213 protein-coding genes, 1 tRNA gene, 1 other RNA gene, 12 pseudogenes and 1 riboswitch (1 of these 228 cut by a window edge) are annotated in these 223,774 nt (G+C 62.6%); of the genes and pseudogenes, 105 read left to right on the forward strand and 122 right to left on the reverse strand.

The features are described 5' to 3' along the window. A pseudogene (locus K6M89_RS07945) lies at positions 1-97 on the forward strand (IS110 family transposase); the annotation flags it as partial. Positions 98-304: 207 nt separating this feature from the next. Here the strand turns inward: K6M89_RS07945 and K6M89_RS07950 are convergent. After that, a complete protein-coding gene (locus tag K6M89_RS07950) occupies positions 305-826 on the reverse strand; it encodes a winged helix-turn-helix transcriptional regulator (RefSeq protein WP_222139035.1) in 522 nt (173 codons plus the stop codon). Positions 827-915: 89 nt separating this feature from the next. On the opposite strand from K6M89_RS07950, the gene K6M89_RS07955 reads away from it, so the two are divergent. Beyond that, entirely contained in the window at positions 916-1,557 is a 642-nt protein-coding gene (locus K6M89_RS07955) for a dihydrofolate reductase family protein (protein ID WP_222139036.1), read from the forward strand. Positions 1,558-1,597: 40 nt separating this feature from the next. Here K6M89_RS07955 and K6M89_RS07960 read toward each other — a convergent pair whose 3' ends face one another. Then, complete coding sequence (locus tag K6M89_RS07960) at positions 1,598-3,043, reverse strand: adenylate/guanylate cyclase domain-containing protein (RefSeq protein ID WP_222139037.1); 1,446 nt, start codon at positions 3,041-3,043, stop codon at positions 1,598-1,600. 244 nt (positions 3,044-3,287) lie between these two features. On the opposite strand from K6M89_RS07960, the gene K6M89_RS07965 reads away from it, so the two are divergent. After that, positions 3,288-3,512, forward strand: coding sequence for a hypothetical protein (locus K6M89_RS07965; protein WP_170964881.1), 225 nt, complete (start codon positions 3,288-3,290; stop codon positions 3,510-3,512). A gap of 125 nt (positions 3,513-3,637) precedes the next feature. Here the strand turns inward: K6M89_RS07965 and K6M89_RS07970 are convergent, their stop codons facing one another. Further along, positions 3,638-4,291: a TetR/AcrR family transcriptional regulator gene (locus K6M89_RS07970; RefSeq protein WP_222139038.1), complete on the reverse strand. Its 654-nt coding sequence runs from the start codon at positions 4,289-4,291 to the stop codon at positions 3,638-3,640. Between the two features lie 95 nt (positions 4,292-4,386). Between K6M89_RS07970 and K6M89_RS07975 the strand changes: the two genes are divergently transcribed. From K6M89_RS07975 to K6M89_RS30955, 5 genes and pseudogenes are all read left to right on the forward strand, one after another. Next, positions 4,387-5,040, forward strand: a complete 654-nt coding sequence (locus K6M89_RS07975; protein ID WP_222139039.1) for an O-methyltransferase — start codon at positions 4,387-4,389, stop codon at positions 5,038-5,040. A 376-nt stretch (positions 5,041-5,416) separates the two neighbouring features. Next, the gene (locus K6M89_RS07980) at positions 5,417-6,229 is read left to right on the forward strand and encodes a hypothetical protein (RefSeq protein WP_222139040.1); all 813 of its coding nucleotides are present in this window, start codon (positions 5,417-5,419) and stop codon (positions 6,227-6,229) included. Positions 6,230-6,435: 206 nt separating this feature from the next. After that, positions 6,436-6,822, forward strand: a complete 387-nt coding sequence (locus tag K6M89_RS07985) for a hypothetical protein (RefSeq protein WP_222139041.1) — start codon at positions 6,436-6,438, stop codon at positions 6,820-6,822. 164 nt (positions 6,823-6,986) lie between these two features. Continuing rightward, positions 6,987-7,985 (forward strand): DUF808 domain-containing protein, encoded by a 999-nt coding sequence (locus K6M89_RS07990; protein ID WP_222139042.1) that lies wholly within the window; start codon positions 6,987-6,989, stop codon positions 7,983-7,985. A gap of 177 nt (positions 7,986-8,162) precedes the next feature. After that, positions 8,163-8,418 (forward strand): annotated as a pseudogene (locus tag K6M89_RS30955) (SDR family NAD(P)-dependent oxidoreductase); the annotation flags it as partial. Positions 8,419-8,570: 152 nt separating this feature from the next. On the opposite strand, the pseudogene K6M89_RS30960 reads toward K6M89_RS30955, so the two are convergent. Continuing rightward, a pseudogene (locus tag K6M89_RS30960) lies at positions 8,571-8,660 on the reverse strand (Lrp/AsnC family transcriptional regulator); the annotation flags it as partial. Here K6M89_RS30960 and K6M89_RS07995 point away from each other — a divergent pair. The 3 genes and pseudogenes from K6M89_RS07995 to K6M89_RS08005 form a co-directional block, all read left to right on the forward strand. Continuing rightward, positions 8,658-9,185 (forward strand): annotated as a pseudogene (locus tag K6M89_RS07995) (adenine nucleotide alpha hydrolase family protein); the annotation flags it as partial. The pseudogenes K6M89_RS30960 and K6M89_RS07995 overlap by 3 nt on opposite strands. 202 nt (positions 9,186-9,387) lie before the next feature. Then, positions 9,388-9,561 carry a hypothetical protein gene (locus K6M89_RS08000; RefSeq protein ID WP_016733396.1) on the forward strand — a complete coding sequence of 58 codons (174 nt, stop codon included), beginning with the start codon at positions 9,388-9,390 and terminating at the stop codon, positions 9,559-9,561. A gap of 295 nt (positions 9,562-9,856) precedes the next feature. Further along, positions 9,857-10,630 (forward strand): phosphodiester glycosidase family protein, encoded by a 774-nt coding sequence (locus K6M89_RS08005; protein ID WP_222139043.1) that lies wholly within the window; start codon positions 9,857-9,859, stop codon positions 10,628-10,630. A gap of 129 nt (positions 10,631-10,759) precedes the next feature. Here the strand turns inward: K6M89_RS08005 and K6M89_RS08010 are convergent, their stop codons facing one another. Then, complete coding sequence (locus tag K6M89_RS08010) at positions 10,760-12,640, reverse strand: ABC transporter ATP-binding protein (RefSeq protein WP_222139044.1); 1,881 nt, start codon at positions 12,638-12,640, stop codon at positions 10,760-10,762. Between the two features lie 224 nt (positions 12,641-12,864). Between K6M89_RS08010 and K6M89_RS08015 the strand changes: the two genes are divergently transcribed. Further along, entirely contained in the window at positions 12,865-13,266 is a 402-nt protein-coding gene (locus K6M89_RS08015; protein ID WP_009995622.1) for a GFA family protein, read from the forward strand. Between the two features lie 55 nt (positions 13,267-13,321). Here K6M89_RS08015 and K6M89_RS08020 read toward each other — a convergent pair whose 3' ends face one another. Beyond that, positions 13,322-13,795, reverse strand: a complete 474-nt coding sequence (locus tag K6M89_RS08020; RefSeq protein ID WP_039620534.1) for a VOC family protein — start codon at positions 13,793-13,795, stop codon at positions 13,322-13,324. 298 nt (positions 13,796-14,093) lie between these two features. On the opposite strand from K6M89_RS08020, the gene K6M89_RS08025 reads away from it, so the two are divergent. Further along, the gene (locus K6M89_RS08025) at positions 14,094-14,309 is read left to right on the forward strand and encodes a hypothetical protein (RefSeq protein ID WP_222139045.1); all 216 of its coding nucleotides are present in this window, start codon (positions 14,094-14,096) and stop codon (positions 14,307-14,309) included. A gap of 364 nt (positions 14,310-14,673) precedes the next feature. Next, positions 14,674-15,444, forward strand: coding sequence for a 4-hydroxy-tetrahydrodipicolinate reductase (gene dapB / locus K6M89_RS08030; RefSeq protein WP_222139046.1), 771 nt, complete (start codon positions 14,674-14,676; stop codon positions 15,442-15,444). Between the two features lie 163 nt (positions 15,445-15,607). Here dapB and K6M89_RS08035 read toward each other — a convergent pair whose 3' ends face one another. Continuing rightward, positions 15,608-16,114: a GNAT family N-acetyltransferase gene (locus tag K6M89_RS08035; RefSeq protein WP_222139270.1), complete on the reverse strand. Its 507-nt coding sequence runs from the start codon at positions 16,112-16,114 to the stop codon at positions 15,608-15,610. A 1,189-nt stretch (positions 16,115-17,303) separates the two neighbouring features. Here K6M89_RS08035 and K6M89_RS08040 point away from each other — a divergent pair. Beyond that, positions 17,304-18,707: a pyridoxal phosphate-dependent decarboxylase family protein gene (locus K6M89_RS08040; RefSeq protein ID WP_222139047.1), complete on the forward strand. Its 1,404-nt coding sequence runs from the start codon at positions 17,304-17,306 to the stop codon at positions 18,705-18,707. A 102-nt stretch (positions 18,708-18,809) separates the two neighbouring features. Further along, positions 18,810-19,595 (forward strand): class I SAM-dependent methyltransferase, encoded by a 786-nt coding sequence (locus K6M89_RS08045; protein WP_222139048.1) that lies wholly within the window; start codon positions 18,810-18,812, stop codon positions 19,593-19,595. 72 nt (positions 19,596-19,667) lie between these two features. On the opposite strand, the gene K6M89_RS08050 is transcribed toward K6M89_RS08045, so the two are convergent. Then, complete coding sequence (locus tag K6M89_RS08050) at positions 19,668-20,090, reverse strand: TIGR02594 family protein (RefSeq protein ID WP_222139049.1); 423 nt, start codon at positions 20,088-20,090, stop codon at positions 19,668-19,670. Positions 20,091-20,453: 363 nt separating this feature from the next. Further along, positions 20,454-20,652: pseudogene (locus K6M89_RS08055) on the reverse strand (Na+/H+ antiporter); the annotation flags it as partial. A 295-nt stretch (positions 20,653-20,947) separates the two neighbouring features. Here K6M89_RS08055 and K6M89_RS08060 point away from each other — a divergent pair. The 3 genes from K6M89_RS08060 to K6M89_RS08070 all read left to right on the forward strand — a co-directional run bounded on the left by K6M89_RS08060 (position 20,948) and on the right by K6M89_RS08070 (position 24,224). Continuing rightward, positions 20,948-22,849: a potassium transporter Kup gene (locus tag K6M89_RS08060; protein ID WP_222139050.1), complete on the forward strand. Its 1,902-nt coding sequence runs from the start codon at positions 20,948-20,950 to the stop codon at positions 22,847-22,849. A 99-nt stretch (positions 22,850-22,948) separates the two neighbouring features. Next, positions 22,949-23,725, forward strand: coding sequence for a dioxygenase family protein (locus tag K6M89_RS08065; protein ID WP_222139051.1), 777 nt, complete (start codon positions 22,949-22,951; stop codon positions 23,723-23,725). 217 nt (positions 23,726-23,942) lie between these two features. Next, positions 23,943-24,224 (forward strand): nodulation protein, encoded by a 282-nt coding sequence (locus K6M89_RS08070; RefSeq protein ID WP_222139052.1) that lies wholly within the window; start codon positions 23,943-23,945, stop codon positions 24,222-24,224. A 50-nt stretch (positions 24,225-24,274) separates the two neighbouring features. Here the strand turns inward: K6M89_RS08070 and K6M89_RS08075 are convergent, their stop codons facing one another. The 16 genes and pseudogenes from K6M89_RS08075 to K6M89_RS08150 form a co-directional block, all read right to left on the reverse strand. Continuing rightward, positions 24,275-25,744: a right-handed parallel beta-helix repeat-containing protein gene (locus K6M89_RS08075; RefSeq protein WP_222139053.1), complete on the reverse strand. Its 1,470-nt coding sequence runs from the start codon at positions 25,742-25,744 to the stop codon at positions 24,275-24,277. A 386-nt stretch (positions 25,745-26,130) separates the two neighbouring features. Next, a complete protein-coding gene (locus K6M89_RS08080; protein WP_222139054.1) occupies positions 26,131-27,624 on the reverse strand; it encodes a right-handed parallel beta-helix repeat-containing protein in 1,494 nt (497 codons plus the stop codon). 307 nt (positions 27,625-27,931) lie between these two features. Then, a pseudogene (locus K6M89_RS08085) lies at positions 27,932-29,214 on the reverse strand (ABC transporter permease). 4 nt (positions 29,215-29,218) lie between these two features. Continuing rightward, positions 29,219-30,358, reverse strand: coding sequence for an ABC transporter permease (locus K6M89_RS08090; protein ID WP_222139055.1), 1,140 nt, complete (start codon positions 30,356-30,358; stop codon positions 29,219-29,221). Next, entirely contained in the window at positions 30,355-31,059 is a 705-nt protein-coding gene (locus tag K6M89_RS08095; protein WP_097584272.1) for an ABC transporter ATP-binding protein, read from the reverse strand. Before K6M89_RS08095 ends, K6M89_RS08090 begins: the two co-directional genes overlap by 4 nt. 152 nt (positions 31,060-31,211) lie before the next feature. Beyond that, positions 31,212-32,432 (reverse strand): efflux RND transporter periplasmic adaptor subunit, encoded by a 1,221-nt coding sequence (locus K6M89_RS08100; protein WP_222139056.1) that lies wholly within the window; start codon positions 32,430-32,432, stop codon positions 31,212-31,214. A 228-nt stretch (positions 32,433-32,660) separates the two neighbouring features. Then, a pseudogene (locus K6M89_RS08105) lies at positions 32,661-33,699 on the reverse strand (helix-turn-helix domain-containing protein). 147 nt (positions 33,700-33,846) lie between these two features. After that, the gene (locus tag K6M89_RS08110; RefSeq protein WP_097584268.1) at positions 33,847-34,428 is read right to left on the reverse strand and encodes a dienelactone hydrolase family protein; all 582 of its coding nucleotides are present in this window, start codon (positions 34,426-34,428) and stop codon (positions 33,847-33,849) included. Positions 34,429-34,534: 106 nt separating this feature from the next. Next, positions 34,535-34,900: a cytochrome C oxidase subunit IV family protein gene (locus tag K6M89_RS08115; protein WP_039620571.1), complete on the reverse strand. Its 366-nt coding sequence runs from the start codon at positions 34,898-34,900 to the stop codon at positions 34,535-34,537. Between the two features lie 7 nt (positions 34,901-34,907). Then, positions 34,908-35,627, reverse strand: coding sequence for a heme-copper oxidase subunit III family protein (locus tag K6M89_RS08120; protein WP_222139057.1), 720 nt, complete (start codon positions 35,625-35,627; stop codon positions 34,908-34,910). 23 nt (positions 35,628-35,650) lie between these two features. Further along, the gene (locus tag K6M89_RS08125; RefSeq protein ID WP_222139058.1) at positions 35,651-36,364 is read right to left on the reverse strand and encodes a cytochrome c oxidase subunit 3; all 714 of its coding nucleotides are present in this window, start codon (positions 36,362-36,364) and stop codon (positions 35,651-35,653) included. Continuing rightward, positions 36,361-38,130 carry a cytochrome c oxidase subunit I gene (gene ctaD, locus K6M89_RS08130; protein WP_222139059.1) on the reverse strand — a complete coding sequence of 590 codons (1,770 nt, stop codon included), beginning with the start codon at positions 38,128-38,130 and terminating at the stop codon, positions 36,361-36,363. Before ctaD ends, K6M89_RS08125 begins: the two co-directional genes overlap by 4 nt. A 91-nt stretch (positions 38,131-38,221) precedes the next feature. Further along, positions 38,222-39,031, reverse strand: coding sequence for a cytochrome c oxidase subunit II (locus K6M89_RS08135; protein ID WP_038689687.1), 810 nt, complete (start codon positions 39,029-39,031; stop codon positions 38,222-38,224). Between the two features lie 162 nt (positions 39,032-39,193). Beyond that, positions 39,194-39,583 (reverse strand): c-type cytochrome, encoded by a 390-nt coding sequence (locus tag K6M89_RS08140; protein WP_222139060.1) that lies wholly within the window; start codon positions 39,581-39,583, stop codon positions 39,194-39,196. Positions 39,584-39,762: 179 nt separating this feature from the next. Beyond that, positions 39,763-40,686 carry an MYG1 family protein gene (locus tag K6M89_RS08145; protein ID WP_222139061.1) on the reverse strand — a complete coding sequence of 308 codons (924 nt, stop codon included), beginning with the start codon at positions 40,684-40,686 and terminating at the stop codon, positions 39,763-39,765. A 168-nt stretch (positions 40,687-40,854) separates the two neighbouring features. Then, on the reverse strand, positions 40,855-41,418 hold the full coding sequence (locus K6M89_RS08150) for a hypothetical protein (protein WP_222139062.1): 564 nt from the start codon (positions 41,416-41,418) through the stop codon (positions 40,855-40,857). Between the two features lie 192 nt (positions 41,419-41,610). Between K6M89_RS08150 and K6M89_RS08155 the strand changes: the two genes are divergently transcribed. Then, positions 41,611-41,934 carry a hypothetical protein gene (locus tag K6M89_RS08155; RefSeq protein ID WP_222139063.1) on the forward strand — a complete coding sequence of 108 codons (324 nt, stop codon included), beginning with the start codon at positions 41,611-41,613 and terminating at the stop codon, positions 41,932-41,934. Positions 41,935-42,233: 299 nt separating this feature from the next. On the opposite strand, the gene blh is transcribed toward K6M89_RS08155, so the two are convergent. Together blh and K6M89_RS08165 are read right to left on the reverse strand one after the other, a co-directional pair. Beyond that, entirely contained in the window at positions 42,234-43,514 is a 1,281-nt protein-coding gene (blh, locus tag K6M89_RS08160; RefSeq protein WP_222139064.1) for a bifunctional sulfur transferase/dioxygenase Blh, read from the reverse strand. Positions 43,515-43,630: 116 nt separating this feature from the next. After that, on the reverse strand, positions 43,631-43,999 hold the full coding sequence (locus tag K6M89_RS08165) for a DsrE family protein (RefSeq protein ID WP_222139065.1): 369 nt from the start codon (positions 43,997-43,999) through the stop codon (positions 43,631-43,633). Positions 44,000-44,081: 82 nt separating this feature from the next. Between K6M89_RS08165 and K6M89_RS08170 the strand changes: the two genes are divergently transcribed. After that, positions 44,082-45,077, forward strand: a complete 996-nt coding sequence (locus tag K6M89_RS08170) for an AraC family transcriptional regulator (protein ID WP_222139066.1) — start codon at positions 44,082-44,084, stop codon at positions 45,075-45,077. Positions 45,078-45,198: 121 nt separating this feature from the next. After that, on the forward strand, positions 45,199-45,729 hold the full coding sequence (locus tag K6M89_RS08175) for a 2'-5' RNA ligase family protein (protein ID WP_222139067.1): 531 nt from the start codon (positions 45,199-45,201) through the stop codon (positions 45,727-45,729). A 237-nt stretch (positions 45,730-45,966) separates the two neighbouring features. Here the strand turns inward: K6M89_RS08175 and K6M89_RS08180 are convergent, their stop codons facing one another. Next, on the reverse strand, positions 45,967-46,383 hold the full coding sequence (locus K6M89_RS08180; RefSeq protein ID WP_222139068.1) for a hypothetical protein: 417 nt from the start codon (positions 46,381-46,383) through the stop codon (positions 45,967-45,969). A 69-nt stretch (positions 46,384-46,452) separates the two neighbouring features. After that, a complete protein-coding gene (locus K6M89_RS08185; protein ID WP_222139069.1) occupies positions 46,453-46,653 on the reverse strand; it encodes a hypothetical protein in 201 nt (66 codons plus the stop codon). Here K6M89_RS08185 and ftsZ point away from each other — a divergent pair. Then, positions 46,640-47,662 carry a cell division protein FtsZ gene (gene ftsZ / locus K6M89_RS08190; protein WP_222139070.1) on the forward strand — a complete coding sequence of 341 codons (1,023 nt, stop codon included), beginning with the start codon at positions 46,640-46,642 and terminating at the stop codon, positions 47,660-47,662. The two genes, K6M89_RS08185 and ftsZ, sit on opposite strands and share 14 nt — an antisense overlap. A 108-nt stretch (positions 47,663-47,770) precedes the next feature. On the opposite strand, the gene K6M89_RS08195 is transcribed toward ftsZ, so the two are convergent. The 3 genes from K6M89_RS08195 to K6M89_RS08205 form a co-directional block, all read right to left on the reverse strand. Further along, positions 47,771-49,297, reverse strand: a complete 1,527-nt coding sequence (locus K6M89_RS08195) for a cadherin-like domain-containing protein (protein ID WP_222139071.1) — start codon at positions 49,295-49,297, stop codon at positions 47,771-47,773. A 190-nt stretch (positions 49,298-49,487) separates the two neighbouring features. Beyond that, positions 49,488-51,497 carry a BTAD domain-containing putative transcriptional regulator gene (locus tag K6M89_RS08200; RefSeq protein ID WP_222139072.1) on the reverse strand — a complete coding sequence of 670 codons (2,010 nt, stop codon included), beginning with the start codon at positions 51,495-51,497 and terminating at the stop codon, positions 49,488-49,490. Between the two features lie 372 nt (positions 51,498-51,869). Further along, positions 51,870-52,739, reverse strand: coding sequence for a helix-turn-helix transcriptional regulator (locus K6M89_RS08205; RefSeq protein WP_222139073.1), 870 nt, complete (start codon positions 52,737-52,739; stop codon positions 51,870-51,872). Positions 52,740-52,830: 91 nt separating this feature from the next. Between K6M89_RS08205 and K6M89_RS08210 the strand changes: the two genes are divergently transcribed. Next, on the forward strand, positions 52,831-53,748 hold the full coding sequence (locus K6M89_RS08210) for an SDR family oxidoreductase (protein ID WP_222139074.1): 918 nt from the start codon (positions 52,831-52,833) through the stop codon (positions 53,746-53,748). Positions 53,749-54,006: 258 nt separating this feature from the next. Here the strand turns inward: K6M89_RS08210 and K6M89_RS08215 are convergent, their stop codons facing one another. Both K6M89_RS08215 and K6M89_RS08220 read right to left on the reverse strand, forming a co-directional pair. Further along, positions 54,007-54,216: a hypothetical protein gene (locus K6M89_RS08215; RefSeq protein ID WP_010033227.1), complete on the reverse strand. Its 210-nt coding sequence runs from the start codon at positions 54,214-54,216 to the stop codon at positions 54,007-54,009. A gap of 1 nt (position 54,217) precedes the next feature. Then, positions 54,218-54,418 (reverse strand): hypothetical protein, encoded by a 201-nt coding sequence (locus K6M89_RS08220; RefSeq protein ID WP_009992991.1) that lies wholly within the window; start codon positions 54,416-54,418, stop codon positions 54,218-54,220. Between K6M89_RS08220 and K6M89_RS08225 the strand changes: the two genes are divergently transcribed. The 3 genes from K6M89_RS08225 to K6M89_RS08235 all read left to right on the forward strand — a co-directional run bounded on the left by K6M89_RS08225 (position 54,411) and on the right by K6M89_RS08235 (position 55,940). Next, the gene (locus K6M89_RS08225; protein WP_222139075.1) at positions 54,411-54,578 is read left to right on the forward strand and encodes a hypothetical protein; all 168 of its coding nucleotides are present in this window, start codon (positions 54,411-54,413) and stop codon (positions 54,576-54,578) included. The two genes, K6M89_RS08220 and K6M89_RS08225, sit on opposite strands and share 8 nt — an antisense overlap. Beyond that, positions 54,575-54,748, forward strand: a complete 174-nt coding sequence (locus K6M89_RS08230) for a hypothetical protein (protein WP_097584329.1) — start codon at positions 54,575-54,577, stop codon at positions 54,746-54,748. The genes K6M89_RS08225 and K6M89_RS08230 overlap by 4 nt, the downstream gene beginning before the upstream one ends. Before the next feature lie 262 nt (positions 54,749-55,010). Beyond that, positions 55,011-55,940: a hypothetical protein gene (locus K6M89_RS08235; RefSeq protein ID WP_222139076.1), complete on the forward strand. Its 930-nt coding sequence runs from the start codon at positions 55,011-55,013 to the stop codon at positions 55,938-55,940. A gap of 112 nt (positions 55,941-56,052) precedes the next feature. On the opposite strand, the gene K6M89_RS08240 is transcribed toward K6M89_RS08235, so the two are convergent. After that, positions 56,053-56,496 (reverse strand): SRPBCC family protein, encoded by a 444-nt coding sequence (locus K6M89_RS08240; protein ID WP_222139077.1) that lies wholly within the window; start codon positions 56,494-56,496, stop codon positions 56,053-56,055. 142 nt (positions 56,497-56,638) lie between these two features. Next, complete coding sequence (locus K6M89_RS08245) at positions 56,639-57,331, reverse strand: type 1 glutamine amidotransferase domain-containing protein (RefSeq protein WP_222139078.1); 693 nt, start codon at positions 57,329-57,331, stop codon at positions 56,639-56,641. A 241-nt stretch (positions 57,332-57,572) separates the two neighbouring features. On the opposite strand from K6M89_RS08245, the gene K6M89_RS08250 reads away from it, so the two are divergent. The 13 genes and pseudogenes from K6M89_RS08250 to K6M89_RS08310 all read left to right on the forward strand — a co-directional run bounded on the left by K6M89_RS08250 (position 57,573) and on the right by K6M89_RS08310 (position 71,565). Further along, on the forward strand, positions 57,573-58,574 hold the full coding sequence (locus K6M89_RS08250; RefSeq protein WP_222139079.1) for a LacI family DNA-binding transcriptional regulator: 1,002 nt from the start codon (positions 57,573-57,575) through the stop codon (positions 58,572-58,574). 167 nt (positions 58,575-58,741) lie between these two features. Next, positions 58,742-59,776 (forward strand): sterol desaturase family protein, encoded by a 1,035-nt coding sequence (locus K6M89_RS08255; RefSeq protein WP_222139080.1) that lies wholly within the window; start codon positions 58,742-58,744, stop codon positions 59,774-59,776. Then, entirely contained in the window at positions 59,773-60,084 is a 312-nt protein-coding gene (locus K6M89_RS08260; protein ID WP_222139081.1) for a MocE family 2Fe-2S type ferredoxin, read from the forward strand. The genes K6M89_RS08255 and K6M89_RS08260 overlap by 4 nt, the downstream gene beginning before the upstream one ends. Before the next feature lie 76 nt (positions 60,085-60,160). Next, the gene (locus K6M89_RS08265; RefSeq protein WP_222139082.1) at positions 60,161-61,366 is read left to right on the forward strand and encodes an NAD(P)/FAD-dependent oxidoreductase; all 1,206 of its coding nucleotides are present in this window, start codon (positions 60,161-60,163) and stop codon (positions 61,364-61,366) included. A gap of 34 nt (positions 61,367-61,400) precedes the next feature. Then, positions 61,401-62,185: pseudogene (locus K6M89_RS08270) on the forward strand (sugar phosphate isomerase/epimerase). A gap of 226 nt (positions 62,186-62,411) precedes the next feature. After that, positions 62,412-64,061: a putative bifunctional diguanylate cyclase/phosphodiesterase gene (locus K6M89_RS08275; protein WP_097584242.1), complete on the forward strand. Its 1,650-nt coding sequence runs from the start codon at positions 62,412-62,414 to the stop codon at positions 64,059-64,061. Between the two features lie 75 nt (positions 64,062-64,136). Next, the gene (locus tag K6M89_RS08280; protein WP_222139083.1) at positions 64,137-64,643 is read left to right on the forward strand and encodes a hypothetical protein; all 507 of its coding nucleotides are present in this window, start codon (positions 64,137-64,139) and stop codon (positions 64,641-64,643) included. After that, a complete protein-coding gene (locus K6M89_RS08285; protein WP_222139084.1) occupies positions 64,640-65,812 on the forward strand; it encodes a class I SAM-dependent methyltransferase in 1,173 nt (390 codons plus the stop codon). Before K6M89_RS08280 ends, K6M89_RS08285 begins: the two co-directional genes overlap by 4 nt. Next, complete coding sequence (locus tag K6M89_RS08290; RefSeq protein ID WP_222139085.1) at positions 65,809-68,169, forward strand: SpoIIE family protein phosphatase; 2,361 nt, start codon at positions 65,809-65,811, stop codon at positions 68,167-68,169. The genes K6M89_RS08285 and K6M89_RS08290 overlap by 4 nt, the downstream gene beginning before the upstream one ends. A 3-nt stretch (positions 68,170-68,172) precedes the next feature. Next, positions 68,173-68,733, forward strand: coding sequence for a slr1658 superfamily regulator (locus K6M89_RS08295; protein WP_097584236.1), 561 nt, complete (start codon positions 68,173-68,175; stop codon positions 68,731-68,733). 7 nt (positions 68,734-68,740) lie between these two features. Then, complete coding sequence (locus K6M89_RS08300) at positions 68,741-69,079, forward strand: slr1659 superfamily regulator (protein ID WP_010030401.1); 339 nt, start codon at positions 68,741-68,743, stop codon at positions 69,077-69,079. A 467-nt stretch (positions 69,080-69,546) separates the two neighbouring features. Further along, positions 69,547-70,485 carry a sialate O-acetylesterase gene (locus K6M89_RS08305; RefSeq protein WP_222139086.1) on the forward strand — a complete coding sequence of 313 codons (939 nt, stop codon included), beginning with the start codon at positions 69,547-69,549 and terminating at the stop codon, positions 70,483-70,485. Between the two features lie 441 nt (positions 70,486-70,926). Further along, positions 70,927-71,565 carry a hypothetical protein gene (locus tag K6M89_RS08310; RefSeq protein ID WP_222139087.1) on the forward strand — a complete coding sequence of 213 codons (639 nt, stop codon included), beginning with the start codon at positions 70,927-70,929 and terminating at the stop codon, positions 71,563-71,565. A gap of 607 nt (positions 71,566-72,172) precedes the next feature. On the opposite strand, the gene K6M89_RS08315 is transcribed toward K6M89_RS08310, so the two are convergent. After that, entirely contained in the window at positions 72,173-74,956 is a 2,784-nt protein-coding gene (locus K6M89_RS08315) for a bifunctional diguanylate cyclase/phosphodiesterase (RefSeq protein ID WP_222139088.1), read from the reverse strand. A 352-nt stretch (positions 74,957-75,308) separates the two neighbouring features. On the opposite strand from K6M89_RS08315, the gene K6M89_RS08320 reads away from it, so the two are divergent. After that, positions 75,309-75,911, forward strand: coding sequence for a hypothetical protein (locus K6M89_RS08320; RefSeq protein WP_222139089.1), 603 nt, complete (start codon positions 75,309-75,311; stop codon positions 75,909-75,911). Between the two features lie 541 nt (positions 75,912-76,452). Here K6M89_RS08320 and K6M89_RS08325 read toward each other — a convergent pair. After that, positions 76,453-76,896 carry a DUF4168 domain-containing protein gene (locus K6M89_RS08325; protein ID WP_222139271.1) on the reverse strand — a complete coding sequence of 148 codons (444 nt, stop codon included), beginning with the start codon at positions 76,894-76,896 and terminating at the stop codon, positions 76,453-76,455. Between the two features lie 158 nt (positions 76,897-77,054). Beyond that, entirely contained in the window at positions 77,055-77,918 is an 864-nt protein-coding gene (locus K6M89_RS08330) for a DMT family transporter (RefSeq protein ID WP_222139272.1), read from the reverse strand. A 179-nt stretch (positions 77,919-78,097) separates the two neighbouring features. Between K6M89_RS08330 and K6M89_RS08335 the strand changes: the two genes are divergently transcribed. Further along, positions 78,098-79,519, forward strand: coding sequence for an aminotransferase-like domain-containing protein (locus K6M89_RS08335; RefSeq protein ID WP_222139090.1), 1,422 nt, complete (start codon positions 78,098-78,100; stop codon positions 79,517-79,519). A 277-nt stretch (positions 79,520-79,796) separates the two neighbouring features. Here the strand turns inward: K6M89_RS08335 and K6M89_RS08340 are convergent, their stop codons facing one another. Both K6M89_RS08340 and K6M89_RS08345 read right to left on the reverse strand, forming a co-directional pair. Beyond that, positions 79,797-80,198 (reverse strand): response regulator, encoded by a 402-nt coding sequence (locus K6M89_RS08340; RefSeq protein ID WP_064682565.1) that lies wholly within the window; start codon positions 80,196-80,198, stop codon positions 79,797-79,799. Positions 80,199-80,208: 10 nt separating this feature from the next. Next, a complete protein-coding gene (locus tag K6M89_RS08345; RefSeq protein WP_222139091.1) occupies positions 80,209-81,948 on the reverse strand; it encodes a sensor histidine kinase in 1,740 nt (579 codons plus the stop codon). 87 nt (positions 81,949-82,035) lie between these two features. Between K6M89_RS08345 and K6M89_RS08350 the strand changes: the two genes are divergently transcribed. Then, on the forward strand, positions 82,036-82,572 hold the full coding sequence (locus K6M89_RS08350) for a GNAT family N-acetyltransferase (protein WP_222139273.1): 537 nt from the start codon (positions 82,036-82,038) through the stop codon (positions 82,570-82,572). Between the two features lie 91 nt (positions 82,573-82,663). On the opposite strand, the gene K6M89_RS08355 is transcribed toward K6M89_RS08350, so the two are convergent. The 3 genes from K6M89_RS08355 to K6M89_RS08365 all read right to left on the reverse strand — a co-directional run bounded on the left by K6M89_RS08355 (position 82,664) and on the right by K6M89_RS08365 (position 85,613). Next, positions 82,664-83,578: a phosphotriesterase family protein gene (locus tag K6M89_RS08355; protein WP_222139092.1), complete on the reverse strand. Its 915-nt coding sequence runs from the start codon at positions 83,576-83,578 to the stop codon at positions 82,664-82,666. A gap of 154 nt (positions 83,579-83,732) precedes the next feature. Beyond that, the gene (locus K6M89_RS08360) at positions 83,733-84,365 is read right to left on the reverse strand and encodes a Vgb family protein (RefSeq protein ID WP_222139093.1); all 633 of its coding nucleotides are present in this window, start codon (positions 84,363-84,365) and stop codon (positions 83,733-83,735) included. A gap of 27 nt (positions 84,366-84,392) precedes the next feature. Further along, on the reverse strand, positions 84,393-85,613 hold the full coding sequence (locus K6M89_RS08365; protein ID WP_097578943.1) for a helix-turn-helix domain-containing protein: 1,221 nt from the start codon (positions 85,611-85,613) through the stop codon (positions 84,393-84,395). A gap of 117 nt (positions 85,614-85,730) precedes the next feature. On the opposite strand from K6M89_RS08365, the gene K6M89_RS08370 reads away from it, so the two are divergent. Next, positions 85,731-86,528 (forward strand): DUF899 domain-containing protein, encoded by a 798-nt coding sequence (locus tag K6M89_RS08370; RefSeq protein WP_097578942.1) that lies wholly within the window; start codon positions 85,731-85,733, stop codon positions 86,526-86,528. Positions 86,529-86,533: 5 nt separating this feature from the next. Further along, positions 86,534-86,896: a hypothetical protein gene (locus tag K6M89_RS08375; RefSeq protein ID WP_222139094.1), complete on the forward strand. Its 363-nt coding sequence runs from the start codon at positions 86,534-86,536 to the stop codon at positions 86,894-86,896. Between the two features lie 54 nt (positions 86,897-86,950). Here the strand turns inward: K6M89_RS08375 and K6M89_RS08380 are convergent, their stop codons facing one another. The 7 genes from K6M89_RS08380 to K6M89_RS08410 form a co-directional block, all read right to left on the reverse strand. Further along, entirely contained in the window at positions 86,951-87,235 is a 285-nt protein-coding gene (locus K6M89_RS08380) for a hypothetical protein (RefSeq protein ID WP_097578940.1), read from the reverse strand. Positions 87,236-87,589: 354 nt separating this feature from the next. After that, positions 87,590-88,420 (reverse strand): inositol monophosphatase family protein, encoded by an 831-nt coding sequence (locus K6M89_RS08385; protein ID WP_313138732.1) that lies wholly within the window; start codon positions 88,418-88,420, stop codon positions 87,590-87,592. Then, entirely contained in the window at positions 88,417-89,247 is an 831-nt protein-coding gene (locus K6M89_RS08390; RefSeq protein WP_222139095.1) for a glycerophosphodiester phosphodiesterase family protein, read from the reverse strand. Before K6M89_RS08390 ends, K6M89_RS08385 begins: the two co-directional genes overlap by 4 nt. Positions 89,248-89,257: 10 nt before the next feature. Further along, complete coding sequence (locus tag K6M89_RS08395) at positions 89,258-90,364, reverse strand: ABC transporter ATP-binding protein (protein WP_222139096.1); 1,107 nt, start codon at positions 90,362-90,364, stop codon at positions 89,258-89,260. Positions 90,365-90,366: 2 nt separating this feature from the next. Further along, positions 90,367-91,284 (reverse strand): ABC transporter permease subunit, encoded by a 918-nt coding sequence (locus K6M89_RS08400; RefSeq protein WP_222139097.1) that lies wholly within the window; start codon positions 91,282-91,284, stop codon positions 90,367-90,369. A gap of 3 nt (positions 91,285-91,287) precedes the next feature. Further along, the gene (locus K6M89_RS08405; RefSeq protein WP_222139098.1) at positions 91,288-92,178 is read right to left on the reverse strand and encodes a carbohydrate ABC transporter permease; all 891 of its coding nucleotides are present in this window, start codon (positions 92,176-92,178) and stop codon (positions 91,288-91,290) included. Positions 92,179-92,249: 71 nt separating this feature from the next. Then, positions 92,250-93,557 (reverse strand): extracellular solute-binding protein, encoded by a 1,308-nt coding sequence (locus K6M89_RS08410; protein WP_222139099.1) that lies wholly within the window; start codon positions 93,555-93,557, stop codon positions 92,250-92,252. A gap of 207 nt (positions 93,558-93,764) precedes the next feature. On the opposite strand from K6M89_RS08410, the gene K6M89_RS08415 reads away from it, so the two are divergent. From K6M89_RS08415 to K6M89_RS08435, 6 genes are all read left to right on the forward strand, one after another. Next, a complete protein-coding gene (locus K6M89_RS08415; protein WP_222139100.1) occupies positions 93,765-94,916 on the forward strand; it encodes an ROK family transcriptional regulator in 1,152 nt (383 codons plus the stop codon). A 269-nt stretch (positions 94,917-95,185) separates the two neighbouring features. Continuing rightward, a complete protein-coding gene (locus K6M89_RS08420) occupies positions 95,186-95,899 on the forward strand; it encodes a DNA helicase (protein ID WP_222139101.1) in 714 nt (237 codons plus the stop codon). A 92-nt stretch (positions 95,900-95,991) separates the two neighbouring features. Further along, positions 95,992-96,801, forward strand: a complete 810-nt coding sequence (locus tag K6M89_RS08425; protein ID WP_246642373.1) for a transglutaminase-like domain-containing protein — start codon at positions 95,992-95,994, stop codon at positions 96,799-96,801. After that, complete coding sequence (locus K6M89_RS30970; RefSeq protein ID WP_246642374.1) at positions 96,764-96,967, forward strand: hypothetical protein; 204 nt, start codon at positions 96,764-96,766, stop codon at positions 96,965-96,967. The genes K6M89_RS08425 and K6M89_RS30970 overlap by 38 nt, the downstream gene beginning before the upstream one ends. Positions 96,968-97,133: 166 nt before the next feature. Further along, positions 97,134-98,156: an LLM class flavin-dependent oxidoreductase gene (locus K6M89_RS08430; RefSeq protein WP_222139102.1), complete on the forward strand. Its 1,023-nt coding sequence runs from the start codon at positions 97,134-97,136 to the stop codon at positions 98,154-98,156. A 272-nt stretch (positions 98,157-98,428) separates the two neighbouring features. Next, positions 98,429-99,331: a LysR family transcriptional regulator gene (locus K6M89_RS08435; RefSeq protein WP_097578931.1), complete on the forward strand. Its 903-nt coding sequence runs from the start codon at positions 98,429-98,431 to the stop codon at positions 99,329-99,331. On the opposite strand, the gene K6M89_RS08440 is transcribed toward K6M89_RS08435, so the two are convergent. Then, entirely contained in the window at positions 99,294-100,559 is a 1,266-nt protein-coding gene (locus tag K6M89_RS08440; protein WP_222139103.1) for an MFS transporter, read from the reverse strand. The genes K6M89_RS08435 and K6M89_RS08440 overlap by 38 nt on opposite strands. Then, a complete protein-coding gene (locus K6M89_RS08445) occupies positions 100,556-101,197 on the reverse strand; it encodes a winged helix-turn-helix domain-containing protein (protein WP_222139104.1) in 642 nt (213 codons plus the stop codon). The genes K6M89_RS08440 and K6M89_RS08445 overlap by 4 nt, the downstream gene beginning before the upstream one ends. A 159-nt stretch (positions 101,198-101,356) precedes the next feature. Here K6M89_RS08445 and K6M89_RS08450 point away from each other — a divergent pair, with 159 nt between their 5' ends. Next, positions 101,357-102,040, forward strand: coding sequence for a class I SAM-dependent methyltransferase (locus K6M89_RS08450; protein WP_222139105.1), 684 nt, complete (start codon positions 101,357-101,359; stop codon positions 102,038-102,040). Here K6M89_RS08450 and K6M89_RS08455 read toward each other — a convergent pair. The 5 genes from K6M89_RS08455 to K6M89_RS08475 form a co-directional block, all read right to left on the reverse strand. Next, positions 102,021-102,842 (reverse strand): ABC transporter ATP-binding protein, encoded by an 822-nt coding sequence (locus tag K6M89_RS08455; RefSeq protein WP_222139106.1) that lies wholly within the window; start codon positions 102,840-102,842, stop codon positions 102,021-102,023. The two genes, K6M89_RS08450 and K6M89_RS08455, sit on opposite strands and share 20 nt — an antisense overlap. Before the next feature lie 7 nt (positions 102,843-102,849). Further along, positions 102,850-103,842, reverse strand: coding sequence for a FecCD family ABC transporter permease (locus K6M89_RS08460; protein WP_222139275.1), 993 nt, complete (start codon positions 103,840-103,842; stop codon positions 102,850-102,852). Between the two features lie 41 nt (positions 103,843-103,883). Continuing rightward, on the reverse strand, positions 103,884-104,888 hold the full coding sequence (locus tag K6M89_RS08465; RefSeq protein ID WP_222139107.1) for a FecCD family ABC transporter permease: 1,005 nt from the start codon (positions 104,886-104,888) through the stop codon (positions 103,884-103,886). Between the two features lie 19 nt (positions 104,889-104,907). Beyond that, positions 104,908-105,873 carry an ABC transporter substrate-binding protein gene (locus K6M89_RS08470; RefSeq protein WP_222139108.1) on the reverse strand — a complete coding sequence of 322 codons (966 nt, stop codon included), beginning with the start codon at positions 105,871-105,873 and terminating at the stop codon, positions 104,908-104,910. A gap of 151 nt (positions 105,874-106,024) precedes the next feature. Beyond that, positions 106,025-107,119 (reverse strand): adenylate/guanylate cyclase domain-containing protein, encoded by a 1,095-nt coding sequence (locus K6M89_RS08475; protein ID WP_222139109.1) that lies wholly within the window; start codon positions 107,117-107,119, stop codon positions 106,025-106,027. Between the two features lie 180 nt (positions 107,120-107,299). Here K6M89_RS08475 and K6M89_RS08480 point away from each other — a divergent pair, with 180 nt between their 5' ends. After that, positions 107,300-107,524: a hypothetical protein gene (locus K6M89_RS08480; protein WP_038689797.1), complete on the forward strand. Its 225-nt coding sequence runs from the start codon at positions 107,300-107,302 to the stop codon at positions 107,522-107,524. 84 nt (positions 107,525-107,608) lie between these two features. Here the strand turns inward: K6M89_RS08480 and K6M89_RS08485 are convergent, their stop codons facing one another. Then, the gene (locus K6M89_RS08485; RefSeq protein WP_064682750.1) at positions 107,609-107,929 is read right to left on the reverse strand and encodes a GCG_CRPN prefix-to-repeats domain-containing protein; all 321 of its coding nucleotides are present in this window, start codon (positions 107,927-107,929) and stop codon (positions 107,609-107,611) included. 184 nt (positions 107,930-108,113) lie between these two features. Then, positions 108,114-108,560: an SRPBCC family protein gene (locus K6M89_RS08490; RefSeq protein WP_097578924.1), complete on the reverse strand. Its 447-nt coding sequence runs from the start codon at positions 108,558-108,560 to the stop codon at positions 108,114-108,116. Positions 108,561-109,074: 514 nt separating this feature from the next. Further along, positions 109,075-109,218, forward strand: a riboswitch (FMN riboswitch). 80 nt (positions 109,219-109,298) lie between these two features. Between K6M89_RS08490 and K6M89_RS08495 the strand changes: the two genes are divergently transcribed. Beyond that, the gene (locus K6M89_RS08495) at positions 109,299-109,733 is read left to right on the forward strand and encodes a 6,7-dimethyl-8-ribityllumazine synthase (protein ID WP_222139110.1); all 435 of its coding nucleotides are present in this window, start codon (positions 109,299-109,301) and stop codon (positions 109,731-109,733) included. Between the two features lie 39 nt (positions 109,734-109,772). Here K6M89_RS08495 and K6M89_RS08500 read toward each other — a convergent pair whose 3' ends face one another. Both K6M89_RS08500 and K6M89_RS08505 read right to left on the reverse strand, forming a co-directional pair. Continuing rightward, positions 109,773-110,549, reverse strand: a complete 777-nt coding sequence (locus K6M89_RS08500; protein WP_222139111.1) for a DUF1194 domain-containing protein — start codon at positions 110,547-110,549, stop codon at positions 109,773-109,775. Positions 110,550-110,654: 105 nt separating this feature from the next. After that, positions 110,655-111,557: a LysR family transcriptional regulator gene (locus tag K6M89_RS08505; protein ID WP_222139276.1), complete on the reverse strand. Its 903-nt coding sequence runs from the start codon at positions 111,555-111,557 to the stop codon at positions 110,655-110,657. 187 nt (positions 111,558-111,744) lie between these two features. Between K6M89_RS08505 and K6M89_RS08510 the strand changes: the two genes are divergently transcribed. Beyond that, positions 111,745-112,470, forward strand: a complete 726-nt coding sequence (locus K6M89_RS08510) for an SDR family NAD(P)-dependent oxidoreductase (RefSeq protein WP_222139112.1) — start codon at positions 111,745-111,747, stop codon at positions 112,468-112,470. Beyond that, positions 112,464-112,952, forward strand: coding sequence for a RidA family protein (locus tag K6M89_RS08515; RefSeq protein WP_222139113.1), 489 nt, complete (start codon positions 112,464-112,466; stop codon positions 112,950-112,952). The genes K6M89_RS08510 and K6M89_RS08515 overlap by 7 nt, the downstream gene beginning before the upstream one ends. 54 nt (positions 112,953-113,006) lie before the next feature. On the opposite strand, the gene K6M89_RS08520 is transcribed toward K6M89_RS08515, so the two are convergent. Continuing rightward, positions 113,007-113,546: a Pycsar system effector family protein gene (locus K6M89_RS08520; protein ID WP_222139277.1), complete on the reverse strand. Its 540-nt coding sequence runs from the start codon at positions 113,544-113,546 to the stop codon at positions 113,007-113,009. Positions 113,547-113,676: 130 nt separating this feature from the next. Here K6M89_RS08520 and K6M89_RS08525 point away from each other — a divergent pair, with 130 nt between their 5' ends. Then, positions 113,677-117,447, forward strand: a complete 3,771-nt coding sequence (locus K6M89_RS08525) for a FecR domain-containing protein (RefSeq protein ID WP_281428471.1) — start codon at positions 113,677-113,679, stop codon at positions 117,445-117,447. Then, the gene (locus K6M89_RS08530; RefSeq protein WP_222139114.1) at positions 117,447-119,426 is read left to right on the forward strand and encodes a CHASE2 domain-containing protein; all 1,980 of its coding nucleotides are present in this window, start codon (positions 117,447-117,449) and stop codon (positions 119,424-119,426) included. Before K6M89_RS08525 ends, K6M89_RS08530 begins: the two co-directional genes overlap by 1 nt. 421 nt (positions 119,427-119,847) lie before the next feature. On the opposite strand, the gene K6M89_RS08535 is transcribed toward K6M89_RS08530, so the two are convergent. Beyond that, on the reverse strand, positions 119,848-120,429 hold the full coding sequence (locus tag K6M89_RS08535) for a TetR/AcrR family transcriptional regulator (RefSeq protein ID WP_222139115.1): 582 nt from the start codon (positions 120,427-120,429) through the stop codon (positions 119,848-119,850). Positions 120,430-120,567: 138 nt separating this feature from the next. Between K6M89_RS08535 and K6M89_RS08540 the strand changes: the two genes are divergently transcribed. Continuing rightward, positions 120,568-121,125, forward strand: coding sequence for a DUF308 domain-containing protein (locus K6M89_RS08540; protein WP_222139116.1), 558 nt, complete (start codon positions 120,568-120,570; stop codon positions 121,123-121,125). 161 nt (positions 121,126-121,286) lie between these two features. Beyond that, on the forward strand, positions 121,287-122,267 hold the full coding sequence (locus K6M89_RS08545) for an SDR family oxidoreductase (protein ID WP_222139117.1): 981 nt from the start codon (positions 121,287-121,289) through the stop codon (positions 122,265-122,267). Between the two features lie 332 nt (positions 122,268-122,599). Here the strand turns inward: K6M89_RS08545 and K6M89_RS08550 are convergent, their stop codons facing one another. Then, entirely contained in the window at positions 122,600-123,352 is a 753-nt protein-coding gene (locus K6M89_RS08550) for a nucleotidyltransferase domain-containing protein (protein ID WP_222139279.1), read from the reverse strand. A gap of 270 nt (positions 123,353-123,622) precedes the next feature. Here K6M89_RS08550 and K6M89_RS08555 point away from each other — a divergent pair, with 270 nt between their 5' ends. Continuing rightward, positions 123,623-124,318, forward strand: coding sequence for a fumarylacetoacetate hydrolase family protein (locus K6M89_RS08555; RefSeq protein ID WP_222139118.1), 696 nt, complete (start codon positions 123,623-123,625; stop codon positions 124,316-124,318). Positions 124,319-124,330: 12 nt separating this feature from the next. Further along, the gene (locus tag K6M89_RS08560) at positions 124,331-124,861 is read left to right on the forward strand and encodes a gamma carbonic anhydrase family protein (protein ID WP_222139119.1); all 531 of its coding nucleotides are present in this window, start codon (positions 124,331-124,333) and stop codon (positions 124,859-124,861) included. A gap of 291 nt (positions 124,862-125,152) precedes the next feature. Here the strand turns inward: K6M89_RS08560 and K6M89_RS08565 are convergent, their stop codons facing one another. From K6M89_RS08565 to K6M89_RS08575, 3 genes are all read right to left on the reverse strand, one after another. Then, on the reverse strand, positions 125,153-125,860 hold the full coding sequence (locus K6M89_RS08565; RefSeq protein ID WP_222139120.1) for a methyltransferase family protein: 708 nt from the start codon (positions 125,858-125,860) through the stop codon (positions 125,153-125,155). A 222-nt stretch (positions 125,861-126,082) separates the two neighbouring features. Next, positions 126,083-126,484 (reverse strand): hypothetical protein, encoded by a 402-nt coding sequence (locus K6M89_RS08570; protein WP_097578911.1) that lies wholly within the window; start codon positions 126,482-126,484, stop codon positions 126,083-126,085. 378 nt (positions 126,485-126,862) lie between these two features. Then, positions 126,863-127,435 (reverse strand): transglutaminase-like cysteine peptidase, encoded by a 573-nt coding sequence (locus tag K6M89_RS08575; protein WP_222139121.1) that lies wholly within the window; start codon positions 127,433-127,435, stop codon positions 126,863-126,865. Positions 127,436-127,625: 190 nt separating this feature from the next. Here K6M89_RS08575 and K6M89_RS08580 point away from each other — a divergent pair, with 190 nt between their 5' ends. Further along, a complete protein-coding gene (locus K6M89_RS08580) occupies positions 127,626-128,633 on the forward strand; it encodes a putative sodium/potassium/calcium exchanger (RefSeq protein ID WP_222139122.1) in 1,008 nt (335 codons plus the stop codon). A gap of 337 nt (positions 128,634-128,970) precedes the next feature. Next, positions 128,971-129,123, forward strand: coding sequence for a hypothetical protein (locus K6M89_RS08585; RefSeq protein ID WP_245443090.1), 153 nt, complete (start codon positions 128,971-128,973; stop codon positions 129,121-129,123). A gap of 296 nt (positions 129,124-129,419) precedes the next feature. Here K6M89_RS08585 and K6M89_RS08590 read toward each other — a convergent pair whose 3' ends face one another. From K6M89_RS08590 to K6M89_RS08600, 3 genes are read right to left on the reverse strand one after another with little or no spacing between them, the layout of a single operon-like run. Next, positions 129,420-129,818: a Fur family transcriptional regulator gene (locus tag K6M89_RS08590; protein ID WP_222139123.1), complete on the reverse strand. Its 399-nt coding sequence runs from the start codon at positions 129,816-129,818 to the stop codon at positions 129,420-129,422. Beyond that, positions 129,815-130,630: a zinc ABC transporter permease subunit ZnuB gene (znuB, locus tag K6M89_RS08595; RefSeq protein ID WP_222139124.1), complete on the reverse strand. Its 816-nt coding sequence runs from the start codon at positions 130,628-130,630 to the stop codon at positions 129,815-129,817. Before znuB ends, K6M89_RS08590 begins: the two co-directional genes overlap by 4 nt. Next, positions 130,623-131,621: an ATP-binding cassette domain-containing protein gene (locus K6M89_RS08600; protein ID WP_222139125.1), complete on the reverse strand. Its 999-nt coding sequence runs from the start codon at positions 131,619-131,621 to the stop codon at positions 130,623-130,625. Before K6M89_RS08600 ends, znuB begins: the two co-directional genes overlap by 8 nt. A gap of 101 nt (positions 131,622-131,722) precedes the next feature. Between K6M89_RS08600 and znuA the strand changes: the two genes are divergently transcribed. From znuA to K6M89_RS30975, 3 genes are all read left to right on the forward strand, one after another. Then, a complete protein-coding gene (znuA, locus tag K6M89_RS08605; protein ID WP_246642375.1) occupies positions 131,723-132,799 on the forward strand; it encodes a zinc ABC transporter substrate-binding protein ZnuA in 1,077 nt (358 codons plus the stop codon). 113 nt (positions 132,800-132,912) lie between these two features. Further along, entirely contained in the window at positions 132,913-134,118 is a 1,206-nt protein-coding gene (gene zigA / locus K6M89_RS08610; protein ID WP_222139126.1) for a zinc metallochaperone GTPase ZigA, read from the forward strand. Then, positions 134,115-134,318, forward strand: coding sequence for a hypothetical protein (locus K6M89_RS30975; RefSeq protein ID WP_097578906.1), 204 nt, complete (start codon positions 134,115-134,117; stop codon positions 134,316-134,318). The genes zigA and K6M89_RS30975 overlap by 4 nt, the downstream gene beginning before the upstream one ends. A gap of 369 nt (positions 134,319-134,687) precedes the next feature. Here K6M89_RS30975 and K6M89_RS08615 read toward each other — a convergent pair whose 3' ends face one another. Next, the gene (locus K6M89_RS08615; protein WP_222139127.1) at positions 134,688-135,014 is read right to left on the reverse strand and encodes an RcnB family protein; all 327 of its coding nucleotides are present in this window, start codon (positions 135,012-135,014) and stop codon (positions 134,688-134,690) included. Positions 135,015-135,424: 410 nt separating this feature from the next. Here K6M89_RS08615 and K6M89_RS08620 point away from each other — a divergent pair, with 410 nt between their 5' ends. From K6M89_RS08620 to K6M89_RS08630, 3 genes are all read left to right on the forward strand, one after another. After that, the gene (locus K6M89_RS08620; protein ID WP_222139128.1) at positions 135,425-136,516 is read left to right on the forward strand and encodes a chromate transporter; all 1,092 of its coding nucleotides are present in this window, start codon (positions 135,425-135,427) and stop codon (positions 136,514-136,516) included. Positions 136,517-136,641: 125 nt separating this feature from the next. Continuing rightward, the gene (locus tag K6M89_RS08625) at positions 136,642-137,025 is read left to right on the forward strand and encodes a VOC family protein (RefSeq protein ID WP_097579006.1); all 384 of its coding nucleotides are present in this window, start codon (positions 136,642-136,644) and stop codon (positions 137,023-137,025) included. A 93-nt stretch (positions 137,026-137,118) separates the two neighbouring features. Then, positions 137,119-138,450 (forward strand): hemolysin family protein, encoded by a 1,332-nt coding sequence (locus tag K6M89_RS08630; RefSeq protein WP_097578903.1) that lies wholly within the window; start codon positions 137,119-137,121, stop codon positions 138,448-138,450. Here K6M89_RS08630 and chrA read toward each other — a convergent pair whose 3' ends face one another. Both chrA and K6M89_RS08640 read right to left on the reverse strand, forming a co-directional pair. After that, positions 138,451-139,872 (reverse strand): chromate efflux transporter, encoded by a 1,422-nt coding sequence (gene chrA, locus K6M89_RS08635; RefSeq protein ID WP_222139129.1) that lies wholly within the window; start codon positions 139,870-139,872, stop codon positions 138,451-138,453. Between the two features lies 1 nt (position 139,873). Then, a complete protein-coding gene (locus K6M89_RS08640) occupies positions 139,874-140,689 on the reverse strand; it encodes a chromate resistance protein ChrB domain-containing protein (RefSeq protein ID WP_222139130.1) in 816 nt (271 codons plus the stop codon). Positions 140,690-140,979: 290 nt separating this feature from the next. On the opposite strand from K6M89_RS08640, the gene K6M89_RS08645 reads away from it, so the two are divergent. Next, the gene (locus K6M89_RS08645) at positions 140,980-141,297 is read left to right on the forward strand and encodes a hypothetical protein (RefSeq protein ID WP_097578902.1); all 318 of its coding nucleotides are present in this window, start codon (positions 140,980-140,982) and stop codon (positions 141,295-141,297) included. 240 nt (positions 141,298-141,537) lie between these two features. Here K6M89_RS08645 and K6M89_RS08650 read toward each other — a convergent pair whose 3' ends face one another. The 5 genes from K6M89_RS08650 to K6M89_RS08670 form a co-directional block, all read right to left on the reverse strand. Next, the gene (locus K6M89_RS08650; protein WP_222139131.1) at positions 141,538-141,840 is read right to left on the reverse strand and encodes a hypothetical protein; all 303 of its coding nucleotides are present in this window, start codon (positions 141,838-141,840) and stop codon (positions 141,538-141,540) included. 127 nt (positions 141,841-141,967) lie between these two features. Beyond that, positions 141,968-142,043: transfer RNA gene (locus K6M89_RS08655), tRNA-Lys, on the reverse strand. 228 nt (positions 142,044-142,271) lie between these two features. Continuing rightward, on the reverse strand, positions 142,272-143,183 hold the full coding sequence (locus K6M89_RS08660; RefSeq protein ID WP_010034710.1) for a PhzF family protein: 912 nt from the start codon (positions 143,181-143,183) through the stop codon (positions 142,272-142,274). A 65-nt stretch (positions 143,184-143,248) separates the two neighbouring features. Then, the gene (locus K6M89_RS08665; RefSeq protein WP_222139132.1) at positions 143,249-144,022 is read right to left on the reverse strand and encodes an NUDIX hydrolase; all 774 of its coding nucleotides are present in this window, start codon (positions 144,020-144,022) and stop codon (positions 143,249-143,251) included. Next, positions 144,019-145,128, reverse strand: a complete 1,110-nt coding sequence (locus K6M89_RS08670) for an endonuclease/exonuclease/phosphatase family protein (RefSeq protein WP_222139133.1) — start codon at positions 145,126-145,128, stop codon at positions 144,019-144,021. The genes K6M89_RS08665 and K6M89_RS08670 overlap by 4 nt, the downstream gene beginning before the upstream one ends. Before the next feature lie 475 nt (positions 145,129-145,603). Between K6M89_RS08670 and K6M89_RS08675 the strand changes: the two genes are divergently transcribed. Then, on the forward strand, positions 145,604-145,792 hold the full coding sequence (locus K6M89_RS08675) for a hypothetical protein (protein ID WP_222139134.1): 189 nt from the start codon (positions 145,604-145,606) through the stop codon (positions 145,790-145,792). 634 nt (positions 145,793-146,426) lie between these two features. On the opposite strand, the gene K6M89_RS08680 is transcribed toward K6M89_RS08675, so the two are convergent. From K6M89_RS08680 to K6M89_RS08705, 6 genes are all read right to left on the reverse strand, one after another. Then, the gene (locus K6M89_RS08680; RefSeq protein WP_222139135.1) at positions 146,427-147,446 is read right to left on the reverse strand and encodes an ABC transporter ATP-binding protein; all 1,020 of its coding nucleotides are present in this window, start codon (positions 147,444-147,446) and stop codon (positions 146,427-146,429) included. Next, complete coding sequence (locus K6M89_RS08685) at positions 147,434-149,128, reverse strand: ABC transporter permease (RefSeq protein ID WP_222139136.1); 1,695 nt, start codon at positions 149,126-149,128, stop codon at positions 147,434-147,436. Before K6M89_RS08685 ends, K6M89_RS08680 begins: the two co-directional genes overlap by 13 nt. Before the next feature lie 7 nt (positions 149,129-149,135). Then, complete coding sequence (locus tag K6M89_RS08690; protein WP_222139137.1) at positions 149,136-150,113, reverse strand: ABC transporter substrate-binding protein; 978 nt, start codon at positions 150,111-150,113, stop codon at positions 149,136-149,138. A gap of 89 nt (positions 150,114-150,202) precedes the next feature. After that, on the reverse strand, positions 150,203-150,949 hold the full coding sequence (locus K6M89_RS08695; protein WP_222139138.1) for an SDR family oxidoreductase: 747 nt from the start codon (positions 150,947-150,949) through the stop codon (positions 150,203-150,205). A 128-nt stretch (positions 150,950-151,077) separates the two neighbouring features. Then, positions 151,078-151,971, reverse strand: coding sequence for a helix-turn-helix domain-containing protein (locus tag K6M89_RS08700; protein WP_222139139.1), 894 nt, complete (start codon positions 151,969-151,971; stop codon positions 151,078-151,080). A 99-nt stretch (positions 151,972-152,070) separates the two neighbouring features. Next, complete coding sequence (locus K6M89_RS08705; protein WP_222139140.1) at positions 152,071-152,838, reverse strand: alpha/beta fold hydrolase; 768 nt, start codon at positions 152,836-152,838, stop codon at positions 152,071-152,073. A gap of 192 nt (positions 152,839-153,030) precedes the next feature. On the opposite strand from K6M89_RS08705, the gene K6M89_RS08710 reads away from it, so the two are divergent. The 3 genes from K6M89_RS08710 (at position 153,031) to K6M89_RS08720 (ending at position 155,927) form a co-directional block, all read left to right on the forward strand. Then, the gene (locus K6M89_RS08710) at positions 153,031-153,501 is read left to right on the forward strand and encodes a MarR family winged helix-turn-helix transcriptional regulator (RefSeq protein ID WP_222139141.1); all 471 of its coding nucleotides are present in this window, start codon (positions 153,031-153,033) and stop codon (positions 153,499-153,501) included. Positions 153,502-153,732: 231 nt separating this feature from the next. Continuing rightward, complete coding sequence (locus tag K6M89_RS08715; RefSeq protein ID WP_222139142.1) at positions 153,733-154,791, forward strand: aldo/keto reductase; 1,059 nt, start codon at positions 153,733-153,735, stop codon at positions 154,789-154,791. Positions 154,792-154,883: 92 nt separating this feature from the next. Further along, on the forward strand, positions 154,884-155,927 hold the full coding sequence (locus K6M89_RS08720; protein ID WP_222139143.1) for a DUF2278 family protein: 1,044 nt from the start codon (positions 154,884-154,886) through the stop codon (positions 155,925-155,927). Between the two features lie 254 nt (positions 155,928-156,181). Here the strand turns inward: K6M89_RS08720 and K6M89_RS08725 are convergent, their stop codons facing one another. Then, complete coding sequence (locus tag K6M89_RS08725) at positions 156,182-157,402, reverse strand: aminotransferase-like domain-containing protein (RefSeq protein ID WP_222139144.1); 1,221 nt, start codon at positions 157,400-157,402, stop codon at positions 156,182-156,184. A 319-nt stretch (positions 157,403-157,721) separates the two neighbouring features. On the opposite strand from K6M89_RS08725, the gene K6M89_RS08730 reads away from it, so the two are divergent. Together K6M89_RS08730 and K6M89_RS08735 are read left to right on the forward strand one after the other, a co-directional pair. Further along, complete coding sequence (locus K6M89_RS08730; protein WP_222139145.1) at positions 157,722-158,822, forward strand: branched-chain amino acid aminotransferase; 1,101 nt, start codon at positions 157,722-157,724, stop codon at positions 158,820-158,822. 73 nt (positions 158,823-158,895) lie between these two features. Continuing rightward, complete coding sequence (locus K6M89_RS08735) at positions 158,896-159,483, forward strand: class I SAM-dependent methyltransferase (RefSeq protein WP_222139146.1); 588 nt, start codon at positions 158,896-158,898, stop codon at positions 159,481-159,483. A 137-nt stretch (positions 159,484-159,620) separates the two neighbouring features. On the opposite strand, the gene K6M89_RS08740 is transcribed toward K6M89_RS08735, so the two are convergent. The 3 genes from K6M89_RS08740 to K6M89_RS08750 form a co-directional block, all read right to left on the reverse strand. After that, complete coding sequence (locus K6M89_RS08740) at positions 159,621-161,615, reverse strand: PhoX family protein (protein ID WP_222139147.1); 1,995 nt, start codon at positions 161,613-161,615, stop codon at positions 159,621-159,623. 381 nt (positions 161,616-161,996) lie between these two features. After that, positions 161,997-163,016 (reverse strand): ketol-acid reductoisomerase, encoded by a 1,020-nt coding sequence (ilvC, locus tag K6M89_RS08745; protein ID WP_004668557.1) that lies wholly within the window; start codon positions 163,014-163,016, stop codon positions 161,997-161,999. 50 nt (positions 163,017-163,066) lie between these two features. After that, positions 163,067-163,717, reverse strand: coding sequence for a TetR/AcrR family transcriptional regulator (locus K6M89_RS08750; RefSeq protein WP_039620788.1), 651 nt, complete (start codon positions 163,715-163,717; stop codon positions 163,067-163,069). Positions 163,718-163,904: 187 nt separating this feature from the next. On the opposite strand from K6M89_RS08750, the pseudogene K6M89_RS08755 reads away from it, so the two are divergent. After that, positions 163,905-164,354: pseudogene (locus K6M89_RS08755) on the forward strand (hypothetical protein); the annotation flags it as partial. A 35-nt stretch (positions 164,355-164,389) separates the two neighbouring features. Here the strand turns inward: K6M89_RS08755 and K6M89_RS08760 are convergent. From K6M89_RS08760 to K6M89_RS08785, 6 genes are all read right to left on the reverse strand, one after another. Further along, the gene (locus K6M89_RS08760) at positions 164,390-166,021 is read right to left on the reverse strand and encodes an FGGY-family carbohydrate kinase (RefSeq protein WP_222139148.1); all 1,632 of its coding nucleotides are present in this window, start codon (positions 166,019-166,021) and stop codon (positions 164,390-164,392) included. A 150-nt stretch (positions 166,022-166,171) separates the two neighbouring features. Then, positions 166,172-166,888, reverse strand: a complete 717-nt coding sequence (locus tag K6M89_RS08765; protein WP_222139149.1) for an HAD family hydrolase — start codon at positions 166,886-166,888, stop codon at positions 166,172-166,174. 3 nt (positions 166,889-166,891) lie between these two features. Then, complete coding sequence (locus K6M89_RS08770; protein ID WP_222139150.1) at positions 166,892-167,620, reverse strand: glycerophosphodiester phosphodiesterase family protein; 729 nt, start codon at positions 167,618-167,620, stop codon at positions 166,892-166,894. A 28-nt stretch (positions 167,621-167,648) separates the two neighbouring features. Beyond that, positions 167,649-168,569 (reverse strand): ABC transporter permease subunit, encoded by a 921-nt coding sequence (locus tag K6M89_RS08775; RefSeq protein WP_222139151.1) that lies wholly within the window; start codon positions 168,567-168,569, stop codon positions 167,649-167,651. Between the two features lie 2 nt (positions 168,570-168,571). Continuing rightward, positions 168,572-169,537 (reverse strand): ABC transporter permease subunit, encoded by a 966-nt coding sequence (locus K6M89_RS08780; RefSeq protein ID WP_222139281.1) that lies wholly within the window; start codon positions 169,535-169,537, stop codon positions 168,572-168,574. Positions 169,538-169,550: 13 nt separating this feature from the next. Further along, positions 169,551-170,909: an extracellular solute-binding protein gene (locus K6M89_RS08785; protein WP_222139152.1), complete on the reverse strand. Its 1,359-nt coding sequence runs from the start codon at positions 170,907-170,909 to the stop codon at positions 169,551-169,553. A gap of 149 nt (positions 170,910-171,058) precedes the next feature. Here K6M89_RS08785 and K6M89_RS08790 point away from each other — a divergent pair. Further along, a pseudogene (locus tag K6M89_RS08790) lies at positions 171,059-171,909 on the forward strand (ATP-binding cassette domain-containing protein). Positions 171,910-171,991: 82 nt separating this feature from the next. Further along, entirely contained in the window at positions 171,992-172,996 is a 1,005-nt protein-coding gene (locus tag K6M89_RS08795) for a sugar-binding transcriptional regulator (RefSeq protein ID WP_222139153.1), read from the forward strand. Here K6M89_RS08795 and K6M89_RS08800 read toward each other — a convergent pair. From K6M89_RS08800 to K6M89_RS08810, 3 genes are all read right to left on the reverse strand, one after another. Continuing rightward, positions 172,991-174,667 (reverse strand): hypothetical protein, encoded by a 1,677-nt coding sequence (locus K6M89_RS08800; RefSeq protein WP_222139282.1) that lies wholly within the window; start codon positions 174,665-174,667, stop codon positions 172,991-172,993. The two genes, K6M89_RS08795 and K6M89_RS08800, sit on opposite strands and share 6 nt — an antisense overlap. Next, a complete protein-coding gene (locus tag K6M89_RS08805) occupies positions 174,667-175,722 on the reverse strand; it encodes a glycosyltransferase family 2 protein (RefSeq protein WP_097578877.1) in 1,056 nt (351 codons plus the stop codon). The genes K6M89_RS08800 and K6M89_RS08805 overlap by 1 nt, the downstream gene beginning before the upstream one ends. 92 nt (positions 175,723-175,814) lie before the next feature. After that, complete coding sequence (locus K6M89_RS08810; protein WP_222139154.1) at positions 175,815-176,723, reverse strand: AraC family transcriptional regulator; 909 nt, start codon at positions 176,721-176,723, stop codon at positions 175,815-175,817. A 216-nt stretch (positions 176,724-176,939) separates the two neighbouring features. On the opposite strand from K6M89_RS08810, the gene K6M89_RS08815 reads away from it, so the two are divergent. After that, positions 176,940-177,986, forward strand: a complete 1,047-nt coding sequence (locus tag K6M89_RS08815; protein WP_222139155.1) for an NAD(P)-dependent alcohol dehydrogenase — start codon at positions 176,940-176,942, stop codon at positions 177,984-177,986. 547 nt (positions 177,987-178,533) lie between these two features. Here K6M89_RS08815 and K6M89_RS08820 read toward each other — a convergent pair. The 4 genes and pseudogenes from K6M89_RS08820 to K6M89_RS08835 all read right to left on the reverse strand — a co-directional run. Next, positions 178,534-178,935, reverse strand: a pseudogene (locus tag K6M89_RS08820) (GTP-binding protein); the annotation flags it as partial. Between the two features lie 238 nt (positions 178,936-179,173). Next, complete coding sequence (locus K6M89_RS08825) at positions 179,174-180,439, reverse strand: NAD(P)/FAD-dependent oxidoreductase (RefSeq protein WP_222139156.1); 1,266 nt, start codon at positions 180,437-180,439, stop codon at positions 179,174-179,176. Between the two features lie 350 nt (positions 180,440-180,789). Continuing rightward, positions 180,790-181,296: a BA14K family protein gene (locus K6M89_RS08830; RefSeq protein WP_222139157.1), complete on the reverse strand. Its 507-nt coding sequence runs from the start codon at positions 181,294-181,296 to the stop codon at positions 180,790-180,792. 283 nt (positions 181,297-181,579) lie between these two features. After that, positions 181,580-182,044, reverse strand: coding sequence for an Lrp/AsnC family transcriptional regulator (locus K6M89_RS08835; RefSeq protein WP_222139158.1), 465 nt, complete (start codon positions 182,042-182,044; stop codon positions 181,580-181,582). 153 nt (positions 182,045-182,197) lie between these two features. On the opposite strand from K6M89_RS08835, the gene K6M89_RS08840 reads away from it, so the two are divergent. The 5 genes from K6M89_RS08840 (at position 182,198) to K6M89_RS08860 (ending at position 186,443) form a co-directional block, all read left to right on the forward strand. Next, positions 182,198-182,917, forward strand: coding sequence for an aspartate/glutamate racemase family protein (locus tag K6M89_RS08840; RefSeq protein ID WP_222139159.1), 720 nt, complete (start codon positions 182,198-182,200; stop codon positions 182,915-182,917). 233 nt (positions 182,918-183,150) lie between these two features. Beyond that, positions 183,151-184,068, forward strand: coding sequence for a bifunctional helix-turn-helix transcriptional regulator/GNAT family N-acetyltransferase (locus tag K6M89_RS08845; RefSeq protein ID WP_222139160.1), 918 nt, complete (start codon positions 183,151-183,153; stop codon positions 184,066-184,068). A gap of 60 nt (positions 184,069-184,128) precedes the next feature. After that, entirely contained in the window at positions 184,129-184,752 is a 624-nt protein-coding gene (locus K6M89_RS08850; protein ID WP_222139161.1) for a TetR/AcrR family transcriptional regulator, read from the forward strand. Positions 184,753-184,854: 102 nt separating this feature from the next. Continuing rightward, positions 184,855-186,063, forward strand: a complete 1,209-nt coding sequence (locus K6M89_RS08855) for an MFS transporter (RefSeq protein WP_222139162.1) — start codon at positions 184,855-184,857, stop codon at positions 186,061-186,063. 107 nt (positions 186,064-186,170) lie between these two features. Continuing rightward, a complete protein-coding gene (locus tag K6M89_RS08860; RefSeq protein ID WP_222139163.1) occupies positions 186,171-186,443 on the forward strand; it encodes a DUF6429 family protein in 273 nt (90 codons plus the stop codon). Here K6M89_RS08860 and K6M89_RS08865 read toward each other — a convergent pair. Beyond that, positions 186,417-186,833 carry a winged helix-turn-helix transcriptional regulator gene (locus K6M89_RS08865; RefSeq protein ID WP_222139164.1) on the reverse strand — a complete coding sequence of 139 codons (417 nt, stop codon included), beginning with the start codon at positions 186,831-186,833 and terminating at the stop codon, positions 186,417-186,419. The two genes, K6M89_RS08860 and K6M89_RS08865, sit on opposite strands and share 27 nt — an antisense overlap. Positions 186,834-186,954: 121 nt before the next feature. Here K6M89_RS08865 and K6M89_RS08870 point away from each other — a divergent pair, with 121 nt between their 5' ends. After that, on the forward strand, positions 186,955-187,860 hold the full coding sequence (locus K6M89_RS08870) for an SDR family oxidoreductase (protein WP_222139165.1): 906 nt from the start codon (positions 186,955-186,957) through the stop codon (positions 187,858-187,860). Positions 187,861-188,176: 316 nt separating this feature from the next. Here the strand turns inward: K6M89_RS08870 and K6M89_RS08875 are convergent, their stop codons facing one another. Then, positions 188,177-188,929, reverse strand: a complete 753-nt coding sequence (locus K6M89_RS08875) for a pyridoxine 5'-phosphate synthase (RefSeq protein WP_222139166.1) — start codon at positions 188,927-188,929, stop codon at positions 188,177-188,179. 454 nt (positions 188,930-189,383) lie between these two features. Here K6M89_RS08875 and K6M89_RS08880 point away from each other — a divergent pair, with 454 nt between their 5' ends. Continuing rightward, positions 189,384-190,076, forward strand: coding sequence for a MerR family transcriptional regulator (locus tag K6M89_RS08880; RefSeq protein WP_222139283.1), 693 nt, complete (start codon positions 189,384-189,386; stop codon positions 190,074-190,076). Positions 190,077-190,128: 52 nt separating this feature from the next. Here K6M89_RS08880 and K6M89_RS08885 read toward each other — a convergent pair whose 3' ends face one another. Beyond that, positions 190,129-191,256, reverse strand: coding sequence for an ATP-dependent DNA helicase (locus tag K6M89_RS08885; protein WP_097578864.1), 1,128 nt, complete (start codon positions 191,254-191,256; stop codon positions 190,129-190,131). A gap of 70 nt (positions 191,257-191,326) precedes the next feature. Next, positions 191,327-192,253, reverse strand: coding sequence for a LysR family transcriptional regulator (locus K6M89_RS08890; protein WP_222139167.1), 927 nt, complete (start codon positions 192,251-192,253; stop codon positions 191,327-191,329). A gap of 131 nt (positions 192,254-192,384) precedes the next feature. Here K6M89_RS08890 and K6M89_RS08895 point away from each other — a divergent pair, with 131 nt between their 5' ends. The 4 genes from K6M89_RS08895 to K6M89_RS08910 all read left to right on the forward strand — a co-directional run bounded on the left by K6M89_RS08895 (position 192,385) and on the right by K6M89_RS08910 (position 195,714). After that, positions 192,385-192,864, forward strand: a complete 480-nt coding sequence (locus K6M89_RS08895) for a carboxymuconolactone decarboxylase family protein (protein WP_222139168.1) — start codon at positions 192,385-192,387, stop codon at positions 192,862-192,864. Between the two features lie 68 nt (positions 192,865-192,932). Next, positions 192,933-193,688 carry an SDR family oxidoreductase gene (locus K6M89_RS08900; RefSeq protein ID WP_222139169.1) on the forward strand — a complete coding sequence of 252 codons (756 nt, stop codon included), beginning with the start codon at positions 192,933-192,935 and terminating at the stop codon, positions 193,686-193,688. 35 nt (positions 193,689-193,723) lie between these two features. Continuing rightward, positions 193,724-194,140 carry a cupin domain-containing protein gene (locus K6M89_RS08905; protein WP_097578999.1) on the forward strand — a complete coding sequence of 139 codons (417 nt, stop codon included), beginning with the start codon at positions 193,724-193,726 and terminating at the stop codon, positions 194,138-194,140. Positions 194,141-194,232: 92 nt separating this feature from the next. Next, positions 194,233-195,714 (forward strand): cyclic nucleotide-binding domain-containing protein, encoded by a 1,482-nt coding sequence (locus K6M89_RS08910; protein WP_222139170.1) that lies wholly within the window; start codon positions 194,233-194,235, stop codon positions 195,712-195,714. 16 nt (positions 195,715-195,730) lie between these two features. Here K6M89_RS08910 and K6M89_RS08915 read toward each other — a convergent pair whose 3' ends face one another. Then, positions 195,731-196,219 carry an RrF2 family transcriptional regulator gene (locus tag K6M89_RS08915; protein ID WP_097578859.1) on the reverse strand — a complete coding sequence of 163 codons (489 nt, stop codon included), beginning with the start codon at positions 196,217-196,219 and terminating at the stop codon, positions 195,731-195,733. Positions 196,220-196,432: 213 nt separating this feature from the next. Between K6M89_RS08915 and K6M89_RS08920 the strand changes: the two genes are divergently transcribed. From K6M89_RS08920 to K6M89_RS08930, 3 genes are read left to right on the forward strand one after another with little or no spacing between them, the layout of a single operon-like run. Continuing rightward, positions 196,433-196,813: a COG4315 family predicted lipoprotein gene (locus tag K6M89_RS08920; RefSeq protein WP_009996856.1), complete on the forward strand. Its 381-nt coding sequence runs from the start codon at positions 196,433-196,435 to the stop codon at positions 196,811-196,813. A 21-nt stretch (positions 196,814-196,834) separates the two neighbouring features. Next, positions 196,835-197,350 (forward strand): RNA polymerase sigma factor, encoded by a 516-nt coding sequence (locus tag K6M89_RS08925; protein WP_097667118.1) that lies wholly within the window; start codon positions 196,835-196,837, stop codon positions 197,348-197,350. Then, a complete protein-coding gene (locus K6M89_RS08930; RefSeq protein WP_222139171.1) occupies positions 197,347-198,129 on the forward strand; it encodes an anti-sigma factor family protein in 783 nt (260 codons plus the stop codon). Before K6M89_RS08925 ends, K6M89_RS08930 begins: the two co-directional genes overlap by 4 nt. A 3-nt stretch (positions 198,130-198,132) precedes the next feature. On the opposite strand, the gene K6M89_RS08935 is transcribed toward K6M89_RS08930, so the two are convergent. From K6M89_RS08935 to nthA, 3 genes are read right to left on the reverse strand one after another with little or no spacing between them, the layout of a single operon-like run. After that, complete coding sequence (locus K6M89_RS08935; RefSeq protein ID WP_222139172.1) at positions 198,133-198,504, reverse strand: nitrile hydratase accessory protein; 372 nt, start codon at positions 198,502-198,504, stop codon at positions 198,133-198,135. Then, a complete protein-coding gene (nthB, locus tag K6M89_RS08940; RefSeq protein WP_222139173.1) occupies positions 198,491-199,150 on the reverse strand; it encodes a nitrile hydratase subunit beta in 660 nt (219 codons plus the stop codon). The genes K6M89_RS08935 and nthB overlap by 14 nt, the downstream gene beginning before the upstream one ends. Continuing rightward, positions 199,147-199,722, reverse strand: a complete 576-nt coding sequence (nthA, locus tag K6M89_RS08945) for a nitrile hydratase subunit alpha (protein WP_376744672.1) — start codon at positions 199,720-199,722, stop codon at positions 199,147-199,149. Before nthA ends, nthB begins: the two co-directional genes overlap by 4 nt. A gap of 369 nt (positions 199,723-200,091) precedes the next feature. Between nthA and K6M89_RS08950 the strand changes: the two genes are divergently transcribed. Together K6M89_RS08950 and K6M89_RS08955 are read left to right on the forward strand one after the other, a co-directional pair. Then, positions 200,092-201,363: an SDR family oxidoreductase gene (locus K6M89_RS08950; RefSeq protein ID WP_222139175.1), complete on the forward strand. Its 1,272-nt coding sequence runs from the start codon at positions 200,092-200,094 to the stop codon at positions 201,361-201,363. Then, positions 201,363-201,836 (forward strand): annotated as a pseudogene (locus tag K6M89_RS08955) (DUF2269 family protein); the annotation flags it as partial. The gene K6M89_RS08950 and the pseudogene K6M89_RS08955, both read left to right, overlap by 1 nt. Here K6M89_RS08955 and K6M89_RS08960 read toward each other — a convergent pair. Next, positions 201,830-202,423, reverse strand: a complete 594-nt coding sequence (locus K6M89_RS08960; protein ID WP_222139176.1) for a LysE family translocator — start codon at positions 202,421-202,423, stop codon at positions 201,830-201,832. The pseudogene K6M89_RS08955 and the gene K6M89_RS08960 sit on opposite strands and share 7 nt — an antisense overlap. Before the next feature lie 153 nt (positions 202,424-202,576). Between K6M89_RS08960 and K6M89_RS08965 the strand changes: the two genes are divergently transcribed. After that, a complete protein-coding gene (locus K6M89_RS08965) occupies positions 202,577-203,425 on the forward strand; it encodes an aldo/keto reductase (protein ID WP_222139177.1) in 849 nt (282 codons plus the stop codon). Between the two features lie 148 nt (positions 203,426-203,573). Here the strand turns inward: K6M89_RS08965 and ilvN are convergent, their stop codons facing one another. Both ilvN and K6M89_RS08975 read right to left on the reverse strand, forming a co-directional pair. Continuing rightward, a complete protein-coding gene (ilvN, locus tag K6M89_RS08970; protein WP_010034065.1) occupies positions 203,574-204,146 on the reverse strand; it encodes an acetolactate synthase small subunit in 573 nt (190 codons plus the stop codon). Between the two features lie 23 nt (positions 204,147-204,169). Beyond that, positions 204,170-205,960: an acetolactate synthase 3 large subunit gene (locus tag K6M89_RS08975; RefSeq protein WP_222139178.1), complete on the reverse strand. Its 1,791-nt coding sequence runs from the start codon at positions 205,958-205,960 to the stop codon at positions 204,170-204,172. Positions 205,961-206,283: 323 nt separating this feature from the next. Here K6M89_RS08975 and K6M89_RS08980 point away from each other — a divergent pair, with 323 nt between their 5' ends. After that, positions 206,284-208,323: an ATP-binding protein gene (locus K6M89_RS08980; protein ID WP_222139179.1), complete on the forward strand. Its 2,040-nt coding sequence runs from the start codon at positions 206,284-206,286 to the stop codon at positions 208,321-208,323. A 100-nt stretch (positions 208,324-208,423) separates the two neighbouring features. On the opposite strand, the gene K6M89_RS08985 is transcribed toward K6M89_RS08980, so the two are convergent. Beyond that, positions 208,424-209,338, reverse strand: coding sequence for a dihydrodipicolinate synthase family protein (locus K6M89_RS08985; RefSeq protein ID WP_222139180.1), 915 nt, complete (start codon positions 209,336-209,338; stop codon positions 208,424-208,426). Positions 209,339-209,358: 20 nt separating this feature from the next. Then, complete coding sequence (locus K6M89_RS08990) at positions 209,359-209,973, reverse strand: LysE family translocator (RefSeq protein WP_222139181.1); 615 nt, start codon at positions 209,971-209,973, stop codon at positions 209,359-209,361. 95 nt (positions 209,974-210,068) lie between these two features. On the opposite strand from K6M89_RS08990, the gene pdxR reads away from it, so the two are divergent. Next, entirely contained in the window at positions 210,069-211,547 is a 1,479-nt protein-coding gene (gene pdxR, locus K6M89_RS08995; RefSeq protein WP_222139284.1) for a MocR-like pyridoxine biosynthesis transcription factor PdxR, read from the forward strand. A gap of 33 nt (positions 211,548-211,580) precedes the next feature. Here pdxR and miaA read toward each other — a convergent pair whose 3' ends face one another. Next, positions 211,581-212,477 (reverse strand): tRNA (adenosine(37)-N6)-dimethylallyltransferase MiaA, encoded by an 897-nt coding sequence (gene miaA / locus K6M89_RS09000; RefSeq protein ID WP_222139182.1) that lies wholly within the window; start codon positions 212,475-212,477, stop codon positions 211,581-211,583. On the opposite strand from miaA, the gene serB reads away from it, so the two are divergent. After that, on the forward strand, positions 212,476-213,366 hold the full coding sequence (gene serB / locus K6M89_RS09005) for a phosphoserine phosphatase SerB (protein WP_222139183.1): 891 nt from the start codon (positions 212,476-212,478) through the stop codon (positions 213,364-213,366). The genes miaA and serB overlap by 2 nt on opposite strands. Before the next feature lie 263 nt (positions 213,367-213,629). Here the strand turns inward: serB and K6M89_RS09010 are convergent, their stop codons facing one another. The 5 genes from K6M89_RS09010 to K6M89_RS09030 all read right to left on the reverse strand — a co-directional run bounded on the left by K6M89_RS09010 (position 213,630) and on the right by K6M89_RS09030 (position 219,067). After that, the gene (locus tag K6M89_RS09010; protein ID WP_222139184.1) at positions 213,630-215,339 is read right to left on the reverse strand and encodes a DegQ family serine endoprotease; all 1,710 of its coding nucleotides are present in this window, start codon (positions 215,337-215,339) and stop codon (positions 213,630-213,632) included. 193 nt (positions 215,340-215,532) lie between these two features. After that, the gene (gene hflC / locus K6M89_RS09015) at positions 215,533-216,501 is read right to left on the reverse strand and encodes a protease modulator HflC (RefSeq protein WP_097667131.1); all 969 of its coding nucleotides are present in this window, start codon (positions 216,499-216,501) and stop codon (positions 215,533-215,535) included. Positions 216,502-216,504: 3 nt separating this feature from the next. Then, complete coding sequence (hflK, locus tag K6M89_RS09020; protein WP_222139185.1) at positions 216,505-217,590, reverse strand: FtsH protease activity modulator HflK; 1,086 nt, start codon at positions 217,588-217,590, stop codon at positions 216,505-216,507. A gap of 150 nt (positions 217,591-217,740) precedes the next feature. Next, positions 217,741-218,259, reverse strand: a complete 519-nt coding sequence (locus tag K6M89_RS09025; RefSeq protein ID WP_222139186.1) for a dihydrofolate reductase — start codon at positions 218,257-218,259, stop codon at positions 217,741-217,743. Positions 218,260-218,272: 13 nt separating this feature from the next. After that, positions 218,273-219,067 (reverse strand): thymidylate synthase, encoded by a 795-nt coding sequence (locus K6M89_RS09030; RefSeq protein WP_222139187.1) that lies wholly within the window; start codon positions 219,065-219,067, stop codon positions 218,273-218,275. Between the two features lie 110 nt (positions 219,068-219,177). Between K6M89_RS09030 and ssrA the strand changes: the two genes are divergently transcribed. The 4 genes from ssrA to K6M89_RS09050 all read left to right on the forward strand — a co-directional run bounded on the left by ssrA (position 219,178) and on the right by K6M89_RS09050 (position 220,758). Beyond that, positions 219,178-219,540: a transfer-messenger RNA gene (gene ssrA, locus K6M89_RS09035) on the forward strand. Positions 219,541-219,668: 128 nt separating this feature from the next. After that, positions 219,669-220,184, forward strand: coding sequence for an SspB family protein (locus tag K6M89_RS09040; RefSeq protein WP_009996660.1), 516 nt, complete (start codon positions 219,669-219,671; stop codon positions 220,182-220,184). A gap of 50 nt (positions 220,185-220,234) precedes the next feature. After that, the gene (locus K6M89_RS09045; RefSeq protein ID WP_011426047.1) at positions 220,235-220,429 is read left to right on the forward strand and encodes a DUF4169 family protein; all 195 of its coding nucleotides are present in this window, start codon (positions 220,235-220,237) and stop codon (positions 220,427-220,429) included. Between the two features lie 104 nt (positions 220,430-220,533). After that, positions 220,534-220,758 (forward strand): ribbon-helix-helix domain-containing protein, encoded by a 225-nt coding sequence (locus tag K6M89_RS09050; RefSeq protein ID WP_222139188.1) that lies wholly within the window; start codon positions 220,534-220,536, stop codon positions 220,756-220,758. A 67-nt stretch (positions 220,759-220,825) separates the two neighbouring features. Here K6M89_RS09050 and K6M89_RS09055 read toward each other — a convergent pair whose 3' ends face one another. After that, on the reverse strand, positions 220,826-223,774 hold the 3' portion of the coding sequence (locus K6M89_RS09055; protein WP_222139189.1) for an AsmA family protein. Its footprint extends 756 nt past the window's final position; only the last 2,949 of its 3,705 coding nucleotides appear in the window; its start codon lies off the right edge, out of view; its stop codon occupies positions 220,826-220,828.

Raw genomic sequence — 223,774 nt, forward strand, 5'->3', positions numbered from 1 at the left:
CAAGCCCAAGATCGTCGCAACCGTCGCCACCATGCGCAAGCTGCTCACTATCCTCAATGCCATCATCAGGGACGGACGACCATGGCAAAACGCTTGACAAAAAAGACAGTCGCTCTCCCCGAGGGGGAGAAGGGGAAAATGGCGCTTCGGCATCGATCTCATCATGTATTGCCTTGAAGGTCGCTTTCGTTCGGGCACTTCGCGAACGCCTTGCTCCCTCTTCTCCCCAGCGCAACGGGGAGAAGGTGGCCCGAAGGGTCGGATGAGGGGGCTGCCCAGCACACCTTCCAATATCGCTCTTCGCTTACGCCACCCCAGCCGCCATCTTCCCCCGCACCTTCAGAAACGCCGCCGTCAGCCGCGCCAGCACCGCCGAAGTCACCATCCCGTTCGCCCCGCCGACCGGATCGACGATGTGGATCTGCCGGAGATCCTCCATGAACTCGTCCCAGAGCGGCTGCCCGCCTTCTTCCAGAAGCTGCGCGCGAATGCTGAGATCCTCCGTCACCGGCAGGTGACGCCTGCCCCAGGCGCCGATCATGGCGAAGACGGGCACGAGCTGGATCGCCGGCTCCGTCAGGCTGTAGATTGCCTTCTGGCTGTGGCTCGGATCGTCCCGCTTGCTGATGAAGCCGAGCGAGAGCAGCCGTTTCAGCCGCGCCGCCAGAATATTGGAGGCGATCCCCTCCTCCGAATTGTTGAGCAGATCGCGGAAATGCCGGCGGTTGCCAAACATGATGTCGCGGATGATGATCAGGCTCCACCGGTCACCCAGCACTTCCATCGTCAGATTGATCGGGCAGCCGGACCGCAATTCAATATCCACGAAGCATCTCCTGTAAAAACCAGTTGCATTATAGGATCACTTATGGGAGAAAACAACTAGTTTCATATTGCAATCATATGGAGGACAGCATGGCCAAGGTGCGCGTTGCAGGGTTTTCCGTTTCCGTGGACGGTTTCGGCGCCGGCCCGGAGCAGAGCCTGAATGATCCCCTGGGAAAGCGGGGGCCGGAAATGTTCCAATGGTTCTTCCATACCCGCACCTTCCGCGCCATGACCGGCAAGGACGACGGCTCTGAAGGCATTGACCAGGATTATGCCGCCCGTGCCATGGCCGGTTTCGGCGCCTTCATCCTCGGCCGCAACATGTTCGGTCCGATCCGCGGCGAGTGGCCGGACGATGCCTGGAAAGGCTGGTGGGGTCCGAACCCGCCATACCAGGCGCCGACCTATATCCTCACCCATTACCCGCGCGAGCCGATCGTCATGGAAGGCGGCACAACCTTCCACTTCATCACCTCAGGCATCGAGGAAGCGCTCGACAAGGCGAAGGCTGCCGCGGGCGACAAGGACGTCAAGATCGGCGGCGGCGTGGCGACCGTGCGCCAATATCTGCAGGCCGGCCTGATCGATGAATTGCACTTCGCCATCGCCCCCGTCGTGCTCGGCAAAGGCGAAGCAATGTTTTCAGGCATCGACCTGCCGGACCTCGGCTTCCGCGTCACCGAACATGTCGCCAGCGAACACGCCACCCATATCGTGCTGGCAAAATAGCTGCCGGCTCAAGCCTGCTTCTTTGTGATGAGCGTCCGACCTAGCCAGGCATCACCCGGTATACGCATGCCGTTCCCTCGACGCCCCGCAGCGGGGCCTCGAAGGCGGCCAGCCGGTGGCCGGAAAGCAACTGGGCGACACCAGGTGCCGAAAACAGCGCTTCGGAAATGCAAATCTCGCCGGCATCGGCCAGCGACTGCACCCGGGCGGCGACATTGACGGTCTGTCCGAAATAATCGAGGTTGTCGTTCAAGGTCACGGCGATGGACGGGCCGCAATGGGCGCCGATCTTCAGGATGATGCTGGGATTGCCATGTTCGCTGTTGAAGCGCTCGATTTCCCCAAGCATATGCAACGCCGCCGAAACCGCATCGGCCGGGCGGGAGAAGGCAGCCATCACGGCATCGCCGATCGTCTTGACGATTGCGCCCGAATGCTCCTGCACCGTGGCGCCGAGCAAGGCGAAATGTTCGCGCACCAGCGCATAGGCGTTGAGATCGCCGATCCGTTCGTACATCGCGGTCGAGCCCTTGAGGTCGGTGAACAGCAGCGTCACCTGGCGGATGCCGAGCCCTTCCCTCTCGTCAACGCGCTCCGAGCGGAACAGACGCCGGAAGGTCTGGCGCGCCAACAGCATGCCGCCCGACATGTAGGGATCGAAGTCCAGAACCGGCTTGGTGCTCTGCGCCAGGATCTCCGGCGGCCAGTTGATCAGCAGCAGCGAGCCGCGCATGGTCGCCGAGTTCTCGATTTCAACGATGACAGGACCGGGCCGCACCGCCGGCAGCGAAGCGGAGAACCGCTGCCCGTCATATCGGACGCTCAGGCGCGTCGGCACCGTCACGGGCTCGCCTGCCACCGGCAGTACGAAGCTCGCCTGGGTCTGCACATTTATGCCGGCGAGCGCCCCGAGGCCGAGCTCCGCCCTCACCGTCGTGACCGACCCGGGCGCCAGAAAGGTCAGGCCGCGCACCATCCCCTTGAGGACGTCGAGAAAGCGGGCCTGCTGGCCGGGCAGCCGCGCTTCGCTCAGAAACCGCGCCTTCCAGTGAAAATCCTCGACCGAAAGCGAGACAGGATCGTGAAACGGCAGCCGGCGCAACTGCGGCGATACCGTGAAGGTCACTTCGATGAAGTCGTCGAGGTCCGTTTCGCCGGAGACGTCGCAAAGACCGCAGACATAGTGGGTCTTCAGCGTCCGCAGCGCGCCGAAACTGTCGAGCACCATGCCGGATTGGGGACAGACGACGTCCCAGCTCATCTCGAACAGACCGCTGCGCGTCGCATGGAGAAAGAGATCGATGCTTTCGGCCTCGGAGATCGCGTGGTCGCGCGCGAAAGCCAGCGGGTTGATGCGGTAGAGCGAGAAATCGTCGCCGCTGCGGATCAGGCTTTCGAATTTGGAGATGACGCGCGGGCCCCAGGACCGGGCAAGCTCCATCTCGGTCATCTTGCTGTCGAGGAGTCGTTCCTGAACATCGCTCATCTCACACCTGCGCCTCGATTGGCCAGACCATGGGATCCACGGCGGCTCCCGCAATTATAGCAAAAAACAGGCCATGCGTCCGCCTTCGGCAGCCTTGGACCCGGCAACGGCAAGGCTCGCCCGCCGGCCGCCGGACCGCGCCAAAATAGCTGTAGCTTTGCTTCGGAATAAGCTAGACTCGCTACGTCGGCCACTGGATCATCGGCGAGACCGCTTGAGAGACCACATCTGCTCTCGCCGCTTCATGGGGGGAACGACCGTGCTCCTATGCCAAATCCCGCTCGACGATTGCGAGATTGCCACTGTCACCGACGCCGTCCGGCAATGGTGCGAAGAGAGGAAGCTCGACATCGACGGCATCGAAGGCCGCCGTGCCATCGCGCTTGCCGTCGACCTCATCCAGACCAACCCCGGCCACGACCACGACCAGCTTCTTGCCGAACTGTCAAAACGGATGGCCCACCAGTAGCAGCGGCCATCGACGCGAGACACGGCGCTGCGGGGAAGCGACAGGGGAACCGTTCAAGCCGCACCAATAATGCGCTGATGCGGAAACATGCCGTGGCCTTTCTGGAAAACGGCCGCTTCCTTCGCTCAATGCCTGCCGTCCCCGCCTCGGCCACATCCGAGCCTTTCCAGGTAGGCGCAGAACATATCGGCCATCGCGTCCGCATAGGCCTCGATCTCCGCCGAACTGCGTGGAACCTCCGAAAACTGCTTTCCCACCGTGCCGAGCGTCGTGCCGATCAGGTCGCCGGCCAGCGCCCGGGTCGCCTCCGGCGCCAATGGCAGCGCCTCGCGCATGAACAATTCGATGATGCGGTCGCCCGATGCCCTTGCCGCCTGCGCCTCGGGCGCATCGCGATAGAGCGGGGCCGCGTCATGCAGTGCCACCCGCATCGCCGCCTCCTCGCATTCGGAGCGGAGAAAGGCGTGGACAAGGCGGCGCAGCCGGTCGAGCGGCGGCCTTTGCCCATTCTCCAGGATCGTCGCGAGCAGGCCGGTCGTCTCGCGCCACTCGTCGCTCTGCAGTCGGAAGAGGATCGCCGCCTTGTTGGGAAAATACTGGTAGATCGAACCGATGCTGACGCCCGCCCTTTCGGCCACCCGCGCCGTGGTGAAACGCTGGGCGCCTTCCCGCGCCAAAACCTGAGCAGCGGCATCGAGGATCGCCGCCACGAGCTCGTTGGAGCGAACCTGCTTCGGCAATTTTCGAGAGAAAATCCGGGTACTTGGCCGGTCTGTCATGGCGGCGTCCTGCAATGCGATTAGCAGATGCGACGAATTATTCGTATTTTTTTACCCGAGGCAACACCCTCCCAAATCCAAACGGAGATTCACCCATGACCACACTGACGACCGCGCCGCTGGCGCCCCTGCTCGATGCCCTGCTTGCGGAAGCCGACGCGGCGACGAGCCCTGCAATGTCGGGGCTTACAGGCGAGGAACGCATGCGCCTCATTGAGAGCAAGACCGAATATCTCGATCTCTACGGCCGCCTGAAGGACCTCTGGCTTCCCGTCTCGCGCGAAGCCGGTGCCCTGCTCTATATGCTGGCCCGCAGCAGCCGCGCCCGCACCATCGTCGAGTTCGGCACCTCCTTCGGCATCTCGACCCTCCATCTTGCCGCAGCCCTGCGTGACAATGGCGGCGGCCGGCTGATCACCAGCGAGTTCGAGCCCTCGAAGCTCACGCGGGCGCGCGAAAACCTGACGGCCGGCGGCCTGATCGACCTCGTCGACATAAGGGAGGGCGACGCCCTGCAAACGCTGAGCGTCGACATGCCCGAAACGATCGACCTCCTCTTCCTCGACGGCGCCAAGGCGCTCTATCGCGATATCCTGGAACTGGTGGAAGACCGCCTGAGACCGGGCGCCCTCATCGTCGCCGACAACGCCGATGTCAGCCCGGACTATCTCGCCCGCGTCCGCACCCCCGCCGCCGGCTACCTCTCGACGCCGTTCGCCGACGATATCGAGCTGTCGATGCGGGTTTAAGATCAGGGGCGGCGGCATGAAGAGTGTTTGCCTTCGCTTACGCTCAGAGCCCTCGCTCGCTCATCCGCCTGCCGCCTACCTTCTCCCCGCTGGGGAGGAGGGGCAAGCCGCTTTACCGCCATTCTTTCCCGAGGCCTCGAAGAAGGCGAGACGTTGCTACGATTCCGCTTCTCCCCTCGGGGGTCCCAAGGACGGGCGAAACCCGTGGCTCGCCCAGGCTGATGCCGGCAGGCAGATGAGGGGGCCACACGGCACATCCCCATTGCCTTGGGCAAATCGAACAACCCACCGCCCCCTCTTCACACTCGCAGCCCATCTTGCACATCCCCACTCCCTCGCCTAAGGCAATGCAACCTCCCTTTCGCAAGGCCGCCCGGTGCTTCGCTTCATCCTCCACGCCTTCGCCGCTCTCATCCTGACGCTGCTGACCCAGATCGGCGGCGTCGCCTATCTCATCGCCGTCGCCGCCGCGCGCATATGCGGCCTTAGTCAATTTCCCGCCAAGTTCGTGCTCTTCCTTTTCTGCTACGCCGCCGCGACCGTCGCCACACAGTTTGCCGCACCGGCATTCGGCCGCGTTCCACTCTCCTGCCTGTCGAGCGCCGAAGACAGGCTCATCGTCCGCTCGCCGATCTACTGCGCGCTGAACCGCAATTACGTCACGCCCAAGCTTCGCGATCTCGCAGAGGCGCTCGCCGCCCATATGGACGCGCAATTCCCCGGCACCGTCACCTTCGCGCTGGATGCGAATTTCCCCTTCGTCAACGGTTTCCCGCTGCTGCCGCATCTCTCGCATGCTGACGGCAAGAAGCTTGATTTCGCTTATTATTACAAGGATGCCGGCGATGCCTTCCTGAATGGCGCCACCCGCTCGCCGATCGGTTATTTCGCCTTCGAGGAGCCTGGCCCGGGCGACGAACTGCCCTGCGCGGGCCGCCATGACTGGCTCACCACCCGCTGGAATTTCGATGCGCTGCAGCCATTGTTCCCGGCCTACCGGATCGAGGAACAGCGCACCGCGGCGGCGGTCGCCTGGCTGACGACGGAAGGGGTCGCGCGCTTTGGCCTGCAGAAGATCTTCATCGAACCGCATTTGAAGAACGCGCTCGGCATCACCGACGCCCATGTCCGCTTTCAGGGCTGCCGGGCCGCCCGCCACGACGACCATCTTCATATCCAGATCGAGTGAGCGCAGTCGAACGCCAGCTCGCCTTCCGCTTGCACGAGCCGGGAAATCCGTTAGATCTGCCCAAGCACGAAAGCTTCCGCAGAAAGCTCTGATTTCGAGGTGGATTATGGGGCACCATATCGTCGCAGTCGTCGGATCGCCCGCCGCCGTGGCGGCAATTGCCCAGGCGGCAGATTGCCCTGAACCCACGGCACTGCCGTTCGGGCTTGAGATCGCTCCCTTGGGCGATCGGCAGATCGATCGACACGAAACTTCAGCCAGGCGCCTACCGCGACGGCTTCAGAAGCCTCTCGGCCGCGCTCGAGCAGGTTCTGACGACCGCCTCTGGACATGGCCGGCTGGCCTATATCGAGACGGAGTATTTCGGCGGAACCGGTTCCCAGGCAGCCGCCGCATTCGCGGACGGAGACATGATATTCAGCGCCGCAAAACCGGATACGCCGGACCCGATCGGCCCGGACGACCCGATCAACGCAGCCTTGCGACGTCTCGCAGTCGAGGCCGCCGGCCATGCCGACGCTTTCGCTGCTCTTGGGCTCGGCCGCTTCCGCAGCCTTGAACACCTCGGCCTTGACGAAGACGAGGATGACTAGAGTCCGGCAAAATCGATGCTTGGCCGCCGGATCGAACGTCGGCCGAATGATCCGTCTGCCATTTCGATCGGGCGCACGCCCCAACCATCCGTGGCACCCCTCTTTCCGGCTGCCGTCCGATTGGCTATTTTCGCCATCCATATCCCTAAACGAGAGGTTTGCTTGTGAGTGTCGGCCTGATTGCCCTGCTTGATGATGTTGCCGCGCTTGCAAAGGCGGCCGCTGCTTCCCTGGACGACGTGGTCGCTCAGGCAGGCAGAGCCGGCGCCAAAGCCGCCGGCGTCGTGATCGACGACGCTGCCGTCACGCCGCGTTATGTGACCGGCCTGTCGGCGGCGCGCGAACTGCCGATCATCGCGAAGATCGCCGTCGGCTCCCTCAAGAACAAACTTCTGTTCCTCCTGCCGGCAGCACTCGTCCTCAGCCTTCTGGTGCCGCAGGCGGTGACGCCGTTGCTCATGCTCGGCGGGCTCTACCTCTGCTACGAAGGCGCCGAAAAGGTCTACGAGCTCGTCGTCCCGCACGCAGCCCATTCACACGAGGCGGGGCTCGATTCGATCAGCATCGATCCGAAGACCTTCGAGGACGAAAAGGTCGCGAGCGCGATCAGGACCGATTTCATCCTGTCCGCCGAAATCGTGGCGATCACGCTCGGCTCCCTGTCCGAGTCGGGGCTGGCGATGCAGGCGCTGGTTCTCGCCCTGGTCGGAACCGTGATCACGGCTGCAGTCTACGGCGTCGTCGCTCTGATCGTGAAGGCGGACGATTTCGGCCTCTGGCTTGCCCAGCGCTCCTCCCCTTCTCAAGCCGGCGCGCCCCTGCGCATCCTCGGGCGCGGTCTGGTGAAGGGCATGCCTTATCTTCTCAAGGTGCTCGGCCTGATCGGGACAGCGGCGATGATCTGGGTCGGCGGCGGCATCATCGTGCACGGCGCCGAAACCTTCGGCCTCGCCTGGCTGAGCCATCTCCTCCACGATACCGGGGAAGCCGTCGCCCACGCAGTGCCGGCCGGCGGCGGCGTGCTTTCCTGGCTGGTTCAGGCGGCCGGCGCGGGTCTCGTTGGCATCCTCATCGGGCTGGCGACAATCCCGGCCGTCGGCTACATCGTTTCGCCCGCATGGCAGTGGTGCGCGACACGCCTGCGCCGGATAAGGACCGCCTGAGCGAGCGGCAGCAGGTTTGAATACCGCGCCACGGGTGGCGGAGCAGGCGCCATGATGGCTCCGAATCCTTCACCTGCCGGTCGGGCGGGCAAGGCAGGCGCGTTGCGGCCCGACCGGATGTCCCGACGACTTCAGCACCATCAACCGGCATCCCTTTCATCGTAAGCACGCTGCGCGCAGGCCGCCGCCGTCCTCTCCAAAGCGATCGGCAAGCCTGTCGCCTACAACGCCGTCTCCGACGACGCTTTCATCGCCATGCTGATCGGCGCCGGCGTACCGGCCAATTACGCAAGCTTTCTCGCCTCCATCTTCTATCCCGTCCGCCAGAACTGGTCCCGCCGTCGTGGCCGGCGATGTCGAGACGCTGACCGATCAGGCCCCGCGTTCCCTGCAGACTTATGCCGCCGATTATGCCGCAGCGTTGAAGGCGTAGTCAGAACGACGACGAATGCAGACGGCGGATCGCCGCCGTCTGCCCGCCGACACCAGGGATTACCGATTGGCCACTCCCCGGCTTGCACGCCTTGCTGCCGGTCTGGAGCAGCAACGGCGCTCCTCTGACACGGCGCCGCGCGTAAGCCGCGCCTATCGCAGCGGCAGCTCGTAACTCCGCTTCAGCGTTTCCATCGGCACGTCGGTCTTGACGCTGAGCACGCTCGGAATGCGCGTCAGGTGTCCGTGGACGGCAGGCCGATGACACCGGCCGCATTGCTCGCCGAGCTCAACGACCGAGGCAGGCGACACCGCGTCGGCCGGCTCGATCTGGTGGAAAACCGCTACATCGGCATGAAGTCGAGGGGCGTTTACGAGACACCCGGCGGCACGATTCTGCTTGCAGCCCACCGCGGCATCGAATCGATCACCCTCGATCGCGCCGCCGCGCATCTGAAGGATGAGCTCATGCCCCGCTACGCCGAGCTGATCTATAACGGTTTCTGGTTTTCTCCCGAACGGGACATGCTGCAAGCCCTCATCGACCGTAGCCAGGCCTTCGTCAGCGGCGAAGTCACGCTCAGGCTCTACAAGGGAAACGCCTCGGTCATATCCCGAGCCTCCCCTTCCTTCGCTCTATTCCGCCGATCTCGTCACTTTCGAGGAAGGGCGGGTCGCCTATAACAACCACGACGCCGAAGGTTCATCAGGCTCAACGGATTGCGCCTCAGAAACTGGGCCGCCCGTAACGGAAGACACCGCGCCTGAGCTCGCAGCGGCAAGCCTGATTGACCGCTTCCTGCCGCCGATCAACCCGATCGATAATCGTCGAACAATTTCAAACGATTTTAAAAATCGAGCGCCCAGAGTTAATCGATTTTAATTTTATTATTAAAATTTTCTTGTTGCGATGCAAAAGAAACTCGGCATTAACTTTTACAATGCTCAGTTTGTCGTTGGAGGGCCTCGCATGACTGTGACATTTCCGCTGACCGAGAAGCGCGACGCAGAAGCGTTGCTCAAGCATTTGACGCTGCATAAGCTCACCTATCCCGGAAACTGCGTCGTGTCGCTCAAGGCCCACGTCGCCCAGGTTTCGTCCTCGCACACGACAGCCCTCGGCACGGCCCGTACCGCCTGGTAGGCACTGCCGCTGACGATCCCCACCCTCACCTACTTGCCGGCGGCGAGGTGAGGGTGACATAGCTCCGGCGCCACCCGGCACGGATAGCGCCGAGAACCGCATCGAGGCATTCGACCTGGCTGAATCCATTGCACCGGTAGTTGCGTAGATATTCACACGCCGCCCAGCATGAATCATCGGCTGCCAGTTACAGAAAAGCGATCATTGCGGTATTTACGGAGTTCCCACCCCGCAATGCCGCCAGAGCGGAAACCGGATTCCGGCTCGGCCGAGCCAAATCGGATGTCTGACCCAAATGACCTATCTAAAACATGGCATGCTCGCTCTGGCATTCGTGCTGGCAGCCTTATTGCCCCTGCACCACGCGCAGGCCGAACAATGCGAAAAGGTCACCTTCGATGAGGCGCAATACGTAGTCTGCAGCTTGGAAGTGAGGAAAGTCGACCTACGTCTGTTCTGGAAGGGCGCTGACGGCGAGCCATACCGCGCTTTTTCAAGCCTTGCTGAAGCCGTTCGCGCCGAAGGGCGAAAGCTGACTTTCGCCGTCAATGCCGGCATGTACCGGGCCGACTTTTCGCCGATGGGACTGTATGTCGAGAACGGCAGGGAACTGAAACCCGCCAATATGGCGGCTGCCCAAAGCGCCGCCGGCCAGGTGCCGAATTTCTACAAGAAGCCGAATGGCGTGTTCTTTCTGGGCGAAGCCGGGGCCGGCATTCTTCCGACCGATGTGTTCCTCAAACTCGCCCCCAAGGCACGCTTCGCCACCCAGTCCGGCCCGATGCTCGTCATCGCCAACAGGCTCAATCCACTCTTCATCATCGGTTCGACGGACCGGACCCGCCGAAGCGGTGTCGGTGTCTGCGAGAACGGGATCGTTCGCTTCGCGATCAGCGAAGACGGTGTGAATTTCCACGATTTCGCGCGGCTCTTCCGCGATCGTCTGCAATGTCCCGACGCCTTGTTTCTCGATGGTGGACGCGGCGTCGGACTTTACAATCCGGAGATGGGACGCAACGACTGGTCCTGGCACGGCGGCTATGGCCCGCTCTTCGGGCTGGTGGAATAGCGCGCGGGAAATTGCATCGACACCCGCAATCCTCAGCCGGCCTTTGCATTCGGCCGAACATCGATATCGACCGTGACGGAGAAAAACGGGCGCCCGACTGACAGGCGATTTTTCATCCCGTCGTCGCGGTCAGATCGCCGGCGAGGCCGGCAAGGCTTCGTCGATGTCTTCAGGAATAAAACCGCCGGTCTGGCGTTTCCACAGCCGGGCAAACAGACCATCCCGTTCCACGAGTTCGTCCGGCCTGCCCTCTTCCACGATCCGCCCGTGATCGAGCACGACGATCCGGTCCATCCTGGCAATGGTTGAAAGCCGATGTGCGATGGCGATCACCGTCTTTCCCTCCATGACGAGGTTCAGCCTATCCTGGATGGCGGCTTCGGATTCGCTATCGAGGGCCGAGGTCGCCTCGTCAAGCACCAGGATCGGCGCGTTCTTCAGCAGTACGCGGGCGATGGCGACACGCTGGCGCTGGCCGCCTGACAGCTTTATGCCGCGGTCGCCGACGAAGGCGTCATAACCCTTACGGCCTTCACCGTCGGCAAGATCGGCGATGAAGCCATCGGCACTCGCCATCTTCGTCACCCTTTCGATCTCTTCCTGCGTCGCCTCCGGCCGGCCATAGCGGATATTGTCGCCGACCGAGCGGTGCAGCAGCGCGACGTCCTGCGCGATCACGCCGATGGCGCGGCGAAGGCTTGACTGCGTGACCGCGCGAATATCCTGTCCATCGATCAGGATCGCGCCCGCCTTGATGTCGTAGAAGCGCAGGAGCAGGTTTGCGACCGTGGTCTTGCCTGCCCCCGAGAGGCCGACCAGCCCCACCTTCTCGCCCGGCCGCACCGTCAGCGACAGATCGTCGATTACGGACTTGCCCGATTTATAGGCGAAACGGACGTTCTCAAACCGGATCTCACCCTGTTGCACGGCAAGTTCGCTCGCATCCGGCCTGTCGCTGATCGTCGGCGGCGTCGTCATGACGGGCATGGCGTCCTTGATCGTGCCGATCGCCTGGAAGATCTGCTGGCCCATCTGCAGGAAGACGAAGATCTGCGACGACAGCCGGTTGAGGATGTAGACCGCGCCGACGAACTCGCCGACGGTGAGGAAGCCTTTGACGAGGCCGGAAAATCCGATCGACAGCATGACCAGCCACAGCAGGGTGTTGAGAACCACGACGGTCACTTCCGACGAGCGATAGATACGCTGCTCGCTGTGCTGCGTTTGCACGGCCTTCTGAATGATGCGGCGGATTGCACCTGCCTCACTGTCTTCGGCCGCAAACTGCTTGATCATCTGCATGTTGGTGTAGAGATCGGTGATGGCGCCGGCCACCATGCTGCGCTGCTTGGCCGTGCGGCGCGAGCGCTCGACGAAAACAGGCACGATCCTGGCGGTGAATGCGACGTTGAGCACGATCCAGACGACGACCGGCACGGCAAGCTGCCAGGCCAGAGCGCTGAGCAGGACGACGGAGCCGACCAGTTGCATCAGGAAGCGCGGGATGGACTGGAAGCCGGCAAGGATCTGCTGCTGGACGGCGGAAGACACCTGCTGCAGTCGCGAGGAAACCTGGCCGGCATAGAGATCATGGAAGAAGGCAAGGTCCTGCCGCTCCACCGCCTTGTGTCCCTGCCACTGAATGGCAGCCGGCATGGCGATGCCCAATGTATGCGAGCTTAGCGTGTTGAGCGTGAAGGAAACGATCGGCATCACGGGAAAGATCAGAAAGCCGAGGACAGCAAGCAGCAGCCATTCCTTCTCCAGGAAGGCGGCAGCACCCTGTTGCGTCACGCCATCGACGATGACCGAAAGCCCCCAGACGATTGTCAGGTTGATCACCTCGAACACTATGGAGCAAAGCGCAAGTGTAATCAGAACGCCGCGAAACATCGAAATGAAGTGCAGAAGGACGGCCACTGGCCCCTTAGACGGCAGTGGCCGATATGCAATATCGAGCGGCCTGATCCAGGTTTCGAAAGGACGATAGATCGCATCTGAGATCGACATTGGCCACCCGGATCAAATGGGGAAGAGACGTGGACTCAACTACGCCAGGTCGCATGGGATCATCTTCCGACCTCAACCTCAATTAGAAATTTCAAAATGATCGAATGGGGCGTTATCGCGATGGCTCGGGCCCGGGAAGCAACGTCGCAATGTCCAATTGCCGTCACTATCCGATTGAGGCAGGATGCGGCGTGTGAAGAGACGCAGAGGTTGAACGCACGCGCATGCTGACGGGCTCATGTCATTGCGGCAAGACGAGTTGGACGCTCGAGGGCGATCCCGGCTCGATTACGGCTTGCAACTGCACCCTCTGCCGACGCTACGGCGTTCTGTGGGCCTATGACTATGAGGGGGAGCGTATCGCTCTGACCGGGCAGACCGCTTCCTATACCCGCGCAGGCAGGGAGAACTCATCTCTCGAAATCCTGTTCTGCCCCTCCTGCGCCTGCGTTTTGAGCTGGCGCGGCCTGCGGCTTCAAAAGGATGGCCGTCGCCGGATGGCCGTCAACATTCGGCTTGCGCCCCCGGATCTCGTGGCTGATTTGCCTATCGATCACTTCGATGGGCTTGAGACGTTCGAAGACCTTCCCTCCCAGGGACGCTGCGTGCGCGATCTCTGGTTCTGAAAACCCGCCATGCACCGGCCTCGGCCGGGGCGCCGATCGTCCGCGCCGGGCGGGCTCAACCGCGCCGGGCGGCCTCGATCGCAGCAACGTCGATCTTCCGCATGGTCATCATCGCATCAAAGGCGCGCTTTGCCTCGCCACCACCTGCGGCCAGCGCCTCGGTCAGCACCCGCGGCGTAATCTGCCAGGACACGCCCCATTTATCTTTACACCAGCCGCATTCGCTTTCCTGGCCGCCATTGCCGACAATGGCGTTCCAATAGCGGTCGGTTTCTTCCTGATCCTCGGTTGCGATCTGAAATGAGAAAGCTTCGCTGTGTTTGAACGTAGGACCGCCGTTCAGTCCAATGCAAGGAATACCCGCAACAGTGAATTCGACAACCAACACGTCTCCCTGCTTGCCCTCGGGATAATCTCCCGGCGCACGAATGACAGCACCGACGGCGCTGTCCGGAAAGGTCGCGGCATAAAAGCGGGCGGCGGCCTCAGCCTCTTTGTCGTACCATACGCAAATCGTATTCTTTGCCATCACGGGCCCTTTCGCTCTTCGTTTTCTACTCCTCTCTGAAGTAAGAGCCGAACCGTCTTTCTCCAGCCTATGCAGAATATTTCCTGCAGATGAGGATCGAGCTGCCACGTCGGCGGCGCTGGCCATGGCAAAGCATCGAGCCGGGGCCTCAATCGACGCTGCAGAAGTTCGCGCCGGCATCGAAATGGGACCTGAAGCCGTTACATGAATCAAATTCCATGCGGCGCAGTTTTTGTGTCCTCAACACAAAACTCGTGTCAGACTGCCATGCCTGCGCGACAATCGAGAGGCCGAAGCCATGCACAAGTTCACCGTATCAATTACCCGCGAGATCGAGGCCGATACCGCCGAGGAGGCCGCTCTGCTCCTGTATCAGGAATTATCAAGAGGGCCGGTTCCTGACGCCTACTCGGTCACCGACGAGACGCAGGTGACGACCGAGGTCAAGCTGGACCGGAATAAAGCTGACGAGTTTGCCAGCATCGATCACACCGCCGACCCCGGCAACTGGTAGCTGCAGGAAAGCCCCTGGGCTGGCAATCCTGCCGGAATTCCTTGCACTTTCGCTTGTGTTTATTTCGAACTTCCTCATACCCGTTTCGGCTATTTTGATCGCGCGAATGCTCAAGCGGCATAGATGGCTGCCGCATGCATTGGCATTTTTATGCGTGTTTTTCTCGCCGATCACTCTCGCCATTTTGGCAACGCCGACGATGCCGCCGGGAGAAGAGGCCGCGGCTGGCGCCGGTATCTTCTGATTCCCGTCGTGGTGGAAATACCGATCGTACTCGTTGTTTACGCCATCGCTCTGCTTTATTTGCGTTTAGCGCGACAAGGCCCCTCCGCCTCGCATTCATCCTCCTGAATTAGGAAAGAACGTGACCACACCAATCAAAGTAGCCGTCGCCGGCGCGAACGGCCGCATGGGGAGAGCCATCTTGCCGCTGCTGGCGGCCGATCCGGATCTTGACTTTATCGGCGGCATCGGCCGTGACGGCGCCGCAGGCGCCGGGTTGATCGATCGTTCGGCTGCGATGGCGGCCGCCGATGTGATCCTGGATTTCTCGACGGGAGCTGCTGCCGCCGAACTTGCCGGCCTATGCGCCGCGGCGGGCGGACCGGCTCTGGTGATCGGCGCCACAGGTTTCGAATCGGATGAGCTCGAGCGGATCGCCGCGGCCGCGCGCACCATTCCGATCCTGCGCTCCGGCAATTTCTCGATCGGCGTCAACATGCTGGCCGGCCTGGTCACCCAGGCCGCGCGCGCCCTTCCTGCCCATGGTTGGGATATCGAAATCCTGGAAGCGCATCACAACAAGAAGATCGACGCGCCATCCGGCACGGCGCTGATGCTCGGCGAAGCGGCCGCCGAAGGACGCGGCGTTTCCCTCGCATCCGTCGAGCGGCACGGCCGCGACGGCATCACTGGTGAGCGGCCGCCTGGCGAGATCGGCTTCGCCGTACTGCGCGCCGGCGGGCTCGTCGGAGAACACAAGGTGCTGTTTGCCTCCGCCGAGGAAGTTGTCACGCTTTCGCATTCGGCTCTCGATCGCGGCATGTTCGCCCGCGGCGCGCTTGCCGCCGCCCGGTGGATCGCGGGGCGCATGCCCGGCGAATACAATATGCGGAACGTCCTGGGCCTGACGTGAGAAGGCGAACAGACGCTGCGCGCACCACGATCAGCCCTCATCCTGAGGTGCCCCGAAGGGGCCTCGAAGGATCATCCTGAGGTGCCTCAAAGGACGAGGGCGGATGATCGGAGTATCGCCGAGGCGACGACAAACCGCTACGCGAAGAAAATCCGCGTAATGTCTAATCGACGATACGGCGCGCCATCATCACGTCGTCGATTTCCCTGCCCTCCTCCAGCACCCCGCCGGGAATCCTGCCGATCTCGGAGAAACCCTGACGTTGGTAGAACCGAATTGCCGCCGGGTTCTCCGCACTGACGAACAGTTCCAGCTGCCGGACGCCGATATCACGCGCGTGATCCGAGATCGTCTCCAGCAGCTTCCCGGCAAGACCCGTTCCACGCAGCTCTGCGCGGACATAGACCATGATGATGGTGGCGCGATGGATCATCTTGCTCGGCCGCTGCCGAAGCAGGCCCATAATGCCGACCGGTTCGCCGTTCTGAAACGCGACAAAAACCGGGTCGCTGAGTCGATTGCGCCACTCCTCGATGGAAAGAGCCTCCCAGTCTTCGTAGCGGCTGGCAAAGAGGGATGGTTCGGCGCGCAGCGCTTCCAGACGGACACGCCGGAAAGACTCCACCTCGTCTGCCTGGATAAGCCTGATCGTCACACAGCACGCATCCATCGAAACCTCCTGCAATCAACGCGATACTGTCAATACTGACAGTTCGGGACAATGCATTCGAGGTCCGTGCCGACAAGGGGGGGTATTTCCGCGCAGTGGCGCGGCGTCTTGGAAGATGCGCAAAGGACGCCGAAACAGTGACAAACGCGTATCGGCCTTATTTCCGGCTGATGCGTATGGGGTCCAGCAGGCGTTGCGCCTGCGGTACTCCGCCGGTCACTGCATCGGCGTTCCCACCCGACCGCCCTTTCGTGCGACCGATGAATCGAATGGCTCCCCCGCCGGCGAATTCGTTGGCCGGAGGTCCCATTGATCAGATAGCCGGACGGGTGGTTCATAGGGCGCAGGCGCGGGAGTTGACCCTACAACTAGGTCATCTGGCCGGATCGGCGCACTGCCGACCGTCCCGGTCGCAGTGTCATCGATCATGCGGTCGGCGATGGAATGGCTTGGCCCGTCCGCGTCGAACGGTGCGATCTGATGGATGACGACGAGAAGGACTACCCCAACCGCCGAGCACACGAGCGCGTAGAGAACAAAATATTTCAGCGCATATCCCTCGCTGTTGGCAGAACGACATTGACAGAACTGCGAATGATATTTCCACATCTTTGATGGATACTTACAAAAAAGGCAATGAATTTTAAAGTTACCCGGAGTGATTAGAAATCACTGCACGAAATCGCTAACAATATTAAAAATTACCTCACGTAATGATCGATTTCATCGTGCGCGTCGCGGCTAAGATGAAAGATCCTCATATAACGGCTATCGCCCGCGCCCCTCACACTCTCCGGTACCGCGCTCGAAATTGGCTTGGGCTGCAGCTTTCACGCTCGTGAAAGAGGCGCGAGAAATAAACGGATCGTCGATGCCTGGCGAGCCGCGCCACCTCCTCGACCTGGCGCAGCGCTACAACGGGGTGCCGCTCGGCGATCAGGCGCAGGCGTCCATCACTGGAGCCTCGGGGATATGCTGTAGCGTCGATGGCCGCACAGGAAGCGAGGCCGCCACCCGTTTCCTGATGTCCGGCTGAATGCCTCACGAAGCCATGCCCGCGTAGCGTCGTGGTCGCCCGTTCACAGGAGCGGCAAGACAGCGTGGGCAATATCGGCTAGACTGCCTGCGTCAACAGCTTGCTTTGAGGAGGTTCTGTCAGGGGCCGGCAGCCGTTGGCGCGGGGGATCCGATGTCGGCAATCGCAACTCTGTTTCAGGAGGCCGCCCGGCTTGCCGCCGGGTTTCGGGAAACGGCCTTTGCCCGCCATGTGCCAAGCAACGATTACGCCGCCTGCCTTGCCGTCTTCGACGAGCCGCTTTCGGCTGCCGGGTCCGATATGCTCGATGTCATCCGGCAGCTTTCCGACGGCGCCGAACCCGGACTGCATGCAACCACCGGCCCGCGCTTTTTCGGCTGGGTCATCGGCGGCTCCCATCCGGTCGGCGTCGCAGCCGATTTTCTCACCAGCGCCTGGGGCCAGAACGCCGGAAACCATTTCGCCGCTCCGGCAGCGGCTGCCGTTGAAGCCACGGCGGCACGATGGCTTCTCGATCTCCTGAAACTGCCGGCTGAAAGCTCGGTCGGCTTCGTGACCGGTGCCACGGTGGCAAATTTCACCTGCCTTGCCGCCGCTCGCGGCGAGGTGCTGCGAAAGGTCGGCTGGGATGCCGATGCCGACGGCCTGTTCGGCGCGCCAGCAGTCACCGTGCTGATCGGCGACGATGCCCATACAACCGTCTTCTCCGCGCTTCAGTTCCTCGGTTTCGGGCATGACCGTGTGGTACGCCTGCCCACCGACGCGATGGGCCGGATCGACCCAGCGGCACTTCCCGGCGCGCTTGACGCGGTCGCCGGCCCCTTGGTCGCCGTTCTTCAGGCCGGCCAGATCAATACCGGCGCGTTCGACGATTTTGACAGGCTCATCCCGCCGCTGAAGGCGAAAGGCGCCTGGGTGCATGTCGACGGCGCCTTCGGCCTGTGGGCGCAGGCATCGGCGAAGGTGAGCCATCTCAGCCGCGGCATCGAAGCGGCCGACAGTTGGGCGACCGACGGCCATAAATGGCTGCAGACGCCCTATGATTGCGGCTATGCGATCGTCCGCGATGAACTCGCCCATCGTCGCGCCATGACGATCGCCGCAAGCTACCTGCCGCTCGCCGGCGAAGGTGAACGTGACCCCTCCCATTACGTGCCGGAGCTTTCGCGACGGGCACGCGGTTTCGCCACCTGGGCGATGCTGAAGCATTTCGGCCGCAACGGCATCGAGGCCCTCATCGACCAATGCTGCGCCTCGGCCCGCCTGATGGCCGACCGGCTCGCGCGCGAACCCGGCATTGCCATTCTGAACGAGGTGGCGCTGAACCAGCTCGTCGTCCATTTCGCAGCCGATCGCCTGGACGACGAAAGCGACGCGCTGACGCGAAAGGTGATCGAAAAGATCCAGGCGGACGGCATCCTCTTCGCCGGCGGCGCCAAATGGCGCGGCCGCGACGTCCTGCGCCTCTCCGTCAGCAATTACCAGACGACATCGGACGAGGCGGAACTGGCAGCGGAGAGCATCATCGCCGCCTTCAGGAGCGTCGGCCAAGGGTGATCCACGAGGCGGCGGCGCCGCTATCCTGTTCCGTTCGTCTTCCCATTGCCACAGACAGCGACTATAGCTCGCCGCCCATTCGGACCGGGCAAGGAGAGATCCATGAACACCAATGACGTTGCCGCCCATTGGGAGAGCAATGCGGAGACCTGGACGATCTATTCCAGGGCAGGTTACGACAAATATCGCGACGCGCTGAACACACCGGCTTTTCTGAATATGCTGCCGCCTGTCGCGGGTCTTGCAGGGCTCGATCTCGGCTGCGGCGAAGGCTTCAATACCCGCGCCGTCGCTCGTCTCGGCGCCCGCATGACGGGCCTCGATATTGCCCCAACCTTTATTCGCTATGCCCGCGAGAGCGAGACCCAGGCGCCGCTGGGCATCGACTACGTGCTCGGCGACGGCCAGAGCATCGATTTTCCCGAGGCGAGTTTCGACTTCGTCACCGCCTTCATGTCGATGATGGACATGGCCAACCAGCGTGGCGTGCTGAGGGGCGTCCACCGCATCCTAAAATCCGGCGGCTTTCTGCAGTTTTCTATCCTGCACCCCTGTTTCGTGCCGCCCAAGCGCCGAAATGTCCGCAACGAGGCGGGCGAGCCAATCGCGGTAGAAATCGCCGATTATTTCGACGAGAGCGACGGCCGGATCGAGCGCTGGATCTTTTCATCCATGCCTCAAGGCGAACGGGCGACGCTGACACCGTTCTCCATTCCGCGCTTTCACCGCACGCTTACGAGTTGGGTTTCGATGATCGTCGAAGCCGGGCTTGTCATCGAGGCCTTCGGCGAGCCCATGGCTTCACCCGAAGTGGCGTTGGCCGAGCCCGTCGTTGCCGACACCCGCGTTGCGCCGATCTTCCTTCATGTCAGAGCGCGCAAGCCATAGGCCCGCCGCTATCCAGGTTTGGGAACGAACGTCAAGGAACTGAGAATTCCGCTTCGTGACTGGCGGCCTGCCTCATCGTCGGACGGCGACGACGGAGCTTGCGCGGTAACGCGACAGCTGCACCCGGTTGGATTGGTTGCCGCCGAAGAGGTAGACGTACTGACGCCGCTGGTCGAAATGGTCGAACAGGCTGACGTGGAAACGCCTGCCGCTTCGGATCACCACCACGTCGCCGCGCCTGGCCGAGCGGGCGACGACCGGCTTGCCGAACTTCATCCAGGACCGCGCCATGTTGGGATTATCAGGCGGCTGCCGCGAGGATCGTTTGGCGACAAAGGCGAGGAACGCGCCGCACCAGGATATTCTGCGGGGATTTACGCCGAGGAAGGAGATGGAGCGTTCATGCATGCGGTCATATCTTGAAGCCGTACCAAGCATGTCGGCTTCGCAGGGGACAGCAAAAAGCGTGAGGGCTATGACGAGAATAATTTTCATTGTTTCTCACCATTGTTTGGATAATTTGGAACATCAGAAATGTGGCGAAGAAAAAATCGCGGCCGGGAACGTATATTCGAATCATGGCGGCAATTAGAAACAATCTGACGGGGAATTTTTCTAAATTACGCAGACAATCGCCGCAGCATTCAATGGCTATACTGTCTCGGAAAGGTCATCTCGGAACGTTCGGCGTATCGCAGAGAAAACCTGAATTCTGCCGCAGAATGGGACATCGTCGACAAGCCACATTGGATGACGTCGCATAGCGCCGTCATCGCCCGCACGAATTATAGTTCCAACGACACAGATAATACTTTCGGTGCAGACGGTAATACGTCGTCGTCTTTGAGACTTGTGAGATCAGGCCTTGACGGAGATCGCACTCAGCTCCTCAAGATCGAGATCCCGCTCCAGCTCGTGCAACGTTTCGTCCATCGATCTCGCCGGCGCGATGAAGCCGGATGAGTTCCCGACGTCCCGTTGCAACAGCCTCGAGGACGACATCGAAGTGAGCATGAAGCGCCGGCATGTAGTGCTCCGTCCTCGCAGCGTAGTCGACCGAGCTCCCCTGCCGGCAGCGCGACGGACGGCGGCAGTCCGAGCCGGTGGGCGGCATAGTGCAGCGCGCTGATCGCAAGAAACATCGCGATGACAAGCTCGAACACACGTCCCGGAAACTGATTTCGAATGCCTACAACAAAATTTCCCGCATCCTGGCCGTGTTCCGGGCCGTGATACCAGCCCGCATTTGGCGCCTGGCCGTCACGAAAAGTTTGCATCGGCGCCAATTTACTTGCCGTTCTCCAATGCGGCATATGTTTCTGCTTGTAAGCAAGCGCCATGAGCGGGGAACCATGACTTCAACACATGCAGACAAGACGGGTGAAGCCGGCAGCCGCAGCGGCTTTGTCGGGTTGGTTATCGGCGCAATCGGCGTCGTCTACGGCGATATCGGCACCAGCCCGCTCTATGCCTTCCGCGAAGCGCTGAGGCCCTTTGCCGCCGATGGTATACACGAGCCGGAGGTGATCGGTCTGATTTCGCTGATGGTCTGGACCCTGACCGTTATCGTGACCTTCAAATATGTGCTGTTCCTGCTCAGGGCCGACAATGACGGCGAAGGCGGCACGCTCTCGCTTCTCGCCCTTCTGATGAAGAAGATGGGACGAAACGTGCCGGTGCTGTTCTTCGCCGGGCTGATCGGGGCGGCCCTTTTCATCGGCGATGCCATGATCACGCCTGCCCTCTCGGTCATGTCGGCGCTGGAAGGCCTGAAGCTGGTCACGCCGGCCTTTGCCGACTATGTCCCGCTCGCGTCGGCGGCGATCATGATCGTCCTGTTCGCCGCCCAGTCGAGGGGGACGGCTGCTGTCTCGATGTTTTTCGGGCCGGTTACCGTCTTGTGGTTTTTAGCCATGGCAGTTGGCGGCCTCATCCACATCGGCGACGACTGGAGGATCTTGGCTGCGCTCAATCCGATTAATGCGCTCTCGTTCCTTGCCCATGCCGGCAGTGTCGGCCTTATCGTACTTGGCGCCGTCTTTCTGACCGTGACAGGTGCCGAGGCGCTATATGCCGATCTTGGGCATTTCGGGCGGCGCCCGATTCAGACGGCATGGTTCGTGCTCGTCTTTCCGGCATTGCTCCTGAACTATCTCGGCCAGGGCGCACTCGTTCTCTCCCATCCCGAGACGGCATCAAACCCGTTCTTCCTGATGTATCCCGACTGGATCTTGCTGCCAGTGGTCATTCTAGCGACGATGGCAACGATCATCGCCAGTCAGGCCGTCATCACAGGCGCGTTTTCGCTGGCCCGTTCGGCGGTTCATCTCGGCTTCCTGCCAAGGCTGCGCATCAAATTCACATCAGAGACCAACACCGGCCAAATCTATGTGCCGAGCGTCAACGTTCTCCTGCTGATCGGCGTGTTGATGCTGATCTTTTCCTTCGGCGATTCGGAGTCACTGGCGACCGCCTACGGCATCTCGGTGACCGGCACCATGGTCATCTCGACGATGCTGGCCTTCCAGTTCCTGCGGGCCGTGTGGGGCTACTCCCTTGTGCTCTCTGTCGTCCTGCTGCTGCCACTTTTCATCATCGAGGTCCTGTTCCTTGCCGCCAACCTGCTGAAGATCCATGATGGCGGCTGGGTTCCGGTCGCACTGGCGCTGGCGATCATGATCTTGATGTGGACATGGACCCGTGGGCAGGCCTACCTGAAGAGACTGCGGGCCAACAGTGAGATCCCGCTCGATTCCTTCATCAAATCGATCGAGCGGAAGTCGGAACATTCGCCGGTCACCGTGCCGGGAACGGCGGTCTTTCTGACCAGTGTCCCCGACCGGACGCCGAACGTTCTGCTCCACAATCTCAAGCACAATCATGTGCTCCACGAACAGAACGTCATCCTGACCGTCTGGACCGAGGACGAGCCTTACGTCCCCGACAGCAGACGCATCAAGATCAGCCAGCTTTCGCCGCGTTTCGTCCGCCTGGACATCACCTTCGGCTTCATGGACGATCCGGATGTCACCAGGGCCTTGGCTCTCTGCCGGGAGGGCGGCTTCAAGTTCGAGATCATGAAGACCTCCTTCTATCTCGGCCGCCGCAATCTCGTCAGGACGCCGAATACGGGGTTGCCCGGCTGGCAGGAACGGATCTTCATGGCGCTGGAAGGTTTTGCGATCGACCCGTCCGACTATTTCAACCTGCCGTCAAATCGCGTCGTCGAGCTCGGCGAACAGGTCGCCATCTGAGGCGTGAAGATCGTCTCGCCGCCGTCGATCATTGCCGGGATTTAACTCGAAATCCCGGTCCATTCGCTTTACACGCTCTTCTGCGGCAAAGGAGGACAGATGAAGAGGCGGACGCTTATGCTTGGCAGTGCGACCATTGTCGCATCATCGGTCGCTGCAGCGGCATTCTGGCCGCGGCGACATATCGTCGTGGCCGCCGGGACATTCGACTGGAAGGGCACTGATTTCCTCAGCGGCGGCACACGGTCTGTCGCATTGGAAAAGCTGCCCGCGCCGCTCTTCCGGACGCGCCCGAATTGCGTCGCGACTATCGCCCAGACCCTTGGCCCCTGCCATGTCAACGATATCCCGGCGCGTCAGGACGTCACCGAAGGAAAGGCTGGGCTGCCCTTGCGGCTGGCCGTCCGCATCGTCCACGCAGCCGATTGCCGACCGGTCGAAAACGCCGATATCGAAATCTGGCATACCGATCATCGCGGTATCTATTCCGGTCGGGAAGCGGCTGACATGTGTACGCTCAATGATGCCGAGGCGATCGGCGGGCTTGCCTTTCGCGGCCGCCAGTTGACGGATGCGGCCGGGCAGGCAAGCTTTCTGACGGTCTATCCCGGATGGTACAAGGGCCGCACGCCGCATGTTCACTGCCGCATCCTCGTCGAAGGCAGGGAACTTCTCGTCAGCCAGATCTATTTCGACGATGCGCTGAGCGACATCGTCTATGGCGGGCATCCCGACTATCGCCAACGCCCTCCCCGCGATACGCGCAACGATGAGGACGGCCTCATCCCGCAGGACGCCGTCGATCACATATTCGATTTCGAAAAGCTCGACGGCGGCGTGCTTTCCGCCACGATTACGATCGGCCTTTTCTCCTGAGCCGACAGGCGCGAGAACCTTTCCTGCATCAGCCATGAAACCAGACGCAGGATTTCTGCGTACTACTTCTCGACAGCAGCACCTCACCAGAGCATGTCTCGCAAAAGTGTGCAGCGGTTTTGCGATAAAGACATGCGTAAAAACAAAGACCTAAAGCGTGACAAGCGAATCTGAAAGATCGCGACACGCTTTAGATTCAGGCAGCGAGGGATGACGCATGATCAGAAAGGAAGGCATCCCCCCGATCGCCAGGCATGCCGCCAAACAGGGACTCGCCCGGCTGATGATGAGATTGCCGGCCACGCGCGCGACAATCAGAGCCGCCGCGGCGAGCCAGTCCCATCTCTACGAATTGTGCGGCGCCTATGGCGAAGCCTGCTCCGTCCTCGACCGCATGCGCAAGGATAGATCGGCCGATCCTGCGATCATCGCTGAATACGAGATCATTTGCGCGGAAATCGAAGCCGACGTCTTGCGAAGCCTGCTCGGCGACCGCTGAGTGCCTGCCGCCACGGCATCGAGCCGTAGCGGCGATGCGCCCGGCGCCCCTCAGTGCAGCATGCTGTCTTGCAGGATGGAGAGGATCGGCCCGTCCGCTGGTGAATGATGCAACGGCTGAGCTGCGATCTCATGATGGGAAATTCCGTTGCCGTTTTCCGGGCCGGCGAGATCGGCAGCTTCGATCGTGAGGCCGTGATCGCCATTGCCAAGGGTCGACCCGTGCTTTTCGAAGGCAGCCTTGCCGAAATGACGCAGCAGCAAGGTTCCATCCGATACGCTGTTTACCTCGATAGGATTGTCGAGATGGTCGCCGGCCTTGTCCGATGCGGTTTTGTCGAGGCTAAGCTTCAGGCCGTCATGAGATGTGAGCCCGGTATCCGACACCAGGCTGATGCTGGCATCCGCGGCGACCAGACTGTCGGCGCTTGCAAGCCCGACACCACCTTCTTCGATGGTCGTGTTGTCGCTGACGGGGAAGGTGCCTGCGGCAATGATCGAGGGGGAGATGCTGTAAGGCGTGACGTCGCTCGCAATAAAATTGTCGTGGAAGGATCCGGATGCCGGTCGGTCGACCTTCAGCGCCGCCTGCGTCAGGTCATCGAACAGATTGCCGTAAATATCGATGCCCTCACGAACATAGGTCGTCGTGCCGGCTGCGCTGACCGACACGCCCCACACGCCGTCATGGATATAATTGCCGGAGATATCGTAGTTGCGGGTATCGCCCTGGTCACCCAGGCCGACGGCGTAAGACCAGCTGTAGCCGCCGTAGCCGGAGATATCATTGTCATGGATGGCGACATTGGTGCCGGCCTGCGCGCTGATCCCGAAGCCGCCGCCGATAATCGTATTTCCCTCGATCACCGCATCCACGGGCCGCACCAGCGTCAGCACGCCCTTTGGCGTCACCGCCCCCGTCTGATCAAAAGTATTGCCGCTGATGACGATGTTCCTGCTGTCGTTTAGTTGCACGGCATCCGCCGCGGTGCCATGGGCGTTGGTGACAGTATTGTTGAGGAGAGTGACGCCGGTGATCTTCTCGATCCAGATGCCGTCGCCGTTGACGTCGTTGATCGTGCTGTTTTCGATGGTGATGTTCGAGCCGGTCCGGAAGGTGATCGAACCGGACTTGGACAATCCGGTGTGGTCGACCTCGACATTGCGCACGGTCCAATTTGAGACATAACCGGCATAGATAGCCGCGCCTGCTGTGTCGGAGATAGTGATGTTCTCGATGACAATGTTCGACGCATAGAGGCTGTGAATGCCGTCATTGGGGCTATGGATGACGGGGGCATCGCCGATGCCGTAGCTGCCGATGGTGATCGGGGCATCGACAGTGCCGGAATATTTCAGGTCGAGCTGGTCGTTGAACACGCTTCCGGCTGCGAGCAGGACACTGTCGCCAGGCTGCAGCTTCAGGCTTTCCACCGCCGAGAACGACGCAAAGGGCGCGTCCTCACTGGTTCCGGCGTTCGTGTTCGCGCCGGTCACTGAATTCACATAATAAATTGTCATATCGCCTTGTTCTCGCATTGTCGCTCAGTCGTCTCAAACGGCTGCAACGAGTGGATCGGATGCGGTCGGGGGCTGAAGCCAGGATGGCGTTCGATTGCCGTTACGGCGGCGACAGGCCATGGGCCTGCCTCGCTCCCGAGATGCGCCTGGCGGTGGCGCATCCTCAAGATACAACTTTTAAGAAAATAATCCAGAAAACAACGACCGGAAGGTGAACAAACGGTAACGCACCGTCTGGCAATTTACGTTACGGAAGTTGGACAATATATCAACGAGCGCTCAGCGGCCGACCAGCGGCGGCGGCTGGGAGCCTAAATCCTTCGAGGCGCCCTTCCAGGGCGCCTCTGCGTCAGGTCGGGGAGAATTCGGGCTGCATTGCCCGCTCCTCAGCTCAGCAGACCATCCATATGGATGAAGACGGTCAACGTATCCCTGTCGCTATGCTGCGAGGTGCCATCGTTGACCCCGTAGCTGAAGGTTTCGCTCACATGTCCGTCATGATCGGCAGGCAGCTTCGTCTCATCGAGCGTAAAGGCATAGCTGCCATCCCGGTCGACATGGATGGTGCCGTAATCCCCGGTCAGCGTCAGGCCGTGCTTGCCGACGGTTTCGTCGCCGAAGCGGCGAAGCGCCAAGGTCCCGTTGTCGGAACTGTCGTTTTCCAGAAGATTGCCGCGATGGGCCTCGCCCGTATCCGTGAAGATCTTCAAATTGTCATGAACCGCGACAACCGCCGGATCCGCGACGGCGTCCGTCGTTGCCGCCGCCGTGGTGGCAGTTGTTGCCAGCACCGTCTCGACATTGGCGACTGTATGGTTGTTGCTGACGGAAAAGGTACGCGCGTCGGCGACGGCAGGCGATATGCTGTAGACGTCGACGCCGCTTTCGATCGTATTGTTGTAGAAAGAGCCGGATGCCGGCCGGTCGACTTTCAGCGCCGACTGCGTGAGGTCGTCGAAGACATTGTCATGGACCTTGATACCGCTGCGGACATAGCTCGTGCCGTCGACGGGAGCGGTGACGACCACGCCCCACGCCCCGTCATGGATATGGTTGCCGGCGATATCGTAATCTCTGCTATTACCCTGATCGCCGAGACCGATGGCGAACGACCAGCTGTAACCGTGAAAGCCCGATATGTCGTTGTCGCGGATGGCGACATTCTTGCCCGCGGGGGCGCTGATGCCGAAGCCGCCGCCGGTCAGCGTATTGTCCTCGATCACTGCATTGGTGGCTCGCACCAGCGCTATGACGCCTTTCGAACTATCGGCTTGCGTCTGATCGAGATGACTGCCCTGGATCAGAATATTGCTGCTGTCGTTCACCTGGACGGCATCGGCCCTGGCGCCATGGCTGTTGGTCACCGTATTGTTAAGGAGTTTGACGCCGTCGACCTTTTCGATCCAGATGCCGTCGCCGTTGACGCCCGAGATCTTGCTGTCTTCGATCGTGATGTTCTTGCTGCTACGAAAGGTCACCGAACCTGCTTCGGCCGACGATCCCGCCTTGTCGATCTCGACGTTGCGCACCGTCCAATTCGAGACATTGCCGCCATAGATGGCCGCACCGCCAGTGTCTGATATCTTGAGGTTCTCGATGACGATATTCGAGGCGTAAAGACTGTGGACACCGTCATTGCCCCCATGGATAACAGGCGCCTCACCCGTGCCGTAACTGCCGATCTTGATCGGCGCGCTCTCGGTGCCGGAATATTTGATATCGAACTGCTCATTGAACACGCTTCCCTTAGCGAGAAGCACGCTGTCGCCCGGTTTCAGCGTCAAGGATTCCACTTTGGACAAAGTCGCAAAAGCCGAGTTCTGGCCCGTTCCGCTGTTGCGGTCGGAGCCAGTCGCTGAGTTCACATAGTAGATTGTCATATCGCCATGTTGCCCTGTTCATCGGATCGCTATGTCGCCGCAGAGATCGACCGGGATCGATCAATCGCATGCGGCGGGGGCAACCGGCCACGGCAACAAGGCGAGAAGATGTTGTCAATGCGGCAGCGGGCAAATTCGCGGACCTTATTCCACGGGCAACCGCGCTGGCTTGACAAAGTCACAACTTAAGCCGGAAAAACAATAACTTCGAGGCGAATAAATCGCAGATGACCGGATAGGATACGGCTTGAATCAATTAGGTTAGCCCAGCCGGGATGAAGGTGATTCGGTGCCGTGTCAGCGTCTTCTATCCCCTCGCCCGCAATGCCGAGGTCAGCGGCAGCCGCGTGGCGGCAATCGCCGGCAGGGCGCCGCCGAGGATGCCGATCGCAAGGCCGAGCAGGCCGGCGGTGAGGATCACCGCGCCGCTGACGTTGAGCTGAAAAGCCATCTTGGTGTGGTTGGCGCCCATCGTGCTTGCCTGCCAACCGTCGAAAGCCAGCCCGGAGGCGAGGACGCCGAGGCCGGCGCCCGCCAGCGAGAGCAGCACCGCCTCCACCCAGCTCGCAGCGAAAACCGGCAGCCGGGTGAAACCGAGGAGGCGCAGCGTGGCGATCTCGACGCTGCGGTCGGAGACCGAACTCTCATCGTATTCAGGGCCCCCGCCGTCGCTCCGATCGCCATCAGCAGGGCGATCGGCCAGCCGAACAGGCGGATGAGGCTCTCGGTCCGCTCGGCCTGGCCGGCATAGAAATCGGTCTCCGAGACGACGGTAAGCGGCGTGCCGGGCAAGGCCGACAGGCGATCGCGCAACGCCGCCAGCGCGGTTGCGGGATCGCCTGCGCCATCGAGCCGCACCCGCAGGCTCTGCACCGGCCCCTGCCGGTCGAAAGCCGACTGCACCGCTTCCAGATCCGCCCAAATCTCGGATTCGAAGGCGCTGCCGCCTGACGTGAAATGCCCGACGATCCTCCAGTCGAGCGCGCCGAGCCGGATCGTGTCGCCGACGGCAAGGCCGGGAAAGGTGTCCGCGATGCGGGCGCCGACGACGATCTCGCGCGCACCCGGCGAAAACAACCGTCCTTGCGAAAGCCGCGCGCGCTCGCGTAAGGCAGGGCCGGTCACGTCCATGCCCCTCAGCGACAGCGTCTGCTCGGCGCCGTCGCCTTGCCTGATATCGACGGGGACGACGGTCTCGCGCGACAAAGCCGGCTCACCTGCGCCGTCGCGGGCGATCCCAGGGTTGCGGGCAATCCCAGGGTTGCGGGCAATCCCAGGGTTGCGGGCAATCCCAGGGTTGCGAGCAATCCCGCTATCGCCGCCCATGGCGGCAAGGCTGCGGATTGCTTCGGCCGGCACCTCCGAGCCGGTCTCCTGGTTGGTGCCGCCGCCGAGAACGATGGCGATATCAGGCGAGCCGGCGCCGGCAAGCGCGGCCTCGAAGCCCCGTGCCATCGCCAGAAAGCCCGCCAGCACCGCCACGACCAGGGCGACCGACAGCACCATCGACAGCGAGATCGCGAGCCGCCGGGGCAGACTGCCGAGATTGACTCTGATCATGAGAAATATCTGCTTGAGCGCTGATGACATTGGACTATCTCGTTCTGAAGGCGTTGATGATGGGCAGGCGCATGGCGCTGACCGCAGGCAGCAGCCCGGTCAGCAGGCCGAGCCCCGCGATGATGGCGAAAGATTTGATGAGAAGGGTCGCGCCGAAGACGAGGCCGAATTCCGGCTCGATCGAAAGCGTCGCGAGCTTGGCGAGAACGAGCCCACCTGCGCCGCCGACAACGAAGATGAACAGCGTCTCGCCGACGACAAGCGCCATGATCCGCCCCCTGGAAAAACCGAGCACCTTCATGACGCCGATCTCGAAACGACGCTCGCGCACGGCAAACAGCATGGTGTTGATCGCGATCATCAGGATGGTGACGAAGGCCGCACCGACGACAAGGCTGACGATCAGGCCGACATCGGCGAATTGCCTGAGAAACGCCTCGAGGAATTGCTTTTCCGATTGCGTCCGCGTCTGCGCCGCCGAATTGGCGAACAGAGCGTCGATCCGCGCCGCCAGTATGCCTGGCGACACGCCCGGACGCGGACGCACCACGAAGGCGTCGACCGTATCCTTGTCGCCCGCACGGGCGGCATTGAGCGCGTCGTAGCGGGCCAGCATGAAATAGGTGTCGGTGCCGGCATCAGCGCCCTCGAAGATGCCCGCGATGGTGAAGCTCCAGTTCCGGCTGCCGTCGGTCCTGGTCAGCTGGCCGGTAAAGCCGATGCGCTGGCCGATCGACCAGCCCTGAGCCTCCGCTAGCGCCCTGCCGACCAACACCCGGTCGCCGCCCTCTTCGAGCGCCGCGGTCAGCTCCGGCGTCAGCCCGAGCTCTTCGCCGTTGGCCGCCGCAATGGCCTGCGGCTCGACGGCGCTGACGACAACCACATTCTTCTCGACCTCGACGAAGCCCCGCATGCGCGCGGTATAGGCGACGGCGGCGATATCGGGGTCGGCCGCGATGCGATTGATATAGCCAAGCGGCAGAGGCAGGCCTCGTCCCGACTTGTTGAAGACGCCGAGCAGATTGTCGCTGGCGCCGGCCGCGCCCTGGCTGCCGGCAACGAAGCTCGCCGTCAGCCCGTAGATCAGAAAGGCGACGCCGACCGAAAACATCAGCAAAATGGCGCGCAGCCGCTTGCGCCAGGCATTGCGCCGCATGAGCTCGAAGAAGGTCATCGGCCCGCCCTTTCCTCGCTGACGAATTCGCCCTTGTTGAGATGCAGCGTGCGCCGGGCGAAGGAAGCGGCCTCGGGATCATGCGTGACCATGATGATGGTCTTCTGAAGCTCGCGATTGAGAAAGCTCAGCATCTCGAGGATATCATTGGCCGATTTTCGATCGAGATCGCCGGTCGGTTCGTCGCAGAGAAGAAGATCGGGATCGCCGATGATGGCGCGCGCAATGCCGACACGCTGCTGCTGCCCGCCGGACATGCTGGAGGGAAACTGCCGCTGCCGGCCGGCAAGCCCGACGAGTTCCATGACGGTATCGACGCGGGCCCGCCGCTCCTTGCGCCCGAGCGGCTTCAGAAGCAGCGGCAGCTCGATATTTTCCGCCGCATTCAGCATCGGCAGCAGGTTGTAGAATTGGAAGACGATGCCCATGCTGTGTGCCCGCCAGGCCGCCCTGGCGCCTTCGCCCATCTGTTCGAGATGGCTGCGCCCGATCCGGATCTCGCCGGCATCGGGGCTGTCGATGCCGCCGAGCATATTCAGCAGCGTTGATTTCCCCGAACCGGACGGCCCCATGACAGCAACGAAGTCGCCGCGCGGAATGGAAAGGTCGAGTCCGGAGAAAATCGGGATCGTCTCTCTCCCGATCCTGAACGCCTTTCTGACGCCGGCGAGCGCGATGAAGGGGTCGTGGCTGTCGGTCATTGCTTTGCTCCTTGGTGATGGATTGTCGATATCGCAGAGGCCGCCCTCGTCCTTCGAGGCCCTTGCGGGGCACCTCAGGATGAGGTCGGAGAGAGGGCGTGCCATGGAGCACACCGGTCAGCCACCGGCCCCCACGGCACGACGATCAGTCTTCATCCTGAGGTGCGTAGGCCAACGGCCGGAGCCTCGAAGGATGGGGGCGGGTGAAGAGCGCCCGCGCTCCCCTCACCCACCACAAGCCGAATGCGCGCCGCCATCGCAGGGCGCATGCCGGAAGGTGGCGACGTGAGCGACAGGCGCAGCGTCACCGTCCCCTTCTCACGCGAAATGACGGGCGCGATCTTCGCCACTTCCACTGCAAAGGGCTGGCCCGGAAAGCCGTCGAGCACCGCCTCGCCTGAGAGGCCCTGCCGCATCAGCGCGATGTTGGCTTCGGCCACATCCGCATCGATGACCATCTTCGCCGTATCGGTAATCTCAAGCAGGCTTTCATTCTCCCGCACGCTGTCCTCGCGCGACAGCACGGTGTCGCCGACATGCGCGTCGAGCCGCGTCACGGTGCCCGAAATCGGCGCTCGCACGGTCAGCGCCTCGACCTGCTCGCGCGCCCTGTCGATGTCGAGCCTGGCTTTGGCTACATCCTGCCGCGCCCGCAGGGCAGCATTCTCGGCCGTGTCGAAAGCCGTCTTCGCCTCCTCCAGCGCTTGCGCCGACATCGCATCCCGCCCGGCCAGCCGCTCGGTACGTGTCAGCGATGACCGCGCCTGCGCGAGCTCGATATTCCTCGCATCAAGCGCCAGCGCCGCCGCCCGTTCCGATATCTTCGCACCGCGGAGCGCAAACCGGGCGCCGGCATCGTCGAGCCGCGCCAGCACCTGCCCCGCCTCGACCTTGTCGCCCGCCTCGACCTCGACGGCGACAACCCGGCCCTCATATTTGGAAAAAACGATGGCGGTGTCGGGCGCCACGACGTAGCCGGAGCCGGTAACTTCACGGGACGGCGCGGCCCTACTCTTCGCTCCATCGTCGGCCGGAGGCCGCATTCCCTCAACAATCGCACCGCCCCCGGCCGGCGCCTCATGAGCGGATATCCCAGGGTGGTCGCCCGAAACTCCCGCAATCGCGGCCTCGATTCGCTCCAGCGTCCGAGGTCCGTAGAGAGCAACCACCGCCAACGATGCCGTCGCTGCAACGACAAGTATTGCGCCAGGGATCATGCGCCGCCGGGCACGAGGCTCCGGCAGCTCCGTCTTGAAGGCCACCGGCTCGATCGAAAGCGATCTCAGTTGGGCGGCAAGGGTTCGATCATGTTCTGATGTCGTGTTCATGCCGGCCAACATCACCGACCCGGCAGAAATCGCGACCTCGAACACGATCCGGGACGTCCTCGATCGCGATTGTGTACGTGGTCGTGGCCGGCATCGCCCTTCGGGGCCCCTACTCGGCGCCTCAGCATGAGGCCGGAGCGAGGGCCCGGCTTGCCTCACCGGCGAACGCGCGCGCCCTGCCGCCGAGAGCCTAGCCGCAGGCCACAACAATCAGCCCTCATGGTGAGGAGGCCCGCCGGGCCGTCTCGAACCACGAGGGCGGGTGGCTGCGCACTACAGCTTGTCTATCGCCGACGAACCGCCGCCCTCCGCCTTCCTCTGCCGCCAGGCGAGCGGGGTCATATCCGTCACCCGGCGGAATTCGCGGTTGAAATTGGACTTCGTCTGGAAGCCGACGTCGAACATCACTTCGGTCACCGATTTTTCGGTGACCGAAAGCAGGCGGCAGGCCTCGCCGATCCTGTAATCATTGACATATTGCGAGACGTTCTTGTCCATCGCCCGGTTGATCGCCGCCGAGATCTGGCGCGCGGGGATGCCGGCCTTGCGGGCGAGCCGGTCGAGATTGAGATTGGCGTCGCGATAGAGCTTCCTTGTCACCATCAGCGCGTCGACGGTAGCGATCGTCTCCTTGTCTTCGCTCGCCTCCGGCCTCGCCGCCGCCTCCGCCGTTCGGCCGGCGCCCGGCTTCGGCTGGCGGCGGCCGCCGCAGTGCCGAGAATGACGAGGGCGGCGAGATTGCCGACGCTGATCACGGTCAGCGCGTGCTCGCCATGCGCCCAGGTGAAGTCGAAGAAGACGAAGGTATCGACCGCGGCCGACAGGCAGAGCGCCGCCGCCGTGAAGATGATGGCCCGATAGGCCGGCACCGCTCCCTCGAAAGGCGCGAGCCGAAGCGCATCTGCGCCCGGGCGCATCAGCAGCAGGATCGCCAAGGCGTAACCGACGAAGATCAGCACCAGCGCAATGTCGATCGCCTCCCGCCAGAACGCCACCAGCAGCAGGATGAGGACGGCGGGCACGGCATGCAGCCCGAGGCGTCCCGCAAGCGGCCGCCAGCTCGTCTCACCAGCCTGGAAACGCCGGCATAGGCGAGCGGCGGCACCGTCGCCGCGATGACAGGAGCGATCACGCCGACCACCTGCATCCCATAGCCCCAACGCAAGCCGGAGAGGACGGATTGCAGTGCGCTCAGCAGGATGAGCACCAGAAACGGCCGGTTGGGTTGCCCCTCCTCGTCGCGTCTGAAGACGATGACGAAGAGGATGAGCAGAAGGAGGGCGACGACGAAGGGAAGCGGAATGAACAGCATGGCCTGGCGGGATCGGGATCACGGATAGACGGCCATCATTGCCGACATCCTCGCGCGAAGCGACCTCCATCGTGTTTTAGAACGCGTTTTCAGGAGAAATTCTTTTGAATTGACGGCCGCCGGCCGAGCTAGCCATGAACGCCGGCATCAGACGCGTTGCAGGAATGCAAGCACGCGCGCCGTCAGGAGCGCGGTGGCATCCGCGTCATAGGACGGAAGCGAGCTGTCAGCGAAATAGTGCTGGTCGCCGGGGTAGAGAAAGAGCTCCGCGTCCGCGACCTTCGCGACGATCTCGCGGGCGGCATCGATGTCGCCCTCGCCGACGAAGATCGGGTCGTTGTCCATACCGTGGATCTGCACCGCGACACCATCCGGCCAGGGTCCGAAGGCCCATTCGCCGCTAATCGGCAGGCAGGAATAGAAAAGCAGAGCTCCACGGGCTCCTGGCCGCGTTTGTGCCAGCTTCTGCGCCGGCAACACACCGAATGAGAAACCGGCATAGACAAGTTCGGCAGGCAGTTCGTCGGCAACCCGGACGCCGCGCTCCCTGATGGCGTCGAACCCGTTCTCGCCGATATGGGCGAGACCTTCCTCGATGCTTCCGAACGTGCGGCCATCGAACAGGTCAGGCGTGTGCACGATGTGGCCGGCAGCCCTGATATCGTCGGCGAAGGCCCGCACTCCAGGCGTCAGCCCCTGGGCGTGATGGAACAGCAAGATTTCAGCCATAGGCGCCTCCGGGAGAGTCGGCACATTTTGATAAAAGTTCGCAGCAGTCCGGATTGAGCGCGCGGCAGCCGTCTCCGATGTCGCGGCTCTGCTCCGATGACCGGTTCTATGGCGTCGCGCCGAAGAAGGCGAGCCGGGTGAAGATCGTATACTGCGATTCCGATACCATCAGCGCGACGAAGACCAGCACCAGCACCGGCGGCAGCAGGATGGCGTAGACGAGCGCCAGCCGTTCCCAGGCCATGTGCATGAAAACCGCAACGATCAGCCCGGCCTTCAGCATCATGAACACCAGGATCAGAAACCACCGGAGATAGCCCTGGATGCCGAGATAATCGACCATGTAGGAAAAGGCGCTGAGCACGAAGAGCAGGCCCCAGACGAAGAGATAGAGCCGGATCGGATGCTGCTGCCCGCTATGTGCCTGTACATGTACCGTTTGGCTTTGCCCATGCGCCGTTGTCTCGCTCATGACGACCTCACCACAGATAGAAGAACGCGAAGATGAAGACCCAGACCAGGTCGACGAAGTGCCAGTAGAGGCCCATGATCTCGACGGCCTCGTAGCGCCCTCTCCGGCTGGTAAAGAAGCCGCGCCGTTCCACATCGAAATCGCCGCGCCAGACCTTGCGGGCGACGATGAGGAGGAAGATGACGCCGATCGTGACATGGGTGCCGTGAAAGCCTGTGATCATGAAGAAGGTCGATCCGAACTGCGCTGCCCCCCACGGGTTCTCCCAGGGGCGTACGCCTTCGGTGATCAGCTTGGTCCATTCGAAGGCCTGCATGCCGACGAAACATGCGCCGAGAAGTGCTGTCAGCAGCATCAGGACAGCAGTCCTCCCGCGTTCGCGGCGATAGCCGAAATTGACCGCCATCGCCATCGTGCCGCTGCTCGAGATCAGCACGAAGGTCATGATCGCGATCAGGATCAGCGGCACGTCCTGGCCGCCGATATGGAGAGCGAAAACCTCGCTCGGATTGGGCCAGGCGACGGGCGTCGACATGCGGGCGGTCATATAGGCGAGCAGGAAACAGCCGAAGACGAAAGTATCGCTGAGCAGAAATATCCACATCATCGCCTTGCCCCAGGAGGCGGTTTTGAAGGAGCGCTGGTCCGAGGCGAAATCGGCGGCGACGCCGCGCAGGCCGACCGACCTGAGATCCGGCTCGCCGTGTGTCTGGACAGGATGTGCCATCTGCAAATCTCCCGGTTGAGCCCCTAGTTCAGCAATGTGCGGCAGAGATCGACGAAATCATTCGCCCACCCGGCAAAGAGCGCAAACAGCAGCAGCCAGACGGCAAGCATGAAATGCGAATAGATCGCCGAAAGGTCGACGCTGAGGCTGAGCCTGTCCGACGCGATGTCGGTCGCGAAAGCGCGCAGGGTCGTGTGACCCAGCACCGTCAGCCCGCCGAGGATGTGCAGGCCGTGCAGACCGGTCAGCATATAGAAGAAACTGTTGGCGGGATTGTCGGCCAGCACATATCCCGCCGCCGTCAGCTCGCGCCATGCCTGGATCTGTCCGGCGAGAAACAGGACGGCAAGAGCAAATGCGACGGCAAGCGCCGGCCGCAGGCGTTCGACGCGGCCGTGCAGCGCTTCGCGTCTGGCCCATTGCAGTGCGGCGCTGCTCAAGGCGAGTGCTGCCGTGTTGACCCAGAGCAGACGCGGAACCGGCATCCCCCACCAGTCCGTCGACGCTGCACGCATGAAATAGGCGCTGACGGCAAGACTGAAGACGGCACCGACGACGCCGAGAAATACGAAGAGGCCGATCTTCACCGCCGGCGCGGGCGGCCGCTCAGCGCCGGCATGATCCGGCAGCTGCACCGAGCCGGTTTCGAGCCAGGGCTTCGAGGTCAGCCGCTGCCCCGCCAACCACCAGATGATGATGGCGGCGATGGCCGCGAGGAAGATCAGCGTGACGTTCATGCCGGAAGCTCCCGTGTGGCCTCGCCGCTTGCCGGCACCGTCTGCGAAATGAAATCCTCGGCCGCTCCCGGCACGCTGTAATCATAGGCCCAGCGATAGACCACAGGCAGGTCCTTGCCCCAGTTTCCGTGCGCCGGCGGCGTCTGCGGCGTCTGCCATTCGAGCGTCGTCGCCCGCCATGGATTGCCGCCCGCCTCTCTTCCCCGGAAAAGGCTCCAGGCCAGATTGAACAGGAAGACCACCTGCCCGGCCCCGACGACGAGCGCCATGACTGAAATGAAGATGTTCAGCGTATGCGCCGAAGGTGGAACGAAGGCGGCCTCTCCCATCTCGAAATAGCGGCGCGGCACGCCGAGCAGGCCGAGATAATGCATCGGAAAGAAGATCGCATAGGTGCCGAGAAAGGTGATCCAGAAGTGGATATGGCCGAGGACGTCGTTCAACATGCGCCCCGTCACCTTCGGATACCAGTGATAGATCGCCCCGAAGATGACGAGGATCGGCGCGACACCCATCACCATGTGGAAATGCGCGACGACGAACATCGTATCCGACAGCGGCACGTCGACGACGACATTGCCGAGGAAGAGGCCGGTCAGGCCGCCATTGACGAAGGTGACGATGAAGGCGAGCGCAAACAGCATCGGCAACGTCAGGTGGATATCGCCGCGCCAGAGCGTCAACACCCAGTTATAGACCTTGATCGCCGTCGGGACGGCGATGATCAGCGTCGTGGTGGCGAAGAAGAAGCCGAAGGCGGGGTTCATGCCGCTGACATACATGTGGTGGGCCCAGACGACGAAGCTCAAGGCGCCGATGATGACGATCGCCCAGACCATCATGCGGTAGCCGAAGATGTTCTTGCGCGCATGCGTGCTGATCAGGTCCGAGACGATGCCGAAGGCCGGCAGTGCGACGATGTAGACCTCGGGATGCCCAAAGAACCAGAACAGGTGCTGGAACAGGATCGGGCTGCCGCCGCCATGCTGCAGCTGCGTGCCCATTTCGACGATGGCGGGCATGAAGAAGCTGGTGCCGAGCAGGCGGTCGAACATCATCATCACACAGGCGACGAAGAGGGCGGGAAAGGCCAAGAGCGCCATCACGGTCGCAGTGAAGATGCCCCAGACGGTGAGCGGCATCCGCATCAGCGTCATGCCGCGCGCCCGCCCCTGCAGCACGGTCACCACATAGTTCAGCCCGCCCATGGTAAAGCCGATGATGAAGACGATCAGCGAAGTGAGCATCAAGAGGATGCCCCAGTCCTTGCCGCCGGGCGTGCCTGAGAGAACCGCCTGCGGCGGATAAAGCGTCCAGCCCGCCCCCGTCGGGCCGCCGGGCGCAAAGAAGCCGGCGGCGAGGATCAGCACCGCGAGGAGATAGATCCAGTAGCTCAGCATGTTGGCGTAGGGAAACACCATGTCGCGCGCGCCGACCATCAGCGGAATGAGGTAATTGCCGAAGCCGCCGAGGAAGAGCGCGGTCAGGAGATAGATCACCATGATCATGCCGTGCATGGTGATGAATTGGTAATAGTGATCGGCATCGATGAAGGTGAAATAGCCGGGAAAAGCAAGCTGGATCCGCATCAGCCAGGAGAGCACCAGCGCCACAAGACCGATCGCGATCGCCGTCAGCGAATATTGCACGGCGATGATCTTGGCGTCCTGGCTGAACACATATTTCGTCCACCAGCTTCTCGGATGATAAAGCTCGACATCCTCGACTTCGGCGGACGGGATGCTGCCGGATGGAATCTCGACCATGATCTCTCTTCCCTTTCCCCGATGCGGCCTTAGGGCCGTCGTCCCGCCGGTTCCCTGAACCGGCTTGCGGCCTCCGGCCGTCCTGGTCGCGTCAGTTCGCCGGCCCAGCCGACGCCGTCAGCTGGGTGAATGTCTGCTGTTGCCCAAGCCAGGTCTGATAATCCGCGTCGCTTTCGACGACGACTGTGCCGCGCATTTGCGGGTGGCCGACGCCGCAGAGTTCGGCGCAGAGGATGTCGAAGGTCCCCGTCCGCGTCGGCGTGAACCAGAAATAGGTGATCATGCCGGGGATCATGTCCATCTTGGCGCGGAACTCCGGCACGTAGAAATCATGGAGCACATCGACGGAGCGCAGCAATATGTGCACCGGTTTGCCGATCGGCAGATGCAGCTCACCGCCCTCGATGATGACATCGTCGAGGCCGCTTGCATCGTTCTTGTCGAGGCCGAGCGGGTTTTCCGGGCTGACGTCGCGCGTCTCGGCACGGCCGAGTTTGCCGTCCGCTCCCGGCAGGCGGAAGCTCCACAGCCATTGCTGGCTGACAACCTCGACTGATGCGGCATCGGCAGGCACCGATATGAACTGGTTCCACACGATGAGGCCGGGCGCCAGCATCGCCGCGACGCCGACCGCCGTTCCCGATGCCAGCAGCACCTCCAGCCTGCGGTTTTCAGGCTCGTAATGCGCCTTGTTGCCCGGCCTGTGGCGGAAGCGGAAGACGCAATAGGCCATGAACGAAACCACCGCCACAAAGACGATGCCGGTGATCCAGAAGGTGATGACGAGGGTGGTGTCGATATAGGTCCAGTTGGACGCGATCGGCGTCCACCACCACGGGCTCAGCACATGAAACAGCACGGAGCCGACGACAATCAGGACGAGGATCAGCACGACAGCCATTTCCGCTCCTCCTCGAGCAGGTTGACCCGTGAAACCGCATTCCGCAAAAAGTCCGTGTTTATTATCGCACAGATAGAAAATATCGCAATTACGGCGATTTAGCCATCCGTCGCTCGCCGCTAACCCGTCATTCGGAGTATTGCCATCTGGGAATATTGCCCTTCACTGCGAATATTGTTTGAGATAGGCTATGAGATCGGTGATCTCCTTTTCGTCCTTCACGCCGACAAAGGCCATCTTCGTGCCCTTCACCTTCGCCTTCGGATTGTGCAGATAGTCGCGCAGCACCGTCTCGTCCCAGACGAGACCGCCTTCGCCGGCCGCCTTCATTCCGGCCGAATAGGCGAAATTGGGATGCGTCCCGGCCTTCCTTCCGAACAGTTTGTTCAGAGACGGCCCGACCTTGTTCGTATCGGAGTCGACGACATGACAGGTCGCGCACTTCTTGAAAACAACGGCGCCCGCCGCCGCGTCGCCCTCCTGCGCCCCGGCGCTAGCGGGAGCAAGGGCAGTCACAGCTGCACCAATCAGCAGAACGACACGATAATCCATGGCAAACCTCATCCTCCTCAAGGTCGCCAGCCACTCACACCGTCCACTATCTCTCGCGTGTGGGTGGTGGTTGTTATATCAGGAAGATTAGTCCTTCGCGGATGCAAGTCAATCGCTTCCACAGTTGGAGTGACCTGAACGCATCTGATATCAGATAGATCCGATGCGGATAACGGCCGCTACACCCCGATCGAAAGAGCCTCCTTGACCGCCAACTCGGCCATGGCAAGCGCCGCCTCGCGGCTCCTGGCGGCGGCAATGAAGCGACCGTTGTGGCAGAAGCTCGCGCCCTCTATGCCGCAAGCCGCCGCCAGCTCTCCATTGGCAAGACCGGCCCAGGCCGCAGGCAGGTCGGCCCTAAGCTCGAACCCGTCCTCGGCGCGGCGGATGCCGGTTACGCACCAATCCTTTTCGCGCGGGTGGACGACGAACAGCAGGTGATCGGCGCCAGCCTTGACGATAGCAGGACGGAAGGGCATCCCCCTCGGCAGTTCCAGAATATGGCCCTGCCCCGCAGCCTTGATGGCCTCGTGCACGATGGCCTCGGCCCGCAATTTTGCAGCGCTCTGAGCGATCTTGGCCTCGACGAAACTGCGGGCGATGGCCAGGGCCGCGTGGAAGGCGCGATCGTCGGCATCCGGCTCCGCTTCGTCGAAAACCGGTTTCAGGGTCTCGAGCAGCGCCGGCAGCGTCAAGCCCGCCAGCGGTCCCGAGGGGCTGAGCGCGCCATTGTCGGTCAGATCGATCGGCAGCACGAAGCTCGCATCGAAAGAGCTATGCACGGCTTCGACATGGTCGGCGGGAAGGCCGCGAGCGGCGAGATAGTCGCGGCCGTAATGTTTCCAGATCAGGCCGAATGAGCTGTAGGGCTGACCATCGTCGCGCAGCGGCGCACCGCGCTGGTGATGATCGAATATGCCGGCGTCGGCGTCATAAGCTCCGCCGACATCATAAATGATCCGGTCCTGCCCTGGCCTGATCCACTCCGGCGCCCGGCTGCGGATCAGGCGCGCCAGCGGGAAAAGCCGGGTCAGGATGACGCTCGACAGCAGTTCGTCGGCATGGAAACCACCGGAATGGGTGACGAGGAAATCGGGAATCATGGGAGCTATGCGCCTTGTCGTTCGCGGCCGGTCCGCTTGCGGGTCGGAACCAGATAGCCGTTGCCGACCATGATCTCAACCCATCTTCGCGCATTCCGCAGGGCGCCGGTCCGCTGCCGGAAGGCGCGCTGCAGTTTTGGACCGACGACAAGTGTGGGAGACGAACACCTAAAGCGGCACCGGTGCCGGCTGCGCCGCGACAAGCGCGCGGCTAGCCGCCGCGCCGGCATGCAGGCAGATGAGTCCGACCGCGGCCAGAGAATTGATCAAAAGAACCTCGGCCACAACAGCTGCCGAAAACGCCGCGTCGCCGGACGGAAGCACCGCCGTTGCGGCAAAAAGCACGCCCTCGTAAGCAGCGAACCCGGCGATGAAGGCGCCGGCCATCGTGACGGCAGGGCCTGCCGTCAGGCGCAGCGCCCCGAGCGCCGCCGCATGCGATGCAAATGCCGCAATCCCGATCGCCAGTCCCCAGGCATAGCTGTCGAAGGTCTGGGGATAGCCGAGGACGAGATAGCCGACCGTCTGGTTGGCAAGCCAGGCAAGCAGCACCGCCATCAGCGCCATCCGCCGGGGAAGCACGACTGCCGAGACGGCCGCCAGGGCCACGAAAGGCGTCACGCAGGCAAACAGCAGGCTGAGAGCGACGCTGGCACCGGCAATCACGGCGACCCAGGCGACAGCGAAAAGGGGAGCTGCCGGGCGCAAGGGAAGGTGGTTTCGTTCGAGCATGGCGGAACTCCGTCTGACCGGGCGTGGCCCAGAAAAATCATAGCGAAATTGCAGAAAAAGGCTAGCGGGCGCGCGCGTGGAAACGGATCGTGTCGGCATCGACCCGCGAGAGCCCCGCATTTGGACTACCCTGCTTTGTAAATATCTGCCTATAAGCTGTAGCCAACTTGGCGATTTTGCGGGGGCTTTTTCATGGAAGCAAAATATAGGCTCGGCGGCGTTCTCTGCCTCCTCCTGGCCGGCGCGATTGCCTGGCAGGGCATTTGGCTGCCGCTGCAGCAGGCAAACCTCGGCGCCGAGAGCATCACCTGGATGCCGCGCGCCACCGTCGTCATCGGCCTCTGCCTGGTGTTCGGCGCCTATTTTCTGACAACCGGCAATCGATATCCCTATCGTAACGTCGCGCAACAAACGCTGACGCCTGTCGGCTGGGTATTGTGCGCGGCGATCGGCATCGTCGCCTTGGCTGGATTTTTCGGTATGGACATGCTGCTGCGGTCGATGGGGTATGAGTAGCGGAAGTACACGTCATACTGTTGGTGTGAGGAAACTTCTTCGTTCCGAACGAATCTCTCACGGCGCGGACGCGCCGTGGCGGGATTCCTGTGACATCCCTTGGGCGAACCCTGAGGCGACCAGGAATGAGGGAGTGTGGAGTTAGCGTCCTCAGCCAAATTGCCGTTGGGATTGGTAGACGAATGATCGGAAGCGTCACCTCTCCCCCTCATTCCTGTGCCCGTCACCGGAATCCAGCGTGCCCAAGTCCTTGGGCACTGGAGACTCCTCCTCGCGGCGTCTCCTCTCGACGGTCAGCGCTACAACGCATCCAGAGGTATCTTCAGATACCGCCGCCCGTTCCCCTCCGGCTCCGGCAATTTGCCGCCCCGAATATTCACCTGCAGCGCATGCAGCATCAGCTTCGGCTTGGGCAGGGTGCGGTCCCGCGCCTGGCGCAGCGCCACGAAGCCGGCCTCGTCCTTGCCCGATATGTGGGAATTGGCGCGTCTCTGCGCGGCCACCGTGCTTTCCCAGCGCGGATGCCGGCCGCCCGGCTGATAGTCGTGGCCGGAAAAGAGCCGAGTTTCCTCGGGCAGCGACAGGATCGCCTGGATCGAGCGCCAGAGGACGCTGGCGCTGCCGCCGGGAAAATCGGTGCGCGCCGTGCCGGAATCCGGCGTGAACACCGTGTCGTGCACGAAGGCGGCATCGCCGATCAGATAGGTCACCGAGGCAAGCGTATGGCCGGGCGAAAACATAACGCGAGCTTCAAGCTCGCCGATCTCGAACCTGTCGCCATCGGCAAACAGCCGGTCCCATTGCGAGCCGTCTGTTGCGAGAGCCGGCCAGTTATAGATCTCCTTCCAGAGGATCTGCACTTCGGTGACATGGGCGCCGATCGCTATCGGCGCGCCGGTCTTTCCCTTGATGTAATGGGCGGCGGAAAAATGATCGGCATGCGGATGCGTGTCGAGGATCCACGCGACCGCCAGCCCGCGGCTCTCGATATCGGCAAGGATGACATCGGCGCTTGACGTGCCCGTCGCCCCCGAGGTCTCGTCGAAGTCGAGCACAGGGTCGATGATCGCGCAGCGTCCCGTGACAGGATCGGCAACGACATATTGCACGCTCCATGTAGCGGGATGGAAGAAGGCCTTCACATCGACCGTCTGCGCCGCTCGCGCCTCCAGCCAGCGGCGCGCGCCGGCAAGGTCGAAGCCGAGACTTTGGCCGAGCGGCTCGACATCCGCAGGCTTCATCCGCCCGTCCAACACCTCGCCCAGCACGTAGAGCGTCAATGCCCGCGTACCGCTTCTGCCATGGGCGACAACCGGCCCCTTCGCCGCGGCCATCGCTGCCTGAAAGGCGCGAATGTCTGCCTCGGTGATCTCGCTCCCCTTCACCGGCACGAAGCTATAGGAAAGTCCGGCGGCGGTGGCGGCAGCCTTTTCCGCCACATTGCCCGGCTGCCCCGGCTCCTCGCCATCCGGCCGGGCATTGATCACCGCGGCAAAGCCTTCACCCGCGAAAGCGACAAAGCCGGCGGCATCGGGCTGCCCCGCCACCGATATCAGCTCATTGACCCTCACGGACGTCATTGAAGCCTCCGCGCCGCCCTCATCACACCGCATCACATGTATAAGTGTACAATCTCACGAGTGTATTGCCGAATGCAAGAATAGTCCTGGCATATGCCGCCCCCCGGTCTGACTGATCAAAACGACAGCGTCGCAGCACCTTCCCTGATCTCGGCATGCATGGCACTGGCGCCGACGATGACGACGCCATCGAGCAGGTCCTCCTGCGTATAGCCGCGCGAAGCCACACAGGGTGGGCAGGCCCAGATCGAGCCGCCGCGCTGCTGGAAATTCTCAATCAACGTCGAGAGCGGATCGAGCGGCGGCACATGCGTCATCCGCTGGCCGTTCTTGCGCACCAGGTCGATCCCGGTACTGGTGAGGAATACCGACACCTTGAGCCCGGCGGTAATGCCGCCATTGGCAATGGTAAAGGCGACGGAGGAAAGTTCGGATTCTATGCCCTTGGTGACGAGCACGATCAGTTTATCGCTTTGGCTTTGCATAGTATTCTCCAGTTGAATTCAAGATTACTTGGACTGAACGTGAGCATGATAAGAAGGTGCGCTGCGCGCGTATTTGGCCGGAATGCGTGAAACCTTGTCCGAAAATCCAGATGCTGAGGGCGGCGTCACCCGTGATGACGTGCTGTCGGCGCTGCTTTCGACGATCCGTCTTTCGGGATCACTGCAGTTCTGTTTCATGCCGACGGGCGATTGGCAGACCGATGCCGCGCCGTCGCTTGCAGGCCTCTCGGCAAGGGCTACGGGCACAATGCCGTTCCATATCGTCGTGACGGGCAGTTGCTGGTTGAAAGCGGAAGGCGAAGAGACCGATCTGGAAGCCGGCGACGTCCTGGTCTTTCCCTTCGGCACCGGACATCAGCTGGGTGTCGGAAGAAATGGCACGCTGGTGCTGCCGACCCGCGACTTGCCGCAGAAGCCGTGGCGGGAGATTCCGGTGCTTCGCTACGGCGAGGCGGCGCAAAGCGTCCGGCTGCTCTGCGGCTATCTGCAATGGGATGGGCTGAGCTTTGCGCCGCTGCGCCAGGCGTTGCCGAAAATGATCCATGTCAGGACGCGGGCGGCCAATAACGGCGACTGGCTGCGCGCCACTATCCGCCAGATGGTCGAGGAGGTGGACAGGCCGCGCGCCGGCGGCATCTCAATGCTGCCGCGGTTGACCGAAATCATCTTCATCGAGATCCTGCGCCATCAGATCATGATGGCCAAACCCCACGCGATTGGCTTGCTGGCAGCGCTGGCCGACCCTGCGCTCTCGCGCTGCCTCTCCCTCATCCACGACGATCCCCGGCGTGACTGGTCGCTGGAGCAGCTGGCGACGGCATCCGGATCGTCGCGCAGCGCGCTCGCCGAACGCTTTCAAACGATGCTCGCGACATCGCCGATCCGCTATGTCAGAGACTGGCGACTCTATCTGGCAAGCGTGGCACTTGCCACGACAAGCCAGCCGATTGCAGCGATCGCCTATGACGCCGGCTACGCCACCGAAGCTGCCTTTAACCGCGCCTTCTCCCGCACCTTTGCAACACCACCGGCCGCCTGGCGGGCTGCGCGCAGCTGAACACGGTATGCCTCGGCGCACTCACTCTCGATGACAATGCCCCCATCCCCCTTTGACCGCTCGACAGTGAGCTTGGCGATCCCTAACATCCGGATAACGATGGATTGGATCATGCCCGCATATGCCTTACGGGATCAGCCTTAAGTCTCTGAACGCGACAGCTTCCCCGGTTCTCGAACTCTGGGACAAAGTTGCGGCATTCGAAGAGACAGCTTCGATACGGGCCTTGAATTATCCGCCGCATCTCACCCTCGCTCTTTACCAGGAGATTGACCTCGACCAGTTGGCCGAGGCGCTAGACCGCGTCTTCCGCACGCGCCCCGCCGTCACCTTGAGCTTTTCAAGCATCGGTCACTTCGAGAACGAATTCCTTGTCTTATGGGCGCGGCCGAACAACGGCGAGCAGCTTTTCCAACTGCATGCGCAGCTTCACCGGGAAATCGACCCCACCCATTGCCACGAGCACTATCGGCCCGGCAACTGGGTGCCACATTGCACGATCGTCACGAAAATCCCGATGGCGAAATCGCAGGCCGCGATCGGCTGGGCCAACCGGAACCGGATGCGATTCCCGGTGACTTTCGATGCCGCGGATTGTGTCCGATTCCCGCCGGTGGAGATCTTGAGAGAAATCAGGCTCCCGGCGCAATGATCGCTAACCGTGTCCTACCAGACAGCAAAGCCCCGCCAATCATTGGCGGGGCTGTTCATGCTGAAAATGGTCGGCATTAAGTCCTGGGAAGAATCAATGATTGGCTTCTGCCAACCGAAGCTGGCGCGAGGCTTGCGCAGCCAATGCTTCTCAGACGCGCGGCAACATCCCCTGCCTCGAGTTCGAGCAGCGGTGATCAGTGGCCCTTCGCCGGTCGCAAACGCGGCGCCGAAAAAGCTAGTTCTGGCCCTGCAGGCGGTCGATCACCTCTAGCAGCAGATCAGCGCAGGCCTTCATTGGTTCGTCCTCGGTGCATTTCAGATCGATCCGTGTGTTGCCGTCCTCAATTTGGAAATGGGCGGCCTTCGACGGCCGCGGCATGCGATGGCCCCGGAAATCGCGGAAGCCCATGTCGTCCCTCGAACCGTGCCACCGGTAGTCGGGGCGATCTCCGGACCGTGCGTCCGGGCTGCCCATCATCCGCTCGTCATCATCGGGAGCGGGCTGAGGCGGCGGGGCTGGCGGCGGCGGAGGCGAGCTAGGCTCGGTCGCGGTGGGTGGCGTTGCGGCGGACGGTGGAGGCGGCGGTTGTTGTGCGACGGCGGTGCCGGCGAGTGCGGCAAGGGCAAGGCTTGATAGAAGAAGTCTTTGCATGGGATCGGTCCTTTCGGAGAGGTGAGGCATGTCTGTAAACACCTCGGCAGGCCTTTGGTTCACACCCTCTCAAAGCTTCTGATCGAAATCAGCAAAGAGCTCGGTGGCGATCTTCATGAGGGCAACAATCACTGGAACGTCGCCGCCCCGGACGTCTTTAGCCTCGCCTCCGCCTTGTTGCGCGTTTATCCTCACCGTCGATTCGCCGTCCGCGACGAGGGCGCGGGCGCAAGATTGCATCATTAAGGAGAGTGCGATGACGGACCCCAAGAGCGGCATTTCGGGATTACGGCCGCATATTACGGTTATCGGCGTCGGCGGGGGCGGCGGCAACGCCATCAATAACATGATTGCGGAAAAGCTGGCGGGCGTCGAATTCGTCGCCGCAAATACGGACGCCCAGGTTCTCGCCACCTCAAAGGCGTCGCGCCGCATTCAGCTCGGCGCAAATGTGACGGAGGGCTTGGGTGCCGGTTCGCTGCCTGAGGTTGGTCATGCAGCCGCCGAGGAGTCGCTCGACGAGATCATGGATCACTTGGCCGGCTCGCATATGTGTTTCGTCACCGCCGGCATGGGCGGCGGTACGGGCACCGGTGCAGCCCCCGTCATCGCGCGTGCCGCACGCGCGGCCGGCATCCTGACGGTTGGCGTCGTCACCAAACCCTTCACGTTCGAAGGCAATCGCCGCATGCGGACGGCCGAAGTCGGCATCGAGGCGCTTCGTCAGGCCGCCGATACCGTCATCGTCATTCCCAATCAGAACCTCTTCCGCATCGCGGACGCAAAAACCACCTTCGCCGATGCCTTCATGACGGCCGACCGCGTGCTCTTTGCCGGCGTCGGCTGCATCACCGACCTCATCGTCAAGGAAGGCCTGATCAACCTCGATTTCGCCGACGTGAAATCGGTCATGCAAGGCATGGGCCGCGCCATGATGGGCACCGGCGAAGCCGCCGGCGAAAGCCGGGCGATGAAGGCAGCGGAAGCGGCAATCGCCAACCCGCTTCTCGACGATATTTCCATGAAGGGCGCCAGGGGCGTGCTGATCTCGATCTCCGGCGGATCTGATATGACGCTGTTCGAAGTCGACGAGGCGGCTAGCCGCATTCGCGACGAAGTGCAGGACGACGCCGATATCGTCGTCGGCGCGATCTTCGACCGCAGCCTGGACGGCAGGTTCCGCGTCTCGGTCGTGGCGACCGGCCTGGAAGCCAGCGCTGCCCCCATATCCCCGAGTAACCACGCGACCGAGCAAGTCCAGACGCGCACGCTGCAATAACAGGACCGCTTTGTCGTGGCTTGTTCACGGCGGCTCCGGCCGGAAAAACGTCGCTCCGCCGCCTAAAGAGAGGACGGGGCGACGTCACCATTCCGGTGTTAAGGTTCGTCAGGCGAACAATATCTCCGAGATGTTGTGCACCACGGAGATTTCGTCGGTCATGCTGTTGGTGATATAGATGGAATCCGCCGCCGCGTCATAGGCCACGTTGGTGGTGGCGTCGTCTCCCGGTATGGCGATGTTGACATCGACTGTCGTCTTGACCCCGGTTTCGAAATCGAATGCCGTGCCGATGTGCTCACTGCCGAAGGAATCACCGAAGAAGAAGGTGCCGTCGACGGCAAAGCCGTAGCCGAGCCCGCCCGCCGCGAAGGTCTTGGGTTCGATCGCGTTCAGCGTGTCGGGATCGATCTTGGAGACCTGCCAGGTGGAATCATCGATGCGGCCGACAACGTAAATGCCGGTCGAATCCTGGATCGTGTTGACGGCGGTGAACCCGCCCCAGTCGAACGTACCCGCCCCGTTCTCGCCGATAAGGCCGGGGATCGGGTCGCCCTTCTGATCGAGCGATCCATCTGAAGCATCCCACTTTGCGAGATAGGTCTGATCGGGGAAAGGATCCTCTTCGCCCCTCGCCTCGTTGGTTCTTCCGATGATCTCCCCGCCGCGGACCGCAAAATAGGTTCCGCCGATGTCATATTGGCCAAGGTCATAGTCGCCAAGAGAGATGGCGCCGCTGGCGTTGTCGGCTTCAAATGCCGCGGCGTTGTCGTAGATATAAACCATGGAATCATCCGGGAAACCATGGCCGGAGCTGACGTAATACTTGCCCGTTAGCGGATCGACCGCGACCCCCTGGAGTTCGTAATGGTCCAGGAAAGGTCGTACAACCTCCGCCTGTGCCTCGATATGATCCGTGTTCACCGACTTTCCGTCCGTCACGCCGTTGACTGTCAGGGTGATCACGCCGGCATCGGTGTGACCGGCGCCGTCGGAGATCTTGTAATACTCAAGCTTCTCTGTGACATGCTCGCCATCGTTCAGGCTCGCCTTGACAGCCGGGTCGAGATTATAGGTGAAGCTTCCGTCGGCCGAAAAATGGAAGATGCCGAACTCGCCGGCGACATCGGTGCTCCGATCGGCGCTGACACTGGCGCCCTCGGCCGAGCGCAAGAAGAGATGACCCGCCTCCCCGGCGATGTCGTTGGCAAGCACGTTGCCCGCCATCACGCCGCCTTCCCGGAAGCTGAAGGCATCGTCGACCGCGACCGGTGGGCTGGTCGCCCCATGAATGTCGAGCGTGAAATAGCCGAAATCGGTATTGCCGGCGCCATCGGACATCTTGTAGCCGATCGTCTCGCGCAGCGTCATCCCGTCCCGGAAATCCTGCTTGGCCGCCTCGTTCAGCGTGTAGGTATAGGAACCGTCGGCCATGACGTGAAACGTGCCATACTCGCCGGCGATATCGGTGACCTGCCCGCTCTGCTTGGCGACAACCCGCTCGCCATCGAAGAAGCTGAGAGCCATATGGCCGCTGCCGCCGGCCACGTCATTGGCCAGCAGATCGCCCGAAATCACGTCGTTTTCGGAGGCGCTGAGGTAATCGTCGCTCGCTACCGGTGCAGACACTGTCATGGATATCTCCTTCAAGATCCATTTCTCTGGTCGGCCAGGAGAAAACAGCCTTTGCAGGGGAAGGTCAATGTTTTTCTATCAATGGTAGTTTATTTTAGACTTCGCCCTCTCAGGCTGCGTCCCGCAACTACGGTTTTCGACATGCGGAATTTAAAGACGCCGTTTTTCTTATCGCGATAGACCCGTGAAGTTATTCAGGAAGGCCGGCTCTTCGCAGCCCCTCGATATAGCGGGTTCGATCATCTGGCCGCCGAAAAGGCGGCAGCACGTCCGACAGGTTAGAAAGCCGTAGTGTAGGGTCAAGTTCGCTCAGACGAGATATCATTTCCTTGGCTTCCCGGGACCGCTCTTCGAGAGCGTAACTTGCCGTCGCGATGCGGATCGCGCTTGCATAATTCGGCTGCGAGCGCAAAGCCTTTCTTGCCCAGCCAATGGCGTCCACATAGCGCCCGGCGCAGAAGTGGGCGAGTGCTGTGTTGAACTCCAAGGCAAACAGCCGCGGATCGCGCGGACTTAACAGCATTGCCTGCGCGGCCCGCTCAATGGCCTTGTCCGGCTCCCCCAAGCAAGCCTCTATCCATGCGCTGTAACCCCAGGCCACGGCCAGGTTCGGATTGAGCAGGAGCGCGCGGTCGATGCAGAGGGCGCTATCATCGAGATCGCCGCCGACATATCCGAGAACATAGCCGCCATAGGAAAGAGCGATTGCATCGTCTCTTCCCAGTTCAATCGCCCTCTTGGCAAGCCTGGTAGCTTCTGCTGTTTCTTTCGCGCGATCCGCCATCCATCGGTGGCTTTTTCGCGATGCGTAGCAGCGCGCCGCGCGAGCATAAGCAGCCGCAAAGGCCTGGTCTCGTTCGATCGCCTTCATGAAAAGTTGCAGGGCGCTCTCGATGGATTCCCTGCTGATCACCGCTCGGTCGTGAACCGCTATGCCACGCAAATAATAGTCGTAGGCGTCAAGGCTTTCCGTCGGCTTGAGTTTGGAGCGCTCGATTTCGGCCTCCTCGACCCTTGGGGCGATGGCGCCGACAATGCTCGAGGCAAATTGGTCTTGGAGATCGAAGATCTCGACGAGAGAGCCATCGAAGCGATCTGCCCAGAGGTGGAGGCCCGTTGAGGAATCGATGAGCTGTCCACTGATGCGCAGCCGTTCCCCTGCCTTGCGCACACTTCCCTCGACAACATAGCGCACACCCAGATTCAAACCGATCTGCCGTATATCGACAGCCTCCCCCCGATAGGCAAAACTCGACTGACAGGCGATGACGAACAGGTGGCGAAACTGAGCGAGCTTGGTAATGATGTCCTCGACGACCCCGTCGGCAAAATAGTCCTGCGTCTGATCTCCGCTTAGATTGTGAAAGGGCAAGACCGCAACTGACGGCCGGTCCGAATGCGTCGCCTGCGGCCATAGGACCGGCGGCTGCGGAATGATGTGAAATGAGCTTGCCTCCGGACGGTCAGTTTCCTTGTCTGTCCGCAGCGACGTTGCAAGCCCTTTCGTCTCCGCCTCGGGCTCGACGCCGAGATGCTTTTTCAAGGCGGCGCGACATAATTCGAGTTGACGCAGAGCCGCATTTCCGTGACCTCGATTGACGTGGATCCGCATCAAAGCGCGATGACACGGCTCCGCAGTGGGATCCGCAACAAGCAGTCTTTCCGCCAGCCCCTCGCAGGCGAGCTCTTGCGCAGAACCGGCCACCGTCAAGGAGAAGCTCAGCCGCTCCACCAATTGCAGCGCTTTGCGCTGATACGTGCTTCGATAGGATCCGAACCATTCGTCCAGCTCCTCAGGAATAGCCAAACTTGCTAGGACGTCGCCGCGATAAAGATCGGCGGCAAAGGCGAGATCGGCAGGGCCGCCTTCCTCAAGCTTGCGATCGAACATCCAGATGTCGACTTCATGCAAACCGGCTTTCAGCGCGACCGTTTCCTGATCGCCCTCAATCTGGATCGCAGCATCGCCGCTGCCGGGAAACGCGCGCCGGATGTCGACGAGCGCCTGCCGCAGGCTATTGCGTGCCTGCGCATCGCCACGTCCCGGCCAGAACGCTTCGGCAAGCGGCTCGCGCCGGTGGCCACGGCGGCCGGCCAGGACCAGGGCCGCGAAAAGAAGCGAAGTCTTGCGCGTTGAAAAACGAATTCGCCCACCATCAGGGGACGTGACGTCGAGGCCGCCAAGCAAACGAATGCGCATCAGTTGCCTCCAATCGTCCACTGCCCGACGAAAACGCCACCCCGATCGATCGATTTAACACGCATTTAACGGCGTTTTCGTCGCCGTTCACGCCTAGCCGAACAGCGGCGGCCCATCGGTTTGGCAAGGTCGATCATGATCAGCAACGGAGATCGACAATGACCGATATACAAATTTTCGCCTGGCGCCGTGCAGTCGGAATAGGCTTGCTCGGAGCGGCGCTGAAAGGCGCCGTGTCGACAATAAAAGCAGCGAAGGCGCGATGGCAAGCCGCCGCAACGCGAAGGGCAGTCAGGGAACTTACGCGGGACCAGCTGGATGATATAGGTTATCAAACACCAGATCGGCCCACGCTCGAAATCAGGGCAGGAACTATGACGAACCTGATGTCGATGAGGTAGACGACCGCCCCCGCCCGACGCCCACCAATCCCTCGATCTTCGCTGCATCCGCCGCCGTCGCCGGATTATACACCACCATGCTGAGGTCGGGCCGGCCATCCACCTGAAACGCCGAATATTCGAAGGAGAGCAGCCCTAGCACCGGGTGCTTGATGTGCTTGGCGCCCTCGCCGTGGGTGCGCACGTCGTTGTCCCGCCACATAGCCAGGAATTCCGGGCTCCTGCGGCAGAGTTCGTCGACGAGCGGCTTCACCTGTTCGGCGGCACCGGCGCGGGCGGCATCCACCCGGAAGGCGGCGACGACGAAGCGGGCCACACCTTCCCAATCATATTGGGCGGCGCGCACGCGCGGATCGAGGAAGATGAAGCGTAGCACGTTGCGCTCCTCCGGCGGCAATGCGCCGTAATCGGTCAGAAGCACCGTCGCCGCCCGGTTCCAGGCGATGACGTCCCAGATGGCGTTGCGTATCAGCGCCGGGCTCGGATCCAGCGCATCGAGCACGCCCTGCAGGCGCGGCGTCACGCCGTCCTGCCTGCGATAGCGCACCCCGGGCGGGCGGCCGAGGCCGATGAGAAAAAGATGCTCGCGCTCGATATCGGTCAGCATCAACGCCCGCGAGATCCGGTCGAGCACGTCGGCGGACGGCGCGCCGCCGCGGCCTTGCTCCAGCCAGGTATACCAGGTCGGGCTGATATTGGCGCGGCTCGCCACCTCTTCGCGACGCAGGCCCGGCGTGCGGCGGCGCTCGCCGGCAAAGCCGAAGGCGGCCGGGTCGAGCTTGGCGCGGCGATCCTTGAGATAGGCGCCCAGCCGGTTTTCGGAGGTGATGAATTCATCCATCCTGTTAGCCATTATACCATGATAAGATCACTACTTTACCAGGATACAGCATTGATCGATATGTGTCTCCATCCAAAACGGAGATATCGACATGCGCGTATTCGTCACCGGAGCCACAGGCTGGGTCGGCTCGGCCGTCGTCAGCGAATTGATCGCCGCCGGCCATCAGGTGCTTGGCCTTACCCGATCGGAAAAGGGCGCTGAAGATTTGGCGGCCACCGGTGCGGCGGTCCACCGCGGCACGCTTGAGGATCTGGAAAGTCTGAAGCGCGGCGCGGCCGAGGCCGACGGCGTCATCCACACCGGCTTCAATCATGATTTCTCGAAATTCGCCGAAAACTGCGCCCTCGACCGCCGCGCCATCGAAGCGCTCGGCGAAGCCCTACAGGGATCGGATCGTCCCCTGCTGGTCACGGCAGGCCTCGGCCATGCGCCGGGCCGCATCGGCACCGAGAAGGATCCGCCGATGCCGAACACCGAGACCTATCCCCGCGCCTCCGAAATCACCGCGGTATCGCTTGCCTCGCGTGGGCTTCGCGCCTCCACCGTCCGGCTGCCGCCCTCCGTACACGGCCATGGCGACCACGGCTTCGTACCCATCCTGATCGATGTCGCCCGGCGCACGGGCATCTCCGCCTATATCGGCGAAGGGCAAAACCGCTGGCCGGCGGTGCACCGCCGCGATGCCGCCCGCGTCTACCGCCTGGCGCTGGAGCGCGGCGCCGCGGGCGGCCCCTTCCTGGCGGTCGCAGAAGAAGGCGTCCCCTTCCGCGAGATCGCCGAACTCATTGGGCGGCGGCTGAACGTGCCGGCAATCTCCCTGTCGCGGGAAGAGGCCGCAGAGCATTTCGGCTGGTTCGGAATGTTCGCCGGCTTCGACGTGCCGACGTCGAGTGCTCACACGCGGGCACTGCTCGGTTGGGAGCCGGAGCAGCCGGGGCTGCTCGTGGACATCGATCATCCGGCGTATTTTGATCGTCATGAGGCCATCTCAAAAGCCTCGTCCTGAGACGCCGCGGGCTGCGTGCACGATGCCCAGAAGGCGGGAGGAAGGATGGAACGCTTCCTCGCCTCATTCCTGTGCTTGTCACAGGAACCCAGCGCGCCCAAGTCCTTGGGCGCAGAAGACTTTTCTCAACGCCCCATGAAGTCATTCACGCCGCGGACGCGCCGTGGCTGGATTCCTGTGACTGCCGCAGGAATTATGGATGAGAGGTGTGTGCCATCCCGCGAACCTCGAAGTACGAGGCCGGCGCGCCCCGTCTCCCTACCGCATCCGCCCTTCGTTCGTCTCGGCGGGATCGTAGTTGATGTCCCAATCCTTCTCCGGCTTCTTCTTGCCCGGCGGGTTCCGGTTGACCGTGGCGTCCTCCGAGCCGGTGATGACGGTCGGCTTGGCACTCGCAACGCCGCTGGCCTTTCGGTCGGCCCGGGATTTGGCGAATTGGCCGGCCGCGTCTTTCTCGGGATTGCCCATCTCATTCGCCTTTCTGCTTCATCGCGTCGCTGAAATCCTTCATTTCAGGGTCGCGGTTGTTTTCGTCGTTGGCGTCGCGGTTCTTGTCCGGATCGTCCTTGGCCTTCAGGTAGCCGCGCGGCCTATTGCCCTTCGGTCCTTCCCAGCGGGGGGATTGATCGGTGGTGCCGGGAGCGCCGTCCTTGGGTGTCGTCATGCCCATCGTCGTTTCTCCTTGGTTGAGTAAGAAGAACCGCAAAAAGCCGGAACAGTTCCAGCCCTATGAGATCGCGGCGGGAGCGGTCGGCGCAAAAATATGGAACAGTGTCGCCGCCCATCGGTTGGTGAGAGGTCGCAACCCTGAAACATGGAGCCGAAAATGAGCAAGACCAACGTTCGTGATCTTCAGAAACGCGCCGAACAGCAGGTGAAAAACACCAGCGCCGGCGGCCACCTCGGCGGCACCTATTTCGGCCAGCAACCCGACGGCAAAACCACCTCGGACAGCAGCAACGACAGCGCCAAGGCTCGGCCGAACGATGGGAGCAATTGAAGCGATAGCTGATGCTGCGTCTGGCCGGTTAATAAGGCCATCCGCTCAATAAATCCTTTGCGCCCAGCGACCTGGGCGCACTCCTACGGGGCTCTTCCAGCCGATTACTGGAGCGAGGGCAGGCATTTCCCCTCTGTTGGCAAACTGCCCTGCTTGCCCGGCTCGATAGGCCTTCTCGTCATTGATCGGCAACGTCCCTGCCCTAGCTTATGCTCGCGGCCGGCCGGCCGCAGCGGGACATCATCCGACAGCGGAGGGCGACGTGGGATCCTATTCGATTGACGACGCGATCCGGGAACTTGTCCCGGTTCTCTCCAAGGCGCCGGCGACCGCCGTCAGCGGCGAATGGACCGCCACCACCATGCAGGCCGGCCAATCCTCAAGCACGGGCGGGTACCGCGATGCGGCGGGGCAGCCCGTGTCGGACGATTCCCGCGATCCGCTGCGCATCATCGGTGATGTCGTCGAAAGACTGGATAAGGCAGCGACCGAGCGCTTCAATACGGTGGTGATCCGCTGGAAGAAGCCAGCGCTTCCCTTCATGCGGGCGCAGGTGACGATCGAAACCAGTTTCGATCAGGCGATCGTGCCGCGCGGCCCCGACGACCCGATCTACCAGCGCGCCGCAAGCGCCCGCCGTGCCTTCTGGCAGAGCCGCGGCACCGTGCACGAAGGTTTTGCCGCCGAGCGCGCCACGGCCAATGTCTACGCCCAGACCAAGTGGTTCGGTCCGCACCGCCGGATCCTGGCGATCGATGCGCCGGGAAGGATGATCCTTGCCACCGACGGTCTCTCCACACCCTGGGCCGGCATCTCCGAACCCGAGAACGGCGTCGAATGCGAACTCTTCATGGAATTCGGCGCCGCCACCCTGGATGCGACCACGACCGGCGACTGGGGAAACCTTTTGATAAACCTCGGCGATCTCGTGGCCGACGGCTACCGCGTCGCCTGCGATGTTGAAAAACATGGCGCCATCCTGTTCTGCCGGCTGACGGAGGATTACCTTCCCCTGACCCGCATCATCCTCAGCCGTGATCCTGGCCGGATCGACGGCATGCCCTTCGGCTCCGTGCCGCTGATCCGAGCAACGGCAGTTGCCGAAACCGAGATCGAGGGCCGCGATCCCGACGAGGACTGGGGCGCGACGGCGGCGCGCCAGGCGCTGGCGAACCGCGGCATCGAGCTTTAGACAAGCTCAAGGCGCGTAGCGTGTGAAGACAGGAGAGGCAGAGCGCCAGGTTGCGAGGAGGCGCAGCAATCCGCCGCGTGTGCCATCTTTCGCAAATCTGGCGCAACGCGCATTATTCGTTGATGTCCGGCTCGACGACCTTGGCGAGATTGCGCAGCGATTCCTGCCAACCGAGATAGCAGGCCTCGGGCGGAATGACGTCGGGCACGCCGGCCTGGGTGATGTCCACCTCGGTGCCGACCGAAACCTTCTTCAGCGTGACGGTGACGTCCATTTCGCCCGGCAGGTTCGGGTCTTCGAACTTGTCGGTGTAGCGGACGCGTTCACCCGGGACGAGCTCGAGGAACTCACCGCCGAAGGCGTGGCTGTTGCCGGTCGTGAAGTTGCGGAAGGACATTCTGAAGGTGCCGCCGACGGCCGGTTCCAGATGATGCACGGTGCAGAGAAAACCGTTCGGCGGAAGCCATTTGGCAAGGGCGTCTGCCTCGATGAAGGCGCGATAGATCTTTTCCGGGCTGGTCGCGAAAACGCGGTGCAGGCGTATGGTGCTTGGCATGATGGTGATCCTTTTGTGGACGGAATGAACGAGCTAAGGACGGATAAACCGTCGCCGACCCGACAGGGAACCAATCTTTTCTTCGAGAAAAATCACGCGAAACTGAATTGCGCCGCGCCGCCGACACGTTTTTCCCTGCGCGTCAGGCTGCGGCCTGATTGCCCAGCGCGTTGAGCAGCAGCCGTGCGGCCTGCTTCGACGAGGCGGGGTTCTGTCCGGTGATCAACTGATCGTCCTGGACGACGTGCACCGCCCAGTCCTCCGTCGCTGAGAACTTGGCCCCCTGCTCCTTCAGCACGTCTTCGAGCAGATAGGGCACGACCTCGACGAGTTGCACGGCAGCCTCCTCGGAATTGGTGAAGCCGGTGACGGTCCGCCCCTTGGCGATCGGCTCGCCATCCGGCGCCTTGACCTTGGTCAGGATCCCCGGCGCGTGGCAGACGAGCGCCAGCGGCTTGCCTGCCGCTAGCGTCTCCTCGATCAGCGCGTGGGCGTTGCGGTCGTTTGTCAGATCCCAGAGTGGGCCATGGCCGCCGGGGAAGAACACGGTGTTATAATCGGCCTGGTCGATGTCGGACAGTCGCAGCGTATTGGCGAGCGCGGCTGTGGCGGCCGGATCCTGTTCGAAGCGCCGCGTGTCTTCCGTCTGAAACGCCGGCTCGTTGCTCTTCGGATCGAGCGGCGGCTGGCCTCCTTTTGGCGAAGCGAGCGCGACCTCGGCCCCGGCATCACGGAAGACGAAATAAGGAGCAGCAAGCTCCTCGAGCCAGAAGCCCGTTTTCTTGCCGGTATTTCCCAGCTGATCATGCGATGTGAGAACCATGAGAATTTTCATTGCCAGCTCCTTCGGCCCGGCCGGCGGACAAAGCCTTCCGCGTCCGTTCAACGGTGAAATACTGCCTGCAATCTCATGCTGAATGCCGAAATCATAGATCGGCCGCCCCCGCGACACAAGCCTCCTGGCCTCGACTGGATCCGCCCGAATACCGCTGTGAGTTTTCAGGCTGAGGTGTATGAAGAATGACAGCTTGCGCATACGATCGCCGATGTCGCGCAAGCGTCCGGGGACGTTGGAAATGAGCAAGCCGAATTATCGGGATATCGCCCGCCACGCCGGCGTCGGAACCGCCACGGTCGAGAGGGTCCTGAACGGGCGCGGCGGTGTGCGCCCGGAGCTGGTCGAGAAGGTCATATCCGCCGCGCGCAGCCTGGATTACCCACGCAAGCTTCCCGACGCCCATCGCGGCCTTCTCCGGATAGAAGTGCTGATGGTGCGTCCGGAAACGAGCTTCTATCGCCGCCTTTCCCTCGCCTTCGAAAGAATTGCGGCGACCCTCGACCCATTGGTCGTCGTGCATCGCAATTTCACCGACGAGATGAATGCCGAGGCGATCTCGCGACGTATCCTGTCCACCGACCTTCCGCGCGCCGGCCTGATCCTGGCAGTGCCGAGCAGCCCCTTGATCAGCGCCGCGGTGGAGAAGGTAAATTCGCAAGGCCTGCCCGTCGTCCACGTCGTCACCCGCGCTTCCGAGCGCGTCGGCGAATTCATCGGTATCGACAACGCCGCCGCCGGCCGGACGGCCGCGCTCTATATCAGCCGAATGGCGCGTCGGAGGGGACCTGTCGTGGCGATCTGCCATCCGATCTATCAGGTGCATCGCGATCGGATCCGCGGCTTTTCGGATTATTTTCGCGATCATCCCGGTGTCTCCAGCTTCGCGTGGCTGGGGTTCGGCGGCGACGAGGAGCGCGCCAGCGCCGACCGGCTGTGGTCGGCTCTGGAGATGTATCCCGACCTTGCCGGGCTCTACAATGCCGGCGGCGCCAATTCCGCCCTGATCGAGGTGCTACGCAGGCATCCTGGCGGTCGCGAGGTGTTTTTCGTCGGGCACGAATTGACCGACTATACGCGCGCGGCCTTGCTGGACGGTGTCATGGACGTGGTGCTCGACCAGGCGCCGGAGGCGCAGGCGCGCCGGGCGCTCGATCTCGTTCTGCACCGCATCGGCCTGACCGATATCAAACCGGACCAGGCACCAATCCGATTCATCACGATAACTAAGGAAGGGCTTTGATCTAATTTGATCAAGGAAGGCTTCGTCGTTCCAAACTCCCGCTGCTAGTTTCGCATCGGGGAGAGTTCGGCGCGGCAAGGACCCGGCGGATCAAGGCGCAAATGGCGCTCTCATGTAGCAAAAACATGTGCAGGCGCGGAGACGTCCGGCGCCCGGAGGAGATGCGGATGGATGATCTGAAATTCGGCAAGCGCAACAAGCGCGGTGACTGGGCACCGGACCGACCGGTCGAGACCGCGCCGCTCTTCGCCTTCCCGCCGCAGCTGACGGCGGTCCTTAGATGGCTGCCGCATTATTTCCTGCCCTGGAACCTGATTTTTGCCGCCTCCGCGCTCGCCTACTGGGCCTGGATCATCCCTCCGGTCGAAACGATGCGGACGCTGAGCCTTGGCTGGATCGCCTGGCTCTACGCCGTCAACGCCATCGCGGTCTTGCTGTTCTACGGCGCCTTCGAACTGCATCTCTACGTGCTGAAGCGGCAGGAAAACCGGTTCAAGTACAATAGCAAGTTCCCGGCCGAACAGAAAAACAGCGCCTTCTGGTTCCAGAGCCAGAACCTCGACAACATCCTGCGCACCTTCCTGTCGGGCGTGGTGATCTGGACCGCCGTCGAGGTCGGCATGCTCTGGGCCTATGCCAACGGCTATGCGCCCTGGCTCGGCTTTGCGGAAAATCCCTGGACGCTGGCGCTCGTCGCGCTCGTGGTTCCTGTTATCCACGAATTCCACTTCTTCTGCATCCACCGGCTCATCCACACGCCCTTCCTCTACAAATGGGTGCACTCGGTCCACCACAATTCGGTCAACCCCTCGCCCTGGTCGTCGCTGTCGATGCATCCGATCGAGCACCTGCTCTATTTCGGCACGGTCTTCTATCATCTCCTCCTGCCGTCCAACCCCATCATCATGCTCTACCAGTTGCATTATGCCGGTTTCGGGGCAATTCCCGGCCATGTCGGCTTCGACAAGGTCGAGATCGGCAACGACGGATTGGTCGATAGCCACGCCTATGCGCATTACCTCCACCACAAATATTTCGAGGTGAATTACGGCGACGCCCTGATCCCGCTCGATAAATGGTTCGGGACCTGGCACGACGGCTCCCCCGAAGGTGAGGCGCAGATGCAGGAGCGCTACCGCCGGCGCAAGGAAAAACTCGCGGCCCGCAAGGCGCGCCTGGAAGTCGAAGGAGCCGCCGAATGACCTGGATCACAGCTGGCAGACTCGACGACATCGAACAGGAAGGCGCCATCCGCTTCGACCATGGCGGGCGTACCTACGCGATCTACCGCGGCCCCGACGACAGCGTCTACTGCACCGCCGGTCTCTGCACCCACGAGGCGATCCATCTCGCCGACGGACTGGTCATGGATTTCGAGGTGGAATGCCCGAAACATTCCGGCGCCTTCGACTACCGCACCGGCGAGGCCCTGCGGCTGCCGGCCTGCGAAAATCTGAAAACCTATCCGGCGGAGGTGATCGACGGGGAGATTCGCGTGGCTGTCGGCTAGCTCACGCGCATCGGACAGGCCCGATGGGGCTTCCGGGAGGAGAAGCGGGTGGCCCGGCGCCCCAGGGGAGAACAGCATGGATGGTATCGTCATCATCGGCGCGGGCGAGTCCGGAACCCGGGCGGCTTTTGCACTGCGCGAAGCAGGCTATCGCGGATCCGTCACGCTGGTCGGAACCGAACCCCATCTGCCCTATGAACGGCCGCCCCTGTCGAAAACCGTCGACGGCGCGGTGCAGATGAAGCTGATCTGCGCGGCGGATGCGCTGGCAGCAGCCGGCATCACCTATCTCAAGGGTTTGTCGGCCACGAGGCTGGATGCCGAGGCCGCCACCGTGACGGTAAGCGACGGTCGGATATTGCGCTATGAAAAGCTGCTTCTGACCACCGGCGCACGGCCGAAACGGCTTTCCTGCCCCGGCGCGGAGCGCGCACTCGACTTCCGCACCCATGCCGACGCCGAGGCCATCTTCTCCAATATCGCCCCCGACAGGAGCGTCGCGATCATCGGCGCCGGCCTGATCGGCATGGAACTCGCGGCGGTCCTTCGCGGCAGAAACGTTGCGGTCAGCGTGATCGAAGCCGCGCCGAAACCTTTGGGCCGCGCCGTTCCTGCCCGCTTTGCCGAAAAGCTGCATGCCCGACATGTCGCCGAAGGGGTGCGTTTCCATCTCGATCGCGGTGTGGAGGCAATCGGCGACGATGGAGTCACCCTGACCGACGGCAGCGTGGTGCCTGCCGATCTCGTCGTCAGCGCCATTGGGGTTCTGCCTGACATCGCCCTGGCGGAGGCGGCGGGACTGGCCACCGGCAATGGCATTCTGACGGATGCCTATCTTCGCACCAGCGCACCGAACATCTATGCGGCAGGCGATTGCGCGGCGGTCGCCCAACCGGGTGGAGGACATATCCGCTATGAAAGCTGGCGCAACGCCAGAACGCAGGCCGAGACCGCGGCGCGCAACATGACCGGCACCGCCGAGGCGTTTGCCGCCATTCCCTGGTTCTGGTCCGACCAGTACGATCTGGGCCTGCAGGTGGCGGGACAGCCGCAGCCCGCTCATCAGCCTGTCCGGTGTTTGATGCCGGCGGGCGAGCTCGAATTCTATCTCGTCGATGGCCGCCTCGTGGCGGCCGCCGGCCTTGGCATCGGCAACGGCTTGGCCAAGGATATCAAGCTTGCCGAGCTGCTGATTGCCGCAGGTGTCAGTCCCTCGCCCTCGGCACTCGCCGATCCGGGCGTCAACCTCAAGATGCTTCTGAAAAGCGCGCGGACCGCATGACCCAGAAGCTGTGATCTTCCAGTCGCTCTGGGCCATGGAGCGCCGGCACACGGACGGATTCGAGCGCACACTCGACGAGAACATCGCGATGATCCGCCAGGCGGGCTTCGACGGCATCAGCGCGCATTACACCAACCGCCCGGATGTCGTTTTGCTGAACGAGACGCTCCGAGGCAGTGGGCTGAAGATCGAGGCGGTCTGCTTTCCCCGCCGGTCGAGGATCTGCGGCTGCCGCCGGAGCTTGCCGCGACCTTTCCCGTCAGCCACTCGACCTGCAGCCTGATCTCCGCCTCCGCCGCGTCGAGGCTTGCCTGCCGCTCCTCGACGGCTGGATGCGGCTCGCCGAAGATGCCGGCATCGGTATTCATCGAAACTCATCGCGACCGGATGACGACGGACCTGTTCTTCACGTTGGATCTGCTCGACCGGCGCCCCGAACTGCCGCTGTCGGCCGATCTGTCGCATTTCCTGGTCGGCCGCGAATTCGCCTTTCCGGTCGATGAGGAAAACCACTCCCATATCCGGCGCATCCTGCGGAATGCCCGCGCATTCCACGGCCGCGTCGCGTCCCGCGAACAGGTGCAGATCGAAAGTACTTTTCAGCACCACCGGCCCTGGGTCTATCTCTTCCTGCAATGGTCGGACTACGGTTTTCGCCATTGGCGATCCCACGCCGCCGATGACGCCGAGCTGGTTTTCACCTGCGAGCTGGGTCCCAAACCTTATGCGACCACCGGCAGAGACGGCAACGATTCGACCGATAGATGGGCCGACGCACTGGCACTGCGCCAGATGGTGCGTGAGCAGTGGGATGCCTAAGAACGGCTCTAATTCCTTCTCTCCCCCGCCGCTTGCGGCAGCTTCTCAATGCCGGAGATCGACTCCGTCTCATCGGTGCGGCCGTCCACAGCGGCGAACAGGCCGGGACGGAGTTTTGGGGATTGTTAATCAGAAATGCCTAATGTAAATCTTAACGAGCACAAGTTGTGCGGGAGTAGAGTTGCTATAATATCTGGTAGGATATTCGATAAGGAGAGCCTCCTACATGCGGAAACCTGCTGCCCGTTTAGCCCTCGGAAAGCCGGAGGCAGAAGCTTCGAGCTTGATCGACCGGCTCTTGTTCTTTGACCGCGATTTCAATCCCATCGAGGATCTGCACGGCAATGCGCTGCCCCCGTCCGTCAAACCGGCCGCCTCCTTCTGGGAGCATTTTCCGGAGCTGGACAAATCAGCAGTTACACTCGCATTCCGTTCACTGGATGATAGCGGCAAGCCGCTGCGAATATCGGGCCATCTCGGCGCCCCCGATTCACACGGCCTGACGATCTACCGAATCGGCGACCTGTTCGCCGTGGTCCGATCCGAGGGACCGGTTGACGATGAACGCGCAACGCTTTTACATCTCGCAACCCATGATCCGCTGACTGGACTGCCGAACCGGCGCCAGTTCAGCGAAGATCTGACCACTCTGTTGCAGGAAAACACGGCCTCCAACGAGACTCTGTCGTTGATGCAGCTCGACCTTGACGATTTCAAACCCGTCAACGACACGCTCGGGCATGCCGCCGGCGACAAGCTTCTTCAATCGGCGGCAAGGCGTATTCTTGCCTGCCTTTCCAGCGATGACAGAGCCTATCGGCTGGCCGGCGATGAATTCACGGTGATATCAGTGGGCTCGGGACAACCGGCCAAAGCGCACCGTTTGGCGGAGGATCTGGTTGCTGCGTTCAAAAAGCCCTTTACGATAAACGGCATCGCAGTCTTTGTCGGCACCTGCATCGGCATCTCCACGGCTCCAACGGACGGGACAACTCCGGAGGAGCTTATGAAGGCGTCCGACCTCGCACTCTACACCGCCAAGAAAGAGGGGCGCGGTCGGGCAAGGGCCTTTGACCCGGCAATGCTCGAATTGCTGGAGCAACGGGAACTGCTGCGCCGCAGCCTGCGCATGGCCCTGGTCCAACAGCAATTCTATGTCGAATACCAGCCTATCGCCGAGGGCGGCTGCATCGTCGGCTTCGAAGCATTGCTGAGATGGCATCATCCCCTGCTCGGAAAGATTCCGCCTGCGTCATTCATTCCGATGGCCGAGGCGGATGGAATGATGCCGGAGATCGGCGCGTGGGTTTTGGAGCAGGCATGCCATGAGGCGATGAAGTGGCCGGAAAACTACCTCGTCGCCGTCAATCTGTCAGCGGCGGAATTCCTGACAAGCGGCCTCACCGACCGGATTTCCCAGACACTGGACCTGGTCGGACTTCCGCCCGAACGTCTGGAGCTCGAAATAACCGAAAGCGTGCTGCTCGAGCGCACCGTCAACAACGTCGACACCCTGAACACTCTCAACGTGCTGGGCATTCGAATTTCGCTGGATGATTTCGGGACGGAATATTCGTCCCTGAGCTATCTGAAAACATTTCCTTTCGATACGATCAAAATCGACAAATACTTTATCACCGATCTCGAAACCGATCTGAAGAGCCAGGCAATCGTCCGCTGCATCGTGAACCTCGCACATGACCTCGACATGCAGGTGACGGCCGAGGGGGTCGAGACGCCGGGTCAGGCGGAATGGTTGCACAGCGTCGGCTGCGACAGGTTGCAGGGCTATCTGGTGAGCAGGCCGCTTGGCGTAGAGGCAATTGACGACTTCATTACCCGGGCGGATGGATCAAAGATCCACGCTCGACAATAGTGCTTTACGGATTTTTCGCCGTGCTTTTAGATCGCATGCAAATCTGACGCTCCAGACCGACGAACGGAGGGTGTATTGGAAGAGGAAGCATCCCGCTTCGACGACCACGCATTTGTGCCAATGGTATCGCTGGAAATGAACGTTGCGGTGTTCAAATCTCAATGGCAGTATTGCGACGAGATTACCGAATATCTCTCCGACATTCTCGGCCAGGGTCACAGCGATCCCGCTCGGTACGCCAACTTTCTTTCAGTCGCGGCAAACGAGCTGATCGAACTCGCTTTTCGTGCGACGAACGGACGGGGCACGATAAGTTTCAGCCTCGCCCGCAGCGCGACGTACAATCGGCTGCGAATTACGTTTCCTTGCGATGAGGAGTTTCGCCGCAAACACGTGAAGGCAGGATCACGCAAAATCCAGCCTGGCCCTAACTCCAGGCCCGATCACCCGGTGACGAAGTCCGATGAGGCTTTGCTCTACAATTTGGCGACAATATTCGGCGCCGCCATCCACATCGAGAAAGACGGCGCGGACAGGATCGGCATCATTGCCGATTTCCCCTCGGCCGAGGATTTTCAATGAGCATGCTTTCCATGCCCTTCACCGTGCGGTTTGATCCGACAAATCAGGAGGTCGTGCTGTCCGGCAAGATGCGGCCCGAAAGTGCCGCAGAGATTGCCGATGCGCTCGAGCTGGTGCGGCAGAGTTTGGAAAAATACAGCGGCATCGTTTACCTCAACGTCAAACGTCTGACGCACATCAACATGACGGCCTTCACCGCTCTGTACGATATCCTCGCCGCCGGCTGCAGAACGAGGCCGGAACGGAAGATCAAGATCGTTACCTCGAGCGTGATGGCATGGTCTGCTTCGCTGTTCGAAATGCTGGCGGCATCGCTGCCGAACCTGTCGGTCGAAGTCTATGATTCGGCGTTTTATCCCGGCCAGAGCTTTGTCGAGGACGAGTCTTTCATTCCCATCCTGCGCACGCAGACGAAAATGACGTGGAGGCACGAACGCGAACTCTTGCCGCGCCACGGTCTGCGCAGCGGTGTCGCCATGGCGGATATCTGCTGCGGCATCGGTGATTTTGCGGGTTTGGTTCAGCGGGAATTCAAGCCGGCGCGCCTTGTCGCGCTCGATCATTCCGTGCGCAGTCTCGACTATGCCCGCAAGGTCGCTGCCGGCTTCGATCTGCAAGGCATCGAATACACCTATGGCGACGCTTCCCAGATGCTGCTTCGAGACGATCAGTTCGACTTTGTCACCTGCCGGCACTCGCTGCAGATTTTCGACCGCCCCGAAATGCTGCTGCGGGAGCTTTATCGCATCTGCAAGCCCGGCGGCCGGGTCTACATCACCAACGAAAAGAATTCGCATTGCCTCGGCGAGCCGCATGCCGACTCGATTAAATGGACTTACGAGGAAGTCGCCAAACTGTTCAGCCACTTCGACATGGATGTCGAGATGGGACCGAAAAGCCGCCATCTTCTCCTCAACGCCGGCTTCGAAGACATCAAGGTCGACTGCTTCATGGTGACGAATCTGGACGGCGATCCGCAGGACTTCGCCGACATCATCGAAGCCTGGGAAAATGTCTATGCCGGCGAGATGGCAGTGCGCCGCGGCGACTCGGCGGATTTCATTCGCCGATTCCGGCAGGGATTCAAGGATCACGTCTTTGCCGCTCTTCACCCCAAGGGTTATGCAGGCTGGCCGATCTGGGCAGCCTCTGGTCGAAAGCCACTGTGATGGATGGACACGTATCGAAGAGACCGGTGGGACTGCGCTCGTTTCGAGCAAAGTTCATCCTGGTCGTCGGCGGCGCCGTTCTTTTTGACCTGCTGGTCAGCGGTGGCCTGGCACTTTGGAACGTTCAGAGGCTGTCGCGCGATGCAACGCTCGAAGTCGGCCAGGGTCTTGAAGCCGCAAGCCAGGAATACATCCGCACCTATGCCGATTCGACCGCGGCCCAGGTGAATTTGCTGCTGCGGCAGGTTCACAACGACGTCGACACGCTGGCGGGCGTGCTGCAGGCACAGATCGACAATCCCGTCCGCAATTCCGACGTCGGCACGGCGATCGCCCGCACGTCGCCCGGCAGCGTCAGCCTGTCTTACGACGAGAAGGGGAAATGGTCTCAGAACGCGCCCGGCTCCGCCTCGGTCGTCAGCGTCTGGGGTTACCTGCTCGGACAGGACCAACAGCCGACGCCCGACGTTGCGCGCGATATAGAGACAAGCGCGGTTCTCGACCTGGTTGCACCGAGCCTGCTGCAGCACGGCGCTTCAAAGCTGCAAATGTATTATATCGGACCGAAGGAACGACCGATCTTCAGGACGGCGCCCTACACCGACCAGGCCCAGACATTCGATCGCCTCTACCCCGGGCACAACGAGGCCGATTTCTGGGAATTCTTTTTCCCCGGCCTTTATGAGTCCTGGCAAAGCTGGGCCAGGGACGCGAAAACGCGGCCGGTCGCCGACGACATCACCCAGACGGCGCCCTATACCGATGCCATCACCGGCAAGCTGATCGTCAGTTTCTTTCATCCGCTCTGGACCGCCGACAGGCAGGGTGTCGCCGGGACGGCCGGCGCCGACATTACGCTCGACCAGCTCGCCCAGACGGTGGAAAATGTCAAAGTCGCCCAGTCCGGCTTCGGCTTCCTGGCAATGTCCGACGGCAACGTGGTCGCAATCAACAGCACAGGCGAAAAGACGCTCGGCCTGGTTTCGGCGAGCGGCGCGAGCGGAACCGGCGTGACCGGGCTGGAGCGTTCGCTGAAAGGAAGCTCACAGCCTGCGATCGCGAAACTGGCGCTCGACCGCGAACAGGGCATCCAGCACCTGCTGTTGCAGCGAGACGGCAACGAAGTTCCCTATATCGTCATCGTCAAGAAGCTGCCGGCAACCAATCTCTGGTCCAGCGGCCCGGTTCGGCAAGAGGCGATGCTGCTTGGGGTGGTTGTGCCGGAACGGGAAATCGACGCCTCCCTCTATGCCGCCCAGGCCAAGATATCGGAGGCCACCAACCGGATCGTGATCTACCAGATCATCGCAATCCTGATGTCGCTGCTGATCGTGGCGATCGCCGTGTTTGCGGCTTCGAAACGCATCACGAGCGGAATCAGCGCCCTTGCCGGTGCCGCCAAGCGGATCCAGGCGCAGGATTATTCCGTCAGGGTGGCGATAACGAGCAAGGATGAGGTCGGTGCGGCCGGTGAAGCCTTCAATCGCATGGCCGAACAGATCAGCTATCACACCGAAAATCTCGAGCAGCTCGTCGAGGAACGAACGGCCCAGATCGAAGATGCGAAGGAAGAGATTTCGGCGCTGAACGCACAGCTCCAGCGAGAAAACCGCCGGCTCGGAACGGAGCTCGCCGTCGCCGAGAGAATCCAGATGATGGTTCTTCCGCTGCAACAGGAGCTGGAAGACTTTCAGGACATCGAGATCGCAGCCTATATGCGGCCTGCGGAAGAAGTCGGCGGTGATTATTACGACGTCTTGAAGCACGGCAAGCGGTTGAAGATCGGCATTGGCGACGTCACCGGCCATGGGCTCGAAAGCGGCGTGCTGATGCTGATGGTCCAATCCGTCGCTCGCGCCCTTCAGGAAGCGGGAAATACCGACGCCGTCGAATTCCTGGCGAATCTGAACAGCGCCCTGTTCAAAAACATTGTGCGGACCAGGATCGACAAGCATCTGACGCTGGCCTTTCTCGACTATGACGGCAAAGACATGATCCTGTCAGGACAGCATGAGGAAGTCGTCGTCGTGCGGGCAAACGGCGAAATTCAACGCATCGACACTATGGATCTCGGCATCCCGATCGGGTTGGAAGCCGATATTTCCGACTTCATCAAGACCCGTGAAATCGCGTTCGAGAAAGGCGACCTGATACTCCTGCATACCGACGGGGTGACGGAAGCCGAAAACGACGCGGGAGAACTGTTCGGCATCGAACGCCTCTGCAGGGAGGCACTCCGCTTGAAGGATCAGAGTGCTGAGAAAGTCGTTTCGGAAATTGTCGCGACTTTAATGCTCTTCATCGGATCACAGAAAATCTACGACGACATCACGCTTCTCGCAGTGCGGCATAGGTGAGACATGACGGCCAAAATCTACGGTCTCGAATCTCTGGTAGACATCAGTCTGGATTCAGGCGCTCGCCTCACCTTGAGCGATGGGCCGCTTCAGCTTGGATGGCGGCATTCGGGAATGACGTCGGACTTCATCGCCGAGATCATGGCCCTGCCCTATGCCCGTTCGAAGAAGGATTACCTGCAGGCGCATCATGACATCGGCTATCTCAGCAACGAGCTGATCGAAAATGCCGTGAAATTTCGACAGCCGGGCGAGATCCTGATCGAAGCCGGCATGGTCAAGGGAAGCTTTTTGATCAGAGTCCGGAACGCCATCGACCGCGCGACATCATCTCGCTTTCAGCAACTGCTGCAACGCCTGCAATCCAAGGAGCCCGGCGTTCTGCTTCTTGAGCAAATCGAAACCAACGCCATATCGTCAGCAAGCGGTTCCGGCCTGGGTTTGCTCACCCTTCTGAGCGATTACGATGCAAGGATGGCATGGACATTCGAAGAGAATAACGACGAGCAGATCATACTGACGACGACAGCAGCCGTGGCGATGCCACCCTCCTCCAATTTGTGAGCAAAGAATGGAAATCAGCGACGAAAACTTCCGCGTATGGGCGGAAAAGAATGAAGTCTTTTTCGACGGCGTGTTCCGCCTGGCAGGACCCGATGCCTATGCACCGATTTATTCATTAATAACAACCCTCCTTCACGAAGGGCACAAACAGGTGACCTTCGACCTGACCGGCCTCGAATTCCTCAATTCCTCGGGTATCAATCTCCTGGCGAAATTGACAATCGAAGCCAGAAAAATGGGCGACCTCCTCCTCATTGTGAAGGGCACCAACCAACATCCCTGGCAAGCGAAATCCCTTCCGAATCTGAAGAAGTTGCACCCGCTTCTCGATTTGCGCCTGGCGTGAGTTGGGGCGAAGCCGATTGCGGCCCGGAGGATGCAATGGCACGACATCCGGGCCTGGGAAATCGGCGAGGGCTGCCCCTCATCCGGCTGCCGCCACCTTCTCCCCGCCCGCGGGGAGAAGGGAACAAGTCGCGACTTCTCCGTCTCTCTCCATCCCTCTCGCAGGGCGCGCCGTTCCATGAACGAGCAACCGGGTGTCTCCATGGAAGTGCATGCTGCATAGCAGGCACGATCTCTCACCCAACCGGATGATTGCAATCACCGGTCCGGACTATAGTTTAGAACAGGTTTCCGGCGACTCCGTGCAAGTAGTCGTCGATGGGGCTCGATCTTCGCGACGAACTCTTTTTAAAAAGAGCATGCCCGAACAAGCAGATGTGGCTGCTGTAAAGGAACCTTCGTGGTCGAAGCAGCGTTGATCGGTCCGATAGGCTCCACGTTATCGGATGATGTTTAGAAGATAACGACATGCGCAATACAATAGCAGTCGGCCTAGCCGCCTTGATCGCCATGTACTTTCTCGGCGGCATGAGCGCGAGACATGAGATCTATCCTTGGCCGCAACTTTCCGCGCTGAGGACAATGGTTGGCGGAGAGAAGGCGGCGCCTCCAAGCCGTTATACTTTCGACGACAGAGAACGACTGATCGGGGATGAAACAAAAACGCTTGTGACCTGCCCGACGCAAACCGAGCGAACTGCTGTCTTACTCATTCTTGGCCAATCGAACGCGGCCAACGACGGTGGACAACGGCACCGGTCAAATTATGGCGATCGCGTTTTAAACGCTTTTGACAAACGGTGCTTCATCGCGGCGTCGCCACTGCTTGGAGCGACCGATACCAAGGGAGAGTACTGGACGCTCCTCGGGAACCACCTGATCGCATCGGGGCAAAATGACAAGGTCATCCTCGCACCTCTCGCATATTCCGGATCCGAGGTCGCACGATGGGCGGCAGGCGGTGACCTCAATCCCGTGCTAGTCGATACAATGAAACAGCTTCAGGATTCCGGCTATCGGATAACGAGCGTCCTCTGGGTGCAAGGAGAGGCAGACCTCGTTTTGGGCACCACTGCGGAGGCCTATGAGAAGCACTTCCTGTCGATGGTCGACACATTGCGCCAGCACGGCGTCGAAGCACCTGTTTACATTTCGATCGCATCGAAATGCCTCGAACCGAGCAACGGCGGCTTCAAGGAGCATATTCCGGACAATGCGATCGTACGGGCGCAACTGGCCCTGTCAAAAAGCGGCCACGGTATCCGAGAGGGCGTAAATACCGACGCGTTGCTCGATGGAGACGACCGCTACGACGACTGCCATATCGGGGGCTCAGGCGCGGAGAAGCTGTCGGAGGCCTGGCTGAACCTTCTGCGCGGCGATCGCCGGCTGGAAAGCTCGCGATAGTCTTGTCAGCGATTTCACCCCCAGATCCGCGCGTAACCTTCCTGCAGTGCCGGAGTCCGAACAGCGAAATGCCCCGCCAGGGCGGGGCATTTCGTACCAGCTGATACCGCCTTAATCAGCGATGCCGTACCGACGGGAGCGGCAGGTATAAGGATGACATTGTTCGGAAAAACTTCAATTTACCTGAACTTACTAATCCTACTACGGAGCCTGTTTTGGGTTGAGATCTACTCGACTTAAGACCTCAGGCCTATGTTTTCACGCCTTCGCGAGCTTCGGCCACTGTGGCCGGCGCGGCGCGGCTGGGCTTCATCTAGGACCATAGCCGCTATCCTGGACTGGACCTCAGTCCGATGTGCAACGCGCGACAGCAATCTATCTTTCAAGTCAGCTCACGTCGTGCAGTGCACGGCATCTGATGGTCTCATTCGGAGGAAAACGATGCGGATAGCAACCTTAGCGTCCCTGGCCGTGCTTTCGCTGGCGCTTGCAGCAAGCCCGGCAACGATTGTCGGGGTGGACATGGCTGCACTTGCAAAGGACGGCGGAAACGGCGGCGGCAATGGTGGCGGGGGCGGCAACGGCGGCGGTCATGGCGGCGGCAACGGAAATGGTGGCGGCCAGAACAGCGGTTCAAATCATGGCAGTTCCAAATCGCAATCCGTGAGAGGCAAATCGTCAGAGGCAGCCGGCAAGAACAAATCCGGCAAGACAGACACCGCAGCCAAAAGCACGAAAGAGAAGAACCTGTCGGCGCAGCTTAAGGGCCTGAATTCCTTGAAACGGAATTACCGGGCGCTGATGAACACATCGGACCCGCGCATGGCTGCCATTTCGGCCTACGCCGTGGCCTACGCCCAGTATGAGCTCGACAACGGAATCGAGCCCGCAGCCGACGACCCCGTGCTGGGCGATGCGGCGCTGGAGGATGCCTTGGCTTCCGCCACCAAAACCGGCGAGGTCAGCCCGGCGGTTCTGGACGAAGCCAAGACCATTCTCGGCGTTGGCGAAGCCGACGGCAAGATTGATCAGATCCGCACCTCGCTCGAGAACGCCGCGTCGACGACGTCAGATGAATAGCCACGAGTGAGTTGCGAGCGGTGCGAAGCCACCGGAATAGCTTCGCACGAACTATAAAGAGCATTTCCGATTTTGTTTGAGTTCGGAAATGCTCTATTTTTTTGCCAACTCACAAGCGGGCCCCAAAGCTGGACTGCCATTTTCCGCTTATTCTAATCCGCTTTCCCGGGCATGGCCCTCGCTGCCGCGCAAGGTCAGATCAGCCGGCGCCGACAGTGTTTGGTTGAACTGGCGGATGGCAATGCCTGATGGTGGCACATCGGCTGCAATGGCTCTCGTCGGCCCGCCTCACCCTCCGTCATGCTCGGCACAAGCCAGCCTTGAGCCGAGCATCCACATCGCCCCCATCGACACCAGTGGCATGGATGCTCGGCTCAAGGCAGCTCAGGGCCGAGCATGACGGAGTATGGGATTGGCATTCCCGCCAAACCCGCCGCCACCGCATTGGGGACCGCCGTGCCGACTTGGCAGCTGGCTCGCATGACCGGCTCCTCGCCCGTTGCTTCGCCTCGTCTTCGCGCGCCTCATCGTCTCGCGGCTAATCCCTAAAACTCCCCACGCACACCGGGTACAGATGGGCGCGATCCCGCCGCTCCCCCAAGCCGCTTCAAGCCGCCTTCTCAACCACCGGCTCGCCCATCGCCTGCGGCCTTCCGAGCAGATAGCCCTGGGCCTCGTCGCATTGCTCCTCGCAGAGCGTATCGAGCTGCGCCTGGGTTTCCACGCCTTCGGCCAGAACCGGCACCTCCAGGCTGCGGCCGAGCGCCAGGATGGCGCGGACGATCGCCTTGGATTGCGGGCTGGTCTCGACCTCGGCCATGAAGCTCTTGTCGAGCTTGATCTTGTCGAAGGGGAAGGAGCGCAGCGTTTCCAGCGAGGAATAGCCGGTGCCGAAATCGTCGATGGCGATCGACACGCCGAGCGCCTTGATCGCGCGCATCGTCCGCAGCGCCTTCTCCTTGTCGACGATGATCGAGCTTTCGGTGATCTCGATTTCGAGGCGGCGGGGGTTCAGCCCGGTTTTCGAAAGGATGCCCGCGATCACCGCCGCCATGTCGGCATGGCCGAGCTGGATCGGCGACAGGTTGACGGCGATCTTGTGGCTGTTGTTCCAGCTTGCCGCCTCTCGGCAGGTTTCCCTGAGCACCCATTCGCCGATCGGCAGGATCGCGCCGCATTCCTCGGCAAGGCCGATGAAATCCATCGGTGGGATGTTGCCGCGTGCGTGATGCCGCCAGCGCAAGAGAACCTCGTAGCCGGTGATCTCGCCTGTGCGCACCGATTTCTGCACCTGATAGTGCAGATGCAGCTCGTTGCGGTCGATCGAGGCCCAGAGGTCGTTGGCGAGCGCACGGCGGCGGCGCGCATTCTCGTCCATGGCGGCCTCGTAGAAGCAGACCCTTTGCAGCAGCGATTGTTTGGCGCGGTACATGGCAAGATCGGCATTGGCGAGAAGACCGTCGACGCCTGCCGCGTCGCTCGGATAGATCGCAACGCCGAGGCTGGCGCCGGTCTTGATCTCGAAGCCGTCGATGGCAACGGTGCCAGTGAGCGCGCCTTCCAGCCGCGCGATGAAATCGTGCAGGCCACTCAGCTCATCGAAGCGCTTGGTCGCCGCGAACTCGTCTCCCCCGAACCGCGCGATGAACTCGCCCTCCTGCCGCGCCTCTTCGAGACGCCGGGCAAGCTCGACAAGCACCTTGTCGCCGGTGGCGTGGCCATGCTGGTCGTTGACCTCCTTGAACTTATCGAGGTCGATGCCGATGACGGCGACATAGCCCTTCACCCGGTCGGCGATCATCATCTCTTCCGAGACGCTCTCGCCGAACTGCAGCCGGTTCGGCAGGCCCGTCAACGCGTCATGCTTGGCGAGGAAGGCGACCTGCTCTTCGGATTTCAGCCGATCGGTGATGTCTTCGAAGGTGACGACCCAGCCGCCATTGGCAAGCATGTTGACATGCTGCTGGATCGAGTTGCCGCTGGCATATTTATGGACGGCGCTGCCGGAGCCGGAGCGGATCAGCGCCATGTTCCTGAGATAATGCGCCTCAGCCAGCGCCGCGGCTTCCACCGCATCCTCGGTATTGGCGGCATAGCCGATGTCGACGATCTCACGATAGGCCATGCCGGGGCGCACCGAGCCCTCGGGAAAACGGAAGATTTCCAGATAGCGCTTGTTGCAGAGCACCAGGCGCTCATCCCCGTTGAACAGGCAGATGCCCTGCCCCATATTCTGCAACGCGACGTCGAGATTGCGGGTGACCTCTTCGATCCGGTCGGCATCCGCCTTTTGCTTGCTGTTGTCCTTGGTGATCGTCGCAAAGCCGATCAGCGCGCCGGTTTCGTCGTAGATCGCGTCGATGACGACATGGGCCCAGAAGGAGGAGCCGTCCTTGCGATAGCGCCAGCCCTGGGCTTCGAACTTGCCTTGGGTGCGGGCGGTCTCGAGCGCCCCCTGCGGAAGGCCTTTCATGCGGTCTTCCTCGGAATAGAACAGCGAGAAATCCCTGCCGACGATCTCATCGGCGCGATAGCCCTTGGCGCGCTCGGCGCCGGCATTCCAGTTGCTGACCTTGCCATCGGGATCGAGCATATAGATGGCGTAGTCGGTGACGCCTTGGATAAGCAGCTTGAAATTGCGCTCCGCCTTGGCGGCCTTGGCCTCCGAGCGCACGGCGAAAATGGCCGCCGCAAAACCCGCCGCCAGCAGCGAGAAGGTAACGGCGGCGATCGTAACCACCATGATCGTGGGCGAAATCAGCGTCGCGGGATCGAGCGACGCAATGCCAGGAGTGACGGTGACAGCCGCCATCGCGGTGAAATGCAGGGCGACGACGCCTGATGTCAACAGAAGTGTCGGCGCGAGCCTGCCGAGGAGCGACCGGTCGCCCCTGCCCGCAAACCGGAAGGCCGCGACCGAAAAGACGATGCCGAGAGCGACCGAGGCCGTGACGAACCCGCGATCCCACGAGATATCGCCCGGGAATTCGATGGCGAGCATTCCCGAAAAATGCATCGACCCGATGCCGGCGCCGAAGAGCATGCCCGCCAGAATATTCGCAGTCCACCTGGTATAGGCGATCTTGGCCACGATGGCGCCTGTCGTCGCGACGATCGCGACCAGCAGCGAAACCAGCGTCAAGCCGGCATGGTAGCCCACGACGACACCGGGGTCATAGGCCAGCATGGCAACGAAATGCGTCGCCCAGATCCCGAAACCGCCGGCCGCCCCCGCCGTCCCGATCCACAGCCACCGGGCAGCGCCATCGGAAGACGTCGCCCGATCAAGCAGAACCACCGCGCAATGGCTGGCAAGAAAGCAGATCAAACCCGCGAGACCGACCAGCGAAAGATCATGCTGCTCGGTAACGCACGTCAGAACGGTGAACATGGAATAGGACCCTCGATTTGAGGGGTCACGCTATGCGGCGGGCGTTTAAGGAAGGTTGAAGTGAAGTGGGCGGCTGGCGGGAAAGGCGAGTGTTTGGGCGGTTTGGAGGTGGCGTTGTGGGATTAGGGTTTATCGCGGGTGTCTTGGTATGGTGAATGGATTTTCGACTGGCGAGGAGGGCGAGGTCCCGCGAACTAGGGCTTGCCCTGCCCCACCATGACCGGGTGCAGGGAGATGATATTCGTCGATCAGGCCAAGGGTCAGGGTGTGGGCAAGCTCCGGACCGGCGACTTCGATCTCCCCAATTTCACCCCAGCACCATGGTAGCGGACTTGGATGAGGGGAATCTGGGATGTCGATCTTGCTAAGAAGTTTGTCACTACTGGTTGGAATAACATTGGCGGTGCCTGCCTTTGGCAATTGCTTAACCGCCAATGAGACCAAACAAGGCGTACTGCTGACCAGAGAGGTGCCTTTCCTTTCCGTATTCTACAAGCCAGACGGTCCGGGTCTCACCGAACAAAAGCTGGTGGAGCGTAACCGTTCACTGCAGCCGGTGTCGGCTGTATATTTGCACCCCTTGCTCGTCGAAAAAAGAGTTGGTCCCAACGGGACGCATGAGCTGAAATACGCGAATGCGATTGCGTTGGACGATCTACCACAGAAGAGGAACTGGCAATCCGACACGACGCTTTTCATCAATGGCAAAAAATCCGTTTCGGGCACGACTTTTATTAGGTTCGACGGCTTGGGAGAGGAAACGATTGCATCTTGTTCCTACAAAGTTTGGGCCATCAACAGCCGTCTGGAACTGACGGAATTGCCTCCGATTATTTTCGAACAATACTATTCCCCCGAGCTTCGTCTCGTTCTTCGTTCGGTAAGGCTAGGCCCCTCCGGCCAGCCGTTGAGCGAGGTTCGATTTGATCGGTTCCAAATTGGCTGGGGCAACTGATCGATCGTGAGGTCAGGCTGCCAGCACGAAAGCTGGCTCGCATCAATTTCTTGAAGTCGAGACCGCAGAACCGGCGATACCGTCAAATACGATGCGCAGAACATGCGACTGCTTGGGGAAGGTGTCCGTTTATCTCGGGCATCGATACGCCGGAGATTGGTTCGCACGCAAAGTGTACCAGAATCATGAACTGCGATGCTGCGCCGCTGGCGCGAAACGACCGGCCACGAGGACCTCGGCACTGCCCGAACTCCGCACTGCCCGCGCCTCGGACGACCCCACCGCCACCGCCGACGTCGGCGGCTTGAGGCGGGGAACGACTGATTGCCTTTTCGGACGAAGCGTGTGTCGCACGAGGCCGCGTTCGAACGCACCGTCAGTTCTATCGCCGACTGCACCGGTGAATCGCTGGAGACGCCTCAACCGCTTCATGATCGCGAGGAAGTCGCGGCGAAGGGGCGGCGCGCGAAGCGCCCGCCCCTTGGACTTTTAACCGCGACCGCCCCTCGTCCGACTCAGGGATGCTACAGGGCCGCGCTGTCTATTGCTGCTGTTGCTGTGCCGGCGGCGGTGTTCCGATCTTGTCCAGAACCTTCTTGGCGAGGGCCGGGTCGCTCTGCGCCGCCGTCAGGATCGAGGAATATTCCTCGACCGAGATGTCGTTGGAGGATTGGACGGTTTCGACCATCTCCTTCTTGGCCTCCTCCTGCAGCTTTTGCTTTGCTGCCTGATCCTTCGTTGCGTCGATCTTGGCCGAATATTGCTGCCGGACCTTATCGACCTGCAGGTAGGCGACGGCAAAGGCTTCGAGTTTCTGATCGCTGACGGGCGCGCTGGTACCGCCGCCCTGTCCCTGCATCGGCGCCTGGCCCTGTTCGGGCTGCTGTTGCGCCTGGGCCATCTCCACAGCGGATGCCGGGCTGAGAGCCAGCAGGCTGAAGACCGCAGCGGTCATCGTTGCAAGGGATGTGTAACGAGTGATCATTTTCATTCCTTTTCCGGTGATTTCGGTCGATCGCTCGGCCGCTGAAAGGCCGGCGAGGTCGCGACGATGAAGCCTGAAAAGGGCAGGATGCGGCGGTAACAGGGCTATTTGCTGACGATTGCGCGGCGGCTTTGTGACCGTCGGCGGCAGATCAACCGCTACCGCGCAAACCTTCTTGCCCCGGCGACGCACAGGATAACGGCGACCGTTACAGCCAGCATTGCCCACGTCACCGGCTCGCGCAGCAGGGTGGCGGCAAGCGCCAGGCCGAAAAACGGCTGGAGCAGCTGCAGCTGGCCGACGGCGGCGATGCCGCCCTGCGAGAGGCCGCGATACCAGAAGATGAAGCCGATCAGCATGGAGAACAGCGAGACATAGGCAAGGCCGACGAGCGCCGGCATTTCGATGCCGGCAAAACTCACTGGCCGGTATAGAAAGGCGACCGTGACCATTAGCGGCAGCGACAGCACCAGCGCCCAGGAAATTACCTGCCAGCCGCCGAGCGTGCGCGACAGCCTGCCGCCTTCGGCGTAACCGAGACCGCAGACAAGGACAGCCGCCAGCATCAGGACGTCGCCGACCGGCGATGCGGTCACCCCTTGCGCCAAGGCAAAGCCCGCCACCAGCGCGCTGCCGAGAATGGAAAAGAGCCAGAAGGCCGGCTTTGGCCGCTCGCCGGCGCGGATGACGCCGAAGGTCGCGGTTGCCAGCGGCAGAAGGCCGATGAAGACGATGGAATGGGCCGAGGTGACATGCTGCAGCGCTAGCGCCGTCAGCAGCGGAAAGCCCACCACGACGCCGAGCGCGACGACGACGAGCGAGACGATATCGCGCCCTGACGGCCGTTTCTCACGAAAGACGATCAGCAGGCAGAGCGCCAATACCCCGGCGATCGCCGCGCGCGCGACGGTCAGGAACACGGGATCGAACTGCGCCACCGCGACGCGCGTCGCCGGCAGCGAGCCGCTGAAGATCACCACGCCGACCAAGCCGTTGATCCATCCTGCCGTCATGCGTTCCATCATGCACTCTTCCTTCCCGATGCATGCCGTCCAAGCGCCCTCAGGTTTGGCAGCATGTATGAAAACAACGACCTAACGCGCCTCACTTGAATCAAATTCGCAGTGACGCGCTTCAGCCTTTATCGATCAGGACGGATGGCCAGGAAAGTGACGGTCTGATACGATTTCGACAAACTGTTATGATGCAGAAAGCAGTACAGATGAACGAAGAACTGGCAGGACGCACACGCATTGAGATGGTGATCGCAACGATCCGGCAGCGCATTGCCGGCCGCAGCCTGACGCCCGGCGCAAGGCTGCCCTCGGTCCGGGGATTGGCGGCGACGTTGAAGCTGTCGACCTCGACCGTGGTCGATGCCTATGAGCGCCTGGTCGCCGAAGGCGCGATACTGGCGAGACCAGGCTCCGGCTTCTATGTCGCCAGCCAGGCAGCACCCTTTGCGCTTGCCGAGGCCGGGCCGAAACTCGACCGTGCCGTCGATCCCTTCTGGATATCGCGGCAATCGCTGGAGGCCGGCGAGAGCGACCTGAAGCCCGGCTGTGGCTGGCTGCCGCCCTCCTGGCTGCCCGGCGAAGCCATGCGCCGCGGGCTCAGAACGCTTTCCCGCGCCGACGGGCCGGCGCTTGCCGATTACGGTTCGCCGCTCGGCCTGCCGCCGCTGCGCCAGCTGATTTCGCGGCGCATGGGCGAACGCGGCATCGAAGCCTCGCCGGATCAGATCATGCTGGCCGAATCCGGCACCCAGGCAATCGATCTGCTCTGCCGTTTCCTGCTGGAGCCCGGCGACACGGTGCTGGTCGACGACCCCTGCTACTTCAATTTCCACGCGCTGCTGCGCGCCCATCGGGCAAAGATCGTCGGCGTGCCCTATACGCCGTCCGGTCCCGATATCGAGCTGTTTGCGCAGGTCGTCGCCGAACACCGGCCGCGCCTCTACATCACCAACTCCGCCATCCACAACCCGACTGGCGCAACCCTTTCGCCGGTGACGGCCCACCGCCTCCTGAAACTCGCCGATCAGTTCGACCTCACCATCATCGAGGACGATATTTTCGCCGATTTCGAATATACGCCGGCGCCCCGCCTTGCCGCCTTCGACGGGCTCGAGCGGGTCATCCATATCGGCAGCTTTTCGAAGACGCTCTCAGCCTCGGCCCGCTGCGGCTTCATCGCCGCCAAACCGGAATGGGTCGACGGACTGACCGATCTCAAGATCGCCACCGCCTTCGGCGGCGGCCGGCTGACGGCGGAACTGGTGCTGAACGTCTTGAGCGACGGCAGCTACCGCAAACACATGGAGACGCTGAGACAGAGGCTTTCCCGAGCGATGGGCGAGGTCTCGGCCGGGCTGAAAGGCCTTGATATAACACCCTGGCTGGAGCCGCCGGCCGGGATGTTCCTCTGGTGCCGGCTGCCCGACGGCATCGATGCGGCCGACGTGGCGCGGGCCGCGCTGGAAAGGAAGATCGTGCTTGCCCCCGGCAATGCTTTCAGCCTGTCGCAATCGGCGACGAATTTCATGCGGTTCAATGTGTCGCAGACGCGGGATCGGCGGGTGTTCGAGGTGCTGGAGGAGGTATTGGGGAGGCTGAGGAAGTGAGGCGACACGCTACAGACAGCATCTTGCGGCGGCGGTCACCTCGCACCAACCCTTACTCCGTCATTCCTGTGCTTGTCACAGGAATCCAGCGCGCCCAAGTCCTTGGGCGCGGGAGACTCTTTTTCAAAGGTCGGATTAAGTCATTCACGGCGCAGACGCGCCGTGGCTGGATTCCTGTGACAAGCACAGGATGACGGAGGAGAGGTTAGGCTAGTCGATGCCAGGCCCGGGGGCCGCACGGCACGGCCTTCATCCTCATCTCGTTCAACGCCACACCTCAAAACGACCGATTGACCGCCTTGTCGTTCTCCAGCCGCGTCACGCAGCCTTCGAGCTTGGCGAGCAGCAGATCGAAATCGAGCGGCTTCGTCAGGTAGTCCGCCGCCCCGGCCCGCAGGCCCGCAAGCGTGTTTTCCCGGTCGGTCAGCGCCGTCAACAGGATGAAGGGGATGTTGGAGAGCTCGGGGTGGTTGATCTGGATTTCCGCCAGAAGCTGGTGCCCGTCCATGACAGGCATCGAAATATCGCTGATGACGATGTCTGGCCATTTCGACAGGATCATTTCCAGGCCCTCGGCGCCGTTCGAGGCCTCGAGCGTCTTGTAGCCGGCTTCGCTCAACTCTTCGACGAGGAGATTCCGGATCTCGACTTCGTCTTCTATGCACAAGACTGTAACCATGAGCTCTTCCTTAAGCTGCGACTTGTTGATCCGACAATAGAGACCCTATTGGCAGAGAAATGGTAAATGTTGTGCCCTTGCCAAGCTCGCTCGTCACCTCGACGCTGCCGCCATGCAGCTCGATAACCTGCTTGACGACATTCAGGCCAATGCCGGTTCCGGCAATGCCCGTGGCGCTGCGGGCCCGGTAATAGGGTTGAAACAGTTTCGGCAGGTCATCCGCATCCATGCCGATGCCCCTATCGGCGATGGCGATTTCCACCGTCATTTCATCAACCCGGGCGCGAACATGAATGTCAGCCGCATTGGGCGAATATTTGACGGCATTGGAAATCAGGTTGGTGAAGACCTGTTCCATCGCGCTTCGATCGAAGTTCAATAGATCAGGTATCTGCTCGAGATCGAGATGGAAGACATGCGAGCGGCTGAACTCGCGCCGTCTGTCGCAGCAGGCGACGAGCAGCGCTTTCAGATCGCCTTCGCTCCGCTTCAATATGATCCGTCCGGTCTCGAGCCGACCGCTGGCAAGGATGCTCTCCATCAGATCGACCATGCGCACCACCGCGCTTCGGATCACTCCGGCTTTTTCGTGAACGTACTCGCCGCTGACATTGGTCGTCGAGCGGCAGAGCCGCTGGGCGGCGGCGTCGATGATCGCAAGCGGGGTTCGAAATTCGTGCGAGGCCATGGCGACGAACTGGCGCTGGAGCGCATTCACCTGGCGTTCGTGCACCAGCAGGCGGTCCAGCTCTTCCCTCTGTCTTTCGATTTCTGCGGTTCGATCCGCCACCATCTCTTCCAGATGGTTGCGATGGTGGGTGAGCTCAGCCTGACTGTCCATCAGGGTCAGCGAGGTCCGATGCAGTCCTCGTCCGAGCCAGAACACCGCGGCGATCAGCAGGGCAAGGCAGCCGAGCCCGGCCGGCGCAATCTGCTGAAGCAGCATGAAACCCGGCCGGATCGGCTGCCAGACGAGATAGCCGATCGTGCCGCCGTCATGCGACGATACAGGTACCTGCGCCCGTGCGTCACTCTTCGATCCGGTAAAATGCAATCCTTCGAGCCGCGCATAATGGGCGATGCTTTCGACCGCCTTTCCGTCGAGGAACTTGACCGAGACGGCGATGAACTCCTGGCCGGCCTCGATTTGCATCCTTGTCGAGCTCGGCAGAATGGGGCGCGCACTTATTATCGCCGGCCTGTTGCCGATCATGATCGTGCGGACCCTAGCGAGCTGACCAAGCGGTTCGGCGCCGGGCTTTTCGCTATCGAGGAGAGCAGCCCGCATTTCGCCCGCCAGCGCCGTCATCTCCTGGCCGTCGTCGCTGCCGAGGCGCGGCGGCATGGTGTCCGCGCCGTCACGGAACGCAAACATCAGGCGATTGGTATCGTCGAAGATATAGGTCCTGTCGTGCCCGAAATACTGGCTCGTCCACCGGCCGATATTGTCGAGCAGCCATTCATGGTTTCGCTGCTTGGCATAGAGGAAGGCATCGTCCCATTTGGTGACGCTTTCCTGCTCCCGCGGAAGTGCCGCGATCTGCTCTTCCAATCCTTGGCCGACGAAGTCGGCCTGTCGGCGCAACGAGAGATCGTCGACCTTCACCGCGGCAAGCCACGCAAATCCGCACAGCAACACAGCCGCGGCGCAGGTGAGCGTCACCAGGACGAATGTAATGTGGGGTGTGAGCCCGACCTTCAATACCTGCAACCTTGTGATGGCGCCCGCTGTCGAGAAATTGACACGCAAAGGTTGACGGACCGTGAATTATGCGCTCCCGTGCGGGTCTGCGGCAGGTCTCCGATAGGCATTCCGCAATCGTTGAAGGAGAAGCACATGGATGCAGCAGCATCGCCGGATACGTCAGGCATCAGGATCGAGCCGATCGCCGCCGTCCATATCGACAGCTTTCATCGTACGCTGGACGTCGTCGCGCGGGAGAAAAAATACCTGTCCATGCTGGAAGCATCGCCCCTGCCCCAGACTCGTGAGTTCGTGATGGGCATGATTGCGAAAGGCAATCCGCAATTCGTTGCCACCGCTGGAGACGAGGTCGTCGGTTGGTGCGATATCAGCCGGCATTTTTTCCCGTCGCATGCCCATCGCGGAAACCTCGGAATGGGAATCCTTCCCGCCTATCGGGGCAAGGGTCTCGGACGAAGGCTCATCGAGACGACCTTGAGAGCCGCACAAAAAAGCGGTTTTGCCCGGGTTGAACTCAATGTTTACGAAGACAACGCCCGGGCTATCGCTCTCTACGAAAAGACGGGATTTGCCCGCGAAGGCATCGTCCGGCGTGCGGCACGAATCGACGGTCGGTTCATCGATGCGATCAGCATGGCGTTTCTGTTCGATGAGCGCGGCTTCTCATAGATCCTGGTATCGCCGTCATTTTTTGAACAAGCTCTTTTGAGCAATTCCAATCGCGACACGATTGTGCAGACCTCCGTCGGCCAGGCACTCCCTATCGGGCGAAAGCCTCGAACGGATTCTCGTGGGTCAGGCGCGTCAGGGTCCCATCGTCTATGCCTCGCCGTCTTAGCTCGGGCAGCAAGATCGTGGAAAGATGGGTGTACGGTTTCGGGGTCCCGCCCATCGGCAGCGCCGGATCGAACCAGCCGCGGTCATGGCTCAACAACAGGCGGTCGCCGCAACCGGCCTCCAGCGCCCTGATCACCAGCTCCGCCACCTCGTTATCTTCAGCCCGGCCGACATGGTCATACTCGATCCAGGCGCCGCGCTCGGCGACGGCGACGTTATAGCCGAAGTCCTTTTCTTCCTGCGTATGAATCGAGATAAATCTGTCGGCCCGATAGCCCTCCCCCTCGATGACGTCGAGCTGATCCATGACGACCCGCCCCCTGATTGTATGGCTGCCGATGACCGCGTCTGTCTGCGCCGCGGCGCGCGCCGCTGCCCGCAGGATTTTCGTCTCGAGCGGCGTCATGCCGTCATCGCCGGCGCTGAGCTTGATCCAGCCGGCCTGAAACCCGGTCTCGTCGATCTGCTCCGTCAGTTCGCGAAGCATCCACGCCTCCAGTGCCTTTTCGGAAGCATGGCGGACCCATTCGGGTATCCAGGGTTCACGGTAATTGCCCGTGGGAACGACGATCGGAAAATTCGTTGCAAGTGACACGGCAAGATCCATGTCCGCACGCCGTCCGACGCCGCCCGTCGAGCATTCGACGAGTGCCGTCACCCCGAGCTTCTTGATCCGTTCGATTTCAGGCGCCATCAGCCGAACGACGTCTTCGGTCTCCGCTTCGGCATAACCGGGCTGGTCCGGCGTCCTGAGATCGACGAAAACGTGCTCGTGCGGGAGGATCATCCCAAGCTCGGATTTGCTCTTAGGCCCGAGCGTCGTGCGCAGGTATTTCAAAGTCTCTCCTCGCGGCTGGATCGGCTTGCGTGGAGCCCTCGAGCACCGAAGCCTCGCCACTGCCGCGAAAGTAGATCGTCAGGTGACGAAATCAATCACCCGCTCGATCGAGATTCGCATTGCGGGGATCGGACCTCACCGCGTGGCGCATCGGTCACCCCGGCCGGCGCACGGCGCGGATCTTGCCACTGCCGCCGCCACCGCAGAAGAAGCGGTCGGCGCCGTCGGATTCGAGGCCGGAGACGCCGGTGCCTTCCGGCATATCAAGCCGCTCCAGCACCTCTCCCGTTTCCGGATCGATGCGCCTGACGTCGCTGTCGTCGCCCTCCCAGGTGCCATGCCAGAGCTGGCCGTCGATCCAGGTGACGCCCGTGACGACACGGTTCGACTCGATGGTGCGCAGGATCTTGCCGGTCTCGGGATCGATCTGGTGAATCTTGCGACCGCGGTGCTGGCCGACCCAGAGTGTGCCTTCCGACCAGGCGAGGCCGGAGTCGCCGCCATTGCCGGGCGCAGGGATGGTGGACAGGATGCGGCCGGTCTTCGGATCGATCTTGTGAATGACGTCCTCGGCGATCTGATAGAGGAATTCGCCGTCGAAAGCCGTCCCGGCATGGGAGGCGACCTCGATCGAGCGCACCACCTCGCCGCTTTCCGGATCGAGCGCGTTCAGCCTGTCGCCGGAGGCGAACCAGACATGCCTGCCGTCGAAAGTGACACCATTGACGCGCTCGGCGCCGGGAAACGGCCCGTATTCACGCAGGATATTCGCAGCTGATTTTTTCATCGCTTCCTTCCCTCAGTTCGGCTCATCCTAATCGCTCGGCAGCGGTCCGGGGAGTAACAAGATCGTCGGGAAACCCGGCAGCGGCGGGCTCATCCAGCGCCGTGCACGACCGCGCCCGAGCGACTGCACCTTGCCTTCGCCGGCAAGGGCATCCAGCGCACGCTGCACGGTGCGGGGGCTGGCCGCAAGCGCGATCGCCAGGGCCGAGCTCGACCACGCCTCGCCATCGGCCAGGAATGCGAGCACGGCCCCATGCTGACCTTCGACCAGCGGCGCCAGCACGGCGATATCGCCGGCGGCGCGTGGCGAAAGCGCAAAACCGCGCTTCGTCGCCGAGACCTCCGCCAGTCCGGCAAGTGCTGCGCGCAACCGGCCAATCTCGACGCGCAGCCGGGCGCGATGTGATTCATCGGCATGTTTGCCACGAAAGGCGCGTGCGATGAGCGTACCCCTTGCCACATCCGCCGGCCAGGCTTCGGCGAGCGTACGGGCGAGCGCAAACAGCACCGGCCGCGTCGCCAGTGAGACGGCATTGCCCGCGCTCCACACCACATGACGGCAGGCATCGACGACGAGCGTGCGGGAGGAAAGCAGGGCTTCCACCTCCGCAAGCCGCAGCGGACGCTCCTGTCCGCGCGACACCAGCCGTGCCGCCGGGGTCGCGAGCACCAGCGCGGCAGCTTCGACCTCCCGCTTCAAAGCGGGGATGTCGGCCGTGCGCGCGGCAAGCCTTGCCCGGTCGAAGGCAGATCGTGCCGCCTCGGTTCGCAGACGCCGGACGGCAATGCCTGATACCACCAGCTCGTGGGCGGCCCGCAAAGCCGGCGGCAGCGGCGTCGGATCGAGCGCTGCGAGCGCGCGTTCGGCCTCGTCGAGGCGGCCGATCAGCACCAGCCTGCGGATGGCGACATTGCCCGCATGGGCGGCATTGACGCTGTCGCCATGCGCCTCCAGCACCTTGCGCGCCGCGTCCAGCGCCTTGACCGGCCAGGTCAGATCGCGCGAGACAAGCGCGATCTCGGCCTCGGCGACCACGCAGCGCGCCCGCGCCACAGCCTCCCGCGGACCGAAGGCGCGCGCGGCATTCTTCAAGAGCGCCTTGGCGCGGACGAGATCGCCGAGCTGCGCCATGGCGATGCCGCGCAATGCCAGCGCCGGCGCGTCGTCGCGCAGCGCCACCCGCTTCAGTGCGCCGAGTGCATCGCCCGATGCCAGCGCCAGCGCCGCGGCCGTGATCAGCGAGTCCATTCAAATCCCGTCACACTTGTCACTCCCGCCATTCCTCTGTCCAGCCGTAATCTGCTCGGCGCCGGCAGACAATCCGCGCCGGATGGTACGACGACAGACAGGCAAAGGAGAAGACCCATGACGACACAGCTGAATGCAACACGCGAGCAGTGGCTGGCAGCAAGGCTCGATCTGCTCGAGGAGGAGAAGGAACTGACCCGCCAAAGCGACGCGCTGGCCCTGAAGCGCCAGCAATTGCCCCGCGTCAGGATCGACAAGGAATATCGCTTCGACACCGAAGGCGGCGATGCCTCGCTGAAGGATCTGTTCGGCGGGCGCTCGCAACTTCTCGTCTACCACTTCATGTTCGGGCCGGATTACAGCGCCGGCTGCCCCTCCTGCTCCTCGATCGCCGACGGCTTCAACGGCTTCTTCGTCCATCTCGAAAATCACGACGTCGCCTTTTGGGCCGTTTCGCGCGCGCCGCTTGCAAAGCTCCTGGCGTTCCGGCAGCGCATGGCCTGGCGCTTCCCCTGGGCCTCCTCCGGCGGCAGCGATTTCAACAGCGATTTCGGGGTCTGGTTCAGCGACGAGCAGCAGCGGCTGGGCGGCGTGGAATATAATTACCGCCGCGAACCGCCCGCCCCCGAACCGATGCCCAGCCGGAACATTGAGGAATGGCAGCAAGGCGGCAGCGACGAGCCGATCACGCAAATCGCCGCCATGACCGGCACCGATGTGCCCACCTATGTCCGCGACCGGCCGGGCGTCAGCGCCTTCGAGCTCATCGACGGCGCCGTCTACCACAGCTATTCCAGCTATGCGCGCGGATTGGATGGCCTCTGGGGCGTGTACCAATGGCTCGACCGCGCCCCGAAGGGTCGCAACGAAACCGGCATCTGGTGGCGCCACCACGACCGCTACGGCAAGGAGTGACGGTGATGCTGCTCTCCGGCCACAGCTCGAAAAGCGGCAGCGAACACGCTGCACCAGGCGGCGGAGCCGCCTTCAACACAGCTGAATGGCTGTCTGTATCGGCCGCCGCCGACGGAGCGGCCGGCAGACCGGGCGATTCCGCCCGGAGCTTGCCCGCCGCCGAATGGCTGTCGCTCGCTGCCGCGCCGACCTTCGCAATCATGGCATTACTGACGGCCGCGACCGGCAGCCCCGACATGATCTGCACGACCGCGCCCGAACTCTTTCCGATCGGCGGAATGGTGCCGATGTATCTGCTGATGAGCGGCTTTCACCTGGCGCCCTGGCTGCGGCTCATGGCCGGCCGGCGAGGCCTGGGACAGCCGTGATGAACAGCGTGGCGATGTGGCGCGGCGGCTTGGAGGATCGATAGGGCAGCCTGTTTACAGGCGGGTGACCCTAGACGGTGCGTGCCCGTTCACGAGGAGAAAATCGATAGCTTCCGCGGCCCAGCCGTTCTGGGCAAGCCACTCTGCGAGCGCTTCGCGTGTGGCAAAGACCGGACTTACCGGAGAGCCTTCGCTTACATTTTCGTAGAGCTGGAAGGCGGTTTTGCTGGAATCCTCCATGTCGTAAAGCGGCTGATGGTGAGCTCCCACCTCATATTCACCGTCCTCATCGACCGGATGTTGCCAATCGCTTGGAACTCGCACTATTTCAACGCCCAAAGCTCGATCTCCTTTGCGGGATGGACGCAGACGTCATGACAGCGCCTCGCCCGGCTTTCAATCCCGTTTTTGCATCGCCAGTGGCCGCTAACCTCTCTTCCGTCATTGCTATGTCCGCCCACCTCTCCTTCCTCATTCCTGTCCTCGGGCTTCGACCCGAGCACAGGGATCAGGGAGGGTGAGGCAGCGCTTTCGTCCAAATATTGCGTCGGCGGAGGGGATGGCGCGAATGATTGGCGCGCGCGAGGCACCGCGGAGAGCCGGTTTTTCCAATGACCCTATCCTGAGGTGCGAGCAACCCACAAGGTCTAGCTCGCAGGACAAGGCTCTCTCGCGTGTTCCCTCGCCGGCCGCTCACCCCTCCGCCAAAACCCTGCGGATCGCCTCCCAGCTCTCCGCATCCGGCGCCAGCAGCAGCCTGCCCTTCGTCATCGCCGGCCGATAAGCCTCGCCGCTCAGCAGCGCGCCGTAGCCGCCGGCTTCGCGGTGGATCAGGACGCCGGCGGCGTGGTCCCAGGGTTTGAGTTCGACGTTGAGGGAAAAGCTCATCGCCCCTGTCGCCACCGCCCGGTACTCATAGGCCGAGCAGCGCCAGGTGGTGGTGCGGGCAAAGCGCAGCAGGTGGCGGGCGTAGGCCGGCTGGTCTTCGGAGGGAAACATGTGCAGCGGCACGAAGCCGTGCATTTCCCCGACGGGCGACGGCGGCGCGGCGGCAAGGCGGGTCTGCGCGCCGTCGCGGGCGATGTGCCATGCGCCCAGGCCCTTCCGCGCAGCGAGGAAATCGCCGGTGACGGGGTAATGGATCAGCCCGGCCACGGTCTCTCCGCCGGAGACGATCGCCACGATCATGCCGAAGAGCGGCACCCCGTGGGCGAAGTTCCAGGTACCGTCGACAGGATCGATGAGGACGGCGAGATCGGCATCGGCAAACCGCGCCAACAGCGCGGGATCGGCCGAGACCGCCTCTTCGCCGACGAGCAGCGCTTCTCGAAACCGCGCCGAAAACGCCTCGCCAAGCCACCGTTCGGCGCCGAGATCGGCATCGGTCACCAGATCGTCGGGCGCGGTCTTGGTGCGGATGCCCTCGGCAACGACGCCGAGGAAGCGGGGCAGGATTTCCGCCCCCGCCGCCGCACGCATATCCTCCATCAGCGCGGAGAACAGCGCATCGGAAATCTCCCTCACTTCTGGCGCGCCTCGATATAGGCCTTCAGCGCCGCCGGCTGGTCGGTCTGGATGACGCTGATGCCGGATGCCATCATCCGGCCCCAGATCGCATCGGGATGGGCAAGGGCCGCGCTGTCGGTCAGGCCGCAGCAGGAGACCGGATCGAGCGAGTTGACCCAGAGCGAAATGCCGGCCTCGCGCAGCCGCGGGTGCTGCCCGGCCAGCGTCTCCAACCGGTCGAACTTGGCTTCGCACATGAACGGCCTGATCGAAAGGATCGCCTCGGCCGTCTGATCGGCACTTCCCTCACGGAAGAAGGCTTGGCCCATGAAGGGAATGCCGTCGATGCCGCCTTGCGCGGAAAGCCAGGCGAGCGCCTCCGGCGTGCCGGCGGCAGCCTTGAGATCGACCTGGTCTTCCATGCCCATTTCCTTGACCTTGGCGGCGACGATGCCGAACATCTCGCGGTCCTTGAGGTCGAGATCGACGAAGATCCGGCCGCGCGCGGTTTCGAGCACCTGTTCCAGCGTCGGAATGGTCTCGGTCGTGAACGGCTGATCCGGCCCGCCATCAGCCATGCGCAGCCTGAGGCTGGTGATTTCGGCGATCGTCATCTCCTCGGGAATGCGGTCGATGCCGGCCATGCGCTCAAGCGTATCGTCATGCAGGATGAACAGCATGCCGTCGGCGCTTTGGCGGATATCCACCTCGACGATGTCATAGCCGCCGGCGATGGCGGCCTCGATCGCCGCAAGGCTGTTTTCGGGAGCATGATGCCAGGCGCCGCGATGGGCGACGATGGCACAGGGACGCGACGGGTCGGCAATGTGGTCGATGTATTTCATGGAGGTTCCTTCAATTTGCGCCGAATGCGCCTGGTATGGCCCTGCCGCTCGCCGCATCGAAGAGATGCAGGCGAGAGGCCGGGAAATGGAGAGAGAGCTGGTCGTGGTCGGCGACCTCGGCCCCGAAGGGTGTGGCGATCCTGACGGTCGAGCCGGCAAGCTCGGCGGCGAGCACCGAGTGTGAGCCGAGGTCCTCGCGGAATCGCAAGGCGGATGTGAGCCCATGGCCGTCCGCCCTGCCGCCGAAAAGGATATCCTCGGGCCGAATGCCGAGCTGATAGGCGCCGGTGAGCTTCGATTGCACGACCGCCTGTCCGTCGGCGAGTCTCAGCACCGCGCCGTCGCCGGTGACGGGCAGAATGTTCATCGGCGGCGCGCCGATGAATTTCGCCACGAAGACCGAGGCTGGATGGTGATAGATCGCCTTCGGCGTGTCGAACTGCTCGATGCGCCCCTTGTTGAGGATCAGGATGCGGTCGGCAAGCGTCATCGCCTCCACCTGGTCATGGGTGACGAAGACGGTGGTGGCGCCGATACGCCGGTGGAGCTCGGCAAGCTCGACGCGCATGTCGTGGCGCAGCTGCGCATCGAGGTTCGACAGCGGTTCATCGAAGAGCAGCACGCCGGGCTCGCGCACGATGGCGCGGCCGATCGCGACGCGCTGGCGCTGGCCGCCGGAGAGCTGTCCCGGCTTGCGGGAGAGGTAGTCGGAAAGCCCGAGCATCTTCGCCACCGCGCCGACCCGCTCGATGCGCTCCGCCTTCGCCATGCCGGAAACCCTGAGGCTGTAGGCGATGTTGTCGAAGACGCTCATATGCGGATAGAGCGCATAGTTCTGGAACACCATGGCGCAGCCCCGATGTTTCGGCTCGAGATCCTGCACCTGCCGCCCGCCGAAGGCGATCGTCCCGCCGCTCACCCGCTCGAGGCCGGCGATCATCTGCAGCAGCGTGGACTTGCCGCAGCCGGAGGGGCCGAGCACGACGGTGAATTCGCCGGCCCTGAGCTCGACGTCCATCGGCAGAACGACGGTGGTCGCGGCGTCATAGGCCTTGGTGACGCCCGCAAGCGTGATATTGGCGGCAGCGGCGCGGATGGCCAGGTCGATCGCATTCATCGCTATTTCTCCGTGAGAGCGAGGCCCTGGACGAGAAAGCGCTGCAGCAGCGCGATCATCGCCAGCGGAATGATGGAGACGATGATGGCGCCGGCCATGATCATCGGGAAATCCGGCATCTCACCGTCGGCATCGGGAACGAGCCGCGCCAGCCCGACGACGGCGGTCTGCATGTCGGGTGTCGAGGCCGCTATCAGCGGCCAGAGATATTGCGTCCAGCCGCTGAGGAAGGTCAGCACGAAGAGTGCGGCAAAGCTGGTGCGCGACAGCGGCAGCAGAATATCGAAGAGGAAGCGGATCGGCCCCGCCCCATCCATGCGCGCCGCCTTGAAAAGGTCCTTGGGCAAGGTCAGGAAGAACTGGCGGAACAGGAAGGTGCCGGTGCCATGCGCGACAAGCGGTGCAACGAGTCCGAGATGCGTGTTCAAGACGCTCCATTCCAGCTTCACCGGCGCGCCGAAATAGTCAGCGATTAGGCCGTTGAGGCCAGTGACGTCGAGCAGCGCATTGACGGGTGAAAACACGTTCGCCGCCACCTGATAGGTGGTGATGACGCGGATATCGAGCGGCAGCATGATGGTCGCAAGGATGAGCGCGAAGGCGGCACCGGCCCAGCGGATGCGGAAATAGACGATGGCATAGGCCGACAGGAACGACAGGATGCAGGTGAAGACCGCGATGCTGAAAGCCGTCACCATGCTGTTGACGATCTGGACCGGAATATGCGTTTCGGCAAAAACCCGCGCCATGTTGGAGAAGAGCCGGCCGCCCGGATACCAGGCGAGCCCGTTGCGCAGCATGAATTCGTAGGATTGCGAGGCGGTCGACAGCGTCAGGTAGAGCGGCCCGAGGATATAGAGGATGCCGGCGATGAGAATGAGACTGGCCACAATATTGAGGGAGCGGGCGTTTTCGATCATGGTTCACCTGTCGTAGCTGACGCGCCGGCCGAGGAAGAGGAACTGGGCGGCGGTAAGGAGGACGACGAAGACCATCAAGATCGTCGTCTGGGTCGAGGCGCCGGAGAGATCGTAGCCGGAGAAACCGTCGGTATAGATCTTGTAGACGAGCAGCGTCGTCGAACCGCCCGGCCCGCCGTCGGTCATCGTATCGATCAGCGAGAAGGCCGAGGTGACGCTTTCGGTGAATTCCAGCACCAGCGTCAGGAAAAGCTGCGGCGCAATCAGCGGCAGCTGCACGTCGAAGATGCGCCGCCACGGCCCTGCCCCGTCCATCGCCGCCGCCTGGTGCAAGCTGCGCGGGATCGACTGCAGGCCGGCGAGCAGGATGACGAAATTGAACGGAATGCCGCCCCAGACATGCGCCGCGATCAGCGTGATGAAGGCGTCCGTGCCGTCGATGCCCGGCGCCCAGATGCCGGGAAAGGCGGAATTCAGCGGCACCAATAGGCCGACGAACGGATTGAAGATGAAGGCGAAGACGACGCCGATCGAGGCGCCGGCAACCCCCTTCGGCCAGACCAGTACGTTGCGCGCCGGCAGCGACATCGGGATTTTCCGGTCGGCTGCAAGCGCCAGGATCAGCGGGATCAGCACCGCAAGCGTCGAACCGCAGACCATGAAGACAATGGTGCGCTGGCCGGCCTTCCAGAATTCGGGATCGGAAAGCACCCGGGCGAAATTGTCCCAGCCGACGAACATCGAGCCGCCGCCGAAGGGGCGTTCGAGGAAGAACGACCAGTAGAAGGCCTGGAAGATCGGCACATAGAAGAACAGTACGATCAGCAGCATGAGCGGCGCCACCAGCAGAAGCGGCAGCCAGCGATGGCTGAAGAGCGAAGATTCCGACGTCATGCTGGGAGATCCTGCATTGAAAGCCTGCATAGGCGCGCGGTCGCCGCGCCTATGCGTGGGAGTTCGGAAAATCAGGGCAGCTTGACGCCCTTATAGGTCTGCTCGAAGCGGCGCAGCAGCTCGTCGCCGCGCTTCTTGGCGCTGTCGAGCGCCGCCTGCATCGTCTGCTCGCCGGCAAAGGCCTTCTGCGTCTCCTCCATGAAGACCTGGCGGAACTGCACGTAGAAGCCGAGGCGGATGCCGCGCGTGTCAGGCGTGCGCGGCTCGTTCATCGAACCGATGCCGACGGCGGCGGTCGCATATTTCGGCGATTGGCCCTCGCCGCTCTTGGCGATCGCCTCCATCACGTCGTTGGTGACGGGCACGTAGCCGGTGGCTGATGTGAAGGCTATCTGCTGCTTGGGATCGCGCACGAAATCGAGGAAGGCCTTCGCGCCTTCGATCTCCGCCTTGCCGTGTCCCTTCATGATGTAGATCGAAGCGCCGCCGACAAGCGTGTTGTGGCGCTCATGGCCCTCGTACATCGGCGCCATGTCGACGGTGAGTTCGTATTTGCCGTCGAACGCTTTGGCGGAAGCCGTATAGGAGCCGGAGGAATTCTCCATCATCGCGCATTCGCCGGCGTTGAAGGCGGCGGTGAAATTGCCGGCCTTGGTATCGCTCGCCAGCCTGACGAGGCCTTCCTTGCGCCAATCGACAAGGTTCTGCAGGTGCTTGGCGGCGAAGGTGGTGTTGAAGACATATTCGGCGTCGAGGCCGTCATAGCCGTTGTGTTCGGAAGCGATCGGCAGGCCGTGGCGGGCCGAGAATTGTTCGAGCACGCGCCACGTATCGCCATCGGTGGTGAAGGGACAGGCGTGGCCCGATGCCTTCAGCTTGCGGGCAGCCTCGATGATCTCTTCCCAGGTCTTGGGCGTCTCGGTGACGCCGGCTTTCTGAAGCTCGGTCTTATTGGTGTAGAAGAGCAGCGTGGAGGCATTATAGGGCTGGGCGAAGAGCTTGCCGGCCGAGGTTTCGTAATAGGCGCGAGCGCCGGTGATGTAGTTGTCCCACTTGACGTCGGGCAGCTCCTCCTGGACCGGCACGACGGCGTCCGACAGCATCAGGTCGAGGGTGCCGGCGTCGAAGAACTGGATGAGGACGGGATGGTTCTTGGCGCGGAAGGCGGCGATCGCCTTCTGCATCGACACCTCGTAGCTGCCCTGTCCGACGCAGGTGATGTGATGCTCGGACTGCGCAGCGTTGAAAGCAGCGCACTGATCCTGAATCGCCGTCTCGACGACGCCTGTATTGCCGTACCAGAATTCGATATTGGCGGCCTGCGCAGAACATTCGCCCGCCGTCAGCGCGGCCGCAGCCGCCAGAATAGAAATCTTCATCCTGCCCTCGCCTGTTTGATCGGCCGGCTCACAGCCCGCCTTTGGTGATGGCGGATTACTACACATAGTGTGTAACAATTTGGTGACGGATGCTCGCTTGCGCCGACAACAGGCTATTGCTATAGGCGTGCAAGCACGGAAGTACCGCTGGCGACCGACCTCATTACTACACGCATAAGGTAATTATCGACGACCGAGGTGTTGGATATGACCTATTTCCCGGAGCCGCTGATCGCCCCGCACTTCCTGCGCGAAGGCGGTGGGGTCGTTTCTCCCAACGAACGCGATCTCCTGAGATTGATCTGGCGCAATCCCGGCCTCTCCCGCTCCGAAGTCACGGGCCACACGGATCTCACCCAGCAATCGGTCTATCGCATCCTCGACCAGCTGGAGGAACGCGGGATCGTCTCCTTCGGCTCGCCGAAGCCGGGCGCCGGACGCGGCCAGCCGAGCCCGACGCTGCGGCTTGACGGCCGCCACGCCTATAGCTGCGGCATCTCGGTCAATACCGATGTCATCGGCATCTGCCTGATGGATCTGTCGGGCAAAGTGCTCGCCGAAAGCAGCATCACCTTGCGCGAGCGCTCGATGGCGCAATCGCTCGATCTCGTGCGCGAGCAGCTGATGGAGCATCAGCGGGAAAACGACCTCTCCGACGAGAGCTTCTTCGGCATCGGCTTTGCCATTGCCGGCTTCCACGTCAGCGGCACCCGCTTCAACGCACCGCTGCCGCTGCACGAATGGTCGCTGATCGAACTCGGGCCGCTACTGACGGAATTCTTCAGCAAACCGGTCTGGGTGCACAATGGCGGAAAGGCGGGAACGGTCGCCGAATCCATGTTCGGCGCCGGCCGCTACATCAGGCACTTCGCCTACCTCAGCTTCAATTACGGCTTCGGTGGCGGCCTCGTCAGCAACGGTGAGCTGCTGCACAACGGTGTCGGCAATGCCGGCGAATTCTCCGGCATGTACGATGCCGAAGAAGGCAAGCGCCGGCCGGCCTTGCAGTATCTGATCGAACGGCTCAACGACAACGGCCTCGACATCCCCTCCATCACATATATGCGCAAGCATTTCGATCCGAAATGGCCGGGCGTCTTGGAATGGGTGGACGACGTCACGCCCGCCTACAGTCGCCTCATCAACGCGATCTGGGCGATCTTCGATCCGCAGGGCATCGTCTTCGGCGGCCAAATCCCGGCGGCGCTGGCGCAGATGCTCATCGACCGCACCGAGATCTTCGACCGCCCCCGCTACGGTGTTCCACGCCCCCGCCCGAAGCTGATCATCTCCGAGATCGCAAGCGACGCCTCGGCCATGGGGGCGGCGATCGCCCCGTTCAAATCCGCCTATTATTGATCTCGGCAGCTTACCGACGCGAGCAGAAACCGAGTCCCGTGATTCTCTCCGGTTCCGCTTGCGGGCGTTATGCGTTTTTTGCTCCGAGGCCGCGCAGGCAATTTTCGGCCGAATGGACCTGCGCTATGATCTGATTCCGGCGCAGCCCACGCCTCCTCCCTCCATCGGGAAAGCAGACGTCATGCAGGGCTACCTGACACCGAACCGACTGTTCGAGCACTGGCATAAGGAGGGATTGCGGACGACGCTCGCAAATAGGAGGTTTATCCATGAAGACGACTCAGCCCATTTATCACCTCAAGCGTAAGGCCAAGGCGTTGTCGCGCGCCGAGGACATACCGCTGCATCAGGCGCTCGACCGCATAGCCAAGGACGAAGGCTATGGCCGCTGGAGCCTGCTGGCGGCAAAGGCATCGGAAACAACGCCCGCTGGCGAGCTGTTTGCACACTTGCAGCCCGGCGACCTCCTGCTCCTCGGTGCCCGGCCCGGCCACGGCAAAACCCTGATGGGCCTCCAGCTCGCGGTCGAGGCGATGAAGACGGGCCATCCCGGCATATTCTTTTCGCTGGAGTATACGCGAGAGAATGTCGAAGACCGCTTTCGTGCTATCGGCATCGACTGCACGCAGTTCAATCACCTGTTCGAATTCGACGGCTCCGACGCCATCAGCGCCGACTACATGACCGAAAAACTGGCCTCCACGCGCCGCGGCACCCTCGTCGTCATCGACTATCTCCAGCTGCTCGACCAGAAGCGGGAAAATCCGGAGCTCTCGGCCCAGGTCAGAACGCTGAAGGCTTTCGCGCGCCAACGCGGCCTGATGATGGTCTTCATCGCGCAGATCGACCGATCCTTCGAGAGGACTGAAAAGTCCCTGCCCGATATCACCGACATCAGGCTGCCGAACCCGCTTGACCTGAAGCTGTTCGACAAGACGTGTTTCCTGAACAACGGAAAGATGGCCTTCGCCGCGGCGCTTTAGGAAGCTGCGTTGCCCCGGTCGCAGGTCTCACGCCTGACCCGCGACCGGGTGTTTGCCGGCGCAACAGTTCGCACCTCCGGCGTGAACGCAAGATGGTGGAGCTTGCTCCGCTGAGCCCGTTTAATCATAGTGCCGGCATGAGCGGATACGATAGCCCTTTCGAGTATTACACCCTGCCCGGCCAGATGACATCGGCCGGGCCGCATACCCCTGCCCTTGCCGCGCTTAAGAGCGTCCCATCCATTGCCGCCGCCATACATGGCGCACTGCCGCACGAGGCCTGGGCGCCACGCCATGGCCAGACACTGACCGAGGCGCGAAGGGCACAATCACATATGCGACCGGTCCGACAGATGCTCGATGCGGTCATTGCGATTGATCCCGCCGCGCTCGATGTCCCGCGTCCGCCCGACAAGCGTAGTATCGGCGTGTGCCGCCATTTCACCGTGCTCGCATGCGCGGCCCTGCGGGCGCAGGGTGTGCCGGCACGCGCCCGCTGCGGTTTCGGAATGTATTTCGAGGCCGACAAGGGCATCGACCACTGGATCACCGAATATTGGGATGGACGCCGCTGGGTGTCCGCCGACTTTCAGATCGACGACCTTCAGCGGACGGCTTTACAGCTCGATTTCGACGCACTCGACCAGCCACCCGGCAAATTCCTGAGGGCCGGCGAGGCCTGGCAGCGCTGCCGCGCCGGCAGCGCAGACCCGGCAAAATTCGGCATATTCGACGAGTCAGGCCTTTGGTTCATCGCCATGAACCTCGTGCGCGATCTCGCCGCGCTCAACAACATGGAGATGCTGCCCTGGGATGACTGGGGCGCGATGCCACAAGCCGAGGACGAGATTTCTGCGGAACGGCTTGGCACGCTTCGATCACCTTGCCGCTCTAACGATTGAGGCGGACCAACGCTTCGCCGAACTGCGGGCGCTCTATCAAGCCGATGCCGGCCTGCGCGTGCCGCCGCAGGTATTCAACGCCGTGCGCAAGCAGATGGAGAATGTCGGCGCAGCGTGGTCATCTACAGCGCCGCACGTCTTTTCGGACGCGCAATTGGCGCTGTAGCACTTTGATTGCTGCACTCTGCTAGGCCGCCGCTTCTCTCCGGGCTAAAGACACGCATCCGCCAGTACCGATGCGCCGCATCTGTCCAGTTCCGATTGTCTTCCCGCCCGAAACTGTGCCATGACCTGTCGACCACAGACGCAACGGATCAAGGTGCGGCATCGACATGAAGAAGATCGGGTTCCTTTCGTTCGGGCACTGGACGCCCTCGCCGCAATCGCAGACGCGCTCGGCGAGCGACGCGCTGCTGCAGTCGATCGATCTTGCCGTCGCCGCTGAAGAGCTCGGTGCCGACGGCGCCTATTTTCGCGTACACCACTTCGCCCGGCAGCTGGCCTCGCCCTTCCCGCTGCTGGCCGCCGTCGGTGCTAAGACCAGCCGGATCGAGATCGGCACCGCCGTCATCGACATGCGCTACGAGAACCCGCTCTATATGGCCGAGGATGCGGGTGCCGCCGATCTGATCGCCGGCGGCCGGCTGCAGCTCGGCATCAGCCGCGGCTCACCCGAGCAGGTGATCGATGGCTGGCGCCATTTCGGCTATGCCCCGCAGGAAGGTCAGGACGAGGCCGAAATGGCGCGGCGCCACGCGGAAGTCTTTCTTGAAGTGCTGCGCGGCGAAGGCTTTGCCAAGCCGAACCCGCGGCCGATGTTTCCCAACCCGCCCGGTCTCTTGCGTCTCGAGCCGCATTCGCAGGGTCTGCGTGAGCGGATCTGGTGGGGCGCCAGCTCCAACGCCACGGCCGTCTGGGCGGCAAAGCTCGGCATGAACCTGCAGAGTTCGACGCTGAAGGACGACGAGACGGGAGAGCCGTTCCACGTCCAGCAGGCCGACCAGATCCGCGCTTACCGCGAGGCCTGGAAGGCCGCCGGCCACGCCCGCCAGCCGCGCGTCTCGGTCAGCCGCAGCATCTTCGCCCTGGTCGACGAGCGCGACCGCGCCTATTTCGGCTATGGCGGCGACGAAGGCGACCAGATCGGCTTCATCGACGAGAAGACCCGGGCAATCTTCGGCCGCAGCTACGCCGCCGAGCCCGATCTGCTGATCAAGCAGCTCGCCGAAGACGAGGCGATCGCCGAAGCCGACACGCTGCTGCTCACCGTCCCCAACCAGCTCGGCGTTGCCTACAACGCCCATGTCATCGAAGCGATCCTGACCCACGTCGCACCGGCGCTCGGCTGGCGGTGAGGACGTCGGTTGCTGTGATGGCTTGATCGACGAGCGGGGTCTTGGACGCGGGCCATACAGGCGATGACGAGAGGGCGTGCTGTGTGCCCCCCTCTCTTAACCTGCGCCCACGTACCCATCGCGGGCGTGCAGGAGAGCATATCTGCCATCCCTCCACCGCGTGAACGAAGCCTCGGGACCTTACTGCCGCGCCGGACGTTGATGGTGCGAGCCTTGAATCGGCCGCAGCACGCCCGAATTAAGGCCGTAGCCCGAACCGCTCGAGTTGCCACATGCCGCGTACGAACCTCAACGATATCCTGATCTTCATGGCCGTCGTCGATGCCGGAAGTTTCATCGCCGGCGGCCAGGCCATGGGCCTGTCCCGATCGGCAGCGGGAAAGGCCGTCATCCGCCTGGAAGACCGCCTCGGCACGCGCCTGCTCAACCGCACCACGAGAAGGCTGAGCCTGACGGACGAAGGACGGGTATTCTATCAACATGGTCTAGAAGTCCTCGCTTCGGTCGACGAGGCGGAGGCGAGCGTGGCGGGTCAGAGCGCCGCGCCGCGGGGTGTTCTCAGGCTCACCGTTCCCGATGCCTTCGGGCGGCTCGTCGTGCTGCCCATCGTCGAAAAATATCTTCTGGCTTGGCCCGAGATCCAGGTCGAAGTGAACTTCACCGAACGCAAGACCGACATCCTCGAAGAAGGATTCGATCTGGCGATTCGGATCGGCACGATGCCGCCGGCATCCGACACCCGGCTGGTTTCGCGGGTGATCGCCGCCGACAGGGCGCGGCTCTGCGCCTCGCCATCCTATCTCGCCGACCGTGGCGAACCGCGCGACATTGACGATCTTGCCGCCCACGATTGCCTGGTCTTTTCCAGCCGCGATCGGCAAGGCTGGCGCTTTCGCGGTGAAGGCGGAGCCTGGGTCAAGGCGCAGGGCCGCAGCCGCCTAAGGCTCGACAGCGACGAGGCAATCCGCGACGCCGCCGTCGCAGGCCTCGGCATAGCCCTGCTGCCCGACTTTCTGGTCGCCGGCGATCTCGTCGCCGGCCGCCTCCGCCACGTCCTGCCGGAGCTCGAAACCGACGATGCCAAGATCATCACACTCTATCCCGACAAGCGCCTGCTGGAACCGCGGGTGCGCGGCTTCATCGACCTGATGACCAAGGAGCTCGGGCATCAGTGAGCTCAGCGATTTCCCCGTCAAACCCGCGAAAACTCTTCAGTGCCAGCGGCGCAAGCGTGGTCGCGAGATAAGCAGTCCCCATCACGAACAGTGCGGCGGCAAGGCCGAGCGTGCTGATCAGCGCGCCGCCGACGAGGCCGCCGAAAGGGATGAGGGCGAAGCAGAGGGCGGTGTTCAATGCGGTGACCCGGCCGGTCAGCGGCTTGGGGATGCGCTCGAAGATGACTGCCGACAGAATCGGGTTGAGGAAGCCCGACGCGAATCCTGCGATGGCGAGCGTTGCAAAGACCAGACCGATGGGCGCATCCAGCGCGGGAACGAGAAAGCGCGGAAAGCCGGTTAGGAGGAAGGCCACGGTATAGACCGTCAGGCGCGGCATGCGCTCGCCGATCGCCGCAGCAATCGCAGCACCCGCGATCGAGGCCCCGGCGAAGGCGGCAAACATCGCCCCGAGCAGCTCCGGGCCAAGGCCGGCATCCCGTGTCCAGACCGGCAGCAGCACGGCATGATAGGCCTGGTCGAAGAGATTGGTGACCGCCACCATGGCGACGATGCTGACGAGCACGGCATCGCCGCGCAGAAAGCGCCAGCCCTCACTGAGATCGTCGAGATAGGAAGCCCGTTCGGCCGGTGGAGTTTCGAGCGCGGGCGCGCGGCGCGTCCCGGGCATGCCCACGGCAACGATCAGTGCCGCGGCGGCGAAGGTGGCGGCATTGACGAGCAGCGCCTGGCCCGGGCCGATCAGCCCGATCAAAGCGCCGGCGCCGGCCGCCCCCGCCGTCGAGGCCAGCCGCTCGATGGCGCTTGCGACGCCGGTCACCCTTTCGAGCGGCACGCCGGCGAGCGTCGCGATATCGGGAACCATTGCCTGCTTGGCCGCATCGGAGGGCCCGCGCAGCACGCCCATGGCAAAGACGAGCGGCAGCAGCACCGGCATGCCGAGCAGGCCGAAGAGATCGAGAAGCGGCACCAAAGCGACGACGAGCACCGAAGCGGTGTCTGAGATGATGGCGATGCGCTTGGCGCCGGCGCGGTCGATCAGCGGTCCGCCGAGCGCCTTGGCGACGACATAGGGCAGCATTTCCATCATCGCCGTCAGGCCGGTCAGCACTGGGCTGCCCGTCGTGCTCAGCACTAGCCAGGGAATGGCGATGGTCGAAAGTCGCGTGCCGGAGAGCGAGAGTGTCTCGGCGGCGGCGAGCGCCAGGAACGGCCCGCCCCTCCTCACGGCGCGTCCTCCCCTTCGCGATGCGGAAGGCGGCCCGGATAGGGAAATGCGTGCAACATGACGTAGAAGGGAACCATGCCGGCTTCCTGCGACGCTGCCTCCCCGAGCCGCGGGGCCGCCCGCATCGCTTCCAGGATGATATCCCTCAGCCGTTTCGTCAGGGCCTCGGCCTGTGCCGCCGTCATCGGGATGATGACGTCGTCTGCAGCCGTCGCCTTGCGCCATTCGGGCGGCAGCTCGGCATATTTCTCCAGCGCCTGTTGCATCTGGCCGACTTGCAGCGAGAGAGCGGCCTGATTGAAGGCGATGTCGAGATCTAGCGCCTCGCCCTCGGATTCGCTCGTCGGCACCGAGGTCAGCTCGTGGCTGGCGCGCCACCAGCGGTCGCGCCGCGAGGCATGCGGCGCCTCCTCGATGAAGCCGTATTGGGCGAGCTGGCGCAGATGATAACTCGTCGCGCCGCTGTTTAGGCCGAGCCGCGCGGCAAGCTGCGTCGCCGTGGCAGGCCCATCGATCCTGAGCATGCCAAGCATGCGCAGCCGGACAGGATGCGCTAGCGCCTTCAGCGCGGTCGGCTCGGGCACGACCCGGCTGACGGTGCGGGCGTCTGCGGCAGGTTGGGGGCGCGGATGTTTCATGCCAAAAGTATACAATCGCAAACATATCTTTGCAAAGCTTTCTTTGCGAAACATTCGGCGGCTGTGGAAGGCGCTTGAAAACCGCCTTCTGATCTAGCCAAGCATAACCACGCATCCTAAGACCGTCACCGTGGTCGGCATGATGCGAGGGGCAAGAGAATGGCTGAGGACGCGCAGAAAAACATCGGCACGTGGTATATCGATCCCGACGCCGAAGACAGAATGGCCGATGGACATGCGCCCATTTGGCGCCACCTGATCGACCTCATCCTCGAGCGCGACCTGACGGACAAGAGCGTGCTCGATTTCGGTTGCAATCAGGGCGGCCTGCTGCGCCATCTCTATGCGATCCGCCCCTTCCGCAAGGCGCTCGGCATCGATATCGCCGAAACCTCGATCGCCAAGGCCGAGACGCTGAAAGGCAATCTGCCGATTCAGCATCAGGTCGGCGGCAGGCTCGACGGCTGGAGCGAGGAATTCGATCTCGCCCTTAGCCATGAGGTCATCTATCTCGTTCCCGATATCGACGCCCACGCCGCCGATATCAGGCAGGCGCTGAAGTCAGGCGGCGTCTATTATGCCGTGACCGGATGCCATACGGATAACCCGCTCTGGCCGAAATGGCGCGAGCTCGTCGCCAACCGCACCAACACCGTCGTCCAGGACCGGTCGATCACCGATTACGGCCGCGCCTTCGATAAGGCGGGCTTTGACGTCTCTGCCCGCAAGCTCGAATATGACGGCTTCATTCCCTTCGTCGCCGACGGCTGGACGCCTGATTTCGCCGATGCGCTGAATTACTACACCCAGACGAAGATCGTCTTCAGACTGGTGAAGCGCTGAGTTCCGGTATCTCGCGCGGCTGAAGCCTCGTTAGTTCGGCGTCAAAATGCGGCGGGCTGTCGGGTGCGACCTGGACGAAGCGGCCCCTGACGCGGAAGATTTCCTGGATCAGCCCGCGTTCGGCAAGCTCGCGCGGGCCGCCGTCGAATCGGAGCTCGCCTTTTTCGAGCAGCGAGATGCGGTCGCTGACGGCGATGGCCTGGTTGATGTCGTGGATCGCCATGACGACGGTCACGCCCTTTTCCCGGCTCAGCCGATGCACGAGGTCGAGCACCTCCACCTGATAGCCGATATCGAGGAAGGAGGTCGGCTCGTCGAGCAGCAGGATCTCCGCTTCCTGAGCGAGAGCCGCCGATATCCATGCCCTTTGCCGCTCGCCGCCGGACAGTTCCCGAAGGCTGCGGTCGGCGAGCCCGGACAGGCCGGTGCTTTCAAGCGCCCATTCGATCGCGTCTTCGTCACGGCTGTCATAGGAGCGGAACAAGCCGACATGCGGATAGCGGCCCTGGCGCACGAGCTGGGCGACGGTCATTTCGTCGGGAGCGGTCGGCTGCTGCGGCAGGAAGGCGAGCCTCTTCGCCAGCATGCGGCGCGACATGGAGGCGACGGCTACGCCGCCGAGCGACGCCCTGCCCCCGGCCGGCCGGATCAGCCCGGCCAGCGCATGCAGCGCCGTGCTCTTGCCGGAGCCGTTCGGACCGATCAGCGCCCGGATCTCGCCCTTCTCGAGCGAAAGACTGAAGGCGCTAAGGGCCTTTCGCTGGCCGTACATCACCGAGAGATCGGAACAGGACAATGGCATTTCGGCCTCACATGGTTTTGCGCAGCAGCGCGAGCAGGAGCGGTACGCCGAAGACGGCCGTGACGACGCCGATCGGGATTTCCTCGGCTTGGCCCAGCAGCCGGCCGATGAGATCGCCGAGCGTGACGATGACAGCGCCGAGCACGATCGTCAGGATAAGCGACAGCATGAAATTCCGTCCCGCCAGGAAACGGGCAAGATGCGGCACGACGAGACCGATGAAGACGACAGGGCCGACCGCGCCGACCGCACTCGCCGCAAGCGCAGAAGATAGGATCAGCACGACCGAGAACTGTCTCTTATAGCCGAGCCCGAAGGAGCGGGCGACGGATGCATCGAACTGCAGCAGCGTCAAGGGCCGGTAGATCACCGGCAGCATGGCAAGCCCGGCGATGGTAAAGGGCAGCAGGAAGAGTGAGTGATCCCAGCTGCGGGCGTAAAGGCTGCCCGACAGCCATTCCAGAATGATCTCGATGCGGGCCGATCCCCAACCGGCGATAAGGCCGATCGCCACCGCATGCAGAACCGCCCCGACCGCCACGCCGCAGAGCGTGATGCGCAGCGCGCTGAGGCCGAGGCGAAAAGCCAGGAGATAGATTACGCCGCCCGCCAGCAGGCCGCCGGCAAGCCCCGCCGCCGGCACCCATGCGACCGGCAGTTCGGCAAGCGTGTTCGAGCCCGGCTCGAAGATATAGACGGTGAAGAGCAGGAAGATCGTCACCGACAGCGTCGCCCCCTGCGACACGCCCATCAGCGACGGATCGGCCAGCGGATTACGGGTGATGGTCTGCAGCAGATATCCCGCCAGCGAGAAATGGATGCCGGCCAGAATGCCGGTGGCGATGCGCGGCAGCCGGATATCGAGAATGATCAGCCGCGCCTCCGCCGAGCCTCCGCCGGTCAAAACGGCCGCGACATCGGCCATCGGAATATCGGCAACGCCGAGAAAGATCGCCGCCGCCAGCGACAGGACCGTCAAGATGGCCAGTGCGGCGGCCATGCCGAGGCCTGGCGAAGCGGCCGATGTCGATGCCGGGACGCTCATCGTGCCCCACCCGCAAGGCTGAGCCGCCCGCGCTGGACGAGATAGATGAAAACAGGACCGCCAAGCAGCGCCGTAATGATGCCGACCGGCAGCTCACGCGGGATGGCGATGCTGCGCGCCAAGACGTCGGCGACGGTGACGATCAGCGCGCCGAGGGCAGCGCAGAGCCCAATCTCCCATCCCGTGCCGCGCGGCCTGAGCAGCCGGGCGATATGGGGGGCGGCCAGCCCCACGAAGGCGACCGGCCCGGCGACCGGCGCGACACCGGCGACCGGAAGGACGGCGAGAATGAGGATGAGCGGCTTCCACAGGCCGAGTTGCAGGCCCATGCCGGCCGCCGCATGATCGCTCAGCATGAACATGCCGATCACCCGCCGCAGCAGCAGCGCGCCGGCGACGCCGGCGATCGTCCAGGGCAGCATGTAAAGGAGATGCGACCAGGTGCGCCCCTGGAAGCCGCCGGCAAGCCAGAAGAGCAGCGATGCCGATTGTGGCCCGGTCAAAAGCAGCACATAGGTGGTGATCGCACTCAGGAAGAGCGAGACGCTGACACCGCCGAGCGCAAGCTGCAGCGGCCGCCCCTGCCCACCATGCGACACCCAGAAGGTCACCGAGGCTGCGGCAAGCCCGCCGGCAAGGCCGATGAAGGGATAATAGGCAGGCGAAAGCCAAGGCAGGAAGACGAAGCAGCAGACGATCGGCGCGACCGCCCCCGATGTAACGCCGGTGATGCCGGGATCGGCCAGCGGATTACGTGTCAGCGTCTGCAGCACATAACCGGAAACCGCAAGCCCCGCGCCGCCGGCGGCCGCCGTCAGGCTGCGCGGCAGCCGCAACGTCCAGACGAGAATGGATTCGATCTTGCCGTCGGGCGCCAGGAGCACGCGGATGGCGGTCTCGGCCGACAGCGTCTTGGCGCCGATCAGCAAGCCGATCATCGCCGCCAGGATGGCGGCGATGACGATGAGCCCGATGGCCAGGAATGATTGCCGGGGGCCCATCGCCGGTCTTGTCCCCGGCTTAGTTCTGCAATTCGGCCGAGATCAGCTTGGCGGCTTCCGCCTTGACGTCTACGGCCGGGAACGTGTCGGGATAGAGGTAGTGCGCGGCCTCGCGCAGCACGATCTCGCGGGCGATCGGACCATTGGTCTCGACCCACTGGTCGCCGACATAAAAGACCCGGTTGTTCTTGACGGCCGACAGCTGCGACCAGATCGGATTGCTTTCATGCGGGCGATCCGGGCCGGAATCGTAGACGAAGATCACCTCCGGGTCCTTCTCCAGCATCGTTTCCAGGCTGAGGTCGATGCCGAACTCGCCGCCCGGGGTCTTCGGGCCGGGAACATTGTCGCCGCCGATCGCAGCGACGATCGAGGCCGAGGTGTTTTCCGTGTGGAAGGCGAAAGGTGTCGCGCCGCCCCACATGATCAGGAAGCGCGGATGCTTGTCCTTCGGCGCCTTGGCGGCGAACTCCGCCAGATGCTTGCGGAAATCGGCGTTCAGCTGCTCGCCGCGCTCGGGCTTGCCGAGCAGCTTCGAAAGGGCGGCGGTTTCGCTGTAGCTCTCTTCGAGCAGCTCCATATTATAGGCGACGTAGGGTGCGATGTTCTGAAGCTGCGCCGCATTGCCGACCGTATAGCGGCGGATCGCGATGATCAGATCCGGCTTGGCTTCGGAGAGAAGCTCGAGATTGGGCTTGGCGCGCTGGCCAATCTGCTTCATCCCGGCGGTCAGGCCGAGCAGGAAGTCCGGCTCGCGGCCTGCCGTCATATAGGTGCTGGCAACCGGCTTGATGCCGAGCGCCAAAGCGACGTCATCGGCGAAATAGGAAATCGAGGCAATGCGTTTCGGCTGCGCCGGGACTTCGACGGTCACGCCGCGGTCGTCGACGATCGAGACCTTCTTGTCTTCAGCATGCGCGGCCCCCGCCACCAGCATTGCGGACATCCCCAGCACGGAGAAAAATTTGCGCGTATATCGAGTCATGTTTGCCCCCATTCGATGTGCGCACACGCTTTAACCAAAAAAGAGGAGTTTCACAATCATGATTCTTGCTCGAGTTTCGCGAAGCGGAGAGCGGCGCGGCCGGGAGTAACCGCCGCATCTGCTGCGCCTTTCGGCAGCATCAGCGCTGAGGTCAATTCTCGGCCAGGGTAAAGACCGCACAAGGATCGGCGATGCCGCGCAAGGCGTGTTCTCCGAGCGGCACGAGCGCCGCTGTCGTATTCGCCGCCACCGCCCCGGAGATCAGCACGCTGCGGCCGAGCGGCTTGCAAAGCCCCTCGAGCCGGCTGACAAGATTGACGGCAGGGCCGATGGCGGTGAAATCCAGCCGGTCGGCCGCGCCGATATTGCCCCACAGGATTTCGCCGAAATGCAGCGCTGCGCCGAAAGGCAGCGGCGCCAGCCCCTGCCCCTGGCGAACCTGGTCGAGATGGGCCATGCCGGCGCGGCTGGCGGCGATGGCCCGCAGCGCCGCCTCGCAGGCATCGCGGTCCCCTTGCCCCATATCCGCCGTAGGCGTGACGGGGAAGATCGCCAGCACGCCGTCGCCGATGAATTTCAGCACCTCGCCGCCGAAGGCGTGCACGGCGCCGGCGACGCGGTCGAACCAGGCATCGAGCGTTGCGATCATCGCGTGCGGCTCCGTCACCTCGGAGAGTGCGGTGAAGTCGCGCAGGTCGGCGCAGAGAAGCGCCGCGCGGATGGTTTCTCCGGTGCCGCGGGCAAGTGCCCCGGCCTGCACCCGCGCCGCGCTGCGCCGGCCGAGATAGGCCTCGAGCAGGGCTGCCCGCGCCTCCCGCGCCGCGAGTGCCGCAAGCGGTGCTGCGGCAAACCGCGCCACCTCGCGCAGACGGTCCGCCTCGGCCGCGCCGAAAGCATCCACCCCTGCTCCATTGCCGATGCCCGCCCAGCCAAGCACCGGGCTGTCCTGTGACAGGCCGATCTGCTGCTCCCATACCGGCCCGAGCCCGGCCAGCCACTCGCGGCCGGCCTCAACGGGCGGGGCCGCAGCGAAAGCGAGTGCCTCGATAACGGCCCCGGTCTCCGCCCGCCAGAGCCAGGTGCGCCGCGCGATGATAGGATGCGGCACCGAAAGCGTCAGGGCGCCGCCGGCAAGCGGCAGACCATCGGAAAGCAGCCGGCGTCCGAGCTCGGCGAGGAACCGTTCGGGACCGGGCGCGGCAGCGGCCTCGTCAACCAGCCAGGCAAGGGAGGAAGGCAGATCCATGACTCAGGATGACATCGCCCGGAGGCGTCCGCAAGCGGACGGTTCCGCGCCAGCGGCTCTTGCCAAGAACAGTGTCGAAAATCCGTCACTGCGGTGGAAAACGCAAAAATAACACTTTAAACTTGCGCTACTTTGATTCCACGATAATGTCGGGTCATCATCCGCGATTGAGGGGTTGCGATGGGCACGACATTCTGGCCGAAAGATCCGCTGGACGGAAACGACATGACGCTGCTGACGTCGATCCTGCGGCGCTGGTGCGCGCGCTATGGAATCGAGTTTACGGCTGACGAAAGCCGTCTGAAGGCGAAGGAACTCGTCGAATGGTTTGAGTTCGGCGTCAAGGATCCGGCCGAACTCGAGGAACTGATCGACGGCAAGTACTGGCTTGTCAGCCGGATCTGACCTGAGCGCAATGACAGTTTCCAAGAGAAAAGGCCGGGCGAAACATCGCGCCGGCCTTCGTCCGTCAGCCTCATGCCGAGGCTTTTAGTAGTCGTCCCGCCAGCGGCGTTCACGATCCCAGCGGCGTTCATGACGCCAGCGCGGGCCGTCCCAGTCGCGATGGCGGCGCTCCCAACCCCAGCGGGGTGGACCACCATAGAATGCCACCGGCGGCGGGCGTCGCCAGTTGCGGCGGCATTCGCCCCAGCGGGTCAGGTGCCAGCCGCGGCCGCAGGCGTAGTCGACCTTTGTGACGTCGCTTGTGACCTTGCTCTCGACATTGATTGTCCCCATCGGCATCGCCTGCGCAGAGCCGATCGAAAGGCTGCCAGCGAGCAAGGCAGCCGCGATAGATAGTGCCTTCATCGAAAACTCCATTTCATCCAGCCGTACCCACTTTAGGGCCGCCAAATTGAACTGGAGATGAACCGGGCATTCATGTTTGCAGGTGAAAAAACCTTGCTTTTTGACGGCCGGTCGTTGCGCCGGCCGGCCGTTTTTCCCGCAGCCGCAAGCGCTTGAGAAGCGCCCCACGCCCGCGAAAAATCGTTCATGTCCTGCCGTAAAAAGGATCCGGTCCCGGATCACGCCCGGCGGCGACCGCGGTGAGCCGCCCCAGATAATGCTCCCAGCCCTCGGCATGGCCGGCGCACTGCTCCTCGCTCGGCAGGCCGCTATGGGTGAGTCGCAGAAGCGTCCCATTCGGCTGCTCGATCAGGTCGATCTCGACCAGGCTGGAGCCTGGCGGCACGACCTCGCTGCCATCCCATCCGAAGCTGTAGGCAAGCCGATGCACCGGCACGACCTCGCGAAACGAGCCTCGCGCGAAGCGGGCGCCGGTGACGTTGACGAGATAGAGCCCGCCCGGTTCCGGCTCGATCTCGGCCTCCGTTCCCATCCATCGCAAAATCTTCTCCGGATCCGTCATCAGCGCAAACACCGCAGCCGGCGGCGCCGCAATATGCGCCTCCCGGCGCACGACAAAAGACTCTGGCATGCCTCCCTCCCATGATTGTGGTGGCCTGCCCCGCCTGAAGCGGGACGGCGGGTGATGCTGTTTCGGCGTGAGTGTGCCCATGAAAGCATGTAGGCGCGAGTGCACGCGCAGCAAGGGCTTCGCTTGACGGTGGCGCGTCGCGGCTCCTCGCATTTATCCAGCATCGGCGTCAGCCTCGCCCTTGGAGGCCTCTGAGCAGCGCCCACCTCTCGACCCTCATTCCTGTGTCTGTCACAGGAATCCAGCCACGGCGCGTCCGCGCCGTGAATAACTCTCTTGAAAGGACTGAGTCACTCGCGTCCAACGACTTGGGCGCACTGGATCCCTCTGACGAGCACAGGGATGAGGGAGGTCGGAGAGGCGTGCTCACTCCACTTCCAGCCTCATCAGCCTTGCATACCCCAACGTCTTCATGCTGAGCCATGCAGCCCGAGGAGGGTGAAGCGCCAAAGCACGCCCCGCCCACCAAACCAATTCCCCTATTGCCAGCCCGCCGCCTTGCCCCTATTGTCCGCGCCGTTCTCAGGGCGGGGTGGAAGTCCCTACCGGCGGTATGCAGTTTCGATTGCGAGCCCGCGAGCGCCTTCTTAACGAGGGGTCAGCAGATCAGGTGAGATGCCTGAGCCGACGGTCATAGTCCGGATGAAAGAGAACGTGCGTTCCTGCCGCCCTCGCCGGCAGCCGGTGAACGTTCGTGATCGCCTTGGGTGACGTGTCTGTACGCCAAAGGAGATTACCATGACACCCACCCGTTATGCCTTCGTCAAAGCCGGCTGGCACGCCGATATCGTCGATCGTGCGCTCGAAGGTTTCCAGCAGCTTATTCCAGCTGAGCAGATCGACGTGTTCGACGTTCCCGGCGCATTCGAAATGCCGCTGCTGTCGCGCGATCTTGCGGCGTCCGGGCGCTATGGCGCCGTCATCGCCGCCGCCTTCGTCGTCGACGGCGGGATCTACCGTCACGAATTCGTCGCCCAGGCCGTCGTCGATGGCCTGATGCGCGCCGGCATGGATACCGGCGTGCCGGTTCTGTCGGTTTCGCTGACCCCGCATCAGTATCAGGAAACCGAGCATCACACGCAAATCTACCGCGCGCACTTCGTCGAGAAGGGCCGCGAGGCGGCCCGCGCCGCCCTCATGATCGGCAAAACGCGCGCCGCTGTCGCGGCGTAAACCTCCGCATCGAGGCGGCGGCAACGCCTGCCGCCTCTCTTACCGGTCAAACATATCCCGCCACTGCTTCTCCCCGATCAAGCAGTCCGTTGCCGGCTCCGCGCCGGCGATCGGCTGCACCGTCGCCGGCAGAGACAAGCCGCTGATCTCCATCACCAGCTTGCGGCGCACGGCGACGGCGAAGTCCTCGATCTTGCGGACCGGCAGCACGAAGGCGCCGGGGCCGCCGATGACGCAGTCGGCATAATATTTGTCGAGCCCATCGGGCGCATCGGAAGGCCGCAGCATGAGGGCGAGGCCGTTGATGACCATGCCCGATGCCACCGCCTTGTCGCGGACGGGCGTGACGGGATTGCCGGAATTGTTCGGGCCGTCGCCGGAGACATCGATTACTTCCCGCCTGCCCCGGAAGGGGCTGGCGATGATCATGCTGACGCCCTGGGCAATCGCGGTGGAGATCGAGGTGCGCCGCTGCGTGCCGATCGGCCGGGCGTCGAGCTTGTCGGCAAAGGCGATCGCATCCTGCTCCGTCGCGATCACCTGCCAGTCGATCACCGAACCCTGGACGACATAGCCCGCCCATTCAAAATAACTGATGGCGATGCGGCCGGTGAGCCCGCCCTTCACCGCATCGATGAATTCCTTGTGTTTCAGCGCCTCGACATAACCGTCGCGCTGGATGCCGATCTCTTCGAAATCCATCGACCGCGAGGTGTCGACGGCAAGCACCAGCGTCACGTCGACCTCGTTTGCCGCAGCCTGCGCCGTCGGCATAACACCGGAAAGCCCCATGAGCACCGCAAGTGACGTCAGCATCGGCAGATCCCCGCGCCATTCCCAAGCGGGGCGACTCTAGCACAGCTTGATCGGGGCAGAACGCGCCGCCACGCGTTGGGCTTCAATTTTCGGTGATGGCACCCTTCAATGCAACGGCAGCCACAAAGGACTTTTCCATGCCTTCAGCGCGTCGAGGAAGACCTGCAGGCGCAGGGGCAGGAAGCGGCGCGTGGGATAGACGGCGTGCACGAAGATTTCCGGCGACGACCAGTCCGGCAGTAGGCGGATGAGCGCGCCTCTTCGGATCTGCTCGTCGCAATAGGTCGAAGGCAGGAGACCAATGCCGTGGCCACGATAGGTGAAGGCGCTGACCGCATCGAAATCGCGGCTCGATGCCGGCCCCGACACGCGCACGTCGGCCGATTTGCGGCCGCTGACGAGATGCCATTCCGCTTCGCCGTTGCGCCCGTTCAGGAGCACGCACCGATGGTCCTTGAGATCTTCGGGCTTTGTGGGAAGCGCCCTCTCCTTCAGGTAATCCGGGGCGGCGACCAGATAGCGCACGCTCTTGCCGAGCCGCTGCGCGACGATGGTGGAATCCTTGAGTTCGCCGAAGCGGATGCCGAGATCGATATTCTCCGCGACCAGATCGAGGAACAGGTTAGTGACGAAAAGATCGACTTGGATCTCGGGATAGGCCTTCAGGAAATCGGAGATGAATTCGTAGAAGACCTCTTGGCCCAAGATGACCGGCACCGAGATCTTCAGCAGGCCTTCCGGCTTTCTCTGCGTTTCAGTCAGCGCCTGCTCGGCGTCGATGAGATGAGCAAGCGGCTCGCTGCACCTGTCGTAATAGGCCCGGCCCTGCGCGGTGAGGCTGAGCTTGCGGGTCGTGCGCTGGATCAGCGTCACGCCGAGCTGCTTTTCGAGCGACGTCACCTTCCGACTGACGGTCGAAACAGGCATGCCGAGCGAATGGGCGGCGCGGCTGAAGCTGCCATATTGCGCCACCTTCACGAAGACGGCGATGTCGTTGAGATCGGCCATGTCGGCATTTTTGCACTGATGCAAAAGAGAATCCAGATATTTCCATCTAATCGAGCAATGAGGTTTTCGCCATATTCACCTTGCGAAAACAACCAACAACCCGATGGCGGCGCGATCGCGGCGGCCCCATCTCGAGCGACCCACCTTGCCAGGCCCGCGTTGCCCGAACCAGATTATGGAGTTCAACATGACCAAGCAAAGGACTGTCATCGTCACCGGCGCCTCCCAGGGTATCGGAGCAGGGCTCGTCAACGCCTTCGTCGAGCGCGGCTATAACGTTGTTGCCACCTCGCGTCAGGTCAGCGCTTCGGATGCCTTCCAGGCTTCCAACAGGCTGGCGCTGGTCGACGGCGACATCGGCGATCCCGAAACAGCGGCCCGCGTCGCCAAGACCGCAATCGACCGGTTCGGTTCGATCGACGCGCTCGTCAACAATGCCGGCATCTTCTTCACCAAGCCGTTCGTCGATTACACGATGACTGACTTCCGTAAGCTCTCGTCGACCAATCTCGAAGGCTTCCTGCACCTGACGCAGCGGGTCATCAGGCAGATGCTCGCCCAGAAGACGGGCGGCAGCGTCGTCAGCATCACCACTCCGCTGATCGACCATCCGATCGCCGGCATGCCCGCTTCCGTGGCGATGATGACCAAGGGCGGCATCGACGCGATTTCGAAGAACCTTGCGATGGAGTATGCAAGCGAGGGAATCCGCGTCAACACGGTCGCCCCCGGCGTCGTCGACACGCCCCTTCACAAGGACAATCCGAAGGAGTTCCTGAGGACGCTGTCGCCGATGACAGGCATTTCGAATGTCGATGAAATCGTCGACGCGGTGGTCTTCCTCACTGAAGCTCCGCGCGTCACCGGGGAGGTGCTGCACGTCGATGGCGGCGCACATCTGGGCAAATGGTAAACCATGAGAAAGCGCAGGCAGCCGGCGCGGAACGGCGGCTGCAGGAACTCGGCATCACCCTTCCCCCGCCGCCGACACCCTTTGGGGCCTATGTCGAGGCGACGAGAACAGGCAATCTGGTCTTCTTCAGCGGCATGCTGCCGGTTGTCGGCCACGAGCCCCGCTATATCGGCCGTCTCGGCGGCGCGCTGACATCGGAAGACGGCCGCAAGGCAGCCGAGACGGCGACGCTGAGCGCGTTTTCCGCCGCCAGGGATTATCTCGGCTCGCTGGACAGCGTGGTGAGGGTCGTGAAACTCGGCGTCTATATCGCCACCGAGGGCGATTTCCGCGACCACCCCAGGGTCGCCGACGGCGCGTCCGAATTGCTGCTTGCGGTCTTCGGCGAGGAAAAGCTCTCCGGCCGCGTCGTCCTCGGCGTTGCCAGCCTGCCCCTCGGCATGCCGGTCGAGATCGAGCTCGTTATCGAAGTCGAGGATTGAATGAGCGGGGCGCGCGCGTCTCAGCGCGCCCTGCATTCTTGCCTTCGCTTGCGCTCAGCCTGCCGCCAAAAGCAGCACATAGGCAATGACGCTCACCATCAACCCGCGAAAGGCCAAGGTGACGCAGCGATACTTGCTGCGGGCGATGCAGGAAAGGATTTCGGCGTTTTCGAGATACTGATCGAAAAGATAGCGCTCGTCGCGCCGCAGGGCCGCCTCGAAGAACAGGTCGCGGTGCTTGGGCCAGGCGCCCCAAAAGAGCGAGGTCGACGTGCCCAGACGACGGGGCAGCACGACGAGGATGGCTGAGAGGATGGAGAAGACCGAGGCTGCGGCAAGCAGGCCCGAGAACAGAGTGCTTCCCGGTGCGCCACCGATATAACGGCCCAGGCTGAAGACTGCCCTCACATCGCTGGAGCTCACCAAAAAGGCGAGCATGAAAGTAAAGATATAGGCGGCCTTCTGGTCGGATATCTTGATCTGATCATAAAATATGTCGTTGATTTTCTTGATATGATCGAAATACTCGGTGCTGACATCTCCGCTCGACGGCCTGCTCAGCATAACCTCCGTGACATTCTCGAATTCGCTCACCTGAATACTCCATCCCCTAAAGTGTTTCCCTGATATTACACTTTGCGACGAAAGCAAGAACACGTGTGCAACGTGCTTGACTTTTTCACTCCGCAAAGACAAAGGGGAAGCGGGGTAAGGGGTCGAGGTCATGCGGGGTTATTCCAATAACATCTGTCGCATCGGGATGGCGCTGGCGTTTGCCGTGCCCGGTTTCGGGCTGCCGGCGATGGCCGATCCCGTGCAGCGTGCAACCCCGGTCGCCGGCTCCGTCATCGCCCGCAAGACCGGCGAGGAGGTGCGCTTCATCGACGTGTCGGACTGGCGCAGCGTCGACATCAACCAGGATCTTCTGACCGGCGACGTGCTGCGCACCAATGCCAACGGCCAGCTCGCCATCGTCTTTTCCGATCACACCCAGGTCCGACTCGGCCGCAATTCCTCGCTGCAGGTCAAGAAGATGGCCGCCAGCGGCGATACGGTGCTCGAGCTTCAGGCCGGCACCATCTGGGCCCGCGCCCAGCGCGGCGGCCAGGGCCTGACGGTCGAGACCCCCGCGGCCGCAGCCGCCATCCGCGGCACCGACTGGACGATGACCGTCGAGGGCGCCAAAACCTCGATGATCGTGCTCGAAGGCCGCGTGGCGCTCTCCAACCCGCAGGGCAGCGTCGAGGTGAGCGAGGGCGAAGGGGCGGTCGCAACCATCGGCCAAGCGCCGCACAAGATCATCAGCGTTAATCCGGATGACCGCGAACAGATGCTCTTCTATCTCGACCTGCGCGACGGCTTCGATCTGATGCCGACGTCGCCGCTGCGGGCCGACCGTATGGCCACCGAGCGCCGCCGCCTGCTGGCGCTGCCGCCGGAGCGGCGCACGACCGAGGACTGGTTGGACCTTGCCGAAGTGCAGAGCGCCTTCGACGGCCGCCAGGCTGCGGCCGCAACCTTGCAGAATATCCGCGGCCGCAAGCTGACGGCGGCCCAGCAGGCGCGCGTCGACCTGATCGACGCCACCATCGCCGGCTCGGAGAAGCGCTACGGCGACGCCGCCAGGCTCTTCCAGAAGGCTTTGCCGCATCTCGACCCGTCACGCCGCAATATGGCGCAATATGGCGGCTATTTCGCCCGCTCGCTCGCCGATCCCGCCCATGCCGAACAGCCGCCGGCTAACACCACCGGCCCCTATGGCGCAATCATGGAGGCCTATACGACAGGCTTCCTGAAAGACCCGCGCGCAGCGATCGAGATCATCAGGAAGGCGGAACAGCGCTATCCCGACGATCCGACCCTGCCGGCGGTCCGCGCCGAGCTGGCCCAGCTCACCGATGACCGCGAGCAGATGAAACAAGCGATAGAACGCTCGCTGGCGCTCGATCCCGATCATCCGATGGCGCTCTCCGCCCGGGCGAGCTACAAGGCGGTGTATGAGAGCGACATCAACGGCGCGCTTGCCGACCTGAATCGCGCTATCGAGCTTGCCCCCGGTGGGTCAAGCACGCTGAATTCGCTCGGCCTGCTGCAAAGCTCGCGCGATGCCAATGGCGAAGCGGAAAAGGCCTTCAAGAAGGCGATCGAGCTCGATCCGCAGGATCCGCTGCTGCACGCCAACCTGGCAATCCTCTATCTCGACCAGGGGCGGATGAAGGAAGCCAAACGCGAGATCGACACGTCAATCGCGCTCGATCCGTCCTTCGACATCGCCCTGCTCGCCCGCGGCCGCTATCACCTGCAAACCGGCGAACGCGACAAGGCACTGCAAGACCTGCTTGCCGCCAGCACCGCCAACCCGGCGCATTCGCAATCCCAGCTGATGCTCGCCGCCGCCCATTATGAAAAAGGCGACCGCATTCCGTCGCAGCAGGCGCTCGACAATGCCGACCGGCTCGACAACAACGACCCGGTTATCTCGTCCTTTCGCACCGCCGTCGATATTGATGATTACGACGCCGACGGCGCGATCCGCAACGCGCAGGAATACCTGCGCCGCTCGCGCGCTCGCGGCGGCGATTACAGCGGCCTCGGCGCCAATGCGAGCGCCGGCTCGACGCTCAACAACGCCTTCCGCCTGCAGGGCCTGGATGCCTGGGGCCGTTATTACGGCGATGCCGCCTTCGACCCCTTCAAAGGCACCGGTTACATCGACCAATCGATCAAGGGCAGCATCTTCCCCTATGTCAACGCGACCAGCTTCAGCGACGACAACATCATCCAGAACCGCGGCAACGCGTCGAGCTACTCGTCTTTCATCCAGGGTCTGCTGCTTTCTCCGCACATGCTGTCGGGCCGTTCGCGCTCGGCAACGCTGTTCGACGTACCCTTCATCGAAGGCTCGCTCGGCGGCGGCATCAACAGCGTCGACGGCCATACCAGGCGCATCGGCGAAGCCGATATCCAGGGCTATTCCAACGAAACGATCCCGATCAGCTTCTATGGCAACCTGACTTGGGAAGAACTGGCGCTCGATGGGGACTATCGCGACTTCGGCGGATATGCGACCGACAATAAGCTGCTCGGCGGAAACGGCTATCTGACGGCGACGGTGACGCCGGATGACCGCGTCGTGGCCTATTTCAATCATGCCAACAATGATGGAACGTTGAATGCGCTGTCGACGGACCCCTCGCTCTCGGACGCGCTGAACCCCGTATTGCGCTTTTTCGGCTTGCCCCTGGCGCCGGACGAACTGCCGCTCTACACAACTCGGCGAGACACCACCCGACTTACCAGCGCCGGCGTTGGCTGGAGCCATACTTTCGCCTATGAGAACGTCCTGAACGCTGCTGTGCTCTATCAGCAAACCGAAGCCAAAACCACCAACGACATACAATTCGACTGGGCAGACGTGCCGCTTCTCGGCGGCCCCGGCCGGGACATTAGGCCTTTCCTGCAAACCAGCGACGAGAATGACTCGAAGGCCTACATCGCGGCCCTCAGCCACATTATTGGTGACGGGTCGCTGACCTGGCGTTACGGTGTCGAGGGCGGCTGGCTCGACGCGTCGCGCGAGACCTATTTCCATCTCGAGGATGTCATTCCAGGCCTCGTCGACGGCGTAACCGACGGACCCACGAAAGTTGAGACCCGCATCAATATTGGTCGCGCCTATGTCGATCTCCTGCACGAAATCACGCCGAACCTGAAGGCCGAATATGCGCTCTTCGGCACGCGCCTGGAAGGCGACGGCGTTGACGTCAGCCGGCTCGAACCACGCTTCGGCTTTGCCTGGGCGCCGACGCAGAACCATTGGCTGCGCGCCGCTTTCATGCGCCAGAGCGCCGACACGGGCGTTCCCACGCTTGCGCCGATCGGCATCCTTGGCCTTCAGGCGAACCAGTTTTCCGTCGGCACTGAAGGTTACGTCGATACGGCGGCCTTTCAATGGGATGCCGAATGGACCGATCGTCTGTTCACCACGGTGGAGTACCAGCATCAGGAGCTCCATGATTTTTCGATCGGTCTACCCCTGATCGCTCTCCCGGCCATCGACAGCTTTCCGCTCTCGCGCGGCAGCATCGACCGCGCCGCCGTCACCGCCAATGTTGCGCTCGGCAACGGTTTCGGCCTTTCGGCCACCTACGCCTACATGGATTCGGAAAACAAGGATCCGGGGACCTTCAATTACGGTGGCTCCCTGCCCTATATCCCGAAGAATTCCGGCCAGATCGCGCTGACCTGGGTCAACGAGGCCAAGGTCAAGGCGACGGTGGCGGCAAATTACATCGGCGAGCGCGACGGCGACGATCTCGGCACCAAGCTCGACGACTATTGGAGCCTCGACGCCCACCTTGTCTGGGAACCCTTCGACAAGCGCATCGAGCTCGAGGCTGCCGCCTATAATCTGCTCGACGAAGAGTTCGAGATCACGCCCGGCGTGCCCGGCTGGGGCCGCGCCTTCAAGGGCACGCTCAAAGTCCGCTTCTAATGCGCGAACGGGACAACCGTCGGCAGGCCGGGCTGGACGGCGGCCAGGCCGGAAGCCGCCGCCTCCGGCTGCTGGTGCTGTCGCTGACCGTGCTGGTCGCCATCTCGCTGCTGTCGCGCCTGCCCGCTTGGTCGCTGCTCGAGCTCAGAAGCTTCGATTATCTCTCGACGTTCGACGATCCGCGTCCGCCGCAGGGCGGACCCGTCATCGTCGCGATCGACGAGCCCTCGCTCGCCGATATCAACGCACAATGGCCCTGGCCGCGCAGCCTGCATGCCGAGCTCGTCACCCAGCTTCGCGCGGCTGGCGCCCGCGTCATCGGCATCGACATCATCATGGCAGAGCCCTCCACTCCCAGCAACGACGCGGCAATCGCTAGGGCGGTCGGTCCCGATGTCGTGCTTGCCGGCGACGAAACGCTGATCGAGACACCCCAGGCCTCGCAGCTGATCCGCGCCACGCCGCTGCCGGCGCTGACGCAAGCCGGTGCCGTGACCGGCATCGCCTCGATCGATCTCAGCGGCGACGGCATCTTCCGCCGAATTCCGGGCTATGAGGACGGCTTTGCCGCCATGCTGGCCAAGGCCTCGGGCGCGGAAGCGGAGATCCTGCCGGCCGGCCGGCTGATCCAGTCCTTCGGCCCGGCCCGCAGCTACCCCACAGTCTCCTATTACCAGGCGCTCGATCCTGGGAACCTGCTGCCGCCAGGTTATTTCAAGGACCGCGTCGTCCTCGTCGGGCTCAGCCTGCAGAATGCTCCTGAAATCGACAAGGGCGGCGTCGACGCCTTCGCGACACCCTATACGGTTCACACCGGCAAGCTCGTCTCCGGCGTCGAAATCCAGGCGACGATTTACGACAATATCCGCGACGGCCTGTCGATCGCGGAAGCGCGCCTGCCGACGGTCGCCGCCTGCATCCTGATCTCGGTGCTGCTTGCGGCCGTCACCGTCTGGCGTTCGACGGGATGGCTGACGATCGTGACCAGCGCGGCCGCCCTCCTCGCCTTCGTGGCCGTCAGCTTTGCCGGCATCCGGCTTGGCCACGTCTTCGTTTCGCCGCTCGGGCCGACGGTCGCCTATATCGCGGTCGCCTTCGGCCAGGCTGCCTTCGACTATGCCGAAGAGCGCCGCAACAAGCGCCAGATCATCCGCGCTTTCGCCCAATATATTTCGCCCGACCTCGTCCGCCGCCTGTCGAACGACCCCTCGCAGCTGAAGCTCGGCGGCGAGCGGCGCACGCTGTCGGTGTTGTTTTCCGACGTCCGCGGCTTCACCACTATCGCCGAGACGCTGAAGGACGATCCGGAGCAACTGACCGGCCTGATCAACCGGCTGCTGACGCCGCTGTCCGATGTGGTGATGGATCACGGTGGCACGATCGACAAATATATGGGCGACTGCATTATGGCCTTCTGGAATGCACCGCTCGACGATCCCGACCATGCGCTCCACGCCGTGCGCGCCTCGCTCGCCATGCAGGCGGCGATTTCGCGGCTGAACACTCAGCTGGAACGGGAGGCGGCCGCACTCGGCCGCAAGCCGCACGTCCTGAAGATGGGTGTCGGCATCAACACAGGCGAATGCATCGTCGGCAATATGGGCTCGACCCGCCGCTTCGACTATTCCTGCCTCGGCGACAGCGTCAACCTCGCCTCGCGCCTCGAAGGCGCCTCGAAGAATTACGGCGTCGCCCTGCTGCTCGGCGAAGAAACCGCAAGGCTGGTGGCCGCCAACTACACCGTCGTCGAACTCGACCGCATCATCGTCAAAGGCCGCACCGCCCCCTCGCCCATCTTCACCGTGGTGCACAAGGCCGACGCCGCAGCGCTTGCCGCGCATGAGGCGTTTATCGAGGCGAAATATGCCGGGAGACTGGCACCACCCGATGCCGTCTTCGACAAACTGGCTGCTTACATACCCGAGCTTGCCTCCTACTACGCGATCGTGCGGGATGCACTGACAGAAGGCGGGGAATGACGGCGCAGCATTTGTCGCCACATGAGTTGGCACGGCACCCTCCAACGCTCCTCATCCTGAGGTGCGGAGGCCGTAGGCCGAAGCCTCGAAGGACACGCCGCAACATAGCTCCTTGCATCCATCAATCCGCAGCACACCCGCCTCGTCCTTCGGGGCCCCTGCGGGGCGCCTCAGGATGAGGCTCTCTTGAGCGCTGGGGCATCCTCGACGCCGTTGCTATCGCGCGGCACACTCCAACCTCCCTCATCCTGAGGTGGGCAGGCCGAAGGCCGGAGCCTCGAAGGACACGCCGCAACATTGCGCCTTGCACCCATCAAACGGCAGCGCACCCGCCTCGTCCTGCGAAGCCCTTTGGGGCGCCTCAGAATGAGGCTCTCTCTTGAGCGTTGGTGGCATCCTCCAGATTGGCGGGAGGAGACCGTTATGTATCCCGCAGCCTTGCGATCTCAGGTGCTACGATTGCCATAAACAATCCGGGATCGCCAAGCGCCCGCGCCGAAAGCATCGCCCCATGAACCGAGGCCATCAGCATTTGCGCCTGCTCGTCCGGACGCTTGTCCAGCCGGAACAGGCCCTGCTCGACGCCGGCCCGCAGCACCGAGGTCAGCCATGCCGCCAGATTTCGGAAATGGGTGCGGACGCGCAATGCTACCTCATCGGGCAGCATCTGCATTTCGCTGGCGAGCATGGCGCAGACGCAGAAGGGTTGCGAAGCGTTCTCGATGCAGGAACGCCAGTAGTCGATGTAGAGCTGCAGCTGATCGGCAGGGCTTGCGGCCTGCTCGCGCAGCGACTGCAATCCAGCCGCCGCCTGCTTGGTGTAGCGATCCACCAGCACCGCGACCAGCTCGGCTTTGGCAGGAAAATGATGGTGGATGCTCGCCTTGCGGATGCCGATCGCGTCCGCAATGTCAGCATAGCTGAAGCCGTTATAGCCGCCCGCGACGATGAGCGACTGGGCGATATCGAGGATCTTGTCCGATGTCGAAGCCATTGATTTCATAGCGTCGCCTACCTTCTAGTAGGGAGATTGTCAAGGCCTGGTGCTTGGCTCTCCCCTCACAAGAAGGTGTCCGCCGATCGCATTGACTCAAAATCGGGACCTTCCTACTAGTAGGTAGACAACACAAGGAGCCTATCCATGCAAACTCAATCCTTCAACCAGTCGAACTGGCTGCGATCCTACTATTTCACCCGCGCCGCATTCTCGGTCATCTGGATTGCCGCCGCCATTGCCTTTGCCGGGCAGCCGGGCGCCGCGGCCTTCCTGCTGGTGATCTATCCCTTGTGGGATGCGCTCGCCAATCTGATCGACGCCCGGGTCAATGGGGGCCTTCGCTCCAACCCGTCCCAGGCGTTGAACGTCGCGGTCAGCACGATCACGGCGCTCGCCGTCATCATAGCGCTTGGCATGAGCACCTATGCCGTCCTCGCCGTCTTCGGGGCCTGGGCGATCCTCTCGGGCCTGTTGCAGCTCTGTACCGGCGTAAGGCGCTGGCGCACCGAAGGCGCCCAATGGGTGATGATCCTGAGCGGCGCGCAGTCCGCCCTTGCCGGCGGCTTCATGATCGGCCGATCGCTCGGCACCGCCATCCCGACGATCCTCGATGTCGTGCCTTACGCAGGGTTTGGTGCATTCTACTTCCTGCTCTCCTCGATCTGGCTTGCAGTCGCAGCCTTTCGCAAGGCGCCTGCATAGGCACGATCACGCCCCTTCGGCGGCAAACTTGCCACCGCAAGGGGCCGCATCCGCCCCATTCAACATCTCGGCGATGCAGGAGATTTGCGGGAGACGATGACATTCTTTCGCGCTATGAAGGGTGATCACAGTCCCCGCCCCCAGACCCCGAGGTCACTCCCATGGCTTTGAAAGTTCTCTTCATTGGCGGCACCGGCCAGATTTCCTACCCTTGCGTCGAACGCGCCGTTGCCGCGGGCCACCATGTCAGCGTCTACAATCGCGGCTTGAGAGATGCCGCCCTGCCCGCCGGTGTCACCTCGATCGTCGGCGAATTGGGATCGAGCGCCTACGCCGATCTCGCCGGGGCCGGATATGATGTCATCTGCCAGTTCATCGCCTTCACGCCGGATCAGGTCGCCCGCGACATCGAGGTCTTCTCGGCCAATTGCGGCCAGTACATTTTCATTTCCTCGGCTTCCGTCTATGAAAAGCCACCGCGTCACTACGTGATCACCGAGGAGACGCCGGCGATCAATCCCTACTGGCCTTACAGCCAAGCCAAGATCGCCTGCGAGGAACTGCTGAAAGAATCCGGCAACCTCGCCTGGACGATCGTCCGCCCCAGCCACACCGTCCGCACCGGCCTGCCGATCATGATGGCCGACAGCGATATCATGGCAAGGCGCATGCTGGACGGCGAGCCCATCATCGTGGCCGGCGACGGCCACACGCCCTGGACGCTCACCCGCTCGGTCGATTTCGCCGTGCCTTTCGTCGGCCTGTTCGGCAAGCAGGCGGCGCTGAACGAGATTTTCCACATCACCTCCGACCGCGCGCACATCTGGGACGATATCCAGAAGACGATCGCAAGGCTGCTCGGCGTCGAGGCAAAGATCGTCCACGTGCCGACGGACACGCTGATCCGCTATAACGAGGAGTGGGTCGGCCCGCTCCTGGGCGACAAGGCCTGGACTGCCATCTTCGACAATGCGAAGGTCAAACGCGTGGCGGGCGACTTCACCTGCGCCGAAAGCCTCGACGAAATCCTCGCCGACTCGATCATGCACCTCAAGCAACGCCTGGCCAAAAACCGCCCGCCGAAGGGCGAACTCGATGCCCTGATCGACAGGATTTGTGCGGAGCAAGGCGCCCTTGGTTAGAGATGGCGACAGTCGGGTCGCCTCGCCAGGGATCCGGCTTTAGATGCTCTGTCCTTGCCGGAATGCGAGATATTGTCCGTCCGCCGAACGCAAAGGGCCATTCTCCGACGCCCTCCTTGGGCGCGGCATCCCCCAAGGTTCCTCATCCTGAGGTGCGCAGGCCAAAGGCCGGAGCCTCGAAGGACACGCGCCGACGCTGCTCCTTGCATCCATCACCCCAGCGCATCCGCCTCGCCCTTCGAGGACCCTGAGGGGCACCTCAGGATGAGGCTCGTGGACGCAAGCGCCTTGCAACGCCTGCGGACGAGAACAATGCCGCCGCTTCCTCATCCCTATTCCGGCCGCCGCGCCTCCAGCGGGGCCTCCTGCCTGAAGCCGTCGAGACAGCGGCCGCCGTGCAAGGCGAGCTCGCTGTCGGCCAATGCCAGCAGCCCACTGCCGTCACCCTGCGCCGCCAGCCTGAACGCGGCATCGAACTCGGCTGCGAGCCGCGCATCGAGCTTCCTGATGAGACGCGGCGCCCACTTGCCACGGCCGGTCCATGTGCCGCGCCCAAGCAGGATCAGGTCGGCAAGTCTCGGGTAGAGGAGCGCGGCGACGGCGGTGATTTCTTCCGGCGGGCGGTCGCCGCGCAGGTCATCGGTGAGATCAGAGACATGATAGCGCAGCATGTCGTAACCCGCGCCGGCAAGCGGTTTCGGCCCTGCGGCGAGCACATCCGCCGCCTTTGCCTGGATCAGGCGCGCACGCTCGGCATCCGGCCCAACGATGCTGCCCGTCGCAACCATGTTGACGATGACGGGACAGCCGCTCTCCGCGTCCTGGTGGAGATAATGCGCCAGTGTTTCAGGATCATGGACGAAGGCCTCGACAGGAAAACCTTCTTCGGTAAAGGACTCCCGCCAGGCTCTTTCCAGCGACGGAAACACCACGACTAGGTCGATATCCGAGAAGGCGGTGCCCTCGCCGCGCATGATGGAGCCGGAGACATAGGCAAAGGCGGCCCCGGCATAGCGGCTGGCAAGGGCGCGGCGGGCGACGGCAAGCGCCCGCTCGGCAAGAATCTGTTTCTTCACATCCACGATCTCGTCCTCGAATGCGGGAGGCGAGCGGGCAAACAAAAACCCGCTCGTTTCCGGCGGGTTGGGTTTCGGCAGCAATGAACGGAATTCAGTTCACGCGTCTGCACCCACCGCCGAGGCGGTGGTCGTAGACGTCGAAACAGCAAACATCCTGTTCATGGCGGCGAGGATATCGCCCGGCGGCGATAGCGTCAATGCGCCGAGAATGCTTCCCCGGCGCGCCGTTTTCCGTTTAAGATGAGGATAAGACTCGCCAAAAGGAAGAGCCCGCCCATGTCCGATTCCGCCACCGTCATTCCGCTTCCCGCCCCTGTTCTGTTGCCGGTCGACGGCAGCGACGAGCGCTTTCCGGTGCGCCGCGTCTATTGCGTCGGCCGCAATTATGCCGACCATGCGATCGAGATGGGGCATGATCCCAGCCGCGAGCCGCCCTTCTTCTTCCAGAAGAACGCCGACAACCTGCTGCCGGCCGGGCAGGCCTTTCCCTATCCGCCACTCTCGAACGACGTGCATTACGAAGTCGAAAGCGTGCTGGCGCTGAAATCGGGCGGCGCAAACATCGAAGCCGGCCGAGCGCTCGACTGCATCTACGGCTATGCCGTCGGCATCGATTTCACCCGCCGCGATCTTCAGGGTGAGGCAAAGAAGCTCGGCCGCCCCTGGGAACTGGCCAAGGCCTTCGAACATTCCGCGCCCGTCTCGGCGATCGTGCCGGCCAGCCGCATCGGCCATCCCGGCGAAGGCCGGATCTGGCTGGAGCAGAACGGCAAGCGCGTCCAAGACGGCAATCTCAACCAGATGATCTGGAAGGTGCCGGAGATCATCGCCGAACTCTCGAAACTCTTCGTGCTGGCGCCCGGCGATGTCATCATGACCGGCACGCCAGCCGGCGTCGGCGCAGTCGCAAAGGGCGACCGCATCACCTGCGGCATCGACGGCGTCGCAACGCTGTCGGTCGAGGTCGTCTGAGAGGAGCTTTCCATGCCTGTCTACGCGCTTGGCGGACTGAAGCCGAAACTGCCGCCCGCCGGCCTTCACTGGATCGCCCCGGACGCCCATGTCATCGGCGATATCGAACTCGGCGAGAATGTCGGCGTCTGGTTCGGCTCGGTGCTGCGCGGCGACAACGAGAAGATCACCATCGGCGCCGGCACCAACGTCCAGGAAGGCGTGATGGCCCATACCGACATGGGCTTTCCGCTGACGACGGGAGAGAACTGCACTATCGGGCACCACGCTATCCTGCACGGCTGCTCGCTCGGCGACAACGTGCTCGTCGGTATGGGCGCGACCATCCTCAACGGCGCCAAGATCGGCAATAACTGCCTGGTCGGCGCCAATGCGCTGGTCACCGAAGGCAAGGAGTTTCCCGACAACTCGCTGATCGTCGGCGCCCCGGCCCGTGTCGTGCAGGTGCTCGATGAAGCGGCGGTGGAAGCCATTCGTCGCTCGGCTGAGAATTATGTGAAGAATTGGCAGCGTTTTGCGCGGGATCTGAAGCAGATCGGGTGATCGGCGGAAGGGCGGCAGGGCCATATTTTACCCTTCGCTTACGCGCCGTGCATTCTCGGCGTGCCGTGAGGCCCGCCTCATCCGACCCTTCGGGCCACCAACCGGGTCGAGCCGCAGGTCTCGACCCGTCCTTCGGACCCCCGCTGGGGAGAAGGGGAGCAAGACGCGCTACCGTCGTTCTCGCACAGGTCTCAAGTGAAGCGAGACGCTGCCGCGATTCCGCTTCTCCCCGGCGGGGACACAGCGGCGAAATGCACGAAGTAGTGAAGAGCAACATACCACAATCACCACTCACCACACGCCCGGTATCCAGCGCCACCTCACCCGTCCCATATACTCGACATATCCCTCGAGCCCACGGCGCAACTCCATTTCCTCCCCCAGCGTCCGGCCGAACAGCACAACGACCAGCAGCCCCACCGGCATCAGCGCATAGAGCGAGCCGAGCGACAGCGCCATGCCGGCGCCGAGCACGATGGCAAAAGCATATCCGGGATGGCGGATGACGGCATAGGGTCCGGTGTCGATCACCTTGTGGTCGCGGTCGGTCTGGATACGCACCGTCGGCTCGAAATGCCGGTTGACCGATTGCGCCCAGGTCAGGCCGAGATAGCCAACGATCATCACGATATAGCCGGCGAGCACGACCCAGTCGGGTTGCGGCGCCCAATGGAAACGCCCGTCGTCGAACGCCCCGACCGGAAGAATGGCGGCAAAGAGAATCATCGTCAGCGTCGCCACCACCGCATCCCAGCGCTTGGTGCCCCTCTGATATCGGCTGCGCGCCGCAAACAGCTCGGGATTCGTCCGCCAGATCCAGACGATCGCAATTGCTGTCAGCGCAAGAAAAAGGCCGAGGAAGATCCAGCCGCGCGGCCAATCAAGCGTGCCGGCCGGCCAGAAGAGTGCGGCAAAAATCACCGCGACGGTTATAGCCAGCGATCCGATCGGTGGCGCGGCCACCAATGACCGGCCGGGTCGATTGTCCTTTTGCGTCATGACCATTCCTAGCATCATCGGGCAAAGCGCCCCCGACTGCCGACAGCGGCCGCTAAAATCTGGCAACCCTACGCGGAATTTAGGAGGCGAAGCGCGCGCAACAACCCGATGGCGACGCAGCCGGTGAAAGTCGACGCAGATCGCAGCGCCACCTCTGCAGTCAGCGGTCACGTTCTCCGCAACTGCCGTTGCGGCAATGGGGAATATCGCTGGAAAACTGCCTTATTCGGCCGCTTCCATGAACTGGCTCGCCCCAGACGAGGCGGCGAGCGCCCGAACCCTGGCTTCCGTCTTGGCGATCAACTGATAGAATTCGTCCTGCGCTTCGACATCCAGTTGAATGACCGCATTGACATCATCTGGCGTATCGCAAACACAGGCGACCGCCGAAATGGGACAGATGCCGCCGGGATAACGCTTGCCCGTCCCCGTATATGCGCGACGGCCCCAACGCTCGGAATAGACCGTTTCCTCCCGATCGAGGTGGAGGATCGTTCCCTTGCAGGCGGTCACAATGGCCGCCTTGCCGTAAGCGAACCAATGATAGTTCAGCCTGCGGAGAATATATTTGCCAGTGATGTCTTCGCCAGCCAATTCGGCAGGGTCTTCTATCATTCTGATCATGACGACGTCCTCAACGTCTAGGCAATATCGTTCAAGTCTTGTTATTCAGCAAGTCGAAAAACGCTGCTTTTGGAGGCACTTAGTCACAAAGTGTTTCCGATTCTTACATCACGCCCGTTCAACGCCGATCTTCACGCGCACAATTCTTCGTCGAATTTACCGCGACCTGCACCCGTTTCGCCTTCGCCGCGGTCGTAGCGATGTTAATTGTGCTTCTCCACTCAGGTTCGATATGTCTCGATAACGGCCCGTAAGCCGCGCCGGTCTCCGCCAATCGGCAGATCGAAGAGACCGCAGGATGGCGCAGGAGATGGGGCCAGTTCCCAGGCGAGCGAGCCGGATCGCCAGGCATCTTGGGGTTTGCACAACACGCCCGGTTCAGGAAAATTCGCCGGCGCGGGGACCGGCAAGCGTCACCCGCCAGCCGGTTCGCGACTGAAAATCCTGGGTGGCTAAGAACGTATAGCCCGTCGTGCGCCAGAGCCTGACGGCGCTGGACAGATTGTCGAGCACGTAATCGCCACCGTCTGTGCGCGCAATAAGCACGACGTGATTTTGATCATCCGGGCCGATGACCACCGAAAGCGCCAGCCTGTTTGACGGAAAACCAGCGTCGATCAGGTCCTTCATCTTCTGAAGGGCATAGTCCTCACAGTCGCCCCGGCCGGCAACCGGGAGAGACCAGACATCCCCGTGGGTAGACGGACGATCCTCCGCGGGAATGATGCGTCGATTGACGGCCCGGTTGACCTTTTGAAGCAGCGCTATTCCTGCCGCGTCGTGCAGTTGTTGCGCCGCCGCCCTGCCGCACAGCCACTTATACTTGGCGCAGGCCGCCGCGAATCCCACAGGCGCGCCGATACTTCTCGTCACAGGCAAGGAGGATCCGGCAACAGCCTGAAAAGGCACAAGAAAGGATAAAATGACAGCAAGCGAAAAGAGACGCTTCATAGCTGATTCCCCTTATTTCACCTTTACAGTAACACGGCCAGAGTAAAAATTTATTAAAATTTTATACTTGTGAATTTAACCGTAATATCTAATTTAGACAGATTAACTATCGTTTATTCTTCACGTTAATTGATGGTTAGTATAGAAGGTCTCTCTGTTAACATTTGGTTAACCCTGGGAGACGATTGAAATGACCAGCAGAGCATCGAAATTCGGCGTCGCCGTTGCTTTCCTTCTGGCAAGCAGCAGCCTGACCATGGCAGCCCCGACGGTCGTCAATTGTAATTCCGCCGTGCGCGGCACGCTCGAATACCGGCTGTGCATGCCGACCAGATCAATTCCCGCCGGCAGCAAATTCAACCCGAACGACAACGATCGCGGCAGCCGAGGCATTGGCGGCGGCCAGAAGACATCGAGCACCGGTTCCACTGCCGAAAGCGGCGGCAAGAGTGGCAGTGGCAATCAGGTTGCGGATGATGGCGGAAACGACACCGGCGACAACACCGGTGACGACACCGGTGGCAACACTGGCGACAATACTGGTGACGACAACGACCATGGCCGCGACCATGACGGCGGCAAGGGCGGCAAAGATCACGATCATGGCAAAGATGGCCATGGCAAAGACAACCACGGCGGCAAGGACCGTGATCATCACGGCGGCGACAAGGGTGGCAAGGATCACGGGCACGGCAAGGACGGCCCGGGCAAAGGCGGCAAGGAAGGTCACGGTAAGGGTGACAATGACGGTCCGGGCAAGGGCGATAACGGCGGCTCCGGCAAAAGCGACAACGGCGGTTCCGACAAAGGCGATAATGGCGGCTCCGGCAAGGGCGATAACGGAGGCTCCGGCAAGAGCGACAACGGCGGCTCCGGCAAGAGCGATAACGGCGGCTCCGACAAGAGCGACAATGGCGGCTCCGGCGAGAGCGACAACGGCGGCTCCGACAAGAGCGACAATGGCGGCTCCGGCGAGAGCGACAACGGCGGCTCCGGCAAGAGCGACAATGGCGGCTCCGATAAGAGCGACAATGGCGGCTCCGACAAGAGCGACAACGGCGGCTCCGGCAAGAGCGACAACGGCGGCTCCGGCAAGAGCGACAATGGCGGCTCCGACAAGAGCGACAACGGCGGTTCTGACAAGGGCGACAATGGCGGTTCAGGCAAAGGCGGTTCCGGCAAGGGCGGACCGAACTGAACCTGTCATCGCAGAAACGCAAAAGGTGAGACCGGTCTCCGGCCTCACCTTTCTTGGATCATCGGCTTAAGCCTCAATCGGCGGCCATTTACCGTTCTGAAAAGAGACATGGCGGCGAACTCGATGGGCTGGGCTTCGCCGCCAGATTCCCGATCATAGTCCGGCAATCCACCTTGTGTTTTGCCGCCCGCGCTCGATATGAGTCTCATCGGCCAGACGCCGCTCCCCTGTTTAGTCCTGGCCGTGCCAGGCCCTGCCAGCAGGAGACTCTCATGGTCGAGGCGATCAACCCGATTTCCGCCACCGCCGCATCCGAGCCCACCAAGGTCGGAACGAAATGCATCAACGCAAATGGAGTGCGAGATCGCAGGAAGAGAAAGAAGCCGGCGAAACTGCGGAACAACCGACCTTATCAGGCGAAAGCGAGCGGATCGGCACTCGTAACTTCGATGACGACGCGCCCTTCGGCGAGCGCGAGGCGATCGTCTAGTTTCGTGTACGCAAGAGGGACTATCTTCCTTCGCCAACAGAAGATCTGGCGAGGATGCTTCCCACCCGTCCTCATTCCTGTGCCCTCAGGGCTTTGCCTAAGGTATGTCACAGGAATCCAGTGCGCCCAAGTCCTTGGGCGCGAGAAACCCTTTGAAAAGTAACGGGGTCATTCACCGCGCGCACGCGCGGTGGCTGGATTCCTGTGACGGGCACAGGAATGAGGTGGGGAGGTGAGCACTCCCCGTCAAATTCGCTCCGCGTGATGGGATAAGATGCCGACGACGGTATTACCACTTACGCCGCGCAGGTCTCGCACAGACCGCGGATCTCGATCGTCGTTTTCTCCGGCTTGAATTTCTGCCCGCGCACCCAGGCCATCAGCCGGTGGTCGACCTCATGGTCGTGGAACTCCATCACCAGGCCGCAGCTTTCGCAGATGGCGAAGGCGACGATGCCGTGGCTGTGGCAATTCTCGCCGGGATGAGCGCAGGCGACGAAGGAATTGATGCTTTCCAGCCGGTGCACGACACCGTATTCGAGCAGTTTCTCCAACGCCCGATAGACCTGCAGCGGCGCGCGAAAACCATGATCACGCAGCTTGTCGAGGATGGTGTAGGCGCTGAGCGGGCCTTCCGCCTTTTCGAGCACGTCGAAAACCAGCGATTGGTTCTTGGTGAGTTGCGGTGTCGTCATGAGCCTTGTCCTTGCGCGACCGCGCGATGGCGCCAGACGGGAAGCAGGCTGAGAATGAAGAGAATGAGCGCCGCAACCACGATCGAAGGGCCTGACGGCGTGTCGTAGGTGAGCGATCCGAACAGCCCGCCGACGACGGCCGCCGCCCCGATCAGCGAGGCGAACACCGCCATGATCTCTGGCGTGACCGAGAAACGCCGTGCCGCCGCCGCCGGAATGATCAGCAGCGAGGTGATCAGCATGATGCCGACGATCTTCATCGCAATCGCAATGACGACGGCCATCAACAGCATGAAGAGCAGCCGCGCCCGCTCGGGTCTCAGCCCCTCGGCCTCGGCAAGCTCAGCATTGACGGTTGCCGCCAGAAGTGGCCGCCAGAGCCAGGCGAGCGCCGCGAGCACGAACAAGCCGCCGCCCCAGATCAGCGCGATGTCGGTCCTGGAGACGGCGAGGATATCGCCGAACAGGAAGGCGATCAGATCGATCCTGACCCAGCTCATGAAGGCGACCATGACGAGGCCGATCGCCAGTGTGGCATGCGAGAGGATGCCGAGCAGCGCATCGGCCGACAGCGCCTGACGCTTCTGCAGGAAGAGCAGCAGCACCGAGACGAGGGCTGCGACGGCGAAGACGGCGAGCGTCAGGTTGAGTTCGAAGAGCAGCGACAGCGCCACGCCGAGCAGCGCCGAATGGGCGATCGTATCGCCGAAATAGGCCATCCGCCGCCAGATGATGAAGCAGCCGAGCGGCCCCGTTGTCAGCGCCAGCCCGACACCGGCAAGGATGGCGCGCACGAAGAAATCGTCAAGCATGGCGGCCCTCCCCGCTGCGGGAATGGGCGTGTTCATGCGCATGATCGTGTGCGTGATGATCGTCGTGAGCATGCGCATGGGCGTGGCCATCCCCGGCATGCGCGTGCTCATGACCATCATGAGTGTGCTCATCGGTGCCATGCGCGTGCTCATGGGTGCCATGAGCGTGCCCATGCCCATCATGTGCGTGATGGCCGTCCTCGGGATGGCAATGATCCGTCACGGTGCCATCGGCATGGCGCACGCGGCCGTCCGGCAGATGCGTATGATCGTGGTGATGGCTATAGACAGCAAGCGTCTGGGCAGCACGGCTGCCGAACAGGCGTACATATTCTGGGCTGCGGCTGACGGCCTCGGGCGTGCCGCGGCAGCAGACATGGCCATTGAGGCAGATCACCGTGTCGGTCTCCGCCATGACCACGTGCAGATCGTGCGAGATCAGCAGGATGCCGCAGCCGCTCGCGTTGCGGATCGATTTGATCAGGTCGTAAAGCGCGATTTCGCCGGAAAAATCCACGCCCTGCACCGGCTCGTCGAGCACCAGCAGATCGGGTTTGCGGGCGATCGCCCGGGCCATCAGCGCCCTTTGGAACTCGCCGCCGGAGAGATGCTGCACCTCCGCATCGATCATATGGGCGATGCCGGCAGCTTCGAGGGCTGCCTGCATGTCGCCCTGCGGCAGCGGGCCGGTCAGCGTCATCAGGCGACGAACCGAAAGCGGCAGCGTCCAGTCGATCGAAAGCTTCTGCGGGACATAGCCGACCTTGAGCCCGGCCAGCCGCTCCACCCTGCCCTCATCCGGCTTCAACACGCCGATCGCGGTCTTGGCGCTCGTCGATTTGCCCGAGCCGTTCGGCCCGATCAGGGTGACGATCTCGCCGCGCGAAACGGAAAACTCGACGCCGCGCACCAGCCAGCGGCCGCCGCGCAGGACGCCGACATTCTCGAGCGAAACCAGCGGTTCGCCCTTCTTGTTTGCGGGAGAGAGCATCAAATTATCCGACAGCGCTGTTGCATCCTGCTATTGCACACGTTATAGCATAACGCAATTGATGTAATAACATAACACTTGCAATTCAAGCGGAGCACCTGATGAAACGCGCCCTGAGGCCTCTGAAAACGTGGGCCTTCAATATCCCGGCAGTCCTCTCCATTCCAGCCCTGGCGGTCCCCGCTTTGCTCTTTGCCGGCAGCATGTGGGCGGCCGACGCGCCGGTCGTCGTCACCTCGATCAAGCCGATCCATTCGCTGGTTTCGGCAATCATGCAGGGCGTCGGCGAACCGGAGCTGATCGTCGATGGCGCCGCCTCCCCGCATACCTACAGCCTGAAGCCGTCGAATGCACGCGCGCTGCAGGAGGCCAAGGTCGTCTTCTGGGTCGGGCCGAACCTGGAAGCATTCCTGGAAAAGCCGCTCGAAGCGCTGGGCTCGAACGCCAGCGTCGTCGAACTGGAGAATGCGCCGGGGCTGACAAAGCTGCCCTTCCGCGAAGGCGGCGCCTTCGAGGCGCATGATGACGGCGACCATGAAACCGCCGCGGCCGATGACCACGCACATGAAGCCGCCGGCGCCGGCCATGACGATGGCCACGGACATGAGGAAAGCCACGCCCATCACGACGATCACGAAGAGCATGAACACGGGCATGGCGCCTTCGATACGCATCTCTGGCTAGACCCGATGAATGCGAAGGCGATGGCGGCCGTGATCACCACAACGCTGGTTGCCGCCGATCCCGCCAATGCCCTGACCTATCAGGCCAATGCCAAGACGCTGGATGACAAGCTGACCGCGCTGGACAAGGAGATTGCCGCGACGGTCGCCCCCGTCAAGGACAAGCCCTTCGTCGTCTTCCATGACGCCTACCAATATTTCGAACACCGCTACGGCATCCGCGTCGCCGGCTCGATTACCGTCAGTCCGGAAACCATTCCTGGCGCCGAGCGCGTCTCGGAAATTCACCGCAAGGTTGGCGAACTTGGCGCAACCTGCGTCTTTGCCGAACCGCAATTCGAGCCGCGGCTCGTCAATGTCGTCATCGAGGGCACCAGCGCCAGATCCGGCGTGCTCGACCCCGAAGCGGCGACGCTGAAGACCGGCCCCGATCTCTACTTCACCCTCCTGCGCGGCATCGCCGAGAGCATGAAGGCTTGCCTCTCCAGCACATGATTGCCGTGCAATCTCCTGGAAAGAGCTGAGGCGGAAAGAGGCGGATGACCCCGTTCCGCCTTTTTTCGGTTCAACATACGTAATGATATAACGTTAATATCGATGAGGTTCCCATGGACGACAGACTTCCGGTCACGGTGCTTTCCGGCTTTCTCGGCGCCGGCAAGACGACGCTGCTCAACCACGTGCTCGCCAATCGCGAGGGCCTGCGCGTCGCCGTCATCGTCAACGACATGAGCGAGGTGAATATCGACGCCGCCCTCGTGCGCGACGGAGGCGCCAATCTCTCGCGCACCGAGGAGCAGTTGGTCGAGATGACCAATGGCTGCATCTGCTGCACGCTGCGCGACGACCTTTTGAAGGAGGTCCGCGACCTCGCCAACCAGGGCCGCTTCGATTACCTGCTGATCGAATCGACCGGCATTGCCGAGCCGTTGCCCGTCGCCACCACCTTCGAGTTCCGCGACGAGAACGGAGAAAGCCTTTCGGATGTCGCGAGGCTCGACACGATGGTAACGGTGATCGACGCCGCCAATCTGCTCGCCGACTACGCCTCCGCCGATTTCCTCGCCGACCGCGGCGAAACCGCAGGTGACGGCGACAACAGGACCCTCGTCGACCTGCTGGTCGAGCAGATCGAATTCGCCGATGTCGTGGTGCTGAACAAGATCGGCACGGCAAGCGAGGATGAGCGCGAGGCCGCACGCAAGATCATCATCGGCCTGAACCCGGATGCCAAGCTGATCGAGGCGAATTTCGGCAAGGTGGCTCTGAAGGACGTGCTTGGCACCGGCCGCTTCGATATCGACAGGGCCGAGACCCATCCGCTCTGGTACAAGGAGCTGCACGGTTTCAAGGACCATGTGCCGGAGACCGAGGAGTACGGCATCCGCTCCTTCGTCTATCGCGAGAAGCGGCCGTTCCATCCGGCCAAGCTCCAGGCCTTTCTCGACAAGACCTGGCCGGGCGTGGTGCGCGCCAAGGGCTTCTTCTGGCTGGCGACGCGCCCGCACCATGTCGGCGAGATCAGCCAGGCGGGCGCGATCGTGCGCACCGGCAAGATAGGCCTGTGGTGGGCAGCCGTCCCCCGCGAACAGTGGCCGCAGGAGCCTCGCTTCCTCAACGCCCTCGGCCCCTATCTCGATCCCGTCTGGGGCGACCGCCGCCAGGAAATCGTTTTCATCGGCGCCGACCCGATGGACGAGGCCTGGATCAGGAAAGAACTCGACGCCTGCCTGGTGGAAGGCGATGCCTTCATGCCGGAGCGCTGGCGCAAACTGCCTGATCCTTTCGCCAGCTGGAACAGGCAGGCCGCATGAAGGCGGCGGCGATCACCCGTTACCGCTGCGTCTGCGAGGAATGCGATCCACTGCCACCGATCGAGGGGCTGCATCCGTTGACCTATGACGGAGCGCCGGAGGAGCGAACGACACGGGCATTGTTCGGCGTAATCGCTAGGCAGGTAATGCCGATCCGTCGGAAGGCTTCTGCGGGAAATAATCCCGCGGGAACGGAATGACCGGAGAATGCAAGATTGGCATAGGCGAAAGGTGTGTTACCGGCAAGCGCCGACAGGGCACGCCCTCACCTCCCTCCTCCCTGTGGCCTCAGGCTTCGCCCGAGGATGTCACGGGGATTCAGCGCGCCCAAGTCCTTGGGCGCGGGAGACTCACTTCCTGTCAAGGGAGTCATTCACGGCGGACGCACGTGGCTGGATTCCTGTCACAGGCACAGGAATGAGGGAGCTGAGAGCGCGTGCGACCAGGCTATCAGGACAGAGACAAACGCGGCAGAGCTTTTTCAGCAAATGTGTACTTTGACAGCACCCTCACACCAACTTTGAGGGTCGAGAAAGGGCGGCCAAAGCCGCCCTTGCCATATCCGCCGATCAACGACCGACGATGACATTCGAAATGACGCCGTTGGTGATGCCGATCAGTAGGAAGTCGCGGTCGGCGCGGACCCAGCGATAACCGCGCGGCGGAGGGGCCAGCCGGTAGCGGCGGTAGTCGTTGACGTTGGAGAAGCGGCTGCGCTCGCTGGCGTTGACGCGGTATCCCTTCTTCCAGTGCGGCCGGACGACCGTCTTGTGGATGACCACCTTCTTCTGCACGACAACAGGCGGACGGCGATGATCGTCAGCGCTGGCCTGTGAGACGACCATCGGCGAGAGAAGGAAGGAAGCGGAAAGAAGAGCGGCAAAGATCTTTTTCATGTGCGGTTCCTCGTTTGGGCACGGGAGAAAACTAGGCCCGAAAAGATGAACGAAACTGAAAGTTAAATTAAACTTCCGTAATGAAATCTGCGACCTGCGCGGCGCCTCTTGCATTTTAGATGAAGCTTATACACCAACATTCGTGGCCGCCCTCGCCCTTCGAGGCCCTGACGGGGCACCTCAGGATGAGGCCTGAGAGAAGCTGCGGCCGCCGCCGGAAACCGGGGCTGCAAGACGCACCGCTCAAAGGCCGGAGCCTCGAAGGACGGGGCGGGTGACAAGACTAGGGCCAACCACCCCAAACGTTAGAATGCCATCTGCGCCTTGCCGCTCGCGCGGGAGCGTGTAGTTTCGGCCGCGCGTCAATTCAGAGGTCAGCAAGACATGTCCCCTTCCCGGCGGAGGCAACAATGAGCACTCACAACGATGCCCTGCCCGTTGCGAGGCCGGCCGACGGCTCGCCGCTCGAGGTTTTCCGCGTCTTCCTCAAGCTCGGTCTCACCTCCTTCGGCGGGCCGATTGCCCATCTCGGCTATTTCAGGGACGAGTTGGTGGTGCGGCGCAAATGGATCGACGAGGCCGGTTACGCCGATCTAGTGGCGCTCTGCCAATTTCTGCCGGGATCCGCCTCCAGCCAGGTCGGCTTTTCCCTCGGCGTCCTCAGGGGCAACGGCCTTGTCGGCGGGCTGGCGGCCTGGTGCGCCTTCACGCTGCCGTCGGCGCTCATGCTATTTGCTTTCGCGCTCGGCGCCGCCGCCATCGTCGTCTTCGTCGGCGGATCATTCGGCCAGATCGGCGCGATTGCACTTGGAGCGGCGGCGGGCCTCTATTTCTGCCGCGCCGATGCGCCGGCGCTTGCAGGCCGTCTCGGCTTTCCCGTATCGCGCCGTGCCGGCGCGATCGCCCTTGTCCTCTTTGCCGCCTTCTTCCTCATCCCGCCGCTTCTCGCCAATGCGACCGGCCATCAGGGGATCGCGCTCTTCGATGCCTTCTACCGCACGGGTGCGCTGGTCTTCGGCGGCGGCCATGTCGTGCTGCCGCTGCTCCAGGCGGAAGTTGTCGCCCCCGGCTGGGTGACGAACGAAACCTTCCTCGCCGGTTACGGCCTGACGCAGGCCGTGCCGGGTCCGCTCTTCACTTTCGCCGCCTATCTCGGCACGGTGTTGACACCCGCGCCGAACGGATGGGCGGGCGCCGTCATCGCGCTTGTCGCGATCTTCCTGTCGGGCCTTCTCCTCGTCTACGGCATGTTGCCCTTCTGGGATGGCTTACGCACCCGCCCGGCCATGCAGGCGGCCATGCGCGGCACCAACGCCGCCGTCGTCGGCATTCTGGGGGCGGCGCTCTACAGCCCGGTCTGGACGAGCGCTGTGCTTTCGCCGCGGGATTTCGCATTGGCGCTCACCGCCTTTCTGCTGCTCACCGTCTGGAAGGCGCCGCCCTGGATCATCGTCCTGCTGCTGGCGGCAGCTTCGGTCTCCCTCGCCGCGCCCGGCGCATAGCGCCACGAGCGGATTCGATTTTCGGAACGATTGGGCGCAGATTTGAAACAGGAGCGTCCGCCGCGCGTCCCCTCGGGCCGCCGCGTACAGCGCTCCGCGACAGCGGAAACACCATGGAGGGAACCATGCCCGGCATCAGCATGCGTTATATCGTCGACGACGTCGACGCCGCGGTGGAATTCTACACCAGACATCTCGGCTTCTCCGTCGCGCTTCACCCGGCGCCGAGCTTCGCCATCCTGACCAGGGACGGCTTTCGGCTGCTCGTCAGCGGCACGACGGGTCCGGGCGGAGCCTCCCAGGCGATGCCGGACGGACGGAAGCCCGAGCCCGGCGGATGGAACCGCATCCAGATCGAAGTCGCCGACCTCGAGGCGGAGGTCACGGCACTGCGCCAGGCCGGCGCGCGTTTTCGCAATGAGATCGTGCAGGGCATCGGCGGCAAGCAGATCCTGCTCGATGACCCCGCGGGAAACCCGATCGAGCTCTTCGAATCGCCGAAAAGATGAGCATAGCGGCATCGCAAGAACGACGGCTGCGCCTTGCCAGCCGTCCCTGAGCGTGTAGTTTCGGACTCGCGTCAATTCAGAGGTAGGCAAAATATGTCCGAATCCGCGGGCGGGCCCTTCGACTATGTCGGGATACTAGCCGTGTTTTTCCTCGTCGCCGCCAACGGCTTCTTCGTCGCCGCCGAATTCGCGCTTGTGTCGGTCAGGCGCAGCCGTGTCGCCGAGCTTGTCGCGGCAGGGCGCATGAATGCCTCTGCGCTCCAGCGGGCCGTCGACAATCTCGACGCCAATCTTGCCGCGACGCAGCTCGGCATCACCATCTCATCGCTGGCGCTCGGCTGGGTCGGCGAGCCGGCGCTCGCCCATCTGATCGAGCCCCTGCTCTCCTGGCTGCCCGAACCATGGGCAGCGACCGGCGCCCATACCGTCGCCATCGTCGTCGCCTTCGTCATCATTACCGCGCTGCATATCGTGCTCGGCGAGCTCGCACCCAAAAGCCTGGCGCTGCAGCGCAGCGAGGCCACCTCGCTGGCCGTCGTGCGTCCGCTCGGGTTCTTCCTTGTATTGTTCAAGCCGGCGATCTTCACCCTCAACGGCATGGGCAACCTCGTGCTGCGGGCCGTCGGCCTTCGCGCCGGAACCGGAGAATCCTCGTTCCACTCGCCGCAGGAATTGAAATTGCTGGTCGCCGAAAGCCAGGAAGCCGGGCTTTTGAACCCGGTGCAGCAGCAATTGGTCGAGCGGGTATTCAACATCGGCGACAGACCGGTCTCCGACATCATGACCCCACGTCTCGACATCGAATGGTTCGATGCCGACGACAGCGAGGCGGAGATCCTGAAGACGATCCGCGAATGCAGCCACGAGCAGCTGCTGGTCGCCCGCGGCTCGATCGACGAGCCGATCGGCATGGTGTTGAAGAAGGATCTTCTCGATCAGGTCCTCGACGGCGGCAAGGTCCGGCCGCTGGAGGTGATCAAGCAACCCCTGGTGCTGCACGAGGGCACCAAGGTCGTGCGCGTGATCGACAGCTTCAAGGCTTCGCCCGTGCGCCTCGCCATCGTTATCGACGAATATGGCAGCCTCGAGGGCATCGTCACCCAGACAGACCTGCTGGAAGCCATCGCCGGCGATCTGCCGGGCGCCGACGAGGAACCAGACATCGTCGTTCGGGAAGACGGCTCGCTGTTAATCGACGCGATGATGCCGGCCTTCGACGCCTTCGAACGCCTGGGCCTCAAGGATCGCCCCGACGCCGACTTCCATACGCTGGCAGGCTTCGCGCTGCACCAGCTTCAGCACATCCCCGAAGCCGGCGAGATATTCCTCTTCGACGGCTGGCGCTTCGAGGTGATCGACATGGACGGCATGCGCATCGACAAGATGCTGGCGACGCGCATTGCCGCCGAGGGGGCAGAGGCGTAATCAGTTCATCGCCAGCGTCCAGACCATGCCGGCGGCGGCGCAGCTGAGCAGTGTTGCGATGACGGAGGTCTTGAATCGGAAGATCGCGATCGCGGCGACGGCAGACAGCGCCATTGCCGCCGGCACCGCCGATTGCAGCACCGGAATGTCGAGCCGCAGGCCGGCAAGGCGGACGACGGCAACTTCGGCAAACAGCGTATGCAGACCAAACCAGATGGCGAGGTTGAGAATGACCCCAACCACCGCCGCCGTTATCGCCGACATCGCCCCTGCCAGCGCGACGTTGCCACGCAGCTTTTCGATGAACGGCGCCCCCAGGAAGATCCAGAGAAAACAGGGCACGAAGGTCACCCATGTCGTCAGCAGCGCTGCAAGCGTGGCAGCCAGCATGGGATCCAGTGATCCCGGATCGCGGTAGGCGCCCATGAAGCCGACGAACTGCACCACCATGATCAGCGGTCCCGGCGTCGTTTCGGCCATGCCGAGGCCATCGAGCATCTCGCCCGGCTTCAGCCAGCCGAAATGCTGCACGGCTTCCTGGGCAACATACGCAAGGACGGCATACGCCCCGCCGAAGGTGACGACAGCCATCTTGCTGAAGAACAGGCCGATCTCGGCGAAGACGCTGTCCGCCCCGAAGATCGCGTAGACGGCAGCGACCGGTATAAGCCACAGGGCAAGCAGCACCGTCGACATGCGCAAGGACCAGGCGAGATTCGGGCGCGCATGCGCCGGTATGTCCTCGCCCAGCACTGAATCGGCATCCGATAGCACCGGCCCGCTGCCGGCCTTGTGCCCGCCGCCGGTCTTGAAGGCGGCAAGCCCGGCCCGGCCGCCGAAAAAGCCGGTAATTCCGGCTGCGAGCACGATCAGCGGGAACGGCACATGAAGAAAGAAGATGGCGACGAAGGCCACTGCCGCGATCGCGATCATGACCTTATTCCTCAAGGCCCTTCCGCCGATACGAATGACCGCCTGCACGACGACGGCGAGCACGGCCGCCTTCAGGCCGAAAAACAGGCCGGCGACGATGGCGACGTTGCCATGGGCGGCATAGATGTAGCTGAGACCGAGAATCGACAGAAATCCCGGCAGCACGAACAATATGCCGGCAACGAGGCCGCCCAGGGTCCGGTGCATCAGCCAGCCGATATAAATGGCGAGCTGCTGCGCCTCGGGGCCGGGAAGCAGCATGCAATAGTTGAGCGCATGCAGGAAACGGTGCTCGCCGATCCATCGTTTCTCGTCGACGATGATCCGGTGCATGACGGCGATCTGACCGGCGGGGCCGCCGAAGCTCAGGGCCGCGACGCGGAGCCAGACCTTGAAGGCTTCGCCGAACGAAACGCCGTGATGACGCTCCTCGCCTGCCTGTTTCTCCGCAATTTTTCCGGCCGACGCATTTTCTGTCATCTCGGCCATCTCATGCCCTCTTCTTCGGAGCGGGCCAGTTGTGGGTTTCCTCCGTCGCGTCGCGGCACCAGCGGAAGAAGGCGTCATAGAGAAGCATGCCGGCCTCGAGCTGCTCCAGATCGTCGGAATACATCCTGGACAGGCCGAGCGAAGCGGCAAGCAGGCCGGGCGCTTCGGGTGCGAGATCGAGCCGTGCGGTATCGGCGGCCCGGATGATCCGCGCCAGGCGCAGGAGCGGTTCCGACCCCAGAGCGAACTCCTCGACCATCACGTCGAAGGTGCAGAGCTCACCGCGATGGCTCCAGAACACCTCTTCGATATCGAAGGGTGTTGCCCCGAAGCGCGCGCCGACCTCCAAAACCTCGGTCGTCGGCACGAACAGGAACAAGGCGCTCGGATCGACGAAACGCCGGATCAGCCATGGACAGGCGATGCGGTCGATCTTCGGCCGCGCCCGCGTCACCCAGACGGTGCGTCCCTCCAGGTCGCGGCGCGGCAGCTTTTCCTCCGGTACCGCCAACCCCTCAGCGATCCAGGATTCGAAACCGCCTTGGAGACTCTCGGCGTCGATCCCGGCATGGCGAAGATAAGCGGCCACACCATGGCTGAGCTTGCCGCCCCTCTGGCAGACCACGACGACGGCATCGGCCTCGACGCTGCCGGCCCAGGAGGCGACATCGGTATGGCTGCGCCGGATCGAGCCCGGCACCAGCCGCGGATCGAGCGCAAAGTCCTCTTCCGTGCGAACATCGATAATACAGGGCGCAGCCGGGGTTCCGATGAGCCGGCTGAGTTTGTCGGGAGAAATTTCAAGAAATGACGGCATGACGCGTCCTCCGTTAATCGGTTTACTGGACGCGATTCTTCAGCATGGCGCCTCGTGGGGTGATCGCGACCCCATGGCAAAATCATGCGCAAAGAGACCCACCCATGTCAAGCGCTCGGCCCGCCAAGGCGGCGGTGCGCTGGCAGCGCCCACCGGTCGCGCCGCAGATTTAAGCGCCGATTCTGGCAGGCTGCAGGCGGAAATCCCTGATATTGCTCGCCTCGCGGCCCCAGAATGGAACAAAATGCTCTTTGCTCCATTTCTTTGTCACCGCAAGAGGAGAAAGTACCATGACGTACGACCCCAATAATGCCAACGACCCGAACCGCCCGCTGAATCCGAATCTGGATTTGCGCACGACCCCGACCGCGCGCACCAGCAATACGTGGGTTGTCTGGGTTGCTGCATTGGCCGTGATCGCTGTCGCTGCATTCGCCTATTCGCAGTGGAGCAGCACCCCCGGCACCTCCCCGGACACGACAGCCTCCACGACCCAATCCGAGCCGGCGCCGGCCAAGCCGATCGCTCCGACCGACAACAGCGCAACGCCCGCACCCGCACCGGCACCAGCCCCGGCCACGCCGCCGGCTGCCCCTGCCCAGCAGTAAGCGCAGCGTCGCAGAAAGAAGCCGACCCAAGGCCGGCTTCTTCTCCGCGGCGGGCCTTGAACGTCGCCACGCAAGTCCTATCTAAGGACCATAGAGTTTGTCTCTGACGGTTGACCACGGATGTACTGGCAGCCGTTGTCGAGACAAATCGAGGAAGGGTCGGTGCGAGTTTCGCCCGGCCTTTTTTCTTGCCCTATCGGTCGGCGCGCAACGCATACCTTCTGTGCCCGCATTCCGATCTTATTTGGGGATCCTGTTGTAGAAGGATTGGGGATCGTACACGCACTCATAGTCGAGAAGGCACATTTTTCCGTCCGCATCCCTGACGGCTGCCGTGTCGTATTTGTCACCCAGATTGCACCTGGCCGGCGGATAACGGAAGCTGCGACCCCCGATCCCCATGCGCACGAAGACCTTCTTGTTCTGACGGATGATCTGCGCGAGCTCGCGGCAGCTGTGATCGCCCGCTCTGACCTCCGTTGCGCCTGCGGCAAAGGCCGGCAGCGGCAACAATAGAGCGACGGCAAAAACGACGATTCTCATGACCCCTCCGCTTGGTAACGAAAGATAAGGCGCGCATAGACCGCCGCTGCCAGTCCTAAGCATGCGGCCCGCTTCGGCGCAAGACCCCGCCTTGACCTCTAATATGTCAATCTCATCAAGAGGTTTTTGGTGGGTGATGTAGGGCTCGAACCTACGACCCGCTGATTAAGAGTCAGCTGCTCTACCAACTGAGCTAATCACCCGTTCGCGCTTGGCTGCGCGGTGTGACGGGGCGTATAAACAGGATCGGCAGGCTTGTCCAGCGCATCGGCGAAAATTCTTTGGTTAATCTCAAAGATTTTTCCGCATGGCCGAAATGCAGCGCGTGATCCTGAAAGCCGGCACCGATCTTCGGAAAGGATTATGCGCAGATTCAAAGTGATAAAGCCGACGCGGCGCGTCCTGCCGGACGCAGCGGCGCTCTCATGAAATCAAAGGTCGAGGGTGCCGCTGGCCAGCCGCACCGCTTGACCGCCGATCCGCGCGTTGGAAATCGCCCCGCCTTCGACGTCGATATGCAGGTGGATGAAAGAGGGGCGACCCATCTCGACGCCCTGCTCGATCATGATCGGGTGGTGCCCGTCCGTCAGCCGGTCGAAATGGCGGATGGCTCCGGAGAGTGCGGCTGCCGCCGCGCCGGTGGCCGGGTCTTCGACAATGCCCATGCCGCTGGCGAACATGCGTGCATGAAACTTCGCCACGTGGTTGACGCCGCCGCGGCAATAGACATAGGCCGAGGCCAGCGCGCCATCGACGAAGGGCACGATCTTTTCCCAGAGCTGCGGATCGAATTCCACCCGCTGCGCCGTGCCGACATCGTGCACCGGAATGAGCAGGAACGGAACCCCGGCGCTCCAGAGCGAAGGAACGTGATTTTCAAAGCCGATCTCGGTGACCTTCAACGATAAAGCGTCGGCGATGCCGAGCTTGTCGAGCGGCATGACGGCCTGCTGCGATTTTCGCGGCAGGTCGAATTCGGCAAAGCTCGCCTCGCCTTCCCTGAGCCGCACGGCGCAACGCACCGGCCCGACATTTTCCTCGAGCACGGTAACGAGATCGACCGCCGCGGCACCATGAGCCCGTTCGGCCAGCGCGATCGCCGTGCCGACCGTCGGATGGCCGGCAAAGGGCAGTTCGCGGCCAGGCGTAAAGATCCGGAGCTTCGCCGCATAGGCGGGATTGGTCGAAGGCTGCACGAAAACCGTCTCTGAGAGATTGATCTCCCGGGTGATCGCCTGCATCGCCTCGTCGCTGAGATCGTCTCCATCGAAGACCACCGCCAGCGGATTACCGGCAAGTTTTCGATCGGTGAACACGTCATAGACGCTGTAGCTTCGCGCCACATCGGCCTCCTTGAATCGATCATCGCGCCGCCAACCTGCCCGACCAAACGGTCGAGTGCAAGGCGCTAACGCCGGTTACCCTTTCCGAAATACCAGTCGATGACGGGCAGCATGGCGACGTTATAGGGATGGGCGGCGGGATCGGCCGAACGGATCGCCGCCGCACCTGCGATCTCCTTGTCCTCGGCGACCAGCATGTGAGCCTCGATCCGCTTCACCATCTCGTCCGCCGTCAGGTCGAAGCGGAAGAGCCTGAGCAGCGTCACCGTGCGCCTGGCATGGCTGGCAAAGAGCCCTTCCGCCGCGACCGCGTCGGCCAGGTCCAGTCCGGTCTCCTCGTGAACCTCGCGGCACATATTGGCCTCGATGTCGCAGCGCCCGTCGATGATATCCTCCGGTTCCAGCGAGCCGGCCGCGAAATAGACCTGGCCGGGATTGGCGGTATGGGCGCCCATGCGGATCGCCACGAGCGCGCCGTCCGAGCTTTCGAGCACCGGATAGGCGAAGATGTGCAGGCCGCCTTGGCGCTGCGGCTGCCGGCGCCACCACATGAAGGCGGAAAATGGAGTGACGTAGCCCTCGCCCGCAATCCCCTCTTGGCTGAACGACAGCCGCTGCTGGAACACCAGGCGGCCGTCGAACAGCGCCGGGTTGGCGGCGGTTTCCTTCGCCCAGTTTTCACGGATCGCCGCTTCCTCGGCGATGACCAAGGGATGGGTGCCGGGCAGCACACGCAGGTCGACGCCGGCGATCGGGAAAACCGTCGCTTCCGGCGGCCACTCCACAAAATCATCGGAAATATCGCTGGTCGGAAATTTCATATTCAAATTCGTTTTCATGGGAGATCCAGTGTCATGACGACGGGGCAGTGATCGGATGCTTTCGGCCGGTCCCAGCCGGTACGTGGATATCGCTCCACCTCCTGGCCTGGCGGAAAGACGGTGCGGTAGGGTTGGCCGTTGCGGATGATTTCGGGCAGACGGCCGCTATTATGGGCGGCAAGTGCGGGCGAAAGCCAGATATAATCGAGCTGGCAAAGGTGCTGCTCCTGCGGGCCGCGCGCGTGATAGAGCGTCCAGCGGTCAAGCGGCTGGCGGCGGCGCACGACGTTTTCGGCAAAGCCGTCATGACTGAACACGTCGAGCGCGCTTTCGGCCTCTAGCTGGTGCTCGAAACGATAACCGGCGCCGCGCCGGCCGACAACGTCGACGCGTTCCTGATAGTCGTTCATATCACCGCAGATGGCGAAGCTCTTCTTGGCTGTGCGGCCGGCGCCGAAGCTGTCCTCGATGATGCGGCGCACGGCGCGCGCCTCGGCGCGACGGACCGGCAGTGTCGATTGCCGCCCGTCCAACCCGTCGCGAGGATTGCCCATCGATTTGAAATGCACGACATAGAGCGAGAGCGGCCGGCCGCCGATCAGAAGATCGAGCTCCAGGCAATCGCGCTTGAAGATCTTGTCGTCGATGCGGTTGCTGAGCGCGAGGTCCTCATCGAAGAGATCGAAGTCGCGATAGGTCGTCATCGCATGGCTTCTGATGTCCTTGAGCTCGATCTTCTGGCCGTCGCGCGTTTCCTCGCGCATCAAGACGGCGACATCGATGCCGCGGCTGTCATTGCCCTCGACCAGGAATTTCTGGCGGTAGCCGTTTCCGACCATGCGGAAGAGATAGCCGTATTCGAAGGCCTGCAGGGCCGCCATATTGTCGATTTCCTGCAGGCAGAGGATATCGGCATCCGCATCGGCGATCGCCAGCGCCGTCATCTGCCGGGTGTCGTCCGTGGCGGCAATCACCCGCGCCTGCTCGAGCTGCTGATAGACGCCCTCGCTGTTGACCTCGAAAAGCTTGATGACGCGGTCCTGGCGCAGCTGGTTGCGGAAGCCGGTGAAATCGAAACGGGTCAGCAGGTTTTCGACGTTGAAGGTGGCGAGGCGAAGCGACATGACGGGAATCCGGTTGCGGGCGGTACCTTAACCGGCAATTGCCACAGGGAAAGGTGGCGGACCCAAGAAAATTGCGGACAGGCGTGGCTTTTGCCAACCTCGGATGCGATAGCCCGCCTCCCTCATCCCACACCGGCCGGTGCGGATGAGGACCCGAACTGCGTCATCCGGCTCGACAGCCATGCGGCCGAAGGTGCGCAGCGGCTGGCAAAAGGCGCTACCATTGCCCAGGCCCCCTCGGATGATTAGTCGGCCTCGACTATGCGACAGCGCGGAAACCAAATACCCGGCCCATTTTTGCTGCTCGCAGAGCTTGCGTAAGCCGATCACTCAGGAAAAATATGCGATTTAAGGGAGGGCTGACCCACAAGTCAGGGGAGCCCTCGAGTGCGGCAGGACTGACGGCCACCTCGTTATCAAGAAGATCCGGCCACATGCTCAGAGTGCCGTCGCTAAATTCCATGACCCTTTGTGAATGCTTCCGAAGGAAAACATCCTTGTGCTCGCCGATGTTCAGGCAAAAGTATTCTCCCTCCACCGGCGTCTTGCGATCATGCTGAAAAAGCTTGATCGGATAGAGCGAGGAGTGACCGAGATCGAACTGGCGGAGCACATCGGCGCAGGACGCCGAAACCACGACCGCGCCTGCGGCAAGGCCATCTGACCGAGGCCCATGCCCGTTGGCAACGGATCAGCCGTAAACCCCTTGATTCGTGTTGAGTCCATGAAGGCGCGGCTGGCCCAGACCTGTGTCTTTTGTGACTGCGCCATAGTTGCGAGAATCTCCTGATTCAGTTCATGCGTACCGACCAAATCCTGACTAATAGTAGGGTAAAGTAGGATTGTTCTCACTCACGCTCGTGGCCAAGTTCAAAGAGAGATTATTCACATATTTGGCAAGCGAATGCGTAAGCGACGACACATCCCTTAATCTCATATAGTGTTATTCCCGAAACGATAGTTCTTCGTAGAAAAAACAAGTCTGAAAACACTCCATCCATCCGAACTGGCATTTGCAGTTACGATCACTATTCATGATAGATTTTAGCTATGTTGCCAACCATAATTTGCAACACGCGAATTCTTTACCCATGGGTCGCCAGCGCAGCCATCTGCCGCGTGTCGTCGGTGGCCGCGAACCCGCGCCTGCTCGAGCTGCTGATAGACGCCCTCGCTCGACATCTCGCCGCGCTTCAAGAGCCAGTTCCCCTCGGTGGCCCTTGGACTCGTCGGGGAATGCTTCCTCCCGACGAGCCATGGGTTTGGCTTTGAACCGTCCCCGGTTCTAAGCAGCTCCATCAAAGCCGCCAGCCTGCGCGGATGACGACGCGCACGGCTTCACCAGCCACGACAGCCACACGGCTGAAGGCGAGCAGCCTCTGGCCGTTGCGGAGGGTCAGCTTGACGGCATAACGCTCGCCCTCGAACAGCACGGATTCGACGGTGGCCGGAGCCCCCTCGCCGCCGATGATCACATCTTCCGGCCGCACGAGAATATCGGCGCCATCGGTGTTGGCCCCCTGCAGCGCATCCTGCAGTTCATCCCATTCCAAATGGCGTTCGCCGCCCATGACAGGCAGTGTCAGGATAGCGCCACGCCCGATCAGGCCGCCGACGGTGCGACCCTCCGGCCGGGCATAGATCTCGGCCGGCGGCGCCCCCTGCAGCAGGCGCCCTTCGGACATGACGGCGACGTCGGTCGCCAGCGCCATTGCCTCGCTCTGGTCATGGGTCACGTAGATCATCGTCGCACCTGAGCGCTGGTGAAACTCGCGGAAGGTTTCCTCCATCTCCTGCTTCAGGTGCCGGTCGAGATTGGCGAGCGGCTCGTCGAGCAGCACGACATCGGGCGAAGTCACCAGGCAGCGAGCGAGCGCGACGCGCTGGCGCTGGCCGCCGGAGAGATCGGCCGGCCGCCGCCCGGCATAATCGGCAAGCCGGACGGTCGAAAGCGCCTCGCCGACCTTCGCCCGGTATGCCTCGCCCGAGACACCGCGCACCTTCAGGGGATAGCCGACATTGTCGGCGACGCTCATGTGCGGCCAGAGCGCATAGGACTGGAAGACCATCGCCATGTTGCGCTTCTCGGGCGGCAGCGATTGGGCGGCATCGGCAAGCAGCCGCTCGCCGAGATGGATGGAGCCGTCGGAGGGCGTCTCGAAACCGGCGATCATGCGCAGCACCGTCGTCTTGCCGCAGCCGGAAGGCCCGAGCAGCGCCAGGAAGCCGCCCTCGCGCACATCGAGCGAAAAATCGCTGACGGCCGCGCGGCCGGTGCCAAAATCCTTGGCCACCCGGTTGAGGATCAGTTTCGCCATGGGACCACCCCTTTCGGCAGGTGCTTCGCCAGGAGTTCCAATAGCAGCATCATGGCGACGACCATGAGGACGACGAGCACCGACAGTGCCGAGGCAAGGTCGGAGCCGCCGCTGTCGTCGAGATTGTAGATGGCGACGCCGAGCGTCTGCGTACCGGCCGACCAGAGCAGTGCGGAGATCGTCAGCTCGTTGCAGGCGATCAGGAAGACGAGGATGACGGAAGCACCGGCGGCCGGCGCAATCAGCGGCACGATGATATCGGCAAGCCGCCGGAAGAAACCGGCGCCGGAAAGCCGTGCTGCCTCCTCCAGCGCCGGATCGAGCTGGTGGAAGGCGCTGACCACGGGTTTCAGGCTGACGGCGAAGAAGGAAGAGAAATAGGCGATGAGAATGATCCAGATCGTGCCGTAGAGCGAGATGTGGAGGAAGGGGATGGGCGCTGCAAAGACCAGGATGAAGGCGACCGCCATGACGATGCCGGGCAGCGAATAGGGTATCTCGATCAGGCTCGCGATGAGGCGGGACGCCGCATCCTTGCGCCGCGTCAGCATATAGGCCGCAAGCACGGTCACCACCAGGAGACACAGGGCGGTGGCGCCTGCAAGCGAGATCGAGTTGACGAAAGCCGTGCGCGTCACCGCCTGCCGGAAGAGAATCTCCTCGAAGGCATGCAGCGACATGGTCTTGAAGGTGAGCGGCACGCCGTAGGCCGGAACCAGCGCGCCGGCGACGAGCGCGAAGAAGGGTGCGGCGAGCATGAAGAACAGGATCGCCCAGAGGAGCGGCGTGAAGGCGAACCGCCCGGCGCCGAGCTCGAAGGCGGCGCTCGCCCCGGACAGGCCGATGACGCGGTAATCGCGGCCTCTGAGCGCCCGGTCCTGGATCATCAGCCCGGCGACCGAAATCATCGCGATGATTGCCGACAGCACGGCGACATCGCCGAAGGTGCGGCTGGTGAAGGCGGAAAACTTGGTGAAAATCAGCGTCGGCAGCGTGAAGATCGAGGCGGGAATGCCGAGAATGGCGGGAATGCCGAAATTGCCGGTGCAGGAGACGAAGGAGATCGCTGCCCCTGCGATGATGCCGGGCAGCGACAGAGGCAGGATGATGTCGCGGAAGACCCGAAAGCTGGAGGCGCCGGAAAGCCTTGCGGCCTCGACGCCGTCGCGCGGCAGCGTCATCAGCCCGGCGCGGAGCGCGAGATAGACCAGCGGCGCATGCTGGACGCCATAGAGCAGCGCGATGCCGCCCACAGAATAGAGCGGCTGCGGCGAGCCGAGCGGCGGAGCGATCGCGAGCGCCTTCAGCAGCGGGCTTGACGGCCCCGACATCTGCACCCAGGCAAGGGCAGTCACCTGCGGCGGGATCATCATCGGCAGCACGAAGAAGAAGCTGAGCAGCCCCTTGCCGGGGATGTCGGTCAGCGTCAGCAGGAAGGCGAAGAGACAGCCGATCAGAAGCGAGACGATCGTTCCGAGAACGGATGTGACGACGGTGTAATAGGTGGCCTGCCAGAGCGCCGGGTCGGCGAGCACATCGCTGACGCCGCCACTGGCAAACGCCGCGATCCCTGCTATGGCAAGGCGGGCGAGCGGCAGCACGCTGAGGATGAGCACGGTAATGACGATAAAAGGAAACAGCCAGGCGGGCTGGCTGTTTCCTGCTCTGACATAGCCTGGCATGAAGAGATCAGTTCGAGCCGTAGATGCCCGAGAAGGTCTTCAGATCCTGGTCGGTATTCTTCAGCGCTTCGGCGGCATTGACCGGCAGGACTTTGATCGTGTCGCGCGCCGGGAAGCCTTCCGGCACCTTCATGCCGTTGCGGGCCGGGATATAGCCGAGCTTGAGGAAGCCTTCCTGACCCTTTTCGGAGAGCACGTAATCGACGAACTTCTTGGCGGCCTCGGCATTCTTGCTGCTGGCGAGGATGCCGACCGGCTCGGTGACGGCGGAAACGCCTTCGCTCGGGAAGACGAATTCGACCGGGGCTCCCTTGGCCTTCTCGCGGATCGGCAGGTAGTCGACGACCATGCCGTAAGCCTTCTCGCCCGAGGCGACCGACTTCAGCACGGCGCCATTGCCGCCGGCGGCGATCGCGCCGTTTGCCTGAAGCGACTTGTAGAAGTCCCAGCCGAGGCCGGGAACGGCCGCAAGCGTCTGGCCATGGATGAGGGCCGCGCCCGAAGCAAGCGGGCTCGGCATGGTGACGAGGCCCTTGGCTTCCGGCTTTGTGAGATCCTTCCAGCTCGTCGGCTTCATGCCGGCCGAGGTGTTGTACATGATGCCGGTGGTGATCAGCTTGGTCGAGTAATAGTAGCCGTCGGCGTCATAAAGCGTGGCGTCGTATTGGGCGGCTTCCGGCGACTTGTAGGCGAGCAGCTTGCCCTCTTCCTTCAGGCGCTCCAGCGTCACCATGTCGGCGATCAGGAGCACGTCGGCGACCGGGTTGCCGGCCTGGATCTCGGCCTGCAGCTTGGCCATGATCTTCGGCGTGCCGTCGCGCACCCAGTCGACCTTGATATCGGCATTGGCGGCCATGAAGCCATCGACCGTCGCCTGCGCGTCTTCGTTCGGCTGGCTGGTGTAGAGAACGAGGTTGGCGGCCGAAGCCGGAATGGCAAAAAGGCCCGCGGCGAGAAGGGCGGCGGCGGAAACGATCGTTTTCATGGGAGGGGTCCTCGGGATTGCGTCACCCCTCCCTTATTAGGGGTCGTTGACAGAGATGTGACAGGCGGCGGCAGGCTCCGCCGCCCATGTCACCAGGGCTGCTGCGTGGGCATCACGAAGAGCTCGGCGATATCCATGCGGGCCGGCGCCTGCAGCGCGAAGAGCACCGTCTCGGCAATGTCACCGGCCTTCAGGAATTCCATCTGCTCCTTGAGCGCTTCCATCTGGCCACGATAATTGCCGTCGGAAATATGTTCGAAGAGTTCGGATTCCACCGCGCCCGGCTGGATGCAGGTCACGCGGATATTATGCTTCTTGGAAAGCTCGAGACGCATACCTTCCGAGATTGCCGTCACCGCGTGTTTGGTGGCGCAATAGACGACAAGGCCCGGGAAGACCTTCCTTCCGGCGATCGACGAGGTGTTGACGATATGTCCGCCCTTCTGCCTGATCATCATGGGCAGGACCGCGGCAGTCGTGTTCAACAATCCCTTGATGTTGACATCGACCATGCGATGCCACTCATCGGTCTTCAGCGCCTCCAGATCCGAGATCGGCATCAGGCCGGCATTGTTGAAGAGAATGTCGATCGAGCCGAAGGCTTCTGCGAGCTTTTCAGCGCCCGCCGTGACGGAGGCCTGATCGACAACGTCCATTTCGAGAGCGACGGCCTGACCGCCATTGGCAGCGATCTGCTGTTGCAGCGCAGAGAGCCGGTCGAGCCGGCGGGCGGCGAGCCCGATCTTGGCGCCTGCCTTAGCAAGCTTCAGCGCGGTGGCAGCGCCGATACCGCTCGACGCACCGGTGACGAGAGCAACCTTACCATCAATAGACATGTTTGCTTCCTTTCATGTGGCCGCTGCGAATACGGAGCCGGCCGCTGTTGACGGAAGACAATCTAGGAAAGGCGGCTGGCCTTCGCGCTCGGGCCTTTGCGGTCGATGTCGCGATCTTGCGGCAATCGTCAGCCGTCGCGATATTGCGAGGGCGTGACGCCAACGGCCTTGCGGAAGACGGTGGCGAAATGGCTGGGGCTGGAATAGCCGACGTCGAGGCCGATCTCGATGATGCCCCGGTCGGTTTCCCGAAGCAGCCTGCGCGCCTCGGCCATCCGCATGCGGATGAAATATTCCGAGGGCGAATAACCCGTCGACTGTTTGAAGACCCGGCTGAAATGGAACGGACTGAGACCTGCTTCGGCCGCAAGCGCTTCCAGGCTGAAGGCCTCGGCAATGCCGCTTTCCATCAGCTCCGTCACCCGGCGAAGCTTGAACGCCGGAAGGGCAACCCGGCGCCGCGGCGGCCGATCCGCATCCGCGTAGGAGCGCACGAGATGGACGGCCAGCGCCTGGGCAACGCCCTGCACGAAAATCTCGCTCGGGTCGCTCGCCTCGGTCAATTCGCTGAGGATCAGCTGCAGCAGATGGTTTATCAAGGGATCGCGTCCGGCCGATACGTCGCGCAGGCAAAGCCGGTCGTGGCCGATAGACAGGACCTCCGCGGCGGCCGCCTCGATCAGCGGCAGGCCAAGATAGACATGCATCACGCGGAACGGTTCGGCCGAGGTGGAGGTCCAGCGCATCTCATAGGGCGTCGCCGAATTGGTCAGGTAGAAGTCGCCGACATCGGCGCGGGCGGCCTGCCATTCACCGGAGAATTCGCGCTCTTCTATGACGGCCGAGCCTGAAAGGATCGAGACCAGCAGCGGCTCGGCAACGGCGGGAACGATCAGCCCCTCCTCCCGTCCGCTATGCGACAGGAGATGCACGAGAACGTTCCTCCAGGCAGGTCCCTCGCTTCGTGAGAGAAGGCGGCCATGGATGTGGTCTTTGAGCTTATCGGCGGAGGTTCTGAGCATCCGCGCATTCTGCGAGAACGGCTGCGGTCTTTTCAAGCCCATGATGGGGCTTGCAGCATTCGGGCCACGGCACTCTCGCGCCGTGGCCCTGAACGAATGTTATTTCGCAGCCTCTTCGATCAGTTCGGCAACCTTGTCAGGATGCGACACCATCACGACGTGGGAGGCGCCATCGACGACGACGGTCCGCTTGGACCCTGCCCGCTCGGCCATGAAGCCAAGAGCTGCGGCCGGGATATTCTTGTCACCGGTGCCGTAGACGAACCACGACGGCAGCTTCTTCCAGGCCGGCGCGCCGGATTTGTCGGTGAGCGCCGCCTCGGTGACCGGGCGTTGGCCAGCCGCCATCAGGGCAGCCTGTTCAGCCGGCACGTCGCTGGCGAACTGGTCATGGAACTTCGCCTGGTCGATATAGAGATCAACGCCGCCGCTGCTGAGTTTTACCGGGGCCGCAAGCGCTCCGCTCAGCGTGCCGCCCGGAAACTTGCCGGCAAGATCGGCAACCGATTCCCCTGCATCGGGCGCGAAGGCCGCGACATAGACCAGCGACTTGACGTTGTCATGGCCGTTCGCCGCGGTCGAAATGACCTGGCCGCCATAGGAATGGCCGACGAGGACCACGGGGCCGGCGATGCTGCCGACGACGTCGGAGACATAGGCAGCGTCATTGGCAACGCTGCGCAGCGGATTGGCGGCCGCCACGACCGGGAAGCCGTCCTTGCGCAGGATTTCGACGACGCCGTTCCAGCTGGACGAATCGGCAAAGGCGCCATGGACGAGGACGACGGTCGGCTTGGCCGGCTGAGCAACGGCAGCACCGGAGAACAGAGCGCCCGCCAGGGCGACGGCAGCAGCAAACTTGAACATTGGTCATTTCCTTTCGTCGGTTGAGTGTCGGAGGAGCCGAAGGGGGGTGAAGTGCTTTTCGGCTCTTTAAATTCGTCATTTGCTTTGTAGGCGATTTCTTCGTACACGATCTATCTAGATCATCTCATCCGGGACGTCAATAGCTTGCAAACAGATCGCGCACAAATTATATTGAAGCCACAGGAGAGCGTGATGAAAGACACCACATCGAATGATCTCGTCGACGTGCCCAAGATCGATGAAATGCTTTGCTTTTCGATCTATTCGGCCGGCCACGCCTTCAACCAGCTTTACCGCCCGCTGCTCGACGAATTGGATCTCACCTATCCGCAATTCCTCGTCATGACAGCTCTATGGGCGCGAGACGACCGCACGGTGAAGGATCTCGGCGAGACGCTTTTCCTCGATTCCAGCACCCTCACCCCGCTGCTGAAGCGGCTGGAAAATGTCGGCCTCGTCACCCGCAACCGGAATCCCGCCGACGAACGCCAAGTGCTCCTGCGCCTGACGAAAGAGGGACAGGCCCTGAAAAGCCGCGCCACCCACGTGTTCGACTGCATCGGCAAAGCCGTCGGCCTCGACGCCGAGACCGTCGGCAATATCCGGGACACGATCGCTTCGATCCGCGACACCATTCACAACAGGGATAAGGACGAGACCTGACCCTGGCAGGCACCCTGCGTCGCTGCGCCAAACGATTTTCTTCGACAAGCCGGTGGCATGTTGTACGATCCGTCTGCTGCCGCCGCGCGCGATCGGTCATTACCGTCACGCGGCGCGAAGATGCCGGCGCCCGCCATCTTGCCTGAGCCTCACGCAGGCGTTAACGCGCCGCCATTGCCATTCGGTCGCGCTGAGGTACGTCAATCCTGTTTTGATGAAGGAGGAGTTTTTATGGAATATCGTCTGCTCGGCCGCTCCGGCCTGAAAATCTCGACTTTGACCATGGGCACGATGACCTTCGGCGGCGTCGGCTGGGCGAAGATGGTCGGCGATCTCGGCGTCTCCGAGGCGAAGAAGATGATCGATATCTGCATTGATGCCGGCATCAATCTGATCGACACCGCCAACGTCTATTCATCAGGCGAATGCGAAAACATCATCGGCGAGGCGCTCGCCGGCAAGCGGCCGCAGGGCGTGTTGCTCGCCACCAAGGCCCGCTTCGGCATGGGCGACGGTCCGAACGACCGCGGCCTCTCGCGCTACCACCTGATCCGCGAATGCGAGGCGAGCCTGAAGCGCCTGAAGACCGATGTCATCGACCTCTATCAGGTGCATGAATGGGACGGCCAGACGCCACTCGAAGAGACGATGGAAGCGCTCGACACGCTCATCAAGCAGGGCAAGGTGCGCTATGTCGGCTGCTCGAACTATTCCGGCTGGCACATCATGAAGGCGCTCGGCATCGCCAACGAGCACCGCTACCAGCGCTTCGTCAGCCAGCAGATCCACTATACGCTCGAATCCCGCGACGCCGAATACGAGCTGCTGCCGATCTCGATCGACCAGGGCCTCGGCGTGCTGGTCTGGAGCCCGCTGGCCGGCGGCCTGCTCTCTGGCAAGCACCGCCGCAACCAGGCTGCCCCCGAGGGGACCCGCCAGTTCGCCGGCTGGACCGAGCCGCCGATCCGCGACGAAAACCGCCTCTGGAACATCGTTGAAACGCTGGTGGCGATCGGCGAAGAGCGCGGCGTCTCGGCCGCGCAAGTGGCGCTCGCCTGGCTGATCGGCCGCAAGGCGGTGACTTCAGTGATCATCGGCGGGCGCACCGAAGCCCAGTTCCGCGACAACATCGCCGCTGCCGAGCTGAAGCTCACTGATGACGAGCGCAAACGCCTGGACGCCGTCAGCCTGCCGCCGGTCCTCTACCCCTATTGGCACCAGCTGAACACGGCAAGCGACCGGTTGAGCGAGGCCGATCTCGAACTCTTCGGCCCGCATCTCCGGCAATAGCGCCGGACGCCCTGCACGGCGGAGGATACGCGTCACAAAAGATGCACTTTACCAGTGCTAGCATGAGATCCCGCCACCGTAGCGAGGTTCTCATGCTGAAGAATTACAAGGTTCTGAAGGGTACGGCGAGCGCGCTCGCCCTCGACGACGACAACGATCCCCATATCGAGATCCGCATCGAGGCGGACGGCGTCAGCTACCGCATTGCCCTCAACGTCCGCTCGAAGATGTCGCCCCACGACCTGCTCTACGCCAATATCGTCGATTTCAAGCACGCGGCGCTGACGGAGGCGCTCGAAACTCTGCCGATGGGCCTGACCGACATCCGCAAAGACCGTCCGGAGCTTGCGATCGACTATGTCCGCGGCGGCCTGATCGAGCGCGAGGATATGGATGTCGCGCCCTTCCAGCTCTCCGGCCCGAAGAACGATCTGAGGGAATTCATCGAGCCGATCGTCGAGGAAGGCATCGCCGATCCCGACATCCATTTCTATGCCTTCGGCGAAGCCTGGGGACCGGAGCACAACAAGCCCGACCAATATTTCGATTTCGAGCCGGGCAACGGCATCCACGATATCCATATGAACCAGGGCGACAGCGGCAGCTTCAAGGTTACCAACGGCCCGAACCAGGATGGGGCACTGCTCGTCCATTTCGCCGATACCGACGAATGGGCGGCGATCTTCCTCTGCTTCCAGTCGCAGAACTGGAACACCGACGCTGAGACCGGCCATCCCGTCTCCGAAAACCGCGGCGGCCAGGGCCGTGGCGAAGGCACGCGCCGGCCGCAGCCGGTCGTCGCCTCGTCGCTGCGCATCATCGCCGCCTTGATCAATCCGGTGAATGGCGAAGGCGTCACCGAGGCCGAAACGGTGACGCTGATCAACCGCTCCGACATGTCGGTGTCGGTCGACGGCTGGAAACTGGAGGACGAAAACGGCCGGACGCAGACGCTATCGGGAACGCTTGCCGCAGGCGAGATCCGCACCATCGCGCTCGACGCCGCAGCCGGCGGTCCGCAGCTCGCCAACCGCGGTGGCGACATCATCCTGCGCAACACCGACGGAGCGGTGGCCGACCGCGTCGGCTACGGCAAGAGCGAAACGGCCAACGAGGGCTGGACGACGATTTTTTGATTGGGCGTCCGTCCCGGTTGGGTTCTCCCTCTTCTCCCCAGCGGGGGTCCGAAGGACGGGTCGAGACACGTGGCTCGACCCCGGTTGGTGGCCCGAAGGGTCGGATGAGGGGGCCACACGGCACGCCTAGGCCTGCCCTCGCTTGCGCTCAGCGCATTCGCGGCTTCGCCGCTCACCCCCTCATCTGCCTGCCGGCATCTTCTCCCCGCTGGGGAGAAGGGACTCATGGCAGCGTCTCGCCCTGCTCGCAGCAACTACCCGCCGATCTCATCGGCAATCAACTTGCCCAACCGACCAACGCCGTCTTCGATCATCTGCTCGTTGGCGCAGGAGAAGCTGAGGCGGAAGGTGTTGGCGCCGGAGCCGTCGGCGAAGAAGGCCTTGCCGGGTACGAAGGCGACCTTGGCGGTTTCGAGCGATTTCGCCAGGAGCTTGGCGCCATCCATGCCCTCCGGCAACGTGATCCAGATGAACATGCCGCCTTCCGGCTTCGTCCAGCTGGTGCCCTTGGGCATATATTTCTCAAGCGCCGCCAGCATGCAGTTGCGCCGATGGCTGTAGGCGGCCTTGATCTTGGCGACCTGCGCATCGAATCCGCGCTCGGCGACATGGCTGATCGCGATCTGGTTGATCGTCGAGGAATGTAGGTCGGCCGCCTGCTTCATCAGCACCAGCTTGCGGATGACCGGCGCATTGGCGACGACGAAGCCGACGCGCAGGCCGGGCGCCAGCGTCTTGGAGAAGCTGCCGCAATAGATCGTACGCGTGTCGTTGATATGGCCCTTTTCGGCAATCTCTAGCGCCAGGATCGGCGGGATCGGCTCGCCGTCGTAGCGCAGCGACTGATAGGCGGCGTCCTCGATGACGGCGACGTCGAGTTCTTCGGCAAGCGCCAGCACCTGCTTGCGGCCGGCGAGATCGACCGTTTCACCGGTCGGATTGGAGAAATCGGCGGAGAGATAGGCAAACTTCACCTTGCCGCCGGCGGCGGCTGCCGCGGCGCGGTAAGATTCCGGCGTCCGGTTGCCGCCTGGCGTCAGCTGGTCATAGGCCGGCTCATAGGCGTTGAAGGCCTGCAGCGCGCCGAGATAGGTCGGCCAGGTCACCAGCGCGGTATCATCAGGCGACAGAAACAGCTTGCCGAGATAATCGAGCCCCTGCTGCGAGCCGGAGACGATGAAGACGTTGTCGAGTTCGCAGGGAATGCCGAGGGCCGCCATCTGCTTGGCCAGCCATTCGCGCAATGGCTTGTAGCCTTCGCTGACCGAATATTGCAGCGCCGAATTGACGGCAGCGCCGGCGAAGATATCCGCATAGGCCTGCTTGAATTCCTGATCCGGAAACAGCGCCGGATCAGGAATGCCGCCGGCAAAGGAGATGATGTCAGGCCGGTCTAGAAGCTTCAGGAGCTCGCGAATTTCGGATGCCCGCATGCGCGACGAGCGCGATGCAAACATGGTGTCCCAGTTCAGCATGGGGTTTCCTCGTATTTTTCTATAATACGGCCGACAAACCATGCGGCGGAAATTATGTCAATAATACTGACCTATTTTCTTGTCATGGTGACATGTTGGAGATCTTATATTCCAAAGCCTTGGATGTTCCGGATCTCACTTGATATTGATGCCATCCGATATCGAAGCCGCTCGGTCCCGGATTTGCCGCTCGACAGCAGCCACATCAAGCGATTATTCCTCCGATCAAAGCCGAAACCGGCTGATTCAGACCTTTCCAAGACCGGCTCGGCGGCGGTAGTGTCGCCGCCACTCTTCAATTTACTATCAAGGTGCAGCAATGACCGTGACGTCGGCCTCTCCTGAAATCAAAATCGAACTCCACAAGTCTCCCGTCTCGGACGCCGAACGTATTCAGGCACTGGAGGCGCCCGGCTTCGGCAAGCTCTTCACGGATCATATGGTCCTGGCACGATGGACGGCCGACAAGGGCTGGCACGATGCGAAGGTTACGCCCAGGCGGCCCCTGGAGCTCGATCCGGCGAGCGCCGTGCTGCACTACGCGCAGGAAATCTTCGAGGGCATGAAAGCCTACAAGGCGGACGATGGCCGAATTCTGCTCTTTCGGCCTGAAGAGAACGCACGCCGCTTCGCGCAGTCGGCGACCCGCATGGCGATGCCTCCCGTGCCGGAAGAACTCTTCCTGAAGGCGGTCGAAGAGCTGGTCCGTGTCGACAAGGCCTGGATACCCTCAGGCGACGCCAGCCTGTACCTCCGCCCCTTCATGTTCGCCAACGAGGCGTTTCTCGGCGTTCGTCCGGCTCAGGAATATGTCTTCTGCGTCATTGCCTCTCCGGTCGGCGCCTACTTCAAGGGCGGCGCCAAGGCCGTCTCGCTTTGGGTCGAGACAGAATACACCCGTGCAGCCGCCGGCGGCACCGGTGCTGCAAAATGCGGCGGTAACTACGCAGCCAGCCTCGTGGCGCAAGCCGAGGCGTCGAAGAAGGGTTGCGATCAGGTCGTCTTCCTCGACGCCGCAGAGCATCGCTGGGTCGAAGAACTCGGCGGCATGAACGTCTTCTTCGTGATGAACGATGGATCGGTGGTCACCCCGCCCCTTGGCGGCACGATCCTGCCGGGCATCACCCGGGCCTCCGTGATCGTGCTCGCCGAAGAGAGGGGCTTGCGCGTCGAGCAGCGCCCCTACTCGTTTGCGGAATGGCAAGACGACGCTGCCAGTGGCAGGCTCGCCGAAGCGTTCGCTTGCGGCACCGCCGCAGTCCTGGCGGGCATCGGCCTGGTTCGACATGCCGGCGGCGAGTTTCTGATCGGAGACGGACAGACCGGCAAATTGACCAGCGAACTGCGCCAGCAGCTCGTCAGTCTGCAGAAGGGCGTAACGAACGATGAGCACGGCTGGACGCGCCTCATCCCGAGCTGAACTCGGTCGTGCGCCGACCCGCCTTCGGAAAGACTCCTTCAATCCAACCGACGTTGGGGATCGGCCGCTCCGCATGCATCGTGACAGCACCTCCGCCTTCTACGACGAAAACGCCGAGATTTATGCAAATCGGGCGCGCAGCCTGCCAAAGCAACAGCTCGATGCCTTCCTCGCGCGGCTTGCACCGGGTGCCGCAATCCTCGAACTCGGCTGCGGCGGCGGGCAGGACAGCGCCTACATGCTGTCGCAAGGTTTCGACGTGACACCGACCGACGGCTCGGCGGAGCTTACAAGACAGGCGGAGATGCTGATCGGCAGGCCGGTCAGGGTCATGCTGTTCCAGGATCTCGACGCCGACAGCGCCTTCGACGGCGTCTGGGCGCATGCGAGCTTGCTCCATGTTCCGAGATCCGAGCTCGCTGACGTCTTCGCCCGCATCCGCGGTGCGCTCAGAACCGGCGGCATCTTCCATGCTAGCTTCAAGGCGGGAGAAGCAGAAGGCCATGACGGCTTCGGGCGCTACTACAACTACCCCTCCCCAGACTGGCTGTCGGCGCTTCTGGTAAAGGGCGGCTGGCGTGACATAACTATCGAGGAAAGCGACGGCGGCGGTTATGACGGCAAGCCGACGCGGTGGATCACTGTGACGGCGCATCGGTAGGGTCGACGCTTTCCGGCGGCGGCAGAGCTCATAAAGGCGGCCGGAAGAGGGGCTCGTCCCGGCCGCTAATGGCATTCGCAGTGAATTGGCAGCCTGACTGCCACTCGCCCTGAGGCTCGACGCCGCGTTTCCTGTCGTCAGACCGCAATCTTGCCGCCGCCGGCCTTGGTGATCGCAACGACCGCAGGACGCACCGGCATATCAGATTTGAAGTCCGGCCAGCGGGTGGAAAGATCCTCGTAATAGGACGGGCGGCCATGGCCCGACCAGTCCTCGCCGCCATCGCCAGGATGCTGCACGGCGACGAAGGCGGTTTCGTCATCCGGCGTGAACAGCGGGCCGCACATTTCGGCGCCGACCGGCACGCGGAAGAACAGTTTCGAGGTGGCGCGCGCCGCTCCTTCCGTATCGACGGCCCACAGACCGTCGGTGCGGCCGGTGGCCTTGTTGTTGTTGCCATCCGTCGACACCCAGAGGCGGCCGGCGGCATCGACGGCACAGTTATCGGGCATGCCGAACCAGCCGTTCTTGGTCGTTTCGGTCGAGAAGGTCGCGCCGACGGCCGCAACCGATGGATCGCCGCACTTCAGGAGCACTTCCCACTTGCCTGAGGTGGCCGTGAAGTCGCCGTCGTTTTCCGAGATTTCGATGATGTGGCCGAAGGCGTTTTCCGCGCGCGGATTGGCGGCATCCACCTGGTCGGCCTTGCGGCGGGTATTGTTGGTCAGCATGACATAGACCTTGCCGTTGACGCCGTTCGGCTGCACGTCTTCCGGGCGGTCCATCTTGGTGGCGCCGAGCGCGTCACCGGCGCGGCGACATTCGATCAGCACGTCAGCCTGGCTGGTGAAGCCGTTCTCCGCCGTCAGCGGCCCCTCACCGAAGACCATCGGCAGCCATTGCATGGTGCCGTCCTCGTTGAACTTGGCGACATGGAGCGTGCCGCTGTCGAGCAGGTTCATGTTGGCGGCGCGATCATTCGGGTTGAACGCCGCTGATGTCACGAACTTGTAGACATAATCGAAGCGCTCGTCGTCACCGAGATAGAAGACGACCTTGCCGTTCTTGGCGACGATCGACTCGGCGCCCTCATGCTTGGTGCGGCCGAGCGCAGTGCGCTTCTTAGGTGCCGCCGTCGGGTCCATGACGTCGACCTCGACGATCCAGCCGAAACGGTTCGGCTCGTTCGGCTCCTTGGAAAGATCGAAGCGATCGTAGAAATTGGCCCACTCGTAGGCGCCTTCCGGAACGCCGTAACGCTTGTAGTTGGCGGCTTCCTTGTGACCTTCCGGCAGCGCGCCGGAGAAATAGCCGTGGAAGTTTTCTTCGGCCATGATGTAGGTGCCCCAGGGCGTGACGCCGCCGGCGCAGTTGTTGATCGTGCCGATGGCGCGGGTGCCGGTCGCATCGGCGCTGGTCTTCAGACGGTCGTTGCCGGCGGCCGGGCCGGTGATTTCCATCGGCGTGTTGGCGGTGATGCGGCGATTGTATTTGCCGTCGGTGACGACCTGCCACTTGCCACCCGTCTTCCGAATCTCGACGACGGTACCGCCATGGGCCGCCATCTCGACATCCACCTGCTCCTTGCTGAGCGCGCCCTGCTTGATCTTACCGTCGACCACCTGCACCAGCCCGGCAAACATCAGATGCGGGTTCGTGTATTCGTGATTGACGACGAGCAGGCCATGTTCGGACGAACCGTCGAGCGGAATGAAGCCGACATAATCGTTGTTGTAGCCGAACTGCTTGCTCTGGGCATCGGCCGTCTGCTTCGTCGGATCGAACGCAGGCGCGCCCGACAGTACGGCATCGCCCCAGCGCAGCAGAATATCGGCATCATAACCTTCAGCGAGATGATGCTTGTCGTCGACGCCGGCCTCCACTTCGGAGAAGTTGAAGGCAGAGCCCTTATTGTCGGCAGCGCGCGCCTCGTCCGCGCTCATCAGCGCAATCGGGCTGACGGTCGCCGCAATGGCGGAAACGGCAAGCGAGCCCTGCAGAAAATTGCGGCGTGAAAAACGCTTGCCGATGATTTCACCCATCGTCGGATTGGCGCTGGTGTTGTGGCCGTCACCATCCGCGTCCTCAAGCTGAGTCGTCGGGAAAATTTTCTGGGAAAGATGCTCGTTCATCCGATGCCTCCACAGTTCAAACTGGTGTCAAATTATCTTGTTTTAGACCCATTCTAAACCTAGAGGCGCGATATTACGGTTTTGCGACAGGAACGCCTTGAGGATGCTGTTCTCTCTCAGGCGGGAACGATACGGCTCAATCATAGGCCAAGGCTGGACGTTGCCGCGTCTTCTGGGACGCCAGCGATCTCGTCATCATGGCTCCGGCCGCTGACGTTGCGGCCCGACGCTTCGACCGATGCGTGCTTATGTCAGGCTAGTGCGACGCAAGCGGAAAGCCGCTACCGAAGGCAACGGCTTGGCTGCACAACATGCAGGGAGGCAAAACCGCAAAGCGCGCCGCATGAACCAGGTTCGATGCGGCGCGCTCTTGAAAATCGCTTAGTTGACCGACTTGTCGACCAGCTTGTTCTTGCCGATCCAGGGCATCATGCCGCGCAGCTTGGCGCCGACTTCCTCGATCTGGTGGCTGTCGTTGTTGCGGCGGATGCCCTTGAAGCGGGCCGCACCCGAGCGGTATTCCTGCATCCATTCGGAGGTGAACTTGCCGGTCTGAATGTCCTTGAGGACGCGCTTCATCTCGGCCTTGGTTTCTTCGGTGATGATGCGCGGACCCGTGACGTATTCGCCCCACTCGGCCGTGTTGGAGATCGAGTAGTTCATGTTGGCGATGCCGCCTTCATAGATCAGGTCGACGATCAGCTTCACTTCGTGCAGGCACTCGAAATAGGCCATTTCAGGCGCATAGCCAGCTTCGGTGAGCGTTTCGAAACCGGCGCGGATGAGCTCGACGAGACCGCCGCAAAGAACGACCTGTTCGCCGAAGAGGTCGGTTTCACACTCTTCGCGGAAGTTGGTTTCGATGATGCCCGAACGGCCGCCGCCAACGCCGCAGGCGTAGGAGAGAGCGAGCTCAAGCGCATTGCCGGAAGCGTTCTGGTGAACGGCAACGAGGCAGGGAACGCCGCCGCCCTTCTGGTATTCGCCGCGAACCGTGTGGCCCGGGCCCTTCGGCGCGATCATGACGACATCGACCGAAGCCTTCGGCTCGATCAGGCCGAAATGCACGTTGAGGCCGTGTGCGAAGGCGATGGCTGCGCCGTCACGGATGTTCGGCGCGATATCGGCCTTGTAGATGTCGGCCTGCAGCTCGTCCGGCGTCGCCATCATCATCAGGTCGGCCCAGCCGGCGGCTTCGGCAACCGTCATGACCTTGAAGCCGTCGGCTTCGGCCTTCTTGACGGTCGGCGAACCGGCCTTGAGAGCGATGACAAGGTTCTGGGCGCCGCTGTCCTTCAGGTTCAGCGCATGGGCGCGGCCCTGCGAGCCGTAGCCGATAACGGCGACCTTCTTGGCCTTGATGAGGTTGAGATCGGCATCACGATCGTAATAGACGCGCATTTGAAGTTCCTTCCCTTGTGCTTGTCCTGTTGACTGTCATTGAGGCGAAATCAGCCGAGAGCCGGCATCTCCGCCAGTACCTTCTCCGTGCCGTAAAGCCGGAGGAAGGCGGTCACCGCCTTCTCCGCCTGGCGCGCGGTATCCTTGAGGCCGGGCTCGCCGAGCAGCATGCGCACATGCAGGTCGGAGACCACAAGGCCGTAAAGCGTATGATAGGCCTCGTCGGCATCGGCAAAGCGCAGGAGCCCTGCCCTCTTGCCGGCATCGATCAGCGCCATGGCGCGCCGGTCGATCTGGCGGCGGCCGCGTTCGAGCAGGAGCTTGCCGAGCTTCGAGCCGTCACGGTGCGACTGACCGATGGCGAGCCGGTTCAGCGCCAGCGAGACGTCGCCGGCCAGCACCTCCAGCAGGTCGCGCGCAAAGATGACGACGTGGTCGTGCAGGCTCGCCGCCGTCAGCCGCTCACCGTTGCGCTCGAAAGTGCGCACCTTGCTCGCCTGATAGGCGATCATCGCCGAGAGCAGACCGTCACGGTCGCCGAACCACTTGTAGAGGCTTTCCTTGGAGCAATTGGCGGCACGCGCGACACCCGAGGTCGTCAGCGCCTTCTCGCCGCCATCGACGAGCAGCCGCAGCGCCTGCTCCAGAACGGCGTTCTGGCGCGGCGAAAATTCGCTCGGCTCTGCAGTATCGACAGACACGGTCACGGCTCCCCTATACGTACCGTACGGTACGGTTCGTGAGCTTTATGCGGCAAACCGATCGGGCCGTCAAGCAGGCCCGGCAGATTTTTATACGGGAAAGGCCGGCGCCGCACCAGAATTGGATAGGCGGATACCGGGCGGAGGCTGCATAATGTTGCGAAACCTCATTGCCGGGAGCCCAGTCATGTCTCGCCTTTCTGTCGCCCTTCTCCTGGCCGCAGCGATGCTCCTGGCAACGGCGCCCTTTACCGGCCGCGCCGCCGCGCAATCGGACAACGAGGTCTATGACCGCATCGAGGAATTGCACGGCGATGCCGCGGGCTTCGACCGGCCGCTGCGCCAACTCGTTCTGGCGATGCGCTCCGACGACGCCGAGACCGTCGCCGGACTTGCCGAATATCCGCTGACCGTAAAGGCCAATGGCGAGACGTACGATGTCGAAAACGCCGAGGATTTCATCGAGAATTTCGACGGTCTGGTGACGCCGGAGACCCGCCGCGCCGTCGGCCGACAGCAATATGAGGATCTCTTCGTCAGCAGCGAAGGCGTCATGCTTGCAAACGGCGCCGTCTGGATGGGCGCGGTCTGCGACGACAACGCCTGCGACGAGAGCCATTGGGCGATCATCGCCATAACAATTAGCCTCGAGACTTTTGTCGCGCAGCGAGGTCAGCCATCGCTGCGAAGCTTGCGCGCCAGCGTCTGAAGCTCCTTGAAGGCTTCGTAGCGCTTGCGGTGAAGATCCGAAATCTCACCCTGCGAAGGCTGAAAGCGTGTTTCCACCCTGGTGAGTTCGCTCATCGCCGCGCGCACATCGACAAATTGGCGGCCGGCGACGGCCCCGAGGATGGCCGCCCCGAGCAGCACCGGCTCCTCGGCGGTCGTGGCGACCACCGGCTTGCCGCTCGCATCGGCGAGCATCTGGCGGACGAAATCGTGCTGGCCGGCGCCGCCGCTGATGACGATGTTTTCGACGGTGACGCCCGCCTCGGCCTGCGTCTCGATGATCTGTCTGAGGCCGTAGCCGATGCCGGAAAGCCCGGCGACGTAGAGCGAGACGAGGCTGTCGACATCCCGCTCCATGCCGAGACCGGCGATAACAGCCCGGGCATGCGGATCGGCAAAGGGCGCGCGGTTGCCGAGGAACTCGGGAACGACATGCAGCCCGGCGGCAAGCTTGACGGCATCGGAGGCACGGCCCGCCTTGCCGGCCGCCATGTCGGCAAGCAGGACCGGCAGCGCAATGCCTGCGCTCGTCGCAAGCTCCCTCGCCTCGCCGGCGGCCGGATGGAAGGAGAGGAGATGGTCGATCGCCGCGCCGGCGGCACTCTGGCCGCCTTCGTTCAGCCAGAGGCCCGGCACCATCGCCGAATAATAAGGTCCCCAGACGCCGGAAACGAAAGACGGTTCCGCCGTCGAGGTCATCGTGCAGGAGGAGGTCCCGAAAACATAAGCAAGATTGGCCTGCGGATCGGCGCCGACGGTGCCGACGCCGCCGGCATGGGCATCGATCAGCCCCGCCGCGACGGCCGTGCCCGGTATCAGGCCGAGCTCTTCGGCCGCTGCAGCGGTCAGTCCCTCACCGAGCGTCGAACCGGGCTCGACGATGGAGGTGCCGATGCGGGCAAAGCCTTCGTCTGCCAGCACGCCGAGGCCAATCTGATGGAAATAGCTGCTGTCCCAGCGCTTTTCATGGGCGAGATAGGTCCACTTGCAGGTGACGGTGCAGGTCGAGCGCGAGAGGTCCCCGGTCGCCCGCCAGGTGAGGAAATCCGCAAGGTCGAAGAATTGCCAGGCGGCATCGAACACCTGGGGGCGGTTTTCCCTGAGCCAGAGAAGCTTGGGGGTTTCCATCTCGGGCGAGATGCGGCCGCCGACATAGCGCAGCACATCATGCCCGAAGGCGTTGATGCGCTCCGCCTGCGGGACGGCACGGTGGTCCATCCACACGATGATGTCCCGCTCCGGATCTTCCGAAGGCCCGACGGGCAGCGGCTTGCCGCCTTCGCCGAGAACGACGAGCGAGCAGGTGGCGTCGAAGCCGAGCCCGACCACGGAAGCCGGATCGACGCCGGCTGCGGCAACCGCCTCCCGCACGGAAGCGCACACGGCCCGCCAGATTTCGCTGCTCGACTGCTCGACGATGGAACCGGCTTCATGAAACAGGCTGATATTGCACTTGGCGGAGGCAAGCATGCTGCCGGCCATATCGAACAAGCCGGCCCGGGCGCTGCCGGTGCCGACATCGATGCCGATGACATATCTGGCATCCGCTTCCGGGGTGTGGAATGTGTCGCTCATGGTCTCTCGCTTCAGATCGCCTGCGATCGGGTTTATGGGCAGTTTCAGCCGGATTTCAAACTCTATGTCTGGAAAGATAGCCTTCAGGGAGGCTGACATTACGCAGTCGCGGCGCCATGGCAAGGAGGGCAACGCGCTGGGCAGATGCCGTCACAGCCTCCCTCCGACATTTTCGAGAATGGCGGTAAGCTCCCCCGCCCCTGTCGCAACGGCGGCTGCTCCGGCGGCATCGAGCACCGCGCGGCGGCCGGGCCTCGGATCGGCCGGATCGACGAAACCGATGGCCGTCATGCCTGCGGCGATTGCCGCCGCCACGCCATGGACGCTGTCGTCGATCATGACGCATTTGCCCGGACGGGCCCGGAAGCGCTCGGCGCAATGCAGCAGCAGGTCGGGTGCCGGTTTCGGCCGCGAGACAGCTTCGGCGCTGAACACGCCCTCGGCGAAGGCGCTCCAGAGATCGAGCTTGCCAAGGCTGTTGCGCAGCCGCTGCATCGTGCTGTTCGAGGCGACGCATTTCGGACGGTCGAGGCTGTTGACGACCTCGGCAATGCCGGCAATCGGTGTCAGGGAGCGGGCGAATTCCTCGAACAGATTCAGATGCCACCTCTCGAACAGCGCCGCGACATCCGAGATACCGAATTCGCGCCGGCACATTTCGGCGATGATGCTTTCCGAATTGCCGGTGAATTTGACATGAGCTTCCGCAGCGCTGATCGCAATACCGGCGCCTTGCAGCGTTTCCGCAAGCGTACGGCTGGCGATCGGCTCGCTGTCGATCAGCACGCCGTCGCAATCGAAGATCACGAGGTCGATGCGGTCCATGGCGCCTCGCGTGCCGGGATGGTCGATGCGGCTATCGAGCATGCCTCACCTCCGCGCCTGCAAGGCGAGATCCGGCCGGTCCGTGGTGATCTGCCGGATCGGTTTGGCAAGCCAGTATTCGAGATCGCTCGTTTTGTTCGGAACCCAGGCGCCGAGCCGGTCGAGCGGCACGAGCCGGGTGATCTCGTCCCACTTCGCCTGAAGCAGCGACTTCTCGATTGCGATAATATCCGAGCACTGCTTCATCAGGCGGAGGCCGCTCGCAAGGCCGAGGCGCTCGGCCGACTTGGCGTCGAAGGACGACAAGGTGCGAATTCCGGGCGCGGCCTTGCGAATATCGGCAAGCACGTCGGGATGAAAGCTCGTCAGGATCGAGCGCTCCTCTAGACCAAGCCGCTCGACGGCGGCGAATGCCTTGGCCGCCAACCCCTCGTAAGGCGTCCCGTCGGCATGGGTCTTCAGTTCGATGTGAAGCTCGAGCGGCGTGTCCTTGAAGACGGCAAGGACCTCTTCCAGTGTCGGGATCGCCTCCGCGTCGCTATCCTTGAGGCTGATTTCCCGATGTTTTCCGGGGCCGAGGTCGGCGACCAGGCCGAGCGCATCCGTCGTGCGCTCCAGCGTCGGGTCGTGGATGACGAGCATTTCGCCCGAGCGCGTCAGGTGGATGTCGAACTCCACGCCGTCAACAGGCATTTGCGCAAGGTTGCGGAAGCCCGAAAGACTGTTTTCGGGCCAGAGATTGCGGCCACCGCGGTGGCCGATGATATGCACCATCGTCTGAATTTCCTTGAGATGTCGCGTGTTACTTTCCGGAGTCCACCAGCCCCTTGGTGAACCAGCGTTGCATGAAGAGAATGACGGCCGCAGGCGGCAGCATGACGAGCAGCGCAGCGCTCATCGCAATGTTCCAGGCAGGCGCGGAGTCGGAGACGGGAACGAGCTGCTTCAGCCCGAGGACGGCCGTTCCCATCTCCTTGTCGGTGGTGAAGAGCAGCGGCCACAAATACTGGTTCCAGCCGTAGAGAAACAGAATGATCGACAGCGCCGCGATATTGGCGCTCGACAGCGGCAGAAGGATATCCTTGAAGAACTTCAACGGACCGGCCCCGTCGAGCTTGGCCGCCTCGCAAAGCTCGTCGGGAACGGTCAGGAAGAACTGCCGGAACAGAAAGGTCGCCGAGGCAGAGGCGATCAGCGGCAGGATCAGGCCGGCATAGCTGTTGACCATGTTCCATTTCAACGAGGCTTCGATACTGTATCCCGTCAGCCCTTCGACGACACCGGAAAGACCGATCGTTCCCGCCAGCCAGCGGATCGGCCCGGCAGCATCGGCGACCGCCTCATAGGTCGGGATGATGCGGACCTCGACCGGCAGCATCAGCGACACGAAGATCAGCCAGAATGCAGTCATGCGAAACGGGAAGCGAAAATAGGTGACGCCGAACGCGGCGATCAGCGAGATCGCCAGCTTGCCGACGACGATGCCGGCGGTGACGATGATCGAATTCAGGAACAGCTGGGAGAACTCGCCCTGCTGCCAGGCGGCGGCCAGGTTTTCGAAGAAATGCGAGCCGGGCAAAACCGGGAACGGCGCCTGCTGAACTTCCTGCAAGGTGAGCGAGCCGGCGACGAAGGCGAAGTAGAGCGGCAGGCAGACGAAAACCGCGCCGATCAGCAATATGGCGTGGCAGAAGATCGATAGACCGAGATGGCGTTCGGGCATGGCTACACCTGGTAATTGACCTTGCGCTCGAGCGCGCGGAATTGAACGATGGTAAACAGGATGGCGATCAGCATCAAAAGCACCGACTGGGCGGCCGACGAGCCGAGGTCGAGCTGCACGAAACCATCCTGATAAACCTTGTAGACCAGGCTGTTCGTCGCCCCTGCCGGACCGCCGCGGGTGACCGCATCAATGATGCCGAAGGTTTCGAACAGGCCGTAGACGAAGTTCATCACCACGAGGAAGAAGATCGTCGGCGAGATCAAGGGAAGCGAAATGGTGAAGAAGCGCCGGACGGGTCTTGCGCCGTCGAGCTTTGCCGCCTCCAGCAGCGAGGCAGGCACGGCCAGCAATGCGGCGACGAGGAAGATGTAATCATAGCAGACATTCTTCCAGACCGAGGCGATCGTTACCAGAAGCTGCGCATCGAAAGGACGCCGGTTCGGGTCCCATTCGAAGCCGAAGTCGTGCAGAAGCTGAGCGATCGGCCCCACTGCCGGATTGAACAGGAAGGCCCAGATCACACCCGATATGACAGGCGCGATCGCATAGGGAAGCAGGATGATGCTCTTGTAGATCCCCCTGCCCCTGATCACGAAATCGGTCGCAAAGGCGAACAGGCCGGCAAGCAGAAGCGTCGCAGCGTTCTGTGCAACGGTGAACCACAGCGTAAACAGCGCGCTGCCGCGATATTCCGGACTGGCGAAGAGATTGTAGAAATTTGTGAGCCCGACGAAAATCTGCGTGCCGCCGAAGGGATCGACCTGAACGAAGGCGAGCGACAGCGCCTTGTAGGACGGGATGAAAAAGAAGAACAGCAGGATCAGCAGCTGCGGCGCGACCAGGCCGAATGCAAGCCAGGGCCTGTTGAAATGGGCGGACTTCAACCCGGCCTCGGAAGGCTGCGCGATTGAGCGCCCCGTCGACAGAATATCCGGGATGCGAAGGCGCCGGGAGGCGCCTTCCATCTTTCCCAAGGTTCTACTTTGCTGCATGAAGCTGCTCATACTGGCGAAGAATCTGGTTGCCGCGCGCCGCCGCCGCGTCCAGCGCCTGCTGCGGGGTCTTCTGACCGGTCCAGACACCCTGGATCTCTTCCACCAGAAGCGCCATCGACTGATTATGGTTGCCGAAACGGAAGCCGCGCGAATTGTCGGTCGGCGTGCCCCGCGTGAGCTGGAGAATGGCGATCTCGCGGGTCGGATGATCCTTGAAATAGCCCTCGGACTTCGCCTGTTCATAGGCGCCGTTGGTGACGGGCACATAGCCGGTCTGCTTGCTCCACCAGACCTGCGTCTTCGGTGAGGCGAGGAAGTTCAGGAAGGCGGCGGCACCGGCATATTCTTCCTCCGACTTGCCTTTCAGGACCCAGAGCGCGCCGCCGCCGATGGTGCTGTTCTTCGGCTCGATGCCCTCCTCATGCGGCAGGAACGTCGCGCTCCAATTGAATTTCGCACCGCTTTCGACGGCAGCATGCGCCGCAGTGGAAGCCACATAGGTCGAGCAGGTGCCCGAGGTGAACAGCTGGTCGGGCGAGAGGCCCTGCCCGGCGATCTGCAGGATGCCGGCGTCGAGCCAGGTCTTGAGGCGCGTCACCTGGCCGACCACCAGTGGGCTCTTGTTGAAGATGAATTCGGTGTCGAGGCCGCCGAAGCCATTCGCCTTGGTGCCGTAAGGCTGGTCCTGGATCGCCGCGTAGTTTTCGATCAGGCTCCAGTAGAAGTCGTTCGCCAGCGCCATCTGGCACTTCGAAACGCCCTTCTCCTTGATGACACGCATTTGCTTGTCGAGCTCCTGCCAGGTCTCGCCCGGCTTGTCGAAACCGGCTGCCTTGAAGTGATCGGCATTGTACCAGAAGATCGGCGTCGAGCTGTTGAAGGGCATCGCCGCCGGCTTGCCGTCGACCAGATAGAAACCGGCGACCGGCGCGACGAAATCGTTCCAGTCGATTTTGTAGCCTTCCTTTTCCATCAGCTGCGGCACCGGAATGATGGCGCCGGAATTGTACATGGTGAGGAAGCCACGCTCGGCCGCCTGGATCAGCACCGGCTGCTGGCGGACGCGGTAGGCGGCCACCATCGCCGCCATGGTCTCCTCGTAATTGCCTTTGCCGATGCCGACGACCTCATATTTGTCCTGCGAGGCATTGAAGTCGGCGATCAGCTTGTTGGTGATTTCGGCGAGGCGCCCGCCTGCCGCATTCCACCATTCGATCTTGACGCGATCGGCTGCGCTCACCTCACCCGCAGCTGCCAATCCAAGCGTCGCCACTGCTGCACCCGCCGCGAACGAGCGGATCGCCCGCCGCAAGCGGGCGCCCATCGAAGACTCTGCCGTCATTTCGTTTTCCTCTCCATAGCCGTTTTCGCCGACCGGCGCGCTTGCGCCGATCAACCCCTCCCAGAGTGGCGATAAAACAAGGTTGGGGTTACTTGTTACAAATGTCAATAGCATGTTACAAATGTATGACGATACCGAAGGAGGATGCCATGGCAGCGATCGAACTCATCGATTTGAAGAAAAATTACGGAGCGGTTCCCGCGGTGAAAGGGATCAATCTCAGTGTCGCCGACGGCGAGATGATCGTGCTGGTCGGGCCTTCGGGATGCGGGAAATCGACCCTGCTGCGGATGATTGCCGGCCTTGAAGCCATAAGCTCCGGGCACTTGAGAATCGCTGGAAACGACGTCGGCCATGTCGATCCGGCCGACCGCAACATCGCCATGGTGTTCCAGAACTACGCGCTCTATCCCCACATGACCGTTCGCCAGAATCTCGAATACGGGCTCAAGAATCGCCGCGTGCCGTGCGATGAGATCGACCGGCGGATCGCCAATGCTGCCGGCATTCTGGAGATCGGCGAGTTCCTGGAGCGGCGCCCTCGCCAGCTTTCCGGCGGCCAGCGCCAGCGCGTCGCCATGGGCCGCGCCGCGGCCGGATCGAGCAGATCGGCACGCCGATCGAGGTCTATCGCCGCCCCGAAACCGTCTTCGTTGCCGGCTTCATCGGTTCTCCGCCGATGAACCTCATCGATCTCGATGAGCTCGGCCCCTGCGACCTCCCGCTGCCGAAAGATACGGATCTCATCGGCATCAGGCCGGGCGCGGTCGATCTCGGTGCCGGGTCGGCGCGCGATCTCCAGTTCGACGCTCATGTCGAATTGATCGAGACCGTTGGTGATGAGAACAACGTGCATCTGCGCATCGACGGCAGCGATAAGCGCATCGTCGCGAGCGTCCCGACCGATCAGCATCTACAGGAGGGTGAGCGCACTTCCTGTCATGTGCGAAGGGACGATCTGCATCCCTTCAGCAGGACGACGGGGCGGCGAACCGATTGACCTGCTGACGGCAGGCCCCTGCGATTGACAAGCGCCGGGGATTTGAGATCCATGGCGTCAAAGCGGAGGCGCAGTTTATCGCATGTCACAGAACAGAAGTGCTTCTCTTGCGCCCGTAGCGCTGCCCGACGAGCAGATGCAGGTGCGCGTCGTCTGGCTCTATTATATGGAGGGACGCACGCAGGGCGAGATCGCCGAAGCGCTGTCGACCAACCGGCTTCGTGTCAACAAGATCATCGCCGAGGCGCGCCGCTCCGGCCTCGTGACGATCACGCTTAATTCCCGACTGACCTCCTGCGTCGCCCTGGAGCAGCAGCTGGCGGCGGAATTCTCGCTCAATCGCGCAATCATCGTACCGACGCCGGAGGATGCGGAACTCATCCCCGTTCTGCTCGGCCAGGCGGCCGCCGATTATCTCGTACAGCTGGTGAACGGCGGCAACATCCGCGGTGTCGGCGTCGGCTGGGGAGCCACACTGCGCGAAATGGTGCGTCACATGCCGTCGCTGAGACGGCCCGATATCTGCGTCAATTCGGTCATGGGCGGGCTGACGCACGGCATCGAGATCAATACGTTCGACATTGCGAGCGATCTCGCCCGCCAGCTCAATGCCGAATGCGCCTATCTCGCAGCGCCGATCTATGCCGGCAGCCCGGAATCGCGCACCGCCATCATCAAGCAGGACGTTTTTGAAACGGCCTTTCGCCAGATCGAGGCCAATGACGTCATCGTGCTCAGCATCGGCGACATGACCGAACGCTCGCTGCTGATGCGTTACGGCCTGCCGAGCAGCATCAACATCGAGGAACTGGTCGCAGCCGGCGCCTGCGGCGATGTTCTCGGCCAGTTCGTCGACACGACAGGGCGGCCGATCGAACATGCGATCAACAGATGCGCGATCGCGCCTGAGCTCGAAGCCCTGCGCGCCATTCCGAACGTCATCTTCACCTCTGGCGGCCTGAACAAGGCGCAGGCAATCGCCGCCGTGCTGCTGTCGGGTCTGGGGAACGTGCTGATCTGCGATGAGGACACGGCCCGCCAGGCGCGACAGCTTGCGGTCGATCTCAGGGCTGGCAGCGGTTCATAGAGCCGCCACGCAACCGGCGGGAACCGAAAGAGGTTCTCCCGCCTTGTCGATCGCGTAGAGCTTGGCGAAACCGGCATCCTCGACCAGCGTCAGGCCGGCCGGCATCAAGACGCCGACATAACGGTCGGGAATATCGGCGTTCGCGACCAGGATAAAATCGAAGCGGCTGCGCCAGTCGGAGAGATAAGGCGCATAGGCTTTGTATACCTGCATCATCTCAGGGCAGGAAAGCACGCCGACCGATACCAGATTGCCCTCGGGAACGGCGATCTCCGACCAGGGCGGCAGGACGGTGAGCGGTTGCTTGCCTTTGGCGGTAAAGAGCGTCGGCACGAAAGCATGCGAGAAGGGCACGGCAAGCGTCGGCAGGTGCCGGAAGGTGTCCAGCCCCCAGGCAAAATGCCGGCTAGAGTGGGCAAAGCCGCCGGCCGTTTCGGGTTCGTGCCCCAAGGGCAGAACGGCCGCGCCGGCAGGCACCTTTTTCAGCACGGTCTCGACGGCAGCGGCATCTTTCTGCGCTAGCCACCAGTTCCAGCCGATCCAGCCGGTCCGGCCGAAAACCGCGAGATTGACGACGAGCGCCAGCAATAGCGCCTGCCGGCCCGGCAGATTGGCGAAGGGGCACACCATCGCCATGGCGACGAGCGCCGCCATCACAGGAAAGCGCCAGCTGATCCATCCGGTGCCGAGCACGTGGAGCGGTGCGGCGCAGGAGAGAAGCAGCAGCCCGCAGGCGGCGACGGCAAGGCCCGCATGCATACGGATGTCGCCTGCGCGAGCGGCGCGCGTGCAGATGAGGATCAGCGGCAGAACCAGCAGGACATCCACGACAGGCACATAGGTGGTGATGGCGGAAAGCAGGTTCATGACGATCGGGACGAGGCCATCGTTCCAGACCAGGCCGAGGCCATCGCCGCCGGCATTCGGCAAGGCGGTGGTGCGCAGATAGAGCGCAAGCGGCGGCAGGGCGCAGGCGCCGATCGCCAGCGCCAGACGGCCGACGAGCCTCATCAGCCCTGCCTTCGACCGCAAGATGTCGAAACGCCAGGAAAATTCGAGGCCGCAGACAACGGCCATATAGAAGCCGAGCGAGAAGATATGCATCACCGTCAGCACCAGCGCGGCGGCAAACCGCCAGGCAAACAGCAGGGCAAAATTTCGGCGCTGCAGCCGCAGATCGGCGCAGGCGAAGAAAAGGGCCATGCCGAGGCCGATCTGGAAGTTGATGAAGCCGCCGATCATCGTGGCGCACCAGCCAAGCGACAGCATGGCGATCTGCCAATAATGCCGGCCGCCGAAGAGCGTCCGGTGCAGGCTGATCGCGCCAAGCGGCGGCAGCACGATCGCCAGGAAAAGCAAGGCCCGCGCCAGCCGGTCGGCGCCGACGAGCGGCCCTATCCAGGCCGCCAGAAGATCGATCCCGACATTGGTGAAGGTGCGGTTCCAGTCGATCGCGTAGATCTCGGGAAACGGCGGCTCGCCGATGCCGCCCGAAAGCAGCCAGATACGGGCGTAGTGATTGGCGTAATCGAGAACCGGCGGAAAGGGAAACAGCACCACCAGCGCCGCAGCGAGCGCGACGAAAGCAATGATTGCAACCGTAGAATCCTGCCGGGCGGTCAGATCCTCAGGTCCGGCTGCCGCATGAACAGGCGCAGCAATCCGCTCCATCATCCGGCCCGGCTGTTCTTCTTCGGGCGCGCTTCGCCTGGCGCAAAGGCCGCATCCAGTGCTGCGCGCTTGTCGCCGGCGCCCATTTCCGAAAAGGCCGTCGGCAGCTCGGCATGTTCGCTGCCGCGCAGGATCGTCTCGATCATGAACATCGGCCGCCTCTTGCTCTCCTGCACGAGACGGCCGAGATATTCGCCGATAATGCCGATGCAGATCAGCTGGATGGCGCTGAAGGCGCTGACGGCGGCCATGATCGACGACCAGCCCGTGACCGTCTCGCCCTGCAGCCAGCGCACGAAGGTATAGACGAGCAAGGCCATCGCCACACCGGCGCTGATCATGCCGAGCCATGTGGCGATGCGCAGCGGCGTCGTCGAAAAGCTGGTGATCGCATCGAGCGCGAAATTGATCATCTTGCGCAACGGATATTTCGTCGTGCCGGCAAAACGCGCGTCGCGCTCATAGGGCAGAGCGACCTGCCTGCCGCCGATCCAGCTGACCATGCCGCGGATGAAGCGATCGCGTTCCGGCATCGCCAGCAGAATATCGACGACGCGCCGGCGCATCAGCCGGAAATCGCCGGTATCGCGCGGAATGGTCACGGAAGCGAGCCTGGAAAGCGCGCGGTAGAACAGCGAAGCGGTGGCGAGCTTGAACCAGGTTTCGCCTTCGCGGCGCGTGCGCTGGCCGTAGACGACGTCTGCGCCGCGCTCCATGATCGGCATCATCATCAACAGCAGTTCGGGCGGGTCCTGAAGATCGGCGTCGATCAGAAGAACGCGCTCGCCCCGCGAGGCGGAAAGGCCCGCCGTCGACGCCAGCTGGTGGCCGTGATTGCGCAACAGACGAACGCCGAGCACCTGCGGCACTTTTGCCGCCAGTTCCGAAATGATCTCCCAGGTGCCGTCGGAGGAACCGTCATCGACGAGGATGAGCTCGAAGGCGTCACCGGCAACGCTCTGCGCGGCAGCAGAGGCGCGGCGGCAGAATTCGCGCAGCCCCTCTTCCTCGTTGTGACAAGGCGCGACGATGGAAAGAAACGGTGCTTGCGTCATGCGGACGGCGGTGCCTGCTTGATGGATGGCGCCAGCCTAGCCGGGAAACGTCAAGCATCCTTTAATACCGCGTTTGGCCGGGCCGCCGGCGTCTATTCTGCTGCCATCATCTCGCGCACGCCATCGATGTCACGGGCCGGCGAAGCGCCGTAGAGGCGGCTGTATTCGCGGCTGAACTGCGACGGGCTCTGATAGCCGACGCGGTGGCCGGCGGTGCCAGCGTCGAGCCGCTCGATGAGCATCAGCCGGCGCGCCTCGTGCAGGCGAAGCTGCTTCTGGTATTGCACCGGCGTCATCGCCGTCACCGACTTGAAGTGGTGATGGAAGGAGGACACGCTCATGCTGACGCGCTCGGCGAGGTCCTCGATGCGCAGCGGCCGGGCGAAATTCTCCTTCAGCCAGGCGACGGCACGGGCGATCCTGTTGCTGTGGCTGTCTGCCGTGGCGATATTGATCAGTCGCGCGCCGTGCGGCCCGGTCAGCACCCGGTAGAGGATCTCCTGCTCGATCAGCGGCGCCATGGCGGGAATGTCGCCTGGACGATCGAGCAAGCGCAGCAGGCGGACGGCGGCATCCATCAGCTCCGGCGGTGCGACGTTCACCACCATGCCGCGCTGCCCGTCGGTATCGGCGGCCGGGCGCGGAATGTCGATGCGGCTCAGCAATTCCAAGAGCTTCTCGGAATCGATTGCCAGCCCCAGGCAGAGATGCGGAACCTCGGGGCTAGCCTCGGTGACGCGCCACGCGACCGGCAGGTCGAGCGAGGTCAAGAGATAATCCCCGGTGCCGTAGCTGATGAGCTCCGTGCCGAGCTGCAGGCTTTTGGCCCCCTGCAACACGAAGGCAAAGCAGGGCCGGTAGCTGCTGTGCAAGGGATCGCTGGGCTTGGACCGGCGGCTGACATGGAGATTGCCGATCGCGGTCGAAAACTCGCCGTCGCCAGGCGCGAAGCGCATGGCGATGTCGACGATTTCCTGGTAGGGGCTGAAGGGCAAAGTCATGCGGCAACTCTTTCTGTCTGACGCCTGCTGATCGGCTCTAATCCGAAGTGGCTTCTATCTAGGTTCGCCCGGGCATTTCGAAAACGGGCCGTCCGCTCATTTTTGCAGGATCGTGCAAGAAGCTTGGAGGATCACTCTACCTCCCTCGCCGCGTTCGGGGCAATAGTGCGTCATACCGCTCAACCCCCACCTCAAAAATCGAAAAAGGAAGGTTCCATGCCTATTGCAAGAGGCTATGCCGCCACCGACGCTTCTAAGCCGCTGACCCCCTTCACCTTCGAGCGCCGCGAGCCGAATGCCGATGACGTCGTCATCGACATCAAGTTTGCCGGCATCTGCCATTCGGACATCCACACCGTCCGCAACGAGTGGAAGAACGCCGTCTATCCGATCGTCCCTGGCCATGAGATCGCCGGCATCGTCTCCGCGGTCGGCTCCGCCGTCACCAAGTTCAAGGTCGGCGACCGCGTCGGCGTCGGCTGCTTCGTCGATTCCTGCGTCGGCTGCGCCGAGCGCGACCTCGACCGCGAACAGTATATGCCGGGCCTCTGCGGCACCTACAACGACTTCGAAGCCGACGGCAAGACGAGGACGCAGGGCGGCTATTCCGACTCGATCGTCGTCAGGGAAGGCTACGTCATGTCCATCCCTGATAATCTTCCGCTCGATGCTTCCGCGCCGCTGCTCTGCGCCGGAATCACGCTCTATTCGCCGCTGCGCCACTGGAATGCCGGCCCCGGCAAGAAGGTCGCGATCGTCGGCATGGGCGGCCTCGGCCACATGGGCGTCAAACTGGGTTCGGCGATGGGCGCCGACATCACGGTTCTCTCCCAGACCCTTTCCAAGAAGGAAGACGGCCTGAAGCTCGGCGCCAAGGAATATTACGCCACCAACGACCCCGAGACCTTCACGAAGCTCGCCGGCACCTTCGATCTCATCATCTGCACCGTCAGCGCCGAGATCGACTGGAACGCCTATCTCGGCCTGCTGAAGGTCGACGGTTCCTTCGTGGTCGTCGGCGCGCCGGAGAACCCGATCCCGGTTCACGCCTTCTCGATCATCCCCGGCCGCAAGAGCATCTCCGGCTCGATGATCGGCTCGATCAAGGAAACCCAGGAAATGCTCGATTTCTGCGGCAAGCACAACATCGTCTCCGAGATCGAGAAGATCAACATCGACCAGGTCAATGAAGCCTATGAACGCGTCCTGAAAAGCGACGTACGCTACCGCTTCGTCATCGACATCGCCTCGCTGGCGGCTTGAGGAACAAGAGCGGCTCCTTCGGGAGCCGCTTTTTTATTGGCGGCCGGCATCCGCCCTCATGCTGAGGTGCGATCCACAGGATCGCCTCGAAGCATCGCCCGCCGACGCCGCTCCAATCCCCCGCCACCGGAGCGCCCGCCCCGTGCTTCGAGGCTCCGGCCTTTGGCCTGCGCACCTCAGCATGAGGCTCTATTTGTACGGGAAACTCTGTCACCCGCATCTGAGAGTCATTCACGGCGCGTCGGCGCTGTGAATGACCCCTGCATGAGTGAGAGAAGAGACTGCCACTCCCTTCATCATCTCTCTTGAGGTGATCATTCACCCGAACCGCTTCAACCGTCTCGCGACACGCGAGCACATAATCATCGAGCAGCACTTCGTCGTTTTCCCCGAGCGCCCGCAGAGCGCCGAAAAAAGTGACTCGTTTCCCGCGTCCAGGGCCTCCACCCGCGCAAGCTTGCTACGGGCATCGATGACCGAAGACATGGGGATCGGTCGGACGGCCAACTGCACGGCGAGCGCCTCCATCACCTCCCCATACCGGGGCGCCGAGGCGATCGACCTTGTTGATGAAAAAGACGAAGGGAACGCCAAGCCGCCGCAACGCCCGCACCAGCACGCGCGTCTGCGCCTGCACGCTCTCGACCGCCGAAACGACGACCACCGCCGCATCCAGCAATCCCAGCACCCGTTCCACCTCGGCGATGAAATCCGGATGGCCGGGCGTATCGATCAGATTGACGGTCCCGTCGCCGATCGCAAACGACACCACCGCGGCCCGGATCGTGATGCCGCGCTGCCGTTCGAGTTCGAGCGTATCCGTCTGTGTGTCGCCGCTATCGACGCTGCCGAGCTTGTCGATGACGCCGGCGTTAAAAAGCAGTCTTTCGGTAAGGCTAGTCTTGCCTGCATCCACATGGGCGAGGATGCCCAGATTCATAGTGCGCATGAACCACCATCTTCTCAGAAATGTGATTTTCGTGAGAAGTGACTCGGCGCATTGGGACCTCTGTCCGTTGATACGGCTGGATGCGGCATCCCAGGTGGAGAGAAGACGCGGGCGGGATGCTAAGGGCGTGTGGGGAGATGTGTCAAGGTTGGTCTATTGCTGTTGGAGGTCCAACCGTCGACGCGCGCCGTGGCACAACAATCAGCCCTCATGAGGCCGGAGAGGCGGCGCAGAACTCCTACCCCTCCTCCCGCATCGTCTCCCGCTGCGTGATCAGCCGGGCGCTGTGCTGGCCGCTCAGATAGATCCACAGCCAGTTCCAGGCGACGGCAAAGCGCGAGCGGGTGCCGATCAGGAAGTAGATATGGGCGATGCCCCAGATCCACCAGGCGATCCAGCCCTTGAGCTTGATCCGGCCGAAATCGATGATTGCCGCACTCTGGCCGATCGTTGCCAGGCTCCCCTGATGCCAATATTTGAAAGGCGCAGGCGCCGGTTTGCCGGACAGGCCGGCGCGGATGACTTTTGCCACATAGCCGCCCTGCTGCTTGGCGGCGGGCGCTATGCCAGGCACGGGCTTGCCATCCTCCCGCATGACAGAGGCCGTATCACCGATAATGAAGACATCAGGCAGGCCCGGCGCGCTCAAATCCTTTTCGACGATGGCGCGCCCTGCACGGTCGGCCGGAATATCAAGCCACCGCGCCGCCGGTGAGGCGGTGACGCCGGCCGCCCAGACGATCGTGCGGCTGGGCGTGAAAGTCTCGCCGATTCGGACACCGTCGGCGCTGCACTCGGTGACCGGCTTGCCAAGAAGCACCTCGACCCCCAGTTTCTCCAGCGCCTTTTGCGCATAGGCCGAAAGCTCCTCCGCAAAGGTAGGCAGCACCCGCGGGCCGGCCTCGACGAGCACGACACGGGTCTTGCGCGTATCGATATTGCGGAACTCCTTCGGCAGCGTGAAATGCGCGAGCTCGGCGATGATCCCGGCGAGCTCGACCCCGGTCGGCCCGGCGCCGACAATGGTGAAGGTCAGAAGCGCGTCGCGCACGGCGGGATCGGCCTCCATCTCCGCCTTCTCGAAAGCGAGCAGCACGCGGCGGCGGATCGTCGTTGCATCCTCCAGCGTCTTCAGACCCGGCGCCACCGGCTCCCATTCGTCACGGCCGAAATAGGCATGCGTCGCCCCGGTCGCCAACACCAGCGTGTCATAACCGAGAGTCATGCCGTTGCGTAACGACACCGTCTTGGCGCCGCTATCGACACCGGTGACCTCGCCGAGCAGCACCGTCACGTCGGGCCGATCGGCATAGAGGCGGCGGATCGGCCAGGCGATCTCCGAAGTGGAGAGAATGGTCGTCGCCACCTGATAGAGCAGCGGCTGGAAGAGATGATGATTGCGCCGGTCGACGAGCGTGATCTTCACGCCTGCACCCTTCAATCCGTTGACCAGCTGCAGCCCGCCGAAACCGCCGCCGACAACGACGACATGGTGATCGCTCATGCCCTGCCCCTTTGCGCCATCTTGCTGAAGTCAATGTGGTCCTTGCGGCAAAGGATGCAACCGCCGTTTCGGAATGGCTCCCCTGCACCGATCGCAGTCGACAGAGCGTGTCGCGCAAAATACGCTGCGATTTTCGGGCGAGCAGCGCATGTCGGAAATTAAAGATTTAATGCACGAGGTGCGCATCTGCGCCGCGCCGTAAAGCCGAGATTATCACACATGCCTGCAATCCCAGCCAGCAAAGCTGGTCGAGCAGAAGTCACGCGTAGTAATCGCTGTCCGGCCTCAACTCTGCAAGCCGACATTGGTCGGCTTGCAAGAAGTTCCGAGCGCCGATGCGCAAGCGCCAATCAATAAGGACTGATGCACTGGCGACGGGGTCCATAATAGGGCTGGAACGTGTTATCGAAAGCCCTGTACGAACGATAACGCGCGTAGCACCAGTTTACATGGCTGCCGCCTCGCCCGTAATAGACGGTCGAAGCATAGTTCCGATATGGCGGGGCATAATACCGTCCATAATAGCGGTAGGGCGGGCCATAGTAGCGGTAAGGCGAGCCGTAGTAGCGGTAGGGCGAGCCATAGTAGCGGTAGGGTGGGTCGTAATACCGGTAGGGCGAGCCGTAAGAGGGCTGTGACAATGCGCTGCCAATGATGGTGCCGACGGCTAGACCACCCAAGGCCCAGCCCCAATTATCCCGCCGATGATGCCCGCCTCGGCCACGCCACCGTACCTGCTCTATCTGTTGCTGCTGCGCCTCGATCTTGGGTGGGGTGATAGTGGGAAACGCCTGAGCCGGCGTGATCCCAGGGGCACCTATGATCAAGCATAACGCGGCGACGGTTAGCTTTCTCATGACTGTTCTCCTCTGTCCTCCAACTGGAGGAAATATCCTCCCCTCATCCTGAACCAAAGGTGAACGCAATATGTCGAAAACCGTTCCATAAAGAGACGAAATTAATCGCGATCGATGGCGCGGGGGATTATCGGTTTTTCAGGCAATCGAGCCTGGCTTTTCCCAGGAATTACACTTGCCTTATGCTGTGCGGGAGGCCCGAACCAGAGCAGTCTTTCCCCTGGCAGGAAACAGCTATGAACATCGCTGTTGCGTATAATATCGCAACCCTCAAAATACCGGTTTACCGCGCGTAGCCCACGGGGATCGCCATTCCATGTTTCAATTCTTCCATCGAGATCGACGCTGAAACGTCGAAGAGTTCCAGCTTGCGCACGACCTGCTTATAAATCACGTCGTAATGCTCGACGCGCGGCAGCACGATCTTCAGGATGTAATCGTGGTTTCCGGTCAGCCGGTGCGCCTCGACGATCTCGGGGATGTCGCTGATGATCCGGCGGAAGGCTTCCGTCCATTCGTCGGAATGGTGGGCCGTCTTGACGAGCGCGAAAACCGTCGTCGGCACGCCCATGCGTTCGCGGTCGAGGACGATGATGCGCCGGGCGATATGGCCGCTTTCTTCCAGCCGCTGAATGCGCCGCGAGCAGGCCGAGACCGACAGCGCCACGCGCTCGGCAAGATCGGTCACGGATATGCCGGCATTCTTCTGCAGCATGTCGAGAATGCGTCTGTCGCGATCATCAAGCATGGTGTGAAATAAACCTTGCGCCTTCAGTTTGCGCCAATTGGCCAAAGGATGCAAAATAATAGCACGTTTTCCTCCCAAAGGACAAACAATGCAAACAAGCCGCGCGACCATTGCGGCATCATTTTCGAAACTGAAGCATGGGAGCATGAAGAGATGGAAACGATCGGCCTGATCGGCGGCATGAGTTTCGAAAGTTCGGCGGTTTATTACCGCCTGGTCAACGAGATGGTGCGCGCCCGCAAAGGCGGCCTTGCCTCGGCCGAGCTCATCCTGCATTCGGTCAATTTCGAGGAGATCGTCGCGCTGCAGAAGGCCGGCGACTGGGCTGGGGCCGCCCGCCGTCTCGGCAATGTCGCGGAGCGCCTGCAGGCTAGCGGCGCCGGCTGCATTCTGATCTGCACCAACACCATGCATTTGATCGCCGATAAGGTCGCGGCAAAAATCTCCGTGCCGCTGATCCATATCATCGACGAAACGGCGAAATCGATGCATGCCGCTGGCCACAAGCGGCCGCTGCTGCTTGCGACCCGCTACACGATGGAGCACGGCTTCTATACCGAGCGGATGAAAAGCCTCGGCCTCGACATCATGGTGCCCGACGCCGCCGATCGCACCACCGTGCACGACATCATCTTCAATGAACTCTGCGCCGGCAGGGTGCATGCCAGCTCGCGCGAGAAGCTGATCGACATCATCGATCGCGCCGTGGAGCACGGCGCCGACAGCATCATCCTCGGGTGCACCGAGATCTGCCTGATCCTCGATCCCGACCGCCTGCCGCTGCCGGGCTTCGACACCACCGCGATCCACGCAAGGGCGGCAGTCGATTTCGCCCTTGGCACGGAGGATGCGGAGGCGGAAGAGGTTGCGTGAGGCACCTATTTTAGTTGACTCAGTCAACTAAATGCATGACAAATGTCTTCATGCGGAGATCTTTTGTCAGTTTGTTGGCACGTCGGCCACCCCTCCTTCCGTCATGCTCGGGCTCGTCCCGAGCATCTGCCTCCGTTCGATAGGGCGGCAGATCCTCGGCACAAGGCCGAGGATGACGGCGAGCGAGGAGCGGGCTTGTCAACAATCTGGCGAGGTCTCCCCTGGAGATCACCATGTCCGATACCGCCCTCATCGAAACCGCGCGCGATTTCAACCGCTTCTATACGAATTTCCTCGGCCTGCTGAACAAGGCCTATCTCGACTCGCCCTATACGCTGACGGATGCCCGCATTCTCTTCGAGATCGGCTCGCATGAGGGCATCAGCGCCGTGGGGCTTGCCCGCGACCTGCATCTCGACCCGGCCTATCTCAGCCGCATCCTCAAGCGTTTCCGCGCCGAGGGACTGATCGAAACCAACCCCGATCCGGCCGATCTGCGCAGCCAGATCATTACTGTCACCAAACGGGGACATGCGCAATTCAAGGAACTCGGCCGGCGCGCCAATGCGCAGATCGCCGCCCGTTTCGACACTCTTGCGACCGGCGAGCCGCAGGCGGTCGTCTCCGCCATGGACAAGATCCGCGCCCTGCTCGATCCGGCGGCCAAACCCGCCCCCGCCGTCATCCGCCCCCACCGCGCCGGCGATATCGGCTGGATCGTGCAGAGCCAGGGGCGCTTCTACGCCGAGGAATATGGCTGGGACCTGCGCTTCGAAGCGCTGGTCGCCGAGGTCGCCGGCAAATTCCTCGCCAACTTCGACCCCGCCATGGAATATTGCTGGATCGCCGAACGCGGCGGCGTCAATGTCGGTTCGGTCCTCGTTACCAATGGCGGCGATGGCATCGCCAAGCTGCGGCTGCTCTATGTCGACAAGGCGGCCCGCGGCCTCGGGCTCGGCAAGCTGTTGGTCGACGAATGCATCCGCTTTTGCCGACAGAAGAGTTACCGCGAGCTTTCGCTCTGGACCAACGACATGCTGGAGACCGCCCGCGCCATCTATATCAAGGCCGGCTTTCGCCTTGTCTCCGAGGAGAGACATTGCATGTTCGGCCCGGAAGCCAACGGCCAGACCTGGGTTCTCACCCTCTGAATTTGCTGCACGCAAAAGTTTCGCTTGATTTGGAAACGATCATTTCCTAATTAGGCGGACATGACCGACGCCAGCCTCACACCAGACGAAAAAAGCCGCAGCCGCGGCCGCCCCCGCGAGTTCGATATGGACGCCGCATTGGATTCGGCCCTGCGCGTCTTTTCCGAACGCGGCTACCACGCCACCTCGATCAGCGATCTGACCGAGGCAATGAGCCTCGCCTCCGGCAGCATCTACAAGGCGTTCAAGGACAAGCGCGGCGTCTTCCTCGCCGCTTTTGGTCGTTATCGTCAACTCGGTCGGCGGCGTCTGGAAGCGATGATTGCGTCCGCGTCGACCGGTCGCGAAAAAGTCTTCCAGATGGTGATGTATTATACGGAACTCTCCTATGGCGATGCCGGCCGCAAAGGCTGCCTCGTCGTCGGCGGCGCCAATGACTTCGCCCTGCTGGATGAGGAAACCGCCGCCCATGTCGCGACCGCCTTTGCCGCGGACGAGAGGTTGATGGCCGATCTCATCCGCATCGGCCAGGCCGACGGCACCATCCCGCAAACGGTGGATGCGGATGCAGCCGCCCTCGCCTTCCTCTGCCTGACCAAGGGTCTGCGCATCATCGGCAAGACGGGACGCAGCCGACAGGAAATGATTTCAGCGGCCGAAGCCGCGATGAAGCTCGTGAGCTGAAAACAGACGAGCAAAGACCGGCACCCGGTCAAGGATCGGGTGGTCGCAGCCAGCATTCTTGCATTCAATCTTCCCGATCTTCGAATAATACCGGAGTTTCAAATGAGCATTTCAGCCACTACGCCGGATGAGGCCATCTCACGGGCCCTCTCCCCCTGGCTCACTTTTCTTTTTGCCGCTGCCTGCGGGCTGGTGGCAGCCAATCTCTATTACGGCCAGCCGCTTGCCGGGCCGATCAGCGCCGATCTCGGCTTCACGCCGGCCGCGACTGGGCTGATCGTCACGCTGACGCAGATCGGCTACGGCCTCGGCCTGCTGCTGATCGTGCCGCTCGGCGACCTCACCGAAAACCGCCGGCTGGTGCTGCTGCTGATTGCCGTCTCCGCTCTCGCCCTGATCGGTGCCGCGCTGTCGACGACACCCGCCATGTTCCTCACCGCCTCGCTATCGATCGGCCTTGCCTCGGTCGCCGTTCAGGTGCTCGTGCCTTTCGCCGCGAACATGGCGCCGGATGCGACGCGCGGCCAGGTCGTCGGCAATGTCATGAGCGGCCTGCTCTGCGGCATCATGCTGGCCCGCCCCTTCGCAAGCTTCGTGGCCGAGGCATCCTCCTGGCACATGGTCTATTACGTCACCGCCGCACTGATGCTGGTGCTTGCGGTCGTCCTGCGCGCCAACTTGCCGGCCCGTGTGCCGAAGACGAAGCTCGGCTACGGCGAACTACTTGCCTCCATGGCCCATCTGGCGCTGACCTCGCGCGTGCTGCAGCGCCGCGCCCTCTATCAGGCCGGCATGTTCGGCGCCTTCAGCCTCTTCTGGACGACGACGCCGCTGCTGCTCGCAAGCCCGGCTTTCGGCCTGACGCAGAACGGCATTGCCCTCTTCGCGCTTGCGGGTGCCGCCGGCGCCGTAGCCTCGCCGATTGCCGGCCGGCTTGCCGATCGCGGCATGACGAACGTCGCATCCATCATCGCCATGCTGCTCGGCATGGCCTCCTTCCTGATCAGCCATTTCGCCGCCGACGGCTCGCTCACCGCGCTGATCCTGCTGACCGTCGCGGCGATCATGCTCGATTTCGGCGTGACGACCAATCTCGTCTGCGGCCAGCGCGCCATCTACAGCCTGAACCCGGAACATCGCAGCCGGCTGAACGGCCTTTTCATGGCCACCTTCTTCGCCGGCGGCGCGCTCGGCTCGGCGCTCGGCGGCTGGGCCTATGCGACCGGCGGCTGGACGGTGACCGCCTGGATCGGCTTCGCCTTCCCGGCGCTTGCTTTCCTGCTGTTCCTCACGGAACGGCGCGACAGGTAAGCCGACCTGACGCATAATCCCGAAAATCGGAGTCGATCTCAGGATGATACGTGAGTTAAAGTAAGAGGACGACAGGGTTTTCTCGTTCTTACAGGGATGCTTCCGGCATGGAAATGGGTGAAGAAAAGATCGACGATGCCGTTCTCGCTTTGCTCTGGCTGACGCTGCATGACGGCGATCGGGCCTGGAAAGGGTTCGACTGGGACGCGATGGATCGTTTGTACAAGAAGGGCCTGATTGCTAATCCCGCGGGCAAAGCCAAATCGGTTGTTCTGAGCGACGAAGGGTTGCAGCGGTCGGAGGAATTGTTCGCGCTCTGTTTACGCGATCGACGTAAAAGAGGCCCACACCCCTTAACCATCGGCGGAATCGAAATGTGAGCGGGCGGCTCGCACCGCATCATGGTTCGCTTCCGCCCAGTTCAACAGCTGCGACAGCGGCTGGTAGAGCGAGCGGCCGAGATCGGTCATCGAATATTCGACGCTCGGCGGCTTGGTCGGGAAGACCTCGCGGGCGATGTAACCATCCCTCTGCAGATCACGCAGCGTCTGCGTCAGCATGCGCTGCGAAATATCGGGAAGCATCCGCCGCAATTCGCCGAAGCGGCGGGGCTCGGCCGCGAGCACCTCCAGCAGCAGTGTCGACCACTTGCCGCCGATCTGCTGCATCATGTCCCGGACCGGGCAGTTGGAAAAATCGAGGCCGGCGAGATCGATCTCGCGCCGCGCCCCCGGCATCCTGTTCTTCAGACTGAGGACTGCGGCGCTCATCTGCTGGTTCCCTTTTGGTAACTTACAGCCGAAAAGCTGCCTCCTTTACAGGGCGAAGTCAATTCCTATTCTAGCGTTAGTCTCTTTTTGAGACCAAGACACAACGCAGAAGGAACGACCCATGAGCGAAACCATCCTGGTCACCGGTGCTGCCGGACAGCTCGGCCAGCGCGTCATCCACCATCTCCTCGAGACCTATAAAGTCGCCCCCGGCGCGATCGTCGCTGCCACCCGCAACCCGGAAAAGCTCGCCGAACTCGCCAGCAAGGGCGTTCTCAGCCGCAAGGCCGATTTCGATGACGCGGCCGGCCTGGAGAAGGCCTTCACCGGCATCGACCGGCTGCTGATCATCAGCACCGATGCGCTCGACACCCCAGGCAAGCGCCTCGCGCAGCACAAGGCCGCCGTCGCCGCTGCCGTCAAGGCGGGCGTCAAGCACATCGCCTACACCTCGATGCCGGCGCCCGACAATTCGCTCGTCACCTTCGCACCCGACCATCTCGGCACCGAAAACGCCATCAAGGAAAGCGGCATCGCCTACACAATCTTCCGCAATGCCTGGTATCACGACAATTACATGCACAGCATGCCCCACAACCTGCAGGGCGGCAAATGGTATAGCGCCACGGGCAACGGCAAGGTCGCGAACATCTCGCGCGACGATTGCGCGCTCGCGATCGCCGCAGCCCTTGCCTCCGGCAGCTCGGAAAGCGCCACCTACACGCTGACCGGCGCGGTGTCGCTCGCCAACCGGCAGATCTCCGCCATCATTTCCGAAGCCGCCGGCAAGCCGCTCGAAGTGGTCGATGTCAATGACGAACAGCTCGGCCAGGGCATGCGCGGCGCCGGCCTCCCCGGCTTCATCGCCGATATGCTGGTCTCCGCCGACGCCAACATCCGCGCCGGCAACTTCGACATCGTCACCGGCGATTTCACCAGGCTGACGGGCAAACAGCCGCAATCGCTGAAGGATTTCTTCGTGGCGCATAAGGCGGTGCTGACGGCGGCTGGAGCTGGTGGGCACTGACAAGATTGGGGTGGCGACTGGCGTCACCCCTCTGGCCTGCGGGATGAGTCATTCACGGCGCGGACGCGCCGTGGCTGGATTCCTGTGACAAGCTCAGGAATGAGGAGGGTAAATTGAGCGCCTTCGCCTGAATTTCCCGTCGCCATTGACACAGCGGTTGTGGGGAAACATGACCTCTCCACCCTCATTCCTGTGCTCGTCACAGGAATCCAGCGCGCCCAAGTCCTTGGGCGCAGGAGACTCAAAACGCACTATATCCCTCACGGCCAACGCCGGGCCTCCCTCCACCGTCAAAGCGCAGAGAGAAAAGTCTTCCTCAAACCGCCTGCCCGCAAGCCCGGCAGAACCGCCGCACCGTCTCGGCCATCCCATACTCCAGCGCATCGGCGGTCAGCCCATGGCCGATCGAAACTTCGGCAAGCTGGGGAATGCGCTTAACCAATGCCGGCAGGTTCGCGACCGTCAGATCGTGGCCGGCGTTGACGGCAAGACCGATGGCGAGCGCCGCATCCGCTGTCTTGCCGAGCGCTTCAAGGATCGGCGCTGCTCGTTCCGGCGCGTCGTAGCAGCCGCCATAGGGGCCGGTATAAAGTTCGATCCGGTCGGCGCCCGTCGCTTTCGCCAGCTTTACCGCTTCCGCATCCCCGTCGCCATCGGCAAACAGCGAGACCCGGCATCCCATCGTCTTCAGCCGTGCGACGACATCGGTGAGGAACGCCTGGTGCTTGCGAAAATCCCAGCCGTGATCGGAAGTCGCCTGCGCGGGATCGTCGGGCACCAGCGTCACCTGCTTGGGCGCGGCGCCGGCGCAGAGTTCGAGGAATTCTTCGGTGGGATAACCCTCGATGTTGAACTCGGCTCCGGGAAATTCGTCGTCGATCAGGTTGCGGATGACCGGCAGGTCGGAAAAGCGGACGTGGCGCTGGTCGGGACGCGGATGCACCGTCAGCCCGCTGGCGCCGGAGGCAAGGGCGATTCGGCCGAGCGCTTCGACGCTCGGCCATGGCAGATCGCGCCGGTTGCGAAGCATGGCGACGGCGTTGAGGTTCACGGAGAGCTTGGCGGGCATGGCGGGCATCCATCGGTCACGAAAAGAGAGGCCCTGCTTTTAAGCCAAGTGTTCCGCGATGGCCAACGAGATTCGCAGATGGATGCGATGCCTATTGCTGATGAAAGCCGGGCATTTCCGCCCGGCAGCGAGCGCGTGCGTACCGCAAACAGTATTTCGCGTCGCCTTTCGAGACGACCGCCAGCCATTGCAGCGCAGCGCATGTTTTTCCGCGCAGCGGTACGCAAACCGCACACGAAATGCCGTCGCGTTGCTATCCCATTTAAAAGAGATTATTTTTAGCACTTCTAAAAAAGATCGTTCACGCATAACGTGGACATTGTGTCGCGTAAACGTAAGCCGCGTACTGCTTCTTTCCCATCGACAAGACCGCCTAGAGGAAACCCCACTCGCCGCGCCCGGGAAGCAACTGGCAAATCCGCATGAGGTGCAACAAGATGCCCTAGGAGGGTTCATGCCAGACGGTTCCAAACGCCTGTTTGCTGCCGCCGGTTTCGCTTCGGAGGCCCGGTCGAAATACCGGTTCCTGCCTTCGGCCGCGCTGCCGCCGGATCTACCGGAAGGTCCGGTGCCCATTGCCGATATGGCCAACGCATTCGGCGTTACGCACAGGACGCTGCATTTCTACGAAGAGAAGGGATTGATTTCGGCCAATCGCATCGGCCTGATGCGGGTCTACGGCCAGGACGACGTCATGCGCATGGCTGTCATCACCGTCTGCCGCGAGACGGGCATGCCGATTGCCGTGATCCAGGAATTGATGGACGAGCTTCGCAAAGCCGATTCGCAGGAGGGGGCCGAGGCAATGTTCCGCGAAGCCCTGCAGGTCCGCAAGCGCGAGCTGACGGCGGAGATGTCGACGCTGCACCGCCAGCTCCAGCAGGTCGGCGACCTTCTCGATTACGACGGCAGCATCGAGACGCAGCCGCTCAACGACAATCAGGATAACTCCAGTCTGACCCCGCAGGAAAGGCATTGCCTGGAACTGATGGCGGAAGGCTACTCCACCCAGCGCATCGCCCGGGCACTCGACCTGAAACACGACGAGACGAGGGATCTCGAAGCCGGAATCATTTTGAAGTTCCGCGCCAACAACCGCTTCCAGGCCATCGCCAAGGCCGTCCTGCTCGGCATCGTGCAAGCCTGACTCGCCTCAAGCCCGACGGCCGCCACCGTCCCCTTCCCGGCCGAAACCGGGTTCAGCGCACGATTGTCAGCGTCTCCGCCGCGCGCGTGATCGCGGTATAGAGCCAGCGTTCGCGCGTATCGCGAAAGGCCCAGCTCTCGTCGAAGAGCACGACGTCGTTCCATTGCGAGCCCTGCGCCTTGTGAACGGTCAGCGCATAGCCGTAGTCGAACTCGTCGTAGCGCTTGCGGGTGTTCCAGGGAATCTCGCCTTCGACATCCTCGAAGGCCTGTTTCAACAGCTTGATCTTGGCCGCCCCCCGATCCATGTCGTCGTCCTCGGGGCGGACGAGCAGATTAATGCCGGGTTTCGTCGTTTCCTTCGACGAGGTCATGACCTGCCACAGCGAGCCGTTGAGCAGGCCCTTGGCCGGATCGTTCCTCAGGCAGACGAGCTTATCGCCGGTCTGCGGATAATCGGCGTTAAAACCCTTCAACTCCCGCAGGCGCTGGTTATAGCGCCGCCGCGTCCTGTTGGTGCCGACGAGCACCTGGTCGGCATCGAGCACCAGCTGCTGTGTCACCTCGCTCTTCGAAATAACCTTCGCCGTTCCGTAATCGCCATACATCACCTCGTTGCCCTCGCGCACCTGCATGGCGAGCTTGATGATCGGATTGTCGCGCGCCTGGCGGTGAATATCGGTGAGGAGGTAATCCGGTTCCTGATTGGTGAAGTAACCGCCGCCCGAAACCGGCGGCAGCTGGCCGGGATCGCCGAGCACCAGGATCGGCGTGCCGAAGCTCATCAGATCCTTGCCGAGCGCCTCGTCCACCATCGAGCATTCGTCGACGATGATCAGTGCGGCTTTCGCGACCGGGCTCTGCCGGTTGATTGAAAACATCGGCGCAATCGAGGTCTTGCCGGTTTCCTCGTCCTCCACCGCCTCCTCGCCGCGCGGCCGGTAGATCAGCGAATGGATCGTCCTGGCATTGGAGGCCCCGCGCGAGCGCAGCACCTGCGCGGCCTTGCCGGTGAAGGCGGCAAACAGTACATCGCCGTCGACATTCTCGGCGAAATGCCTGGCAAGCGTCGTCTTGCCCGTCCCGGCATAGCCGAACAGGCGAAAGAGCGGCGAGCGCCCTTCATTCAGCCATTTCGAAACAGCCTTGAGGGCTTCGTCTTGTTGCGGCGCAAATTGCATGATCGCAGGACTTGGCAGGATTCGCAGCCGTTAGGCAAGGCGGAAAACCGCAAATCACCGGCCCGAACGATCATCCGTTCCATTGGCGGTCCGCCCCGCTCACACACATCGACGGGTCCTGGCCGATGACATCGGTCAGAAAATCCAGAACCGTCCTGACGCGCAGCGGCATGTTCCGTCTCGAGGGATAGACGACCGTGATCGGCAGGCGGCTCGGCTGAAAATCCTCCATTACGGGAATCAGCCGGCCGGCGGCGATGTCGGGCACGGCGATGATGTGGGAAAGCACCGCCAGGCCGGCGCCGGCGAGCGCCGCCCTATGAATGGCAATCGCGTTGCAGGCGGTCAACCGCGGCGTGATCCTGACCGAAATGTCTTCCGACCCGTTCGAGAAGGACCATGTGCAGGTGTCGCCTGCCCTATCATAGCACAGGCATTCATGGTCTCTGATGTCCTTTGGCGCGCGCGGGGCCGCCTTGCGCGCGAGATAGGCAGGCGACGCGACGAGGAATGCCGTCGTCCAGCCGATCCGGCGACAGACAAGGCTGCTGTCGGCGACCGAGCCGAGGCGAACCTCCAGGTCGAGGCGCTCCTCGATCATATCGGAGCTCTGCTCCCGGAAGATGAGTTCGACCGAAAGCTTCGGGTGGGCGGCAAGAAGATCGCCGAGACTTTCGCTCAAATAGAGGCCGAGCGGCGCGGGTACGCTGAGCCTGACCTTTCCCGAGGCCGTGGCGCCGTTCGAGCCTGCCGCATCGCCGAGCTCCTCCACCGCCTCGAGAATTCGGAGCGCCATCGGCAGCATGCGCTCCCCTTCCGCCGTCAGCGACAGACCGCTCGTCGTGCGATGCAGGAGGCGGGTGTTGAAATGGCTTTCGAGGGACGCAACCTGCCGCGAAACCGCCGGCTGCGTGACATCGAGATCATGCGCCGCCGCTGAGAACGAACCGGTCTCCGCGACGCGTTGGAAGGTCCGCAATGCCGAAACGATATCCATCCCTGCCCCCTCATACTTTTGCGCATAGGCTTTATGCAGGCAAACTAGGCGAGAATGGCTTTACAGTCCAGCAATTAAGGATATCTTTTATCCATAAGGATATTAAATATCCTTAATTGAGGAAAAACGACATGACCCAGCGATTGAATTACGCCCAGCAGTCCCCCGAACTTTTCAAGAAATTCATGGAATTCAGCATGGCGCTGAGAAGCAGCGTCATCGATGAGAAGCTTCAGGCCCTTATCGAGATCCGCGCCTCGCAGATCAACGGATGCGGCTTCTGCCTCGACATGCATGTGAAGCAGGCAAAGATCCATGGCGAGACGGAGCTGCGGCTTCACCACGTCGCCATCTGGCGGGAATCGAACCTGTTCGTTCCCCGCGAGCGCGCGGCCCTTGCCTGGACCGAGGCGCTGACGAAGTTGCCCGAAGGCGGCGTTCCCGATGAGATCTACGAGCGGGTGCGCGGCCAGCTCTCGGAGAAGGAAATCTCCGACCTGACCTTCGTCGTCATGGCCATCAATGCCTGGAACCGCGTCAATGTCGGCTTCAAGACCGTGCCCGGCTCGGCCGACAAGGCCTACGGCCTTGATAAGGCTGGCCTGAACTAATTCACGCAATTCATTGAGAAGATTCAGCTTTGACGCTGCCGCACCGCGGCAGCGAATGGAGATCTGTTATGAAAATCGTCGTCATCGGCGGAACCGGCCTCATCGGTTCAAAGACTGTCGGACGCCTGCGCAAGCGCGGGCATGAGGTGATCGCCGCCTCACCGAACTCCGGCGTCAATACGATCACCGGAGAAGGACTGGCCGAAGCGCTCGCCGGTGCCGAAGTCGTGCTCGACCTTGCCAATTCGCCCTCCTTCGAGGACAAGGCCGTGCTCGAATTCTTCCAGACCTCGGGGCGCAATCTGCTCGCCGCCGAAAAGACCGCCGGCGTGAAGCACCATATCGCGCTTTCCGTCGTCGGCACCGAGCGGCTGCAAGAAAGCGGCTATTTCCGCGGCAAGCTCGCCCAGGAACAGCTAATCAGAGCATCGGCCATTCCCTATACGATCGTGCATTCGACGCAGTTCATGGAATTCCTGAGCGGCATCGCCCAGTCGGGCACCGTCGGCCAGACGGTTCGCCTGTCGCCCGCCTATGTGCAGCCGATCGCTTCCGACGACGTCGCCGACGCCATGGCCGATGTGGCGCTCTCCGCCCCGGCCAACAAGACGATCGAAATATCCGGCCCGGAAAGGGTCCGGCTCAGCGAGCTCGTCGCCCGGTATCTCAAGGCGATGAAAGACCCGCGGATCGTCGAGGCCGACGCCGAGGCGAAATATTTCGGCGCCAGGTTGAACGACCAGTCCCTCGTTTCCGACGACGACCCGCGCCTCGGCTCGATCACTTTCGAACAGTGGTTCGCCACATCCGCCCGGCCGAAATGATCGGCCTTTTCACCCCAGGCAATAAGGAGATTCCCATGATCAAATCATCGTTCCTCGCCGCCACCCTCGCCCTTCTGGCAACGACCGGCGCTTCCGCCCATGACAGCAGCAAGTCCGCCAAGGTAACGCTCGTCTATGAGCACGCACTGCCGAACGTGCCGGGCAAGAGCATCAAGGGCGTACTGGTCGAATACGGCCCCGGCGGCTTCTCCGAAGGCCACACCCATCCGGACTCGGCCTTTATCTACGCCACCGTGCTGGAAGGATCGATCCGCAGCCAGGTCAATGACGGTCCAGTCAAGACCTATCAGGCCGGCGAGAGCTTCTCGGAAATGCCAGGCGACCGCCATGGCGTCAGCGCCAATGGCAGCGAGACGCAGCCGGCTCGCCTGCTCGCTGTCTTCGTTGTCGACACCGACCAGAAAGAATTGACCTACCCCCTCAAGAAGTAGGCAACCTCCAAGCCTGTCCGCGCGGGACCGATGCTTGCGCGGACAGCCGACATGCTCAATCATGCGCCGCCCGCCCTCCCGGAGACAGAGAGATGATCTACGACGCGCTCTTCGGCAAGCCACTGAATTCTCTCATTACAGTCGGCTTCGCCGGCATCGTGGTCTGGTATTTCCTCTCCAGCCAGCGGCCGACGACGCGGCTGGTGGTGCAGATCCTGTTCTTCGGCGTGATGACGCTGATCCTCATCGGCAGCGGCATCGAACCTCACCGGTTTCAGGGATATGAGACGCAGGACCCTCAGGCCCTGCTCGTCATTCTCGCCAAATCGCTCTGGTGGGTTCACCTGGCATGGGCCGTCATCGGTTTCATCAGGCTCTATCTGGTGCTGGAAGGCAGCCCGCGCGAGGCCCGTCTGCTCCAGGATCTCGTCATTGGCGTCGTCTATATCGGCATGATGCTTTCGATCCTCGCCTTCGTCTTCGGCGTGCCGATCGGAACCCTCGTCGCCACATCAGGCGTCGTCGCCATCATTCTCGGTCTCGCGCTGCAGAACACGCTCGCCGACGTCTTCTCCGGCATCGCCCTGACCCTCGGCCGGCCCTATATCATCGGCGACTGGATCCTTTTGAGCGACGGCACGGAAGGGCGCGTGGTCGAGAGCAACTGGCGCGCGACGCACATCCTGACTGCCGGCAACAATATCGTCGTGCTGCCGAACAGCTTTCTCGCCAAGCTCGGCCTGACCAATATCAGCCGGCCGGACGAGACCCATCTGCTGATCCTCACCATCCGCATCGCCCCGACACGCATGCCGGTATCGGTTCGCCAGGTCATGCTGACGGCGCTCGCGAGCTGCAACTCCATCGTGCGTGAGCCGCCGCCGGTCGTCGCTCTGAAGGGACTGGACGCCACCTCGCTCGAAGTCGAGCTGCAGTTTCGGGTGACGAGCCCGAGCCAGCGCGTGCCGGCGCGAAACGAAGTGCTCGATCTCGTTTACCGCCATTGCAAATCCGCCGGCCTGCTGCTGGCCATTCCGCCGTCGGCAGCGGTGTTGACCGCCACCCTGCCGACGGAGGAGAACGCGCAGCCGCCCAGCGTAACGCCGCTTGCGCTGATCGACGCCATTCCGGTCTTTGCGACGCTGACATCAGATGAAAAGCAGAGGCTCGCCGAGACCGCGACTGCCAGGGAGTTCCGCAAGGGCGATGTGATCGTGCAGGAGGGCGAAATGCTGCCCGCACTGATGATGGTGCGCGCCGGCATCATAGCCGCCCGGCATGCAGGGGAGGAACGCGGAAGGCTGGCGCCTGGCGATTTTTTTGGGGAAAGCGGACTGCTCGCCGGCATGCAGGAAGTCTGCACCCTGGAGGCTCTAACCTCGGTAATCACCTATGAGATCGACCAGGAGGCCTTCGCGCCGCTGCTCGCCGAACGCCCGGCGCTGGCCGAAGAAATCGCCGAACAACTTGCCGGCCGCGCCGAGCGCTTCCGCAACGGCGCCGCCCAGTCCCCGGAACATGCCCACAGCGCCCATGCCATCCTGAAGACCATCAGGACCATCTTTAGGGCCTAAGGTTTCCTTCGCCTCCTCAGCCGGCGCGCTTCAGCACCCACTCGAACGTGTCCCGCCAGATATCCGGCGGAACCTCTTCGGACAAGGTGCCGACGAGATCGGAGAGGCGCACACGCCTCAGCGTCTCGCGCCAGGCCTCGTCGGCTTCCCACATGATGCGGGCGACCGCGCAAGGCTTGCTGTCGCAATAGCCTGCCGGCCGGCACGGATTGTTCTCCCGGATATTCGTGCAGGTGAAGCTGCGCGCCTTGCCCTCGACCGCCTCGACGATCTCGAGAAAATTGACCTCCGACGGCGCGCGCGCAAGCCTGTAGCCGCCGCTCGGACCGAGCGTGGTTTCGACGAGGGAAGCCTGAGAAAGGCTCTGTAGCGCCTTGGAGAGATATTCCTTCGGCAGGCCATGAAGCTCGGCCAGCGCCTTGGTGGAGAGATACCTGCCCTCGGGCAGGCCCGCGAGAATGGCGCAGCAGTGCAGCGCCCACTCGACCTGGCTTTTCAGGATCATTCAACAACTCATCATGGCTGGCTCTGCAAGCGGAATTAAGGATATATGTTATCCGCAAATGGCCATGATGTAAATGACCTGTAAAAGCAGGGTGTTGTGTGCGAATGACCATCCGCCCGCCATAAAACTTCTCCACGCGGGAATAAAACCGCCTCGCCTCGTGTCTCATCTCAGGCAGCGCAAAATTGCGTGCCCAACCCGAGGAGAAACACCATGAAGTCCGTGAAATTCCTGTCCGTCGCAGCGGCAGCCGCCTTTGCCGCGACCGCTGCTTTCGCCGCCGCGCCCGTCAAGGAAGTCGAGACTGCCAAGGGCAAGGTTCTTGCCGGCGAAAACGGCATGACCCTCTATACTTTCAAGAAGGACGCCAAGGGCGTTTCCAACTGCTACGACGATTGCGCCAAGAACTGGCCGCCGCTGATGGCTGCTTCCGATGCCAAGGCCGATGGTGCATATTCGATCATCGAACGCAAGGATGGCACGAAGCAATGGGCCAAGGACGGCATGCCGCTTTATTACTGGGTCAAGGACACGAAGGCCGGCGACATCACCGGCGACGGAGTCGGCGGCAACTGGGACCTTGCCAAGCCCTGATGTGACGGCAAGAGAGCTGGCGTGAAGACACCCGCACCCGAAAGTTTCGAGGGCCAGATCCTGGCCCTCCTTCCCTCGCTCAGGCGCTATTCGCGCAGCCTGACGCGCTCGGATGCCGATGGCGAGGATCTGCTTCAGGATTGCGTCGAGAAGGTGCTGGCGCGCCGCGGTCAATGGCGCGGCCTCAACTTGCGCGGCTGGGTCCTGACCATCATGACCAATCTTTACCGCAACGGCCGGCGCGGCAAGGCGCGCGACGGCATGCTCGAGCTCGACGCTGCAGGAGATATGGCAGCACCGGAAGCGCCGGCCGATCCGCTGGAACGCACCCGGCTCGATAACGCGCTGAACAGCCTTTCGGAGGAGTACCGCGCCGTGCTGATGCTCGTCGTCATCGAGGGATATAGCTATAGCGAGGTCGCCGCCGCGCTCGATATCCCGATCGGCACGGTGATGTCCCGCCTGTCGCGCGCCCGCCGGCGCGTCGCCGAACACCTGAAGGCCGATAACATCATTACGCTTCGGAGACCGAAATGAACGAGACCAACCCGATCGTCACCGAAGCCGATCTCCACGCCTATGCCGACGGCCAGTTGCCCGAAACGGCGCGCTCCCGCATTGAGGCCTATCTCGCCGACAATCCCGACGAGGCGGCGATGGTCGCCGAATGGCAGGCGCAGAACGCAGGCATCCGCTCGCTCTTTGCCGGTTACGACAGGGCAAAGGACACCGATGCCCTGCTCGTCGCGCCGCCGCACGCCCTCCCGTCGGCGCCGAACCGCTGGGCAGTCGCCGCCGCAGCGCTCGTCGTCTTAGCGCTCGGTGCCGTCAGCGGCCATTATGGCCCGGCCCTTCTGGAGAGACCGGACCTGCAGTTAGCCGGTTCCGAAACCCTGCCGAAACAGGCCGAGACCGCCTTCACCGTCTATGCCGCCGAGGTTCGCCACCCGGTCGAGGTCTTCGCCGACGAGGAGGCCCATCTCGCCACCTGGCTCGGCAAGCGCCTGGCGATCCAGAACCTGAAGATCCCGAACCTGCAGCCGCTCGGCTTCAAGCTGGTCGGCGGCCGCCTGCTGCCGGTCGACGGCAGGCCCGGCGCCATGTTCATGTATGAGAACCAGACCGGCGAGCGCCTGACCGTCATGGTCGGCCGCAACAAGGAAAACCGCACGACGAGCTTCCGCTTCGCCTCATCGGGCAATCTCGAAACCTTCTACTGGATCGACGGCGAACTTGGTTATGCCGTCACCGGCGAAATCTCGCGCGAGACCCTGCGCGGTGTGGCCGAAGAATGCTACCGGCAGTTCCCGTCGTGAGGATCAGCGCAGCGGATCGTTGGCGAGCTCGATCGGCTGCCCATGCGGCGTCGCTTCTGCCGCCCGCTGCCAGCTTTTCTGCAGCTCGAGGATGGCGGACGCGTCGGCCACACCGCGGCTGACCAGCAGCTCCGAAAGCGCCGCCACCCAGCAGTCGAAATAGTCGCTGCCGTCTTCCGCCCGTCCGGGCTGATGCAATTGCCGTGAAAGGGTTTCCGCCCATTCGCTCCAGGAAAACAGCCCCTTCTCATGCAGATGCACGGTCATGGCGAAGGCCGCGGCGGCCCAGGGTTCGGGAAAGACCGGCGCGCCCTCCGCAGATTTGGGCAGCCCGGGCGATTGGCTGAGCTCGGAGGGTATTTCACACACGCTCAAGATAGCTCTCCCACGCGTCGATCGAGACCGTCAGCGACGGATCCGCACCCTCGCCCCAGATCTCGCCGCCGTCGAAAACGACGGTATAGAGCCATTGCGGGTTCTCGCCCTTGCCATGGGCATTATCATCGGGAAAAACGAAGGAGCCCTGCACCGCTTCGACGATACCGGCCTTGGCCCGGGCGTAGCGCGGCAACCGCGTATGGGTCGCCGGATTGAAATTCTTCGTCTTCACTGCCTCCCCGACCGCAAAGCGAGGCTCGTCATCCGCCGGCCGGTCGCAAGGCCCGCCCTTGGCAAGCACGGCGGGCACCATCTCCGCCTTCAGCACCCGTTTCGGCGCCGTGCCATCCTGCAGCTTGTGGCCGGACAAGAGCTCCTCGCGCGTCGCAAAGCCGTGTCGCATGAGCAGCGTCTCGACGCCGCGGATCCAGATCTCGTAATAGCTCGCCGCGAGGTAATCGGCCGGCCGAATATTCTCGCGCGCATGCCGGCTTTCATCGATCGTCCATGCGCCGAAAGCCCCGCAGGATAGCGTGATGCCGAGCGCCCGCTTTTCCCATTCGGCATGGAAATAGGGCTCGTCCTTCTCAGGCGCGACAGGACCGAAGCCCATCTGCCCACCGAGATCGTGCGGTCCGTTCATGACAGTGCCTCCGGGCTGCCGGCCACGGCCGTGCCGATCATCGCATCGCGGCTGACAAGGCCGGCAAGTGTTGCCTCATCCATTCCCTCCGTGCCTTCGGGGCGCTCCGGGATCACGAGATAACGCAGCTCCGCCGTCGAATCCCAGACGCGGATCTTCTTGCCCTCCGGCAGGGTTAGCCCGAATTCGGCGAGCACGCCGCGCGGATCGATGACCGCGCGCGAACGATAGGCCGGCGCCTTGTACCAGACCGGCGGCAGCCCGAGCACAGACCATGGATAACAGGAGCAGAGCGTGCAGACGACGAGGTTATGGGTCTCGGCCGTATTGAAGACGGCGCGCATATGCTCGCCCTGCCGGCCGGTATAACCAAGACTCGCAATCGCCGCCGTCGCATCGCGCCTCAGCCAGTCCGCAAAACCGGGATCGCTCCAGGCCTTGGCAACGACATGCGCGCCATTTCGCGGCCCGACCTTGGTTTCGTAAGTCTCGACGATCGCATCGATGGCATGCGGATCGATCAGGCCCTTCTCCGTCAGCAGCGTTTCCAGCGCCTTCACGCGGGCCTGCATGTCGGAGTAGTGATTGTCGTGGGCATGATCGTGGTGATGGTCGTGATCGTCGTGCAAGGCAATCTCCTCCAATAACGGCGGATGGGATCCCCTTCTCCCCAGCGGGGAGAAGGGGCGGCAGCCGGATGAGGGGTGAGCGGCGGCGCCGCGAATGCGCTGAGCGCGAGCGAAGGGCACCATAATCGGGGTGCCGTGCCGCCCCCTCATCCGACCCTTCGGGCCACCTTCTCCCCGCTGGGGAGAAGGGGATGTGCCGCAAGCTCCCGCCCTTACCAATCCTCCGTAAAATCGTCTCCGTTCTTTCTACCATACACCACAACCGCGCCAAGCCCTCCTATCCCACTCAAACTTTTCCGCTAATCTCCTGCCATGAACATCCTGATTCTCGGCGCAACCGGCTTCATAGGCTCGGTCGTCGCGGCCCGGCTCGTTGCGGACGGCCATGCGGTGACCGGGCTCGGCCGCAATCCCGCCCGAGCCCGCCTGAAGCAGCCGGCAATCGACTGGCGGCGTGCCGATCTCTCGCGGATGCTAAATCCCGAGGACTGGGAGAACCTCCTCAAAGACCGGCACGCCGTCGTCAATTGCGCCGGCGCCCTGCAGGACGGCCTCTCGGACGATCTCGCGGCGACCCAGGCGGATGCGATGCTGGCGCTCTATGCCGCGGCGAAACGCTCCCGTCCTCTGATTGTGCAGATATCGGCAAGGACCGCCGGCGCGGCAGGCGCGTTGCCCTTCCTCACCACCAAACGGCGGGCCGATGAGGCGCTGGCGGCAAGCGGCCTGCCTCATCTCATCCTGCGCCCTGCCCTCGTGCTCGGCCGCAATGCCCATGGCGGCTCGTCATTGCTGCGAGCGCTCGCAGCCTTTCCGCTGGCGCTGCCCCTCGTCCATGCGGAAAGCCCGGTCGAAACGCTTTCGGTGGATGATGTGGCGGAAGCCGTGTCGCGGGCGGTCGCAGGCGACCTTCGCGGTGATTTCGACCTTGCCGCCGGCGAGGTGCTGACACTCGCCGAACTCGTCGGCCTTCACCGGCAATGGCTGGGCTTGGCGCCTGCCCGCGTCTTTTCGCTTGCTCCCTGGCTTACGCGACCGGTGACCTGGCTTGCCGATATGGCGGGCCTGCTCGGCTGGCGTTCGCCGCTGCGCTCGACGGCGATGACAGTCATGTCCGAGGGCATACGGAGCGCAAAGAGGGAAAGCGGCCTCACCGCGACATCGGCGGCGGCCACGCTCGCCGCCAATCCCTCCGGCGTGCAGGATCTCTGGTTTGCCCGGCTCTATCTCCTGAAGCCGCTCATCATATCGGGCCTGTCGGCCTTCTGGCTGCTCTCCGGCCTGATCCCGCTGCTTTCGATGGAAAGCGCCTCCGCGCACTTCCTGCCCTTCATGCCCGAAATGGCGGCAACGGCGCTGACGCTTGCGACCTGCCTCATCGACGTGGCGCTCGGCACCGCCGTGCTTGTTCGCCCGCTCGCCAAACGCGCCCTTCTCGGCATGCTCACAGTCTCTTTCGCCTATCTCGCCGGCGCCACCCTGCTCGAACCCGCGCTCTGGCTCGATCCGCTTGGCCCCCTCGTCAAGGCGCTGCCGTCGGTCCTGCTGACGCTGACGGCGCTTGCCACCCTGGATGAACGCTGATGCTCGAGGAATGGCTGCTGCTTGCCCATGTCACCGGCGCCGCGGTCCTCTTCGGCACCGGCGCCGGCATCGCCTTTTTCATGGTGATGGCTCACCGCACGCGTGATCCCGCCCTGATCGCTCATGTCGCTGGAACCGTGGTCATCGCCGATACGGTCTTCACCGCGACATCAGCCATTCTCCAGCCGGTGACCGGCTATCTCCTCGCCCGCATGATCGGCTGGGACCTGTCGGAAGGCTGGATTGCGCTGTCGCTACTGCTTTACGTCATCACCGGCCTGTTCTGGCTGCCGGTCGTCTGGATCCAGATCCGCCTGCGCGATCTGGCCCGCGCTGCCGCGGCATCGGCCAGCGCCCTGCCGCCGGCCTATTTCAGCCTCTACCGCGTCTGGTTCGCGTTCGGCTTCCCGGCCTTCCTCGCCGTCATCGGCATTCTCTGGCTGATGCTGACGAAACCGTCGATACCCTATTTTAACATCGGCCAGAGGCTCGCCACGAGAAGCGCCGCCATGGTGATGTTGAACCACTTCAGCCGCACGGGATCGGAAAGCCATTCCCTCAGTGCCGAGCCGAAGCCCGCCCAGGTCGAGACGCTCGGCACGTTGACCACCGCGAAAGCCAGGCCGACGATGAGCACGCTGACAAGATAGAGTTCGGGATTGGTGTAGGTCGCCATCGCCGTGACCGCCATCACCCAGGCTTTCGGGTTGACCCACTGGAAGGCCGCCGCCGAGAAGAAGGACATCGGCGCCGCACTGCTCCTGCCTTCGCTCAGCGAACGCGAGGAGGCGATCTTCCAGGCGATCCAGACGAGATAGGCGCCGCCGGCGAACTTCAGCACCGTATAGACCAGCGGCATCGTGTGCAGCAGCGCTCCGAGCCCGAGGCCGACGCCGATCAGCAGCGAAAAGAAACCGGCGCCGATGCCGACCATATGCGGGATGGTCCTGCGGAAGCCGAAATTTACCCCCGAGGCGAAGAGCATCATATTGTTCGGCCCCGGCGTGATCGAGGTCGTGAAGGCGAAGAGAACAAGGGCGAGAAACGTATCCAGCGGCATGCGACCTCCCGAAGCCGGCTCTTTTCCGAGGCCCGCCTTATTTAGGTCAGCGTAACTGCCCTAAACTCTTGACGCCATTACATCATTGTCATGGTGACAGGATTGGTTGAAAGATAAGAACGCTGCGCAATCTCCTGAAAAATGGAAAAAATCATGCAGGACGACCCCATCCCCTCCGTCAAATTCCCGAACGGCACGGAAGTGCCGGCACTCGGCCAGGGAACCTGGGCCATGGGCGAGGATGCCGGCCATGCCAAGATGGAGATCGAAAGCCTCAGGGCGGGCATCGATCTCGGCATGACGCTGATCGACACCGCGGAAATGTATGGCGACGGCGGCGCCGAGGAGATCGTCGGCCAGGCGATCTGGGGACGGCGCGACGAGATCTTCCTCGTCAGCAAGGTCTATCCCTGGAATGCCAGCCTGAAAGGCACGATCGACGCCTGCGAGCACAGCCTGGAACGGCTCGGCACCGACCGCATTGACCTCTATCTCCTGCACTGGCGCGGCAACCATCCGCTGGCCGAGACTGTCGCCGCCTTCGAAATGCTGAAAGCGTCGGGCAAGATCGGCGCCTGGGGCGTCTCCAACTTCGACACCGACGACATGGAGGAACTGCTGTCCGTGCCCGACGGCGCCAATGTCGCCGCCAACCAGGTGCTCTACAATCTCTCCCGCCGCGGCATCGAATATGATCTCCTGCCCTGGTGCCAGAGCCGCGGCATTCCCATCATGGCCTATTCGCCGATCGAGCAGGGACATATCCTGCATCATCCCGAACTCATCCACATCGCCAAGGCCTATCAGGCAACGCCCGCCCAACTGGCGCTCGCCTTCCTGCTCGAACGCGACGGCGTCATCGTCATTCCGAAGACGTCGAATACTGAACGCGTGGCTGAGAACCGCGACTGCGTCTCGCTCGACATCACCGACGAGGACTGGCAGGCGCTCGACGCCGCCTTCCCGCCGCCGGCAAAGAAGAAGCCGCTGGAGATGCTGTGATCGCCGAGCGGCCCGAACTGCTGACAAGCCCGCCAACTCCTCTTTCGTCATGCTCGGGCTTGTCCCGAGCATCTGCACCGCTCGATACGTGGGCAGATCCTCGGCACAAGGCCGAGGATGACGCCGAGGAAGGGATGAAGCTTCTGCCTCACATCCCCTGCGCGCCGCGATTCATTGCGGCGATGCCCGTACGGCAGACCTCGATCAGGCCGAGCGGCTTCATGATCGCGATGAACTGGTCGATCTTCGAGGACTTGCCGGTGATCTCCAGAATGAAGTGATCAATCGTCGCATCCACCACCTTGGCGTGGAAGGCATCGGCAAGGCGCAGCGTCTCGGCGCGCATCTCGCCCTCGCCGATCACCTTGACCAGCGCCACTTCACGCTCGATCGGCCGTTCCTGGCCAAGTTCGCGGGCGCGCACCGTCAGATCGACGACGCGATGAACCGGCACGATGCGATCGAGCTGCGCCTTGATCTGCTCCAGCACGTGCGGCGTGCCGCGCGTGACGATGGTGATGCGGGAAAGATGCGCCTGATGCTCCGTCTCCGAAACCGTGAGGCTTTCGATATTGTAGCCGCGGCCGGAGAACAGGCCGATGACGCGGGCAAGGACGCCCGGCTCGTTGTCGACGAGAACCGAAAGCGTATGGCTCTCGATCGCCGTCGTTTCCGGCGAGATGAAGTAGGCAGAGCCCGTAGGCTGAAGATGTGCGTTCATGGTCCTGGGTTCCTACCTTATCGTTATACAAGCTGACGGCCTTTGGCGTCGATCGCGTTGGCGACCGCTTCATCCGTGGCCTCATCGGGCAGCAGCATTTCGTTATGGGCCTTGCCCGAGGGGATCATCGGGAAGCAGTTGGCGAGATTGGCGACGCGGCAATCGAAGATGACGGGCTTCTTGACCTCGATCATCTCGACGATGGCGTCGTCGAGCTCATCCGGCTTGTCGCAGCGCAGGCCGACCGCGCCATAGGCTTCCGCCAGCTTGACGAAATCAGGCATCGCCTCGGTATAGGAGTGCGACAGGCGATTGCCGTGCAGCAGCTGCTGCCACTGGCGCACCATGCCCATGTACTGGTTGTTCATGATGAAGATCTTGATCGGCGCATCATACTGGATCGCCGTCGACATTTCCTGGATGCACATCTGGATCGAGGCGTCGCCGGCAATATCGATGACGAGGCTGCCGGGATGGGCGATCTGGACGCCGAGGGCCGCCGGCAGGCCGTAGCCCATCGTGCCAAGACCGCCCGAGGTCATCCAGCGGTTCGGCTGCTCGAAGCCGAAGAACTGCGCCGCCCACATCTGATGCTGGCCGACCTCGGTGGTGATATAGGTATCGCGGTCCTTGGTGTGTGCATAGAGACGCTCCAGCGCATATTGCGGCATGATGACGTCATTGCTCTTGGTATAAGCGAAGGAGTTGCGCGCCCGCCAGCGGGCGATATCGCTCCACCAATCCGCGAGACGATTCTTCTCCGGCTTCTTCGGCAGAGCCCGCCACAGGCGGACCATGTCTTCCAGCACATGGCCGACATCGCCGCGGATGCCGATATCGACGCGGACGTTCTTGTTGATCGAGGACGGATCGATATCGATATGGATCTTCTTCGAGTTCGGCGAGAAGGCGTTGAGACGGCCGGTGATGCGGTCGTCGAAGCGGGCGCCGATGCAGACCATGACGTCGCAGTCATGCATCGCCATGTTGGCCTCGTAGGAGCCGTGCATGCCGAGCATCTTCAGCCAGTTCTTGCCCGAAGCCGGATAGGCGCCGAGCCCCATCAGCGTCGAGGTGATCGGGAAATCGGTGAGTTCGATCAGCTCACGCAGCAGCTTGGAGGCTTCCGGGCCGGAATTGATGACACCGCCGCCGGAATAGATGATCGGACGGCGCGCATTCGCCATCAGCTCGATGGCCGCGTGGATCTGGTTGAGGTCGCCCTGGATCTTCGGCTGATAGCTCTTCTGGATCGTGTAATCGGCGGGCGGCGTATAGGTGCCGGTCGCAAACTGCACGTCCTTCGGAATATCGACGACGACGGGGCCTGGACGGCCGGACTGGGCGATGCGGAAGGCCTCGTGAATGATGGCGGCGAGCTGGTTGACGTCCTTGACCAGCCAGTTGTGCTTGGTGCAGGGCCGGGTGATGCCGACCGTGTCGCATTCCTGGAAGGCGTCGGAGCCGATCAGCGGGGTCGGAACCTGACCGGTCAGGCAGACGAGCGGGATCGAATCCATCAGCGCGTCCTGCAGCGGCGTGACCGCATTGGTGGCGCCGGGACCCGAGGTAACCAGCATGACGCCGACCTTGCCGGTGGAGCGGGCGTAGCCTTCGGCCGCGTGGCCTGCCCCCTGCTCGTGGCGCACGAGGATGTGCTTGACATCGTCCTGCTGGAAGATCTCGTCATAGATCGGCAGAACCGCGCCGCCGGGATAGCCGAAGATATGTTCGACGCCGTTGTCCTTCAGCGCCTTGAGAACGATCTCCGCTCCCGTCATCCGATTGCCTGCCGCCTGATTGTCCGTGCTCATCTGTCTGTTCCGTTTGATGCTGGGATTTGCGTTTGTGGCCGGAAGCCCGAAATTCGGGCACAAAAAAAGGCCCCGGAGGAGCCTGTCATCTAGCGCATGGGTGGCTGTCGCCGGATGGTTACACCATCCTGCCCATGCGCTTTCCCACCACGATAAGAACTGTTGCGATTTTCATGGCGGGAAGTGATAGACAGAAAATTTCGCAGCGTCAACGCATGCCGCAATAAAAAACTGCCTCACGCCTTCACCCCTGAAAATCGATAGGATGAAGGATTTGTTAAAGGATCAACTTTATCCTTTAACGCTACCGCAGGGAGTAGCCTTTGCTCAACAACGACTTGCGCATGTCTGGCAAGGCAGGCGAGCACGATAGACGCGACGGCCATGCGCCGGGAAATCGCTTTCTCGGCCGCGTCGTTGCATGCAGCGGATCCCGGGCGACAATTGCCGCCGTCGCCGTCGAGGGCAACACCGATCTCACCGAACTCTGGTCCGTCGGCCGGCTGATCTCGATCAGCGTCGGCCGCAACCGCGTCGTCGCCCTCGTCTACCAGATGAACACCGGCAGCCATGCCTGGGGCGAGGGCGAGGATAATACTTTCAAGATCGAGACCGAGCTGCTCGGCGAGGTCCGCGTCGACGAGGACGGCCGCGAGGAATTCTCGACCGGCATCTCGCATTATCCCTATCTCGGCGCCATCGCCCACCGCATCCGTGCCGCCGACCTGATGCGCATCTACGATGCCGGAACGGGCACGACCGCCGTCATCGGCAAGCTGACGCAGGACGAAAGCATCGATGCGGCGATCCACATCCCTTCGATGCTCTCCAAGCATTTCGCCGTCGTCGGCTCGACCGGCGTCGGCAAGTCGACGGCGGTCTCTTTGCTGCTGCACAAGGCGATCGTGGCCGATCCGAAGCTGCGCGTGCTGATCCTCGATCCGCACAATGAATTCGCCGCCGCCTTTCCCAAGCACGCCGTCACCATCGATACAGATACGCTCGACCTGCCCTTCTGGCTGATGCGGCTCGAGGAGTTCGCCGAAGTCGTCTTCCGCGGCCGCCCGCCGGTGCCGGAAGAACTCGATATGTTGCGCGATATCATGCCGGAGGCCAAGCGCGCCTTCCGCGGCAGCGACAATTCGCTGGTGCGCCGGACGACGGAAAAGAGCTCGATCACCGCCGATACGCCGGTTCCCTACCGCATGGCCGATCTGCTGGCGCTGATCGATGAGCGCATCGGCCGCCTCGAAGGCCGCGCCGAAAAACCCGCCCTGCGGTCGCTGAAGATGCGCCTCATCGCCGCAATCAACGATCCGCGCTATCACTTCATGTTTTCCAACAACACGATCAGCGACACGATCACCGACACCATCGCGCAGATATTCCGCATTCCCGGAGACAGCAGGCCGATCTGCACCTTCCAGCTTGCCGGCATTCCTTCCGAGGTGGTCAATTCGGTCGCCTCCGTGCTCTGCCGCATGGCCTTCGAGGTGGCACTCTGGAGTGACGGCGCCATCCACATGCTCGTCGTCTGCGAGGAAGCGCATCGCTATATCCCCTCCGATCCCAGCCTCGGCTTCGTGCCGACGCGCCAGGCAATCGCCCGCATCGCCAAGGAAGGCCGAAAATACGGCGTCTCGCTTGGGATCATTACCCAGCGGCCAGGCGAGCTCGACCAGACGATCCTGTCGCAGTGCTCGACGCTGTTTGCCATGCGCCTGGCCAACGATCGCGACCAGGAAATCATCCGTTCGGCCATCCCGAATTCATCGATCTCGACGACGAGCTTCATCTCCTCGATCGGCAATGGCGAGGCGATCGCCTTCGGCGAGGCGATCAGCGTGCCGATGCGCATGCGCTTTTCCCGCGTCGACGAAAATCTGCTGCCGAAGGCTGCCAGCGCCAACAGCAAGCATAGCGAGGAAGATCCGGATACGGTCGATCTGCGCAAGATCGTCACGCGCATGCGGGCGGTAACGGTCGGGCCTGATATTTCGAATTTCCAGCAGAGCTTCGGCGCATCGACAGCACATCCCGACGAGGAGAATGACGCCGACGAGGTTCTCGAGGCCAAGCCCTACGCACCGCCTCCACCGGCCTCGCCGCCGCCGGTTTCGGCGCCCCTCGAATCCTACCGGCGCGAACTGCTGCCGAAGACGCCGGGGCTGGACCCGGCCGCACCTTCATCCGTCGATCCGCGGCTCGATGCGCTGCGCCGCGAGATGCGCCGCGAGGAACCGATCTTTCCGCGACCTGCACCGCCGACCGACCAGCCGGCCATCACCCGCCGGGAACCCGGCTCGTCGCTGCGCGAAAGCATTCTGAAAAAGCCGTTGAGCAGCCTTTACAACAAGGACTAAAGCGCGTCGCATCAAATTTGATTCGCGCAACGCGCTTTAGCTCTTTGTTTTTATGCATGTCGTGGTCCCGGAACCGCTGCACACTTCCGGGCGACATGCGTTAAGTCTTCCGCCCGCCCTCCAGAGCGATCAGCGGCTCGACGATCTCGAGCACACGCTGGCGATCCGCTGATTTCAGCGGCAGGAGCGGTCGCGGAAGCTCCGCCCTGGCGAGTGAGAGATGCTCGATCAGCATATAGACCACGCGGATGCTTCCGAATGCCTTGAAGGTTTGCCATAGCGGCTCGAACAGCTTATCGAGCCGGCGTGCCTCATCGACGTCGCCGGCCATGGCGGCCTTGGTCAGGCCGAGAGCCGTGCGCGGCAGCAGACCGCCGATGACGCTGTACCAGGCGTCTGCGCCGGAAAGCAGCGCATCGGCCGCGCCCCAATCGCCACTGTAACCGATCGCGAGATCGGTCTTCTCCCGCAAGGCCGCAAGTTCCCCCGGCAAATCGCCGTCAACAGGCGGCGGCATCTTTACTGCCCGGATCGTTTCGATATCGGAGAGGCGCTGGAGAAGCTCCCGGCTGAAGGTGAAATGGGTCGTGCCGGGATTGTTGTAGATGCAGACCGGCAGCTTCGTTGCCTTCGCGATCGCCATGAAATGCTCATAGGCTTCCTCCTGCGTCAGCGGCGTATAGGAGACCAGCGCCAGCAGAAGAGCATCCGCACCGGCCGCCTCGGCATCCCTGGCAAGACCGACGGCGTGGTCCGTTCTGAGAGCCCCGGCCCCGACGATGAGAGGAATACGGCCGGCGACGCATTCGGCCGCGGCCTTGACGGCGCGCAACCGCTCCTCGCGCGTGAGGTAAGCATAGATCCCGGTGCTGCCGAGAAGGCCGATAGAGGCGACGCCCGCCTCGCACAAGCGTTCCAGAAGGCGGCCGAGGGCTTCGGTGTCGACGTGGCCATCGATATTCGCGGGCGTTGCCGGAAAGGCCGAAAGGCCGTGAAAGGGAGAAGCCGAAGACATGATGTGATCCTGAAAACGCGTCAGTTTGAGAACAGCAGGCGCGATCCGGCGCCCGCGAAGAACACGGCGAGGCCTGCCTCGATCCAGCGGCGCGCCATGGCATAGCCGCGCACCATCGGCGCTGTCGAGAACAGCAGGGCATAACCGGCGAATATCGATATCCCGAGCAGCACACAGCCGCCGAAAGCTGTCACCGCCATCTCGGGCGAAGCGCCCGGTTTGAGGCCGAGCGACATGATCGCGACCCAGGCCAGAACCGCTTTGGGGTTTCCGAGATGCATCAGGATCCCACGGCGGTAGAGCACACCGAAGTCCGTCGACGACCGCGCTAGTTCGCCTGCCGGCGCATCCGCGGCAGCGGCCGAGCGAGCCGCCCTCCAGGCGAGCCAGAGAAGGTAAAGCCCGCCCGCGATCTTGAGGAATGACAGAGCATGAGCATAGCCTACCAGCAGGGTCGAAATGCCGGTGACGGCAATCAGTCCCCAGCATGTCGACATCGTTATCACGCCGGCGGCAAGCGCCAGGGCCGGTCGGCGCCCCTGGCTCATCGCGACATTCATGATCGCCATGTTGCTTGGCCCCGGGCTTCCGGCTGCGATGACATAGGCGATATAGACGACGAGAAGATCCTGCATGTCCGTTTTCCAGAAGTCGCTGAGGCCTTCCTTCTCTTCTAAAATTGGTACATCATGAAGCGCCATTTTCAAGAATCTTCATGGACCATTTTGTAATGTCGAAGCGGCGGGCCACCATCGAAATTCCGTCTCTCCATGGGATTGACAGAACGGCCCATGTCGGCCGCCGGCTTGCACAGGCGCTGCGGCACGCCATTGCCTGCGGCGAACTGAGGCCCGGCGAGCGCCTTCCTTCGACGCGTAGCCTTGCCGCCTCTTTGAAGATCGCCCGCGGCACCGTCGTCGAAGCCTTCGATCAGTTGACGGCCGAAGGTTATCTCGAGGCGAGAGTGGGCGCGGGAACCCGTGTCGCCGCCGCCCTGATGGACATGGGGCCGGCACCCCCGCCGCCACCGCCCGCGCCGGCATCCGCAGATGTGATGGATCTGCCTGCCCCGGCTGCCCGGCTGATATCGATCGCCCGTGCGCTGACCCCTCACCCGCCCGTTCCCTTCGCCATCGCCGTGCCCGCTTCCGGCATTGCGCCCGACGACAATTGGCGCCGTGTCGGCAATCGAATGCGCGCCTCGAGACGGGCCGCACCCTCGGGCTACCACGATCCGATGGGTGTGCTCGAGCTGCGCATCGCCATCGCCGACCACGTCCGCCGCGCGCGGGCCGTTCATTGCGAACCCGAGCAGGTCATCGTGACGTCAGGCACCCAGCAAGGCCTCTATATGGCTGGCCGGGTTCTTCTGTCGCGTGACGACCCGGTATGGGCCGAGGATCCCGCTTATCCCGGCCTGACGGCAGTGCTCGACGATCTCGGCGTCCGGACGCATCGAATCCCGGTCGACGCACAAGGAATGAATGTGGAGCGCGGCCTCGAACTCTGCCCGGAAGCGCGCGCCGCATTCGTCACGCCTTCACACCAATATCCGGTCGGCATGCCGCTCAGCATGGCGCGGCGCAACGCTCTGATCGCCTGGGCCGACCAGAACCGAGCCTGGATCGTCGAGGACGACTACGACAGCGAACTGCGTTATGCCGGACACCCTTTTCCCTCCATGCAGGGGCTGCGTCCGTCGCGCGTCATCTATCTCGGCACCTTCAGCAAGGTGCTCTTTCCGTCGTTGCGCCTCGGTTACGTCATCGCCCCGGCGCCGCTCGCAGAAGCCTTCGCCGGCGCACGCGCCATTCTTGACCGGCATTCGCCGATATCAGAACAGCACGTTCTCGCCGCCTATATCAGGGAAGGCTATTTCGAGGCGCATATCAGGCGCATTCGCGGTCTTTATGCCGAACGCCGCGCTGTTCTGCTCGCCGCGCTCGAGCGGGTTCTGCCGGAAGGGTGTCATGTTCAGCCGAGCGATCAGGGCATGCACATCCTTCTATGGCTGCCCGAGGAAGCCGACGACGTGCGGCTGGCGGCGCGCGCCCTTTCGGCCGGCCTCGCGGTGCGGGCGATCTCCCCCATGTATGGCGCGCAGCCGGCACGCCCCGGCCTGATGCTGGGTTTCGGCGGCTTTCCGCGGGAGCAACTACAGGCGGCGGTGGGCGAACTCGCCAAACTGCTGCAGGTGCGCAGCGCGTAACCGCACTTGAAGGGGAGCCCCGGACTTTACGAACTATAGGGCCAGCCGCTCCCAGCTCTCGTCCATCTGATTGCGGAACCAGGTCATCTGCCGCTTGGCGTATTGCCGTGTCGCCGCAGCCCCCTTCTCCAGCACCTCCTCGCGCGTCATCTCACCCTTCAGCATCGCCGCGATCTGCGACACCCCGATCGCCTTCATGACAGGCGCCTCGGCGGGCAGGCCGAGGGCAAGCAGCGCCCTCACCTCGTCTTCGGCGCCTTGCTGCAGCATCTTTTCGAAACGGCCATTGATGCGGGCATGCAGCACCGCCCGGTCCGGCAGCACGACAATCTTTCGCGCCTTCTCGGCGTCGATCAGAACTGGCCCGGACCGCCCCTGAAAATCGGCGATCGACCGTCCCGTCGCCTTAATCACCTCCAGCGCCCGGACGATGCGCTGCCCGTCCTGGCGGTTGAGGCTTGCCGACATGGCAGGGTCGATCGCATCAAGTTCGGCATAGAGCTGATCCGGCCCCTCCTCCAGCAGCCGCGTCCTGAGTTTCTCCCGAAGCGCCTCCGGTATCGCGGGCATGTCGGAAAGGCCGCCGGTCAGTGCCTTGAAATAGAGCCCGGTGCCGCCGACGTAGACCGGCAGCTGCCCGGCGGCTTTCAGGGCCGGCAGCAGCGCCGAGACGTCGCGCAGCCAGGAGCCGGTGGAATAGCCGGCCCCTGCCGGAACGTGGCCGTAGAGATGATGCGGCACCCCTTGCATCTCCTCTTCCGACGGGCGCGCGGTCAGCACCCGCAAGGTGTCGTAGACCTGCATGCTGTCGGCATTGACAACCGCGCCGTCATAGCGCTTGGCAAATTCGACGGCGAGCGCGGACTTGCCGCTGGCGGTCGGCCCGGTTATCAGGATCGCGTTCTCTACGCTCAGAAGGTTTTCCATCATGGCCCTCGTTGCCACGCTTGTTGCCAATCCGTCAAATCCTGTTCTGACCCCTGCTATCGCCGAACAGGCGGCCGAGGCCGTGGAAGCCTCCGGTCTCTACTGGCTGGCCGACGGCGTCGCCTGCGACATCGCGCTGCGTGACGGTACGGATGGGCAGGCGGCCGAGGCCAATATCCTCGCCGTCATCGCTGGCGCGCCGATCGACCTCGTCATCCAGGAGCAGGAGACCCGCCGCAAGAAAATGCTGATCGCCGACATGGATTCGACGATGATCGGCCAGGAATGCATCGACGAACTCGCTGCCGAAGTCGGCCTGAAGGAGAAGGTCGCCGCCATCACCGCCCGCGCCATGAACGGCGAGATCGCCTTCGAGCCCGCCTTGCGTGAGCGTGTCGCTCTGCTGAAAGGCCTGCCGATCTCGGTCGTCGACGAGGTCATCGCCCGGCGTATCACGCTCACCCCGGGCGGCCCGGAGCTGATCGCCACCATGAAGTCGAAAGGCCATTACACCGCCCTCGTCTCCGGCGGCTTCACCGTTTTTACGGGGCCCATCGCCGCCACTCTCGGCTTCGATGAAAACCGCGCCAACACCTTGCTGGACGATGGCGGCATTCTCTCCGGCTTCGTCGCCGAACCGATCCTCGGCAAGCAGGCGAAAGTCGATGCGCTGAACGAAATATCGGCGCGTCTCGGCATCTCGCCGAAGGAGGCAATGGCCGTCGGCGATGGCGCCAATGATCTCGGCATGCTGCAGCTCGCCGGCTCCGGCGTCGCCCTCCACGCCAAACCCACGGTCGCCGCCCAGGCCCAGATGCGAATCAACCACGCCGACCTGACGGCGCTGCTCTATATCCAGGGCTATCGGAAGACGGATTTTGTGATGGGTTGAACGCTCAACTCACTATCGCTGGACGGTCACTAAATCAAAACCCGTCGGCATGAAATTTGGCGCAAACGCTTATACCAAGCTCCCTCATCCCTGTGCTTGTCACAGGGATCCAGCGCGCCCAAGTCCTTGGGCGCAGAAGACTCCCTTACATCGGTGAGACTCATTCACCGCGCCGACGCGCGGTGGCTGGATTCCTGTGACGAGCACAGGAATGAGGGGAGAATCGGAGACCGCGGGGGCAAAATCGTCACCGCCGCAGCCCCCTACTCCATCGGCACTGCCACGAACCGAAGATCGCCGTTTGCCGATGCGATCATCAGCTGGGCGTTGCGGCGGCCTTCCTGTTTCAACGATTTCACCTTGGCCGCGACCGCGTCCGGCGACTTCATGAATTCCTGCGCCACCTCGACGATCACGTCCCCTGGCTTCAGCCCCTTTTCGGCCGAGGCGGAGCCGGGCGCCACCTCCGTCACGACGACGCCGTCGACGCTCTCGGCAATGCCGAAAGCCTTGCGTGTCTCGGGGCTCAATAGCGACAGCGACAATCCGAGCACGTCCTTGGGTGTTGCCGCATCCGGCGATACCTGGCCCTGGTGCTGGTCGGGCGCCGGTGCGCCCGGTACGGGCTGCACCTGATCGCCGGTATCCGGCTGGTCCAGGTCGTTGTTCTCGTCCGGATCAGGGGTGATCACGCCATCCTGCGAGCCATCGGGCGCTGCATCACCGGATGCAGCCTGATCGCTGTCCTCGAGGCGACCAAGCTTCACCTTGACGGTCTGCTCCTTGCCGTCGCGCAGCACTACGACGTCCACTTCCTTGCCGACCGTGCTTTCCGCCACGACACGCGGCAGATCGCGCATTTCATTGACCGTCTTGCCGTCGAATTTCAAAATCACGTCGCCCGCCTTGATGGAGCCGTCGTCGACGGGGCCGCCCTTGATGACGCCGGCGACCAGTGCACCCTTGGCCGTGTCGAGCCCGAGGCTGTCGGCGATATCGTCGGTCACCGGCTGAATGCGAACGCCGAGCCAGCCGCGCCGCGTCTCGCCATATTCGCGCAGCTGCGCGACGACGCCGGAGGCGAGCTCCGACGGCACCGAGAAGCCGATGCCGATCGAGCCGCCGCTCGGCGAAATGATCGCCGTATTGATGCCGATGACTTCACCTTTCATGTTGAAGAGCGGGCCGCCGGAATTGCCCTTGTTGATCGCCGCATCCGTCTGGATGAAGTTGTCGTAGGGGCCGGCATTGATGTTGCGGCCACGCCCGGAAATGATGCCGACCGTCACCGAGCCGCCGAAACCGAAGGGATTGCCGATCGCCATCACCCAGTCGCCGATGCGCATCTCGCTGGAATCGCCGAATTTGACCGCTTTCAGCGGCGCCTTCGGCTCGACCTTCAGCACCGAAAGATCGGTCTTCGTATCCGTGCCGATCAGCTTCGCCTTGAGCTTCGAGCCATTGGCGAAATTGACCTCGATGTCGTCGGCGCCCTCGATCACGTGATTGTTGGTGACGATATAACCGGTCGGGTCGATGACGAAGCCGGAGCCGAGCGAACTGACATTGTGGTTGGGGCCTTTGCCGCCCTGCTGCTTGTTGAAGAAGTCATTGAAGAATTCCTGGAATGGCGATCCATCGGGGGCGCGCGGCGCCGGACCGACCCCCTCGTCATCCTTCACATTCTGAGAGGTGGAGATGTTGACGACGGCATCGAGCAACCCTTCCGCGAGATCGGCGACGGAAGCCGGTCCGTTGTTCGGCACGACTCCCTGAATGCGCGGTACCTGCTGCGGTGCCGCGGGTGGCGTCGGCGCGGGAGCAGCCGGAACAGGCGCGGCAACCCCGGGTGCTGCTGTTTCAGGCATGGTTTGCGCAAAAGCAATCCCGCTCATGCCGGCTTGCGCCAGAATTGCGGCGCTGGCCACAAGCGCGAGCGTTCGTCTGAAGGGCGAGCCAATCGTGGGGGCCATCAAGCTTCCTCATAAGCGGTAAATGCGCACATTGAGCATCAGCATAAGGCGGAATGATGGAGGGCGAAATCACCTTTTCGCGAAATCCCCGTGCAATCTGAAACCTCCTCGCAAAAGCCCGATTGTCACAATCAGCGCATGAAAAAAGGGCCGGCGCGGGCCGGCCCTTCCAGTTGTGCGATAGCCCGCGGCGTCAGTTCGCCGGCTGGGCGGGGGCTGCGGGCGCAGCCGCGCCGGGAACGGCGGCAGCCGGCGCTCCTGGGGTTGCCGGCGGCTGCATAGCGCCGGCGGCGTTGTCGAAATAACGGAAGAATTCCGAATTCGGCGACAGCACCAGCGTCGTGTCCTGCGAGGAAAGCGCCGCGGAATAGGCCGCCATCGAACGATAAAACTCGAAAAACGCGGGGTTCCTGGAAAAGGCGTCGGCGAACACGCGGTTGCGTTCGGCATCGCCCTGACCGCGCAGGATTTCCGCATCGCGCTGGGCATCCGCGGTGATCTCGACCACCTGGCGGTCGGCGATCGCCCGGCGGCGCAGGCCGTCTTCCGTGCCCTGGGCGCGCAAGAGTTCGGCCTCGGCCAGACGCTCGGAGCGCATGCGGTTATAGGTGTTCGGCGCCACATCGGCCGTCAGATCGGTGCGGCGGATGCGTACGTCCTCGATATTCAGTCCGAGAAGCTCGGCATCCGGACGCAGATCGTCGCGCACCTCGAGCATCATCGACACGCGCTCGTCGGAAAGTGCGGCATCGAATTCCCGCAGACCGTAGACGCGGCGCAGTGCCGAATCGAGGCGGGTGCGCAGCCGCGCTTCGGCCGAATCGCGATCACCGGAGACGGTTTCTCGGAAGCGGCGGGCATCGTTGATCGAATAGATCACGAAGGCGTCGACGTCGAAGGTCGCACCGCCCTTGACCTGTACTTGGATGTTGTCGAGGTCGAGACGCAGCTTCTGCTTTTCGACGAGCTGAACGCGGTCCGCGTCCATGAAGCTGAACGGCAGCTTGAAATAGATGCCGGGCTCGGTCTTGACCGACTGGATCTCACCGAAGCGTACGACAATCGCCTGTTCACGGGCATTGACCACATAAACCGATGAATAAAGCCCGACCAGCACGACTGCGAGGATGACGAGAATGACGGGAAGCCTGTTCGAAGTCATGGCTCAACCTCCCTGCTGCGACGGTCTGGAGATCTCGTTGAGCGGCAGATAGGGTACGACCCCCTGCTTCTCTTCGATGATGACCTTCCTGGAATTCTTCAGCACCTGTTCCATCGTTTCCAGGAACAACCGCTTGCGGGTGACGTCGGGCGCCTTCGAATATTGTTCGTCGATGGCGATGAAGCGCTGCGCCTCGCCCTCCGCTTCCTTGACGACGCGGCCCTTGTAGGCGGCTGCATCTTCGCGGATGCGGGCGCCGTCACCGCGCGCCTGACCGAGCTTCTGGTTGGCGTACTGATTGGCTTCTTCCACCAGGCGCTGCTTATCCTGATCGGCGCGCTGCACCTCCTGGAAGGCATCGGCCACTTCACGCGGCGGCGCCACGTCCTCGATCGTCACCTTGTTGACCGAAATGCCGGAACTGTAACGCGACATCGTATCCTGGATGATATTGGCGACTTCGCTGGCGATCTCCAGGCGCCGGTCGCGGAACGCATCCTGCGCCGGACGGCGGCCGACCACTTCGCGCATCGCGCTTTCGGAAACCTGCTGCAGCGTCTGCGCCGGGCTTTCGACGTTGAAGAGATAGGCGCGCGCGTCGCTGATCTGATAGAGAACGTTGAAGCGGACATTGAGGATGTTCTGATCGCCCGACAGCATCAGCCCGCCGGCCGTGTTGCTGCTGCCCTGCGTGCCGCCGACATTCAGCAGCTGCTCGGTGACCTTGACGATCTCGACCGTATCCATCGGCCAGAAATGGAAATGCAGACCCGGCATCGACACCGTTTCCCGCGGCTTGCCGAAGCGCAGCTCGACGCCGCGTTCGTCCGGCTGGACGGTGTAGACGCACTGGATCAGCCAGAAGACGGCGACGATCGCCAAAACGATCACCGCCACGCCGCCGTTGAAACCGCCGGGAACGATGTTGCGCAGCTGGTCCTGGCCGCGCCGGATAATATCTTCCAGATCGGGCGGTCCGCCCTTGCCGCCGCTGCCGCGTGGTCGGTTCGGCCCCTGACCCCATGGTCCCTGATTGTTACCGCCGCCGCCCCAAGGGCCGCCGCCGCCATTCTGATTGCTCCAGGGCATCAAAACCTCGTTGTTCGTTAAAGTCTTCCCCGCATCCTGGACCGTGGGGGCTGACCGGCGGATGCGTTGGTGACCGTTATAGGTATCACCGCACCGGCTTTCAACGCAGCGTGAGAAACTTGGTCAATTTAATTGGAAAATAGTTCGTTTTCACGCACGACGGCGGTCATAGACGACGTAGCGGGTGGGATAGCTGTCCCTTTCGCCGACCGGCACCTCGATTGTCTCTCCCGCCTGCCAGAGATCGGGATCGATCTCAGGAAACGACGCATCGCCGTCGAGATCGGCCTCGACATGGGTGATGCAGAGCCGGTCGGCCAGATTGATCGCTTGCGCGTAGATCTGGCTGCCGCCGATGATGCAGATCTCGTCGGCGGCGGTTTCGAGCGCCAGCCTTTCAGCCGCGTCCATCGCCTCCGGCAGCGAATGCGCCATACTGATAGCGGGATCGTCAATCGCCGCTTGCCGCGAGATGACCACGTTCGGCCGTCCCGGCAGCGGCTTGCCGATCGAATCGTAGGTCTTGCGGCCCATTACGACAGGCTTGCCCAATGTCAGCGCCTTGAAGCGCTTGAGGTCGCTCGACAGCCGCCACGGCATGTCGCCGTCGCGGCCGATGGTGCCGTTGCGGGCAACGGCGGCGATGATGGTCCTGCGGATATCGGCCATGAAATGTCCCGGATCAGACGGCGATCGGCGCCTTGATGCTGGCATCGGCCTCGTAGCCGATCAGCTCGAAATCATCGAAGGTGAAGCCGAAAATGTCCTTCACCTCAGGATTGATGCGCATGAAGGGCAGCGGCTTCGGCCGGCGCGTCAACTGCAGCTTCGCCTGGTCGAAATGGTTGTGGTAGAGATGGGCGTCGCCGAGCGTGTGGACGAAATCGCCGGGTTTGAGCCCCGTCACCTCAGCCACCATCATCGTCAAAAGCGCATATGAGGCGATGTTGAACGGCACACCGAGGAAGATGTCGGCGGAGCGCTGGTAGAGCTGGCAGGAGAGCCTGCCGTCGGCGACATAGAATTGGAACAGGCAATGGCAGGGCGGCAGCGCCATATTGTCGACTTCGGCCGGATTCCAGGCCGAGACGATGTGGCGGCGCGAATTCGGATTGTTGACGATGCCTTTGACCAGATTGGCGATCTGGTCGATATGGCCGCCGTCCGGTGCCGGCCAGGAGCGCCATTGGGCGCCATAGACCGGGCCGAGGTCGCCGTTCTCGTCGGCCCACTCATCCCAGATCGAGACGCCGTTCTCCTTGAGATAGCGGATATTCGTTTCACCCTTGAGGAACCACAAAAGCTCGTGGATGATCGAGCGCAGATGCAGCTTCTTCGTGGTCAGCACGGGAAAGCCTTCTTCGAGATCGAAGCGCATCTGGTAGCCGAAAACCGAGCGGGTACCGGTGCCGGTGCGGTCGCCCCGATCGGAGCCCTTTTCCATCACATGCTTCAGGAGATCGAGATATTGCTGCATGGCGCGCTGATTCCGTTTTCTCCAATTTAAGCCTTCGCCTTCAGGAAACCAATCGCCGGCGGGCGTTTTCCCGTTCTTTCTATGCCGGAGATAAAGCTTTTGTGACGATTGCCCTTTCCTTGGGCGAAGGAAATCACTATATCAGCCCTGCCGGCTTTCGGGCCGGCTATGGCAATAAATGAGCGGTGTAATAAACCTATTGGACCCGGGGGCGGTACCCGGCGCCTCCACCAAAAACCGGCGGCAAGGAAGGCCGGCTTTTGATGGGGGCGAAACAGGATCGACAAGGGTGTAAAGATCGACTTTTTGCTCGGCATTGTACCGCCGTTATCGGGCTAAAATTGTAGTTGCAAACGACAACTATGCGGAAGCTCGTCTCGCTGCTTAATCGCGGTGTGACACTTCAATCAAAGTCCTAGTGGTTCGCACCTCTAGGCGGGGTCCGAAGGCACCTGGCAACAGAAGCCTTCACCTTCTCCCTGCTGATGAAATCATGTATGCTGCGAAAAAACGTGACTCGGCTCCGGTCTTTCCCAAGGCGCCCGGACGTGGCATATAACCTTGTGAAAAGACTTCCGAACCGACGAAAGACAGGAAAAGCATGGGGCAGGATCATATCCGCTACGACATTCTGGCGCAGGATGCACTTCGCGGCGTCATCCGCAAGGTTTTGGCGGAAGTCGCAACGACGGGCCGTCTGCCCGGCGACCATCACTTCTTCATCACCTTCCTGACGGGTGCGGCCGGCGTACGCATTTCCCAGCACCTGAAGTCGAAATATCCAGAGCAGATGACCATCGTCATCCAGCACCAGTTCTGGGACCTGAAGATCACCGAGACGCATTTCGAAATCGGCCTTTCCTTCTCCGACGTTCCGGAAAAGCTGGTCATTCCGTTCAATGCGATCCGCGGCTTCTACGATCCCTCCGTCAATTTCGAGCTCGAATTCGATGTGCCGCTCGCCGATGGCGAGGAGCTGCCGTCCGGCGAGATCACCGCCTATCCGGTCGATGCCGCAGGAAAGCCTGACGAAACCGCCGGCGCAAAACCGGCCGACGGCGAAGAGAAGAAACCGGGTTCCGTCGTCTCGCTCGACTCCTTCCGCAAGAAGCAGTGATTTCAAAGGGAGGCCCAGCCTCCCTTTTTTAAGGGATTTCAGCCATCGCCATGAGCGCCGAAATCATCAATCTGCGCCAGTTCCGCAAGAAGCAGGCCCGCTCTGAGAAAGAGAAACAGGCCGAGCAGAACCGTATTTCCTTCGGACGGACCAAGGCCGAAAAGCAGCTGACCCGCAGCCTGAACGAGAAGGCCGACAAGGCTCACCGCGACGGCCGGATCGAGACGGATGACGACGGCGCATGAGGCTTCACGCAAAGCTGGAAAAGCCGAAAACGAATCTGCGATCAGCCACTTGCACGATTTGCTTGAATCGACCTTCGAAGCCGATTGCGATGTGAACGTCCTTCATGATTCGCAAGCACTCGGCAACACTGCATGGCCATCGCACCAGTTTTTCGCTGGAAGATGAATTCTGGGCCGAACTGAAGACGATCGCGGCAGGCCGCTCGATGTCGCTGGCCGCCCTGATTTCCGAGATCGACGACCACCGCCAGCCAGACAGCAACCTGTCCTCGGCGCTGCGGCTCCATGTGCTTTGCTGGGCGAAGGCCTCCGGTGGCCGCCAGCCGTGACGCAGATATAAAGGCGATTCCGCTAACACGAAGACCTGAAGCGCCTCAGGTCAATCCCCGCGCGCCGTCATTGCGCCTGAACGCCCGGCACCTGATCGAAATTGAGTGGACCGGGCTGGGCCTGCCCGTTGCGCCGCGCCGCTTCCGCAGCTGCCCTCGCCTGCGCATCGGCCTTGTCCCTGGCTTCCGCCGCGCGCGCGGCCTCCGCCTCGGCGGCCGCCTTCTGCGCCGCCGCTGCTTGTGCCAGTGCGCGCAACCGCTCTTCCTCCGCCTGCCTTTGCCGCTCGATCTCGGCGGCCCTGACGCGCTCGGCGTCATTGAACCGATAGAGCGCGGCCTCGCGACGCAACCGCTGCTTTTCGAGCACGATCGCCTGCAGCCGCTCGACGCGCCGCCGTTCGCGTTCGAAGGCGCGCAGCGACAGGTAGCTGGTGATATCGGTCACATCCATCGTCTTGCCGGGGGACGGCAACAGGCCGGAAAAATTCAGCCTGAGCGCCGGCTCGGCGCCGGGAAGCGTTTCCGTACCGGGATTGAGGCCGATACCGACCGTCGCACTGATCCGCTCTTCCGGCAGCGCAATCTGTGCATCAGCGGTGACGCGGGCCAGATCGTTGGCGACGGTGACATTCTGCACCCTCAGCGTCCCGTCGGTAATATTGAAAGGAATGCCGAGCGGCGGCAGCTTCGCCTCGCCGTTGCTGAGCAGCGTCTCGACGATCGGGTGCACCTTGCCGGCATTGATCTGTTCCTGCATCGTGTCGGTTGCGGCAAGCAGCGGCGGAAGGATGGCAAGGTTCAGTCCGCGTACGCTGGTGTCGCCGAGCCGCAATTCACCCGAACCGTTGAGCGAGCTGGCGATTTCGCCGACCGTCTTGCCCGAGGCCTCCATTGACAGCGACAGGCCGAACTTACCATTGGCGATCGGCGCACCGTCACGCAGCCAGACGACGCCGGCAAGATCGGAATCGGCAAGCGCAAGCTTCGTCTGCAGGAAACCCGTGCCGTCGGCATTGGTAAAAAGCAGGTTGCCGGAGAGCTTGCCACCGTCCCAGTTGCCGGCCATGTCGTTGAGCTGCAGTTCGTCGCCCTTATAGGCGACGTTGCTGGTAAAATCGGACACTGCCGTTTCCGGCAGGCCGGGCCAGAACTCCTTGGCCGAAAGTTTCACCTTGACGTCGAGATCCTTGAAGACGGGCAAGCCCAAGGGGGCCTTTGTCAGCGCACCGTTGGCGGGATCGACGATCTGGCCGAATATAGCCTCGCCCAGCCAGCCGGCATCGGCTTTGGAGAGCGTTAGCGCGCCACTCGCCGTCGTTTTCGCGGCCTTCCGATCGAAGTTCAGTGCCCCTGAAAATGCGTTGTCGGCCGCATGCCCCTTGATATCGGACAAGGCGATCTTGTCGCTGTCGACGGCGGCATTGGCCTGCAGGCCGAACGGCAATCCCGTTCCGGTCTGCGGCAGGGCGATGCCGTTCATGATGAGATAGGGGTCGATATCGGCGCTATCGAGCGAAAGCGCGATCTGACCATTCATGAAACTCTCCGGCCGGACATCGATCTTGCCGTTAGCGGTAAACGAAGTCCGGTCGGTGGCAAAGGTCAGCGCCGCATCGGCGGGATCATTGCCCGATGCCTTCACCTTCAGCGTCAGGCGGCCGTTGGCGCCGACATCGACCGGCAGCGGGTCGAGCCCGGCCTGGCCGAAGAGGATCGACGGCACGGCGTTTTCGAGCGTCGCCTCGAGGCTCGTCGTGCCGTTGCCGGTCAGCGCCAGCAGATCGGACATGCGATAGTCGAGATTGACGCGGCTGCCGTTCGCCACACCGGCCAGCGTCACCGTCAGCGCATTGCCTTCGTCGCCGCCGAGCGTCAGCGCGCCGCGCAATGCCGTATTGCCGTACCAGCCGGAGTTGCGCACCAGCCGGTCGAGCACCGGGTGGTGCGGCAGATGCTCGCGCAGCATGGTGAAGAAGCCGCCGGGATCGGCCGACTTGAAGGTGATCTCGCCCGCACCCTTGTAGTCGAGCAGCGAGCCTTCCGCCCGGCCCGTCGCCGTCAGCTCGGCGCCGGCGAGATTCTTGACCGACAACCGGTCGACCGCAAGCGCCCCGTCGGCGATCGTGAAGGTGGTTTCGACATTCTCGGCTTCGACGCCGAAGGCGGTGAACTTATCGGCCTTGAGCTGGGCGGCGATCTTGTGATCGAGGACATTATCGCCGCTATCCTGGCCTGTCGCGAGCCCGGCCAGCGCCTGCAGCGCGTCAAGATCGAGCGTGTCGCCGTTCAGCGCCACCGATAGGGTCGGCGTCTGGCCGGAGATCGCCTGCCGCTCCAGCCTGCCCTTCAGCGTCGCCGACCCGACGGCGATTTCGAGATTCTCGAACCGCTGCAATTCATGAGTGAGGCTGACATTGGCGGAAAAACCGGCCTGCCGCAATTGCCGGATGGCCGGATCGACCGAGCCGGCCAGCCAGGAGGCAAGCCCCGTCGGCTGGTTCGAGGCCAACACGATCTGGCCGTTGAACGAGGGCTCGCCCTGAAGCAGGAGCTTGCCCTTGCCTTCCACCAAGGTGCGCCCCGGCAGCGTGCCGATAGCGCTGTCGATCATCCAGCCGGTGCCGGCCGGCTCCAGCTCCAGTTGCACGTCGCGCAGCGTCGTGTCGCCGGCGACGATTGCCGGCAGCTTGACGCTCGCTTTGCCCGGCACTTGCGGGATCGGCACCTGCGCAACGATATCGATCAGCGAATTCAATCGCTGGCGCGCCGAAACCGCGGGATCCCGCGTCGTCTTGCCGGCTGCGCCTTCATTGCCGATGCGGTTGACGTCGATCTGCTGCCCGTCGGCCGTCAGCAGGAATTCCGGCGCATTGCCGGTGTCGAGCGTCGCCTCGCCTGTTATGACATAGGGATCGTCCGTCGGGCCGATCTCCATCCGGTATTCGGGAATGCGGATGCGTTCGTTGGTAAGTTCGAAGCGACCCTTGACCCGCGGCGGCTGCTCGTTCTTGTTCGC

Source organism: Rhizobium croatiense (assembly GCF_019793465.1).
In the GTDB taxonomy this organism is placed as follows: Bacteria; Pseudomonadota; Alphaproteobacteria; order Rhizobiales; family Rhizobiaceae; genus Rhizobium; species Rhizobium croatiense.

What these genes read in the sequence shown, in the direction of transcription:
- K6M89_RS08200 (WP_222139072.1), bottom strand. Translation starts at nt 51,497, where the DNA reads ATGCGCATTCGTTTGCTTGGCGGCCTCGACGTCACGTCCCCTGATGGT.
- K6M89_RS09025 (WP_222139186.1), bottom strand. Translation starts at nt 218,259, where the DNA reads ATGGCCGATATCCGCAGGACCATCATCGCCGCCGTTGCCCGCAACGGC.
- K6M89_RS08015 (WP_009995622.1), top strand. Translation starts at nt 12,865, where the DNA reads ATGCTGACGGGCTCATGTCATTGCGGCAAGACGAGTTGGACGCTCGAG.
- K6M89_RS08485 (WP_064682750.1), bottom strand. Translation starts at nt 107,929, where the DNA reads ATGAAGGCACTATCTATCGCGGCTGCCTTGCTCGCTGGCAGCCTTTCG.
- K6M89_RS08515 (WP_222139113.1), top strand. Translation starts at nt 112,464, where the DNA reads ATGGTAAACCATGAGAAAGCGCAGGCAGCCGGCGCGGAACGGCGGCTG.
- K6M89_RS08715 (WP_222139142.1), top strand. Translation starts at nt 153,733, where the DNA reads ATGGAATATCGTCTGCTCGGCCGCTCCGGCCTGAAAATCTCGACTTTG.
- blh (WP_222139064.1), bottom strand. Translation starts at nt 43,514, where the DNA reads ATGACGTCCGTGAGGGTCAATGAGCTGATATCGGTGGCGGGGCAGCCC.
- K6M89_RS08175 (WP_222139067.1), top strand. Translation starts at nt 45,199, where the DNA reads ATGCCTTACGGGATCAGCCTTAAGTCTCTGAACGCGACAGCTTCCCCG.
- K6M89_RS08765 (WP_222139149.1), bottom strand. Translation starts at nt 166,888, where the DNA reads ATGCTCGATAGCCGCATCGACCATCCCGGCACGCGAGGCGCCATGGAC.
- K6M89_RS08760 (WP_222139148.1), bottom strand. Translation starts at nt 166,021, where the DNA reads ATGAGCGACACATTCCACACCCCGGAAGCGGATGCCAGATATGTCATC.
- K6M89_RS08140 (WP_222139060.1), bottom strand. Translation starts at nt 39,583, where the DNA reads ATGGATTATCGTGTCGTTCTGCTGATTGGTGCAGCTGTGACTGCCCTT.
- K6M89_RS08840 (WP_222139159.1), top strand. Translation starts at nt 182,198, where the DNA reads ATGGAAACGATCGGCCTGATCGGCGGCATGAGTTTCGAAAGTTCGGCG.
- K6M89_RS08250 (WP_222139079.1), top strand. Translation starts at nt 57,573, where the DNA reads ATGAGCAAGCCGAATTATCGGGATATCGCCCGCCACGCCGGCGTCGGA.
- K6M89_RS08170 (WP_222139066.1), top strand. Translation starts at nt 44,082, where the DNA reads ATGCGTGAAACCTTGTCCGAAAATCCAGATGCTGAGGGCGGCGTCACC.
- K6M89_RS09050 (WP_222139188.1), top strand. Translation starts at nt 220,534, where the DNA reads ATGATTCGCAAGCACTCGGCAACACTGCATGGCCATCGCACCAGTTTT.
- K6M89_RS08905 (WP_097578999.1), top strand. Translation starts at nt 193,724, where the DNA reads ATGATCAAATCATCGTTCCTCGCCGCCACCCTCGCCCTTCTGGCAACG.
- K6M89_RS08505 (WP_222139276.1), bottom strand. Translation starts at nt 111,557, where the DNA reads ATGGCCGATCTCAACGACATCGCCGTCTTCGTGAAGGTGGCGCAATAT.
- K6M89_RS08405 (WP_222139098.1), bottom strand. Translation starts at nt 92,178, where the DNA reads ATGACGTCGGAATCTTCGCTCTTCAGCCATCGCTGGCTGCCGCTTCTG.
- K6M89_RS08710 (WP_222139141.1), top strand. Translation starts at nt 153,031, where the DNA reads ATGAAAGACACCACATCGAATGATCTCGTCGACGTGCCCAAGATCGAT.
- K6M89_RS08215 (WP_010033227.1), bottom strand. Translation starts at nt 54,216, where the DNA reads ATGGGCAATCCCGAGAAAGACGCGGCCGGCCAATTCGCCAAATCCCGG.
- K6M89_RS09030 (WP_222139187.1), bottom strand. Translation starts at nt 219,067, where the DNA reads ATGCAGCAATATCTCGATCTCCTGAAGCATGTGATGGAAAAGGGCTCC.
- zigA (WP_222139126.1), top strand. Translation starts at nt 132,913, where the DNA reads ATGGACGACAGACTTCCGGTCACGGTGCTTTCCGGCTTTCTCGGCGCC.
- K6M89_RS08960 (WP_222139176.1), bottom strand. Translation starts at nt 202,423, where the DNA reads ATGCCGCTGGATACGTTTCTCGCCCTTGTTCTCTTCGCCTTCACGACC.
- K6M89_RS08115 (WP_039620571.1), bottom strand. Translation starts at nt 34,900, where the DNA reads ATGAGCGAGACAACGGCGCATGGGCAAAGCCAAACGGTACATGTACAG.
- K6M89_RS08915 (WP_097578859.1), bottom strand. Translation starts at nt 196,219, where the DNA reads ATGATCCTGAAAAGCCAGGTCGAGTGGGCGCTGCACTGCTGCGCCATT.
- K6M89_RS08535 (WP_222139115.1), bottom strand. Translation starts at nt 120,429, where the DNA reads ATGAAATCAATGGCTTCGACATCGGACAAGATCCTCGATATCGCCCAG.
- K6M89_RS08275 (WP_097584242.1), top strand. Translation starts at nt 62,412, where the DNA reads ATGCGGAAACCTGCTGCCCGTTTAGCCCTCGGAAAGCCGGAGGCAGAA.
- K6M89_RS08630 (WP_097578903.1), top strand. Translation starts at nt 137,119, where the DNA reads ATGTCCGAATCCGCGGGCGGGCCCTTCGACTATGTCGGGATACTAGCC.
- K6M89_RS08395 (WP_222139096.1), bottom strand. Translation starts at nt 90,364, where the DNA reads ATGAATGCGATCGACCTGGCCATCCGCGCCGCTGCCGCCAATATCACG.
- K6M89_RS08450 (WP_222139105.1), top strand. Translation starts at nt 101,357, where the DNA reads ATGGCTGAGGACGCGCAGAAAAACATCGGCACGTGGTATATCGATCCC.
- K6M89_RS08260 (WP_222139081.1), top strand. Translation starts at nt 59,773, where the DNA reads ATGACCTGGATCACAGCTGGCAGACTCGACGACATCGAACAGGAAGGC.
- K6M89_RS08080 (WP_222139054.1), bottom strand. Translation starts at nt 27,624, where the DNA reads ATGACAATCTACTATGTGAACTCAGCGACTGGCTCCGACCGCAACAGC.
- K6M89_RS09040 (WP_009996660.1), top strand. Translation starts at nt 219,669, where the DNA reads ATGGGGCAGGATCATATCCGCTACGACATTCTGGCGCAGGATGCACTT.
- K6M89_RS08510 (WP_222139112.1), top strand. Translation starts at nt 111,745, where the DNA reads ATGACCAAGCAAAGGACTGTCATCGTCACCGGCGCCTCCCAGGGTATC.
- K6M89_RS08700 (WP_222139139.1), bottom strand. Translation starts at nt 151,971, where the DNA reads ATGCTCAGAACCTCCGCCGATAAGCTCAAAGACCACATCCATGGCCGC.
- K6M89_RS08690 (WP_222139137.1), bottom strand. Translation starts at nt 150,113, where the DNA reads ATGAAAACGATCGTTTCCGCCGCCGCCCTTCTCGCCGCGGGCCTTTTT.
- K6M89_RS08720 (WP_222139143.1), top strand. Translation starts at nt 154,884, where the DNA reads ATGCTGAAGAATTACAAGGTTCTGAAGGGTACGGCGAGCGCGCTCGCC.
- K6M89_RS08255 (WP_222139080.1), top strand. Translation starts at nt 58,742, where the DNA reads ATGGATGATCTGAAATTCGGCAAGCGCAACAAGCGCGGTGACTGGGCA.
- K6M89_RS08005 (WP_222139043.1), top strand. Translation starts at nt 9,857, where the DNA reads ATGACCTATCTAAAACATGGCATGCTCGCTCTGGCATTCGTGCTGGCA.
- K6M89_RS08910 (WP_222139170.1), top strand. Translation starts at nt 194,233, where the DNA reads ATGATCTACGACGCGCTCTTCGGCAAGCCACTGAATTCTCTCATTACA.
- K6M89_RS30975 (WP_097578906.1), top strand. Translation starts at nt 134,115, where the DNA reads ATGAAGGCGGCGGCGATCACCCGTTACCGCTGCGTCTGCGAGGAATGC.
- K6M89_RS08850 (WP_222139161.1), top strand. Translation starts at nt 184,129, where the DNA reads ATGACCGACGCCAGCCTCACACCAGACGAAAAAAGCCGCAGCCGCGGC.
- hflC (WP_097667131.1), bottom strand. Translation starts at nt 216,501, where the DNA reads ATGACTTCGAACAGGCTTCCCGTCATTCTCGTCATCCTCGCAGTCGTG.
- K6M89_RS08310 (WP_222139087.1), top strand. Translation starts at nt 70,927, where the DNA reads ATGCGGATAGCAACCTTAGCGTCCCTGGCCGTGCTTTCGCTGGCGCTT.
- K6M89_RS08335 (WP_222139090.1), top strand. Translation starts at nt 78,098, where the DNA reads ATGATGCAGAAAGCAGTACAGATGAACGAAGAACTGGCAGGACGCACA.
- K6M89_RS08950 (WP_222139175.1), top strand. Translation starts at nt 200,092, where the DNA reads ATGAACATCCTGATTCTCGGCGCAACCGGCTTCATAGGCTCGGTCGTC.
- ilvC (WP_004668557.1), bottom strand. Translation starts at nt 163,016, where the DNA reads ATGCGCGTCTATTACGATCGTGATGCCGATCTCAACCTCATCAAGGCC.
- K6M89_RS08570 (WP_097578911.1), bottom strand. Translation starts at nt 126,484, where the DNA reads ATGATCAGAATGATAGAAGACCCTGCCGAATTGGCTGGCGAAGACATC.
- K6M89_RS08110 (WP_097584268.1), bottom strand. Translation starts at nt 34,428, where the DNA reads ATGGCTGAAATCTTGCTGTTCCATCACGCCCAGGGGCTGACGCCTGGA.
- K6M89_RS08705 (WP_222139140.1), bottom strand. Translation starts at nt 152,838, where the DNA reads ATGTTCAAGTTTGCTGCTGCCGTCGCCCTGGCGGGCGCTCTGTTCTCC.
- K6M89_RS08390 (WP_222139095.1), bottom strand. Translation starts at nt 89,247, where the DNA reads ATGAAATACATCGACCACATTGCCGACCCGTCGCGTCCCTGTGCCATC.
- K6M89_RS08600 (WP_222139125.1), bottom strand. Translation starts at nt 131,621, where the DNA reads ATGCTCTCTCCCGCAAACAAGAAGGGCGAACCGCTGGTTTCGCTCGAG.
- K6M89_RS08680 (WP_222139135.1), bottom strand. Translation starts at nt 147,446, where the DNA reads ATGGCGAAACTGATCCTCAACCGGGTGGCCAAGGATTTTGGCACCGGC.
- K6M89_RS08315 (WP_222139088.1), bottom strand. Translation starts at nt 74,956, where the DNA reads ATGTTCACCGTTCTGACGTGCGTTACCGAGCAGCATGATCTTTCGCTG.
- K6M89_RS08855 (WP_222139162.1), top strand. Translation starts at nt 184,855, where the DNA reads ATGAGCATTTCAGCCACTACGCCGGATGAGGCCATCTCACGGGCCCTC.
- znuA (WP_246642375.1), top strand. Translation starts at nt 131,723, where the DNA reads ATGAAACGCGCCCTGAGGCCTCTGAAAACGTGGGCCTTCAATATCCCG.
- K6M89_RS08090 (WP_222139055.1), bottom strand. Translation starts at nt 30,358, where the DNA reads ATGACCTTCTTCGAGCTCATGCGGCGCAATGCCTGGCGCAAGCGGCTG.
- K6M89_RS08885 (WP_097578864.1), bottom strand. Translation starts at nt 191,256, where the DNA reads ATGCAATTTGCGCCGCAACAAGACGAAGCCCTCAAGGCTGTTTCGAAA.
- K6M89_RS08150 (WP_222139062.1), bottom strand. Translation starts at nt 41,418, where the DNA reads ATGCTCGAACGAAACCACCTTCCCTTGCGCCCGGCAGCTCCCCTTTTC.
- K6M89_RS08245 (WP_222139078.1), bottom strand. Translation starts at nt 57,331, where the DNA reads ATGAAAATTCTCATGGTTCTCACATCGCATGATCAGCTGGGAAATACC.
- K6M89_RS08730 (WP_222139145.1), top strand. Translation starts at nt 157,722, where the DNA reads ATGACCGTGACGTCGGCCTCTCCTGAAATCAAAATCGAACTCCACAAG.
- K6M89_RS08930 (WP_222139171.1), top strand. Translation starts at nt 197,347, where the DNA reads ATGAACGAGACCAACCCGATCGTCACCGAAGCCGATCTCCACGCCTAT.
- K6M89_RS08880 (WP_222139283.1), top strand. Translation starts at nt 189,384, where the DNA reads ATGCCAGACGGTTCCAAACGCCTGTTTGCTGCCGCCGGTTTCGCTTCG.
- K6M89_RS09045 (WP_011426047.1), top strand. Translation starts at nt 220,235, where the DNA reads ATGAGCGCCGAAATCATCAATCTGCGCCAGTTCCGCAAGAAGCAGGCC.
- K6M89_RS08240 (WP_222139077.1), bottom strand. Translation starts at nt 56,496, where the DNA reads ATGCCAAGCACCATACGCCTGCACCGCGTTTTCGCGACCAGCCCGGAA.
- K6M89_RS08645 (WP_097578902.1), top strand. Translation starts at nt 140,980, where the DNA reads ATGACGTACGACCCCAATAATGCCAACGACCCGAACCGCCCGCTGAAT.
- K6M89_RS07955 (WP_222139036.1), top strand. Translation starts at nt 916, where the DNA reads ATGGCCAAGGTGCGCGTTGCAGGGTTTTCCGTTTCCGTGGACGGTTTC.
- K6M89_RS08420 (WP_222139101.1), top strand. Translation starts at nt 95,186, where the DNA reads ATGAAGACGACTCAGCCCATTTATCACCTCAAGCGTAAGGCCAAGGCG.
- K6M89_RS08095 (WP_097584272.1), bottom strand. Translation starts at nt 31,059, where the DNA reads ATGACCGACAGCCACGACCCCTTCATCGCGCTCGCCGGCGTCAGAAAG.
- K6M89_RS08135 (WP_038689687.1), bottom strand. Translation starts at nt 39,031, where the DNA reads ATGGCTGTCGTGCTGATCCTCGTCCTGATTGTCGTCGGCTCCGTGCTG.
- serB (WP_222139183.1), top strand. Translation starts at nt 212,476, where the DNA reads ATGGCCCTCGTTGCCACGCTTGTTGCCAATCCGTCAAATCCTGTTCTG.
- K6M89_RS08040 (WP_222139047.1), top strand. Translation starts at nt 17,304, where the DNA reads ATGTCGGCAATCGCAACTCTGTTTCAGGAGGCCGCCCGGCTTGCCGCC.
- K6M89_RS08725 (WP_222139144.1), bottom strand. Translation starts at nt 157,402, where the DNA reads ATGCTGAACTGGGACACCATGTTTGCATCGCGCTCGTCGCGCATGCGG.
- K6M89_RS07970 (WP_222139038.1), bottom strand. Translation starts at nt 4,291, where the DNA reads ATGACAGACCGGCCAAGTACCCGGATTTTCTCTCGAAAATTGCCGAAG.
- K6M89_RS07960 (WP_222139037.1), bottom strand. Translation starts at nt 3,043, where the DNA reads ATGAGCGATGTTCAGGAACGACTCCTCGACAGCAAGATGACCGAGATG.
- K6M89_RS08830 (WP_222139157.1), bottom strand. Translation starts at nt 181,296, where the DNA reads ATGAGAAAGCTAACCGTCGCCGCGTTATGCTTGATCATAGGTGCCCCT.
- K6M89_RS08620 (WP_222139128.1), top strand. Translation starts at nt 135,425, where the DNA reads ATGAGCACTCACAACGATGCCCTGCCCGTTGCGAGGCCGGCCGACGGC.
- K6M89_RS08340 (WP_064682565.1), bottom strand. Translation starts at nt 80,198, where the DNA reads ATGGTTACAGTCTTGTGCATAGAAGACGAAGTCGAGATCCGGAATCTC.
- K6M89_RS08445 (WP_222139104.1), bottom strand. Translation starts at nt 101,197, where the DNA reads ATGAAACATCCGCGCCCCCAACCTGCCGCAGACGCCCGCACCGTCAGC.
- K6M89_RS08220 (WP_009992991.1), bottom strand. Translation starts at nt 54,418, where the DNA reads ATGGGCATGACGACACCCAAGGACGGCGCTCCCGGCACCACCGATCAA.
- K6M89_RS08230 (WP_097584329.1), top strand. Translation starts at nt 54,575, where the DNA reads ATGAGCAAGACCAACGTTCGTGATCTTCAGAAACGCGCCGAACAGCAG.
- K6M89_RS08650 (WP_222139131.1), bottom strand. Translation starts at nt 141,840, where the DNA reads ATGAGAATCGTCGTTTTTGCCGTCGCTCTATTGTTGCCGCTGCCGGCC.
- K6M89_RS08145 (WP_222139061.1), bottom strand. Translation starts at nt 40,686, where the DNA reads ATGATTCCCGATTTCCTCGTCACCCATTCCGGTGGTTTCCATGCCGAC.
- K6M89_RS08410 (WP_222139099.1), bottom strand. Translation starts at nt 93,557, where the DNA reads ATGAAGATTTCTATTCTGGCGGCTGCGGCCGCGCTGACGGCGGGCGAA.
- K6M89_RS08805 (WP_097578877.1), bottom strand. Translation starts at nt 175,722, where the DNA reads ATGACGCAAGCACCGTTTCTTTCCATCGTCGCGCCTTGTCACAACGAG.
- K6M89_RS08025 (WP_222139045.1), top strand. Translation starts at nt 14,094, where the DNA reads ATGCACAAGTTCACCGTATCAATTACCCGCGAGATCGAGGCCGATACC.
- K6M89_RS08665 (WP_222139132.1), bottom strand. Translation starts at nt 144,022, where the DNA reads ATGAAAACGAATTTGAATATGAAATTTCCGACCAGCGATATTTCCGAT.
- hflK (WP_222139185.1), bottom strand. Translation starts at nt 217,590, where the DNA reads ATGCCCTGGAGCAATCAGAATGGCGGCGGCGGCCCTTGGGGCGGCGGC.
- K6M89_RS08775 (WP_222139151.1), bottom strand. Translation starts at nt 168,569, where the DNA reads ATGCCCGAACGCCATCTCGGTCTATCGATCTTCTGCCACGCCATATTG.
- K6M89_RS08050 (WP_222139049.1), bottom strand. Translation starts at nt 20,090, where the DNA reads ATGAAAATTATTCTCGTCATAGCCCTCACGCTTTTTGCTGTCCCCTGC.
- K6M89_RS08770 (WP_222139150.1), bottom strand. Translation starts at nt 167,620, where the DNA reads ATGGTGCATATCATCGGCCACCGCGGTGGCCGCAATCTCTGGCCCGAA.
- K6M89_RS08555 (WP_222139118.1), top strand. Translation starts at nt 123,623, where the DNA reads ATGTCCGATTCCGCCACCGTCATTCCGCTTCCCGCCCCTGTTCTGTTG.
- K6M89_RS08835 (WP_222139158.1), bottom strand. Translation starts at nt 182,044, where the DNA reads ATGCTTGATGATCGCGACAGACGCATTCTCGACATGCTGCAGAAGAAT.
- K6M89_RS08500 (WP_222139111.1), bottom strand. Translation starts at nt 110,549, where the DNA reads ATGCTGACGTCACTTGCGGTGCTCATGGGGCTTTCCGGTGTTATGCCG.
- K6M89_RS08525 (WP_281428471.1), top strand. Translation starts at nt 113,677, where the DNA reads ATGCGGGGTTATTCCAATAACATCTGTCGCATCGGGATGGCGCTGGCG.
- K6M89_RS08285 (WP_222139084.1), top strand. Translation starts at nt 64,640, where the DNA reads ATGAGCATGCTTTCCATGCCCTTCACCGTGCGGTTTGATCCGACAAAT.
- K6M89_RS08860 (WP_222139163.1), top strand. Translation starts at nt 186,171, where the DNA reads ATGGAAATGGGTGAAGAAAAGATCGACGATGCCGTTCTCGCTTTGCTC.
- K6M89_RS08900 (WP_222139169.1), top strand. Translation starts at nt 192,933, where the DNA reads ATGAAAATCGTCGTCATCGGCGGAACCGGCCTCATCGGTTCAAAGACT.
- K6M89_RS08785 (WP_222139152.1), bottom strand. Translation starts at nt 170,909, where the DNA reads ATGACGGCAGAGTCTTCGATGGGCGCCCGCTTGCGGCGGGCGATCCGC.
- znuB (WP_222139124.1), bottom strand. Translation starts at nt 130,630, where the DNA reads ATGCTTGACGATTTCTTCGTGCGCGCCATCCTTGCCGGTGTCGGGCTG.
- K6M89_RS07975 (WP_222139039.1), top strand. Translation starts at nt 4,387, where the DNA reads ATGACCACACTGACGACCGCGCCGCTGGCGCCCCTGCTCGATGCCCTG.
- K6M89_RS08670 (WP_222139133.1), bottom strand. Translation starts at nt 145,128, where the DNA reads ATGTCGCTTCGCCTCGCCACCTTCAACGTCGAAAACCTGCTGACCCGT.
- K6M89_RS08265 (WP_222139082.1), top strand. Translation starts at nt 60,161, where the DNA reads ATGGATGGTATCGTCATCATCGGCGCGGGCGAGTCCGGAACCCGGGCG.
- K6M89_RS08780 (WP_222139281.1), bottom strand. Translation starts at nt 169,537, where the DNA reads ATGGAAGGCGCCTCCCGGCGCCTTCGCATCCCGGATATTCTGTCGACG.
- K6M89_RS08545 (WP_222139117.1), top strand. Translation starts at nt 121,287, where the DNA reads ATGGCTTTGAAAGTTCTCTTCATTGGCGGCACCGGCCAGATTTCCTAC.
- K6M89_RS08795 (WP_222139153.1), top strand. Translation starts at nt 171,992, where the DNA reads ATGTCACAGAACAGAAGTGCTTCTCTTGCGCCCGTAGCGCTGCCCGAC.
- K6M89_RS08045 (WP_222139048.1), top strand. Translation starts at nt 18,810, where the DNA reads ATGAACACCAATGACGTTGCCGCCCATTGGGAGAGCAATGCGGAGACC.
- K6M89_RS08325 (WP_222139271.1), bottom strand. Translation starts at nt 76,896, where the DNA reads ATGATCACTCGTTACACATCCCTTGCAACGATGACCGCTGCGGTCTTC.
- K6M89_RS08490 (WP_097578924.1), bottom strand. Translation starts at nt 108,560, where the DNA reads ATGCCAGAGTCTTTTGTCGTGCGCCGGGAGGCGCATATTGCGGCGCCG.
- K6M89_RS08695 (WP_222139138.1), bottom strand. Translation starts at nt 150,949, where the DNA reads ATGTCTATTGATGGTAAGGTTGCTCTCGTCACCGGTGCGTCGAGCGGT.
- K6M89_RS08155 (WP_222139063.1), top strand. Translation starts at nt 41,611, where the DNA reads ATGGAAGCAAAATATAGGCTCGGCGGCGTTCTCTGCCTCCTCCTGGCC.
- K6M89_RS08575 (WP_222139121.1), bottom strand. Translation starts at nt 127,435, where the DNA reads ATGAAGCGTCTCTTTTCGCTTGCTGTCATTTTATCCTTTCTTGTGCCT.
- K6M89_RS08075 (WP_222139053.1), bottom strand. Translation starts at nt 25,744, where the DNA reads ATGACAATTTATTATGTGAATTCAGTGACCGGCGCGAACACGAACGCC.
- K6M89_RS08065 (WP_222139051.1), top strand. Translation starts at nt 22,949, where the DNA reads ATGAAGAGGCGGACGCTTATGCTTGGCAGTGCGACCATTGTCGCATCA.
- K6M89_RS08825 (WP_222139156.1), bottom strand. Translation starts at nt 180,439, where the DNA reads ATGAGCGATCACCATGTCGTCGTTGTCGGCGGCGGTTTCGGCGGGCTG.
- K6M89_RS08365 (WP_097578943.1), bottom strand. Translation starts at nt 85,613, where the DNA reads ATGGACTCGCTGATCACGGCCGCGGCGCTGGCGCTGGCATCGGGCGAT.
- K6M89_RS08435 (WP_097578931.1), top strand. Translation starts at nt 98,429, where the DNA reads ATGCCGCGTACGAACCTCAACGATATCCTGATCTTCATGGCCGTCGTC.
- K6M89_RS08465 (WP_222139107.1), bottom strand. Translation starts at nt 104,888, where the DNA reads ATGGGCCCCCGGCAATCATTCCTGGCCATCGGGCTCATCGTCATCGCC.
- K6M89_RS08585 (WP_245443090.1), top strand. Translation starts at nt 128,971, where the DNA reads ATGCATCAACGCAAATGGAGTGCGAGATCGCAGGAAGAGAAAGAAGCC.
- K6M89_RS08895 (WP_222139168.1), top strand. Translation starts at nt 192,385, where the DNA reads ATGACCCAGCGATTGAATTACGCCCAGCAGTCCCCCGAACTTTTCAAG.
- K6M89_RS08590 (WP_222139123.1), bottom strand. Translation starts at nt 129,818, where the DNA reads ATGACGACACCGCAACTCACCAAGAACCAATCGCTGGTTTTCGACGTG.
- ctaD (WP_222139059.1), bottom strand. Translation starts at nt 38,130, where the DNA reads ATGGTCGAGATTCCATCCGGCAGCATCCCGTCCGCCGAAGTCGAGGAT.
- K6M89_RS08480 (WP_038689797.1), top strand. Translation starts at nt 107,300, where the DNA reads ATGGGCACGACATTCTGGCCGAAAGATCCGCTGGACGGAAACGACATG.
- K6M89_RS08540 (WP_222139116.1), top strand. Translation starts at nt 120,568, where the DNA reads ATGCAAACTCAATCCTTCAACCAGTCGAACTGGCTGCGATCCTACTAT.
- K6M89_RS08070 (WP_222139052.1), top strand. Translation starts at nt 23,943, where the DNA reads ATGATCAGAAAGGAAGGCATCCCCCCGATCGCCAGGCATGCCGCCAAA.
- K6M89_RS08985 (WP_222139180.1), bottom strand. Translation starts at nt 209,338, where the DNA reads ATGTCTTCGGCTTCTCCCTTTCACGGCCTTTCGGCCTTTCCGGCAACG.
- K6M89_RS08810 (WP_222139154.1), bottom strand. Translation starts at nt 176,723, where the DNA reads ATGACTTTGCCCTTCAGCCCCTACCAGGAAATCGTCGACATCGCCATG.
- K6M89_RS08920 (WP_009996856.1), top strand. Translation starts at nt 196,433, where the DNA reads ATGAAGTCCGTGAAATTCCTGTCCGTCGCAGCGGCAGCCGCCTTTGCC.
- K6M89_RS08560 (WP_222139119.1), top strand. Translation starts at nt 124,331, where the DNA reads ATGCCTGTCTACGCGCTTGGCGGACTGAAGCCGAAACTGCCGCCCGCC.
- K6M89_RS08875 (WP_222139166.1), bottom strand. Translation starts at nt 188,929, where the DNA reads ATGCCCGCCAAGCTCTCCGTGAACCTCAACGCCGTCGCCATGCTTCGC.
- K6M89_RS08475 (WP_222139109.1), bottom strand. Translation starts at nt 107,119, where the DNA reads ATGGATCTGCCTTCCTCCCTTGCCTGGCTGGTTGACGAGGCCGCTGCC.
- K6M89_RS08865 (WP_222139164.1), bottom strand. Translation starts at nt 186,833, where the DNA reads ATGAGCGCCGCAGTCCTCAGTCTGAAGAACAGGATGCCGGGGGCGCGG.
- K6M89_RS08425 (WP_246642373.1), top strand. Translation starts at nt 95,992, where the DNA reads ATGGTGGAGCTTGCTCCGCTGAGCCCGTTTAATCATAGTGCCGGCATG.
- K6M89_RS08455 (WP_222139106.1), bottom strand. Translation starts at nt 102,842, where the DNA reads ATGCCATTGTCCTGTTCCGATCTCTCGGTGATGTACGGCCAGCGAAAG.
- K6M89_RS08430 (WP_222139102.1), top strand. Translation starts at nt 97,134, where the DNA reads ATGAAGAAGATCGGGTTCCTTTCGTTCGGGCACTGGACGCCCTCGCCG.
- K6M89_RS08210 (WP_222139074.1), top strand. Translation starts at nt 52,831, where the DNA reads ATGCGCGTATTCGTCACCGGAGCCACAGGCTGGGTCGGCTCGGCCGTC.
- K6M89_RS08675 (WP_222139134.1), top strand. Translation starts at nt 145,604, where the DNA reads ATGCTTCCGAAGGAAAACATCCTTGTGCTCGCCGATGTTCAGGCAAAA.
- K6M89_RS08640 (WP_222139130.1), bottom strand. Translation starts at nt 140,689, where the DNA reads ATGCCGTCATTTCTTGAAATTTCTCCCGACAAACTCAGCCGGCTCATC.
- K6M89_RS08400 (WP_222139097.1), bottom strand. Translation starts at nt 91,284, where the DNA reads ATGATCGAAAACGCCCGCTCCCTCAATATTGTGGCCAGTCTCATTCTC.
- ilvN (WP_010034065.1), bottom strand. Translation starts at nt 204,146, where the DNA reads ATGAACGCACATCTTCAGCCTACGGGCTCTGCCTACTTCATCTCGCCG.
- K6M89_RS08625 (WP_097579006.1), top strand. Translation starts at nt 136,642, where the DNA reads ATGCCCGGCATCAGCATGCGTTATATCGTCGACGACGTCGACGCCGCG.
- K6M89_RS09010 (WP_222139184.1), bottom strand. Translation starts at nt 215,339, where the DNA reads ATGGCCCCCACGATTGGCTCGCCCTTCAGACGAACGCTCGCGCTTGTG.
- K6M89_RS08205 (WP_222139073.1), bottom strand. Translation starts at nt 52,739, where the DNA reads ATGGATGAATTCATCACCTCCGAAAACCGGCTGGGCGCCTATCTCAAG.
- K6M89_RS08035 (WP_222139270.1), bottom strand. Translation starts at nt 16,114, where the DNA reads ATGGATGCGTGCTGTGTGACGATCAGGCTTATCCAGGCAGACGAGGTG.
- K6M89_RS08000 (WP_016733396.1), top strand. Translation starts at nt 9,388, where the DNA reads ATGACTGTGACATTTCCGCTGACCGAGAAGCGCGACGCAGAAGCGTTG.
- K6M89_RS08300 (WP_010030401.1), top strand. Translation starts at nt 68,741, where the DNA reads ATGGAAATCAGCGACGAAAACTTCCGCGTATGGGCGGAAAAGAATGAA.
- chrA (WP_222139129.1), bottom strand. Translation starts at nt 139,872, where the DNA reads ATGGCCGAGATGACAGAAAATGCGTCGGCCGGAAAAATTGCGGAGAAA.
- K6M89_RS08530 (WP_222139114.1), top strand. Translation starts at nt 117,447, where the DNA reads ATGCGCGAACGGGACAACCGTCGGCAGGCCGGGCTGGACGGCGGCCAG.
- pdxR (WP_222139284.1), top strand. Translation starts at nt 210,069, where the DNA reads ATGTCGAAGCGGCGGGCCACCATCGAAATTCCGTCTCTCCATGGGATT.
- K6M89_RS08965 (WP_222139177.1), top strand. Translation starts at nt 202,577, where the DNA reads ATGCAGGACGACCCCATCCCCTCCGTCAAATTCCCGAACGGCACGGAA.
- K6M89_RS08495 (WP_222139110.1), top strand. Translation starts at nt 109,299, where the DNA reads ATGACACCCACCCGTTATGCCTTCGTCAAAGCCGGCTGGCACGCCGAT.
- K6M89_RS08225 (WP_222139075.1), top strand. Translation starts at nt 54,411, where the DNA reads ATGCCCATCGTCGTTTCTCCTTGGTTGAGTAAGAAGAACCGCAAAAAG.
- K6M89_RS08990 (WP_222139181.1), bottom strand. Translation starts at nt 209,973, where the DNA reads ATGCAGGATCTTCTCGTCGTCTATATCGCCTATGTCATCGCAGCCGGA.
- K6M89_RS08845 (WP_222139160.1), top strand. Translation starts at nt 183,151, where the DNA reads ATGTCCGATACCGCCCTCATCGAAACCGCGCGCGATTTCAACCGCTTC.
- K6M89_RS08870 (WP_222139165.1), top strand. Translation starts at nt 186,955, where the DNA reads ATGAGCGAAACCATCCTGGTCACCGGTGCTGCCGGACAGCTCGGCCAG.
- K6M89_RS08890 (WP_222139167.1), bottom strand. Translation starts at nt 192,253, where the DNA reads ATGGATATCGTTTCGGCATTGCGGACCTTCCAACGCGTCGCGGAGACC.
- nthA (WP_376744672.1), bottom strand. Translation starts at nt 199,722, where the DNA reads ATGCAGGCCCGCGTGAAGGCGCTGGAAACGCTGCTGACGGAGAAGGGC.
- K6M89_RS08370 (WP_097578942.1), top strand. Translation starts at nt 85,731, where the DNA reads ATGACGACACAGCTGAATGCAACACGCGAGCAGTGGCTGGCAGCAAGG.
- K6M89_RS08815 (WP_222139155.1), top strand. Translation starts at nt 176,940, where the DNA reads ATGCCTATTGCAAGAGGCTATGCCGCCACCGACGCTTCTAAGCCGCTG.
- K6M89_RS08740 (WP_222139147.1), bottom strand. Translation starts at nt 161,615, where the DNA reads ATGAACGAGCATCTTTCCCAGAAAATTTTCCCGACGACTCAGCTTGAG.
- K6M89_RS08195 (WP_222139071.1), bottom strand. Translation starts at nt 49,297, where the DNA reads ATGACAGTGTCTGCACCGGTAGCGAGCGACGATTACCTCAGCGCCTCC.
- K6M89_RS08800 (WP_222139282.1), bottom strand. Translation starts at nt 174,667, where the DNA reads ATGGAGCGGATTGCTGCGCCTGTTCATGCGGCAGCCGGACCTGAGGAT.
- miaA (WP_222139182.1), bottom strand. Translation starts at nt 212,477, where the DNA reads ATGATGGAAAACCTTCTGAGCGTAGAGAACGCGATCCTGATAACCGGG.
- K6M89_RS08975 (WP_222139178.1), bottom strand. Translation starts at nt 205,960, where the DNA reads ATGAGCACGGACAATCAGGCGGCAGGCAATCGGATGACGGGAGCGGAG.
- K6M89_RS08350 (WP_222139273.1), top strand. Translation starts at nt 82,036, where the DNA reads ATGGATGCAGCAGCATCGCCGGATACGTCAGGCATCAGGATCGAGCCG.
- K6M89_RS08165 (WP_222139065.1), bottom strand. Translation starts at nt 43,999, where the DNA reads ATGCAAAGCCAAAGCGATAAACTGATCGTGCTCGTCACCAAGGGCATA.
- K6M89_RS08020 (WP_039620534.1), bottom strand. Translation starts at nt 13,795, where the DNA reads ATGGCAAAGAATACGATTTGCGTATGGTACGACAAAGAGGCTGAGGCC.
- K6M89_RS08330 (WP_222139272.1), bottom strand. Translation starts at nt 77,918, where the DNA reads ATGGAACGCATGACGGCAGGATGGATCAACGGCTTGGTCGGCGTGGTG.
- K6M89_RS08060 (WP_222139050.1), top strand. Translation starts at nt 20,948, where the DNA reads ATGACTTCAACACATGCAGACAAGACGGGTGAAGCCGGCAGCCGCAGC.
- K6M89_RS08580 (WP_222139122.1), top strand. Translation starts at nt 127,626, where the DNA reads ATGACCAGCAGAGCATCGAAATTCGGCGTCGCCGTTGCTTTCCTTCTG.
- K6M89_RS08180 (WP_222139068.1), bottom strand. Translation starts at nt 46,383, where the DNA reads ATGCAAAGACTTCTTCTATCAAGCCTTGCCCTTGCCGCACTCGCCGGC.
- K6M89_RS08010 (WP_222139044.1), bottom strand. Translation starts at nt 12,640, where the DNA reads ATGTCGATCTCAGATGCGATCTATCGTCCTTTCGAAACCTGGATCAGG.
- K6M89_RS08320 (WP_222139089.1), top strand. Translation starts at nt 75,309, where the DNA reads ATGTCGATCTTGCTAAGAAGTTTGTCACTACTGGTTGGAATAACATTG.
- K6M89_RS08125 (WP_222139058.1), bottom strand. Translation starts at nt 36,364, where the DNA reads ATGAACGTCACGCTGATCTTCCTCGCGGCCATCGCCGCCATCATCATC.
- K6M89_RS08375 (WP_222139094.1), top strand. Translation starts at nt 86,534, where the DNA reads ATGCTGCTCTCCGGCCACAGCTCGAAAAGCGGCAGCGAACACGCTGCA.
- K6M89_RS08415 (WP_222139100.1), top strand. Translation starts at nt 93,765, where the DNA reads ATGACCTATTTCCCGGAGCCGCTGATCGCCCCGCACTTCCTGCGCGAA.
- K6M89_RS08120 (WP_222139057.1), bottom strand. Translation starts at nt 35,627, where the DNA reads ATGGCACATCCTGTCCAGACACACGGCGAGCCGGATCTCAGGTCGGTC.
- K6M89_RS08735 (WP_222139146.1), top strand. Translation starts at nt 158,896, where the DNA reads ATGCATCGTGACAGCACCTCCGCCTTCTACGACGAAAACGCCGAGATT.
- K6M89_RS08565 (WP_222139120.1), bottom strand. Translation starts at nt 125,860, where the DNA reads ATGACGCAAAAGGACAATCGACCCGGCCGGTCATTGGTGGCCGCGCCA.
- ftsZ (WP_222139070.1), top strand. Translation starts at nt 46,640, where the DNA reads ATGACGGACCCCAAGAGCGGCATTTCGGGATTACGGCCGCATATTACG.
- nthB (WP_222139173.1), bottom strand. Translation starts at nt 199,150, where the DNA reads ATGAACGGACCGCACGATCTCGGTGGGCAGATGGGCTTCGGTCCTGTC.
- K6M89_RS08305 (WP_222139086.1), top strand. Translation starts at nt 69,547, where the DNA reads ATGCGCAATACAATAGCAGTCGGCCTAGCCGCCTTGATCGCCATGTAC.
- K6M89_RS08295 (WP_097584236.1), top strand. Translation starts at nt 68,173, where the DNA reads ATGACGGCCAAAATCTACGGTCTCGAATCTCTGGTAGACATCAGTCTG.
- K6M89_RS08615 (WP_222139127.1), bottom strand. Translation starts at nt 135,014, where the DNA reads ATGAAAAAGATCTTTGCCGCTCTTCTTTCCGCTTCCTTCCTTCTCTCG.
- K6M89_RS08685 (WP_222139136.1), bottom strand. Translation starts at nt 149,128, where the DNA reads ATGCCAGGCTATGTCAGAGCAGGAAACAGCCAGCCCGCCTGGCTGTTT.
- K6M89_RS08460 (WP_222139275.1), bottom strand. Translation starts at nt 103,842, where the DNA reads ATGGCCGCCGCACTGGCCATCTTGACGGTCCTGTCGCTGGCGGCGGCG.
- K6M89_RS08470 (WP_222139108.1), bottom strand. Translation starts at nt 105,873, where the DNA reads ATGACTCGATATACGCGCAAATTTTTCTCCGTGCTGGGGATGTCCGCA.
- K6M89_RS08360 (WP_222139093.1), bottom strand. Translation starts at nt 84,365, where the DNA reads ATGAAAAAATCAGCTGCGAATATCCTGCGTGAATACGGGCCGTTTCCC.
- K6M89_RS07965 (WP_170964881.1), top strand. Translation starts at nt 3,288, where the DNA reads ATGGGGGGAACGACCGTGCTCCTATGCCAAATCCCGCTCGACGATTGC.